Source organism: Glycomyces algeriensis (assembly GCF_027622855.1).
Classification (GTDB): domain Bacteria; phylum Actinomycetota; class Actinomycetes; order Mycobacteriales; family Micromonosporaceae; genus Glycomyces; species Glycomyces algeriensis.
Genome location: NZ_JAPZVR010000003.1, coordinates 335,148 through 526,873, shown reverse-complemented (window position 1 = coordinate 526,873; position 191,726 = coordinate 335,148). Strand labels below are relative to the sequence as shown.

Below are 191,726 nucleotides of genomic sequence, written 5' to 3'. Positions count from 1 at the left end.
GGGCGCGGGGGGGGTCGACCTCGATGGACACGCGGCCGTCCTGGCCCCCGGTGGTCTCGAAGACCGGGGCCAGGACGTCCGCCGCCCAGCGGATGTCGAAGGTGGTGATGGCGCGAGCGGCCTCGTCGACGCTCACTCCGCGGACCGCGAGGTCGGCGATCTGCTCGTCGTAGGCGCTGCCCTTGGCCAGGGCCGCCGCGAAAATGGACGGGTTCGAGGTGACGCCCGAGACGGACGACCCGGCGATGAGGTCCTTCAGGTTGCCCGTCTCCAGGCGTTCACGCGAGATGTCGTCCAACCAGACGGACACCCCCGCCGCCGACAGTCCGGCAAGGTTCTCGTTCGCGCTCATCGGTGCTCCTCCAGCTTTCCAGCTAGTTCTTCGACGTTGCTACTGCTGTGCCTTCTTGATGGAGGAGCGGGCCGCGTCCGCCACGGCGGCGGCGGTGATGCCGAACTCCTCGTACAGCTTCTCGAACGGCGCGGAGGCACCGAAGTGTTCCAGGGAGACGCTGACTCCTGCGTCACCCACGAGGTCCCTCCAGGACAGGCCGATGCCCGCCTCGACGGACACGCGGGCCTTGACCGCCTTGGGCAGCACCGATTCCCGGTAGTCCTCGTCCTGCTCGTCGAACCACTCGATCGACGGCACGGACACGACGCGGGCCTTGACGCCCTCGCCCGCGAGGGCCTCGGCGGCCTGGACCGCGAGCTGCACCTCGGAGCCGGAGCCCATGAGGATGACGTCGGGGGTGCCCTCGGTGTCGAGGAGCGTGTACGCGCCCTTCGCGGCGCCCTCGGCCGAAGCGAACTTCGTGCGGTCCCACACCGGGATGTTCTGGCGGGTCAGCGCCAGCGCGGCCGGGCGGTCGGTCTTGCCGAGCAGGGTCTTCCAGACCACGGCGGTCTCGTTCGCGTCGCCGGGGCGGATGACGTCCAGGCCCGGGATGGCGCGCAGGGAGGCCAGGTGCTCCACCGGCTGGTGGGTCGGGCCGTCCTCGCCGAGGCCGATCGAGTCGTGCGTCCACACGTAGACCACGGGGGTCTTCATGAGGGCCGCGAGGCGGACCGCGCCACGCATGTAGTCGGAGAACACGAGGAACGTGCCGCCGTACGGGCGGGTCGGGCCGTGGAGCTTGATGCCGTTGAGGATCGTGCCCATCGCGAACTCGCGGATGCCGAAGTGGAGGGTGCGGCCGTAAGGATTGCCCGGGTAGGCCTTCGTCTGGCGCGAGAGCGGCAGGAACGACGGCTCGCCGTCCATCGTGGTGTTGTTCGAGCCGGCGAGGTCGGCCGAGCCGCCCCACAGCTCGGGCAGGACCGGCGCGAGCGCCGAGAGGACCTTGCCGGAGGCGGAACGGGTCGCGACGCCCTTGGCGGACGGCTCGAACACCGGGAACGCGTCCTCGAAGCCCTCGGGGAACTCGCCCGCCCACAGGCGGGTGTGCAGGGCGTGGTTCGCGGGGTTCTCGGCGGCCCAGTTGTTGAAGTCGGTCTCCCACGCGGAGCGCAGGTCCTGGCCGCGCTGGATCGAGCCGCGGGTGTACTCGAGCACGTCGTCGGGGACGTTGAACGACACGGCCGGGTCGAAGCCGAGCAGCTCCTTGGTCGCGGCGATCTCCTCGGCGCCCAGGGCGGAGCCGTGCGCGGCGTAGGAGTTCTGCTTCTTCGGCGCGGGCCAGCCGATGATGGTCTTCAGGCGGATGAGCGAGGGCTTGTCGGTGACCTTCTTGGCCTTCTCGATCGCCTCGAAGAGGGCCTTGGGGTCCTCGTCGTACTCGTCGCCGGACTTCCAGTCAACGGTCTGGACGTGCCAGCCGTACGCCTCGTAGCGCTTGGCGACGTCCTCGCCGAGGGCGATCTTGGTGTCGTCCTCGATGGAGATCTCGTTGTCGTCGTAGACGACGACGAGGTTGCCCAGCTCCTGCACGCCCGCGATCGCGGAGGCCTCGTGGGTCACGCCCTCCTCGATGTCGCCGTCCGACGCGATCACGTACACGTGGTGGTCGAACAGGCTCTCGCCGACGGCCGGCTCGGGGTCGAACAGGCCGCGCTCGCGGCGGGCGGCCATCGCCATGCCCACGGCGGTCGCCAGGCCCTGGCCGAGCGGCCCGGTGGTGGTCTCAACGCCGGCGGTGTGGCCCACCTCGGGGTGCCCCGGGGTCAGCGAGCCCCACTGGCGCAGGTTCTGCAGGTCCTCAAGCTCCAGGCCGTAGCCCTGGAGGTACAGCTGCACGTACAGCGTCAGGCTGGAGTGGCCGCACGAGAGCACGAAGCGGTCGCGGCCTTCCCAGTCGGGGGCGCTCGGGTCGTGGCGCATGACCTTCTGGAACAAGGTGTGCGCGACCGGGGCGAGGCTCATGGCGGTACCGGGGTGGCCGTTGCCGGCCTTCTCCACCGCGTCGGCGGCGAGCAGCCGCGCCGTGTCGACCGCCTTCTGGTCGAGTACGGTCCACTCGAACTGTGCCACTGGGATACTCCTAGATACTCGTCGTATTTGGGCCATTGACGTGTGCCTTCTGACCCTACCTACACAGGCTGAACTTTATGCGCGGTCTCTCGGAGGTCGGAATTCCGCGGCTTGTGAGCCCGCCCACGAGCAAGTCTCCCATCAGGAACGCCCTGGTAGGGGCCCTAGACCCAGGCCCAGGTCACCTCCTCACGGCCCGTATGGTGGGCGGTGATGAACGAGGACCCGACCCGCGCCCTGGCCGACCGCCCCCGGCCCCAGGCCCGCAAGCGAATCGAACTGCCCGCGCCCGGAGGCGAGAGCCCGGCCAAGCCGTCCCTCAGGACGCTCGTCGGCGCCTACGTCTCGCTGACGAAGCCGCGCATCGTCGAACTGCTCCTCATCACCACCATCCCGGCGATGCTCGTCGCCGCGCGCATGGAGTACGGCGGCCTGCCGTCGCTGAAGGCGGTCCTCGCGACCCTCATCGGCGGCGCCCTCGCGGCCGGCTCCGCGAACGCGATCAACTGCTACATCGACCGCGACATCGACCAGCTCATGGCCCGCACCTCGCGCCGCCCGCTGGCCAAGCACCAGATCCCGCCGCGCAACGCGCTCGTCTTCGGCCTCGTCATCGGCGCCGTCGCGGTCCTCGGCATGGGCCTGCTCGTCAACTGGCTCGCCGCGCTCCTCACCTTCGGCGCCATCGTCTACTACGACGTGGTCTACACGATCTGGCTCAAGCGCACCACGCCGTACAACACGGTCTGGGGCGGCGCGTGCGGCGCGGCCCCCGTGCTCATCGGCTGGGCGGCCGTCACCGGCCACATGTCCTGGATGGCCTGGGTCCTCTTCGCGGTCGTCTTCCTCTGGCAGCCCCCGCACTTCTACGTGCTCGCCATGAAGTTCAAGGACGACTACGCCGCCGCGGGCATCCCGATGCTCCCCGTCGTCGCCCCCGCCAAGCGCGTCGCGATCGAGTCCGTGGTCTACGGCTGGGCCATGCTCGCCGTCTCCGTCGTGCCCATGTTCCTCCAGCCCGGCACGACCTGGCTCTACGGCCTCGTCGCGGTGGTCGCCGGCGGCCTCTTCGTCCTGGAGTGCCACAAGCTCCTCGGCCGCGTCAACCGCGGCGAGGACCCCAAGCCGATGCGCCTCTTCCACTGGTCGACCAGCTACCTGACGCTGCTGTTCCTCGCGCTGGCGATCGACTCCTTCCTCATGTAGACGTCTGTTCGAAGGCCCGGCCGTCGGCCGGGCCTTCGGCGTCTCCGGGGATGTCGCACCGCGGGCCTATCGTCGTGGACGACACTCCCGACGAAGGACATCAATGACGGATCACGTTGCACCCCAAGAAGACCAGATCCAGCTCCCGGCCGCGTGGGCCGCGAGGCTCCTGCCCTGGCGCGGCCGGCGCACCGGGAAGCCGTTCACGCCCGCCGACCCCGCCACGTTCACGGCCCAGCGCCAGAAGATCGCCGCCCGCCACGAGAAGATCCAGGCCGCGCTCGCGCTGCCCGGGAACGAGGGCTACGCCGCGGACGCCCAGGCGTACCTCGACGGGGAGCCGAACCCGCGCGGCGCCGCCGCCGTCGCGGCCCTGATCCTCGACTACCAGGGGCGCTCCCGCGACTCGTTCCTGCGACCGGAGTTCGACCGCTGGCTGCACGAGCACGGCCTGCCGTTCGCGACGGCCGCCGCCGTCGAGCGCCTCGCGATCTGCCCGACGACCAGCGGCCACTACGGCGGCGAGGCCATCGCGAAGCGCACGATCTTCGAGCACGACGTCGCGCACCCCGACACGGCCGTGCACGAACTCCACCACGGCGACCTCGCCGCCGTGCGCTCGCTCCTCGCGTCCGTCTCGGACGAGGCGTACGCCGAGGTCGTCGCGGCCGTCGCCGGCCACCGCGACTCCGGGGCCAAGCGCTCGGCCGCCATGGTCCTGCTCCCGACCGAGACCGACTGGGTCCTGGAGGCCTGCATCGAGTTCAGCAAGAACCGGGCCTACGCCGGCCAGGCCGACCTCCTCTTCTGGCACTCCGCCAGCGACCCCGTGCACCCGCGCGCGGCGGGCATGCCCACGCTCCTGAGCTACTACCGGATGGAGATCGACGTCATGGCCGCCGCCCTCGGCGGCCTCGGCACCGACGCACTGCCCGTGATGCTCGAGACCGACAAGGCCGCGCACCACTACAACGACGACTTCCGCAAGCTCCTGTACCGGGCGATCGCGATGGTCCCGAGCGACGAGGCCACCGCGTTCATCTTCGCGCGCCTCACCTGGCCGAACGTGTGGGAGGCCGCGACCGAGGCCGCCTCCCGCTACCCCGTGCGCGCCCTGCGCACCGCCGCCCGCCTCGCCCCCGACGCGTCCGACGACCTGCGCACCTGGCTCACCGCCATCGCCGGAATGATCGCCCCCGCCCACCGGGCCCACCTCGACGACGCCGACCGGGCGGCCCTCGCCGACCTGCTCGACACCTCCGGCCGCGTCCCCGACGCCGCCCCCGAGGACCTGCCGCCGCTGCTCGTCGCCCCGCCCTGGACCCGCAAGCGGCCCAAGGTGAAACCCGTGGTCATCGAAGGCCTCGAAGCGCCCGCCGCCGCCCACTTGACCTGGGAACCGGGCGAACGCGAGGCCTGGAGCCGCGTCACCGGCATGTACGAACCCGACGAGGAGTACTGGCACGACATCAAGACCATCGAACTCGACCACTGGCTCCTGGTCTCCTTCCTCGGGCACGGCCGGGCCGAGCACGCCGAGAAGCTCCTCGATCACTGGGATCCCGACGTCCTCCCCGGCAGCCAGATCCAGCTCCAGCGCGTCCTGGCCCGCTTCGGCGAGCGCGTGATCGACCGCGTGCTCGTCCTCCCCGCGACCGAGCACACCTGCCTCGAACTCCCCGGTCCGATCCTCAACCAGGCCGCCGCGCGCATCGCGGCCGAACGGCTGGCCCGCTTGAAGGGCGCCCGGTCCAGCGCCGTCCGCTGGTTCGGCCGGCACGGGCTCGCCGCCGTCCCCTACCTCGTGCCGGACGCGCTCGGCGCGGACAAGAAGCGCCGCGAATACGCGGCGACCGCGCTGGCCCTCCTCGCCACGCGCCACGGCCGCGACGCCGTCGCGGCCGAGGCCGAGGCGTTCGGCCCCGAAGCGGCGCAAGCGGTCACGGCGCTGCTCGACATCGACCCGCTGGACTCGCCCGTCAAAGTCTCGAAGCCCGGCAGCTGGGCCTCGCCGGCGATCCTGCCGCAGGTGCTCCTCAAGGGCGGCGAGCGGGCGCTCCCGGCCGAGTCCGTCGTGCACCTGCTGACTGTGCTGGCCCTGGGCACCCCCGACTACGAGTACCGCGGCGTCGACGTGGTCGCCGAGGCCTGCGACCGCGCCTCCCTCACCCGGTTCAGCCGGGCCGTGTTCGACCGGTGGCTCACGGTCGGCGCGCCCTCGAAGGACTCCTGGGCGTTCACGCAGCTCATGCACTTCGCCGACGACGCGACCGTGTGGGACCTCGCCCCGCGCATCCGCGAATGGCCCGGCCAGAGCCAGCACAAGCGCGCCGTCACCGGGCTGGAGGTGCTGGGCGCGATCGGCTCCGAGACGGCGCTGCGCGCCATCCAGACCATCGCTGAGAAGGTGAAGTTCAAGGCGCTCAAGGAGGAGGCGGGCCGCCAGATCACCCGCATCGCCGAAGGCCTCGGGCTGAGCCGCGAGCAGCTCGCCGACCGCCTCGTGCCCGACTTCGGGCTCGGCGAGGCGGCCGCGCTCGTCCTCGACTACGGGCCGCGGCAGTTCACCGTCGCCTTCGACGAGCAGCTCAAGCCGTTCGTCCGCGACGGCGACGGCAAGCCCCGCAAGGCGCTCCCCAAACCCGGAGCGAAGGACGACCCCGAGATCGCCGCCGAGTCGTACCAGCGGTTCAGTGCGTTGAAGAAGGAGCTGCGCAGCGTCGCCGCCGACCAGGTGCGCCGGTTCGAGGCGGCCATGGTCTCCGGCCGCGACTGGTCCGTGGACGAGTTCCGCCGCCACTTCGTCGAGCACCCGCTCACCGGGCACCTGACCCGCCGCCTCGTCTGGCTCGCCGACACCGGCGGTTCCCGGTTCGGGTTCCGCATCGCCGAGGACGGCACCTTCAGCGACATCGAGGACGACACCGTCGACCTCGACGCGACCGCCCGCATCCGCCTCGCGCACCCCGTCCACCTCGGCGCCGAGACCGCGGCCTGGGCCGAGGTCCTCGCCGACTACGAGGTGCTGCAGCCCTTCGAGCAGCTCGGCCGCCCGGTGCTGGCCTTCCACGACGACGAGCTCGCCACCGGCGGCCTCAAGCGCTTCGAAGGCGCCAAAGTCGACGTGGGCCGCGTGCTCGGCCTGACCCAGCGCGGCTGGAACCGGGCCAGCCCCGAGGACGGCGGCGTCGCCCCCGGCATCGCCTACCCGCTGCCCGGCGGCGGCTCCGTCGTCGTGTCGCTCGACCCCGGCATCTGGATCGGCGATGTGGGCGAAGCCCCCGAGCAGACCATCGTGAGCGCCAGACTCGAGCGGGACGAGCGCTACCGGTGGACGGCCACCGACACCCCCGCCCGCGAAGTGCCCCAAGGCATCGACCCGGTCATCGCCTCGGAGGTCCTGGCGGCGCTGACCCGTCTCACCGGCGCCGCCTAGTGCCCGGTTCGTGACGGAACGGGAGTGTCGCACCGCATCGCTATCCTCGGCCGCGACACTCCCGGCCCCACGAAGGACGCAGATGACGGCATCGGTTGCACCCCAAGAAGACCAGGCCCACTTCCCGAAAGCCTGGGAACGGCACGTGAAGCCGACCCGCACCACTGGGAAGGCCCGCAAGGTCACCGCGGACGCCGACGCGGGCGGGCTCCTGTTCGCCGAACACGAGACCTGGGCCCGCGCCGCCCTCGACCTCGCCCCCCACGAGCTGTTGCGACCGGTCGGCACCGCCTTCCTCGACGGGACCGCCGACCCCGCCGGCGCGGCCGTCGCCACCGCCGTCATCTGCCACCACCTGGGCGGTGACCCGGCCACCACCGACTTCATCGAGCAGAAGACCGCCGCGTCCCGCGCCATGCTCGCCCGCCTCGCCGCCGACCACGGCCTGCCGTTCGCCGCCGAGACCGCCGCGCTGCTCTTCACCTTCGACACCGGCCGGGACCCCGGCCGGATCCGCCTGCGACAGCTGCGCCTCGACGACACCGCCTGGTACCGCACCGTCCCGGACGGCCTCCTCGCCGACCTCCGCCACCGCATCGCCGCCGCCTCCGGCACCGAGTACGCCCCCGTCCGCGACGCGCTCGCCCGCCGCCGCACCACCCCGGCCGAACGGCTCGCGGTCACCCTCCTCGTCCCCGACGAGCGCGCCTGGGCCGACGAAGTGTGCGACGAGCACCTCGACGGCACCCCGTCATCGCACCTCACCCAACTCCTGGCGACCCAGGCCGCCACCACCGCCGGCCAGCTCGACGCCCTCGGCCCGCTCCGCATCCCGGCCTACCACCTCGAGACCCCCGCGCTCGCGAACCTCGTCAAGCGACTCGGCGCCGCCGCCGCGCCGATCGTGATCGACAGCGTCAAGGACACCCACCCCGTGGGCTGGCGCCGACGGCTCCACAAGGCACTGGCCGGGCTCCCCTCCGACGCCGCCGCGGCCTACCTCGTCGACCGGCTCTACGAACCGGACGTCATGGGCGTCGCGAACGAGTTCGCGGAGCACTACCCGCTGCGGACCCTCCGGGCCGCCGCCGCCCGCCTTCCCGGAGCCGGTGCCGCCGCACAGCAGCGGCTCACGCTGCTGCTGCGCGCCGACCCCGGGATCGAAGCGGCCGTGCCGCACCTCGACCCCGAGACCCGGGCGGTCGTCGCGCCGCTGTTCGACGCCCTCGACCGGACGCCCTACGCCGACGAAGCCGACCTGCCCCGCCTCCTCGCGGCCCCGCCGTGGACCCTCAAGCGCGCCAAGCCGAAAGCCGTCGCCCTCGAAGGGCTCGAGCCGCCCCGGATCAACCGGGTCGTCTGGGCCGCAGGCGAGCAGGAGGCCTTCTCGCGGGCCGTCTACGACGTCAGCGACCGGGGCGACGACCGCTGGCACGAGGACGCCCGCCGGCTCGAACTGCGCAAACTGCCGCCCGAACAGGGCCTGCGCCTGCTGTCGCACGGGCCGCTCGCGATCGCCGCGCCCGTCGCCGACCGCTGGCGTGCCCGAGACTCCCTCGGCTACTGGGCGCACTACGAGCTCAAACGGGCCCTCGCCCGCTTCGAGACGACCGTGTCCCACGAGATCGCCAGGGCCGCGGGCCTCGACCGCAACAGCCGCGACTGCGCCCTGCCCATCGCGAACCTGCCCGCCGCCCGGGACATGGCCGACGCTCTCGTGCGGCTGAAGTCCCTGCGCGCCACCGCCGTCGAATGGTTCGACCGCCACGCCGCCGACGCCGCGGTCCTCCTCGTCCCGGACGCGCTCGGCGCCGACAAGGCCCTGCGCAAGAACGCCGCGACCGCGCTGGCGTTCCTCGTGGCCCGGCACGGCTCGGATCTGGTGCGTGAGGCCGTGAAGCACTACGGCGACGACGCCGTCGCGGCGCTCGAGCCGCTGGTGGACGCCGACCCGCTCGACCCGGTGGGCGTGACGATCCCGAAGCCGGTCGCCTGGGCGGCCCCGCCGCTGCTCCCGCAGGTGCTCCTGGCCGGCGGGGAGCGGGCCCTGCCGCCGAGCGCCGTCGAGCACCTGATCACCGTCCTCGCCCTCGCGACCCCCGAATACCCTTACGCCGGTGTCGAAGTCGTGGCCGAGGCCTGCGACCGCGCCTCACTGGGCCGCTTCTCGCTCGCGCTCTTCGAGCAGTGGCGCAGCGCGGGCGCGCCGAGCACCGAGACCTGGGCGCTGACGCAGCTCGCCCACTTCGCCGACGACCACACCGTGCGCGCCCTCGCCCCGCTCGTCGCGGCCTGGCCGGGGGAGAACCAGCACCAGCGGGCCGTCAAGGGCCTCAAGGTGCTCGGCGCGATCGGCACCGAGACCGCGATGCGCGCCGTCCAGGCCATCGCCGACAAGGCGAAGTTCGACGCGATCCGCTGGGAGGCGACCGAGCAGATCAACGCCATCGCCGCGAACCTCGGCCTGACCGCAGAGCAGCTCGCCGACCGGCTCCTGCCCGACTTCGGGCTCGGCGACGAGGCCGCGCTCGTCGTCGACTACGGGCCCCGGCGGTTCACCGTGCGTTTCGACGAGCAGCTGCGGCCCTTCGTCCACGACGGCGACGGCAAGCCGCGCAAGACCCTCCCCAAGCCCGGCAAGCACGACGCCGAGACCGCCGAGGACGCCTACCGGCGGTTCACCGCGCTGAAGAAGGACCTGCGCACCGTCGCCGCCGACCTCGTGAAGCGGCTCGAAGCGGCCATGATCGACGGCCGCCGCTGGGCGCTGGAGGAATTCCGCGAGCACTACGTCGAGCACGCGCTCAGCGGCCACCTCGCGCGGCGGCTCGTGTGGCTCGCCGAGCACGAGGGCGCCCGCACGGGCTTCCGCGTCGCCGAGGACGGCACCTACTCCGATGTGGACGACGAGACCTTCACGCCCGCAACCGAATCCACGGTCCGCCTCGCCCACCCGGCCCTCCTCGGGCCCGAGGCGGTCCAGGCCTGGTCGACGCTGCTGGCCGACTACGAGATCCTGCAGCCGTTCGAGCAGCTGAACCGGCCGGTGCTCGCCTTCTCCGAAGACGAGCTCGCCACCGGCCGCCTCACCCGCTTCGAAGGCGCCGCCGTGGCGGTGGGCCCGATCCTCGGCCTCGTCAACCGCGGCTGGATGCGCGCCCAACCCGAGGGCGGCGGCGTCGAACCGGGCCTCCTCTACGCCCTCCCCGGCAGCGGCTACCTCACCGTGATGCTCCAGCCGGGCATCTACACCGGCTCCGTGAGCGCCCTCCCGGACCAGGAGCTCACCGCCGTCTGCCTCTCCCGCAACGGCGACTTCGGCACGCCGCTCGCCCCGGACGGCAAACCGCTCGACGACATCGACCCCGTCCGCGCCTCCGAAGCGCTGAGCGGCCTCGCCCGAATCACTCGATCCACTGCCCCGCAAGGGGACCGGTGACCGTGCGTGGCTCCGGGAGCACCGTGTCGTACCCGGTTCCTAAGCTGTCGCCCATGACCGAAACCGAGACGCCCGCGGCGCTGCCCGACGAAGACCGCATCGCCTTCCCCGACTCCTGGAGGCGCTTCGTGCAGCCCCGGCGCGGCGCCGCCAAGCCGCGCAAGGCCAAACTCGACCCCGAGACCGGTCGCGCCCTCGTCGAACTGAACCGCGACCGGCTCCGGGCCCTGATCCTCAACGACCCCGGGAACGAGCTCGCGGAGGCCCTCGCGGCCTACCTCGACGGCGAGGCCGACCTGCGGGGCGCGGCGGTCGCATTGCGGCTCACCAAGCTCGAGTACCGCGTCGCCTGCTACCGCCCGATGTTCGACCTGCTGGCGGCCGACCACGGGCTCCCGTTCGCCGCGGCCGCGCTCGCCGAGGCCTGCACCTTCGACCACCAGTGGAACAGCGGCAAGATCGGGCTCGAGCAGCGTCAGATCGACAACTACGCCTGGTCGCACCTCCACGACAACAAGGAGATCCGCCAGATCCGGGCGCTCATCGCCACCGCCGCCGAATACGAGGAGGTCGTGGCCGCGCTCGCCGAACGCCGCACCAGCCCTGAAATGCGCCTCGCGGTGAGCGTCCTCGTCCCCGACGAGGAGGCCTGGCTGAACGAGGTCTGCGAGGAGCACCGGGCGATCGTGCCGAAGGCGGGCTACAAGGCGGTGTTCCTCGCGCTGGTCGCCACCGCGGACCAGCTGGACACCGTCGGTTTCGACGCGTCGTCCTACTACTGGCTGTCGGCCGTCGAGTTGGCCGACCTCGTCCACCGGCTCGGGGCGGCCGCACTGCCCGTCGTCGAAGGTCGCCTCCGCGGCTACACCGACGCGAACGACCGGAAGGTCCTCTACCGGGCCCTCGCGGCCCTCCCCGGCGACCAGGCCATGACGCTGCTCCTCGACCGGATCGAACAGGCCGACGCCATGGCCTTCGCCATGGAGGCCGCCGCGAACTTCCCCAGGCGCGCACTGCGGCTCATCGCCGGCCGCCTCCCGGCCGCTGACGCGGGCGAACGCAAGCAGCTCGTGACCCTCCTCCACGCCGCCCCGGTCCTGCTCGACACCGCGCTCCCGCTCGCGGACGAGGCGACCCGGGCGGTCGTCGAGCCCCTCACCGCCGAACGGCGGCGCGTCCCCGAGGCACCCGCCGACGCAGTGCCCGCACTGCTCGCCGCACCGCCCTGGACCACCGGCGCCGCCGAGCGCGGACCGGTCGTCCTCAAGGGCCTGGAACCGGCGCCGATCAACCGGATGCACTGGGCCGCAGGCGAACGCGAAGCCTGGGAGTCCACGGAGCACTACCTGTTCGCCGGCTTCGGCGACACCGCCGACTGGAGCCGCACCCGCTGGGAGTACGCGACCCGGGAGTTCGACACCAAGGACGGCCAGGGCCAGGCCGCCATGCTCGCCCTCGCGCACCCGGAGGTCGCCGCCGAACTCCTGCCGCGCTGGAAGGCCGCCAACACCTTCTTCACCGTCGAGATCCTCCAGCGCATCCTGGTGAACCTCGGAGCCGAAGCGACGCAGCACCTCTTCACCGCCACCTCGTACGACTTCGAGTTCCGGCGCCTCCTGCTGCTGCCGATCGCGAACCTCACCGTCGCCCGGTACGCCGCCGACGCCCTCGTGCGCCTGAAGAGCATGCGCTCCTTCGCGGTCGAGTGGTTCGAGCGGCACGGCGCGGACGCCGCGGCACTGCTCGTCCCGGACGCCCTCGGCAAGACCAAGAAGCCCCGCGCCGCCGCCGAGGCCGCACTGCGCTACCTCGCCGCGACCCACGGCGCGGACGTCGTGCGCGAAGCCGCCGTCCAGTACGGCGACGAGGCCGCCGCCGCGATCGGCGGCCTCGTGGACATCGACCCGCTCATGCCGATCGGCATCCAGGTCCCCAAGACCGGCGCGTGGGCGTCCCCGGCGGCGCTGCCGCAGGTGCTCCTCGCCGGGCGCGAGCACGCGCTCCCGGACGCCGCCGTCCGCAACCTCCTCACCGTGCTCGCCATCGGCACGCCCGAGTACGACTACCCGGGCGTCGCGGTCGTCGCCGAGGCCTGCGACCGGCTCTCACTGGCGCGCTTCTCGGTGGCGCTCTTCGAGCGGTGGCTCACCGCCGGAGCGCCCTCCGAGGACGGCTGGGCCCTGACGCAGCTCGCGCACTTCGCGGACGACGAGGCCGTGCGCCTCCTCGCCCCGCTCGTCGCCAAGTGGCCGGGGGAGAGCCAGCACCAGCGGGCCGTCAAGGGCCTCAAGGTGCTCGGCGCGATCGGCACCGAGGCCGCGCTGCGCGCGATCAACCAGATCGCTGAGAAAGCCAAGTTCGCCGCGATCAAAGCCGAAGCGGGCGAGCAGATCGACGCCATCGCCGCGAACCTCGGCCTCACCGCCGACCAGCTCGCCGACCGCCTCGTGCCCGACTTCGGGCTGCGCGACGAGGCCGCGCTCCTCCTCGACTACGGGCCCCGGCAGTTCACCGTGGGCTTCGACGAGGCGCTCAAGCCGTTCGTGCGCGACGGCGACGGGAAGCCGCGCAAGAGCCTGCCCAAGCCGGGCGCCAAGGACGACGAGCTCCTCGCCACCGCCGCGTACCAGCGGTTCGCCGGACTGCGCAAGGACCTCCGCACGGTCGCGGCCGACCAGGTGAAGCGGCTCGAGCGGGCCATGGTGCAGGGCCGGACGTGGACGCCCGCCGAGTTCGACGAGCACTTCGTGCAGCACCCGCTCGTGTGGCACCTCGCCCGCCGCCTGGTGTGGACGGCCGAGTCAGACGGGCCGCGGACCTCGTTCCGCCTCGCGGAGGACAAGGGCTGCACCGACGTCGAAGAGGAGGCGTTCACGCTCCCCGCGGACGCCGCGATCCGCCTCGCGCACCCCGCGCTCATCGGCGGCGAGGTCGACGCCTGGGGCGAGATCCTCGCCGACTACGAGATCCTGCAGCCCTTCCCGCAGCTGGAGCGCCCGGTGATGGCCTTCACTGATGAGGAGCTGCAGACGGGCCGCCTGACGCGGTTCGAGGGGGTCACCGTCCCGGTCGGCAAGCTGCTCGGCCTCACGAGTAAGGGCTGGGAGCGGGCCGCGCCGCAGGACGCCGGGATCGAACCGGGCATGTCCTGCGAGGTGCACGGCGCGGGCTACCTCGTGCTCAGCCTCGACCCGGGCATCTGGGTCGGCTCGATCGAGCACTGCCCCGACCAGACCCTCCGGGCCGTCGTCCTCGCCGACCGCGACGTGCGCGGCTGGGACGTGCCCGCGCCGAAGGCCGGCTTCGGGCCGGTCGACCCCGTGGTCGCCTCCGAGGTGCTCGCGGCGCTGTCGAAGGCCACCGGCCTCGCCTGACCCGCGCGTCTCCGGGCCATCGCGTCAGTGCCTCTCCAGTGCAACCGAAAGGCCGGGGCCTCTGCACACCCGACGGGCGTGCAGAGGCCCCTTCGCGGTTCCGGTGAGGATTGCGAGCCGTCCACCGGCAAGGCGACCGAACGAATGGACTCGGGTTCCGCCCCAACCGGATCCGCCGGCCCGGCCTTTGTTCGAACGCGGTGGGCCGCAGCCGTGTCGCACCGTCCTCCTATGCTCTCCATGACACCACCGCCTCCCGAAAGCCGGTCATGACCGATCTCCTTGCGCCCCAAGACAAGCGATCCGACGCTGCCGACGAGTCGGCGCCGTCCGGCCTCCCGGTCGCGGCGCTTGCGGACCTGCCGAAGGTGCTCGTCAGCCCGCCCTGGGCCGAACCGCGCAGGAGCCGGCCGCCCCGCGAGATCCCCGGCCTCAAGGTCCCCGCGCCGCAGCTCGTCGGCCGCCCCGGCGAGTTCGAGCGCGCCATGGCCCTCGAACCGGACGCCGTCGAATGGGACCCCGAGACCTACTGGGACGACTCGGTGGGGGACCGCCTCTTGAGCTACCGTCCCGAATGGAGATTCGAGCACGGCCTCCTCTCCCAACTCGCCCGCGGCGGGCCGCGCTTCGCGGACGAGGCCGTCGCGAGCATCAAGAACTCCCCAGGGCTCGGCCGCGCCCTCCTCGCGATCCGCAGCACTCCGGCCGCCGCGGCCGCCGCGCACTGGTGCCTCCGCCTCGACGCCGGGCGCGGCCCCGGCCTCGACTGGTTCGACCGCCACGGCCTCCACGCGGTGCCGCTCCTCGTGCCGGAAGCCTTCGGCGCCAAGGGCTACCAGCGCACCACCGCCCGCGGCGCGCTCCGGCTCCTCGCCTGGCGGTACGGCCCCGAGGCCGTCATCCGCCGCGCCGAGTCCCACGGCCCCGAAGCGGTCGAAGGCGTCACCGCCGTGCTCGCGGACTACCCCGACCGGCCGCTGCTGAACAACCCGACCGCCGGCTCGATTTACGCCCAGGACCTGCTCCCGCGCGTCCTCACCGCCGACCGGGCGGCGGTCCTGCCGGCCAGCGCCGTCTCGCACCTCATCGCGGTCCTCTCGCAGTGGTCCCCGCGCACCCCGTACCCCGCGGTCGACGCCGTCGCCGAAGCCTGCGACGCCGCGTCGCTCACGCGCTTCTCACTCGCCATGGCGCAGCGGTACCGGTTCACGGACTGGACCGTCGGCCAGCTCGCGCGCTTCGGCGGTCCCGAGGCCGCCGTACTGCTCGAGGCCCAGGTCAAGAAGTCAGGGGCGCGGAACCTCGCGCAGACCGGACTCGGGCTCGAGACCCTCGCGGCCTTCCCGGCCGACACGGCTTTCCCTGCGCTGTACCGCCTCTCGCGCGGCAAGCTCCACGCCTCGGTCCGGAAGCTCGCGGCAGCGCACGCCGCCGCCTTGGCGGACCGCGCCGGATTCGACGTGGAACCGTTCGCCGACGGCGTCGCCCCCACGCTGGGCCTCGACGACCCGGCCGGGCTCACGCTCGACTTCGGACCGCGCGTCTTCCATGTCAAGGCGGACGACCGGCTCAACCTCCGCGTCGCCGACGCCGACGGCAGGATCCGCGCCCGCCCGCCGCGCCCCGGCGTCCGCGACGACGCCGAGACCGCCGCGGCGTCCCTCGCCCGCTTCCGCACGCTCACCAAGGACCTCGCCGCCGAACGCGAGTTCCAGAGCGGGCGCCTCAAGGACGCGATGCTGACCAGCCGCATCTGGCAGCCCGACGAGTTCGCGCACCTCACCGCCCACCCCGTCCTCGCCGCGCTCGCCCGCGGCCTCCTCTGGATCGGTGAGACCGCCACGGGGACCCGCGCGTTCCGCCTCGCCGAGGACGGCAGCTTCGCGGACGTGGACGACAAGCCGCTCGACCTCCTCGACGGCGCCCGCGTCCGCCTCGCGCACCCCGTGCTGCTCGGCGACGACGTGCCGCAGTGGACCGAGGTCTTCGCCGACTACGAGATCCTGCAGCCGTTCGACCAGCTCGCCCGCCCGGCGCTGACGCTCACCCCCGAGGAGGCGCACACCGGCATCCTCGAACGCTTCTCGGGTGCGACCGCGACCTTCGGCGCGCTGAGCGAGGTGCTCGATTGGAAGCGGCTGCACTGGACCGGCGACTCCGAGTCCGAATGGGACGGCGGCCGGACCTACCTCTTCGACCGCGAACTCCCGCTCGAGGCCCTGAACGACGCCAGCCGCGAGGTCGTCCAGAACGCGCACCTCCTCGCCGAGATCGATCCGAGCCCCGACTACCGTGAACCCGACCCCGAAGGCCGCCACCGCGTCCTCTGGGTCTGGTTCGCACCCACCAGGAACCGCCGCCGCGGCGTCCCCACGCTGCGCGGCGACGCCCTCGACCCCGTCCTCGTCGCCGAGATCCTCGCCGGCCTCGGCCGCGCCACCGGCCTCCACCACTGAGCAGAAAGCCGCCATGACCAACGATCTTGTGAGCACCGCCGCCGCGCCGAAAGTCCAGCGCCCGCCCGCCGAGCAACGCTATGCGACCGAGCTCGCGAAGCTCGCCGCCGAGGACGAGTCACCCCGCCCGCCCGGGTGGGCCCTGAGCCTCCAGGCCGCCCGCACGTTCATCGTGGGCGACGAGTCGCGCGGCATCAGCCGCAAGTTCGTGGGCGACCCCTCGCTCATCGACCGCGCGCTCGTCACGCTCGCCACCAACCGCGGCCTCATGCTCGTCGGCGAGCCCGGCACGGCGAAGTCGCTGCTGTCCGAGCTCATCGCGGCCGCCGTCTCCGGCGACTCGACCCTCACGATCCAGGGCGGCGCCTCCACCACGGAGGACCAGATCGCCTACTCCTGGAACTACTCGCTGCTCGTCTCGGAGGGCCCCACCGAGCGCGCCCTCGTGCCCGCGCCGCTGCTGCGGGGCATGGCCGAGGGCCGGGTCGTGCGCTTCGAGGAGATCACCCGCTGCCCGCTCGAGGTGCAGGACTCGCTGCTCTCGCCCCTGTCCGACCGCGTGCTCGCCATCCCCGAGCTCGAAGGCGACTCGATGGTCTTCGCCCGCGAGGGCTTCAACATCATCGCGACCGCCAACACCCGCGACCGCGGCGTGAACGAGATGAGCGCGGCCCTCAAGCGCCGCTTCAACTTCGAGACGGTCTTCCCGATCGCCGACTTCAAGACCGAGCTCGACCTGGTCGAGGCCGAGTCCTCGGCGGCCCTGGCGCGCTCGGGCGTGCCCGCGCCGCCGTCGCGAGACGTGCTCGAAGTGCTCGTGCGGGTCTTCCGCGACCTGCGCACCGGGGACGCGAACTCGGGCCGCCCGCAGGCGGTCATGTCCACCGCCGAGGCCGTCTCGGTCGCGCACGCCGTGGGCATCAAGGCCTGGTACCTGCGCGGCGGCACCGCCGTCGCCGGGGACATCGTGGACTGCATGGCCGGGGCCGCGGCGAAGGACAACGCCGAGGACCTCGCGCGCCTGCGCCGCTACCTCGAGCAGAAGGCCCCCAAACGCAAAGGCCCGCACTGGGAGTCGCTCTACCAGGCGCGGAACCTGCTGCCGGGATGATCGAGCGCCTCCACGTCCAGGGCGTGCGGCACCACTCGCCCGCCTGCGCCCGCCTCGTCGCCGCGCGCATCGCGGAGCTGCGGCCCGCCGCCGTGCTCATCGAGGGCCCGGCGGACTTCAACCATCGCCTCGGCGAGCTCGCCCTGGAGCACGAACTGCCCGTGGCGATCTACTCGTACGCGAGCACCGACCTGTCGGTGCGGCGCACGTGGGCGCCGATGTGCGACTACTCGCCCGAGTGGGTCGCCCTCACCGAGGGCCGCCGCTCGGGCGCCGAGGTGCGGTTCATCGACCTCCCCGCCTGGCACCGGGCCTTCGACGGCGTCGAGAACCGCTACTCGGACGCCGAGCGCCGGTACACCGACGCGACCGACCTGCTCTGCCGCGAGTTCGCGGTGGACAATGTGGACGCCCTGTGGGACCACCTCGTCGAGGTCGCCGAGACCGAAGGACTGGCCGAGCGGCTCGACCACTACTTCGACCTCGTGCGCGGCGAGGCCGACGCGGACGGTCACGACAACGCGCGCGAAGCGTATATGGCCCAATGGATCCGGTCCACCCTCGCCGAGACCGACGGACCGGTGCTCGTGGTCTGCGGCGGCTTCCACGCCCCCGCGCTGCGCCGCCTCGCCGAGTCGGGCGACGCCGCGCCCCCGGCCCTCCCCGAGCCGCCCGAAAACACCGAGACCGGCGGCTACCTCGTGCCCTACTCGTTCAAACGCCTCGACGCGTTCGCCGGGTACCAGTCCGGGATGCCCTCGCCCGAGTACTACCAGCGCCTCTGGGAGGCCGGGCCCGAGGAGGCCGCGGCCACGCTCGTGCAGCGGATCACCCTCCGCCTGCGCGAACGCGGCCTCCACGTCTCCACTTCGGACCTCATCGGCGCGCGGAGCCTCACCGAGGGCCTGGCGCGCCTGCGCGGCCACGGGCGGCCCGGCCGCACCGACCTCCTCGACGGCCTCGCCAGCGCCCTCATCAGCGACGACCTCGAGCAGCCCCTGCCGTGGACGCGCCGCGGCTCCCTCACGGCCGGAACGCATCCCGTGGTCGTCGAGATGACCGCGGCCCTCACCGGCGAGCGCGTGGGCCGCCTCCACCCGGACACGCCCCGGCCGCCGCTCGTGGACGACGCCGAAGCCGAGATGGCCCGCCTGGGCCTCGACGGCGAAGGCGCACTCCGCCTCGACCTGGCCAAACCGAAGGACCTCGAGCGCAGCCGCGCCCTGCACTGCATGCGGCTGCTGCGCCTCCCGGGGGTCCGCCGCGACAGCGGCCCCACGGCCGGCGCGGACGTCACGGCCGAGGAGCACTGGTCGCTCAGGCCGAGCGCCGACCGCCTGCCGGTGCTCATCGAGTCCGGCGCGCTCGGCGCGACGCTCGGCGACGCCGCCCAGACCGTGCTCGAGCAGCGCGCCGACGCCGAAGGGGCGCTCGACGCCCTGGCCGCCCTGCTCTTCGACGCCGCCCTGTGCGGCCGGGCGCACCTGACCGACCGGCTCGGCGCGTCCGTCGAAGCGGCCGTGGACGACAGCGGCGACCTCGGCGAGGTCGGCCCCGCGCTGGCGACCGTGCTCGCGCTGTGGCGCCACGACCACCTCTTCGGCACGGCCGGCAGCGACCTGTACGCCGCCGTCGTCACCGCGTGCGCGCACCGCATCCTGTGGCTCGCCGAAGGCCTCCACGCCGGGCCCGGCCCGGCCGACCTCGGCCGCCTCAGCGCGATGCGCGCCTTGCGCGACGCCGTGCGCCACGCGCCAGGGCTCACACCGCCGGCGAGGTCCGTCGCCGCTGCCGCCCAGCGCATCGCGACCGACGGCCTCGCCCCGCCCGACCTGCGCGGCGCGGCCCTCGGCCTCGCCTGGGCGCTCGGCGCGCCCGCGAACGCGGCCGAAGCCGCCGAGGGCGTGGCCGACCCGGTCCGACTCGGCGACTGGCTCGCCGGGCTCTTCGCCGTCGCCCGCGAAGAGGTCCTCGCAGAGGAGCAGGGCGTGGTGTCCGCAGTGGACGAACTCGTGGCGGACCTCAACGAGGACGAGTTCCTCATCGCGCTGCCCGCACTGCGCCAGGCCTTCGCGATGTTCCCGCCCCGCGAGCGGGGCCTCATCGCCGAACGCCTCGTCGCCGCCCGAGGCGGCGGCGACGCCCGCGACCTCACCAGGAAGCTCGCGGTGAACCCGGTGGTCATGGCGTCCGCCATGGCCCTCGAAGCCCGCGTCGAGACCGCCCTCGCCCGCGAAGACCTCGTATTCGGAGGAGAGTCCTGATGGGGGACCAGCACAGCAGCGCCCAGCAGCAAGGTGCCCAGCCGAGCGGTGCCGACCTCGAACGGTGGCGGCTCATCCTCGGGCCCGCCGCCGAGAGCTGCACCGGCGGCCTCAGCGCCGAGAACGCCCAGCGCGACGCCGCCCTCGACTGGCTCTACAGCCGCGACGACGACCTCGGCAAGCGCGGCGTGCGCCGCGGCGGCGCCCGCAGCGACGGCCAGCGCGGCGCGGACGACTCGCCCTCGCAGCTCACCACTGTGGACTGGCTCGACGGCATCCACCGGCTCTTCCCGAAGGAGACCATCGAGCGGCTCGAACGCGACGCGATCGAACGCTACAAGATCAACGACGTCCTCACCAACCCGGACGTGCTGGAGCGCATCGAGCCCAGCCCGTCGCTCCTCAAAGCCGTCCTGCGCACCAAGCACCTCATGAACCCGCAGGTGCTCGCCGCGGCCCGCCGCATCGTCGAGGAGGTCGTGCAGCGCCTCGTCGAGAAGCTCTCGGTGCAGGTGCGCACCGTCTTCACCGGCAGCCGCACCCGCAAGCCCAGCTGGCACCGGCGCGCCCGCGACTTCGACCTCAAGCGCACGCTGCGCGCCAACCTCAAGCACTACCAGCCCGAGGAGCGCCGCGTCGCCATCGAGCGCCCGCAGTTCCATTCGCGCACCTCGAAACGGCTCGAGCAGTGGCAGCTCGTGCTCCTGGTCGACCAGTCGGGGTCCATGACCGGCTCGGTGATCCACTCGGCCGTCACCGCCGCCTGCCTGCACGCCCTCCCGGGCCTGAAGACCCACCTCATCGCGTTCGACACCTCGGTGGTCGACATGACCTCCGATGTGGACGACCCGGTGGAACTGCTCATGAAGGTGCAGCTCGGCGGCGGCACCGACATCGCCCGCGCCGTCGAGTACGGCGCCGGGCTCATCGACAACCCGCGCCGCTCCATCGTGGCCCTCATCAGCGACTTCTACGAGGGCGGCAGCGAAGCCCGGCTCGTGCACCTCGTCAAGCAGCTGTGCGAGCAGGGCACCCAGGTGCTCGGCCTCGCCGCCCTCGACGAGGACGCGAACCCGATCTACGACCACCAGATGGCCGCCCGCCTCTCCGGCGTCGGCGCCCATGTGGGCGCCATGACCCCCTCCCACCTGGTCGAATTCGTTGCGGAAAGGCTCGGCACGTGACCGCGGAACCCAGGCACGACCTCCTCGCCCTCACCACGGACGCCCTGGCGGCCCTGGCCAACCGGGGCCTCGTCAAACGCGCCGCCAAGGACCTCGACGCCGGGGCCGTCCCCGAAGTCGCGCTCGCCGACGACGGCACCCTCACCGCCGTCTTCCCCGACGGCGCCGAAACCGCCCTCCCGGCCGCCGGCGGCCTCGAAGCCGCCACCTGCACCTGCGGCGCCACCGGCAAATGCCGCCACCGCGTCGGCGCCGTCCTGGCCTACCAGCGTGTACAGGCCGCATCCGCAACCGAACCGGTCGAAGCTGAAGCGGACGCCGCCCCCGACCCGGCCCCCGAGCCGATCGCGAACCCGGCCGCCATCACCGACGAGGCGCTCCGCGAAGTCCTCGGCCACTACGCCCTCAAAGCCGCCGAGCAGACCCGCCGCGCCGGCTACACCGCCCGCCTCACCTGGCCCGGACCCGACCGCCCCGCCGCCGCCGAACTCCCCGCGGCCACCGTCACGTTCCTCGTCCCCGGCCTCGGCTACGTCCACACCGACGCCACCGGCCCCGCCCGCGACACCGCGATCGTCCTCGCCGTCTGGGCCTTCCGCGCCGCCCTCGACAGTGCCGCCCTCAACAGTGCCGCCCTAGACAGTGCCGCGCCAGACAGCGCCTCCGCCGACAGCGCATCAACCGACAGCGACGCACCCGAACCCCCGACCACCGTCAGCGTCGGCGGCGGCACCGCCACCGACGGCCTCGACGACACCCTCGCCCTCGCCGAACGGGTCCTCCTCGACGGCGCGGTCGGCGCCGACGGCGTCCTGCGCGCCGCCCTCCAACGCGAATCCAAGACCCTCACCCGCCGCCGCGCCCACTGGCCCGCCGGCGCCGTCGACGACCTCATCGAGCAGCTCGAACGCTACGAAGACCGCTCCGCCGCCTACGACCCCCTGCGCTTCGCCGCCCTCCTCGCCGAACTCCCCGCCCGCGCCCGCGCCGCCCGCCACGCGGGCGGCACCCCGACCGCCCAGGTCCTCGGCAGCGAGGAGGCCGCCGCCACCCCGCTCACGCTGGTACGCCTCACCGGCCTCGGCGCCCGCGTCGCCGCCGCGGGCGACACCCGCACCCTCGAGATCTACCTGGCCCAGCCCGAGACCGGCATGGTCCTCGCGGTCCAGCGCGACTGGCCCGTCCCGCAGGACGGCACCCTCACCGGCGCCGAGATCGCCGCGAAGCGCCTCGCCGGATGCAAGATCGGCGCGCTGGCCGGGGGCAACACGGTCACCGAGGCCGCCTCCCGCACGGCCGCCCGCGCGCTCAAGCTCGGCACCGGCCGCCTCGCGAAGACCCAGGTCCTACCGCTCGGCCTGGCCTGGAACGACCTCCCGGACTCGCTGCGCGCCACCGACCTCGACGCGCTCGCCGAAACCCTCGCGGCCCGTCCGCCGGTGCTGGTGCGCCCGCGCGTGGCCGCCGAGTCCCTGCGCGTGATCGCCGTGGAGGAAGCCGAGCTCCTCGGCTACGACCCCGCCTCGCAATGCCTCGAAGCCCGCATCGCCGCCCCGAAGGGCGGCTCGGCGATCCTGCGAGTCGCCCACAGCGGCGCCGCGCCCGGCGCGCTCGAAGCCGCCGAGAAGGCCCTGCTCAAAGGCGTCACCTCCGTGGCCGGGCACGTCCACCGCCACCGCGGCGTGCTCATCGTCGAGCCCACCGCGCTCCTCACCGAGGACGGCCCCGTGGTCCCCGACTTCGCGCCCGGCGACGACACCGCCGAGCTGGCCGCCGCCGGCGCGACGGCCGCGACCGACCCGGTCGCCGCCGCCGTCGACGACGCGCTCACCGTGTGCGCCGACCTCGCGCACCAGGGCCTGCGCGGCGCCCGCGAACCGTCCCGCCGCCGCGTCGAGGCCGCCGCCGGTGACCTCAAACGGGTCGGACTCCAAAGGGCCGCAAGCGATTTCGTGCACCTGTCCAAAGCGTTGGCCGCGGAGGACGACACCGCGAAATGCGCCGCATGGACCGCCGCTGCTGTCCGAATGCTGGTCACCGCTGAGCTACACTGACGGCCTTGGGTAATCCCCAATTCGCAACTGCAGCCACTCAAATCTCAGCCGGATCCATCCGTTCGGCGTACGCAGAGTCGGCGATCATCATCGAAGCAATGAGGCTTGACCAATGATCGACCTGCAAGATCCGATCTTCGTCGCCCACGAGGGCGGCAAACTGCGCACCTCCACCACCGTCCCCCTCGCCAGCCGCGAGGACCTCTCGATCGCCTACACGCCCGGCGTGGCCCGCGTCTGCGAGGCCATCGCCGCCGACGAGTCCCTGGCGCGGACCCACACCTGGCGCTCGAACGTGGTCGCCGTCGTCACCGACGGCACCGCCGTGCTCGGCCTCGGCGACATCGGCCCCGCCGCCTCGCTGCCCGTGATGGAGGGCAAGGCCGCCCTGTTCCGCCAGTTCGCGGACGTCGACGCCGTCCCGATCTGCTTGAGCACCAAGGACCCCGACGAAATCGTGGCCGCCGTCGCGGCCATCGCGCCGTCCTTCGGCGGCATCAACCTCGAGGACATCTCGGCCCCGCGCTGCTTCGATATCGAGGACCGCCTCAAGGCGCTGCTCGACATCCCGGTCTTCCACGACGACCAGCACGGCACCGCCGTGGTCGTCCTCGCCGCGCTCACCAACGCGCTGCGGGTCCAGGACCGCCGCGCCGAGGACCTCACGGTCGCGGTCGTCGGCGCGGGCGCCGCCGGTGTGGCGATCACCAAGATCCTGAACGAGGCCGGCGTCGGCGACCTCATCGTCTGCGACTCGACCGGGATCATCCACGAGGGCCGCGACCGCCTCAATCCGGTCAAGGAGCGGCTCGCGTCGGCCACGAACCGCAACGGCCGCAGCGGCGGCGTCGCTGAAGCGCTCAAGGGGGCCGACGTGCTCGTGGGCGTCTCCGGCGGCACCGTCCCGGAATCGGCGCTCGAAGGCATGGCGGACGGCGCGATCGTGTTCGCCCTCGCCAACCCGACGCCGGAGGTCTCTCCCGAGATCGCGGCGAAGCACGCGGCGATCATCGCGACCGGCCGCAGCGACTACCCGAACCAGATCAACAACGTCCTGGCGTTCCCCGGGATCTTCCGCGGCGCGTTCGACGCCGGCGCGCCGCAGATCACCGAGGCGATGAAGCTCGCCGCGGCGCGGGCGATCGCCGACATCGCGGCCGAGGACCTCGCCGCCGACCGCATCGTGCCGTCCGCGCTCGACCCGCGGGTCGCCCCGGCGGTCGCCGCGGCGGTGCGGGCCGCCGCCTAGCACGCATGGCACGACCCGGCCGGGACGCTTCGTCCTGGCCGGGTCGTTTCGCGTGCTCTAGCCGGCGATCAGCCGCTCAGGCCCATCTGCCGCATGAAATCCGATTCGTCGAAGTAGACGTGGTGCTCGGTGATCCTGCCGTCCTCGACGGCCGCGATGTCGCAGCTGCGGAGCTTGACCTGCTTGCCGGTCGCCTCGATCCGCTCGCCCGACGGCGTCGTCATCGCCTCGGTGTTCGTGCCGATGAAGTAGCCCTCGTCGACGGCTCTGCCGTCCGATTCGAGCTTCGCGACCGTCTCGTAGTGGCCGTCCGGGAACGCGTCGATGAACTGGTGCCAGTACTCGGCGATCTTGTCGCGACCTCGCACCGTCCCCGCATCGGGCGTCATCAAGACGGCGTCGTCGGTGTAGAGCGCGGCCGCCGCGTCGACATCGTGCCGGTCTACCGCGGTATCGGTGAGCTTGTCCAGGACCTCTCTTGCCTGGCCCATGGTCATCACCTCCTCAATTACGATTATTGTTCGCATTCGAGTCGGCCGGTCCCGTTCCCGCAATTCGATCGGGTCCAGAGCGCCCGCCTACGCCGGTTGCGGATCGGCGGCGAGCCGCTCCGCCAGCGTCGTCATCACCACCCGTCCCTCCACTTGGGAGGACCATTCTCCCGGCAGCGCGGCATGGCCGTACGCGGCGCCGTAGAGGTTGCCGAGGATCGCGCCGGTCGAGTCGGAGTCGCCGCTGTGGCTCACCGAGGCGGTGAGGCCCTTGCGCACGTCGTCGGTCCCGAGGAAGCAGTAGACGGCGATCGCGAGCGCCTCTTCGGCGACCCACCCCTCGCCCAGGGACGCGCAGGTGTTGGGGCCCGGCGGGACGCTTCCGGCCAGCCGGTAGGCGTGCTGGAGCGCATCGGCGGTCTCGGAGCGGTGGAGGCCGTGCCGCAGGTGCAGCATCGCCGCGGAGACCGCGCGCTGCGGCGTCTCGCCGTTCATCAAGTGCGCCACGATCATCGCGAACGCGCCCGCGGAGGCCCCGGCGGTCGGGTGGCCGTGGGTGAGGGCCGAGCACTGCTCGGCGACCGCGTAGGCCTCGTCGGGGTCGAAGCGGAGGCCGAACGGGGCCGAGCGCATGACGGTGCCGCAGCCCTTCGAGTCCATGTTCACGCCGGGGCCGCCGCCGGCCCGCAGGCCGGAGAGGCAGGCGTTGCCGGGGGCGCGGCGCTCGTACAGCCACGGCTCGGCGGCCAGCCCCCGCGAGCCGCCCGGCGGCAGGTACTCCTGCTGCGTGGCGTACCAGCGCATGTAGGCGCTGCGGACCGACGCGAACGCCTCCCCGGGCGCGGCCTCCAGGAGCCCTTCCACGGTGAACAGGGTCATCTGGGTGTCGTCGGAGATGTGGTTGCTGCGGAGTTCCGTGACCCCTCCGGGCCCGAAGTCCTCCCTGATGGTGTCCCAGTGGTCGAACTCGACCTGGTAGCCGAGGGCGTCGCCGACCGCCCCGCCGATGAGGCATCCGAGGACGCGGTCGTGCCGCGTGAGCGCTTGAGTCACGCCGGGATTCTATGGCGTCCAAGCCGCTCCGGGATGCGACGCCCGCGGCGACGCGAAGTCCTTGACACGAGTGACCGTTAACATTCACAATACATCGAAATGTTTCGACCCTCCCTCACATCAGGACGGAAGACGATGAAGCCTCCGACCAGAACGAGAACGACGACCGCCGTCGCAGCGACGGCCGTCGTGCTCGCCACCCTCACCGCCTCGAACGCGTCGGCGCAGGAGGCCGACGCGAGCATCCGCGTCGACCTCGACGATGCCACCGCGATCTCCGACGAGCTCTACGGCCTCTTTTACGAGGACATCAACCACGCCGCCGACGGCGGCCTCTACGCCGAGCTCGTCCAGAACCGCTCCTTCGAGTTCAGCCCCGCCGACGAGGGCTCCTACCACCCCCTGACCTCGTGGACCCTGGAAGGCGAGGCGGCCGTGGCCGACTCCGGCGGCCTGCACGAGAACAACGTCCACTACCTCGCCGCCGAAGCGGGCGCCACGATCCGCAACGCCGGCTACAACTCCGGCATGGCGATCGAGGCCGGCGAGCCCTACGACTTCAGCGTCTGGGCGCGCGCCGAGCACAACGCCAACATCACCGTGCAGCTCGTGGACGCCGACGGCACCCCGGTCAGCGGCACGGCCACCGTCAACACCGGCGCCGGGACCTGGACCGAGCTCTCGACCGTGCTCAACGCCGGCGCCTCCACCGTCAACGGCCGGCTCGCGGTCACCACCGACGCCGCGGTCGACCTCGACATGGTCTCCCTCTTCCCCCGCGACACCTTCAAAGGCCGCGACAACGGCCTGCGTGCGGACCTCGCCGAGCTCATCGCGGACCTCGACCCGAGCTTCCTGCGCTTCCCCGGCGGCTGCATCGTCAACACCGGGAACTTCGACCGCGAGGGCCGCGAGCGCGCCTACAACTGGAAGGACACCGTCGGTCCAGTCGAGGAGCGCCTGACCAACCAGAACTTCTGGGGCTACAACCAGACCTACGGCCTCGGCTATTACGAGTACTTCCAGTTCGCCGAGGACATCGGCGCGCAGCCGCTGCCGGTCGTCCCGGTCGGCGTGACCGGCTGCGGCGACTCCGCCGAGATCACCGACCCCGCCGAGCTCCAGACCTGGGTCCAGGACACGCTCGACCTGATCGAGTTCGCCAACGGCCCGGCCGACTCCGAGTGGGGCTCGCTCCGCGCCGAGATGGGCCACCCGGAGCCCTTCGGCCTCACCAAGATCGGCCTGGGCAACGAGGAGTACAAGGACCAGTTCTACGCGAACTTCCCCGCGTTCAAGGACGCCGTCCGCGCGGCCTACCCGGACATCGAGATCGTCGGCAACTCCGGTGTGGACGACGCCGGCGCGGTCTTCGACCGCAGCTGGGAGTTCATGCGCGAACAGCAGGTCGACCTCGTCGACGAGCACTACTACAACTCCCCGGAGTGGTTCTTCGCCAACAACGCGCGGTACGACACCTACGACCGGACGGGTCCCCACGTCTTCGTCGGCGAGTACGCCTCCCGCTCGAACACCTGGTGGAGCGCCCTCTCCGAGGCCTCCTACCTGACGGGCATCGAACGCAACGGCGACGTGGTCGACATGGCCTCCTACGCCCCGCTGCTGTCCAACATCGACTACGTCGACTGGGCGCCGGACATGATCTGGTACGACAACCACCAGACGGTCAAGTCCGCCAGCTACGAGGTGCAGAAGCTCTTCGCCACCAACGCCGGCGACGAGGTGCTCGCCTCCACCCTGGACGCCTCCCCGATCGCGCAGCCCGACATTGCGGGCGGCATCGGCCTCGCCACCTGGAACACCGCCGCCACCTACGACGACGTGCGGGTGACCGGAGCCGACGGCACCGAGCTCTTCGCCGACGACTTCGCGACGGGCGCCGACGGCTGGACCGTCGGCGGCAACACCGCCGGGGCCTGGTCCGCCGCCGACGGCGCCTACAGCCAGACCGCGCTCGTCGAGGACGCCCGCACCACTGCGGGCTCAGCGGACTGGTCGAACTACACCTACGAGGTCAAGGCCACCAAGACCGCCGGCAGCGAGGGCTTCCTCGTCATGTTCGGCGTCGAGGGCTCCGACGACTACTACTGGTGGAACCTCGGCGGCTGGAACAACACCACCAGCGCCGTCGAGAAGTCCAGCAACGGTGCCAAGTCCACGCTCCTCAACCACGACACGGTGATCGAGACCGGCCGCACCTACGACCTCAAGATCGAGGTCGAGGGCCGCACCATCACCGGCTACGTGGACGGCGAGCAGGCCTTCACCGTCGAGGACAGGGAGGCGATCGAACCGCTCTACCAGGTCGTCACCCGCAATGAGGACACCGGCGAGGTCACCCTCAAGGTCGTCAACGCCCAGAGCGAGGCGGTCACCACCGGCGTCGCCCTCGAAGGCCAGCGCCTCAAGTCCAAGGGCGAGGTCACCACCATCGCCTGCGAGCCCGGCTGCGACAACATGCTCGGCCAGGATCAGGTGGTCTACCCCGAGACCGAGACGGTGAAGGGCCTTGGCAACGAGTTCACCTACGAGTTCGCGCCCTACTCCGTCACCTTCATCACCCTGAGACCACAAGGGCGCCATTAAGCACGAACGCGGCCCCGGGCGAAAGCCCGGGGCCGCGCCGATGCGGTCTCAGTCCCGTGAGCGCTGCGTGAGCACCGCGAGGACGACCGATCCGGCGAACAGCGCCACGAGGCCGACGAACCCGACCAGGCCGATCCAGCCCACCGGGTTCATGTCGCCGAGACTGCCGAAGAACACCCCCGGTGCGGAGGTGCGCGGACCGAACCCCGATTCGCCGAAGCCGAAGGACCAGAACACGTAAGCCGCGAACAGGCCCGTCCCGGCCGCGCTCGCATAAGCCAGTGAGTTCACCGCCCGCCGCGCGCGGTCCTCACCCGTGCGCAGCCCTTCGAGCCGCTTCGCGCCCGCGGCGATCAGCAGGACCGCCACGACCAGCGGCAGCAGCAGCGGCGCCGCGAGGAGCGCCCACTCCCACGCTTCCAGGTCCCACGGGTTCCCCTCGTTGGGGTCGTCCATGTCGTAGGCCATCGCGATCGCGTAGCGGACGGAGGCGAGCACGATGGTGACCGCCCCCAGGGCCATGAGCCCGCGCAGCCAACGCGCCGCGCTCGCTTCCCGGCCGCCCGCGGCCTCGAATTCGATTGCTGCCATAGGAGTCTCGACCTTTCCTCGGTTCGGTGTGCCCCGAAGACGCCCATTCGCCCCGATCCGGTTGCTCCCGCAGCCCGGTAACTTCCCGAACCCGAACCGCCACGCCGTTTCAGGTGAACGCCTCGCCGCGCGCTGCGCCTAGGATCGGCGTGTGAACGGCGATGTCGAACTCACCGATGTTCCCGAGGCGGTATTGCAGGTGCTGCGCTGGCGTGCCGCGGCGGAGCGTATGAGCCTCGAGGAGTACTTGCGCCGCATGGTCGTCGAAGCGGCCGCGAAACCCCCGAACGCACAGTGAACGGCATGAGGCCGCCGGGCGGACCCGTCCGAGCGCAAGGCACCCGATCGTGGCTAGGCGACGGGCTCGGGTTCGATGATGCGGTCGCCTTCGCGGTCGCCGTGGATCTCGTAGTGCAGCGGGACGGCCACTTCGCTCGGTTCGCGCTTGCGGAGGCTGAAGGGGACCAGGACCGCCGCGACCCAGAGGACGCCGGCGCCGAGCATGTGGAGGCCGACCAGGACCACCGGCAGGTCCAGGTAGTACTGCGTGTAGCCGATGACCCCCTGCAGGAGCTCGACCGCGAGCAGCGTGTACGCCGTGCGCTTCGCCGCGTCGGGGGCCTTCACCGCGTGCAGCGCGGCGATGAGCGCGACGGTCATGCCGAGCAGGAGCCACACCAGGTCCGCGTGGAGCTGGGACATCAAGGCCGGGTCGAGGCCGTTCCGGGGCGTCTCCGCATCGCCCGCGTGCGGGCCGGAGCCGGTGACGACCACGCCGAGCACGATCACCGCGAACGCCACCCCCACGAGGCCGCGTGCGAGGAGCCGCACCGCGCGGGGGACCAGCGGCACCACTTCGCCGTCCGGCTCGCCCGAGCGCACGTACAGCGCCACCGAGAGGGCCACCAGCGGGATCGAGGCCAGGAAGTGCAGGCCCACGACCCACGGGTTCAGACCCGTCCACACGGTGATGCCGCCCAGGACCGCCTGGACCGGGACGTACAGGCACGCGCCGAACGCCAGCTTCACCAGCGACGACCGCCGCGGGACCCGCCGCCACGCCGCCGCGAGCGCGCCGATCGCGATCGCCACGAGCACCCAGGTCAGCACCCGGTTCCCGAATTCGATCGCCCCGTAGATCCCCATCTCAGGGGTCGCCACCAGCGAGTCGACGGTGCACTTGGGCCACTCGGGGCAGCCCAGGCCCGACTCGGTCAGCCGCACCGCCCCGCCGGTCACGATGATGCCGACGTTCGCGATGACGCTCGCGAGCGCCCACCGGCGCACCGCGCCCGGGCTGCCAAACCACCGATGCAACAGGTTCACAGCGAGGATTTTGCCCCCGGGCCGCGCCCCGGCCCCCGGCCGGGTACCGGAATGTGGGCTGGCACGACCCGTGGGAAGTGTGAGGTTAGGCAAACCTGCGTGCCCCGTCTCACCGATGGCCGTCTCGACGCGCCGCGCCGAATTAAGTAAGCTTTGTGTTGTGGAAATGGTGACGAGGGCGACCAGCCACTCGACGGACGGGGACACCCGCCGCCGAGTGACCCGGCTGCTGCTCGAACGCGGCCAAGCCACGGCCGCCGACCTCGCGCACGACCTCGGCATCACCGCCACCGCCACCCGCCGCCATCTGGACGCGATGGAGGCCGAAGGCCAGGTCGAGACCCGCGTGGTCAAGACCTCCGGACGCGGAAGGCCGGCCAAGAGCTACCAGCTCACGACCGCCGCCCGCACCAACTTCGGCCACACCTACGACGACCTCGCGATGGAGGCCCTGCGCTGGATCCGCCGCTTCGAGGGCGAGGACGCCGTCGGCGGCTTCGCCGCCGAGCAGGTCGCACGCCTGGAGGCCCGCTGCCGGGCCGCCATGGACGCGGTCGACTCGGACGACTCGATGGCCCGCGCGCAGGCGCTGGCGACCGCCATGTCCGGTGAGGGCTACGCCGCCACGGCGTCGGTCATCGCCTCGGGCGGTCAGATCTGCCAGCACCACTGCCCGGTGGCGGGCGTGGCCGCGGAGTTCCCGCAGCTGTGCGAGGCGGAGACGCGGGTGATCAGCCGCCTGCTGGGCGTTCACGTCCAGCGCCTGGCGACGATCGCCAACGGGGACGGGGTGTGCACCACCCACGTGCCCGGCACGAACCGCGGCCAGCGGGCCGCGGGTGCGAGCGGTGGAAGCGGCCCGGTGCCGCTGCCCGACCCCGAACGCGCAGACCGATAACCCGACAGGTCAAAGGTGAGACTTGAGATGACCGACACGCAGAAGCCCGAGCCGCTCAGCCAGGAAGAGGCCCTTGCCTCCCTGGAGCGTTACGAGTACGGCTGGGCCGACTCCGACGCCGCCGGCGCGAACGCGCGCCGCGGTCTGACCGAAGAGGTCGTCCGCGACATCTCCGCGCGCAAGGACGAACCCGAGTGGATGCTCGAGCTGCGCATGAAGGGCCTCAAGCTCTTCGGCCGCAAGCCGATGCCCAACTGGGGCGCCGACCTGTCCGGCATCGACTTCGACAACATCAAGTACTACGTCGAGGCGTCCGAGCGGCAGGCCGAGTCCTGGGAGGACCTGCCCGAGGACATCAAGAAGACCTACGACAAGCTGGGCATCCCCGAGGCCGAGCGCCAGCAGCTCGTCTCCGGCGTCGCCGCCCAGTACGAGTCGACGGTGCTCTACCACTCCATCCGCGAGGACCTGGAGCAGCAGGGCGTCATCTTCATGGACACCGACACGGGCCTGCGCGAGCACCCGGAGATCTTCAAGGAGTACTTCGGCTCCGTGATCCCGGTGGGCGACAACAAGTTCGCCGCGCTCAACACCGCGACCTGGTCGGGCGGCTCGTTCATCTACGTGCCCAAGGGCGTCCACGTCGACATCCCGCTCCAGGCCTACTTCCGGATCAACACCGAGAACATGGGCCAGTTCGAGCGCACGCTCATCATCGCCGACGAGGGCTCGTTCGTGCACTACATCGAGGGCTGCACCGCCCCGGTGTACTCCTCGGACTCGCTGCACTCCGCGGTCGTGGAGATCATCGTCAAGAAGGACGCCCGCGTCCGCTACACGACCATCCAGAACTGGTCGTCGAACGTCTACAACCTGGTCACCAAGCGCGCGATCGCCGAGCAGGGCGCGACCATGGAATGGGTCGACGGCAACCTCGGCTCCAAGGTCACCATGAAGTACCCGGCCGTGGTCATGGTCGGCGAGCACGCCAAGGGCGAGGTCCTCTCGGTCGCGATGGCCGGCGCCGGCCAGCACCAGGACACCGGCGCGAAGATGACGCACGCCGCGCCGCACACCTCCTCGACGATCGTCTCCAAGTCGATCTCGCGGGGCGGCGGCCGCACCTCGTACCGCGGCCTGGTCAAGGTTGACGAGGGCTCGCACCACTCGAAGTCCACCGTGAAGTGCGACGCGCTGCTGGTCGACACGATCTCGCGCTCCGACACGTACCCGTACGTCGACATCCGCGAGGACGACGTCGACATGGGCCACGAGGCGACGGTCTCCAAGATCGGCGAGGACCAGATGTTCTACCTCATGAGCCGCGGCCTCACCGAGGACGAGGCCGCCGCCATGATCGTGCGCGGCTTCATCGAGCCCATCGCCAAGGAGCTCCCGATGGAGTACGCCCTCGAACTCAACCGCCTGATCGAGCTGCAAATGGAAGGCGCGGTCGGTTAAGCGACCGGGCTAGGACTAGGAACCAGAGATTTCATGAGCATCGAATTGGCAGTCGCCAAGCCGCACACCCACGGCCCGTCCGAGGCGCCGCCGAAGACCAAGTCGCAGCTGCTGCGCTCGTACGAGCCCGCGGACTTCCCGGCCCTCACCGGCCGGGAGGAGGACTGGCGCTTCACGCCCGTCAAGCGCCTCGCCGGCCTCGACAGCCCCGAGACCGCCCTGGCGGTCAAGGCCGCCGAGTACGCGATCCGCAGCCTGCCCGCAGGGGTCACCGCCGAAGCCGTCGGCAAGGACGACGAGCGCCTGGGCTCCATCCTCAAGCCCTTCGACCGGCCCAGCGCCGTCGCGTGGGCGAAGAGCGAGAAGGCCCTGCTCGTCGCGGTCGCGCCCGAAGCGCAGGTCACCGAGCCGGTCTGGGTCGACGTCACCGGGGGCGGCCTCGACGGCGCCACCTGGGCCCACACGTTCATCGAGGTCGGCCACCACGCCGACGTCACCCTGATCGTGCGGCACACCGGCCTCGCCCGCCTGGGCGACAACGTGGAGATCTCCGTCGGCGACGGCGCGCACCTGCGCCTGGTCGTCGTCGCCGAGTGGGACCGCGAGTCCACCCACGTCGAGCACCAGAAGGCCCGCCTCGGCCGCGACGCCAAGCTCGACCACATCGCCGTCACGCTCGGCGGCGACCTGGTCCGCCAGTACCTGTCGGTCGACTTCGCCGCCCAGGGCGGCTCCGTGGACGCGTTCGGCCTCTACTTCGCCGACGCCGGCCAGCACTTGGAGCAGCGCCAGCTCGTGGACCACTCGGTCCCCGACTGCCGCTCCAACGTGAACTACCGCGGCGCCCTCCAGGGCCAGGACGCGCACACCGTGTGGATCGGCGACGTCCTCATCCAGGACGCGGCCACCGGCACGGACACCTACGAGATCAACCGGAACCTCGTGCTCTCCGACGGCGCCCGCGCCGACTCGGTGCCGAACCTCGAGATCGAGACCGGCGAGATCATCAGCGCCGGCCACGCCTCGACCACCGGCCGCTTCGACGAGGAGCACCTGTTCTACCTCCAGTCGCGCGGGATCCCCGAGGCCGAGGCCCGCCGCCTGGTCGTCAAGGGCTTCTTCAACGAGATCGTCCAGAAGATCCCCGACGAGGGCCTGCGCGAAGAGCTCACCGAGCTCGTCGTCGCGCGCCTCGATGCAGGTGAATTCCTCGCCCCGGCCGACATCGCCGCAGACGACGCCGAGGCCGGTGTCTAGATGACCGACAACGACTTCCTGCGCGTCTGCGCGCTCGACGAACTGCCCGAGGGGGAGGCCGTCGCGGCCGACATCCACGGCACGTCGATCGTGCTCGTGCGCAAAGGAGGCGAGGCCTTCGCCCTCTACGACGAGTGCTCCCACGCCGCCGTGGCGCTCTCCGAGGGCGACATCGAGGACTGCTCGATCGAATGCTGGCTCCACGGGTCGACCTTCGACCTGCGCACCGGCAAGCCGTCCGGCCCGCCCGCCACGACCGCGGTGCCGACCTACCCGATCGAGATCCGCGACGGCGACGTCTACCTCAGCCTGAAGCCCAAGACCACCGAAAACGCCTGAAGGAAAAAGTCATGAGCAAGCTCGAGATCCGCGACCTGCACGTCTCGGTCAACACCGACGAGGGCGCCAAGCCGATCCTGCACGGCGTCGACCTCACCATCAGCTCCGGCGAGACGCACGCCATCATGGGCCCGAACGGCTCCGGCAAGTCGACCCTCGCCTACTCGCTGGCCGGCCACCCGAAGTACGAGATCACCTCCGGCGAGGTCCTCCTCGACGGCGAGGACGTGCTCGAGATGAGCGTCGACGAGCGCGCCCGCGCCGGCCTGTTCCTCGCCATGCAGTACCCGGTCGAGGTCCCCGGCGTCTCGGTCTCCAACTTCCTGCGCACCGCCAAGACCGCGGTCGACGGCGAGGCCCCCAAGATCCGCACCTGGATGAAGGACCTCAAAGGCGCCATGGCCGAGCTGAAGATGGACGAGGCGTTCATCAACCGCAACGTCAACGAGGGATTCTCCGGCGGCGAGAAGAAGCGGCATGAGATTCTGCAGATGGAGCTGCTCAAGCCCAAGATGGCGATCCTCGACGAGACCGACTCCGGCCTCGACGTCGACGCCCTCCGGATCGTCTCCGAGGGCATCAACCACGCCAAGGCCACGAGCAACCCGGGCGTCCTGCTCATCACGCACTACACGCGCATCCTGCGGTACGTGAAGCCCGACTTCGTCCACGTCTTCGTCGACGGCAAGATCGCCGAAGAGGGCGGGCCCGAACTCGCCGACAAGCTCGAAGCCGAAGGCTACGAGTCCTACGTCGGTGCGAAGGCCGCCTAGCCAACAGGAAGAAGGAGCCGTGGAGGCTGCCAGCAAGCTCGACGTCGAGGCCGTCAGGGCCGACTTCCCGATCCTGCAGCGCAGGATCGGGGACAAGACCCTGGCCTACCTCGACTCGGCCGCGACCTCGCAGAAGCCCGTGCAGGTCGTCGAGGCCATGCGCCGCTTCACCGAACACTCGAACGCGAACATCTCGCGCTCGGTCCACACGCTCGGCGCCGAGGCCACCGTGGCGTACGAGGGCGCCCGCGCCCGCGTCGCCGAGTTCATCGGGGCCGGGAACCCCAGCGAGGTGGTGTTCACCAAGAACTCCACCGAGGCGATCAACCTGATGGCCTACGCGTTCCAGAACGCGGTCTTCGACCCGTCCGCCGACTCGCGCTTCAAGCTCGGCCCGGGCGACGAGGTCGTGGTGACCGAGATGGAGCACCACGCCAACCTCATCCCCTGGCAACAGCTCTGCCTGCGGACCGGCGCGACGCTCAAGTGGATCGGCATCACCGACGCCGGCCGCCTCGAGCTCGAGAACCTCAACGAGGTCATCACCGAGCGCACGAAGGTCATCTCGTTCGTGCACGTGGCGAACCTGCTGGGCACGGTCAACCCGACCTCGCAGATCACCGCCCGCGCCCGCGAGGTCGGCGCCCTGGTGGGCCTCGACGCCTCCCAGTCCGTCCCGCACATGCCCGTGGACGTGACCGAGCTCGGCGTCGACTTCATCGCCTTCACCGGCCACAAGATGCTCGGCCCGACCGGCATCGGCGTCCTGTGGGCGAAGGCGGACCTGCTCGACGCGATGCCGCCGTTCCTCACCGGCGGCTCGATGATCGAGACCGTCAGCATGGAGCGCACCACCTTCGCCAAGGCCCCGGCCAAGTTCGAGGCCGGCACGCCGCCGATCGCCGAGGCCGTGGGCCTCGCCGCCGCGATCGACTACCTCGACAAGCTCGGCATGGAGAACATCCGCGCCCACGAGAAGGACCTCGCCGCCTACATGCTCGAGCAGCTGGAGAGCGTCGACGGCCTCGAGATCATCGGCCCGCGCGTCCCGATCGGGCGCAGCGCCACCGTCTCGTTCACGTTCGCGGACATCCACCCGCACGACGTCGGGCAGATCCTCGACGCCGAGGGCATCGCGGTCAGGGTCGGCCACCACTGCGCCAAACCCACCTGCGAGCGCTTCGGCGTCAACGCCACCACGCGCGCCTCCGGGTACGTCTACAACACCCACGAGGAAATAGACCGGCTCGTGGAGGCGTTGGGCCAGGTGCGAAAGGTGTTCGGCTGATGAATCTCGACGAGCTCTACCAGGAAGTCATCCTGGACCACTACAAGCGCCCGCGCGGCGCCGGCCTTCGCGAACCCTACGAGGGCGAGTCGCACCAGGTCAACCCGACCTGCGGCGACGAGATCACCCTCCGGGTCCACGTGGAGGACGGCAAGGTCGCCGACGTCTCCTACGACAACGTCGGCTGCTCGATCTCGAAGGCCTCCGCCTCCGTGATGTACGAGCTCATCAACGGCACCACGGTCAACGACGCGCTGGCGAAGCTGGCCGAGTTCACCGAGCTGATGAACTCCAAGGGCCAGAGCGAAGGCGACGAGGACTCGCTCGAGGACGCCGTCGCGTTCGCGGGCGTCTCGAAATACCCGATGCGCGTCAAATGCGCGCTGCTGGGCTGGATGGCGTTCAAGGACGCCCTGGTAAGAGCTGAAGCCTCGATCCCCGGAAGGACCGACGCATGACCGACACCGTGAAGGCCAAAGAGGACGACATCCTCGAAGCCATGAAAGACGTGGTCGACCCCGAGTTGGGCATCAACGTCGTCGACCTGGGCCTGATCTACGGCGTCCACGTGGACGAGTCGAACGTGGTCACCCTCGACATGACCCTGACCTCGGCGGCCTGCCCGCTGACGGACGTCATCGAGGACCAGTCCCGCTCGGCCCTGACCAGCGGCCCCGAGGGCGGCCTCGCCGCCGACCTCAAGATCAACTGGGTGTGGATCCCGCCGTGGGGCCCGGACAAGATCACCGACGACGGCCGCGACCAGCTTCGCGCGCTCGGGTTCAACGTCTGACGAAGTCGGACTTGAAGGATGCGGCGCGGTAGCGTCTGACAATGGTGAAAATCAGCCCCGCCTCAGGCGGCGGCAAGATCGTCGAGGTCGAACCCGAACGGCTCCCGCGATGGGTCGCGAACTTCGCCGCCCGCAACGGCGGCATCGCGGCCCACCACGCCGAGGGCGACGCCTGGACGATCGAATCGAACGAGGGAACGCCGGCCAGTGTCGTCTGGACACTGGCCGGCGGCCTGCCCGCGGGCTGGCTCCTCGACGACGACCCCGTCAAAGCCGCCGAGCACCTGCGCGACTACGCCCTCGAACCGCGCCGCATCGCGGTCCTCCTCGCCCGCAAGGGCGCGTACTCGGTCGGCATCCTCGAAGACGGCCGCATCACCGCCTCCAAGACCGACACCGCCTACGTCCAGGGCAAGACCAAGGCCGGCGGCCAGTCCCAGCAGCGCTTCGCGCGCCGCCGCGAAGGCCAGGCCCACGCCGCGGAGAAGCGCGCCCGCGACGCGGCCTTCGCCGTCCTCGGCAACGCCGAGTTCGACGCACTCGTCACCGGCGGCCCCGTCGAAGGCGTGCTCGAAGACCCCCGCCTCGCCAAACTCCAAGCCGCGGTCCACTTCGGCGACATCGCCGAACCCAAGCAGGCCCTCCTGACCGCGACCGCCTACCGCGCCATCGGCTTCCGCATCACCCTCCCCAACTGAGCGGCTCGCGCCGCGCAGCGCTTGACTACACTGAGGCTTCTTTCCCGTTCTGCCCTTTGAAACCCCCGAAGGACGCCGCGTGGCCGACACCCTCATCGCAGGCCGCTACCTCCTGGACCGCTGTATCGGCGCCGGAGGCATGGGGGAGGTCTGGCACGCCCACGACCAGGTCCTCAAACGCGACGTGGCCGTCAAGATCCTGTACGAACGGGGCCACGAGACGCCCGTCCTCGCCCGCGCCCGATTCCTGCGCGAAGCCCAGTCGCTGGCGCAGCTCAAGAGCCCCGCCATTGTGGCCGTCCACGACCACGGCGAGGCCGAATACCGCGACGAGACCGCCGCCTTCCTGGTGATGGAGCTCGTCGAAGGCCAGTCCCTGTCGGCGCTGCTCGACGCCGAGCAGCGGCTTCCGCCGGACCGGACCATGGCGATCGTCGCCGCGGTCGCCGACGGACTCGCGGCCGCCCACAAAGCGGGCATCATCCACCGGGACATCAAGCCCGCGAACATCGTGACGACCGCCGACGGCGGCGTCAAACTCATCGACTTCGGCATCGCCCAGGTCGAAGGGGCGACGACACTCACCGGCAGCGGCGTCTCGCTCGGCACCCTGCTCAACGCCTCGCCCGAGCAGGTCGGCTTCGCCGAGGTCGTGCCCGCCTCCGACATCTACTCGCTCGGCACGGTCGCCTACGAGTGCCTGACGGGACGTCCGGTGTTCGAGTACCCGGACGCCAAGTCGATGGTCGTCGCGCATATGACCGCGGCACCCCCGCCGCTCGGCGACGGCATTCCGCTCGGCGTCGAGGAGGTCGTCCTCAAGGCACTGGAGAAGGACCCGGAGGACCGGTGGCCTTCGGCCGAAGCCTTCGCGCAGGCCTGCCGCGAGGCTCTCACCGCTGACACCACGGTCGTCGTCCGACGCAGCGACCCGCCGCCGCAACAGGAACCGCCCCGCCCGGTGCGCGCGGGACAGGGCATGTGGCCCTGGCGGTTCGGCGTGGTCACCGCGATGGTGGTGGCGATGCTGCTCCTCACCGGGCTGTTCGCCTGGTCCCCTTGGTCCGAGGATCGGGGCCCGCAAGCCGGGGAGGACACCGCGACAGGCGACACCCCGACAGGCGGGGAGCCGGCGGCGACCGCCACGGCGGTCGAGAGTCCCGAGCCGGGGCAGACCACCGCGACTGGGGACTCGGCGCCCTCCGACGACGAGGTGCCCGAGCAGCCCGAGGATGCCCGTGGGGCGCAGGGGGACCGGACGCAGGGGGTGTCAGCGCCGCCGGCACCTTCCGAAGAGGAGGAGCCTGCGGGCACGGTGCCCGACGTCGTCGGGTTGGAGACGGACGAGGCGATAGAGGAGCTCGCGGCCGCCGGATTCGACAACGTCGCAGGCAGACTCACCGACTACTACGACACCAGCCACTGCATCGTCCTCGCCCAGGACCCGCCGGGGAACGAGGAGGCCGACCTCGACACCCAGATCGTCCTGACCTACATGGTGCAGAGCGAGGACGACTGCGGCCTGGCAGCGGCCTGAGGCCGCACGAGCCTACGGCGCGAGGGGCGGTGCGGAGCCGCCGCTGCGGTACCGGCCGGGTGCCGTGCCGTGGGTCCGCTTGAACGCCTTGGCGAACGCGTACTCCGAGCTGTAGCCGACCTGTCGGGCGATGGCCGCGAGCGGCTCTGAGCCCCCGCGCAGGCGCCGCGCGGCCACGACCATCCGCCACCGCGTGAGGTACGCCAGCGGCGACTCGCCCACGTCGGCGGCGAACCGGCGGGCGAACGTCGCCCGTGACATGCCCGCGTGCGCGGCCAGCTCCTCGACCGTCCACTGGCGTCCCGGGTCCCGATGCATCTCGCCGAGCGTGGCGACCAGATCGGGATCGCTCAGCGCCGCGGCCCAACCCGCGCCGCCCTGGTGCTGCTCGGACAACCACGCCCGCAGCACGTAGACCAGGAGCGCATCGAGCAGCGCCGGCGCGACCACGTCGCCGCCCGGCCGGCCATGGTCGAGTTCGGCGGTGAGCAGGTCGACGATCGCGCGGAGCTGCGGATGGCGGCCCAGCTGCGCGGGCACGTGGACCACCTCCGGCAGGCTGTCCAGCATCGGATGCGACCAGTCCCGCTCGAACTCGTACACCCCGCACAGCAGCGCCGTCCGCGCCCCGGGGCCCTCGACGACCTGCGGCTCGCCCGGTCCCGCGATCTCGGTCAGCGGCGTCCCGGGGCTGTCGGCCAGGCCGTGTCCCATGTCCCCGTAGAGGAACACCACGTCGCCGACCGAGAGCGGTATCGGATCCCCTTGGCGCGGAAGGAGCCAGCACGACCCCTGCAGGATCATGTGGAACCCGGCCCCCGACAGCTGCTTCGGGTAGGACCGGCCCCACGGCGCATGCCGCACGGTCGTCCCGAACCCGGGCCGGCCCACGCGGGTCGCGGCGATCAAGTCGCTGAGCACGTCCATCCGCATATCCTATCCACCGCAACGATGAGAGCTTGGGACATGAAACAGCGCGTAATGATCATTGTTGCTCTCACCGAGGTTCCGTAATGTCGGTCGAGAGCGAACCGTTGCGATCGATTAGGAGCCAAGGTAATGAACGAGAAGATCGCGATCGGTGTCATCGGAGCCCACGCGCAGCGAGGCTGGGCCCGCGCGGTGCACCTTGCGGCCCTGAACGATTCGCCTGACTTCGCGATCGCGGCGGTCGCGTCCACCGACGCGGACCAGGCCGCCGAGGCGGCGCAGGTGTGGGGCGCCGAGCGCGCCTACGGCGACGCGCACGAACTGCTGGCGGATCCGGCGGTCGAGGCGGTGCTCATCGCGGTGCAGCTGCCCAAGCGCGGCGACCTGGTCGAGGCGGCGATCAAGGCGGGCAAGCACGTCTACGTGGAATGGCCCCTCGCGCTGGACGCCGCGACGGCCGAACGCCACCGCGACTCGGCCGCTGCGCACGGCGTGCAGCACGCGGTCGGCCTGCAGACCCGCCACCACCCGGCGATCCGGCATCTGCGCCAACTCATCGCGGAAGGCACTATCGGCGAGGTGCTGTCGGCCTCGCTCCACTATTCGATCGGGGCCGCCGAGGCCTGGTCGGAGCGGTACGCCGACCTGTTCGACGAGACCAAGGGCGTCAACCACCTGGCGGTCGTCGGCGGGCACGCGATGGACCAGTTCGCGCACGCGGTCGGCCGCTTCACCGCCGTGTCGGGCCGGCTCGCGACCCGCATTCCCGAGGTCGAGATCATCGAGACCGGCGAGCGGCTGAAGGTCACCTCGCCCGACCAGATCCTGGCGCACGGCGTGCTCGAATCGGGGGCACCCGCGTCGGTGCACATCATGACCGGCGGGCCCGCGGGCGCCGGGTACCGCATCGAGGTGCAGGGCCGCAGCGGCCGCCTGGTCCTGGCATCGGCTGACGACTCGCTCGTCGCGCCCCGCTACCGCCTGACGCGGGAGGACGCGGGCGGCGCCGCAGTGGTGCCGGTGCCGGAGCGGTTCTGGACCGGCGGCTCGGACAACCCGTCGCCTTCGGCGAACGCGGGCGAGACCTACCGCGGTTTCGCCGCCGCGATCCGCACCGGTGCGCCGCAGGAGCCGAACTTCGACACTGCCATCGCCGTGCACCGCGTCCAGGACGCGATCCGCCGCTCGAACGCGAGCGGCGCGAACGAACTCGTATAGCGAACGCGACCGGGGCGGCGGCCCCGGTCGTGTGATGCCGCTGCGCTTCAGGGCGCGAAGGCCAGGGCGGTGGCCCAGTTGCCCTCGATCTCGCCTTGGACCTTCATGTGCAGCAGCTGCATGGCCTCGAGTGTCGCGGCGTGCTTGAGGCCGCCGACGTCGATGGGGCGGAGGTCGGCGTCGGTGCAGAGCCCGGCGACGGTCTTGCGGGCGTCGCCGTCGTCGCCGGCGATGAAGACGTCGAGCCTGCCGGTGGTGGCGAGGCGGCTGGCGAAGGTGGTGTTGAACGCCTTGACGACCCGCGCTCCGGGCGCCGCCTCGGCGATCTCGTCGGACGCGGACTTCCCGGGCGGGGTGATCAGCGCGTCGAAGGTCTCGTAGTCGACGGGATTGCTGATGTCGATGACGATCTTGCCCGCGAGCTGGTCGGCCCACACCTCGGCGATCTCCCTGCTGCCCTCGTAGGGCAGGGCGAGCACGATCACCTCGGCGCCGGCGGCGCTGTCGAGGGCTTCGCCGGAGGCGTTGGCGCCCAATGCCTCCGCGAGGTCGGCGGCCTTGTCGGGTTCGCGGTGGGCGATGCGCACCTGGTGGCCGCCGCGCACGAGACGCAGGCCGATGCCGCGGGCCATGCCGCCCGCGCCGATGATCAGTACTTCCATTGCTCCTCCTTGGTCGGGCCGGTCGGCTAGGGCAGGGTGTCGGCGCGGATCTCGTGCGCCGCGGTGTCGGGGTCGTCGCGGCGCTGCTCGGTGCCGCCGCGCAGCACCAGGTCCGGTAGGACCAGCGTGAGGACGATCGTGGTGGCCGTGATGCAGGCGGCCACGAGGAAGACCTGGTCGAGGCCGTCGGTGAAGGCCATCTGCACGACCGACTTGATCGGGTCGGGGAGGGCCGCGATCGCGGTGGGCGATTCGGTGATCGCCGAGAGGTCGCCGGTGTCGAAGCCCGCGGCCTCCGCCGGACTGAGCTGACTCAACGCGGCGGGCAGGTTCGCGTCGAGTTCGGAGTCGAGGGTGGCGTTCATGACCGCGCCGAGGACGCTGGTGCCGATCGCCCCGCCGAGGGTGCGCGCGAAGGTGTTGGTGCTGGTGGCCACGCCGAGGTCGTCCATCGTCACGATGTTCTGCATCGCGAGGACCAAGGGCTGCATGAACATCCCGAGGCCGAGGCCGAGCACCAGCATGTAGAGGGCGCTGAGCCACAGCGGCGTGTCGAGGTGCAGCTGGGTGAACAGCGCCAGGCCGACGGTGGTGACGATCGAGCCGCCGACGAGGAACCACTTGTATCGCCCGGCCTTCGAGATGGCGAAGCCCGAGAGGATGGAGGTGAGGACGATGCCGCCCATCATCGGGAGCATGAGCAGACCCGATTCGGTGGGGGAGTAGCCGCGCACCATCTGGAAGAACAGCGGGATGTAGACGATCCCGGCGAACATCGCGATGCCGAAGACGAGCGCGATCACCGTGGCCAGGCTGAAGGTGCCCTGCTTGAACATCCGCAGCGGCAGGATCGGCTCCTCCGCGCGCGTCTCGGCCCACACGAACAGCACGGTGAGCACCGCCGCGGCGGCGAGCAGCGCGATGATGACCGGCGAGGACCAGGCGTAGTCCTGGCCGCCCCAGGTGATCGCCAGGAGCAGGCAGACGACCGCGGGGACGAGCAGCCCGGCGCCGAGGTAGTCGATCTTGTGCCGGCGGGTCGGGATCGGGTGCCTGCGCAGGACCGTGTTCACCGCGACGAGGGCGACGAGGCCGGTGGGCAGGTTGATGTAGAAGATCCACCGCCAGTCCACTTCGGCCAGCCAGCCGCCGAGGACGGGCCCGGCCACCGAGGAGATGGCGAAGACCGCGCCGAACAGGCCCTGGTACTTGCCGCGCTCGCGGGGCGGGAGCACGTCGGAGACGATGGTGAACGCGAGGGTCATGAGGCCGCCCGCGCCGAGGCCCTGGAGGCCGCGGAAGAGGATGAGCTGCAGCATGGTCTGCGAGAGCCCGGCGAGCGCGGAGGCGACGAGGAAGATCGCGATGGCGAGCAGGATGATCGGGCGGCGGCCGTAGAGGTCGGAGAGCTTGCCGTACAGCGGTGTCGAGGCGGCGGTGGCGATGAGGTACGCGGTGACGACCCACGTGTACTCGTCCATGCCGTTGAGGTCGCCCACGATGGTGGGCAGGGCGGTGCCGACGATCGTCTGGTCCAGAGCCGCCAGGAACACCGTCAGCATGAGGGCCCCGAACAGGGTGAACAGCTCGCCCCTGGGCAGGCGCTGCCCGGTCCACGTCGTGTCGTCGCTCATGCCGCTGAGCGTATGGCCCGCCTCCGCGGAGGCGGGCCGAAACCGCCTATTCGGGCCTCATGCCGACGCCCTGATCAGTGCTGTTGTCAGCCCTTCCTGTCAGCGCTTCTTGTCCACGGCCCAGGAGCCGGCGGGGACGATCACGTTCCCGACCTGCTCCTCCTTCTCGGTGTGGTTGATGATGAACCGCCAGGGCCCGCGGTCGACGACGTCGAGACCGGGGCGGCCCGGGCCGCTGAGCTTCAGCTCCTCGAAGAGCCGGTCCCAGGCCTCGTCGACGAGCTTGCACGAGACGTACCAGGCCTCGCCCTCGCCGAACGGGTTGACGGTGACGGCGGGCTGGTTCTCGATGACGTCCCCGCTGGCGTACTGGGTGACGCACTGGGCGCCGCGCAGTTCCACGAGTTCGCAGAAGCGCTCGGCGGCCCCGAAGTTCCACAGCGCGCGCGGTTCGCCGGCGGGCTGGGGGAGGTGCTCGGTGACGCGGATGCCGAACAGGTCGGTCATGCCGCCGAGGTAGCCGTCGAGCCACACCTGGCAGTTCTCGTCGACCGCGCCGGTGAGGTAGGAGGCGACGAGCCGCCCGCCGCCGGCGGTGAACCAGCGGAGGTTCTCGGCCCCGGCCTGACTCAGGACGTACGTGGTCGGGGCGATGACCGTGGTGTATTTGGAGAGGTCGCCTTCGGGGGCGACGAAGTCGGCGATGACGCCGCGGTCGCGCAGGACCCGGTGGATCTGGGCGACGTTCTCGAGGTAGTCGACGGGCGCGGGCAGGTGCTTGCCCGCGGTGGCCCACCAGGAGTCGGGGCTCCACAGGATCGCGACGTCGGTCTCGACCGGGTCGGCGACGGTGTGCGCGATGCCGGGGAGGGTGTTCCCGAACTCGGCGACCTCGCGGAACATGCGGGTGTGCTTGCCCGCGTGGGGGAGGAGCGCGGAGTGCCACTGCTCGGCCCCGCCGCGGCCGGCGCGCCACTGGAAGAACATGGCGCCCTTGGAGCCGCGGCTGATGTGGATCATCGAGTGGCGGGCCATGCGGCCGGGGGCCTTCGCGATGGCGCCGTCGTGGGAGTGGAGGGACGCGGCGGCCTGCTCCATGAGGAGCCAGTCGCCGCCGCCCGCCCACGAGCGGGAGAGGTCGGCGTGGAGGGCGCTCTGCTGCTCGGCGCGTTCGTCGGGCGCCGAGGGGTACGAGTCGAACGCCACGAGGTCTACTTCGGACGCCCACTTCCAGGGGTCGACCGGGACCCACTGGCCGAACACGAAGTTGGTGGTGATCGGCACGTCGGGGTTCGCGGCGCGCAGGAGGTCGCGCTGCTCCTTGTAGTGCTCGAGCATCGCGTCGGAGGTGAAGCGCTTGAAGTCGAGCTCGTGCGCGGGGTTCGCCAGGTACTGGGTGGCGCGCGGCGCGAGGATCTGCTCCCATTCGCTGTAGTGCTGGCTCCAGAAGGAGCCCCACCAGGCGTCGTTGAGCGCGTCGATCGTCTCGTACTTCGCCTGCAGCCAGAGGCGGAACGCCTGCTCGGCGTGCGCGGAGTAGGTGGCCGAGCCGTACTCGTTGTGCACGTGCCACATCGCGAGCGCGGGGTGGTCGGCGTACCGCTCGGCGAGTGTCGCGGCGATGGCGCGGGAGGCCTCGCGGTACGCGGGGGCGCAGACGTCGTACGTGTCGCGCGAGCCGTGGACCTGCCGGACCCCGTCGGGGCGGGTGTTGAGCGCGTCCGGGTGGGCGAGGGTGAACCACGGCGGCGGCGAGGCGGTCGGGGTGGCGAGGTTGACGCCGATGCCGCCGGCGTGGAGCTTGCCGAGGACCGTGTCGAGCCAGCCGAAGTCGTACTCGCCGGGGCGGGGCTCGAGCCTGGCCCAGGAGAAGACGCCGACGCTGACGAGGTTCACGCCCGCCTCGCGCATGAGCATGACGTCGTCGTCCCAGGTCTCTTCGGGCCACTGCTCGGGGTTGTAGTCGCCGCCGTAGCTCAAGCCGTCGACGCCTTTGGGCCAGTGCATGGGGTTCTCCTTGCGCGCATCGCACAGGCACGGCTGGGGGACCGTGCCGGGGGCAGTTAGTTGTCTGACAAAACTAACCGCATCTGGGTGGTTTCGCCAGCCTAATGCGCGCGCGCGACCGGCCCTACTGCGCGGTCGACAGCGCCTGGAACCGCTCCGTGCGCAGCCGCTCCGGCCACGTGTCGTCGATCGGCGGGAGGTGCGACGGGTCCGCCCCGATCGCCCACGCCAGCAGCAGGTCCGCCAGGCGCGGGTTCCGCGCCAGGCCCGGGCCGTGCATGTACGTGCCGATCACGTGCCCCGCCCAGGCGCCCTCGGTCGCGCCGTCGTTGCCGATGCCGGCCGTCACGCGCGCGAGCGGCTGCACCGCCTCGCCCAGGTGCGTGCGCCCGCCGTGGTTCTCGAAGCCGGTGATCTTCCCGATGCCCAGCTGCGGCGCCGCGTCGCCCGCGATCTCGCCCACGGCCCGCGACGGGCCCCGGTCCGAACGCAGGTCCAGGATGTTCAGGCCCTCGTAGGCGCGCCCGTTCGCATAGAACGACGAGCCCAGCAGCTGGTAGCCGGCGCAGATCGCGAGGATCGGCTTCCCGGCCTCCGCGGCCCGGTTCAGCGCGCCGTCCTGCAGCAGCCGGTCGGCGGCCACGGCCTGCGGGCCGTCCTCGCCGCCGCCGATGAGGTACATGTCGGCGGTGTGCGGGACCCGCTGGTCGCTGCGGACCTGCATCGGCTCCACGTCGATGCCCCGGGCGCGGGCCCGGTGGGCCAGCACCAGCAGGTTCCCGCGGTCGCCGTACGTCGACAGCAGATCGGGGTAGAGCCAGACGATGCGCAAGGTGCTCATAGCCACGGTGGGACGCTCTCTCTCGCTAGTTGACCCGGTTGAATTCGGCGCGGATGTCCTGGAACGCCGTGTAGTTCGCGACGACCTCCACCGGGCCCGGGGGCACCGCCGCGATCGCCGCCCTGATGTCGTCCACCACGATGAAGTCGACGCCGTCGACCTCCAGCCGCACGGCCAGGTCGGTGCGCCGGTCGCCCGTCACCACCACCTTGCGGCCCGCCAGCGACGTGAAGTCCACGTCGTAGATCCACGACGTGTCGAAGCCGTCCACCTCGCGCGCGTTCAGCGACAGCACCACCGGCGGGTTCGGCTCGATCATGTCGAACGACTCCAGCCAGCCCGCCGGGTTCTTCGCCAGCAGCAGCCGCAGCTGGCGGCCCTCGCGCTCGACCTTCGCGTACCGCCCGGCCACCGAGGCGACCTCGGACAGCCGCGGCGCGGCCTGGCCCGGGTCGACCCCGAACAGGCTCGCGATGGCCAGCGCGGTGGCGGCGTTCGCGCGGTTCACCCGCCCCGGCAGCTGCAGGTTCAGCTCGTACCGGCGCCCGTCCGGGCCCACCACGGCCTCGCCCTCCTGCGCCACCGACCACTGCGGGCTCGGCCGGTTCAGGCCGCAGTTCGTGCAGCGCCAGAACTCGCCGAACCGGTCCAGGTGCGCGCCGCAGTTCGGGCAGATCGCCGAGTCCGCCGTCCACGACTGGCCCGCCGCGACCCACACCACGCGCTGGCACACCGAAGCGGCCCACACGATCAGCGGGTCGTCCGCGTTCGCCACGATCGTCGACTGCCCCGCCGAGGTCTGCAGGGTCTGGCGCCACTTCGCCGCCAGCGCCGTGACCTCCATCGCCCGGTCCAGCTGGTCGCGCGAGAGGTTGAGCAGGGCCACGACCTTCGGGCTCGCCGCGTCCAGCAGCTGCCCCAGGTAGTGCTCGTCGCATTCGAGCGCGGCGTACTCCGCCTTGGGCGCCTTGGCGAGCGCGGTCGTGTGGCCCGTCGGCATGTTCGCGCCGAACGAGTTCGTGGCGACCTTCCCGATCGCCTCGATCGCCGCGGTCGTGAACCGGGTCGTCGTCGTCTTGCCGTTGGTGCCCGAGATGAGCACGACATGGCGCCCTTCGGCCAGCAGCTCCAGCAGCCGCGGCTCGACGATCAACCCGACGCGCCCGCCGATCACCGAGCCGTCGCCGCGGCCCGTCGCCCGCGAGAGCGCCGCCGCCGTCCTGAGGAGCGTGGTGGCGAATTTCGCGCGTGGGGTCAGATTCGCGCTCATGCAGGCTCGCTTTCGGCTTGATCGGAACCGGTGACTATGCAGAAGAGTTTGTCACATGCGCACCGGAACCCGTGATGAGTGGCGGCAGGGCGTGAGGTGGGTCAGGCCCGGCGACCGAAGGCAGCGACGAACGCCGATGCGCCCCCGGTTCCGGGCAGCGCCGACACCCCCGCGGCCCCCTCCACCCCCCGCCACTTCCCACTCCACAGTGACCGAACCGGCGCGCACCGTGCCCGTGCTCGTCGCCCTCCGTGCGCGAAGCGTCGCCGCCACGCGGGTCCCGTTGGGCCCCAAGCCACCCCCAAGAGTGAAGAATGAAGGAAATTCACCTGCTGCGACCCGTGTTGCGCACTCGTCACTCCACTGTCCTCCACCAACCGTGACCAGCCCTTTCGCCATGCCCACCATGAATGCCACGCGGAAACAACCCCCAAGGGTGGGGAGGAGTGGAGTAAGGTGGGGCGCAATGGTGGGGCCATTGCCCTGTCAACGCGGTCGGAGCGGCCGCGCAGCCTGAGAGTCACGGGGGGTGGCGCCGATGTTCCTCGGCACCCACAACCCGCGCCTGGACGACAAGGGCCGCGTCATCCTCCCCGCGAAGTTCAGGGAAGGACTGGCGGAAGGAGTCGTGATCACCAAGGGCCAGGAACGCTGCCTGTACGTGTTCCCCGAAGCGGAGTTCACGCGCATCGCCGAAGCGCTCCAACTCGCCCCCATGTCGAGCAAGACCGCCCGCGCCTACAGCCGGGTGTTCTTCGCCTCCGCCCACGACGAGGTCCCCGACAAGCAGGGACGCGTCACCATCCCCCCGCGGCTCCGCGAATACGCCGGCCTCGACCGCGACCTCGCGGTCATCGGCGCCTCCAACCGCGTGGAGATCTGGAACACCCGGACCTGGGACGACTACCTGGAGGCCTCGGAAGAGGCCTTCGCCGACATCGAAGAGGGCGACCTGCCCGAAGGACTGTAGAGAAGGAGGTGAGCGGAATGAACGCACCGCACATCCCGGTGATGCTCGACGAAGTGCTGGACTACCTCGCACCCGCCGCCTCGCGCCCCGGGGCGCTGGCCGTCGACGCGACCCTCGGCGCCGGAGGGCACACCGAGGCCCTCCTGACCGCCCACCCCGGCCTCACCGTCATCGGCATCGACCGCGACCCCACCGCACTCGAGCTCGCCTCCAAGCGCCTCGCCGACTTCGGCGACCGCTTCATCCCGGCCCGCGCCGTCTACGACGCGATCCCGGAAGTCCTGGAGGACAACGGCTTCGAGAGGCTCGACGCCGTCCTGTTCGACCTCGGCGTCTCCTCGATGCAGCTCGACCAGGCCGACCGCGGCTTCGCCTACAGCCAGGACGCGCGCCTCGACATGCGCATGAACCCCGACGACCGGCTCACCGCCGAGATCGTCGTGAACACCTACGAGCCGGGCGACCTGGTGCGCATCCTGCGCACCTACGGCGAGGAGAAGTTCGCGACCCGCGTCGTCTCCAGCATCGTCAAGGCCCGTGCCAAGGCCCCGATCACCTCCAGCAGCGCGCTGGCGGAGCTCGTCAAGGAGGCGATCCCGCAGGCGGGCCGCCGCACCGGCGGCAACCCCGCCAAGCGGACCTTCCAGGCCCTGCGCATCGAGGTCAACGGCGAGCTCGAGACCTGGGAGCGCGCGCTGCCCGCCGCGCTCGACGTGACGGCCCCCGGCGGCCGCGTCGTCGTGCTCTCCTACCACTCGCTCGAAGACCGCATCACCAAGCAGGAGCTCTCCCGCAGAGCCACCTCCACCAGCCCGGCCGGCCTCCCCGTCGACCTCCCCGGAACCGAACCCACCTTTCGACTCCTCACGAAGAAGGCCCAGCAACCGACACAGACCGAACTCGACCGCAATCCGCGCTCGGCGCCCGCCCGGCTCCGCGCAGCAGAACGCATCGCACCGTCCACAGGAGCAGGAGGCGCAACATGAGCGACCAGTACCGTCGCGCGCAAGCCGACCCCGACGAGATCATCAAGGCCGCCCGTCGGCGGGCCCGCGCCGCGTCCTCGCGACGCCGCGGCCTCGTCGGCGACGCCGATGAATCCGCGCCTGTGTTCGACGGCAACCTCGCCGTCCAGCCTGCGACCGTCCCGGTCGAGGCGCCTCCCGAGGCGCCCGCCGAGACGCCGGCCGCGCCGCAGCGCGAGACCGTGGTCCTGCCGCGCACCCGCACCGAGACGAAGGCCAAGCCCGCGCCCGAGCCCGTGGAGGTGCCGCGCCCGGCGTTCGTCGGCGGCATCCTCGCGCTGGTCGTCGCCGGCATCTTCGGCCTGCTGGTCCTGAACACGGTCATCAACGAGGACGCCTACCGGCTGCAGGAGCTGCGGACCCAGGCGGGCGAGCTCGACCAGACCGAGCAGACGCTCGCCGACGAGCTCTCGCAGTTCGACACGCCCGGGTACCTCCAGTCCCAGGCGCAGCTGTACGGCATGGAGCGCCCGGAGAAGGTGACCTACCTGTACCTTCCCGGCGGCGAGACCGTCGAGATGCCCTGGAACGAAGAGTAAGGACGTCGATGACCGAATCCGACCCCCGTCGACGGCGCGACCCCAGCTCGATGAGTCGAGCACGCCGTTACACGCCTCGCGGGCGGACCGTCCGCGAGGCGGCGGAGGGGGCCGAGGACAACCGGGCCCGGGAGAACGGGGCGCGCGACCGCGAGGCCGCGCGCCGCGAGCGCAACCGGACCGCACAGCAGGACGAGGCCGACGACCTCGCGGCGCGCAGGCGCCGCGAGGCCGCGGCCCGCTCCCGCGAGCGCCGCCAGCGCGAGACCGGCGTGATCACCGAACCGCGCAAGCCCGAACCGGAGCCGAAGCGCGCCCCCGCGCGCTCAGAGCCGTTGCGCCGCACCGGGACCGTGCGTCCCACGCCGACCCGCCGGACGGGGCCGATCAACCCGCCGCGGCGCGGCGGCCCGCGCGGCACGGTCCGGACCACCGGTCCGATCGAGGTCCGGCCGCTCGCGAGCCTGCCGCGCATCGGCAACCCGCGGCGGCGCCTGCGCATGGCCGCGGCCTTCGTCATGATCCTGCTGCTCATCTCCGGCGCCCGCCTGGTGCAGCTCCAGGTCACCGACTCGGCCGCGTACGCCGCGGAGGCGCTGAACCAGCGCCTCACCACCGAGCCGCTCCCCGCCGAGCGCGGCGCGATCCTGGACCGCAACGGCAACCGCCTCGCGTACTCGGTCGAGGCCAACTACATCGCGGTCGACCCCGCCATGGTCAAGGGCGAACCGGCCGAGGTGGCCGCGAGCCTGACGGAGCTCCTGGGCCGGCGCGCGTCCGACCTCGAGGCGATCATCGCCGCGAAGGAGACCGCGCAGGGCGAGCCGATCCGCTTCGCCTACCTGCAGCGCGGCGTCGACCTCGCCATCGGCGACAAGATCCGCGAGATGGAGAACCCGGGCCTCATCATCGGCGAGGACGAGCGCCGGGTGGTGCCCGGACACGACTTGGCCGCCAACGTCATCGGCTTCACCGGCGGCGAGGGCGACGGCCTCGGCGGCCTCGAGGCCGCCTACGACGACTGGCTCTCCGGCGAGGACGGCGAGGTCTCCTACGAGCGCAGCCAGCAGTCGGGCCTGCCGATCCCCGGCGCGTTCTACCGCGAGGAGGAGGCGGTGCCGGGCAACGACCTCCAGCTCACGCTCGACGACAAGCTCCAGTTCCAGGTGCAGAACATCCTGGAGGAGACCGTGAAGGAGCACGACGCCGAGTTCGGCTCCGCGCTGGTGATGGAGGTCGGCTCCGGCGAGATGCTGGCGATGGCCTCGACCCCGACCTACGACGCGGCCAACCCGTTCAAGGTGGACGACCCCGAGGTGTACCGCGACTACGCGACGCAGGCCACTGTGGACCCCGGCTCGATCCACAAGGCGATCGTGTTCGCCGCCGCCCTCGAGGAGGGGTGCATCGAGCCGGACGGCACGATGGCCCTCGAGCAGACGATCACCAAGGGCGGCCAGGTCTACCGGGACGGCTACGAGCACGGCGACGCGGTGCTGAGCCTGGCCGGGATCATCGCGCAGTCCTCGAACGTGGGCACGATCGAGCTCGCCGACTGCATCGGCCCGGAGAAGCTGTACGAGTACCAGCTGGCCTTCGGTCTCGGGCAGCCCACGGGCGTGGGCATCGAGGGCGAGGCCTCGGGCATCCTCCAGGAGCCGCAGAACTGGTCCGGCACCTCCCCGGGCTCGGTCCCGATCGGCCACGAGGGCACCGCCACGATCATGCAGATGGCCGCGCTCTACGGCGCCATCGCGAACGACGGCGTGTACGTGCAGCCCACGCTCATCGACCAGAAGGTCGAGGCGGACGGCACGGTCGTGGAGCAGCCCGAGCCCGCGACGCACCGCGTCGTCTCGCAGCAGACCGCCGAGGACCTGCAGTACCTGCTGCAGGCGCCGATCGCGGCCGAGACCGGTACGGGCCGCAACGCGCAGCTGGAGAACTACCACCTGGCCGGCAAGACCGGCACCGGCGGCCTCGTCGTCGACGGCGAGTACGCCCCCGGCAACGTGACCTCGTTCGTGGGGTTCGCCCCGGCCGAGGACCCGCAGTACGTGGTGGCCGTGAGCGTCTACGTCCCCGGGGGCGGGGGCGGCGGCTCGACCACCGGTGAGGCGTTCAAGGAGATCAACGAGTTCGCCTTGGGCTACTTCGGAGTTCGCCCCGCGACCGAACCCGCGCCGGAGTTCGACGTCTGGGGGTGACGCTTCTCCGAACTTCTCCACGAGGGGGAATCGGGGATCGGCCCCGGGCGTTAGCATCGAAGGCGTCAAGGAAGAAGGAGCCGATTGTTTTGAACGTTGACCCTTGGGCACTGTGCGAGGTCCTGGCGGAACCGGCCGACGCGCGGGGAGCGGTGCTGCTGCACTTCCTCGACGGGTTCATGGACGCAGGCCAAGCGGGTCGCGGGGTGGTGGACCACCTGTTCAAGACCTGCGAGCACACCCCGGTCGCGTCGTTCGACGTGGACCAGCTCATCGACTACCGGTCCCGGAGGCCCAATCTCACGTTCTCGATCGACCGCTGGTCCGACTTCGAGGCCCCCCAGTTGGTCGTGTACCTGATGCGGGACGCCTCGGACAAGCCGTTCCTGCTCATGACCGGCCCTGAGCCCGACTTCGCGTGGGAACGCTTCGTCGACTCCGTGGAGGACCTGGTCGAGCACTGGCACGTGCCGCTCACGCTGGGCTTCCAGGGCATCCCGATGGGGGTGCCGCACACCCGGCCGCTCGGCATGACCGTGCACGCGACCCGGCCGGAGCTCGTCTTCGACAACCGCCCGGTGTTCAACGAGGTCACGGTCCCCGGCAACGCCGCGGGCCTCCTCGAGTACCGCCTGGGCGAGTCCGGTCGCGACGCGATCGGCCTCTCGGTGCACGTGCCGCACTACGTCATGCAGATGACCTACCCGGCCGCCACGCTCCGCCTCCTGGAGGGCATCCGCGAGGCCACCGGCCTCGACCTGCCCTCCGACGAGGACTTGGAGATCGAACGCGCCCAAGTGGATTCGGACATCGCCGAGCAGGTCGCCGAGTCCGACGAGGTGGCCGACGTGGTGAAGACCCTCGAGGAGCAGTACGACTCGTTCACCGAGGCCGCCGAGGCCGACGAGATGCTCCAGGACGGCCGGATGCCGACCGCCGACGAGCTCGGCGCGGCCTTCGAGACGTTCCTCGCCGAGCGCCAGCGCGGCGAGGACGACAAGTAGCTCCTGAACGACGAGAGCGGGCCCGACCATCGGTCGGGCCCGCTCTCGTTCAGCGCTTACTTGTTGTGCTTGGCCTTCGAAGCGCTGCGGCCGCGCTCCTTCTGGTCGAGCACGACCTTGCGGATGCGGACGGTCTCGGGGGTGACCTCCACGCACTCGTCGTCGCGGCAGAACTCCAGCGACTGCTCCAGCGACAGGAGGCGCGGCGGCACCACGTTCTCGGTGGAGTCGGCCGCGGCCGCGCGCATGTTGGTGAGCTTCTTCTCCTTGGTGATGTTCACGTCCATGTCGTCGGAGCGCGAGTTCTCGCCGACGATCATGCCCTCGTACACCTCGGTGGTCGGCCCGTAGAACAGGACGCCGCGCTCTTGGAGGTTGATCATCGCGAACGCGGTGATGGCCCCGGCCCGGTCGGCCACGAGCGACCCGTTGTTGCGGGTGCGCAGCTCGCCGAACCACGGCTCGTGCTTCTCGTAGATCGAGTGCGCGATGCCGGTGCCGCGGGTCTGCGTCAGGAACTCGGTGCGGAAGCCGATGAGGCCGCGGGAGGGCACGAGCCACTCCATGCGGACCCAGCCCGAACCGTGGTTCGTCATGGTCTCCATGCGGCCCTTGCGGGTCGCCATGAGCTGCGTGATCGCGCCCAGGTGCTCCTCGGGGGAGTCGATGGTCATGCGCTCGACCGGCTCGTGGGTCTTGCCGTCGATCTGCTTCGTGACCACCTCGGGCTTGCCGACGGTGAGCTCGAAGCCCTCGCGGCGCATCTGCTCGACCAGGATCGCGAGGGCCAGCTCGCCGCGGCCCTGCACCTCCCAGGCGTCCGGGCGCTCGGTCGGGAGCACGCGCAGCGAGACGTTGCCGACCAGTTCGCGGTCGAGACGGTCCTTGACCTGGCGAGCCGTGACCTTGTGGCCCTTGCCGCCCTTGCCGACCAGCGGGGAGGTGTTGGTGCCGATGGTCATCGAGATCGCCGGCTCGTCAACGGTGATCAGCGGCAGCGCGACCGGGTTCTCCGGGTCGGCGAGGGTCTCGCCGATCATGATGTCAGGGATGCCCGCGATGGCGCAGATGTCGCCGGGGCCGGCCTTCTCGGCGGGCTTGCGGGTGAGCGCCTCGGTCATGAGCAGCTCGGTGATGCGGACGTTCTGCTGCGAGCCGTCGCGCTTGATCCAGGTGACGGTCTGGCCCTTGCGCAGCTCGCCCTCCTCGACGCGGCACAGGGCGATGCGGCCGAGGAAGTTGTCGGCGTCGAGGTTCGTGACGTGGGCCTGGAGCGACGCGCCGGGCGTGTACTCGGGCGCGGGCACGTGCTCGATGATGGTGTCGAAGAACGGCTTGAGGCTGTCGGAGTCCTCGGGGACGGTGCCGTCCTTGGGCTTGTTCAGCGAGGCGACGCCGTCGCGGGCGCAGGCGTAGACGATCGGGAACTCGATCTGGTCCTCGTCGGCGTCCAGGTCCAGGAAGAGGTCGTAGGTCTCGTTGACGACCTCGTCGATGCGGGCGTCCGGGCGGTCGGTCTTGTTGATGCACAAGATGACCGGCAGGCGCGCGGTGAGCGCCTTGCGGAGCACGAAGCGGGTCTGCGGGAGCGGACCCTCCGAGGCGTCGACCAGGAGCACCACGGCGTCCACCATCGACAGGCCGCGCTCGACCTCGCCGCCGAAGTCGGCGTGGCCGGGCGTGTCGATGATGTTGATGATCATCTGGGACCCGTCGGCCGGGTTGGAGTAGTGGACCGCGGTGTTCTTCGCGAGGATCGTGATGCCCTTCTCGCGTTCAAGGTCACCGGAGTCCATGACGCGGTCGTCGACGGCGGCACCTTCGCGGAAGGCGCCCGCCTGCTTCAGCATGGCGTCGACGAGCGTGGTCTTGCCGTGGTCGACGTGGGCGACGATGGCGATGTTGCGCAGATCAGAGCGTGTAGACACGACGACCATTGTCGCTTAAGCACGAGACGGACCTGGCGTCAACCCAGGTGATCGCGGACACCAGATTTCCCGGCCCTCAGCCGAGGGTTGTTCACATTGACGCTTCCAATGACAGAAAATCCCTCATTACCTACACTGCCGTTTATGGGCGTATTCCATATATCCATCCGATTCGTTATGGTTCTGGCGCTCGCCGCCGGGGCCGTTCTCGTCGGCGCGGCCCCCGGTCAGGCCAAGATCACCGGTGCGATCATCGCCACCGACGGCGGCACGCTCAACGTCCGCTCAGGCCCGGCCACCGACCAGCAGAGCGCCGGCACGCTCGCCAAGGGCGCGAACCCCGAGGTGTTCTGCAAGGCACGCGGCGAGGAGATCAGCGGCCACGTGCGCACCACCGCCACCTGGCTGCGGATCGGCAAGGACCGCTGGATCTCGGACGCCTACGTGACCTGGTCGCCCGCGCAGGCCGTGCCGTGGTGCTCGGCCGCCACCAAGGCCGCCACCGACGCCACCGTGAGCACCAAGGGCGGCGAGCTCAACATCCGCGCCGCCGCGAACTCCTCGGCCGGGCGGCAGGGCACCTACGCCAACGGCGCCGGTGTCGGCGTCGAGTGCCAGGCCTGGGGCCAGGAGGTCGACGGCCCCGTCCGCACCACCGGCGCCTGGTACAAGATCGGCGACAAGCGCTACGTCTCCGCCGCCTACATCAAGTGGAGCGCCGGCGAGCCGTGGCTGCCCTGGTGCGGCCAGGACCCGCCCGCGGTCCCGCGCGGCGGCACCGCGGGCTTCATCAGCTCGCACGCGCCCGCAGCGCAGGCAAGCGACCGCGCCACCGGCGTGCCCGCCTCGGTGACCCTCGCGCAGGCGATCCTCGAGTCCGGCTGGGGCAAGGGCGCCCTGGCCCGCGAGGACCACAACCTGTTCGGCATGAAGTGCTTCGGCTCGCCCGGCGACCACGCCATCGGCTGCCGCGACTACGCCACCTTCGAGTGCAGCCCCACCGGCGGCTGCTTCGACATGAACGCCACGTTCCGCGCCTACGCGGACGTCGCCGACTCCTACCGCGACCACGGCGACCTGCTCGCCAACTGGTCCCGCTACGCCACGGCCATGGACCACGCGGACGACCCGAAGCGCTTCGCGCGGGAGATCCACAAGGCCGGCTACGCGACCGACCCGGAGTACGCCGCGAAGCTCATCGGGATCATGGACGACTACGACCTGTACCAGTTCGACTGAACCGGACGGCTCACCCACAAGGCTCGATTCCTGCCGGCGGGGGCGGGTCCGGCCGAAGCGAGCGCATACGCGCCCGCCCGGCCGGGCCCGCTGTCGCATGCCCCTCAGCTGAGGCAAAGGTCACATCGGCGCGTGAAACGCCACGGTGCGGGGGAGTAGCCTCGTAGGTCGGCCCTTGTTCGAACAGCGGGCCTCCCAGAACTGTCGGACCCGAACGTTAGATTCCCACCGTGGCCAACGAGCACCTTCAGATCGATTCCAAAACGCACACTCCCGCCGGAACGCATGGAGCCGGCACCATCGTCGTGCGCGGCGCACGCGAGCACAACCTCAAGGACGTCGACCTCGACCTCCCGCGGGACTCGCTCATCGTCTTCACCGGCCTGTCCGGGTCCGGCAAGTCCTCCCTGGCGTTCGACACGATCTTCGCCGAGGGCCAGCGCCGCTACGTCGAATCGCTCTCGGCCTACGCCCGCCAGTTCCTCGGCCAGATGGACAAGCCCGACGTCGACTTCATCGAGGGCCTGTCGCCGGCGGTGTCGATCGACCAGAAGTCCACCTCCCGCAACCCGCGGTCGACGGTGGGCACCATCACCGAGATCTACGACTACCTGCGCCTCCTGTACGCCCGCGTCGGCGTCCCGCACTGCCCGCAGTGCGGCGAGGCCATCGTCAGCCAGTCGCCGCAGCAGATCACCGACCAGATCATGGCGATGCCCGAGGGCACCCGCTTCCAGGTCCTGGCCCCGGTCGTGCGCAAGCGCAAGGGCGAGTTCGTGGACCTCTTCGGCGACCTCCAGCAGCAGGGCTACGCCCGCGCGCGGGTCGACGGCGAGGTGTACGCCCTCACCGACGTGCCGAAGCTGAAGAAGCAGGAGAAGCACGACATCGACGTGGTCATCGACCGCCTCGCGGTCAAGGCCTCCTCGATCCAGCGCGTCACCGACTCGGTGGAGTCCGCGCTCGGCCTCGCCGACGGGGTCGTGGTGCTCGACTTCGTCGACGTCCCCGAGGACGACCCGAACCGGACCCGCCGCTTCTCCGAGAAACTCGCCTGCCCCAACGACCACCCGCTCTCGCTCGACGAGCTCGAGCCGCGCACGTTCTCCTTCAACGCGCCCTTCGGCGCCTGCCCGGTGTGCCACGGCCTCGGCGTGCGCAAGGAGGTCGACCCGGAGCTCGTCATCCGCGACCAGGAGGCGAGCATCCGCGACGGCGCGCTCGCGCCCTGGTCCTCGGTCGGCATGGGCGACTACTTCCTGTTCCAGATCGTCGCCCTCGGCGAGGCGGTCGGCTTCGACGTCGACACCCCGTGGGCCGACCTCCCGAGCCAGGCGCAGAAGGCCGTGCTCTACGGCTACGGCGAGACCCTGCAGGTCTCCTACCGCAACAAGCGCGGCCAGCGCCGCTCCTACGAGACGCGCTTCGAGGGCGTCGTGCCGTGGGTCGAGCGCCGCCACCACGAGACCGACTCCGAGTGGACCCGCGAGAAGTACGAGCAGTTCATGCGGGAGATCCCGTGCTCGACCTGCGAGGGGACCCGGCTCAAGCCCGAGGTCCTGGCCGTCACCGTGGAGGGCCTGTCCATCCACGAGGTCTGCACGCTCTCGGTCGCGGACTGCTCGGTGTTCTTCGACGCGCTCAAGCTCTCCAACCGCGACTCCATCATCGCCGCGCCGATCGTCAAGGAGGTCAAGGCCCGCCTGCAGTTCCTGCTCGACGTCGGCCTCGACTACCTGACCCTCGCCCGCGCCGCCGGGAGCCTCTCGGGCGGCGAGGCCCAGCGCATCCGGCTCGCCACCCAGATCGGCGCCGGCCTCGTGGGCGTCCTCTACGTGCTGGACGAGCCGTCGATCGGCCTCCACCAGCGCGACAACAACCGGCTCATCGCGACCCTGGAACGCCTGCGGGACCTGGGGAACACGCTGATCGTGGTCGAGCACGACGAGGACACGATCCGCGTCGCCGACCACATCGTCGACATCGGCCCCGGCGCGGGCGAGCACGGCGGGCACGTCATCTACTCCGGTCCGGTCGCCGGCCTCACCGAGGCCGAGGGCTCGATCACCGGCGACTACGTCTCCGGCCGCAAGCACATCCCGGTGCCCGAGCAGCGCCGCCCGGCCGACCACGGCCGCGAGCTGGTCGTCAAGGGCGCCAGGGAGAACAACCTCAAGGGCATCGACGCGTCGTTCCCCATGGGCTGCCTCGTGTCGGTCACCGGCGTCTCCGGCTCCGGCAAGTCCACGCTCGTGAACGAGATCCTCTACAACACGCTCGCGGCGGAGGTCAACGGCGCGAAAATCGTCGCCGGTAGGCACCGCACCATCACCGGCATCGACCAGGTCGACAAGGTCGTGGGCGTCGACCAGTCCCCGATCGGGCGCACCCCGCGCTCGAACCCGGCGACCTACACCGGCGTGTTCGACAAGGTCCGCAAGCTCTTCTCGGGCACGCCCGAGGCGAAGGTGCGCGGCTGGGGCCCGGGCCGGTTCTCGTTCAACGTCAAGGGCGGGCGCTGCGAGGCGTGCAGCGGCGACGGCACCCTGAAGATCGAGATGAACTTCCTGCCGGACGTGTACGTGCCGTGCGAGGAGTGCGGCGGGGCCCGCTACAACCGCGACACGCTCAAGGTCCACTACCGCGGCAAGACCATCTCCGATGTGCTCGACATGCCCATCGAGGAGGCCGCGGACTTCTTCGAGCCGATCCAGACGATCCACCGGCACCTGAAGACGCTCAACGACGTCGGCCTCGGCTACGTGCGCCTCGGCCAGCCCGCCCCGACCCTGTCGGGCGGCGAGGCCCAGCGCGTCAAGCTCGCCTCGGAGCTGCAGAAGCGCTCGACCGGCAAGACCGTGTACATCCTGGACGAGCCGACCACCGGCCTGCACTTCGAGGACGTGCGCAAGCTCCTCGGCGTGCTCGACGGACTGGTCGACAAGGGCAACACCGTGATCACCATCGAGCACAACCTCGAAGTGATCAAGTGCTCGGACTGGGTCATCGACCTCGGACCCGAAGGCGGCGACAAGGGCGGCACGCTCGTCGCGGCCGGCACGCCGGAGGAGGTGGCCGCGATCGGCGCGAGCCACACCGGCGCGTACCTGCGCCCGCTGCTCGGCCTCGACGGCAAGGGCAAGGGCGACGGCGCCGCCGCGCGAAGGGCCAAGGCGGGCAACGGCCGCAAGACCGCCGCCAAGCGCTGAGGCGGGCCCGTAGCGGCACAACCGGATACGTACGGAACGAGCGACGCGGCCGACCACGGCCGCGTCGCTCCCGCATTCGGCCCCAACGGAATGCGAGCATCGCAGCGTGCTCTTCCCCGGTGCTCTCTATATCGGCGCGGCCACGGCCGCCCTCCTCGCGGGTCCAGGCCTCGGCCGCTGCGTCGCCCTCGCCACCGACCGCCATCCCGACCCGCGCCTCATCAAGATTGCGAGCCTCACCGCGGCGCTCCTGATCGCTTGGCGCGCTGACGGACTGCTCCACGGCTTCGCCCTCGGCACCGTCGCCGCCGTCGGCATCGCGGCCGGCTGGATCGACGTCTACCAGCGGCGCCTGCCCGACGTGCTGATCCTCCCCGCCTACCCGCTCGCGGGCGCGCTGCTCATCGCCACGGGCGATCCCGACACGCTGCTGCGCGCCGCCGCGTGCGCCGCGATCGCCTTGGCGCTGTACGGCATCGGCGCCGCGACAGGCCAGGTCGGCTTCGGCGACGTGAAGCTCGCCGGGCTGCTCGGGCTCGTGACCGGTTGGGCCGCTTGGGAGGCCGCGGCGCTGGCGCTCGTGGCCACGGTCGTCGCGGGCGGCGTGCAGGCCGCGGCGGTGGTGGCGATGGGCCGGAGGGACTTCCCGTACGGCCCGGCGATGCTCGCGGGAACCGCGGCGGGGGTCGCCATGGCGCCGTTGCTCTCGCAGTGACGGAGTGCAAATGTGCACAACACTTGCAAATCATTGTGAAAGTGTTTTTTCCAACGAAACACCGTGAAATATCACGAACTCGTCGCAGCAGCCTCTAAAGTTTCCAGCAGTCCCGACAATCAGGACTGTCCAATCACTGCTAAACAAGGAGCCTTCATGCTTCGCAAAGCACTCAAGGGCGCAGCGGCCGCGGGGGCCGCTACCCTCATCGCTGTCGGCGCCGCTTCGCCCGCGATGGCGCACTCGTCGAGCGACTACGACTTCGACCAGAACGACTTCGGCGGCGTCAACGTGCTGTCGAACTTCTGCGTCAACGTCAGCGACGTCAACGTGATCCAGCTCATCGACCTGCTCACGAACGGCAACGCCTCGTGCGAGTTCAACGACTCGCACGTGTGGGTCGATGGCAAGGGCCACCACCACGACGACTAAGACGCTGCATGGTGCGGTCTGCGCGGCACCTCATGCGCGGGCCGGGCTGCCGCCGGTCTGAGCACCGAGGGCGCCGACCACTGAGCACCTAGTGCGAGCAACATCAAGGGGCGGTCCACTGACACCGTGGACCGCCCCTTCGCCGTGTCCGGGCACGGCCCCTTGCCGCTAACCCGCGGAGCAGCTCACCGATGCGGGGGCGACCGCGGTGCGGGCGTCCTTGCTCCCGATGAGTCCGAACGAGTAAGTCCGGCCCGGCTTGAGGTCGTAGCCGCCGCCCAGTTCGGTGGCGGTCACGGTGTGGCCGTCCTGGACCAGGGCCACGCTCCACGAGTGGACGATCGACTGGCCGGTCGGCAGGGCCCACGTGAGCGTGAGGTCCTGCAGCGGCTCGGCACCGGTGTTGGTGACGAGGATCTGCGCGTTGAACCCGCCCGGCCACTGGCCGTTGATCCGGTACTCCACCTTGCACGACGGCGACGTCGACACGGTGCCGGCCTGCTCGGCCGCGAAGTTCGCGATCTGCGCGAGCGGGGCGTTCCAGTTGATCGTCAGCTCGTTCGTCGCCCATGAGCCGATGTCGTCGATGTAGCACCGCTGCGGCGCGCAGCCGTTGAGCCAGCGCTGCGCGATCGGGTCCCAGGTCGCGGTGACGCTGTTCGGGCCGCCCGCGAGCGTCCCGGCGGGCGGGTTCGGCAGGCTCGGGTCGAGCTGGTTGGCGTACCAGCGGCTGTGCATGTTGTGCGAGTCGTGCGAGCCGTACCCGGTCACATAGGAGTTCCCGAGCGCGTTGCGGCCCAGGAGGTAGTCCAGGCCGCCGAGCACGCCGTCGCGGTACTGCGCCTCGCCGGTGAGGTCGAAGGCGGTGGCCACGACCACGAGCTCGTTGAGCACGGCGCTGTTGGAGCCCCAGTCGAAGGTCCCGCTGGAGCCGTAGGACAGGCCCCACGGGCTCGCGGCCTGCAGCTCGAGGTAGTTGTCCGCACCGGCCACGACCTGCGCGACCACGTCGTCGCGGCCTGGCAGGGCGTTGGGGACGAGGGCCAGGTCGAGCTTGGCGATCGCCGCCACGCTGGCCCAGGAGAAGGCGCCGGGGCCGAACACGTCGTCCTCGTGCAGCTTCGAGTCGAGGACGTGCTCCTCGTAGGTCTTCTTGCCGGTGGTCAGGAACAGTTCGGCTGCTGCCCAGTAGAACTCGTCGCTCACGTTGGAGTCGCCGTAGGGGCCGCCGCCGGCCGGGCTGGTGTCGGGCGCGTACACGTCCGGGTGCGCCAGTGCGGCCGCCCAGGCGGTCTCGGCCGCCTCGAGGCACTCGGCCGCGAACTCGGCGTCGTAGGGCGCGAACAGGCGCGCGGCCTGGGCCGCGGCCGCGGCCAGGTTCAGGGTCGCCGCGGTCGACGGCGGGTAGAGGTAGCGCGGCTGCGGGTCGTCGGCCGGCAGGAGCGGCAGGCCGGTCCAGTTCTCGTCGTGGATCTTGTGGTGGGCCATGCCCGCCAGTTCCTCGCCCGCGGGCACCTGCATGGAGAGCAGGAACTCGACCTCCCAGCGGGCCTCGTCGAGCACGTCGGGGACGCCGTCGCCGTGTTCGGGGATGCGCAGGCTGCCGTCCTCGAGGAGGCTCGCGTCGCCGGTGGGGGCGTGGAGCGCCCGCTCGTACACGGACATGAGCTGGGCGACGGAGATGCCGCCGTTGACGACGTACTTGCCGTGGTCGCCCGCGTCGTACCAGCCGCCGGCCACGTCCAGGGTGTAGTCGCACGCCTCGGCGTAGCAGGGCACGGCGCTGTCGCCCTGGTTCGGCGCGACGTCGACGTGCCCGGCCTCGCGGCCGTACCCGGGTGCGATCGTGTCGTCGATCGCGATCCCCGAGCGCTGCGGGTAGAAGAAGGACATCGCGTCGACCGCCATGTCCCGGTAGGGGTTCCCGCCGATCGCAAACGGGTAGGAGGTCTCGCCGTCGGCGGTGAGGGTGAAGCCCTCGCCGGTCGCGGAGCCCCCGGAGAAGTCGATCACGTGCACCGATTCGCCGGAGGTGGCCTCAGGGCCGTGCGGCGTCGAGTCGCCTTCGGCGACCAGGGCGCCCTCGGCATTGCGGAGCTGCCACGGGACCGGATCGGTCGCCTCGGTGACGAGTGTGGCCTGCTTGGGTCCGTCGGGGAGGTAGCCGACCTGGTTCACGCGTACGCGCGGCCCCGTATCGGGCTCGTAGACGGGGGGTTCGGCTCCGGTGAGCAACTGGACCTCCGATAGGCAGAACTGCCATGGCTCGGCATTGCGGCCGATCTGGAACGCGAGTTGCGCGTCCGACCAGTCGGCGCTGGCGGTGAAGGCGTAGCTGAAGTCCTGCGCCTCGCTCGTGAGCAGGGGGAACTCCTCGACCGCGGTCGGCCAGGGGTCGACCGGGCGCTGCACGAGGGCGCGGACGCTCACGTCGGTGGAGGCGCGCGCGGTGAAGCGCAGCTCGTACGACTCGCCGGTGACGAGCGGCAGGCCGTCCTGGCCGACGATGGCGTCCCAGGCGTTCGCCGTGCCGCCGGGCACGTCGATGCACCATTCGCCGTCGGCGACCGCGCCGGTGAGGTTGGCGGTGGTCCACCAGCCGTTGGTGCCGGCGGCGAAGTCGCCGTTGGTGATGAGGTCGGTGGGCTCCTCGTCCTGGGCCTGAGCGGCCGGCGCCGCGGCGGCGGCGCCGAGGGCCAGAGCGGTGAGTACGGCGACGCCGAGGCGTCTCCGGCGGACTGCGGTTCGCGGCATGGGGGAGCCCTCCGAAAGGATTGGGAGCGATACCACACGCCATCTTGTCATTCATATATGTAAATGTCAATCACTGCGAGGCGGGCGGCCCGCTCGTCCCGCGGACGACCAGCTTGGACTCCAGCTTCAGGTACACGCCCGGTTCCCTTGCGCCCCTGAGTTGCTCGTCGGCCGCCTCGACGGCGAGCTGCGCGAGGCGCGGCACGTCCTGGCGCACCGTCGTCAGGTCGATGTGGCTGAGGCCGGCGATGTGGCTGTCGTCGTAGCCCACGATCGAGACCTGCTCGGGGATCTTCACACCGGCGCGGGTGAACACGTCGAGCAGCCCGATCGCGCACTGGTCGTTCGCCGCGAACACCGCCGTGGGCAGCGGCGCGTCCTTCTCCAGCAGCAGGAGCCGCGCCGCCTCCGAGCCGCCCTCCTGGGAGTGGTTCCCGGGGATGACCCGGATGCGGTCGGTCAGGCCGTGCGCGCGCATCGCGTCCCGGTAGGCGCGCCGCCGCTCCGGCCCGCCGGGCCGGTTGCCCGCGTCCACGTGCACGATGTCGCGGTGCCCCAGGCCCACCAGGTAGTCGACCACCTCGCGGGCGCCGGGCCGGTCGTACGAGGTCACCACGTCGACCCGCGCGCCCTTGATGTGGCGGCCGAGCACCACTGTGGGCACCCGCGAGCCCAGTTCGCTGACGTCCTCGTCGGGGATCGTGGGCCCGCACAGCAGCAGCGCCTCGCTGCGGTGCCCGATGAGGGCCTCGATCGCGTTGTGCTCGTTGCGGGTCGGCACCGTGGCGCTGAGCACCAGGTCGTAGCCGAGCTCCTCGGCCGCCGGATAGATCGCCTCCACGAGGTCGATGTGGTACGGGTTGCGGGCGGTGAAGAGCACGCCGAGGACCTTGCTGCGGCCGCGGGCGAGCAGCCGCGCGGCCATGTCGGGCTTGTAGCCGAGCTTCGCGGCGGCGGCGAAGACCCGCTCCCGGGTGTCGGGGCTCGCGCCGGGCTGGCCGCGGAACACCAGCGACACCAGCGCCCGCGAGACGCCGACCTCCGCGGCGACGTCCGCCATCGTGGGCTTGCGAGACCGCGGTGCCGGGGAGCGGTCTGGGGATTTCCGCGCGTGCTGGGGGCTCATCGCACCGTCGTCCTTCCTTATGCAGCTTTGTTGAAAGTTCCAGTATCGAGGGGGTGACCTGGGAACGAAGTGACCAGTGTAACCACCCGGCTCCAGGAAGGCCGGTTTCGGCAACCCCTTGCACATATCCGGGGCGATGAATATGAACATCCCTCTCAATGCGGGCATAGACTCATATCCAGGGGGGCGAGAACCATGAGTCAACTCGCGATCAAGAACTTCAACCAGCCGGACGAGTCCGTGAACCTGAGCGGCCACGGACAGAAGGACACGGTGATGATCGACGGCATGCCCGTCGAACGCGCCGAATTCACGAAGGGCTGGCGCTGGTCCAACGACGTCAAGCCCATGGCGGGCACCGACAGCTGCGAAGTCCACCACCTCGGGTACTGCCTCGAAGGGCACCTGATGGTCCACATGAACGACGGCACCGACAAGGACATCAGCGCCGGGGACGCGTTCGACATCCCGCCGGGCCACGACGCGGAGGTCATGGGCGACGACAAGGTCGTCCTCATCGACTTCGGCAAGGCCCACTACAGCAAGTAGCCGCGAACCGGCCGCACCGCCCCCGCGCGCCGGGGGCGGACACCGCCGCGCCCAGCACCTGAGACACGCTTTCCACCAGGTGCCTGATCACATCCGGCCGGGTGGCAGACTTGACGGCGTGTTGCGATGGATGACAGCTGGAGAATCTCACGGACCCGAACTCGTGGTCACGCTCGACGGCCTGCCCGCCGGCATCGAACTGACCACCGGCGCGGTAGCGGCCGAACTCGCCCGCCGCCGCCTCGGTTACGGCCGCGGCGCCCGCATGAAGTTCGAGGCCGACGCCGTCAGCTTCATCGGCGGCGTCCGCCACGGCCGCACCCTCGGCTCGCCGGTCGCCATCCGCGTCGGCAACTCCGAGTGGCCCAAGTGGGAGACCGTCATGGCCGCCGACCCGGTCGACCCGGCCGAACTCGCCGGGATCGCCCGCAACGCCCCGCTCACCCGCCCGCGCCCCGGCCACGCCGACCTCGCCGGCATGCAGAAGTACGACCACGACGACGCCCGCCCGATCCTCGAGCGCGCCTCCGCCCGCGAGACCGCCGCCCGCGTCGCCGGTGGCACCGCCGCGAAGGCCTTCCTCAAGCAGGCCTTCGGCATCGAGATCGTCTCCCACGTCAAGGCCCTCGGCCCGGTGCGCGCCAAGGAAGGCCTCGTGCCGACCCCGGACGACTTCGACGCCGTCGACGCCGACCCGCTGCGCTGCATGGACCCCGAGGCCTCCGCCCGCATGGTCGCCGAGGTCGACGCCGCCAAGAAGGACGCCGACACCCTCGGCGGCGTCGTCGAGGTCCTCGCCTACAACCTCCCGCCCGGCCTCGGCTCCCACGTCCAGTGGGACCGCAAGCTCGACGCCCGCCTCGCCACCGCGCTCATGTCGATCCAGTCGGTCAAGGCCGTCGAGATCGGCGACGGCCTCATGCAGGCCTCAGTCCGCGGCTCCTCCGCGCACGACGAGATCGTGCCCGGCCCCGACGGCGTCCAGCGCCTCACCGACCGCGCCGGCGGCCTCGAAGGCGGCATCACCACCGGCCAGCCGCTCCGCGTCTCCGCGATGCTCAAGCCGATCTCCTCGCTCACGCGCCCGCTGCGCACCATCGACACCGTCACCGGCGAAGCGGCCGAGGCCATCAACCAGCGCTCCGACGTCTGCGCGGTCCCCGCTGGGGCCGTCGTCGCCGAGCACATGGTCGCCTACGTCCTCGCCGAAGCGGCCCTGGAGAAGTTCGGCGGCGACTCGGTCGCCGAATCCCGACGCAACTTCGAGCAGTACATCGAACACCTGCGGGTGAAGTAGTGGCGCTCGTCGTCATTGTCGGACCCCCGGGCTCGGGCAAGACCACCATCGGCCGGGCGCTGGCCGCCGCGCTCGACGCGCCGTTCCGCGACGCCGACGCCGACATCGCCGACGCCGCCGGCAAGCCGATCCCGGACATCTTCATCGACGAGGGCGAGGAGCACTTCCGCGCGCTCGAACGCGAAGCCGTGCGCCGGGCCGTGGCCGAGCACGACGGCGTCCTCGCGCTCGGCGGCGGCGCCGTCCTCGCCGAGGCCACCCGCAAGCTCCTCGCCGACGCCACCGTCGTCCACCTCGAAGTGGGCCTCGGCGAAGCCGTGAAGCGCACCGAGATAGACAAGGGCCGCCCGCTCCTGCAGGTGAACCCGCGCGCCACGCTCCGGCGCCTCATGGACGAGCGCCTGCCGCTCTACCGCGAGGTCGAGACCTTCGCGATCGACACCACCGGAAGGGACGTGGACGACCTGACCGCCGAGATCGTCGCGAAGCTCGCCGTCGCCACGGTCACCGTGAACGACGCCGAGCAGCCCTACCCGGTCCTCATCGGACGCGGCACCACCGACAGGCTCCCCGAGTTCCTCGGCAGGGCCGCCCGGGTCGCCGTGCTCCACACCGCGAGCACCGCCGAGCTCGCCGAACGCGTCGGCGCCCTGTGTCCCGACGGCGTCGAGGCCACCCTCATGGAACTGCCCGACGCCGAGGACGGCAAGACCGTCAGCGTCGCCGAGCAGGTCTGGGAGGCCCTCGGGGCCGAAGGCTTCACCCGCACCGACCTCGTCGTCGGCGTCGGCGGAGGCGCGGTCACCGACCTCGCCGGATTCGTCGCCGCCTGCTGGCTGCGCGGCGTCGCCGTCGTCCACGTCCCCACCTCGCTGCTCGGCGCGGTCGACGCCGCCGTGGGCGGCAAGACCGGCGTCAACACCGCCGCAGGCAAGAACCTCGTCGGCGCCTTCCACCCGCCCCGCGCGGTCCTGGTCGACCTCGACCACTTCACCACCTTGCCTCGCCGCGACCTCGCGGCCGGACTCGCCGAGGTCGTCAAGGCCGGGTTCATCAGCGACCCGGTGATCCTCGACCTCGTCGAAGCCGACCCCGAAGCGGCCCTCGACGCCGCGAACCCGGTCGTCGCCGAACTCGTCGAGCGCGCCATCGCCGTCAAGGCCGACGTCGTCGGCTCCGACCTCAAAGAGGGGGGCCTGCGCGCCATCCTCAACTACGGGCACACCTTCGCCCACGCGATCGAGAAGCTCGAGCACTACCGCTGGCGCCACGGCGACGCCGTCGCCGTCGGCATGGTCTACACCGCGCACCTGAACGCCCTCACCGGCCGCGTCGACCTCGTCGAACGCACGAAGACGGTGCTCGCCTCGCTCGGACTGCCGACCACGTACGAGCCCGGACGCTGGGACGACCTCCTCAAGGTCATGAAGATCGACAAGAAGAACGTCGGCGCCACCCAGCGGTTCGTGCTCCTCGACGCGCTGGCCGAACCGGTCGTGGTGGACGACGTGACCGCCGACCAGCAGCGCGAGGCCTATGAGAGGCTGACCGCATGAAGACCTTGGTGCTCAACGGCCCCAACCTCAACCGGCTCGGCAAGCGGGAGCCCGCCGTCTACGGCTCCCAGACGCTCGCCGACCTCGAAGCGCTGTGCGTGACGACCGGCAAGGAACTGGGCCTGGAGGTCGACTTCCGCCAGACCAACCACGAGGGCGAACTCCTGGAGTGGCTGCACGAGGCGGCCGACAACGAGTACCCGGTCGTGCTCAACGCCGCCGCCTGGACGCACACCTCGGTCGCGGTCGGCGACGCCTGCGCGCAGCTGACCGCCCCGCTCGTCGAGGTCCACCTCTCCAACGTGCACAAGCGCGAACCGTTCCGCCACCACTCGTACGTGTCGGCCCACGCCGCCGGCGTCATCGCGGGTCTCGGCCCGAGCGGCTACACCGCCGCGCTCCGCTTCATCGCGGCATGAAACCGCTGCGCCGCCCACCACAGCCGGAGCGGCCGCAGCCCTGACCAGCCGGGCCGCCCGCTACCATTGACGGTCGGCCCAGACAGAACCTCAACCGAAAGAGACGAACGCCCGTGGCATCCACGAACGACCTCAAGAACGGCCTGGTGCTCAACCTGGAGGGCCAGCTCTGGCAGGTGCAGGAATTCCAGCACGTCAAGCCCGGCAAGGGCCCGGCGTTCGTGCGCACCACGCTCAAGCAGATCCCCTCGGGCAAGATCGTCGACAAGACCTTCAACGCCGGCACCAAGGTCGAGACCGCGAACGTCGACCGCCGCAACATGACCTTCCTGTACAAGGAAGGCGACGACTTCGTCTTCATGGACACCGACACCTACGACCAGATCCCGGTCGGCCCCGGTGTCGTCGGCGACGCCGCCAAGTTCCTCCTCGAGAACTCCGACGCCACGGTCGCGCAGCACGAGGGCAAGGTCCTCTACGTCGAGCTCCCCGCCTCGGTCGAGCTCACCATCACCTACACCGAGCCGGGCCTCCAGGGCGACCGCTCCTCCGGCGGCACCAAGCCCGCCACCGTCGAGACGGGCGCGCAGGTCCTCGTGCCGCTGTTCATCGACAACGGCGAGAAGATCAAGGTCGACACCCGCGACGGCAAGTACCTCTCCCGGGCATAGGCGTGGGGACCCAGAGCAGCAGCAACCCCGACCGGCTGACCGCCCGCACCAAGTGGCGGATGCGGGCCGTCGAGATCCTGTACGAAGCCGAGAGCCGCGACACCGAGCCCTCCAAGGTCCTCGCCGAGCGCGCCGACCGGGCCTTCAAGGACCCGGAGGCGCCGCGCCTCCCGGCGTACGCCGAGCAGCTCGTGCGCGGCGTCGCCCAGCACCTGGACGAACTGGACGCCGTGCTCGGCAAGGCCTCCACCAGCTGGTCCGTCGAGCGCATGCCCGCCGTCGACCGGAACGTCCTGCGCGTGGCCCTCTACGAGATCCGCCACGTCGACGACGTCGACACCGCCGTGGCCATCAAGGAGGCCATGCGCGTGGCGCTGCAGATCGGCTCCTCGGACGACACCTCGTTCGTGAACGCCGTCCTCGACGCCGCCGCCCGGGACCGCTAGCCGGACACAGCGCGAAAGCCGGGTCTCCCTCTTGGGGAGGCCCGGCTTCATCCGTACTCCGGAGGAACCTATTCGGCTTCCGAGGCGAAGAACGCCTGGAGGTCGTGCACGAGAACGCCGAAGTCCTCGAGCTTCTCGATCAGGCCCGAAGGCGTGGTCGAGTAGACCACGGCCAGGGTGTAGAGGTCGTCGGCGCGGATCGAGAGGATCCGGCCGTTGTAGTCGCCGCGGCGCTGCTGGATGGAGCGCGCGAGCTTGGCGACGTGCTCCAGCTCGGAGTCCGGGTGGTCGTACAGCGCCTCGAGGTTGAGGACGATCTTCTCGGCCTGCTCGACCGGGAGCGGCACGCCCTCGGGAAGCAGCTCCGACACGGGGATCCGGTAGAAGTCGGCCAGTTCGGCAAGACGGCTCACGGTGATCGACCGGTCGCCTCGCTCGTAGGAACCGATGACGACGGCCTTCCACTTGCCGCCGGACTTGTCCTCGACGCCTTGCAGCGACAGCCCCTGCTGCATGCGGATGTCACGCAGCCGGTTGCCGAGCGCCTTGGCGTAGTCAGATGTCGCCATGCTGGGATCAACTCCAATTTTCGGTACGAGAGGAATCCTATTGTTGACTACGGTCGGTGACCATCGGCCGGTGGGGTGCCCCCAAACAGTGTTCTTCGTCGCGTGAACCCCTCGCAACCGCCCGGCAAACCATATATAACCCGACATCAATGCCGCTACCGACCCTGCCGTTTTGGGATCACCCTTTACGCTCCGTCACCGGCGGCGTAGCATGAGGCGCGACGAAACCGTTCTTTAACAGACCGTCCAGTGAGGCGGAGAAGGAGGTTCGCGTGGTTTCCCCTGCCCTCAGGCAGTCAGAGGAAGACCCGTCGGGCAAGCAGATCCTCTCGGCCGATGACATCGGCCGCATCCTCGACCGCATCGCCCACCAGATCCTCGAGAAGACCAAGGGCGCCCCGGACACGATGCTCCTGGGCATCCCCACCCGCGGCGTGGCGCTGGCCGGCCGGCTCGCCGACCGCATCCGCCGCTTCGCCGACCTGGACGTCCCCGCCGGGACCCTCGACATCACGCTCTACCGCGACGACCTGCGCCGCAACGCGCTCCGGGCCCTCGGCCCGACCGAGCTGCCGCCGGGCGGGGTCGACGACCAGCGCATCATCCTCGTCGACGACGTCCTCTACTCCGGGCGCACGGTGCGCGCCGCGCTCAACGCGCTCTACGACCTCGGCCGCCCCGCGAGCGTCCAGCTCGCCATCCTGGTCGACCGCGGCCACCGCGAGCTGCCGATCCGCGCCGACTACGTCGGCAAGAACATCCCCACCGCGCGCGACGAGTCCGTCTCAGTGCGCCTGACCGAGTACGACGATCTCGACGCGGTAATCCTGACCGGAGGCCGCGAACGATGAAGCACCTGCTCACCACCAAGGAACTCACCCGCGAGGACGCCGAGCTCATCCTCGACGTCACGCAGCAGATGGCCGACGCGGTCACCGGCCGCGAGGTCCCGAAGCTCCCGGCGCTGCGCGGGCGCACCGTCGTGAACCTCTTCTACGAGGACTCCACGCGCACCCGCACCTCCTTCGAGACCGCCGCCAAGCGGCTCTCCGCCGACGTCGTGAACTTCGCGGCCAAGACCTCGAGCGTCAACAAAGGCGAGAGCCTGCGCGACACGGCGCTCACCCTGCAGGCCATGGGCGCCGACGCGGTGGTCATCCGCCACCCGGCCGCCGGGGCCCCGCAGCGGCTCACCGAATGGCTCGACGGCGCGGTGCTCAACGCCGGGGACGGCACGCACGCCCACCCGACGCAGGCCCTGCTCGACGCGTACACGATGAAGAAGCGCCTCGGCGGCATCGAGGGGCGCACCGTGGCGATCGTGGGGGACATCCTCCACTCGCGCGTGGCCCGCTCCAACATCTGGCTGCTCGCCAAGCTCGGCGCGAACGTGCGCCTCGTGGGCCCGCCCACGCTGCTGCCCAAGGACATCGACGACTGGCCCGTCGAGATCGGCTACGACCTCGACGCCAGCCTCAAGGGCGTGGACGCGGTCATGATGCTCCGCGTCCAGCACGAGCGCCAGAACGCCGCGTTCTTCCCGACCGCGAACGAGTACTCGCGCCTCTACGGGCTCGACGAGCGCCGCCTGGCGCTCATGCCCGACCACGCGATCGTCATGCACCCCGGGCCGATGAACCGCGGCATGGAGATCGCCGCCGCCGTCGCCGACTCGCCCCGCGCCACCATCACCGAGCAGGTGACCAACGGCGTGTGGGTCCGCATGGCCGTCCTCTACCTCCTGCTGACGAACGGAGAGAGCAAGTGAGCGACCCGCTGAACCGTGCCACCCTGATCAAGGGCGCCGACATCGTCGGCAAGGGACGACAGGACGTCCTGGTCCGCGACGGCCGCGTGGCCGAAGTCGGTGCCGTGTCCGTAAAGGACGCCGACGTGGTCGACGCCGACGGCCTGGTGCTCCTGCCCGGCCTCGTCGACCTCCACACCCACCTGCGCGAGCCCGGCCGCGAGGACGCCGAAACCGTCCTCTCCGGCACCCGCGCCGCCGCCAAGGGCGGCTACACCGCGGTGTGCGCCATGGCGAACTCCTACCCCGTGGCCGACACGGCCGGGGTCGTCGAGCAGGTCGCCGCGCTCGGCCGCGCCGCCGGCTACGCCGACGTGCAGCCCATCGGCGCCGTCTCGGTCGGCCTCGAAGGCAAGCGGCTCGCCGAGATCGGCGCGATGGCCCAGTCCGCCGCGCAGGTCCGCATGTTCTCCGACGACGGCCACTGCGTGCACGACCCGGTGCTCATGCGCCGCGCCCTCGAGTACGTGAAGACCTTCGGCGGGCTCATCGCCCAGCACGCCGAGGAGCCGCGGCTCACCGAAGGCGCCCAGATGAACGAGGGCGCCGTCTCGGCCGAGCTCGGCCTGCCCGGCTGGCCCTCGGTCGCCGAAGAGGCCATCATCGCCCGCGACGTGCTCCTCGCCGAGTACACCGGCGCGCGCGTCCACTTCTGCCACGTCTCCACCGCCCGCTCGGTGGACATCATCCGCGAGGCGAAGGCCCGCGGCGCGAAGGTGACCGCCGAGGTCTGCCCGCACCACCTCCTCCTCACCGACGAGGCCGCGCGCTCCTACGACCCGGTGTACAAGGTCAACCCGCCGCTGCGCCGCGGCGCCGACGTCGAGGTGCTGCGGGCCGCGCTCGCCGAGGGCGTCATCGACGCCGTCGCGACCGACCACGCCCCGCACGCCCCGCAGGACAAGGAGTGCGAGTGGGCCGCCGCCCGCCCCGGGATGCTCGGGCTCGAGACCGCGCTCTCGATCAGCGTCCTCGCCCTCGGCGGGCCCTCTGACGTGGACTGGGATGTGCTCGCCGAGCGCACCTCGCGCACGCCCGCGCGCATCGCGGGCCTCGAGGCCCACGGCCGCGACCCGCAGCCGGGGGCCGAAGCGAACTTCACCCTCGTGGACCCCGCCGCGACCTGGACCGTCGTCCCCGAAGGCCTCGCGTCCCTGTCGCGCAACACCCCCTACGCCGGGATGGAGCTCCCGGTCACCGTCCAGGCGACGTTCCTTCGCGGACGCGCCACCGTGCTGAACGGCAAAATTGCAGAGGAGACGTCCGAATGAGCAGCAGAGCACCAGCGATCCTCGTACTCGAGGACGGCCGCGTCTTCCGCGGCGAGGCCTACGGCTCGGTCGGCGAGACCTTCGGTGAAGCGGTCTTCTCCACCGGCATGACCGGCTACCAGGAGACCCTCACCGACCCGTCCTACTACGGCCAGGTCGTCGCCCAGACCGCCCCGCAGATCGGCAACACCGGCTGGAACGACGAGGACGACGAGTCCCGCCGCATCTGGGTCGCCGGGTACGTCGTGCGCGACCCCGCCCGCACCGCCTCCAACTGGCGCTCCAAGCGCGGCCTCGAGGACGAGCTCGCGTCCCAGGGCATCGTGGGCATCAGCGGCGTCGACACCCGCGCGCTCACCCGCCACCTGCGCGAGGCCGGGGCCATGCGCGTCGGCATCTCCTCGCGCAGCACCGACGTGCCCGCGCTCCTGGAGAAAGTCCGCGCCACCCCGCACATGGCCGGCGCCAACCACGTCGGCGCCGTGACCACCGCCGAGCCCTACACGTACGAGGCCAAGGAGCCGCGGTACAAGGTCGCGGCCCTCGACCTGGGCATCAAGCGGAACACGCCGCGCCGCCTCGCCGAGCGCGGGATCACCACCACGGTCTTCCCCGCCACCGCCGAGATCGAGCAGGTGCTTTCGGGGAACCCCGACGCGGTGTTCCTCTCCAACGGCCCCGGCGACCCCGCCACCGCCGACCACCAGATCGCGCTCACCCGCGAACTCCTGCGGCGCAAGGTCCCGGTCTTCGGCATCTGCTTCGGCAACCAGATCCTGGGCCGCGCCCTGGGCCTGGAGACCTACAAGCTCAAGTTCGGCCACCGCGGCATCAACCAGCCGGTGCTCGACCGCCACACCAACAAGATCGAGATCACCGCCCACAACCACGGCTTCGCCCTGAAGGCCCCGCCGGTTTTGGAGGGAGAGAGCGGCGAGTTCTTCGCGACCGAGTTCGGCCGCGTCCAGGTGAGCCACGTCTGCCTCAACGACGACGTCGTCGAAGGCCTCACCTGCCTCGACGCGCCCGCCTACTCCGTGCAGTACCACCCCGAGGCCGCCGGCGGGCCGCACGACGCCGACTACCTGTTCGACCGCCTGATCGAACTCATTCAGCAGCAAGAAGGGGCTCCGACCCATGCCTAAGCGCACCGACCTCAAGCACGTCCTGGTCATCGGGTCCGGACCCATCCAGATCGGCCAGGCCTGCGAATTCGACTACTCCGGCACGCAGGCCTGCCGCGTGCTCCGCGAGGAGGGCCTGCGGGTCACCCTCGTCAACTCCAACCCGGCCACGATCATGACCGACCCCGAGTTCGCCGACGCCACCTACGTCGAGCCGATCACCACCGAGGTCATCGAGCAGATCATCGCCAAGGAGAAGCCGGACGCGCTGCTGCCGACCCTGGGCGGCCAGACCGCGCTCAACGCCGCCGTCGGCCTCCACGAGGCAGGCATCCTCGAGAAGTACGGCGTCGAGCTCATCGGCGCCGACATGGACGCCATCCAGCGCGGCGAGGACCGCCAGCAGTTCAAGGACATCGTCCTCAAGGTCGGCGGCGAGGTCCCGCGCTCCGCGGTCTGCCGCACCATGGACGAGGTCAAGGCCACCATCGACGACCTCGGCCTGCCCGTCGTCATCCGCCCCTCCTTCACCATGGGCGGCCTCGGCTCCGGCATGGCCTACGACTGGGACGACGTCGACCGCATCGCCGGCAACGGCCTCGCCGAGTCGCCCACCACCGAGGTCCTCATCGAGGAGTCCGTGCTCGGCTGGAAGGAGTACGAGCTCGAGCTCATGCGCGACCGCAACGACAACGTCGTGGTCGTCTGCTCCATCGAGAACATCGACCCCATGGGCGTCCACACCGGCGACTCCGTCACCGTCGCCCCCTCGATGACCCTCACCGACCGCGAGTACCAGCACATGCGCGACATCGGCATCGCGGTGCTCCGCGAGGTCGGCGTCGACACCGGCGGCTGCAACATCCAGTTCGCGATCGACCCGGCCGACGGCCGCATGATCGTCATCGAGATGAACCCGCGCGTCTCCCGCTCCTCCGCGCTCGCCTCGAAGGCCACCGGGTTCCCGATCGCGAAGATCGCCGCGAAGCTCGCCATCGGCTACACGCTCGACGAGATCCCGAACGACATCACCAAGGCCACCCCGGCCGCGTTCGAGCCGACCCTCGACTACGTCGTCGTCAAGGTCCCGCGCTTCACCTTCGAGAAGTTCCCCGGCGCGGACCCGACCCTGACCACCACCATGAAGTCCGTCGGCGAGGCCATGAGCCTCGGCCGGACCTTCCAGCAGGCCCTCCAGAAGGCCCTGCGGTCCACCGGGACCAAGCAGGCCGGGTTCTGGACCCGCCCCGACCCCGCGGGCGCGACCCTCGAGAACACCATGGAGGCGCTGCGGACCGCCCACGACGGCACCCTCTACACCGCCGAGCGCGCCCTGCGCTTCGGCGCCACCGTCGCCGAAGTCCACGAAGCCTGCAAGATCGACCCGTGGTTCCTCGACCAGGTCGCCCAGCTCATCGACCTGCGCGGCGAGATCGAGAACGCCGCCGTCGTAGACGAGGCCCTGCTCCGCAAGGCCAAGCGCGCCGGGTTCTCCGACGCCCAGGTCGCGGCCCTGCGCCCCGAGCTCGCCGGCGAGGACGGCGTGCGCCGCCTGCGCCACCGGCTCGGCCTGCGCCCGGTCTACAAGACCGTCGACACCTGCGCCGCCGAGTTCGAGGCCCACACGCCCTACCACTACTCGACGTACGAGGACGAGACCGAGGTCGCGCCCTCCTCACGGCCGAAGGTCATGATCCTCGGCTCCGGCCCCAACCGCATCGGCCAGGGCATCGAGTTCGACTACTCGTGCGTCCACGCCGTGCAGGCCCTGCGCGAGGTCGGCTACGAGACCATCATGGTCAACTGCAACCCCGAGACCGTCTCGACCGACTACGACACCGCCGACCGGCTCTACTTCGAGCCGCTCACCTTCGAGGACGTCACCGAGGTCTACCACGCCGAGAACGAGTCCGGCCGCACCGCGGGCGGCCCCGGCGTCATCGGCGTCGTCGTCCAGCTCGGCGGCCAGACCCCCCTCGGCCTCGCCGAGCGCCTCGAGCAGGCCGGCCTCCCGATCGTCGGCACCAGCCCCAAGGCCATCGACAACGCCGAGGACCGCGGCGTCTTCGGCAAGCTCCTCGGCGAACTCGGACTCGTCGCCCCCGACGGCGGCACCGCGTTCTCCTACGAGGAGGCCCGCGAGGTCGCCGCCCAGATCGGCTACCCCGTGCTCGTGCGCCCGTCGTACGTCCTCGGCGGCCGCGGCATGGAGATCGTCTACGACGAGGACACCCTCGCCGGCTACATCTCCCGCGCCACCGAGGCCAGCCCCGAGCACCCGATCCTCATCGACCGGTTCCTCGACGACGCCATCGAGATCGACGTCGACTGCCTCTGCGACGGCACCGACTTCTACCTCGGCGGCATCATGGAGCACATCGAGGAGGCCGGCGTCCACTCCGGCGACTCCTCCTGCGCGCTCCCGCCCATCACCCTGGGCGCCACGGTCATCGAGCAGATCCGCGACTACACCGCGAAGCTCGCCTTCGGCATCGGCGTGCGCGGCCTCATGAACGTCCAGTACGCCCTCAAGGACGAGCAGCTCTACGTCCTCGAAGCGAACCCGCGGGCCTCGCGCACCGTCCCGTTCGTCTCCAAGGCCACCGCCGTGCCGCTCGCCAAGGCCGCCGCCCGCATCGCCCTCGGCGCCACCATCCCGCAGCTCCGCGCCGAAGGCCTGCTGCTGCCCGAAGGCGACGGCTCCGACGCCGGCCCCGAGACCCCCATCGCGGTCAAAGAGGTCCTCCTGCCCTTCAAGCGGTTCCGCACCGTCGAAGGCGCCGGACTCGACGCCGTGCTCGGCCCGGAGATGAAGTCCACCGGCGAGGTCATGGGCATCGACTCGTCCTTCGGCCTCGCGTTCGCCAAGGCCACGCTCGCCGTCTACGGCAAGCTGCCCACCTCCGGGAAGGTCTTCGTCTCCGTCGCCGACCGCGACAAGCGCTCGATCGTCTTCCCGGTGCGCCGCCTCGTCGACCTCGGCTTCGAGGTCTACGCCACCGAAGGCACCGGCCTGGTCCTCAAGCGCCACGGCATCGACTTCACCGCCGTCGCCCGGCACAGCTCGGGCGAGGCCGTCGACGCCGTCAGCCTCATCGCCTCCGGCGAGATCGACCTGGTCATCACCACGCCCTCGGCCTCCTCGGGCCCCCGCACCGACGGCTGGGAGATCCGCTCGGCCGCCGTCGTCGCCGACGTCAGCTGCGTCACGACCATCCAGGGCGCGGCCGCCGCGACCATGGCCATCGAATCCGCCTCCCGCGGCGAGATCCGCGTCGCCTCCCTCCAGGAGCTGCACCAGCGCCTGCGCGGCAGCGAAGCCACCGTCTAATAACCTTCGCCGGGTGAGCGACCGCACGGCGTAGCCGAGTCGCTCACCCGGCGAATTGACGTATACAGGAATGAGCATGCTGTACCAGAAACTGGCCCGCCCCGTCCTGTTCCGGACCGGAGGCGGCGACGCCGAGCGAGCGCACGAATTCACCCTGCGCTGGCTCACCCGCCTGTCCACCCAGCGACAGGCCCGGAACGCGCTCATCAAGATCAACCAGCTCAACGCCCCCGTCACCGTCTGCGGAATCCCCTTCCCCAACCCCATCGGCCTCGCCGCGGGCATGGACAAGAACGGCGTCGCCACCGGCGCCTGGCCCGCCCTCGGCTTCGGGTTCGCCGAGATCGGCACCGTGACCGCCCAGCCCCAGCCCGGCAACCCCCAGCCCCGCATGTTCCGCATGCGCCGCTCCGAGGGCATCGTCAACCGCATGGGCTTCAACAACCTCGGCGCGCAGGCGCTGGCCGCGCAGCTCACCTCCGCGCCGGCCGTGAACTGCCCGCTGGGGATCAGCATCGGCAAGTCCAAGGCCGTGCCGCTCGAGGGCGCGATCGAGGACTACCTCATCTCGCTGCGGTTCCTCTATCCCTTCGCGGACTACATCGCCATCAACGTCTCCTCGCCCAACACGCCGGGGCTGCGCCAGCTCCAGGACGCGGGCGCCCTGCGCGCCCTGCTCGGCGCGCTGCGCACCGAGGGCGCGCGCCTGGCGGCCGGGCGCCCGGCGCGGCCGCTCATGGTCAAGATCGCGCCCGACCTCACCGAGCCCGCCATGGCCGAACTCCTGGAGGTCTGCCTCGAGACCGGGGTCGCGGGCGTGATCGCCACGAACACGACCCTCGGCCGCGACGGCGTGGACCCGAGCGACGACGCGATCGCGGCCGAGCCCGGCGGCATGTCCGGCAAGCCGCTGACGCAGGTCTCGCGCGAGATCGTGCGGTTCGTGCACCGCGAGACGAACGGGGCGCTGCCGATCATCGGCTCGGGCGGGATCATGACCGCCGACGACGCGCAGGCGATGTTCGACGCGGGCGCGAGCCTCGTGCAGCTCTACTCGGGCCTGGTGTACAACGGTCCCGGCCTGGTGCGCAGCAGTGTGCGCCGCTACCGATCCTCCGCCCGCAAGGGCGCCCGCACCCCGCAGTCCAGCCGACGACGAGCCTGACCTCTCAAGCCTGAACCTTTTAAGGAATGCCATGCCTACCAACAAGGATTTCGGCTCCCGGGCCCACCACCTCTCGCAGGTACGCGGCCCCCTGTGCGCCGGGATCGACCCGCACGGCGCGCTCCTGCAGCACTGGGGGCTCGACGACGACCTGGCCGGGGCCGAGCGCTTCGCGATGACGCTCGTGGAGGCCGCGGCCGAGTCGTGCGCGTTCATCAAGCCGCAGTCGGCGTTCTACGAGCGGTTCGGCTCGGGCGGCATCGCCCTCCTCGAACGGGTGATCGCGGAGTCCCGCCGGGCGGGGGCGCTCGTCATCCTCGACGTCAAGCGCGGCGACATCGGCTCCACGATGGCCGCTTACGCCCAGGCCTACCTCGACCCGGCCTCGCCGCTCGCGGTCGACGCGATCACGGTGAGCCCGTTCCTCGGCACCGGCTCGCTCCAGCCCGCGTTCGACCTCGCCGGCGCGCACGGCAAGGGCCTGTTCGTGCTGGCCCGCACCTCGAACCCCGAGGGCAAGCAGGTGCAGATGGCCAAGCGCCGCGACGGCAAGTCCGTGGCCCAGGGGATCATCGACGAGGTGAACGAGCAGAACGGCGACGCCGAGCCCATGGGCTCCTTCGGCATCGTCATGGGCGCCACCATCGGGGCCTGCGCCTCCGAAGGCGAGGCGCGCCTGCGTGAGTCGACTTACGGAATCACGCACACCACCGTGCGGCAACGTGACACCGCTCACGACCTGTCCCAGTTCAACGGCCCCATCCTGGTCCCGGGCATGGGCGCCCAAGGCGGGCGTCCGAGTGATCTTCCGCGCGTCCTCGGCGCGGCAACGAACTTCGCAATCCCGTCCTATTCCCGACAAATCGCACAGCCGGGGCCAGCCGTGGCGAGCATTCGCACCGCCGTCGAGGCGCTGCAGGAGGAATGCCGCGCCGCGATGGGGGAATAAACCCGCGTTTTAGGGGCCCGAAATTTGCCCCACCCCCGGTCGCAGGCGTGTCGGACGCTGGGGTTACCGTTCCCGAGCTGGGTATGCTTCAGCGATACCCGCACGTCAAGGTCCACAGGGACAGAAACCATCGACTGCAAGGAGACCCCGTGCCGCTCCCTAAACTGACTCCGGAACAGCGCGCTGCAGCCCTCGAGAAGGCCGCCGCGGCCCGCAAGGCCCGCGCCGAGCTCAAGGAGAAGCTGAAGTCGGGCGAGACCACCCTGGAAGCGGTCCTCAAGTCCGCTGCCACCGACGACATCTCGGGCAAGATGAAGGTCTCGGCCGTGCTCAAGGCCCTCCCCGGCATCGGCGACAAGCGCGCCACCCAGATCATGGAGAAGCTCAAGATCGCCGACTCCCGTCGGCTGCGCGGCCTCGGCGAGCACCAGCGCGCCGCGCTTCTGGATGAATTCAAGGGCGACCAGGCCTAAGTTCGGGTAGTAGTAGTCGCGTGAACATCGATCGTCACCACGCAGCCCTGGCCCAGCGCCTCACGGTGCTGTCGGGCCCTTCCGGGGTCGGCAAGGGCAGCGTCAAGGCCCTCATCCAGGAGTACTACCCGTGGGTCTGGCTCTCCGTGAGCTGCACTACCCGCAAGCCTCGCCCGGGTGAGGCCGATGGCGCCGACTACCACTTCGTGTCGACCGAGCAGTTCGAGTCGATGATCGCCGCGGGGGAGTTCCTTGAGTGGGCCTCCTACGCGGGGAACCTCTACGGAACCCCCCGCGGCCCGGTCGAGGAGCGCCTGCGCGCCGGACTCCCGGCGCTGCTGGAGATCGAACTGCAGGGCGCCCGCCAGGTCCGCCGGGCCATGCACGACGCCCAACTGGTGTTCCTGGCGCCGCCGTCGTGGGACGAACTCGTCCGCCGCCTCACCGGGCGCGGAACCGAGGACGAGGCCACGATCGCGCGCCGCCTGGACGCCGCCCGCCAAGAGCTCGCCGCGGAGGCCGAGTTCGATCACACAGTCACGAATGTGTCGATCGAGCAGGCGGCCGCCGAGCTGGTAGAGTTGCTCAGTTCCCCCGCTTACGCTTCGGCGAAGCTGGCGAGCCACAACTGAGGTCCGGCACACCGGGCCTCTGAGCAACACGAGTCGCACACGAAGGATTACACGTGTCAGGGACTGTCGCCGACCCGGTCGGCATCACCAATCCGCCGATCGACGACCTGCTCGAGAAGAGCCAGTCGAAGTACCAGCTGGTCATCTACTCGGCAAAGCGCGCGCGCCAGATCAACGCGTACTACTCGCAGCTGGGCGAAGGCCTGCTCGAGTACGTCGGCCCGCTCGTCGAGACCACTCCCGAGGAGAAGCCGCTGTCGATCGCCATGCGCGAGCTCGACAAGGGCCTGCTCGAGACGAAGGCGTTCGACGACCCCGACGCTTAGGCGTCGGACGGCACCGCGGCGTAGGATTCGCGCGTGAACATCGTCCTGGGCGTGTCGGGCGGCATCGCCGCCTACAAGGCCTGCATACTGCTCCGCCTCCTCAAGGAATCCGGACACGACGTCCATGTGGTTCCCACTGAAGCGGCGCTCAAGTTCGTCGGTGAAGCCACCTGGGAGGCCCTTTCGGGCCACCGGGTGGCTTCCGGCGTCTTCTCCGACGTGTCCGAGGTGAAGCACGTCAGGCTCGGCCGCCAGGCCGACCTCGTGGTGGTCGCCCCGGCGACCGCCGACCTGCTCGCGCGGGCCGCGCACGGCCGCGCGGACGACCTCCTCACCACCACGCTGCTGACCGCGACCTGCCCCGTCGTGTTCGCCCCGGCGATGCACACGGAGATGTGGGAGCACGCGGCCACGCGCGCCAACGTCGCGATCCTGCGCGAGCGCGGGAACCATGTCGTCGAGCCCGATTCGGGCCGCCTCACGGGCGCCGACACGGGCCCCGGGCGCCTGCCCGAGCCCGAGTCGCTCTTCGCGCTGATCAAGGGCTTCCTGACGTCTCCGGCGCGGGACCTGGTGGGCCGCAAGGTCCTCGTGACCGCCGGCGGGACCCGCGAGCCGATCGACCCGGTGCGGTTCATCGGCAACCACTCTTCAGGCAGGCAGGGCATCGCCCTCGCCGCGGCCGCCGCCGCGCGCGGCGCCGAGGTGCACCTCATCGCCGCCCACATCGACGCGCCGCTGCCGGCGGGGATCAGCGTCGAGCGCGTCTCCACGACCGGCGAGCTGTACGACGCCACCGTGAAGGCCGCCGCCGAGGCCGACGCCGCGGTGCTCGCCGCCGCGCCCGCCGACTTCACGCCGAAGGCGGCCTCGGACCGCAAGCTCAAGCGCAAGGGCGACCTCGACCTGGCCCTGACCAGCACAGCGGACATCGCCGCGGCGGTCGGCCGCGAGAAGCGCGCCGACCAGGTGCTCGTCGTGTTCGCGGCCGAGACCCACGACGGCCCGGAGCACGCTATGCGCAAGCGCGAGGCCAAAGGCGCCGACCTGGTGGTCCTCAACGACGTCTCAGGCGGGGCCGTGTTCGGCGCGGCCGAGAACTCGGTCACCGTGTTCGACGAACGTGGCGAAGTCGACGTCCGCGAGCACGCCTCGAAGGAGGTCGTGGCCGACGCCATCTGGGACGCCGTGTCAGCGCGACTCCCGCTCAGTGGACGCGATTGACACCGCGTGACCGACGCGTGCCGACTTGGTGGGAAGATCTTCAGCGCATAGACTTGTGAGCTGCGAAGTCAGTCGAATGAGCGCCGCTTGGCGGTGTGGAAGTGTTGAGGAGTGCCGTGGCACGTCGCCTGTTCACCTCCGAGTCGGTCACCGAGGGCCACCCGGACAAGATCGCCGACCAGATCTCCGATGGGATCCTGGACGCGCTGCTCACGGAGGACCCCTCCAGTCGGGTCGCGGTCGAAACCCTCATCACCACCGGTCAGGTGCATGTGGCGGGCGAGGTCACGACCCGCGCGTACGCGGACATCCCCCGGATCGTGCGCGACACGATCCTGGCGATCGGGTACGACTCCTCCAAGAAGGGCTTCGACGGCGCCTCGTGCGGCGTGAACGTCTCGATCGGCGGCCAGAGCCCCGACATCGCCCAGGGCGTCGACAAGGCCTGGGAGTCCCGCATCGACTCCGGCGACATCGACGAGATGGACCTGCAGGGCGCGGGCGACCAGGGCCTCATGTTCGGCTTCGCGTGCCGTGAGACCCCTGAGCTCATGCCGCTGCCGATCGCCTTGGCGCACCGGCTCTCCCAGCGCCTCACCGAGGTCCGCAAGGACGGCACCGTGCCGTACCTGCGCCCGGACGGCAAGACCCAGGTCACCATCGAATACGAGGGCAACAAGCCGGTGCGCCTGGACACCGTGGTCGTCTCGAGCCAGCACGCGCCCGACATCTCGCTCGACTCGCTGCTGTCGCCCGACGTCGCCGAGCACGTGATCGCGCCGGTCGTCGCCGGGCTCGACCTCGATACCGAGGGCTACCACCTGCTGGTGAACCCCACCGGCCGCTTCGAGATCGGCGGTCCGATGGGCGACGCCGGCCTCACCGGCCGCAAGATCATCGTCGACACCTACGGCGGCTACGCCCGCCACGGCGGCGGCGCGTTCTCCGGCAAGGACCCGTCGAAGGTCGACCGCTCGGCCGCGTACGCCGCGCGCTGGGTGGCGAAGAACGTCGTGGCCGCCGGGCTCGCCGAGCGCTGCGAGGTCCAGGTCGCGTACGCGATCGGCAAGGCCAAGCCGGTCAGTGTCGCGGTCGACGCGCAGGGCACCGAGACCGTCGACCCCGCGCGCATCGAGCGCGCCGTGCTCGAGGTCTTCGACCTGCGCCCGGCCGCGATCATCCGCGACCTCAACCTGATCCGGCCGATCTACTCCAGGACCGCCGCATACGGCCACTTCGGCCGCGAGCTCCCCGAGTTCACCTGGGAAGCCACCGACCGCGCCGCGGCACTGAAAGAGGCCGTGAACTAGATCGAGCCCGGGCGGCACGCCAGGAACGAATCTGGACTGCGGCTCGCTCGTCGCAAGTACCGCTCCGCTTCGCTGCGCTGTCGTACTAGCTCCTCACGAGCCTTGCCAGATCCGCCCCTGACGCGCCGCCCGGACCCGATCCGGGCGTCGGGGGCTACGGGTATAACTGACGGATGGACGAGTCCCCGGCACGATACGCAGCGGTCTGCGTAGACCACCCGTTGCCGCAGCTCAACCAGCTTTTCGACTACCGTGTGCCGGTCGAACTCCTCGACGAGGTGCAGCCCGGCTGCCGTGTCGCGGTGCGCTTCAGCGGCCGCAAGCTCAAGGCCACCGTGATGGAGCTGCGGGACCGCACGGACTTCACCGGGAAGGTCCTGCCGGTCCTCGAAGTGGTGCCCCCGGGCCCGGTCCTCACCGCCGAGGTGGCGGCCGCCGCGCGCCGCGTCGCGGACCGCTACGCGGGCAACCTGGCGGACGTGCTGCGCCTCGCCCTGCCCGAGCGCAGGCTCCGGGTCGAGAAGGAGGCGCCGGCCGAACCGCAGCCGGTGGACGCGCCGAATACGACTCACTGGAATAGATATATCGCTGGCGAGGCATTCCTGCGCGCGGTGCGCGAAGGCAAACCGCCCCGCATCGTCTGGAGCGCGATCCCCGGCGAGGACTGGCCGACCCGGCTCGCCGAGGCCGCCGCGACCGCTGCCGCCGCCGGGCGCGGGGCCGTACTGGTCGTGCCCGACCAGTACGACCTGGAACGGCTCGATGCGGCGCTGGCCGCCGTGCTCGGCCCGGACCGGCACGTGACGCTCTCGAACGCCATGGGCCCGACGCCGCGCTACCGGTCCTTCCTCAAGGCCCTGCGCGGCGAGGTCCGCGTCGTCGCGGGCACGCAGGTCGCGATGCTCGCACCGGTGGCGGACCTCGGACTCGTGGCGGTGTGGGACGACGGCGACAAGAACCTGACGAGCCTCCACGCGCCGCAGCCGCACGCCCGCGACGTGCTGCTGACCCGCGCCGAACTGGCCGGGGCCGCCTGCGTGGTCGGCGGCTTCTCGCGCACACCGCAGGCGCAGCTGCTGGTCGAGACCGGGTGGGCGATCTCCGCTGTAGGCGAGCGCGACGCGCTCCGCGCCGCAGCGCCGAGGGTCGTGCCGATCGGCGACGACGCCGACCTCGCGGCGGACCCGTCGAGCTCGACGGCGCGATTGCCAACGGTCGCTTGGGAAGCCGCGCGGACCGCGCTGAACGCCGACCTGCCCGTACTGCTGCAGGTGCCGCGCCGGGGCTACGTTCCGGCCGTGTCCTGCCAGCGCTGCCGCACGCGCGCGCTGTGCCCGGAATGCACTGGGCCGCTGCGGCTCACGGGGCCGCGCAGGCCGCCGGTGTGCACGTGGTGCGGCCGGGTCGACGAGCAGTACCGGTGCAAGGAGTGCGGGTCGACGCAGATCAGGGCGGTCGTGATCGGTGCGGCGCGGACCGCGGAGGAGCTGGCGAGCGCCTTTCCGGGGGTCGAGGTGGTCGAGTCGAACGCTTCGGAGCGGCTCGGCGTGATCCCGGAGGGTCGGCGCATCGTCGTGTCCACGCCGGGGGTGGAGCCGACGGCGCCGCATGGCTACGGTGCGGTGCTGCTGCTGGACACGTGGGCGCAGTTGACCCGGGCGGAGTTGACGGCTTCTGAAGAGGCGCTGCGGATCTGGATGAACGCGGTGTCGCTGTGCGCCCCTACGGGCACCGCCGTGGTGACGGCCGATGGCGGCCTGCCGGTGGTGCAGGCGCTGATCCGTTGGGACCCTGCGTGGTTCGCGCGTGTGGAGCTGGACGAGCGGGCCGAGCTCGGTTTCCCGCCGGTGATGAAGTTCGCGGCGTTGACGGGGCCGAACGGCGAGGCGGAGAAGATCGCCGCGAACCTGCCCGCAGACCTCGGCGCTGAGGTCATCGGGCCGATTCCGGTCGATGAGCAGACGGAGCGGCTGCTGCTGCGGGTGCGTCGCCGCGACGGGGCCGCCCTCGCGAGCGTGCTCGCGAAGGCGACCGCCGAGCGTTCGAGTGCGAAGGCCGAGCAGGTGAAGGTCCAGATCGATCCTCGTGAGATCGCCTGAGCCCCAGCAGGTCCGGGCGGTCAGTAGCCGAACGAGGTCGAGGTGGATCCCGTGCTGGCGATGACGATGATTCGGAGCAGGACCCAGGCGACGGCGATCCAGCCGAGGACGATGCCGGCGGTGGCCATACCGGCGCCGGCTTCGCCGGTCGCGTCGATCTGCCGCTTCGCGATGTTGCCGAAGATGATGGCCAGGAACCCGAAGCAGAAGCAGAGGCCGACGATGCCGACGACCAGGGCGGCGACTGCGAACCCGTTGGTGCGGGGGCGCGGCGGCTGCCAGTACGGCGCCGCGGCCGGGTACGGCGGCGGCGGCTGAGCGGGGGAGCCTGGCGCGGTGGTGGTCGACGGTGCAGGGGCGGCGGTGTTCGCGGGTTCCGCGGCGCCCGATGCCTCGTCCTCTTGCGCGGCTGCGGGGTTCGCCTCCAACGCAGTGTTCTCGGGTGACGGGGAGGGCGTCGGATCGGCGGCCGGCGCTGCGGTGAAAGCGGATGCGGGGGCTGCAGGGGGCTCGGTTTCGTGCGGGGCCGCTGCGGCGTTGGCTTCGGGGTCCGGAGCGGATGCGGGGTCCGGTTCGGGGGTGAAGACGGATGCGGGTGGCTCGGGTGGAGCCGGGGCGCGCTGCTCCGGAGCGGTGGGGGGCGTCGGGGCCGCTTCCGGTTCGGGGAGGGCCGCGGTGGGCTCGGGTACCGGATCCGGCCCGGCTTCGGGGCGGGGTTCGTTCTGGGGCATGGCAAGTCCTTCATGTCAGGGGGAACTCGATTGTCGCAGGAACCCGCCGCGAAGGGTCCCTCAGATGCGGTGAGCGCGGTGCTCGCCCCGGGGACCGCGGGGGCGATGGCCGCGTACCGGGGCGCAGGCGTCGGATGACTGCTCAGGGTCCGAGTGGACGGACCCTCGGCCGCCCGGACGCCGCCGCTACTCGGCCTCGCCGCGCCGGGGTCGGAGTCGGAGTCGGAGTCGGGCGCGAGCACCGGCCCACAGGCCGCGCAGGCGCTGGCGGCAGAGGTAGGCGAGTCCGAGGGCGATGAGCACGAACGGGATCGCGATCGGCAGGACCGTGGTGAAGCCGAGGAGGACGACGAGCGCTTCGACGCCGATGAAGGACGCGACGCCCATGTAGCCGACCACGGTGAACGCCTGCATGCGGTACATGAGCGCTGCGAGGGCGTTGCGGAGGCGGCCGGGCCGCTCGTCGGTCACGGCTCATGTATACCAGCCGGGACTGGTCGCGGCGGCCGGGCGGCGTTCGCCCATGTCCTGGACGCATCGGGACGGGCGGCGGCCTTGCGACCGAGTCCGTCCAGTGCTGCACTGGGGACACCCCCGAGTCCTTCGTTGCGCCCTCCGGGCCGAGAATGGCGGTGCCGCATGAGCGACAGCCTGAAGTTCCCCGAATCCGGCCACGCCGCGGTGATCGAGCAGCACATGGGCGAGTTCAGGAAGATGCTGATCCGTCGCTGGCAGATCGACACCGCCGTGCGCTATTACAACAACCAGGCGGTCTCCACGTTCATCTTGAACAGCGCCAAGCCCGACTGCTCGCTCAACATCTGGCGCCAGAAGCCGACACCGACGCAGGAACGGCAGACCCTGGCCCACAAGTCCGAGTGCGACTACGTCCAATGGGCGCGGAAAGGCAAGCGGGCGATGGCGACCGCGCCCCCCGGCTGCTGCGGCAACAAGGTCGCGGAGGCCCAGCGGAACACCACGAGGGAGTTCCGAGGCGAGTGGATCACAATCGGCGAGAGCGTGCCCTGCCCCCTGAACTCCGTGTTCAACCAGGAGATTCCGCAGTGGGCGACCGCTGAATGCAATGAGCTGGTCAAGCACATGGCGGTCTTCGACCCCCAGGACCTCAACGAGCTCGAAGTCGCGCACAAAGCGCTGTCGGACATCCGGAACGGCCTGGCGATCGTCGGCGCTAACGAGGGCCGGATCGACCTCACGGACGCCGAAGACCTGCCGACGGTCGTCAGCGCGCTCCCGACGGGATCGACGCACATGGACACCTGGTGGCCGGAATGGACCGGACTGGCCGCGGACAGCGCCGCCGAAGGCTTCCTGTCCACCCCGCAGCCCACGTTGAAGAACCATCAGAACATCGCCGGGTACCTGGCCAACATGGTCAACATGCGCACCTGCAACATCGGCAGCGCCCGCAGCAACACCATCAAGGCGATCAGCGACGCGACCGGCGTGCTGGGCCTGGGCGCGGAGTCCAAGAAGGAGCAGGTCGGGCACTGGAAGGTGGTGCAGGGCATCGGCGCTTTCATCGGCGCGGTCGGCGGGGGCCCGGGGGCGGTCGCGGGCGGCCTCATCGCGCTGGCCGGTTTCGTCGGGGAGAACCTGTTCGCCGCGGAGCAGACCGCGTTCAGCTTCGGGAGCGAGTTCAAGGAGGTCGTCCACCGGCTCGCAACCAGGCTCGACCAGGCGACGCGCGAGGCGGCGACGGCCGAGGCCGCGTACAAGGGCGGCGTCGAGGACCTCCGCTCCCGCCTCAACGGCGTCTCCAGCCGCATGCTCGAGCTGTACGACATGTCGGGGAACGACAAGGGCGGCAGCGGGTCCAAGCGGTACCACTCCGGTGACTCCGGGACGGGCGTCACGGTCGTGGTCGAGCACGTCATGAAGATCGCGAAGTACTGCGGCCAGGCGGGCAAAGGGTACGAGGAGCTGCTGGCGCACTTCGGGAGCGGCGTCTTCAAAGCCGAAGGCAACCTGGCGGGGAAGGACGGGAACGCGATTCCCGCCGACAAGGACCTCATGGCGCTCTGCCGGGAGTTCCAGGAGTACATGGCGACCACCGCCTCCCGGTACTTCGTGGCGCGCGACCAGATCGCGGCGGCCGCGAAGGACTACGACGACGCCGACGGCCTCACCAAGGACGACTTCGAGCGGGTCATGGCGAACATGGAGACCAAGACCGCCGTCGACTACAAGCCGACGCTCGCGTACACGGCCGAGGCCGATGACACGGTCCGCCCGAAGGGCGCCAAACCCTAGGTCGACGTGCCCAGGAGCTCGGCGACCTCGGCCCTGCCATAGGTGCCGATCGAGTCGTGCAGGCGCAGGGCCCGCGCCCAGTGGGTGCGGGCCTCCCGGTCGCCGCCCTGGGCCGCGAGGGCGTTGCCGAGGCCGTGGTTGGCGCGGGCCTCCTCGTACGGGTCGGGGGCGGCTTCGACGAGGTCGAGGGCTTCGCGGTGGAGGCGTTCGGCGGTCGAGTGGTCGCCGACGACGCTGTAGGTGAACCCGGTGTTGTTGAGGATCTCGAGGCGCAGCTCGATGCTGCTGGCGGCAGCCGTCGCGTCGAGCGCGTGCTCGGCGAGCGCCTTGGCCTCGTCGTGGCGGCCCTGGTGGGCGCGGGCGTAGGCGAAACGGCTGCGGATGAACGCCTGGCCGTACTCGTCGCCGGAGTCGCCGTAGGCGACGAGGGCCTTCTCGAGGAGTTCGGCGGCGGCGTCGGGGTCGTGGTCGCGCAGGCGCAGGCGGGCGAGGCCCGCGAGGGCGGCGCCGAGGTTCTGGTTCCATCCGCGCTCGGCGAAGGTCTTGACGGACCGCTCGAACCCGGCCTGGGCGTTCTCGTTGTCGCCGATGAGGAGGTCGAGGTGGGCGAGGTCGTCGAGGGCGTTGGCCTCGCGCACGGCGTCGCCGAGGTCGCGGAAGCCCTCGGCGACCTCGACGGCGCATCGGCGGGCTTCGGCGAGGCGCCAGCGCTGGCTGTGGCACCAGCCGAGTCCGGCGATCGCGATGAGTTCGGCGTTGCGGTCGCCGAGTCCGGCGGCGAGGGCCCGGGAGGCGTCGAGGTGGTGCTCGGCGTCGTCGAGGGCGCCGATGGCGCGGTGGGTGCTGCCGATCTGGTAGCGGACGGCGGCCTCGTGCCGCCGGTCGCCCGCGGCGCGGTCGGCGTCGAGGGCGATCGCGAGGCAGTCGAGGGCTTCGGTGCGCAGGCCGCGCAGGTACTGGTAGCGCCACAGTGCGGAGGCGAGGCGGCTCGCGTGCCAGTGGTGGCCGCCGGCGGCGGCGTGGCGGATGGTCTCGATGAGCGCGCTGTGGCGGGCGTCGAGCCAGGCGAGGGCGTCTTCGGGGCTCGCGAATCGCGTTGCGGGGACGTCGGTCTCGGGGACCGCCTCGGGGTCGAGTCCGAACAGGACGGGCCAGGAGCCGGCGACGGAGGCGAGGTGCCAGTCGTAGAGACGGCGCAGGGCGTCGTCGCCGTCGGACCGTTCGGCGGCCTGTTCGCGGGCGTAGGCGCGGACGAGGTCGTGGATGCTCCAGCGGTCGTCGCCGTGGTCGGTGAGGTGGACTTCGGCGAGCCGGCGGAGTGCGGCGGACGCCTCGGCGGTGGTGGTCGCGGTGAGGGCGGCGATGCCGGCGGGTTCGAACTCGGTGGCGGGGTGGAGGCCGATCGCGGTGAGGGCCCGGCGTTCGGCGGGGGCGAGGCGGTCGCGGGTGAGGTCGAGGCAGGAGCGGAGTCCGGCGGCCTCGTCGCCGGGGAGGTCGAGGTTCGCGAGGGGCGCGCTGGCGATGCGGTCGCGGAGGTCGCCGAGGGCCTGCTCGGGGTGGGCCAGGCTCTGGCAGGCGGCGAGGCGCAGGGCGAGGGGGAGGTCGCCGCAGGCGGCGGCGAGGCCGCGGGCCGCTTGCGGGTCGGTGGCGATGCGGTCGCGGCCGACCATGGCGCCGAGGAGGTCCATGGACTCCTCGCGGGCGAGCGGGGCGAGGCGCAGGTGCGGGACGCCGTGCGTCGCGGTGAGTCCGAAGAGGGCGGTGCGGGCGGTGATGAGCGCGGCGGAGCCCCCGGTGCCGGGGAGGAGGTCGCGCAGCTGCTCGGGGCTGCGGGCGTTGTCGAGGACGACGAGGACGCGGCGGTGGCTCAGGAGCGAGCGGTACATCGCGGCGCGCTCGTCCGCGTCCGCCGGGATCTCCTCGGCGTCGGTGCCGAGCGCGGTGAGGAACCGTTGCAGGACTGGGGAGGGCGCGAGCGGGTCGGTGCCGGAGAAGCCGCGGAGGTCGACGTACAGCTGCCCGTCGGGGTAGTCGTCGAGGGCGCGGTGGGCCCAGTGGAGGACGAGCGCGGTCTTGCCGACCCCGGCGGACCCGGCGACGACGACGGACCGGGGCGCGGACTCGCGCGTGTGGTCGCCGATGAGCCGCAGCTCGCGCTCGCGGCCGGTGAACGCGTGGGGCGCGGGCGGCAGCTGGCGGGGGACCTGCCCGGCGTCGGCGACGTCGGCTGCGGCGATCCGGGAGCACTGCGCGAGCCAGGTGTCGACGGCCGCTTCGTCGCCGCCGCAGGCGCGCACCAGCGCGGCGACCACTTCGGAGCGGGGGAGCGTGTCGCGGTTGAGGACGGCGGCGAGCGTCGAGGTCGGGAGCCAGTCGCCGTGGTCGCGGGCGCGGCGGCTGACCTCGCGGATGCTCAGCCCCGAAGCGGCTCGGAGCTCGCGGAGCAGGGCCACCATCTGGGGGGCCGAACCGGCGGACGAGGGGTCCAGGCCATTGAGGGAATGACGCACATCACTGAGTCTACCGAGGACCGGTCTCGCCCGTCCGCCCCCGTCCGGGACGTACTGGGACACCGCAACCGTTGCGGCCCATGGCGATGCGATGGTGCACTGGAGACAGGCCGAATCGCCGCCTCGCGCGAGGACCGCCCTTCAGGAAACCCGGGCCGGCCAGTGCTGTCGCCGGTCCGGCACCCCCGGCCGCTCCCCGCCACCCCAGAGGGAGCGGCCGGGAGTCTTTCTCTGAGGTCTAGGGGGTGTTTGCGAAACCCCGCCGGCAGCTATCCGGCCCATTCGCCCCCTCGCTGCGTTGTCAGGACCCCTGCATACAACACCGGTATGCAGTGGCCCCTCCGCGGTCTCGGCGAAGCTTGCGAGCCGTCAATCGGCATTGCGAGCGAACGAATGGACTCGGATACCGACTCGCCGGGACTTCTCAAACACCCTAGACCGGGCCGGGCATGGCCGCCGTGGCCCGGGCGATGTCCCGGATGAGGTCGAGGTCGACCTTCCTCGGGGAGGAGAACCTGAGGCAGACCTTGCCCATGTCGTGGTCCGCGAGCCGCTCGGCGAGGGCGTCGCGCACGCCGACGGGCAGGTAGAACGAGATGTACCGCTTCTGGGACGCGAACGCGACGCCGTCGCCGCCGCGCGTGAACCCCGGCATCCCGTACGCCATGACCTCGGTGAACCCGGGCAGCTCCGCCCGGCAGACGTCCCGGATCGCGGTCATCACCGCCCGGCGCTCCTCGGGGAGTTCCGCCAGGTACTCGTCCACGGTCGCCGCCTCGCTCTGCACCATCCCCGAAACGTAGCCCCGAACGCGCCCCGAGCGATGAGTTTCGCCCCGCCGCCTCGTCTCAACTGGTGCAATCGCCTTATCAAGGCAGCCCAGTTCGGCTCCGCTCGGAAGGACGAACCGCCATGCAGAAGATCGTCACCAACATCTGGTACACGGACAACGCCGCCGAGGCGGCCGTGGAGTGGTACCTGACCCTCTTCGACGACGCCAAGGTGACCAGCACGATCCCGTACGTCGAGGACGAGCACGGGACCGTCGGGAACGCGATGGTCGTGAACTTCGACCTCGCCGGGCAGTCGTTCACCGCCATCAACGGCGACGACTCCGCCAAGCACGACCACGCCATGTCCCTGCTCATCAACTGCGACACCCAGGACGAGGTCGACCGCCTCTGGGACGCGTTCCTCGCCAACGGCGGCAGCGAGATCCAGTGCGGCTGGATCGCCGACAAGTGGGGCGTCAACTGGCAGGTCTGGCCCACCGAGGCCGACCAGTACGTGGGCGGCCCTGACAAGGAGTCGGCCGTGCGCGCCGTCAAGGCCATGTACGCGATGAAGAAGATCGACCTCCAGGCGCTCAAGACCGCCTACGAAGGCGGATAGTCCGCCCGGGCACGCCCGGTCCCCCGCGCGGGGGACCGGGGCCCCGCCGTGGAGGGAGGCCGCAGGCGTCGGCGCCTGCGAAGCTGGACCGATGCACCGCCGCTGGCACAATGGCCCCATGCGCCTCCTCGCCCCGCTCTGGTCCCGGGCCACCTACCGCGGCTGGGTCTGGATCATCCTCGGCGGCGCGCTCATGATGCCGTTCATGATGGTCGGCGCGATCGGCCGCAACGCCGTCGACCCCGACGCCGGATTCGACGGCATCATCGAACCCGCCGTCTTCGCCGCCGTCCTTCCGCTCGTCGCCGCCGCCTCCCTGCTCCTGCCCGACCGCGAGGTCGAGCGCACGGCCGCCCGCCGCCTCCTCGGCGCCGAGTTCGCCTCGCCCGCCGACGACGAGTCCTGGAACTCCCGCTGGCGCACCGGATGCTGGTTCACCCTCCACGTCGCGATCGGCGGCGTCCTCAGCGGCATCACCCTCGCCCTCGTCCCGTACGTCTGCTACCTGCTCTACCACGGTGCCCGCGCCACCTTCACGAACCTCGGCCCCGAGCCCGGCCCCTTCGGCGGGCCCGTCGCCACCTGGGGCCTGCTCACCGGCCCGCTGTTCCTGGCGGCCCTCATCGCGTTCGTCGCGGCCACCACCGCCGGCATGCGGGCCCTCGCGCCCCGCCTCCTCGGCCAGGGCGCGAGCGACCGCCTCGCCGCCTCCCGCGCCGAGGCCGCCCGCCTGGCCGCCCGCAACCGCATCGCCCGCGAACTCCACGACTCCGTGGGCCACGCCCTGTCGGTGGTCGTCGTCCAGTCCGAGGCCGCCTCGCGGCTCATCGCCCACGACCCGGCGTTCGCCTCCCAGGCCATGGCCGCCGTCGGCGAGACCGCCCGCGGCGCGCTGGCCGAACTCGACGCCGTCATCGGGGCCCTGCGGGAGGACCGCGACGACGCGCGCGCCCCGCAGCGCGACCTCGCCGACCTCGCGCAGCTCGCCGCCGAGTCCGGCGTCGCCGTCGACCTGCGCGTCACCGGCGACCCCGAGACGCTGGGCCGCCTGGCCTCCCGCGAGATCTACCGGATCGTCCAGGAGGCGCTCACGAACGTGCTGCGCCACGCCGACGAACCGCGCGCCGCCGTGACCGTGGAGCTCGACACCGAAGCCTCCGTGACGGTGACCAGCCCGGCCGCGCGGCGGCCGCGCGGACGCCCCGCCGGGCGGGGCCTCATCGGCATGGCCGAGCGCGCCGCCGTCCTCGGCGGCACCGCCGCAGCCGACTGGCACGCGGGCGAATGGACCGTCCGCGCCGCCGTACCGATCGAGACGAAGGGCCGGGAATGACCGCAACACTGCGCATCGCGCTGATCGACGACGAGGCGCTGATCCGCACCGGGTTCGCCGCGATCATCGGGGCCGAACCGGACCTGGAGGTCGTCGCCCAGGGCGCCGACGGCGTCGACGCCCTCACCATCGCCCGCTCCGGCAAGGCCGACGTGCTCCTCATGGACGTCCGCATGCCCACAGTGGACGGCATCCAGGCGACGGAGCGGATCGTCGCCGAACTCGACGCGCCGCCGAAGATCCTCGTCGTCACCACCTTCGACAACGACGACTACGTGTGGCAGGCCCTGCGCGCCGGGGCCGACGGGTTCCTGCTCAAGCGCACCCGCGTCGAAGACCTCCTCGCGGCCGTCAGGCTCGTCGCCCGCACGGACGCGCTCCTGTTCCCCGAGGCGGTGCGCCGCCTCGCCGCCGCGGCCCCGACCCGCAAGGCCCCCAAAGGCATCGGCGACCTCAGCGACCGCGAGCGCGAAGTCCTGGTGCTCGCCGCCAAAGGCCTCTCCAACCAGGAGATCGCGGGGACGCTCTTCCTCGGCCGCGAGACCGTCAAGACCCATCTCAGCGGCGTCTACGCCAAACTCGGCGTCCGCGACCGCACCCAGGCCGTGATCGCCGCCTACGAAGGCGGACTCGTCTAAGGCCCCGGATCCGGAAGGCCGCCAAACCTTTGCAGGGGACACCGGTTCGCCGAGGCCGCTCCGCGGTCGCGGCGACGATCGCGAGCCGCCGAACGGAGCGCGCCCGGTCCCGAGTGCGCGGGACCGGGCGCTCCTATGCGGTGAACACCGTCGCCCCACCGGGATCGGTGCCTTCAACGGTGAAGCCCTCGGTCATGTGGACCGCGCCGGCCGTGCTCTGGTCGGCCGTCGGCTCCGCGGTCGGCGCGGCCAGATCGGACTCGGTGGACGCGAGGCCCACCGTCGCCTCCTTTTCGGCCTCGCCGCCGCTCGCCGCGACCACGGTCAGCGCGGACTCCATGCCGTGCAGCGTCCCCCGCAGGTACTGGAGGTTCCGCCAGGTGGCGGCGTGGAACTCCAGGTACTGGACCGCGGCGTTCTCGGCCGCGCCCGGCGCGGTCCCGAACGCCGGGGCCCGGCTCAGGGTCCCGGTGCCCAGCACCGGGATCACCTGGTTCTCGAGCGCGTCGAGCAGCTCCAGCAGGAACAGCCGGTACTCCTCGATCGCTTCGGGGTCGAACACCCGCTCCTGTCCCATCGCGCCACTCCTCGCTAGTTGTAAGGGTCGTCGCCGGGCCTGATGTAGCCCCAGGCGAAGTCGGTCTCGCGGAAGGTCAGGTCCTCTTCCTCCGCCTCTTCGTCCTCTTCGGACTTCCCCTGCTTCTTGCGGGCCTCGGCCGCCTGCTGCTGTTGCTGCGGCGCGCCGCCGACCATCGCGGTCCTGGACCCGCCCGCGCCGCCGCCCGCGCCCCCGGCGGGGGCCGCGCCGGGCGCCCCCGGAGCGGTGAACGCGCCCGGCATCGTGCTCCCGAACGCGCCCCCGCCGACGGAACCGCCGGCCGGCGCGCCCGCACCGCCCGGGACCGAGCCGAAGCCGCCGCCCATGCCGCCGAACCCGCCGCCACCGCCGCTCGCGAGACCGCCGGCTACCTCGCCGCCCTCGCCCGCGGGCGTCGACTCCCAAGGGTTCGCGGGGGTCTCGGCCCCGGTCTCGGTCGCCGCGACCGAACCGTCGCCGCCCGGCGGTACCGGCGTCGGGTCCTGCGTCGTCTGCGGCGGCACCGGAGGCGCCGGCTGCTCCATGGCCGGGGGCTCGAGGTCCATGTAGGACGCGTCCGCGCTCTCCGGGTAGGACCGGTCCGACCCGGCCGTGCGCAACGCGGAGAGCTGCTCGCTCTGGCCCGCGCGCTTCTCGCCGATCGACTCGTCGATCGCCGCCTGCCGCTCGGTGTACGCCGCCAGCTCCGCGTTGATGCGCGAACCGAAGCTCGCCTTCGCCTCCTCGCCCGCCGCGACCCTCGCCTCCGAGACCACCGTGCCGACCACAGTGGAGGCTGCCTCGCCCGCCTTCTGCTCGATGAACGTCCGCACCTCCGCCGCCAGCGCCGGATCGGCACCGCCGAGCTCCAGTGCCTTCTCGGCCTCTTCGCAGGTCATCTGGATGCAGTCGCCGTGCCACCACGCGGGCCGCACGTGGACCGCCACCAGGTTCGTCCACTCGCCGTCCGCGCCGACCAGCGGTGCGGGGTAGGGGATCTCGCCGGAGTCGCCGCCCTGAAGCGTGTAGACCGCCTCCTCGCGGTGCTTGAGCTCCTGCGCGGCCGCCTCGATGTCGTCGAGGATGCCCTCCAGGAGGGTGCGGGCCTGGTCGGTCTGGTCGGCGAACGCGTCGAAGTCCGTTCCGGCCCAACCGGTCGAGAGTGCCGTCAGCTTCGTCTTGAGCTGGGCGGGCCAGTCGCCGATGACCGCGGCGACCTCTTCGTTCCAGCCGGTGCGCAAGCGCTGCAGCGAGAACGAGTCCGGGTCGATCGGGCGGACCGCGCTCACCGCCGCCCGGAAGTCGTCCTCCGTCGGGTACGACATGCCCTCGCAGAACGGCTTGAACCGGCCTAGCTGGCCCTCGACCGGGACCGCCGAAGCCAGCTGCTCCCAGTCGGTCTCGGCCGGGTGCGCGACCGGGTGCGGGCAGGCGCCCGCCGTGCAGCCCGCGCGCTCGGTCCCGGTCTCGAGGCCGGCGGTGTCGCCGAACGCGATGGCGGCACTCGCGGTCGCCGTCTCCATCTCGGTGTAGGCCGTGCCGTCGTAGGTGGCGAACGCCGTGTCGTCGTAGTCGAGAGTCCCCTCCCCATAGGTGATCGCGGTGTCCGTTCCCGAATCGGCCTCGAAGACCGTCACGAACTCGGACCCCGCATCGCCGCTGGGGGCCGAGCCCTCGATGAATCCGCCGTCGCTCATGCCGTGCACCTCCCTGGTTCGCTTCGCCCCCATGGAAGACCGGCCCGCACTGGAATCGCCACGACTTCGCTCTAGCCGCGGCGGGACGGGTCCGTGGCGGCGGGAGGCACATTGCAGGGGCAGCGCCGAACGGAGGGAGACCAGCGTGGACGAGGTGTACATGGAAGTGGAGCAGGTGCGCGGCGGCGGCGGCGACCTGCAGGCGCTGGCGCCGAAGGCCAAGCTGGCCTCCGACCGCGTGCAGGCCCCCGCGCAGACGGCCGCGTCGAGCAACAGCGGCTTCTTCACCGGCGACGCCGGCGTGCAGTGGCACGGGAAGTTCGACACGGTCACGGCCGGTGTCGAGCGCCGCGTCGACTGGCAGGGCGCGCAGGTGGCCTCGAGCGCCGACGAGCTCGAATCCTGCGACCAGGAGGTGCGCGGCCGGTTCCGCGCCATCGAGCGCCGCATTCCGATCCGCCGCGAGCAGTAGGAGGAGCCATGCCCGCATACGAGGAGGCGCTGGCCGCCGACCCCACCGCGTTCGTCGACTGCGCAACCGAGATGAGTGCCGCCGGGAACGACCTGACCGACCACCGGGCCGCGTACGACACGACGGTCACGACGATCAACGACGGCTGGCAGGACCAGGCGAACGCCGCGTTCAACGAGGACGTGGACCTGGTGGACGAGCACGTGGACGGGGTCGCCTCGCAGGTCGGCGAGGCCGCCGAGGTGCTGAGCACCGGCGGTTCGGCGATGGCCTCGCAGGTGGAGCAGTTGAAGGCCACCGATGCGGCCTACAAGGGGGCGGGGTTCGTGGTGCAGCCCGCGCCGAAGGTAGAGCTGGGGCCTGTGCACTGGGCGGCGATCGCGGCCGCCGGGCCGTTCGGGCCCGTGCTGCAGGCCGTGTTCCAGGCGCGCGCCGACGAGGGCACGATGCAGCTCACGACCGGGCTGGCCGTGCTGACGGCGGCCGATGTGGCGACCGGGACTGCCCTGACCGCCGCCGGTGAGGCGCTGGAGCCCTTGGAGGACAAGGGGCCTGCTGCCACCGACTGCCTGACCGTGAAGGACGACGGCGAGGACGGCAACATCGAAAAGGTCGAGCAGCGTGCGGACGTCAAGGACGAGACGGACACCGGCAAGGACACGGGCAAGGACGACAAGGGCAAGGAAGACGAGAAGGAGGACGACGACGAGAAGGACAAGGACGGCAAGGACAAAGAAGACGAGGACAAAGAGGACGAAGACCAGGATCAGGACGAGAAGGACCAGGACAAGGACGAGGACCAGCCGGGGGAGCAGCAGCCCCAGCCTGAGGTCCCGCAGCCCGACCGCGAGCAGCCCGAGAACGAGATCCCCGGGTTCGAGCCTCCGGACCCGGGCCCCGAGGTGCCCGACTTCACGGCCGACCCGTTCGTGCCCGGCGGCCCCGACCTGGGCGACCCTTGGAAGCCCAGCGAACTCGAGGAGTCTGAGGTGCCCGCGGGCGGCCTCGCCTCCGGCGGAGGCGGCGGTCTCGGCGGCGGGGGCCTCGGCTCGACCGACGTCCCCTCCGGTACTACGGGCACCGGCTCAGGCGGCGCGATGGGCCTCGTCGGCACGCCCGCAGGCGGCGGTCCGGCGGGCGTGCCGGGCGGCCGGCCCGGCGTCGGCGGCGGCATGCTCGGCGCACCCGGTGCGCGCGGGCCGCTGAACCCCGACGAGGAGTACGAGCGCGAGTCCTTCCTGACCGAGGACCCGGAGGACGACGTGTGGGGCATCGGCACGGACGAGGGCAACCCCTACGTCGACTACCAGGAGGAGCCGGCGATGCAGTCCGACCTGCCGCCGCTCCCGCCGGTGGAGGAGCTGCCGCCGTTCACCTTCCCGGACTTCGACCTGCCCGAACCCGGGAAGCCCTGAGATCCCGCGAGGGAGTCGGCCGCCACCGATCTTCGGCGTTCCCGCCCGGAGCAGGGGCTGCCGACGACGCAGAACGGCCCCTATCCTGAAAGGACAGGGGCCGTTCTCGCATCTACTCGGCTTCGAGGACCAGGAACAGGAAGCACAGGAACGCCGAGTCGGGCGTCTTGACCTCATCCGGGAACCGCTCGTGAGCGCCGGGCGCCGGCGGCGGCTCACTGAGGACCGCGATGCGGAATCCGGCTTCGACGAATGCCGCGATGAGCGCGGGCATCGGCCGGTGCCATTGCGACAGTAGGACGCTCTGACCGTTGAAATCGCTCTCCACGCCGTATTCATGGGTCGAGAAGTAGTCGCGGTCGGGGTTGAAGGCCTTGTAGACGTAGGGGTGGTTGACGGCCACGATGAGCCGGCCGCCCCGCACCAGCACCCGCCGCAGTTCCGCGAGCGGCGCCGCCCAGATCGCGGGCCGTGCGTAGTAGCCGTTGAGGAGGCTGGATTCGGTCTCGGCGGCGTACGCCTCGGCGAAGCCGTCGTAGTCGGCGGTCGGAGCCCGGTCGGAGAGCCCGGCGGGATTCTCGTGATCAGAAGACATCGGCCCATCCTGGCACGGCTCTCCGATGGCTTCTGGCGCAGCATGATCCATGTAGGACGGTTCCTTTCTCAGCGAGCGGTGGCATGGAACAGTGCGGTGAGGCGGTCGGAGGCGCGCCGCTGCGCGAGCGCGATCGCGGCCGAGACCGCGGCGGAGAGCTCCTCGTGGTCGGCGTCGACCGTGGCGTTCGGGACCAGGAACCGGAACGCGGTCAGCCGCCCCGCGAACGTCACCTCGGCCTCGCACAGGTCGTCGTCTGTGGCCTCGCTGGTGAACCGCTCGGGGGAGCGGTCGATCCACTCGCGCAGGTCCGCCGAACGCGCATCGGGCTGGGACCGCGCCAGCAGGTCCGCGGCCGTGCGCTCGGCGCGCATCACGTGCTCGGCACGGGCCGCTTCGGCCGCGTCCCAAGCAGTCTGGACGGCCTTGGCCACGGCCCGGCCGCTCATCCGGTCCACCGTGGGGCTCAGCGCGAGCGACCCGAGACGCCCGGTGTAGTCCAACCGCAGCCAGACCACGCGGCCCGGGTCGGTGCCGTCGAACCCGGCGCTCATCAGCTGCGCGGCGAGCGCGCCCGCCTTGGCGGCGGCCCGCGCGGCGTCCGCGAACCGCTCGCGCGTCGGCGCGCCCTCCAAGGCCCGCAGTGCGTTGTCGCGCACCGGCCCCTCGGGCAGCCAGCCGGCGGCGGTGTACGCCGCCCGCAGGCGGTCCTCGTAGTCGTCAGGGATGGCGATCCGGTCCATGGTGGACTCCTCCTCGGCTCGTTCGGCGCTTCGTCCCCAGATCCTCGCCCCGGCCGCCACGGATCCGCCCTCGAATCGCCATGCCTCAGGGCCGCATCGGCGTCGCACCGCTGTGGGACAATGGAATTCCCTCGAACCGCGGTGCTGAAAGCGACGACCATGACCCTCGACGTGCGCCTGCTCGGACCCCTCGAAGTCCGCGTCGACGGGCGTCCCGTCTCCTTCCCGCGAGGCAACGCCACCACGATCCTGGCGCTGCTGCTCGACGACGCGGGCCGCGTGATCTCCATGGGCGGCCTCGTCTCCGGCGTCTACGGCGACGAGCTCCCGCTCGATCCCGAGGCTCAGATCCAGAACACCGTCGGCGTGCTGCGCCGCCAGCTCGGCTCCGCCCGCGGCCGCATCGAGACCGTCGGCCGCGCCTACCGCTTCCGCATCGCCGAGACCGAACTGGACACGCTGCGCTGCAAGGCGAAGGAGTCCCAGGCCCGCACGCACCGCCGCGAAGGCCGCAGCGACGAGGCCGCCGCGGTCCTGCGCGAAGCGCTGGCCGAATGGCGCGGCCCCGCGCTCGCCGACCTGCCCGGGCGCGCCGCCGGCGCCATCGGCCGCCGCCTCGACGAGTACCGGCTCATCCTGCTCGAGCAGCGCATCGACGCCGACATCGACTCCGGCCGCGCCCCGGCCGCCGTCGAGGAGCTGCGGCAGGTCCTCGCCGTCCACGACTCCCGCCAGCGCCTCGTCGCCCTCCTCATGCGGGCCCTCCACGCCTGCGGGCGCACCGCCGAGGCCCTCGACGCCTTCGCCGCCTTGAAGGAGCGGCTCGCGGACGCCCTCGGCGCCGACCCCAACCGCGAACTCGTCGAGCTGCACACCGCGATCCTGCGCGACCAGCCCGCAGAACCCGCCCCGGCCGAACCGCCGGAGGCGATCGCGACCGCCGCGGTCCCGGCGATGCTGCCGCGCACCACGCGCCGCTTCACCGGCCGCGAGAACGAGATCCTGGCGCTGGACCGGTTCCTCACGGACGCCGGCGCCGAGTCCGGGCTCGCCGCCGTCACCGGGATGGGCGGGGTCGGCAAGACCGCGCTCGCCGTCTCCTGGGCCCACCGGGTCGCGCACCGCTTCCCGGACGGGCAGCTGTACTTCAACCTGCGCGGCTTCGACCCGTCCGCGCCCGGCGCCCGCCCCGAAGACGTGCTCGGCGAAGCCCTCGCCGCACTCGGCGTCCCCGCCGAACGACTCCCCGCCGGGCTCGACGAACGGGCCGGCCTCTACCGCACGATCCTCGCCCAGCGGCGGGTCCTCATCGTCCTCGACAACGCCCGCGACGCCGCGCATGTGCGCCCGCTGTTGACCACCGCGCCCGGCTCGTTCACGATCGTGACCAGCCGCGACCGGCTCACCGGCCTCGACATGAGCGAAGGCGCCGAGGTCGTGCACCTCGGGCTGCTCTCCGAGGCCGACGCCGAAGCGCTGCTGGCGCGGCGGCTCGGCCCCGAGCGCGCCGCGGACGACCAGGCGGCCGTCCACCGCATCGCCGCCGCCTGCGGGCGGCTCCCGCTGGCGCTCACCCTGGTCGGCTCCTGGTCCGCCGCCGACCCCGCGCTCACCCTCAACTCGCTGGCCGACCGGCTCGCCAGCACCGGCAACCTCCTCAACGTGCTCGTCACCACCGACCACGCCTCCGATCCGCGCGCGGTCTTCGACAGCTCCTACCAGCTGCTGGGGGAGCGCGACGCCCTCGCGTTCTGCCTCTTCGGCCTCCACCCCGGCCCCTCGCTCACCCCCGCCGCGCTCGCCAGCCTGATGGGCGCCCCGCTCGCCGAGGCCCGCGCCGCCCTGGCCGCGCTCGCCCAGATCAACCTCGTGGACCGCTTCCCCGGCGGCCGGTACGGGGTCCACGGGCTCATGCGCGACTACGCCGCCGAGTGCTTCGCGGACGAGGTGCTCGAAGCGGAGCGCCGCGCCGCGGCCCTGCGGATGCTCGAGCACTACCTGGTCGCCGCCCACCGGGCCGACCGGCGCGCCACCCACCGCTTCGACCCCGGACCCCCGGCCCCGGGCGTCTTCACCGAGCTCGTCGTGGACGCCCCGACCTGGTTCTCGGCCGAGCACGCGGTCCTCCGAGGGCTGCTGCACGTCGACGCCGGCTTCGGAACCGACCTGCGGGTCTGGCAACTCGGCTGGCTCCTCGCCGAACGCTCGCTCGACCGGCCGGAGGCGCTCCTCGCGGTCCAGACGCCCGCGCTGGCCGCGGCGCAGCGGCGCGGCGACGCGTTCGAGCAGGCGGTCTCCTTGGGCTACTTGGGGATCGCCCAGCACGCTCTCGGCGATGCGGACGCCGCCCGCGCCAGCGTCGAGGGCGCCGCGCGGTTCGCCGAACGCGACGGCCGCACCTGGACCCGCGGCTTCGCCACGTACGCCGCGGCCGCCGCCTCCGGGCGCGAGCGCGAGGCCCAGACCCTGCGCACCCGTCTCGCCGCCCTCCCCGTCGACCACCGCGACGCCCCCCGCCTCGCCTAAGGATCGCTCAAAACCCAAGCGCCGCAACACCATTCAGTCCACGGGCCCGACCATCGCGGTCGGGCCCGCGATGCCGCGCGCCCTCGCGGGTTGACACCTGTCGGCGCCTACGTGCTATGGTTCATTAGTCAAGTAATGAACCTATGGACCAACGAACCATTCGCTCTACACCGAAGGAGGCGAGATGTTCGATGACGGCACGCCGATCTACCGGCAGATCGCCGATCAGATCAAGGCCGAGATCATGAACGGCTCGCTCGAACCGGGAGGCAAGGTCATGTCGACCAACCAGTACGCCGCCTTCTACCAGATCAACCCCGCCACCGCGCAGAAGGCGTTCCGGGAGCTGGTCGACGAAGGCGTCCTCTACAAGCAGCGCGGCGTCGGCATGTTCGTCGCCGACGACGCCCGCGAGCGGCTCGCCGCCGACTTCCGCGAGCGGTTCTTCGAGCGCGTGCTCGCCCCCCTCGTCCAAGAGGCCCGCCAGGCCGGCATCCCCCTCACCGCCATCATCGACTACCTCCAGAACCAGGAAGGCGCCCGCAAATGAGCTTCTCCGCCACCCTCCGCGACGTCACGCTGAAGTACCGCGACACCGACGCGCTCGCCGACGTCAACCTCGACCTCGAAGCCGGCAAGATCTACGGCCTGCTCGGCCGCAACGGCGCCGGCAAGACCAGCCTCCTCAGCCTCCTGGCCGCCTTCCGCAAGCCCACCGGCGGCGAGGTCCTCGTCGGCGGCGAGCCCGTCTGGGAGAACGCCGGGATCGTCTCCCGCGTCGCCCTCATCCGCGAAGGCGGCGACTTCGACGACTCCGACTCGGTCAAGTCCACCATCGAGACCGGCCAGATCCGGCCCGCCTTCGACACCGCCTACGCGCTCAAGCTCGCCGACCGGTTCGAGCTGCCGCTCAAGAAGAAGGTCCGCGAGCTCTCCCGCGGCAAGCGCTCCATCCTCGCCGCGATCTGCGGCCTCGCCGCCCGCGCCGAGCTCACCATGTTCGACGAGGTCCACCTCGGCATGGACGCCCCCACCCGGGACGCGTTCTACAAGGAGCTCCTCGCCGAGTACATGGACCGGCCCCACACCGTCATCCTCTCCACCCACCTCATCGACGAGGTCGCCAACTACCTCGAAGAGGTCGTCATCGTCGACAAGGGACGCATCCTGCGCCACGAGGAGGTCGAGGTCTTCCAGAACATGGGCGCCACCCTCACCGGCCCGGCCGCCGCCGTCGACGCGATCGCCGCCGGCCTCGAGGTCCTCGCCGAGCAGCAGCTCGGCGGCACCAAGAGCGCCACCGTCGCCGCCCTCGAGCCCGGCACCCGCGAGCGCGCCGCCGCAGCCGGACTCGAGATCGGCCCCGTCGGCCTCCAGGACCTCTTCATCCACCTCACCGAACCGAACCGGAACGGAGCCTGACGATGTCGTCCCTCGCGAACCTCTCGCTGCCCAACCGCCGCTTCGCCCTCGGCCTCGGCCTCGCCGGAGAGGGCCTGAAGTACTTCAGATACTGGATCGCCGCGGCCGTCGTGCTCGCCTTCCTCGGGCCGCTCGCGCTCTCGCTCTCCACTGAGATCGAGCTCTCGACCTGGTTCTACACCGCGAACGTCGGCAAGTGGTTCACCGCGTTCGTCGCCGGCGGCTTCCTCTACGCGCTGGTGCCCAACATGATCGCCGCGGGGTTGACCCGCCGCGAACTCAGCGCCGCCATGGGCGTCTTCGGCCTACTGTGGTCGATCGCGATCGGCGTGCTCGTCTTCGCCGGGCTTCTCGTCGAACGCGTCTTCTACGACGCCATGGGCTGGACCCAGGGGATCCAGCTCAACGACACCATCACGACCCTCGGCTCCTGGGGTGAGACCGCCGCCTTCGCCGCGGTCTACCCGCTGATGTACCTCGCGTACTTCGCCGCCGGGGCCGCGATCGGCGCCGCCGCCTACCGCTGGGAGGGCAGCGGCTGGCTGCTCCTGGTCCCCGTCCTCCCGGTCGTCTTCAGCCTCGACAACGCGCTCTACGACACCGAGCCGTTCGGTCCGGGCTGGATGGGCTTCCTCGGCCGGTTCATGGACGACTGGGGCCGCGCCGCGGTCCTCGCCGCGATCGTCGCCGTCGCACTCGTCCTCGCGGTCGCCGCCCGCCGGATCCTCATCGACATCCCGCTGCGCTCCAAGAAGGCCTGATCATGGAAACCCGACTCGCCCAGCGCCGCTACCGGTTCGGCTGGCGCCTCTTCACCGGCGCCACCACCTGGCTCAAGTGGTGGCTGCTCACCGGGATCGTGCTGATCCCCGTCCTCTCCGCACTGCTCGCCGACGTCTTCGAACTCGGGCTGTGGTCCATCACCGCCGCAGTCCTCCAGTGGTTCGCCGCCGGCACCGCCGGGATGCTGCTCTTCGGCAACCTCGCCGTCTGGGTCTCCCGCGGCTGCACCCGCCGCGAGATCACCGTCGCCTTCATGCTCTTCGGCGTCCTCGCCTCCGTCGCCCTCGCGGCCTACCTGACCTTGGGCTTCATCGCCGAGCACGCCCTCATGGCGCTCGTGGACGAACCCCCGACGAGCTTCGGCGCCGCCCTCGCCTCCGGCGTCCGCTACCTCGCCATCACGCCCGTCTACTGCTTCGCCGGCGTCCTCGTCGCCGCGCTCGCCACCCGCTACGGCGGCAGCGGCGGATTCACCACAGCGGTCCTCTTCGGCACCGGCGCGCTCTACGCCGCGACCCTCTACCTCGAGTTCAACGACGCGTGGTTCGACCCGGGCCGCTCCACCGCCCTCTCAGCCATCGCCGCCATCGTCCTCGCCGCGGCCCTGGCCGCCGGATGCGCCGCCGCACTCCGCTCGATCCCGGTCCGGGGAAAGCAGGCCTGACATGAACACCGCACTCGCCCAACGCAAGTACCGCCTCGGCCTGCAATGGTCCGCCGAGGTCGGCAGGACCGTCGGCCTCGGGGCCCTGATCGCCTTCGCGGCACTGCAGCTCGTCCAGCTCGGATTCCGCCTCGCTATCGGCTTCGAAGGCGACTACAGCGTCTACCTCCTCCGCTACGCGCCGTTCGTCCTCACCGCCATCGGCTGGGCCTACCTCTTCAAGGCTTTCCCGCGCGCGATAGCCACCGGCATGACCCGCAAGGAGCTCTTCGTCGCGTTCGCCGTCTTCAGCGCGGTCGTCCTCGCCGGAAGCGTCGCCTTCATCGAACTGGTCAAGCTCTGCCACAACCTCGTCGGTGCCGGAGACCTCGGCCGACTCGACCTCGGCGGCGCGGCCCTGCTCGAAACCCTGATCCGCACAGCCGTCTACTTCACCGCCGGGGCCGCCGCCGGCGCGGTCATGGCCCGCTTCAACGGCCGAACCCTCGGTGCGGTGCTCGCCGGGGTCGTCATCGCGGTGCTGATCTTCCGACCGATCCCGTTCCAACTGCTGTTCACGGAGTTCGCCGAAGGCAAGGTCTTCGAAGTCGAGTTCCCCGGCAGCGAGGAGTTGCTGGCTCCGATGGACGCCGTCCTCACCGTCGTGTTCGTCCTGATCGTCTGGCTCACGCTCGCCCGGGCGCCGATGTCCCACAGAAAAGCCTGAACCATGGGACTCCTCGACCTCGCCGTGCCGTTCCCCGTGGTCGTCCTGCTCGTGTGCGCCACCGCCTGCCTCGTCGCCGGGCTCATGCGCGCCGCCGACCGGGCCGCCGAGGCGGGCGCGGCCGCGGGCCCGGCGCGGCGGCCCGGATCCGCACCACACCGGGCGCCGACCCCTCACGCAGCGCGTCCGGCGGGTGGGACACTGGTAGACGGCCAGTACACGCATCGGAAGGTCAGCACATTGTCGATCCAGCCCATCCGCATCTTCGGCGACCCGGTCCTGCGCACCGCCGCCGAGGACGTCGACACCTTCGACAAGGAACTGCGGGGCCTCGTGAAGGACCTGCTCGACACCATGCGCGACGAAGGCGGCGCCGGGCTCGCCGCGCCGCAGCTCGGCGTCAGCAAGCGCGTGTTCTCCTTCGACGTCGACGACGTCATCGGCCACATCGTCAACCCCGTGCTCGAGTTCCCCGACGAAGAGGAGCAGGACGGCCCCGAAGGCTGCCTCTCCCTCCCCGGCCTCTACTTCGACACGGTCCGCCGCCAGAACGTCGTCGCCAAGGGCTTCAACGAGTACGGCGACCCCCTCCAGATCGTCGGCACCGGCCTCATGGCCCGCTGCCTCCAACACGAGACCGACCACCTCGACGGCATCATCTTCATCGACCGCCTCGACTCCGACCGCCGCAAGGCCGCAATGGCGGAGATCCAGTCCCAGGACTGGTACAACGAAGACGTCAAAGTGAAAGTCACCCCCCACGACTCCAAGGGTGTGTTCTTCAAGCGATGAGGATCGTCTTCGCCGGGACCCCGGAGGTCGCACTGCCGACCCTCGAGGCCCTCCACGCGTCCGACCACGAAGTGGCGGCGGTCCTGACCCGCCCTGACGCGCGCGTCGGCCGCGGCCGCAAGGTCTCCCGCTCGCCCGTCGCCGCCTGGGCCGACGAGCACGGCGTCGAAGTGCTCACCCCCGCCAAACCGCGCGAACCCGAGTTCCTCGCGCGCCTGCGCGAACTCGACGCCGACATCGTGCCCGTCGTCGCCTACGGCGCCCTCGTGCCGCCCGCCGCCCTCGCGATCCCGCGCCTGGGCTGGATCAACCTGCACTTCTCGCTCCTGCCCGCATGGCGCGGCGCCGCCCCCGTGCAGCACGCCGTCCTCAACGGCGACGAGATGACCGGCGCCTGCGTCTTCCAGCTCGAGGAAGGCCTCGACACCGGACCCGTCTACGGCCGCCTCACCGAGCCCATCGCCGCCACCGACACCTCAGGCGACCTCCTCGACCGCCTCGCCGTCGCCGGCGCCCGCCTCACCGTCGACGTCGTCGACGCCCTCGAGGCCGGCATCATCACCGGCGAACCGCAGCCCGACGACGGCGTCTCCTACGCCCCCAAGATCGCCGTCGACGACGCCCGCGTCCGCTGGACCGACCCGGCCTTCGCCGTCGACCGCCGCATCCGCGCCGTCACCCCCGCCCCCGGGGCCTGGACCGAGTTCGAAGGCCAGCGGCTGCGCCTCGGCCCCGTCCGCCCCGACCCCGAAGGCCCGCGCCTCGCCCCCGGCGCGATCAGCCTCGCCAAGCACCACGTCCATGTCGGCACCGCCACCGACCCGGTCCTCCTCGACCAGGTCCAGCCCGCCGGGAAGAAACCCATGGACGCCGCCGCATGGGGCCGCGGCCTCCAGACCGAGAGCCCGGTGTTCACATGAGCGACAAGCGAAACCGCAAACGAGCGCCCGAGAACGACCGTCCGAAGGTGAACCCGCGCCGCGTCGCGTTCGACGCGATCAACGCCGTCACCGCCGACAACGCCTACGCCAACCTCGTGCTGCCGCGGATGCTCGCCGAGACCGACAACTCCGGCCGCGACGCCGCCCTCGCCACCGAGCTCACCTACGGCACGCTCCGCAGCCTCGGCACCCTCGAAGCGATCCTCGCCGCCGCCTCCGGCCGCGAGATCCGCCAGCTCCAGCAGGACCTCGTCGACGCCCTCTGCCTGGGCGCCTACCAGCTCCTGTACATGCGCATCCCCGCCCACGCGGCCGTCGCCACCACCGTCAGCCTCGTCAAGGCGGCCGTCTCCCCGCGCGTCTCCGGACTCGCGAACGCCGTGCTGCGCAAGGTCGCCGCGAAGGACCTCGAGCAGTGGACCGAGGAGCTCGCCACCGGCGACCGCCTCCACGACCTCTCCCTGCGCTACGCGCACCCGCAGTGGATCTCGAGCGAGTTCGAGTCGGTGCTCGGCCCCGAGGAGCTGCCGGCCGCGCTGGCGGCGGACAACGTGGCCCCCCCGGTGCACCTGTGCGCCAAGCCCGGCCGCATCACCAAGGGCGACCTGTCGCGCGAGTCGCGCGGCGGCGGGCACGGCCAGTGGTCGCCGTACGCGGTCTACATGCCGAGCGGCGACCCCGGTCGCCTCCCGGCCGTGGCCACCGGCCTCGCCCACGTCCAGGACGAGGGCAGCCAACTGGTCGCCCTGCAGCTCGCCGAAGCCTCGCTGGAGGGCTCGGACAAGCGGTGGATCGACCTGTGCGCCGGGCCCGGCGGCAAGACCGGCCTGCTCGGAGCGGTTGCAGCCCAACGGGGCGCGGCGATCGACGCGGTCGAGATCCAGTCGCACCGCGCCGAACTCGTCTCCAAGGCCTCGCGCGGCCTGCCCGTCACCGTCCACACCGGCGACGGCCGCACCTTCGGCAAGGCGGGTTCCGCCGACCGGGTGCTCGTCGACGCCCCGTGCTCGGGGCTCGGCGCGCTGCGCCGCCGCCCGGAGGCGCGGTGGCGCAAGCAGCGCAGCGACATCGACGACCTGGTGCCGCTGCAGCGCGAGCTGCTCGTCTCGGGCCTGCGGCTGGCGCGGCCGGGCGGCATCGTCGCGTACGTGACCTGCTCGCCGGTGATCGCCGAGACCGAAGCGGTGGTCGAGTCGGTGCTCAAGGACGGGGGAGCGGAGCTCGTCCGTCCCGAGTGGCTCCTCAAGCGCGTGCCCGGTGCCGAGCGCGGCGAGTTCGTGCAGTTGTGGCCGCACCGCCACGGCACGGACGCCATGTTCCTCGCGCTGCTGCGCAAGACCGGCAACCGATAACACTCCAGCTGCAGGGCCCCTTCCCGCGTCACGGTGCGAACCGGTCGCAGGAAGGGGCCCTGTTTTTTCGGGCGGGGCACCGAAAGCCCCACATTTTGGAAGCGCTACCATTCATAGACAGGGGTGAATATATCCCCGGGTTACCGGCACAACTGACCCAAGGAGCACCTGATGAACCGACGAAAGCGCCTCGCGGCGATCGTCGCGGGAATGGCGACCGCGGTCGCCACCGCGCTCAGCGCGGGCTTCCTCCTCAGCCCCAACGCGGGCGCACAGGAGGACGTCTCGGCGCAGGCCCAAGCACTATGGACGAACCCGAACACGGGGGCGGCCCGCTGGGTGAACCAGAACCCCAACGACTGGCGCACGAGCATGATCCGCGACCGGATCGCCGAGACCCCGGCGGGCAACTGGTTCACCCAGTACCAGCCCACCGGCGGCATCGCGGCCCAGGTCGCGGCCGTGGTCGACGGCGCCGCCGCTTCCGGGGCGGCCCCGATCATGGTCGTCTACGGCATCCCCAACCGCGACTGCGGCGGCCACTCCGGCGGCGGCGCCCCGAACCACGACGCCTACCGCGGCTGGATCGACGCCATCGCCGGCGAGATCGACGGGCCCGCATACATCGTGATCGAGCCCGACGTGATCGCGCACGACTGCCACAGCTCCACTGAGCGGGCCCAGATCAACGCCTCGCTCTCCTACGCGGCGCAGAAGCTCAACGCCGCCGACCCGGCGGCCAAGGTCTACCTCGACGCCGGCAACTCGGCCTGGCTCACCGCGTCCGCGGCCGCCAGCCGCCTCCAGGCCGCCGGTCTCCAGTACGCCGACGGCTTCTCCCTCAACGTCTCCAACTACCGCACCACCGACGAGACCACCGCCTACGCGCAGCAGGTCCGCAACATCGTCGGCACGAGCAAGGGCGTCGTCATCGACACCAGCCGCAACGGCAACGGGCCGCTGAACCCGCCCAACCCGAACGACTGGTGCGACCCCGCGGGCCGCGCGGTCGGCAAGTTCCCGACCACGTCCACCGGCGTCACCGGCATCGACGCGTACCTGTGGGTCAAGCTCCCCGGCGAGGCCGACGGCTGCGCCGGCTCGGCCGGCCAGTTCATCCCCGACCTGGCCTACCAGCTCGCCAACAACGCCGGCAGCGGCTGGCCCGGGCAGGTCGAGCCGACCGACCCGGTGACCTCCCCGACCGACGACCCGACCAGCGACGACCCCACCACCGGCGGGCCCGGCGAGACCGACTGCACCATCCACATCGACGCCGTCAGCACCTGGAACGGCGGCTGGCAGGGCAAGGTCTCCATGACCGCGGACCAGGCCGTCAACGGCTGGACGATCTCGTGGACGTGGCCCGGCACCCAAGCGGTCACGAGCAGCTGGAACACGCAGCTCACGACCTCCGGGAAGACGGTGACCGCCAAGGACGTGGGCTGGAACGGCTCCGTCGCGGCGGGCCAGACGAAGGAGCTGTTCGGCTTCGTCGCCTCCGGCTCGCCGGCCGATATGGACGTCCCCTGCTGACCTGACATCACAACCGACACCTAGGACGCGGTCGGTGAGCCAGAACGGGCTGCTCCCGGCCCATTCGCCCGCTCGCTGCGCTGTCGGGCCTCCGAATACGACACCGGTATTCGGAGGCCCTTTCGCAGTCTCGGCGAAGCTTGCGAGCCGTCAATCGGCATGGCGAGCAACGAATGGTCTCGGGCGCAGCTCCGCCCTGACTCACAGACCGGGCCCGTGTCCGACCCGCGCCGCGGCTCTGCGACCTACACTGTCCCTGTGGCACAGTTCCGAACGGCGCAGGCCGACACCGTCATCGCCCCGAGCCTCCTGGCGGCGGACTTCGCCCGCCTCGCCGAGGCGGCCGACGCGGTCGAGGGGAGCGTCGACTGGCTCCATGTCGACGTCATGGACAACCACTTCGTCCCCAACCTCACGCTCGGCCCGCCGATCGTGAAGTCCCTCAAGGCCGCCACGGACATCCCGCTGGACTGCCACCTCATGATCGAGGACCCGAAGCGCTGGGCCCCCGGCTACGCCGAGCTCGGCGCCTACAACGTCACCTTCCACGCTGAAGCCGCCGACGACCCCGTCAGGCTCGCGAAGGACCTGCGCGCCGCGGGCTCCAAGGCCGGGCTCGCGATCGACCGCGACACGCCGGTGGAGGACTACCTCGAGATCCTCCCGGCCTTCGACACGCTCCTCATCATGACCATCAAGGCCGGCTTCGGCGGCCAGAAGTTCATGCCCGAGCTGCTCGCGAAGGTCCGCACCGCCCGCGCCCACGCCGACTCCGGCCACCTGGAGCTGCGCATCGAAGTCGACGGCGGCATCGCCGACGACACCATCGCCGCCGCCGCGGAGGCCGGGGCCGACGCGTTCGTCGCCGGCACCGCGGTCTACGGCGCGGCCGACCCCGCCGATGCGGCCCGGCGCCTGCGCGCCCGCGCCGACGCGGCGCGATCATCGGGATGACGCGCCATGCGCCCGCCCGTCCCCCACCCCCGCCCGACAGCGAGTAAACGCTGTGGCTAATACCCCCACCGAACTGGTCCTCATCGCCGACAACGACGCCGAGATCGCCGAGTTCCTCGCCGCCCGGCTGAGGGCCGACGGGTTCGACACCGCGCTCGCCCGCGACGGCTACCAGGCCCTCGCCGGGATCGCGCTGCGCCGGCCCGGCATCGTCCTGCTCGAGGCCGACCTGCCGTTCATCGACGGCCTCGCCCTCACCCGCCAGCTCCGCGCCGACCCGGCCACCGCCAGCCTGCCGCTCATCCTCCTCGGCGCCGGGCCCTCCTCGGCCGACAAGATCGCCGGCCTCAAGGCCGGGGCCGACGACTTCATCGCCAAGCCCTTCGACCCCGCCGAGGTCTCCGCCCGCATCGACTCCGCGATCCGCCGCCACCGCGAGGTCCGCGAGTCCTCCCCGCTCACCGGCATGCCCGGCAACGACCGGATCCTGCGCGAGCTCCAGTCCTGGATCAAGCGCGGGGACCCGTTCGCCTTGTGCTACATCGACATCGACCAGTTCAAAGCGGTGAACGACGTGTACGGGTTCGTGCGCGGCGACGAGTTCATCCGGGCCCTCGCCGAGTGCGTCTACGCCGCCGCCGGGGACGCCGGGGCCGCCCCGGTCTTCCTCGGCCACGTGGGCGGCGACGACTTCACGATCCTGTGCCTGCCCGAGCACGCCGAGGCCGTCACCGGCTTCCTCAACGACCACTTCGCGCGCCGCGTCCGCCAGCTCTGCGAACCCCGCGACGTCGAGCGCGGCTACATCGAGCACGCCGACCGCACCTCCCGGCGCCTCACCCGCTCGCGCCTGCCCACGCTCTCCACCGGCGTCGCCCTCTCCACGGTGCGCCGCTTCGCCGACGCCTACGAGGCCGTCGCCGAGGCCACCACCCTCAAGAGCGTCGCCAAATCCCACCCCGGGAACTACGTGGCGTTCCCCGAGGGCCGTGCTCCGGGGCGCACCAACCGCCGCCCCGTCTTCTGGACGAACGAGCGCTGAGCACGCCCGGCGATCAGTAGGGTGCGTCACAGTGGGGACCGCGGCGGAATATCCCCGTGGCACAATTCCTTGTAGCAAACGCGCGTCAGCGGGGTCGGTGCAATTCCGAGCCGGCGGTGAGCGGCGAAAGCCGCAAGTCCGCGACCCGTCCGCAACCAGCGGACGGTTGACCTGGTGAGAATCCAGGACCGACGGTTAAAGTCCGGATGGGAGCAGACGCAACGGAGGTGGCCACTGGTGGCCCCTGCGAGCTTTTCTCCTGCCCCCGCCTGCGTACCCGAAGGTAGTTCGCAGCAGGTAGGGAGTTCCAACCGTGTTCACCGGAATCGTCGAAGAACTCGGCGAAGTCGTCAAGGCCAGTGAAGCGTTCCTGGCCGTCCGCGGGCCCGTCGTCAGCTCTGACGCCGCCCTCGGCGACTCCATCAGCGTCAACGGGGTCTGCCTCACCGTCGTGAGCGTCGAAGGCGATGTGTTCACCGCCGACGTCATGGAGGAGACGTACCGCCGCTCGGTCATCGGGAAGCTCGAACCGGGCGACAAGGTGAACCTCGAACGCGCCGCCACCCTCACCACCCGCCTCGGCGGGCACCTCGTGCAGGGCCACGTCGACGGCGTCGCCGAGATCACCGCGCGCACTCCCGCCGCCGAATGGGAGGAAGTCACCTTCCGCCTCCCCGAAGGCCTCGCCAAGTACGTGGTCGAGAAGGGCTCCATCACCATCGACGGCACCTCGCTCACCGTGGCGGCCATCGACGGCGACGAGTTCACCGTCGGCCTCATCCCCACCACGCTCGAAGCGACCACCTTGGGCCGCAAGCAGGTCGGCGACCCCGTCCACATCGAGACCGACGTCGTGGCAAAGCACGTCGAGAAACTCCTCCTCTCCGCAGGGAGCATCTGATGAACGACATCCGCATGGACACCGTCGAAGCCGCGATCGCCGCGATCGCCGCCGGACGGGCCGTCATCGTCGCCGACGACGAAGGCCGCGAGAACGAGGGCGACATCATCTTCGCCGCCCAGGACGCGACCCCCGAGCTCGTCGCCTTCACCATCCGCCACACCGGCGGCTACCTGTGCGTGCCGATGCTCCCCGACCGTGCCGACCTCCTCCAGCTGCCGCCGCAGGCGGCCGAGAACCAGGACCCGCGAGGCACCGCCTACACGGTCACCGTCGACGCCCGCCGCGGCATCGCCACCGGCATCTCCGCCGCCGACCGCGCCCACACCATCGGCGTGCTCGCCGACCCGGGCACGGTCGCAGGCGACCTGAGCCGCCCCGGCCACGTGGTCCCGCTGCGCGCCAAGGAAGGCGGCGTGCTCGTCCGCACCGGCCACACCGAGGCCGCCGTGGACCTGGCCCGACTCGCGGGCAAAGAACCCGTCGGCGTCCTCAGCGAGATGATGAACGACGACGGCACCATGATGCGACTGCCCGAGCTCCGCGAGTTCGCCGACGAACACGGCCTCGCACTCATCACCGTCGCCCAGCTCGTCGAATGGCGCCAGCGCAACGAGGTGCACGTCAAGCGACTCGCCGAGGCCCGCCTCCCGCTCGAGTCCGGCCAGTTCACCGCGATCGGCTACCGCGCCGTCTTCGACGGCAACGAGCACGTCGCACTCGTCAAGGGCGACATCGGCGACGGCCGGGACGTGCTCGTGCGCGTCCACTCCGAATGCCTCACCGGCGACGCCTTCGGCTCGCTGCGCTGCGACTGCGGCCCCCAGCTGCAGGCCGCGCTGCGCGCCGTCGAGGCCGAGGGCCGCGGCGTCGTGCTCTACATGCGAGGCCACGAGGGCCGCGGCATCGGCCTGGTCCACAAGCTCCAGGCCTACCAGCTGCAGGACCAGGGCCGCGACACCGTGGACGCGAACCTCGAGCTGGGCCTGCCCGCCGACGCCCGCGACTGGGCCATCGGCGCGCAGATCCTCGACGACCTCGGCATCAAGTCGATGCGCCTGCTGACCAACAACCCGGAGAAGCGCGCCGGGATCGAAGGCCACGGCCTCGAGGTCCTCGACCGGGTCGCCCTGCCGACCTACGCCACGCCCGACAACCTGGCGTACCTGACGACCAAGCGCGACCGCATGGGCCACCTGCTGGCCGACCTCCCCGCGCCCGTCCTCGCAGGGAAAGAGGCCGCATAACATGGCCGGACACGGAGCACCCGCCGTCAACGTCCCCGACGCCGCCGGGCTCACCCTCGGCATCGTCGCCACGGACTGGAATACCGAGATCGTCGGCCAGCTGCTCAAGCGGGCCCTCGAGGCCGCCGCCGACGCGAAGGTCGCCGACGTCAAGGTCCTGCACGTGGCCGGCGCCGTCGAGCTGCCGATCGCCGCGCAGGCGCTCGCCCGCAAGTACGACGCCGTGGTCGCCCTCGGCACCGTCATCCGCGGCGGCACCGCCCACTTCGACTACGTGTGCAAGTCCGTCACCGAAGGGCTGACCCGGGTCGCGCTCGACGAGTCGACCCCCGTCGCCCACGGCGTGCTCACCGTCGACAACCAGGAGCAGGCCCTCGCCCGCGCCGGCTACCCCGACTCCACTGAGGACAAGGGCTACGAGGCGGTCGTCGCCGCCCTCGGCGCCGCGCTGGCGATCCGCTCGCTCGACTAGAACGAAGCAGACAGGCCCGGACCACGAGGTCCGGGCCTGTCTGCTCGTGTCCCAACGGTATTCAGGCCCGCAGGCCGTCGAGCAGCCGGTCCAGGGCCCGCTCGGTGGCCGCGAGCGCGTCCGGGTCCTTCGAGCGCGCGAGCCACAGCGCCGCCTCGTTCATCGCGCCCGAGAGCAGCCGCGCGAGCGGCTCGACCGGCTGCGGTGCGATGGTCCCCGTTGCGATGAGGCCTTCGAGCGCCTCGGCGAGGTGCCGGGCCGAGGCGTCCTCGTCCATCGACCGCCACTCGTCCCACCCGAGCACGGTCGGCGCGTCCACCAGCAGGATGCGGCGCACGGCCGGGTCGGCGCCGGCGGCCAGGAACGCCCGGCATCCGGCGCGCAGCTGCTCCCAGGGGTCCTCGACGCGGTCGGCCTCGCGGGCGACGCGCTCGCCCAGCTCCGCCTGCACCTCGGCGACCACGGCCCGGAAGAGCCCGAGCTTGCTGCCGAAGTGGTGGTAGGCCGCTCCCTTGGTGGACCCGATGGCCTGCGCGACGTCGGCGAGCACGACCTCGTGGTACCCGTCAGCGGCGAAGCGGCGCCGCCCTTCCTCCAGCAGCGCCCGGCGCGTCGCCTCCCGCTGCTCGATCCGCGTTCCCGCCATGCCCGCTCCGATCCGAATTCACATACCCGGGGTATGTTAACATTCATTTCACATACCCGAGGTATGTGAAACCGACCCTCCAGGAGACCGCCATGGGCACCCGACTCAGCAGCTTCTACCCGGTGATCGCCACTGCCGACGTCGCCGCCGCGCACGACTTCTACGTGCGCCACTTCGGCTTCGCGGCCACCTTCACCGCCGACTGGTACGTCAGCCTGCACCGGCCCGACGCCCCGCAATATGAACTGGCGCTGCTCGACGCCGCCCACCCGACGGTCCCCGAAGGGCACCGGACGCCGCTCAAGGGCGGCCTGATCCTCAACTTCGAGGTCGACGACGTGGACGCCGAGCACGCGCGACTGGTCGGCGAGGCCGGCCTGCGGGAGCTCCTGCCGCTGCGCACCGAGGCGTTCGGCCAGCGCCACTTCATCGTCGAGGCCCCTGACGGCGTCATGGTCGACGTCATCACCGTGGTCCCCGCCGAGGGCGAGTTCGCCGAGCAGTACGCGCCCGGCCACGAGCCGGGGGAGTAGCCGCTCAGCTGTAGTGCTGGAACTGCGGCCAGAGCTCGTCCCATGCCATGACCGGGCCGCGGCAGACTCCGATCACCTCGCCCTGCTCCTCGTTGTCGATCCCCAGGCCGTTGTCGAGTTCGGCTGCTCGCTCGCACGAGTCGAAGAAGCGGCTCACCGCGGCGAGGTCCACGCCCACGGTGACCACGGTGCGGGTCGCCGCCGGGGGCGGGCCGTACTCGTGGAGCTGGTTGTGGCCGCTGACGATCGGCGGCAGGCCCTCGCCGTACCGCTCGAGCGCGCCGGCCTCGCCGTAGTTCGCGGTCAGGACGGCCGCGTTCGCGGCGTCCTCGGCGGGCAGGGCGGCGACCACGGCCGCGACCTGGTCCGTGTACGCCTGCCAGCCGACGCCGTCAGGGACTGAGCTGTTCATCGCCGAGATCGGGGTGCCGCCCACGTCGGCCACCGGGAGCAGCGGCAGCGCGACGAGCGCGGAGATCGCGCTGTTGAGCGCCACACCGGCGACGAGGAGCCCGCGGCGGCGGCGCGTGGCCGCCCAGGCCGCGACGGGGATGCATCCGGCCGCGTACAGGGCGATGACCAGCCCCATCGAGTAGTAGAACTGCCCGCCGCTCACCAGCGTGATCACGAGCAGGATCGGATAGGCGACCGCCAGCGCCCGGACCGGCCGCCAGTCGGGCCTGCGCAGCAGCGCGACGATGCCGGTGATCCAGACCGGCACTAGGAACAGCCCGATCAGCAGCAGTTGGAAGGGCAGCAGCAGGATCCGGTTCTCGGTCCCGTCGGTCTCGTTGATCGCCGCGGCCATCTCGAACTGCGGCCAGTCGTGCAGCGCCTGGTAGACCAGGTTCGGCGAGCCGATCACCAGCGCCAGGGCCGCGCCGGCCCACAGCCATTTCGAGGCGAGCGCCTTGCGCGGCCCGACCGCGAGCAGCGCCAAGCCGATGCTCAACAGCAGCAGCACGATCAGGTGCTTGTTGTACAGGCCGACACCGGCGACGGCCCCGACCGCGAGCCACCACCTCGGCTCGTCCCGCAGCAGGGCCTTCACGGTGAACAGGAGCGCGGCCGTCCACACCACCAGGTCGACCGAGTTCGTCGAGAGCTGGTGTCCGAAGGCCAGCGCGACCCCGGCGAACGCCAGGCCCCACACGCAGAGCGCCTGCGCGGCCCTGCCGCCGCCGAACTCGCGCGTCAGCAGCGCGGCGATCCACAGCAGCCCGACCATGCACAGGATCGAAGGGAACCGGAACGCCCACAGCGAATCGCCCAGCAGCGCGATCGAGGCCTGCCCCAGCAGCGGGGTGAGCGGCGGCTGGTCGACATACCCCCATGCGGGCTCGAGCATCCGGAAGTACAGCTCGTCGCGGTGGTAGTCGTAGCGGCCGTTGAGGATCGCGAGGACCGCGGCGAGCGCCGCGCTCGCCAGGACCGGGTGCACGCGGAAGAGTGGGCGCATCGGCAGGGGCCTTTCGAGGGGTCGAGGGGGATCGCTCCTGTCCACAGAGCATCCCGCACGGCCCCCCGCCGTGCAAGGTCAGCGGGTGTCCCGGATCGTCTCGATCGCCTCGTGGAAGGCGGGGGTGGCGCGTTCGAAGTGCTCGGTGAGCACGGCGATCTCGGCGGGGGAGCAGTCGGCGAAGACCGCGCCGAGCTGCTCGCGGGCCGGCGCCAGCGCGGCGTCGAGCTCGATGTCGTTGTCCTCCACGGCCTCCACGAGGACGCGGCGGCGGTCGGCCGGGTCGGTCACGCGGCGGACGAGGCCGTGCTCCTCCAGCCGGTCGATGAGCCGCGTGGTGGCCCCGGTGGTCAGCCCGGTCTTGGCGGCGAGTTCGCCGGAAGTCATGCGGCCGTTGAAGGCGAGCGTGCCGACGGCGTACAGGTCGGTCGGACCGAGGCCGACGGCCTGCGCCGTGGCCAGGCCGTGGAGCACGATCGCGTTCAGGTACGGCGCGTAGACCGCACCGAGCTTCGCGAGGTCCGGCCTTGACATGACAGATTCCCTTCCTTAAGCTGATATCTGCATCAACGCAGATAATGAATCAGCGCAGCAGATGCAGCATCAAACTACCAGAGGGAACGCCCGTGAGCACCGAGCAGATCACCGCACTCATCGACGCCACAGTCGCCGCCTGGGCCTCCGGGGACGGTGAGGCCTACGGCTCGCACTTCACCGCCGACGCCACCTACGTCACCTTCGTCGGCACCTGCTACACCGGCCGCGAGGAGATCGCCCGCGCCCACCAGGCCCTGTTCGACAAGTTCCTCCAGGGCAGCGTGCTCGCCGACGAGATCCTCGGCATCCGCTTCCTGAGCCCGGAAACGGCGGTCGTCACCAGCCGCGGCGACGTCGGCAAGCACGGCTCGCGCCCCGCGAAGCTCACCAAGGTCCAGACCTACACGGTCGTGCGCGAGGCCGACGGGCAGTGGCGCATCGCCGCCTTTCAGAACACCAAGCGCAAGGCCCTCATGGAGAAGATCTCGTTCGCCTTCGCGCCCGAGACCGCCCCCGCCGTGCGTTGAACCCCGGCCGCCCGCGTCACCTGACCCGGCGGCTCACTTGGCGTCGATCCGCGCGAAGTACGCGTCGACCAGCGGCTTGCCGATGCCGGTCATCCACTGCTCGAGGGTGAGCAGGGCCGGGTGGATCCGCCGCAGCGCCTCGATGTCGACGGGGATGCGGTGCCGGTTGAGGATGCCCAGCATCTTCGCGGTCGAAGGGCTGTCATCGGAGACCTGCTCGGCCGTGATGCCGACGTAGGGCACCTCGCGCCCCACGACGCGGCCGATGAGCGCGGCCTTCTCGGTCTGCGTGAGGTCGTCGCCGGCCAGCTCGTACACCTTCCCGGCGTGCGCTTCGGGGTCGGCGAACGCGATCGCGGCGAACGCGGCGATGTCGTCGGCCGCGATGTGCGGTTCGAACGTGTCGGCGTCGAGCATCGAGACGAGCACGCCGTCCTGGAGCTCGCGGAAGGAGTCGAACGTGTTCTCCATGAACGAGGTCGGGCGCAGGATCGTGTGCGGCACGCCGCTCGCCCCGATCGCGCGCTCGGCCTCGGCCTTGCGCTGGAGCATGTCCATGTGCGGCTCCAGCGGTCCGCCGACGCCGACCGACGAGGAGTGGACGAGGTGCACGACCCCGGCGGCCTTCGCCGCCGCGCCGAGTTTCGCGGCGCTGCGCTCCTCGTGCCCGAGGTCGTCGCCGTACGGCCCGCCCTCGTAGGCCCCGGCGTGGACGCTGAAGACGCCGAAGGCGCCCGCGGCCGCCGCGTCCAGGGAGGCCCGGTCGTCGAGGTCGCCGGCGACGACTTCCGCCCCGGCCTCCTTGAGCGCCTTGGCCTTCGGGCTCTCGGGGTTGCGGGTGAGGGCCCGCACGTGCCAGCCGTCGGCCAGCAGGCGGGCGGCCACGGCCCCACCTTGGCGGCCCGTGGCGCCAGTGACGAGGATGGCCTTGTCGTGGGTCTTCTCTGCAGCAGGCATGGGTGTTCCTTTCCGTAACGGGCTCCGCGGACTAGTATCGGGAGCGGCAACCCGGTTGATGAAACGGAACACTACACCCGTTTAAGCGAGTCCGCGAGAGGGGGACCCATGGTCCGACAAGCACAGGAAAGGCCCGCGGCCCAGCGGGCCGAACGCGCCGACGCCCAGCGCAACCGCCAGAACGTCCTCGAGACCGCCGACCGCCTCTTCGCCGAACGCGGCGCCGCGGTCTCCCTCACCGAGATCGCCACCGCCGCAGGGGTCGGCGCCGGCACCGTCTACCGCCACTTCCCGACCAAGGACGCCCTCCTCGCCACGGTGCTGGACCAGCGGCTCGGCCACATGGGCGAGTTCGGCGAGCAGGCCCTCGCCATGGACGACCCCGAAGCGGCCTTCTTCGCCTACCTGCGGTTCATCACCGAGCAGGCCCTCGCGAACCGCGCGATCTGCGAGGCGCTGGCCGCGCGCGGGGACTGGATGGAGCCCTCCAAGAGCGAGGGTCGGTGCGTCATCGACAACCCGCTGTCGCTCCTGCTCGGGCGGGCACAGCAGGCCGGGGTCGTACGGCGGGACATCGACTCCCAGGACGTGCGGGCGCTGCTCTCGGGCTGCACCGCCATGGCCGACAACCCCGAGCGCGCCGGTCGCCTCACGGCGGTCTTCTGGGACGGCCTCCGGACGCAACGAAACGCCGAGACGCGTAACGAAACATCAATGCATCCCGAGTTCCGTAACGAAACGAAACGAAACTGCCCGGTCTGCGGCGACCCCCTCCCGGAGGCCGCGACCGGCCGTCCCGCGAAGTACTGCTCGGCGGCCTGCCGCCAGAAGGCGTTCCGGGAGCAGCGCAAGACTGCGTAGTCACACGGCCTTCCCCTCTGGCAACCGGTCGCCTAGGATCGGTCCCGCACCTGCCGCGCCCACCCAGAGGAGGCCGCCTTGGCCCGCCGATTCCCCCAGCACCTGATCCGACCGGTCACCTCCCTCGATGGCACCTGGGACTTCGCGTTCCTCGGCGAAGCCGACACCGACCAGGTCGACCCCACCGGCATCGACTTCAGCGACGTCATGGCCGTCCCCGGCTGCTACGACGCCACCCCGAAGTACGCGGGGCGGCGCGGCCTCGCCGCCTACCGCACCAAGGTCCGCACCTCGGCGGGGCTCCAGCGCCTCGTCTTCGACGGCGTCCAGCACTGGTGCCGCGTCTACTGGGACGGCGAGCTCATCCGCGAGCACGCCGGCGGCTTCACCCGCTTCTTCGCCGAGACCGAGAGCGCCGGCGGCGACGCCGAAATCGTGGTGCTCGCGGACAACCGCTTCGACGAGCGCTCGCCGCTCCACATGGAGCACTTCGACTGGTACGCCTACGGTGGCATCTCCCGCAGCGTCGAACTCCACCGCCTCGAGCCGCTCCACATCGACGGCCTGAAGATCGACACCCTCTCCGTCGCCGAGCGCCGCGTCCAGGTCCGCATCGACTACACCGGCGCGGCGCCCGGTTCGGCCGCACTCGGCATCGAGTGCGACGGCCGCGTCGTCGTCTCCGAACCGGTCGACCTCGACGCCTCCGGCTCGATCACCCGCACCCTCGAGATCCCTTGGCTCGCAGCATGGTCGCCCGAGGCCCCGCGCCTCTCGACCCTCACCGTCACCCTCGGCGTTGACGACATGAGCGAGCGCTTCGGCCTGCGCGAGGTCGCGACCGCGAACGGCCGCATCACCGTCAACGGCGAACCGGTGCGGCTCCTCGGCGTCAACCGCCACGAGGCCCACCCGCAGTTCGGCCACGCCCAGCCCGAAGCGCTGCTCGTCAACGACGTGCAGCAGCTCCAGGACCTCGGCGCGAACTTCGTGCGCGGCAGCCACTACCCGCTCGACCCGCTGTTCCTCGACCTGTGCGACGAGGCCGGCATCATGGTGTGGTGCGAGTCGATCGGCTGGCAGTACCCGGTCGAGCACCTCACCGAGCCCGCGTTCGTCGAAGCGCAGCTCGCGCACATCGGCGAGATGGTCGCCGCCTCGCAGAACCACCCGTCGATCATCCTGTGGGGCATCCTCAACGAGTGCCCGAGCTGGTCGGAGGAGGGGCACCCGGTCTACGCGACGCTGCTGGGGCGCCTGCGCGAGCTCGACCCGCACCGCCCGGTCACCTACGCGGCCATCAACGCCCACGACGACAAGTGCTTCGACCTGGTCGACGTCGTCAGCGCGAACACCTACCCCGGCTGGTACTTCGGCGACGTGCCCGGCGTCCCGGCCGAGATCGACCGCATCAGCGCCCGCGTGGACGCACTCGGGTTCGCCGACAAGCCGCTCATCATCTCCGAGATCGGCGCCGGGGCCGTGCCCGGCTGGAACGACTCGCACGGTTCACTGTGGACCGAGGACTACCAGGCCGAGCTCCTGACCACCGTGGTGGACCACATCATGGACGGGCAGGACCGGATCTCCGGGCTCGCCATCTGGGTGCTGGGGGACTTCAAGACCACCGAACTGCGCCGCATGGCCCTGACCCGCCCGCGCGGCGTCAACGACAAGGGCATCGTCGACGAGTACCGCCGGCCCAAGCAGGCCTTCCGCGCCGTGCGCGAGCGCTTCCGGCGCAAGGGCTGAGACGCCGAACCGCCGGGCCCGCGTCCGGGCCCGGCGGTGGCAGTCCCGGCTAGAACTGCGTCGAGTAGCTGTTGACGTTGAAGTTCTTGCCGCCGTTCGCAGAGGTGATCTCCCAGCCGAACTGGACCTGGTCGATCCGCACGTTCGGCATCCGGCCCTGGTTCACCAGCCACTGGCAGATCGGCGTGATCTGCACCGTGCCGCTCGTGAACTGGCTCGTCGCCATGAAGCTGTAGACCGGGTTGCCGCCGTTGTGGCCCTGGTAGTAGTTCCAGTTGCGGCCGCCGAGGTTGACGTTGGTGACGTACGAGCCGATCGGGCCGACGTTGCTGGTCCACTGGGTCCAGATCATGATCTCGTGGGCGTGGCCGTTGCCCCACACGTCGTAGGTGGTGTTGTACGCCAGGCCCGAGCCCGTGGGGTTGGTGACGTTGAAGGAGCTGGAGACGTTCCCCATACTGGAGACCTGGCGGCCCAGCGTGCGGGAGACGTTCGGGTAGGACTTGATGCCGCCCGTGTTCGGGTGGTTCGCCCACACGCCCCAGTTGCTGGGGGAGTTGGCCCAGATCGACTGCGGGCCGTAGCCGCCGCCCCAGACGTTGTTGTAGAGCGTGTAGGAGCCGCTCTGCCAGGTCCCCCAACGGTCGGAGGAGGACCAGGTCGCGGCCTGGGCCGGGGACTGGAGGGCGCCGACGGCGCCCGCCGTGGCGAGGGGAGCGGCGAGGGCGGCGGTGAGAATCGATCTGCGACGCATGAAGGGCACGCCTTTCTGAGCGGGACGGGAATCTCGGCGACGATCCTTCGAAAGAAGCATTCGATGAATGTCGATACGTTAATTAGATCATGCGACCCAATTAAAGTCCATACCCGCGCAGGACCACTCAAATCCGCTGGAGGCGGGCCGTAGCGCGCGCGAGCCGCGAGCAGCGGCGGAGCCCCGCCGCGGAGCCGTCGTCGCGCACGCCGAACGGGCGCCGGGGGCCGTTCCGGGGGTGCGACCTGAGTCTCACCGTCCCGGCCAGTGGTGCGCCCGGGCGGTTCGCGGTCGCCCCTGCCAGGCCCGCCACGTAGAATTCCGCCCGTGAAGACCTTCGAGCAGCTCTACGCCGAACTCGCCGACAAAGCCGCCACCCGTCCCGAGGGATCGGGCACCGTCGCCCAACTCGACGCCGGCGTCCATGCCATCGGCAAGAAGATCGTCGAAGAGGCGGCCGAGGTCTGGATGGCCGCCGAATACGAGTCGGACGAGGCCGCGGCCGAGGAGATCTCCCAGCTCCTCTACCACCTCCAGGTGATGATGGTCGCCCGCGGCATCAGCCTCGACGACGTGTACCGGTACCTCTAAACAGCTTCCGAAAGGCCCATCCGCATGCTCCGCATCGCCGTGCCCAACAAGGGTTCGCTCTCCCAGGGCGCCACCGACATGCTCACCGAGGCGGGCTACCGCCAGCGCGGCTCCAGCCGCGACCTCCAGTCCCTCGACACCGTCAACGGCGTCGAGTTCTTCTACCTGCGCCCCAGCGACATCGCCACCTACGTCGCCTCCGGCGACCTCGACCTCGGCATCACCGGCCAGGACCTCGCCGTCAACTCCGGCGAGCAGGTCGAAGAGGTGCTCGCGCTCGGCTTCGGCCGCTCCACGTTCCGCTACGCCGCCCGCCCGGGCACCGTCGACACCGTGAAGGGCCTCGACGGCAAGCGCATCGCGACCTCCTTCCCGGGCGTGGTCAAGAGCGACCTCGAGAAGCACGGGGTGCAGGCCGGGATCGTCAAGCTCGCCGGCGCGGTCGAGAACGCCATCGCCCTCGGCGTCGCCGACGCGATCGCCGACGTGGTCGAGACCGGCACCACCCTCAAGCAGGCCGGGCTCGCCGTCTTCGGCGATCCGATCATGCAGTCCGAGGCGGTCCTGGTCCGCAAGGCCGGCAACGGCCAGGCCCCGGCCGTCGAGCAGCTCCTGCGCCGCCTGCGCGGCGTGCTCGTGGCCCGCTCGTACGTCATGCTCGCCTACGACGTGCGCGCCGAGCTCCTCGAAGCCGCCGTCGAGCTGACGCCCGGCATCGAATCGCCCACGGTCTCGCCGCTGCATCGGGAAGGCTGGGTCGCGGTCCAGTCGATGACCGAGCGCGCCGACCTCCACCGGGTCATGGACGCCCTCTACGAGATCGGCGCCCGCGGCATCCTGGCCTCGAACATCGACGCCTGCCGGCTCTAGGCAAGGTACTGGCGCCTGCCGGCGCTAGGCAGAGGGCAGGCGCCTGTCGGTTTGAAGCATGGGGCCGGCGCCTGTCGGCTCCGGCTCGCACGCCTGCTCAGCTGAGCCGCGGTGCCTCCAGCGCCGCGGCCGCGTCGGCCCGCCTCCGCAGTTCGGCGGCCATCGCGACGGCCTCTTCGACGTCGCGGTGCGCCGCCTTCGCGGTGTGCCCGACGCTTCCGGCGGACATCGCGTGGACCGTCGCGAGCCCCTGGAGCCGCTGGATCCGCCCCTGCACGACCTGCACCGACTGGATCCGCGCATACGGCAGCGCCACATATGTGTTCACCCACCAGCCATGCCGCACGACGAACGCCTTCTCGTCGAGCAGCGCGCCGGTCCGCTTCCAGCGCAAGGGCATCCGCCAGCGCGCGCGGCGCGGCGGGCGTTGCACCGCGAAGGTCGCCGGGAGTTCCGGCAGGGCTTCGGCGGCCACTTTGGCGACCTCCGCGGGGCCGCCGACCGGCAGCGCCGTCGTCGACTTGAGGACGCTGATCTGCTGCGACACCGCGGCCGTCCAGACCTCGACGCGCCGCCAGTTCTTGCGGCGCCAGAGGATCGGCTCGTCGAAGCACACGGCCGTGACCCGGTCCACGGGCACCGTCTCGTGGCTCGTGTCCGTCAGGCCCCGCTCAATGAGCAGGTTCCCGCCGTCGCGGGTGATCCGGAACCGGCAGTTGCGCAGGAACCGGTTCACCGTCGAGACCGTGCTCTGGAGGTAGCCGAAGAGCGCGGGGGCGAAGAAGCCGAACCACAGCGCCGTCGCGACCTTCGTGAACCCGAAGATCGAGCCGGTCACCGCGAACGCGGTCCCGAAGAGCAGCAGCGCCGTCAGCTGCACCGGCAGCGCCTCGAGCAGCGACGCCAAGGCGAGCTTGCGCACGGTCACCGTGGGCACGAGCGGTTCCGGTCCGGCAGGAACGTCCTCAGTGGAGTCCTCTGCCGTCTCGGTCCGCGGCTGCGCCCCGGGCCTGCCCGCGATCGACAGCAGCTCGGCGCGTAGCTCGACCGCCCGGTCGTGCTTGAGGTACGCGAGCTTCGCGTCGGTCCCGTCGCCGCCGGCGACCTCGATGTTCAACTGCGCCAAGCCGAACACCCGTGCCTGCAACGGCCGCACGAGGTCCACCGACTGGAGGCGGTCGAGCGGCACCGTGCGGTGGCTGCGCGTGAACACGCCGCCGTAGATGTGCAGCTCCCGGCCCCAGATCACGAAGCCCCGGTACTGCAGCGCGATCAGGCTCGCGATGCCGCCCACGACCGCGGCCGCCAGCGCCGCGTAGATGGCGAAGAGGAAGTTCCGCGACGTGAACATCTGGATGCCCACCGCGGCCGCGACCGCGGTGAGGAACCGCACGCTCTCCAGGAGCGGTGTGAGCGGGTGCAGGCGCTGGCGCTGCATGCCCTCGGGCGGTGCGCTCGGGGCGTGCGGCATGGGGCCGTACGGCTCGGGCGCCAGCGGGGGAGCGGGCTCGTCGCCGTGGACCGGCCCGGCCTCAGCGCTCACAGGCCCTCCCGGACCTCGGCGGCGCGGACGGCGAGCCGGTCGCGCAGCGCGGCGGCCACCAGCGGGTCGAGGCCCGGCACTTCGGTGGTCGAGGCCAGCGCCGCGGTGCGCACCTGCACCGTGGTGAGGCCGAACATCCGCTCGACTGGCCCGGCCGAGAGGTCGATGAGCTGGATGCGGCCGTAGGGGACGATGCTCAGGCGGCGCGTGAGCAGTCCGTGCCGCACCAGCAGGTCCTGCTCGCGTTCGGCGTAGCCCCAGGTCTTCACGGTGCGCGCGACGGCCAGCGAGCGGAGGCCGGCGAGCACGACGTACCCGCCGAGGGCCCACAGCGGGCCCTCCCAGCCGAGCCAGATGGTGAGCGGGACCGCGGCGATCACGGCCAGGATGAGGACGTTGAGCAGGCTCCGCAGGACCCACACCGTGCGCAGCTGCGGCGACATGGGCTGCCATTCGATCCCGTCGGGCCACAGGTCCCACACGGGGACCGCTCTCGCGTTCATCGCTCGATCATCCCACTCTCTCGGTCTGGCAAGGGAATCCGCGTGCCGTGAGGAACTCGCGCAGTGTCGGCTCGTGCTCGTCGCAGGCGGCCCACCGCTTGACGCGGTCGGTGCCGTGGATGCGGGGGTTGCGCCACAGCAGCATCCAGGTCGCCGTGTTGCGGCAGCCGCGCGAGGAGCAGACGGGCGCCTCGGAGGGCGCTTCTGGATCTGGAGTCACACCGCGATTGTCCGCCAAGTGCCGCAACGGCGAAGCTTGCGAGCCGTTAAATGTGCACAGATTCATCCGGTGCGGGGCCACACCGCTGTGTCGATGAACGCCTCCACGGCCTCGATCACGTCGGCCATCGCGTGCGCCGATTCGACCAGCGGCCGGCCCCGGATGAACATGCCGTGGTCGGCCCCGTGCACCTCGCAGACCTCCCCGGGCAGCTCGCGGGCCAGCGCGGTGTTCCACGCCGGGTCGGCGGTGCCGCCCACGAGCAGGTACGGCGCCGTCGAGCGGCGCAGGGCCTGCACGATCGGGTAATGCTGGAGGAACGGCGTGAACCAGATCGCGGGGAGCCCGTGGTGGGCGGCGAGGATCGCGGCGGCGGTGCCGAGGGACTTGCCGACCAGGAGCGGCGGGTCGTCGTTGTGCACCCGGTCGAGCACGACCTCGGTCTGCTCGCACACGCCGTCGATCATGGCCTGCTCGTCGGCGGCGAGCCGGTCGACGCCGCGCCACACGAGCGGATAGGTATGGGCGCCACGGGACTGCAGGGCCACGTGCGTGTACATCAGCAGCGGCCCTTGCACGCTGTAGTTGCGTCCGGGGAGCAGCAGGGCCTGGCGGCGGCGGGGCATGAGGGGAATTCTAGTGCCGGCGGGGCCTGTGCGCCTCCCCCGGAAAGCCCGCGCGGCGTTCCCCCGGCCCGCGGACGAGGGCAGCAAAAGACCCGCACGACCACGGGGGAAGTCGTGCGGGTTGGTGAAAGCATAGCGCTCCGACATTTCGCAGCAACGGATTGAATACGCGCGGCGTGTCACGCTCCTGGGCAAATACCGCCTTACCGTTTGCCGCTCCAGCGTTGCGGCAGTGTAGACCCCCTGCGCCGCAAGGGGTTCGGCGCGAACTGTCGGGTTCCCGACAAATTGCGGTGCAGCCGTACTCAGTGCCGGCTCGCAAGCTTCGCCGGGCTGCCGGACGAGTCTGTGCGGCCCCCTGCCATCCTCGAACGGGCGAATTAGTATCGACAGGACCAGATCGCACTCACGTGAAGGAGCCGACATGGGTTCAGCCGAGGCCGACCGCTCAGACCGCGCCGCCGGGAACTCCACCCCGGCGGAGAACGCCGCCCTCCTCGAGAAGGCGCTGTTCGAGATCAAGAAGGTCATCGTCGGCCAGGACGCCCTCGTCGAGCGCATGTTCGCCGCGCTGCTGGCCCGCGGCCACTGCCTCATCGAAGGCGTGCCCGGGGTCGCCAAGACCCTCGCGGTCGAGACCATGGCCCGCGTCGTGGGAGCGGACTTCCAGCGCATCCAGTTCACGCCCGACCTCGTCCCCGCCGACATCGTGGGCACCCGCATCTACCGCCAGTCCAGCGAGACGTTCGACGTCGAGCTCGGTCCGGTCTACACCAACTTCGTGCTCGCCGACGAGATCAACCGCGCCCCCGCGAAGGTCCAGTCCGCGATGCTCGAGGTCATGGCCGAGGGCCGCATCTCCATCGGCGGCCAGACCCACGTGCTGCCCAAGCCGTTCCTGGTCATGGCCACCCAGAACCCGATCGAGCAGGAAGGCGTCTACCCGCTGCCCGAGGCGCAGCGCGACCGCTTCCTCTTCAAGGTCAACGTCGGCTACCCCACGGACGCCGAGGAGCGCGAGATCGTCTTCCGCATGGGCGTCGACTCGCCCGTGCCCGAGCGCATCCTCGACACCGACGACCTCCTGCGCCTCCAGCAGGCCTCCGACGGCGTGTTCATCCACAACGCCCTCGTCGACTACGCGGTGCGCATCGTCATGGCCACCCGCAATCCCGCCGCGGCCGGACTCGGCGGCATCGCCCGCCACATCCAGTACGGGGCCAGCCCCCGCGCCTCCCTCGGCCTCATCCGCGCCACCCGCGCCATCGCGCTCCTGCGCGGCCGCGACTACGCCCTGCCGCAGGACCTCGACGACATCGCACCGGACGTGCTGCGCCACCGCCTCGTCCTCTCGTACGACGCCATGGCCGACGGCGTGGTCACCGACCAGCTCGTGGCCCAGCTCCTCGCGGCCGTCCCCGCCCCCACGGTGAGCCCCCGCCAGGACGCCGCGCCGCGGACCGCGGAGCCGTACCGGCCGGGCGAGTCGTACCAGCCGCAGCAGCCGGGCGCCTGGTGATCCCCACGGCACCCGCGGAACACGACCTGCGCGCCCTCGACCGGCTGCAGCTCAACGTCACCCGCCGCCTCGACGGCCTCCTGCACGGCGACTACCTGGGCCTGCTGCCCGGCGCCGGCTCCGAACCCGGCGAGGCCCGCGAGTACCGCGCCGGGGACGACGTGCGCCGCATGGACTGGCCCGTCACCGCCCGCACCACCGTCCCGCACGTGCGCACCACCATCGCCGACCGCGAACTCGAGACCTGGCTCGCCGTCGACCTCTCGCCCAGCCTCGACTTCGGCACCGTCGGCATGCTCAAGCGCGAACTCGCCGAAGGCGCCGTCGCCGCCTTCGCCTACCTCGCCGGACGCGGCGGCAACCGCATCGGCGCCGTCGTCACCGAAGGCGGCCCCGCGAAGGCCATCCCGCCGCGCCCCGGCCGCGGCGGCGCCCGCTCGCTCCTGCGCACCGTCACCGCCCTCCCGCGCGGCGAAGGCGCCGGCGACCTGGCCGAACTCATCGACAAGACCCGCCGCCACGCCCGCCGCCGCGGCCTCGCCATCGTCATCTCCGATTTCCTGGAGGACGAAGACGATCCGAGCGACTGGCCCCGCGAACTGCGCCGCCTCGCCGTCCGCCAGCAGGTCCTCTGCGTCGAAGTCCTCGACCCCGCCGAGCTCGCCCTCCCCGACGTCGGCGTCCTCGACCTGATGGACCCCGAGACCGGCGCCACGGTCGAGGTCCAGACCGGCAACGCCCGCTTCCGCGCCCGCTACGCCGAGGCCGCCGCCGAGCAACGCCGCCGCATCGCCGCGGGCATCCGCTCCGGCGGCGCGTCCCACCTGCGCCTCTCGACCGGCTCGGACTGGCTGCGCGACATCGCCGCGTTCATCGCCCAGCGCCGCCACCTCGCCGCCTACCGCTAGCACTCCCGAGCTGCCGAACACTGCGCTTTCCAACGACACCAAGGAGAACCGTTGATCCGCCTGCTCGAACCGATGTGGCTCCTGGCGCTCATCCCCGTCGCCGCGCTCGCCGCGGTCTACGTCTGGGCCCAGTTCGCCCGCAAGCGGGTCGCCGTCAGGTTCGCCAACGCCTCGCTCCTGGCCAAGCTCGTACCGAAGGTCCCCGGCTGGCGCCGCCACTTCCCGGCCGGGCTCCTCGTCATCGCGCTGGCCGTGCTCGTGGGCGGCATGACCCGCCCCGCGGTCGACGTCGACGAGCCGCAGGAGCGGGCCACGATCATCCTCGCCATCGACGTCTCACTGTCCATGATGGCCGAAGACGTGTCGCCGACCCGGATCGAGGCCGCGAAGGAGGCCGCCGCCGGGTTCGTGAACGACCTCCCCGAGGAGTACAACGTCGGCCTCGTCTCCTTCGCCGGGTTCGCCTCGGTCAACGTGCCGCCGACCAAGGACCACGCGAGTGTCGCCTCCGCGATCCTCGGCCTCACCCTCGCTGAGGCCACCGCGACCGGCGAGGCGGTCTTCGCCTCGCTGCAGGCCGTGCAGCAGGTGCCCGCCGACGAGTCCGGCACGCTCCCGCCCGCCCGCGTCCTGCTCATGTCCGACGGCTACCGCACGGCCGGGCGCACCGTCGAGGAGGCCACCGAGGCCGCCGCCGCCGCGAATATCCCCGTCTCCACGGTCGCGTTCGGCACCGACGAGGGCGTGATCGAACTCGACCAGGAGCTCGTCTCGGTCCCCGTCGACCGCGAGGCCCTCGCCCAGCTCGCCGAAGGCACCGGCGGCACCTTCTACGAGGCGTTCAGCGCCGAGCAGCTCCGGTCGGTCTACGAAGACATGGAGTCCTCGCTCGCCCACCAGACCATCGCCCGCGACATCTCCCAGTGGTTCATCGGCACCGCCATGATCCTGCTGTTCGCAGCCGCCGGCCTGAGCCTCGCCTGGACCTCCCGCCTCACCTGACCCTGAGGCGAGTGCCACACGGTGTGTGAAGGCCCCTTCGCACCAGTAGGGGTCCGTCGCTACGATCGTCGGTGGCTTCGTACAAAGAAACTTGAGGAGTTCGAACAATGGCGCGCACCGTCCTCGTCACCGGAGGCAATCGCGGGATCGGTCTCGCTATCGCCCAGGCCTTCGCGGCCCAGGGCGACAACGTCGCCGTCACCCACCGCGGCACCGGCGCCCCCGACGGCCTCTACGGCGTCCAGTGCGACATCACCGACACCGCCTCCGTCGACGCAGCGTTCACCGACGTCGAAGGCAAGTTCGGCCCCGTCGAGATCCTCGTCGCCAACGCCGGCATCACCGACGACACCCTCCTGCTCCGCATGAGCGACGAGCAGTTCGAGCGGGTCGTCGACACGAACCTCAAGGGCGCGTGGCGGGTCGCCAAGCGCGCCTCCTCGAAGATGCTGCGCGCCAAGTTCGGCCGCATGATCTTCATCTCCTCGGTCGTCGGCCTCTACGGCAACGCCGGGCAGACCAACTACGCCGCGTCCAAGGCCGGCCTGGTCGGCCTCAGCCGCTCGATCACCCGCGAGCTCGGCTCCCGCAACATCACCGCGAACGTCGTCGCGCCCGGCTTCGTCCAGACCGACATGACCGACGCGCTCCCCGAGGCCCAGCGCAAGGCCTACCTCGACTCCATCCCCGCCAAGCGCTTCGCCACCGCCGAGGAGATCGCCGGAGCCGTCACCTGGCTCGCGGGCGACAACGCCGGATACGTCAACGGCGCGGTCATCCCCGTCGACGGCGGCCTCGGCATGGGCCACTAGCCCCCACACGGGCCCCAGTATTTGCAAGCACGAATAACGACGGAGGAACAGATGTCTGGATTCTTGGACGGCAAACGACTGCTCATCACCGGGGTGATCACCGAGCAGTCCCTCGGCTTCGGCGTGGCCAAGTACGCGCAGGAGCAGGGCGCCGAAGTGATCCTCACCGGCTTCGGGCGCATGTCCCTGGTCGAGCGGATCGCCAAGAAGCTCCCCACCCCCGCCCCCGTCATCGAACTCGACGCCACCGACCCCGAGCAGCTCGCCGGGCTCGAGGCGAAGGTCCGCGAGCACGTGGACGGCATCGACGGCGTCCTGCACGCCATCGCCTACGCCCCGCCGTCGGCGCTCGGCGGGAACTTCCTCAACACCCCGTGGGAGGACGTCGCGACCGCGCTGCAGGTCTCGACCTTCTCGTACAAGGCCCTCGCCACGGCCTGCCTGCCGCTGATGGGGAACGGAGGCTCCATCGTCGGCCTCACCTTCGACGCCAGCCAGGCCTGGCCCGTCTACGACTGGATGGGCGTCGCCAAGGCCGGCCTCGAGTCCGCCAACCGCTACCTCGCGCGCGACCTGGGCCCCAAGGGCATCCGCGTCAACCTCGTGTCCGCGGGCCCGCAGCGCACCATGGCCGCCAAGTCCATCCCCGGCTTCGAGGCCTTCGAAGAGGCCTGGACCAAGCGCGCCCCGCTCGGCTGGTCCCTGACGGACTCCGAGCCGGTCGCCAAGGCCTGCGCGGCGCTCCTGTCCGACCTCTTCCCGGCCACCAGCGGCGAGATCCTGCACGTCGACGGCGGCTTCCACGCCGTCGGGGTCGAGCGCACCGAACAGTAGCGGAGCCGCCATGACAATGAACGGTTACGACGCCGTCCTGCTCGTCTCGTTCGGCGGCCCCGAGGGCCCCGGAGACGTGCTGCCGTTCCTGCGCAACGTCACCCGCGGCCGCGGCATCCCCGACGAGCGCCTCGCCGAGGTCGCCGAGCACTACTACCACTTCGGCGGGATCTCGCCGATCAACCAGTGGTGCCGCGAAGTCCTCGAGGCGATCCGCAAGGAGTTCCGCATCAGCGGCATCGACCTGCCGATCTACTGGGGCAACCGGAACTGGCCGCCGATGCTCGTCGACGCGGTCACCCAGATGACCGGCGACGGCGTCAAGCGCGCCCTCGCCCTGTGCACCAGCGCCTATGGCTCGTACTCCTCGTGCCGCCAGTACGTGGAGGACATCAACGCCGCCCGCGCCGCCGTCGGCGACACCGCGCCGGCGATCGACAAGGTCCGGCACTTCTTCGACCACCCGGGCTTCGTCGGCGGCTTCGCCGAGCAGCTCAAGCGGAGCCTCGGCCAGATCGAGGACCAGTCGAGGACCCGCGTGGTCTTCACCGCCCACTCGATCCCCAGCGTCGCCGAAGAGTGCTCGGGCCCCGAAGGCGCCCGCTACTCCGACCAGGTCAACGAGGCCGCCGCGCTCGTCGCCGGGCAGGCGGGCTGGGCCGGGCCGATCGACGTCGTCTGGCAGTCCCGCTCGGGCCCGCCGTCGATGCCCTGGCTCGCGCCCGACATCAACGACCACCTCAAGGTCCTCGCCGGCGAAGGCGTCGACACCGTCGTGGTCAGCCCCGTCGGCTTCCTCTCCGACCACATCGAAGTGCTGTGGGACCTCGACAACGAGGCCAAGGACACCGCCGCCGAGCTGGGCCTGCGCTACCTCCGGGCGGGCACGCCCGAGGTCGCCGACATCGTCGGCATGTTCCGCGACCTCGTCGCCGAACGCGTCCAGGGCGCGCCCCTGCAGCGCCTCGGCAAGCTCCCGGTCTGGGACCCCACGGTCGAGGGCTGCTGCCCCGCCCGCAGGCCCCCGGCCCCGGAGAAGCACCGGAGCCGCTGAACACGCACCGGGCCCGCGTCCCCACCAGGACGCGGGCCCGGCCCGTAATCACCGCGAGACGCCTCCGCATGACATGCTTGAGCTGTGGAACCCGTCTTCTATTGGATCATCGCCGCTGTGGTCCTCGGCGCCATCGAACTCTTCACCGGCACCCTGGTCCTGGCCATGGTCGGCGTCGGCGCCGTGCTCGCCGGCATCGGCGCCTCCCTCGGCGCCCCCTTCTGGCTCCAGGCCGTGCTCTTCGGGGCCGGCTCCGTCGCCTCCATCTTCGGCCTGCGCCCCTTCCTCAAGCAGGCCCTCGAAAGCGACACCGGCGCCGACAAGACCCCCCGCTCGTTCGGCACCCGCGCCATCGAAGGCGCCGAAGCACGCGTCATCGAGAAGGTCGACCACTCCGGCGGCCTCGTCGAGATCGCCGGCGACAACTGGACCGCCTACCCCCTCGAGCCCGACCAGCTGCTGGAACCCGGCGACCGCGTGACAGTGGTAGAAATCAAGGGAGCCACCGTCATCGTCTGGAAGCAGAGCTGACCGGCAGAGCCCACTGGACGTGCCCGTATAGCCTTGCCGCATCGTCTGGAAGCAGACGAGCACCGAGCCAAGTGAATGCCCGCCGATCCCACACCACTGGAGGCTGAAACACCATGGATCCCGTTGGCGTACTGCTGCTGATAGTCGCGTTCTTCTTCATCATCGTGCTCTTCCGATCGATCAAGATCGTTCCCCAGCAGTGGAACTACATCATCGAACGCCTCGGCAAGTACCGTCGCACCCTGGAACCCGGGCCCCGGCTCCTGGTGCCGTTCGTCGACAATGTCCGCGCCAAAGTGGACCTCCGCGAGCGCGTCGTCAACTTCCCGCCCTCCAGCGTGATCACCGCCGACAACCTCGGCGTCCAGATCGACACGGTCCTGTACTACATCATCACGCAGCCCACCGCGGCCGTGTACAACATCGACGACTACCTCGCGGGCGTCGAGCAGCTCACCACCACCACCCTCCGCAACGTCGTCGGCTCCCTCGACCTCGAGAAGGCGCTCACCAGCCGCGAGGAGATCAACGCCCGCCTCGCCGCCGAGCTCGACAAGGCCACCGACAAGTGGGGCCTCAAGGTCACCCGCGTCGAACTGCGCTCCATCGAACCGCCGCTGAGCATCCGCGACGCCATGGAGAAGCAGATGCGCGCCGAGCGCGACCGCCGCGCCGCGATCCTCAACGCCGAAGGCACCAAGCGCGCCGCGATCCTCAACGCCGAAGGCGAGCAGCAGTCCCAGGTCCTGCGCGCCAAGGGCGCCCGCGACGCCGAGGTCCTGCGCGCCGACGGCCAGGCCAAGGCCATCCAGACCGTGTTCGCGGCCATCCACAAGGCCAAGCCCACCGACCGGCTCCTGGCCTACCAGTACCTCCAGACCCTCCCCAAGATCGCCCAGGGCGACGCCAACAAGGTCTGGGTCGTCCCGGCCGAACTCACCAAGGCCCTCGGCGGGATCGGCAACGCGCTCGGCGGCATCACCGAGAGCACGGACTCGGACGAAGAGGTCGAGATCGACGCCAGCGCGCTCGAGCTCGACGACTCCGCCGCCCAGGCCCTTGAGGCGGCACAGCAGGCCGCCCGCGAGGTCCAGGACATCGGCGAAGGCAAGAAGCGAGACGAGCTCCCGCCCGCGCCGGCTTAGGGTCCGGCCCAGTACGACGTGACGCCCCCGGGAGGCCTGACGGCCGCCCGGGGGCGTTTCACGTGCGATAAGGCAGAATCACCGGGTGCCCGACGCCATCCACATCCACGACCCCGAGGACGAGCGCCTCAGCGACTACCGCGCCCTCACCGACCTCGCCCTCCGGACCCGCTTCGAGCAGCCCCACGGCCTGTTCATCGCCGAAGGCCACCAGGTCATCGGCCGGGCCCTGCGCGCCGGCTACCGGATGCGCTCGATGCTCATCGACGCCAAACGCGCCGACCAGCTCGCGCACCTCGCCGAGGACGCCCCCTGCTACACCGCCGGGCCCGACCTCCTCGAATCGGTCACGGGCTTCCACGTCCACCGCGGCGCGCTGGCCTCGTTCCACCGCAAGGAGCTCCCCGCGCCGGCCGAGCTCCTGCAGGGCGTCAACCGCCTCGTCGTCCTCGAAGGCCTCAACAACCATACGAATATCGGCGCCATCTTCAGAGTCGCCGCAGGTCTCGGCTTCGACGGCGTCCTGCTCGCCCCCGACTGCGCCGACCCGCTGTACCGCCGGAGCGTGCGCGTGAGCATGGGGGAGGTGTTCGCGGTGCCGTACGCCTACCTCGAGCCCTGGCCCAGCGGCCTCGCCCAGGTCCGCGACGCCGGGTTCACGCTCCACGGCCTGAGCCCCTCGCGCGGTGCGATCGACATCGGCCAGGTCAGCGCCGAGGAGCGCAAGCGCCCGGCCCTGATGTTCGGCGCCGAAGGCCCCGGCCTGACGGCCGCCGCGCTCGACGCGTGCGACCGCACGGTCGTCATCCCCATGCACGCGGGCGTCGACTCGCTCAACGTCGCCGCTGCGACGGCGGTGGCCTGCTGGGAGCTGTCCCAGGCGACGCCTCGCTAGGGGGTGTTCGAGTAGCCCTGCCGGCCGCTATCCGGCCCATGCGCCCGCTCGCTGCGTTGTCGGGGTCTTCGCATACAACACCGGTATGCGAAGGCCCCTCCGCCTTGCGAGCGAACGAATGGACTCGGATACCGACTCGCCGGGACTTCTCAAACACCCCCTAGAGACTCACCGTCGCGAACTCCGATTCGCAGGGCGGGCCCCACGTGTAGGAGAACCGCTTCGCGTCGAGCTCCAGGTGCGCGGCGAGCGCCGTGTGCGTCTGCAGCTCAACGGGATCGGTCGCAACGGGATGCCGGCACAGGCCCAGCGGCCCGCCCTCGTGGTCCCGCATCGCGGCGTGCAGCCGCTCCGCCGACACCGGCGACTCTTTGGCGAGCAGCGTCTCCATCCGGTCGCACCGGTGATACGTGGAGACCCGGCCGGTCTCGAGCCAGCTCTGGTGGACCCCGAGCGCTTCAGGATCCCGGAAGTGGTTGGCGTGCACCAAGGGAGCAGTGCCCTCCTGGTAGATGACCCGCGAACCCACCGGAGACGCCTCCACCGTGAGCACCCCCTCTGCGGCGCTGCCGATGAAGAAGTTGGACGAGCAGGCCGGCCGCGGTGCCACCGCATGGCCAACGGCCTCAGCGAGACTCGTGGACTGCAGGACCCGCATCGTCCGGAGGTGGAACGGCACCGTGTCGAGGCGCCAGTCGTCGATAGAAGCGCCGAGCCCGTTGATGCACAAGCCGATCCCGGCGCTGTTGAGCCCGATCTTCGCCCCGGCGACGCCGGCCTCGGTGAACCCGATCACCGTCGTGTCGCCGTGCTCCCACTGCAGCAGGGCCCCTTCAACACCGGTGAACCAGTCCCAGTTCTGCCCGATCTGCGTCCCCGATGCGACGAACGCACCGTCGGCGCCGCCGAACGAGGTGCACTCGGACCGGATCCCGTCGGCCGTGGGGCGCCCGAACTCGCTCCAGGCGCTGTACAGCAGCTCGTACCGGGCGTTCAAGAGCGTGATGTCCAGGAGGTCCTGCCCCGAGCCCTCCGCGATGCCGTCCATGGTCTCGCGGTACGACGCGTCGTACCGGGTGAACTGCTCCAGGAACCGCTGCGATCGCGAGGCGAGCTCGTTCTCCGGGACTCCCGATGTCAGCATCCGGGAGCGGTAGACCGCGACGTTGGCGGCGATCGCCTCCCGCAGTTCCTCGCCGTGCTGCAGACCCCGGTGGTGCGGGCTGCCCTGAAGGTGCAGAAGCGGAAGTGAAGTCATGAAACCCATTGTGACAAAGGCGATAGCGTTAAGCCAGTGACTTCTCAGCGGCCCATCAGGGCCTGCTCCACCTGCGAGTAGTGGATGGTCCACCACTTCACCAGCCCGGTCTGGCCCGGCAGCAGGTGGTCGCACGCGGAGTTGTGCCGTACGTAGTGCCACTCGATGACCCAGTTGTCGGTCAGCCGGTCCCACCACAACTGGTGCGTGGCCAGCCCGATCTCGGGCTCCCCGACATCGAAGACCGACCGGTACCCGCCGGCGAACGCCCGGATCCGGTCGCAGTCCAACCCGCGCTCGTCGCCGTACGTGAAGTAGAACACCGCGGCCCTGGCCATCTCCCGCGCATACGACGAGACCACCAATCGGTCCCAGTCGAGAATCGCCGAGATCCGGTCGTCGGGCCCGTGCAGGACGTTGTGCGGGTGCAGGTCCCCGTGCGTGTAACCCGTGTACTGCGGCAGCAGGTCCGGCGGCCTGCGGTCCCCGAGCCGAACCAGCAGGCCCCGCTTCAACCGCAGCGTCTGCTCGGCGATGGCCTCGAACCCGGTCTTGTCGCCCCGTCCGGCGGCGACGAGCTCCAGCAGCCGGTCGACCTTCTGCAGCGCCGCTTCAGTAGTCGGCGGATTCTCGGGCTTCGGCGCCCGGTCCGCGGGGATCGAGGCATGCAGTGTCCGGTGCAGCCGCCCGATGACCGACCCGAGGTCGCGGCAGGCGTCACGCGACATCGACAGCCCCGACCGGTGGCGCCCCCCGACCCACGGAAAGACCCCGAACTCCTCGCCTTCCAGGAAGATCGTGGTCCGCCCGTCGCGGCTGAGCACCGGCAGCACCACTGGCACTCCCGAGCCACCCAGGGTCTGGAGCACGTGGAACTGGAACTGCAGCTCAGGTCCGGTGACGTCACGGAACAACTTGAGCAGATACGACCCGGACGAGGTGTCGACCCGCCACGACCGGTTCATCAGCCCGGTCTGGACCCGCTGCATCTGGAAGATCTGTCCCAGATCCCAATGCGTCAACGCCGCGTCAGGCAGTCGAGGCGCGGTCACGGTCATGCCCCCAAGCCTAGCCGCCGCCGGCCCGCCCGGCCTACCGCGAACCCCCCTTGCGCCCACCGCCGAACCATCGTGTAAAGTTTCGTCTCGTGCCACGGAGGGCGGGAAAGCCCCCCCTGGCAGGCAAAACAAACTACATATACAATTCTCTGTGCACGCGCGAGTGGCGGAATGGCAGACGCGCTAGCTTGAGGTGCTAGTGTCCTATTATGGACGTGGGGGTTCAAGTCCCCCCTCGCGCACAGAATCGAAGGCCCTGGGAAACCAGGGCCTTCTTTTTCATCGTCAGGCTGGGCTTTTGCCCTTGTCGCTTGCTACCTGGGAGCCATTCTTGGAGCCAAGTCGGCTCCTTGTCTCTCCTTTATGGTCAGTTGCATGTTGCTCGGTTGCCTTGTCCAGGAGTTCAGCTCCCGTGGCCTGCCGAGTTGGCCGCGCGGGGCGTCGACGAGCGCGGCGACATTCCGGCTCGCGCTTGACCGATCCCGAGCCCGGGCCATGGCATCAAGCCAGGCATCCACCCTCGTCAGCCTTGAGTTCTCTCAGTTTTGCGTGGCCCAATTGGGGGAAGATCCACTTCCCTACGATCCTGCGGGGCTCGTCCGCGGTGCCTTTGGTCAGGTGATGCATGCCGTGCACGAGGAAGTCTTCGCAGGCGTCAGCGACGGCGTAGTCGCTCCCCAGATCGGTTCCACGGTCGAAGTCCTCGCGCAGGACATCCAGCCTCGCCCGCACCTCGTCGATGCTGTGCCCGGTGGCCTTAGGGCGGATCCTGCGGTTGTCCGGTTCTCGGCCGAGCGAGAGCAGCCCGACAAATCGGCCCGTCGAGTTATCCCAGAAGATCGAACCCGACCCGTTCAGCGCACGCCTCCGTTGGGCCTGCCGGGATTGCTGCGCAGCCACGAAACCGCCTCCAACGGAGGCCCTACCCCCGTCGTACGGGCTTGAGGATGGTCCGACGAAAATGCGTTCCTCGTTGAGCCGGGCTTCGGAACAGCCACGGGTTCGACTCCCGCTAACTCCTACTTCCCGGACTGGATCCGCATCGTCGACTTCCCCAACAGCGCCGGCGGCCAGTCAGCAGCGATCCTGTGCGAGGACGAAGCCTCCCTGATCTACCTGGTGAGCCATGCCGCGATCGAGTTCCACATTCGACCGACGACCATCGACCGCATCGACTTTCCCGACCGGATCGTGGTCGACCTCGACCCGCCCGAAAGCATCCCAGTCACGGAGCTACGCCGGATCGCACGCCTGACGTGTACGCCGCGATCGGCCTCGGCTGGACCGAACGTGACACCGCAGTGTCATCGTTCAGCGCCGCTAGTAGTTCGCTTCGTCGGCGACCAGCCATCCAACCACGGCCGCGAGGGCGGAGGCAATGACGTACCAGGTGACCCACCCCGGATCGACGGCGCCGACGATGAAGCCGAAGTACACGGCGATCGTAGCCAGCAGCACGACTCCTACCGCGTCGAAGAAGCGTCGCGTACCGAAATTCCAGTAGGCGTCGGCGACGAGTACGCCAGAGGTCAGGGCGAACGTCGTCAGGATGACAACACTGATGAACGCGAGTAGCCAGGTGTCGAAGAAGCCTTCACCAGTGTCGATCAGCCAATCGCTGATGGCGGCGATGCGGTCAAGTGCGTTCTCCTGATGGTCGGCCCCGGCGGCAGGATCGTCGGTTGGCCCGGAGGTGGTGACGGCGGCCGTTGGGTCGCTGGTCGCAGTTTCCTCGCCTCCGGTCGCTTCGTCAGCTTCAGCGGAAGGGGTCTCGGTGGTCTGCTGGACAGCTTGGACGTTCGGGTTGAGCGTCCAGCCGTTCGCTTCCAGCCACTGCTGGCCTCCGAAGAGGGCGAAGATGGTCACGATGCCGGACAGGAGCGAAACGAGCCAGGCGAATCCGATGGCGAGGGTCTTCACGGGGGCAGTTCCTTCATGTCACGCGCTCATTCCAAGTGGGCGAAAGGGAAGGTGAGTAGCGCTGCGGGCCGGCAGGTCGACCTGAGTGTAATGCGACAGGCCCACCGAGGCTGAGCTACGGATCGCCATCAAGGTGGCCCCCTGCAGCGTCCGGCACGGGAACCGTCACGCTGTCGCTTAGGATCGTTTCGACGACTTCGGCGACGCCGCCATCCGTGTTGGCGGCGCACCGGTGCGCCGCGGCCTCGGCAGCAATCGGGTGGGCGTTGGCGACGGAGTATGAGCGGCCAGTCCAAGCGAGCTTCGGAGCGTCCGCAGGTGCGTCACCGAATGCAACCACAGCTGCAGGTTCGATCCCGTGGGACCGGCGCCATGCGGCGAGTCCCGTCGCCTTGTCCACCCGGGAAGGCCCGAACTCGATCTGGTCCGGGCTGCCGGCCTGCGACCCGACCCTCGAACCCGAGCAGTATCAGACCATCTCGCTCCCCGCGGTCACGATCTCGGCGGCAGACGTCCATGGTGGATGGACAATCGAACGTGAATACGAGGTCGCCCTCGACCTAACGACCGAATCGACGGCGGCCGACGAAGCCGGGCGCGGAACCGACGACGGCATGGGCTGACCTCGCCGAAGGCGAATCTCCTGTGTCACAGGATGACTGCGACACGCTCTAAAGTCAATCCATGGAAGCAAATCTCGACACGGGCTTGCAAGTGATCGGTGTTGCCGCGGCCGTGGCCGGGACCTATTTCGCCTACCGGCAGTACCGCCTCTCGCGACACGCCAGGCCGGTCAGAGGAACGGTCGGGGAGGACGGCGATGTCGAGCACTTCGCATGCCTCCCTTACCCGCAGGTCGGCGACGTGGTCTTCGGGTACCTCATGGGGGCGTTCGGTTGCGGCATAGCGTTGTTGGCAGTCTTCGACCGCGATCTCGACGGCACTCCGGAATTCTACTTCTGGATCTTGCTCGGGCTCGGTTTCGTGCTGGCAGCGGTCGGACTGCTCGAAGGAGACAAGGCACCCTTCAGGATCGAGCTCACCGAGCGGGAGTTCACTGTGCGTCGACGGTTCCCGAACACCCATTTCGTCGCAGTGCCCTGGGCGAATGTCGACCACATAGCCGTCGTCACCTCACCGGAGGGCCACCGCCAGGTGGTCGTCCGGCTACCGAAGGGCGGCGGCTTCGCCCCCGGGATGCCAGGGGACTTCTACTCCACACAGGTCGGCGGGTACATCATGTGCGAGATGAAGGGAGCCGAGCCCACCGAAGCCGCGTTCCTGGCCGCGTTGCGACGCTACACCGGGACCGACGTGCGGGTTTGAACAACAACCTCGCCCACCTCCGCGTAACTCCCGAACAGGATTCGGAAACTCCAGGCGCGGGTCGCGGCGATCAGACTGACTGACCTGGCCTGGATAGCCGGGGCCCGATGGAAGATCGAGGAGTGCTTCCCTTCCCGCGAACTGTAGGGATGGTCCGGATGGGATCAGGCCGGAGCCCGGTGGTTCGGACTCCGGCTCGGAGTGGGCTACCAGACGAGCAAGGGGCATTCGCCGCGGTGGGAACCGTCGCCGGCGCTTCTGTACCCGCTGGACTCGCTTTGAGTGATGATCACGTCGCGCTCGGTCGCTGTGGCCACGAAACAGATCAGGACGTTTTCGGCGAGCGACAGGTCCCAGTCGAGCACCGATCCGGCGCCGCCGTTGTTCTCAGCACGGACCCAGTCGTCGTCGTCCCAGTCGTTGAAGGTGTAGAACGCCGTCGCGGCCATGCCGTCAGCGGCGGTGTCGTAGACGTACAGGTGCTCGCCGTCCGGGTTGAAGCAGACCTTCGCCCCGGTTGAAGCGACGCAAGGGGTCGCGGCCTGCGCCGGTGCTGCGATCGCGCCCGAGAGCCCGATCATGGCAACAATCGCGACGAGCACCGCGATGAGCCGGGCCCGGTTGCGGCCGTGAGTGAGTGATCGCATGGAACCTCCTAGTTGACGATCTGCAAGAAGGATGGGCGAGCGCGGCATGAATTCGGCATGGAATTTGCACGCGAGACGCCCGGCGACCACAAGAGGGCGCAAACACCTTACGTCGCTTGGCCACTTTCTTCCGGTCGGCATGTACAGCGCCGGGCAAGTGGGAGTCTCGCTGGTTCGGCGCTGCTCGTACTCGGCGTCGTCGAGCAGTCCGATGTCGCGTGAGAAGGTCGCCGCCTCGTTCCACAACCGTCGGGCTTCAGCGGGCCTACCGCGACGGCAAGTGCTGAGCTCGTGAGCAGCCGCCCGTTGGCAACGGGCGGCTGAGCCGCGCGGTCTGTGGCCGCATTACGGGTGGGAGAGTCCGTTGATCATCGACCGGATTCTGGCTGCGCTGAAGGGCTCGCTGGGCTCCAGGATTTCGATGGCCCGCTCCCAGGCGGCTCTCGCTTCGGCGGCCTGACCGAGTTCGGCGTGGACGCGCCCGAGGCCCACTGAGGTCTCGGCTTCGTTCATGACGGCGTTCAGAGAGCGGGCGATCGCAATGGCCTTGCCGAAGGAGGCGAACGCTTCGGCGGTGCGTCCGGACCGGTGGTGGATGAACGCGATGTTGTCCCAGACCGGGATCTGAGCGCACAGGTTGTCGAGCTTCTCCAGGAGTGCAAGGGCCTCTTGGCAACTGGTGAGCGCTTCGTCGAGGCGTCCGGGCACGCCGAGGTGAGCCAGGAGCCGTCCGATGGAGCTGAGCGCCTCAGCCTGCCCGAATTCGCTGCCGGCCTCCTGGAATGCCGTGAACGCGGTACGTTCGTATGCCAGTGCTCTCGAAGCGTCGTCTTTGACGGTGGCGAGGAACAGTGCGAAGTGGTGGTGTACGAACCCCCGGTCGAGGACATCGGCAGCTTCGCAGAGCTGCAGCGCTCGCTGCAGGTGCTTCTCGGAGACGTGCGCGTTGTCGGTGAAGATCGACTGGTTGGCGATGATCCGGTGCGAGTAGAGCTGCTTCGTGACGTCGGAGAGCTGTTCAGCCGCGGCGAGCGCGGCGATCTGAGTACGGATGATCTCGCTGCGCCGTCCGAGGTCGTTGAGCCATGTGACCGGGACCCATGCGAGGTTCCAGGCGGTTTCGGGGTCGGTGGTCTGGTCGATGAGGTTGAGCAGCACCGGGTACTCGGCGGCGAACCATGCGAGCGCGGCGGAGCGGTCGGCGATCGGCTGGCAGTGCACGCCTGGCCGTGGATCACCGGCGACGGGAACGCGTGGTCGCGGCGCGATCAGTTCTGCTGCGGTGCAACCGTGATAGAGGTAGTGGTCGATCAACCGCGCGGTCGCTTCCGCCGATACGGCAGGAGCTTCGGCGGCGAGCTCTCTTGCATATGCGCGCAGCAGGTCGTGGATGTGGAATTCGTTGGGAAGCGGCTCGCTGATCAAGCTCGCACCGTGTAGTTCCGCGAACAGCGCGCGAACAGCGCTGAGCGGACGCCCTGCGAGGCTGGCAGCCGCAGCAGGCGTGCAGTACGGGCCCGGGTGAAGCCCGAGCAGTCGGAACAGCCTTGCGGCCTCGTCGCTGAGGGCGCCGATCGACCATGAGAAGACCGTCGTGACGTCCGTGAGCGGATCGTCTTCGGCGAACGCACTCAAGCCGCTCTCGACACCGCGCAGCTGTTCGACGAAATGCGCGAGCGGGAACTCCGATTGGACCGCCGCGCGGGTGGCGAGGACTGCCAGGGCCAGTGGCAGTCCCCCGCACATGTCGATGATCGACTCGACTGCAATGGGTTCGGCGTTGACCCGTCGCGCGCCGAGTCGTCGTTCCAGTATCTCCTTCGCCTGCTGACGATCGAGCGCTTCGACCTGTACGAGGTCGGCTCCCTCGGTGGTGATCAGGCCCGTCATGCGGTTGCGGCTCGTGGCGAGCGTGAATGTGCCGGTGCCGCCGGGCAGGAGCGGGCGCACTTGCGCCGCGTCCTTGGCGTTGTCGAGAATGACCAGGACTTGCCGATTGGCGAGTGTGCTGCGGTAGAGGTCGGTTCGGGCGTCGCATGCGTCAGGGATGCGTTCGGCGGGGATGCCGAGCGCTTCGAGGAAACGGCGGATCACGCTTTCTGGGCGGTCCGCGGTTCCGGCGGGGTCGAAGCCGTGAAGGTCGGCGTACAGCTGCCCGTCAGGGAACCGGTGGGCGATCGCCCTCGCCCAGTGGAGCGCCAGCGTGGTCTTGCCGACCCCGCCGGACCCGGCCACGATCGCCAGGCGTGCACCGTCGTCGACGAGTGCACTGAGGCGGTCGAGTTCGCTCTCCCGGCCGGTGAAGCCAGGTATCGCGCCAGGAAGCAGCGATGGCGCGCTTGACGCGTCATGCCGCATCGACGACGGGACGGGGTCGGGGGCGAGTGTGAGCGCGGGATCTTCACGGAGGATCGCGGTGTGCAGATCGCGCACCGTCCGGTCGGGGTCGATGCCGAGCTCCTCAGCGAGCCGGCCCCGCAGCGTTTCAAAGGCCCGCAACGCCGCTGCCCGGTCACCGCAGCGGTACAAAGCGAGCATGAGCTGACCCGTGAGACGTTGACGGTCGGGATGGGATACGACGGCCGTGCGAAGCTCATCGACCGACTCGCCATGACGGCCGAGTTCAAGTAGCGCCGCGAACCGCGCTTCGAGCGCGTCCAGCCGGCGTTCCTCGAGTCCGGCGCTTATGGACTTGATCAGGTTGCCGCCGTGCCCGCCGAGGACCGGCCCGCGCCAGCGGCGCAATGCGGCAGCGAGCAGCCGTTCCGTCGCAGCCGGATCGCTTTCGCGTTTCGCCTGTGCGACTTCGGTGGTGAACGCTGCCAGGTCGGATCGGTGCTGGCGGAGCCGGTAGCCATCACCTGCATGCTCGATCGGGTCTGCCGCCGCGAGCAGTCGTCGCAGTGCCGCGATGGTGTTCTGCACCTGACGACGCGCAGTGGTCGGAGGTTCGTCGTCCCACATGGCCGCGATCATCCGATGCATCGGCACAGGCGACTCAGCGTCGAGAAGCAGCACCGCCAGCGCCCTGCATTGCAGCGGGCTTCGCACAGGCACCGCTACGTCGTCATGCAGTACTTCGAGCGGACCCAGGATCCGAAATTCCACGGGATTACCTCCAGAAGTACTGCTGCTCAAGAGACTCCAGGGTATCGAGAACCGCTTCCATCCACAGTCCGCGCACCCGCAGCCTCAGGTTGCTTCGCCTTCGATCTCAGCCAACGGATGCTGACTCATAACCGACAACGACTTGACAGCCGGTTCGGTCATCGCTCTAGCGGGCGCGGAAGCATCGCTGTTCACCATGCCCGAGCTGATCGTCTGACCAGCCGCCCTTTGCGAACCTGAGTCAGATCGACGGCTACCAGTCCCGGCGCTCTTCGCACGACCGGACGTCCCCACGTGCGCTGTTGCCGCTGAAAGAAGGCCGTGCACGATCCGTGCAGGTTCCGTGCATCCGGGCGACATGGTTGGTGCAGATCGCCGGCTTCGGCGACATCAGCATCGGACACGAACTGGAGATTCCATGCACCGCAAGCGTAGAAACCCTCGAACTGAGAGGAACGTGATGCTCAAGAAACGCCTCACCGCTCTGGCCGCCGTGGCTGCCGTCTTCGTCGGTCTGGTCGTCTTCCCTGCGTCCCCCGCGTCCGCCGGAGACGACCTGGAGAAATGCAAGTCCGGATATGTGTGCCTCTACAGAGGGTCGCTGGCCGACGCGAATTTCCAGTACGGTACGCCTGGCCTGCTCCCTAACTTTGTTCTGCCCAAGAACAGCACGTTCTACGTCGTGAACAACGGCAACTTCGAAGCCTACGCCGACCATTACTACTTCTCGACGTACAGGAACGACGTCAAAGTCGGCAGCTACTGCATCACCTACCACCGCGGAGCCCCTCCGGTCGATTCAGGCGCGTGGCAAAAAATCACCACGGGCAGCAGCTCCCTCAAGCTGGGCAGCCAACATTGGGGCGGCGCGTGCTAGGGCTTGTCCTGTGAATCGTTGAGCCAGATCATGCTCGCGGCGATGACCAAGCTCGCGCGGTAGATGGCCGCCCGTCTCGCGTGACGGGCGGGCATCTACCGCCGCTGCTTGAGTCGGTTGAAACACCGCTCGACGACGTTGCGTCCGGATGCAGCGCCGCCGCAGCCGAGCACAGGTCAAATCTTGTGCGGCTGAGGACCGGCGTCCGCCGCCCGCGCCGATATTCTGGGCGGACCCCCATCCCCCGAGGAGTCCTCGATGTCCGAACCCACACCCCCCGGCGACCCCGGTCTCGCCGAGGAGTCCGCAGCCGTGGAGACGAACGAACCCGCGTCTTCGCCGATGCCGCCCGAGGGGAACCTCACCACCGCCGCGATGTGGCTCATCGGCACCGCGCTCTGCACCGGATTCTTCATCTCCGCGCTCTTCCTGCTCTTCGACCTCGCCGCCGCGGGAGTCCCGACGGCTCAGGTCACCCGCGAAGCGGCGTACTGTGCCGTGCTCGGCGCGCTCACGGTCCTCCATGTCGTGCTCGCAGTGCAGCTTCGGTGGGGGAAGGGCTGGGCGCGAAGAGGAGTGATGGCCGTCGAGGCCGGGGCGATCATTTTCTGCGCGTATGTGGTCGTTAGCCCGTTCACCGCCGTCCCGGAGGTCCCGGTCCTGGGCGTGGTCCATGGCCTCCTTGGGATCGTTCTGCACCTGTGCGTGCTCGTGGCCGTGAGCACTGAGGCCATGCGGCACTGGTGCACCCAGCATCGAGCAGCGGAATGATGAGAAGGTGCGACGCGGGGACCGCCGGTTTGGATGGCGCGTAATACGATGGGTGCTCCCTTCGCTTCGAGAGTGAGCAGGATGCGCACCCCAGACCTCACCCCGTCACGCCCGCGGCGTTCAGGCAGAACCACCCTGTTCTTAGCGATCGCAGTCGTGCTCGTCCTCATCGTCGTGGTAACCGCCGTCATCGGCGCGATCGGACAGGAGGACGACCGCCCCGAAGCGTCGGGCTCCAGCCTCGCCAACACCTCGACCGGAGCCGAGTCGCCCACCACGGAAGAGGATGTGCTGCTCGCGACGGTCACCCAACTGGGGAACGGCGATGATTGTCGGAACTTCGTGTTCGACGACAGCTCCGCCGACGCCGCCGACGCGATCCTGGAAGACCTCTCCTACTACGCCAGCGACCCGGAATTCGTCTCGAGCCTGCTGACGGCGGGTGCGTATCTCGTCGGCTCCGTGAGCATCTACTTCACACTGCAGACCGACCTCCCACAGCAAGTGACCGTCACCGGCATCCGGGCCGAGATCGTCACCGAGATCGAGGCGATCGACGACGGCACGTTCATCGAACCGATGCCGTGCGGAGCCCATCCGATCGACCAGATGCACCTGCTGCTCAACGCTCCGAATCCCGGACCGTACGCGGTCGAGGAGGAGACCGGGGAACGAACCGACCACGAGTTCTTCCAGGATCAGGTCATCAATGTCGCGCCCGGAGACAAGCAGAGCGTCATGGTCAAGGTCTACCTGGATCCGCAAATCGTCGGAGGCGCATATGAATACCGGCTGGTGGTCGATTACGAGGTGGACGGCGTCTTGGGATCGGTCACTATCGACCACGCCGGCGCGCCGTTTCGTATGAGCGAGTTGTCGTGCGACCAGGACCGGTTCTTCGGGCAGTCAAGCGGCGAGATGGTGGGGGAGGGAGACCCGGGGTATGTCGAGATACCGATGGCGATGAGATGCGAGTACCTGGATTGAGCAGTTCGACCATCGGTTGCCTCGGAGGGCAGTCATGAACCCGTTCGTCACACGCGGTCAGGTGCGGTCACTGCAGGATGAGCTTCGTGCCCTGGCGCGCGAGCAGCAGCAAACGAACAGGCTCCTCGCTGTACTCATCGAGCAGCAGCGGCGCGAGTTCGAGCGTCAGCGCCGATCGGCGGACGGTTCGGAACGGATGAGCGCGTACCTCGCCACCATCGCCCTGTCGGTGGCAATGGTGAGTTTGGTGATCGGTTTGCTGGCCGTGTTCCCCGCATTGCCGGATTCACCGACCAAGATCGTCGGCATCGTCGCGGCGGGCATGACGATACTGCTGTTCCTCGGTGTCGCCGTGCGGCAGGCCATCGCCGCCGTTCGTATGCAGCACGAAGTCGAAGATGCAGACGATCGACCCGTAACTGGCGACAACGGGACCGCAACTACACCGATGTCCCAGTCCGCGAAGCGGCAGCAGCCATAAGAACATGTCAATCGTCCAGGCATGCGGAGACCTCCTGGTCCTGAGCCCTACCTAGCCACTCATACCGGAAGCTAGGAAGCAAGCCCACCATTTTGAGTCACACCCTCTCTGACCAGATGAAACAAGTTCAGGCTTAATTCACAAACGGACATACGACACCTGAGAGATCATCAAGTTGATGGTCTCTATTTCTTTGTCCTTCAAGTCTGAAACAGGACCTCTGTCGGGTCGCTGTCATCCTCAACTCTGTCGATTCCTCAAGGACGCCTTCGCCATTCGTTCCGTTCAATGTTGGTGGGCGGGCGGCTGGAGCTGCCCGCCACCTCGTCCGGTCGCGTTTTGCCTTCCGCGTTGGGCGGGAGGGTTACTGATGGTCCTTCGGTGGTTTGCGGGCGTGGAGGGATTCGCCGCGGGCGAGCATGCCGATATACTCGGTCAGTTTGCGGTCCCGGGTGGCCTGGCGTTTGACGGCGTTGAGCCGGTAGACGATCGAGTACCGGTTGGCGGCGTCCAACCCTTCGAACGTCGCGGCCGCAGCTGCATTGGCCGCCAGCGCCTCGGCGAGATCGGGTGGGATCTGCATGTCGGCCTGCCCGCGATAGGCCGCTTGCCATCTTCCCTGGGCTTTTGCGGCGTCGACGGCGGCGATCCCGGCCGGCTGCATCCGTCCAGTCTCGGTGAGGCGTGCGACGTACTCGACGTTCCTGGCCGACCAGGGGCTGTTCGGTCGGCGGGGGGTGAAGCGCTGGCGGTAGCTGTCGTCGTCGCGTCGGGCGATCTGCCCGTCGATCCAGCCGAAGCACAGCGCTTCGTCGAGCGCTTGGGCGTAGGTCAGGGTCGTGGTGTGCCCGCCTTTCTTGTGCAGTACCAGCCAGACTCCGGGGTGGTCGGCATGGTGGCTGTTGAGCCAGGCCCGCCACGCTTCGGAGTCGGGGACGAGCAGTTCCTCGAGTTCGGTCACGGCGCTATGGTGCGTCCGCGGGGCGGGGGCTCAGGCAGAACGGTTGCCCGTCGGGGTCGAGCAGCACGCGCCAGCGGTCGGCGCCGGGTTGGAAGTCCGGTCGGCTGGCGCCGATCGCGCATAGGCTCGCGGTTGCTTCGTCGAGGTCGTGTACTTGCAGGTCGAGGTGGAAGCGTTTAGTGCCGGTCTTGTCGGGCCACTGCGTGGGGCGGAATGCCTCGATCCTGCCGAAGCCGATCTTCCCGCCGTCGCCTTCGATCATCCCGTAGTTGTCGTCGCTGTAGGTGACTTCCCAGCCGAGTGCGTCCGCGTAGAAGCGCGCGAGGCGGGCCGGGTCGGCGCTGTCGATGTGACCATGGACAGTGCTGCGGAAGTCTTGCTCGTGCTTGACTGTGTATGACTCATACATATATCTTAGGGCGGTGACATCAACTCCGTCAAGCCGCCGGCACGCGGCCAACGTCCTCGGCGCGCTGAGCCTCGTGGTCGCCGACCGGATGAACACCGCTGTCGAAGCGATCGCCGGGCTCGGCCCTTCGGCCCCGGCCGCGCTCGCGGCCATGCACGAATTCGCCGATGGGGGATCGGTGACGCAGCTGAGCTCCGTTCTGGGCCTGACGCATTCGGGTACCGTCCGGCTCGTCGACCGTCTCGCCGCCGAAGGCCTGGTCGAGCGCGTGGGGGCCGAGGACGGACGGGCGGTCTCGGTGGTGCTGACCGAACGCGGCCGGGACATGGCTGCGCAGGTGCTCGCGGCGCGCGAGCGGACGCTGGCGAGCGCACTTGCCGAATTGCCCCCGGGCCAGGTCGAGTATCTTGCAGCGGCGCTGGACACGATGCTGACCACGGTGACCCGCGCCAGGGTCGAGGAGCGTGCCGCCCTCACTGCTGGCCGCCCGAGCCCTTGGCTGTGCCGCCTCTGCGACTTCGAAGCGTGCGGCCGAAGTGAAGGCAACTGCCCGGTCAACAACACGGCCACGAGCAGCAGAAAGAACGATTGAGCCGAGGACGGCATCGAGACCACCTTCGCCGCTAACGTCATCGCCCCGTACACCTTGACCCGGCTCCTGCAACCGGCGCTCACCCGCGCGAGAGCGGCCCGGGTCGTCAACATCACCGGCGGCGTGCCGCGCGGGCGGATCGACCTGGACAACCTCCAAGGCGAGCGGTCCTTCGTAGGCCTATCGCACTACAACCAACCAAACTGGCGCTCATGACCATGAGTTTCACCTTTGCCGAGCGCCTGACCGGGACCGGTGTGACCCTGAACGTCGCCTACCCCGGCCACGCGTACACCGCGATGAACCAGAACCTGACCACCGACACCTACCCGGTGGCGGCACGGCCGATCGTGCCGTTCCTGCGACTCGCCATGCCCGTCCTATACGGACACCGGGCCCTCGTCAAGGCATCCCGTTCCAGCGTCCACCTCGCCGCCACTCCACAACTCGAGGGCGTCAACCAGACCTACTTCAACACCCGGTCCCAGCCCCCTACATGGCCTGACGCCGTGCTCGACGAACACACCCGAGACACCATCTGGGCAATGTGCGAACAACTCGCCGGCTGAAGGACCCGGCCATGACCCGCTCTGCAAGGCCTCTCGGGACTCGTGCTGCGCTGGCGGAGAACGCCGGGGTACGACCGGAACGACGCGCCGGACCACCTCACCACCTGCGGATCCCTGCGGCAAGCCGTTCGGGCATGACAGGTGCGGCCTCGGCGCGAAGCAGCCGGATGCCGAGGGGTGCGAGCACAGCGCAGGCGGCTGCGGCGGAGAGCACGTCGAGCAGGTGCGACTCCTTGAGGACGCCGACCCACATCGATCCGGCCCAGAGCAGCACCGCGCAACGGGCGATCCCGAGGACCTGCGAGCGGTAGGCGGCGAGGACCAGCATGACGATCCCAGGATAGTGGAGCGCCGAGCACCAGACCACGATCCGCCAAGGCCCGTACGACAGTTCGGGGTAGGCGCCCAAGACGAAGTCGGCGGCGGCTTCGGCGCCGTCCCGTTCCGCCATTGCGAAGGCGGCTTGCTCGACGCCGCCCCAGTACAGCCGGGCGAACAGTCCCAGGACGACCAGCGAGGCGCCCCACCAGGCCAGCCGCGGGGACGCGGCCGCTGCGAGCCGGGCCAGGGCCGGGTAGGCGAAGGCCAGGGCGAGCGCGCCGAGCATGAACACCGCGAAGCCGGCGAGCACGAATCCGGGGCCCGCCTCGTACATCGCCAGTTCCATCGGCGCGGCGAACGGGCGGTCGCGCAGGTCCTCCCACTGGTCGGGTGCGAGGAGGTCGGAGTGGGCCGGGAGGTAGCGCAGCAGCAGCCCCAGACACCACAGGGCCGGGCCGGCGATGAGCGCGGCGCCGCCGATCAGCGGCCCGGGGAACCAGGCGTCGGTGTGGCGGCGGGTAGGAGTCGACCAGGTTTGCAGGCGTTGGAATCTTGTCACGGGACCAGGATCGGCGCCCCGGGCCGCGGGGGCGTCGGCCGATCGAACCGGAGACATGTCGCTTTCGTAGGGGGTCGAACTCGTCCTTTGGGCCGAGTTCGTCGGGTACGGCCGCGGCTAGGCTCGCCGCATGACGACGGTTCGGGCGCGGCGTGCGGTACTGGCCGCGGCGGCCGGGGTGCTGGTGCTGGGCGCGTCCATCCTGCCCGGTGAGCCCGGTCCCGCCGGGCACCTCGCGGAACTGACGGGCGCGGCCCGGACGGACTGGGCGGCGCCCTTCCTCGCGATCGCCGCGGGGCTCGCCCTCTGGTGGTCTCCGGCCGTCTTCTGGCCCCTGCCGGCAGTCGCCGTCACGGCGGCGTTGGTCGATCCCACGGGCGCGGACGCGTGCCTGCTGCTGGCCTCATTCGTCGCGGGCCGGCACCTGCGGCGCACGGCGACCCGGGCCGGGTTTGCGCTGGCGGCGACGGCGTGGACGGCACTACTGGTGGGAGTCGGTACGGCTGCCGACGACACGGGGACGGTCGAGTCGGCACTGCGGGGCTGGTTCGGTGCGGCGGCGCTGTTCGTGTGGGCGCCGTTCGCGCTGGGCCTGTGGACGGCCGCCCGCCGCGCGGTGCTCGACCAGGCCCGCGAGCGCGCCGAGCGGCTCGAACGCGAGCAGCACGACGCCGCCGTCCTCGCCCGGGACCGCGAACGGGCCCGCATCGCGCACGACATGCACGATGTCATCGCCCACCGCGTCTCACTGATGGTCCTGCACGCGGGGGCGCTGGAGGTCAACGCGGCCGACCCGGAGACCGCCGATGCTGCGGAGCTGATCCGCGCCACCGGGGTCGAAGCGCTCGAGCAGCTGCGGGAGGTGCTCGGGGTCCTGCGAACCTCTGCCCGTGACCCCGCACCGGCCGCCGTCGCCGACCTGGACGGCCTCGTCGCCGACTCGATCCGCGCCGGGGTCCCGGTGTCGCTGCGCCGCAGCGGCGATTCGGAGCGCCTGCCTTCCCCTGCAGCCCGCACCCTGTGGCGGGCCGCCCGCGAAGCGCTCACGAACGTCCACAAGCACGCGGGTACGGTGCCGACCGTCGTCGATCTCGACTGCACCCCAAGGCGGGCCGTCCTGCGCGTCCGCAACACCGCGCCGCCGGAGCCGATCCGCGCGATCGCGGGCAGCGGCCTCGGACTGGTCGCCATCCGCGAGTCGGTGACAGTGCTGGAGGGCACCATGGACGCCGGGCCCACGCCGGACGGCGGCTACGAACTGCGCATCGCGCTCCCGCTCGGCGGATCGGACGGGCCGCCGTGACGATCCGAGTGGTCGTGGCCGACGACGAGCCGCTGGTCCGCGCGGGCCTGCGCATGGTGCTACGCCCGGCCGCCGACATAGAGGTGGTCGCCGAGGCCGGAGACGGACGTGAAGCGCTCGACGCCGTCGCGGCGTACCGCCCCGACGTCGCCCTGATCGACATCCGCATGCCCTGCATGGACGGCCTAGGCGTCCTCCGCGAGCTCAAGCGGCGCAACCTGGCCGTCGCCGCGGTCATGCTGACCACGTTCGACCTCGACGACTACCTCCACACCGCGCTCGCCGAAGGCGCCGTAGGCTTCCTGCTCAAGGACACCCCGCCCCGGAAACTCGCCGACGCGGTGCGGGCCGCCGCCGCGGGCGAGGCCATGCTCAGCCCCGCCGTCACCCGCCGCCTCGTCGACGCCTACATCCGGCAGCCGCCCGCGGCCGCGCGCGCGGCGACCGGCCGCCTGTCGGCGCTAACCGCACGCGAGCGGACCGTCGCCGCCGAAGTGGCCCGAGGCCGCTCCAACGCGCAGATCGCACGCGCGCTGGGCATCACCGAGACCAGCGTCAAAGCCCACGTCAGCCGCATCCTCACCAAGCTTGGACTCGAGAACCGCGTGCAGGTCGCCCTACTGGTACGGGACGCCGGAGACTGAGAAGCGCCCACACTCGATCCTCGACCTGCTCCCAAAGGCCGCCCTCGCGGCCATGGTCGTCACTGCGGTCTTCGGCCTGATCTCCCCGCGCGAGTTCACACGCCTGGCCCGCCTCGACAAGGTCGAGTTCTGGCTCGCCGCCACCACCGCCGCAGTCGGTCTCACCGCGGGGCTCCTCGCGGCGGTCAGCGTCGGCACCACCCTCGTCCTGGTCCTGCGCGAACTCGACCGCATCCGCGTCATCGAAGTCCGCCGCGGCCCCGACGGCCACCCCGCCCGATGCTGTGTTCCTGTTGCGCCTAACTGAGGCTGACGCGCATGCCGGCGCTTTGGCTGACCCACTGAGTCAATTGTGGACGAATTTTAGAGCCGTTTTACGAGCCGTTCTGCTCGGAGAATCAAGCCCAGCGATGACCAAAGGTACGCAAGGCTTATCACCTTTGCCGCAGCTATCTGCGGAGATGTCCTGGAAATCGGACAATTCGGGGCGTGAAATAGTCTTGAGGTGCTAGTGCCCTATTATGGACGTGGGGGGTTCAAGTCCCTCGCGCACAGATTAAAGGCACTGGTAACAGGGCCTTTTTCGTGTCTTTCGCGCGGTCCCGCGGCCCCGAGTGACGCCTTTGTAGAGGGCCTCGGGGAGCCATTGGCGCCTTTTTCGGAGCCGTTCGCGAAGGCGCCGTTGCTGTTCGACAGTTGTTGGTCATTGCCGGTTGTTAGCCAATGATGGCAGGTGGTTGTTGGCATCGAGGCTCTGATCTGGGAGTTCGCTCGTTCCGGGGTTGCTGGTTGGTGAGCCAATCGGACGGGGCGGTCGTGTCTTTTTCGTGGGGTAGCGGGATGAGTGCCAGGACTTGATCAAGTTCCCTGAGGGTCTGGTTGGCCTGATGCCCTGGGTACGCCTGGAGGACGGCGAAGCGCTCGGTGGTATTGACCTGTACTGCTCCCGGCACGGCCTCATCGGGGGCGCTGACGGCATCGCGGTCCCCGCCGGCGGGGACCGAGCGCTTTGAGCTCGTCGCGGCCGAGCCATCACCCACGCTGACCTTGCCGCTGACGTCGGCCTGCGCGAAGCGGTCCGGGAGCTGTTCGCGACCACTGCAGTCAGCGATGGGCTCTCGGCCGCGGACATCGTCGCTACACGAGCATGCTCAAGGTGATCGGCGCTCACCGCGGCCCGCGTGCACGGCGTGGCCACGATCGCGGTCACCCCGCGCCCGCATCGGGCTTTCGAAGTGTGGACGTGGGCCGCTGACGTGTTCGACGCCGTCATCTGCGCCGGTGGGACGACCGTATGGGAGCCAGCGACCGGGGCCGTCACCGTCGAGCACACTATCGACCGGGCTGCGGCCGCGCCCGCGGCAGCCCGGTTGCGAGCCGCCGTGCCGCACTTCCGGTTCGCTATCGAGACCGGTCACGACATAGTGGCTGAACTCGGGTACACGAAGAAAGACTCGGTGCTTGACCGGCGCCGCATCTGCAGTCCGCTTGAGGACGTCTTCGCCGCTGACGGGCCGCCCCTGAAACTGTGTGCGCATGTGCCCGGCGGCCGCGTTATGAGCTCGTTGCAGCAGCAGCCGCACTCGAGCTTGCGGGCGTGCGCCTGTGGGAGGCTGGCAGCCGCGACCAGATCGAACTCGGCCCGGACGGCGTTGACAAAGGCTCGAGCCTGGCCGCGTGGTGCAGCAGTCGCGGCATCGACGCCGAGCATGTGGTCGCGTTCGGCGACGCCCCCACGGACGTGCCGATGCTCGCGTGGGCAGGGCGTTCGTGGGCGGTCGCAAACGCGCACTCGGCCGCGACCGCCGCGGCGACCGACCAGTGCCCTGCCAACTTCGATGACGGCGGCGACGCCGTCATCGAAGTGCTCGTATCCGCGGCTTCCTGATCCCACCGCCTACCGGAATCCCATGATCTGGCGAGCGGTGACCGGGCCTTGAGAGGCCCGGGCAGGTAGGGGATCGCGATTGCGCCTAGCAGGATTTCAAAGCGCCGTACCCAGTGAGGAACTCGTCCTTGATCCAGCCGCTGACACCGGTGGTGTAGTTGAAGACGTGCGACCAGGTGCCGCCAGTGCCGCCCGTATAGCAGTCGAATCGAAGCGAGTGAGACGGCTGGGCCTGGCCGACGATCGTGCAGGAGGGGCTGGCGTTGTGAGGGCCGCTGCGGATGTTCACGTCGGTGGCCGTGGTGGAACCGGTGCGGCCGTCGGCGAAGTGCCAAAAATGCTCGCAGCTGCTCTGGATGCTGACGTCACCGGCGGCACTGGCCTCTTGAGCGTTGGCCTGCACGGCGGAGAAGCCGAGCATGGCGATGACCATCATCGCGGTCCCGGCGACTCCTGCGAGCTTGCTGGTGAAGGGTTTCACTGCATGTCCTCCTGGTGATGAGCAAGAATCCTCGTCCGGATTCCATCACTTGTCAGAATGATGAGGTCTGTCCTCTTGAAACGGTGATGTATCAACTCTATCCAGGGATGCGCGTCGCGGCCTCCCTCGCGCGGGGGAGCGGTGTCCTTCTGTCCGGGGGGAACGCCGGTTCGCACTGTGCCACTTGGGCTGGACCTTAGGTGCGCACTCCCGGTGAACCGGTCCCAGTCGAGCTGGCTCATGAGTCGATGCGCCGGCGTAAACGGCCACCGGGGGCAGAACTCGTTGCCTTCGGGGTCGGCGAGCACGGCCCAGCCGATGCCGCTCGCTTGCCTGCGGTCGGCACCGGGCTTGTCCGTGACCACCCCTGACTCCCCGAAGCGCGCGGCGGGGACGCCTCTGCTTCCGGTGTTCGCATCGCTGAACCCACCAGAGCGGCGACTTCTGCGATACTCGACGGCATGAACCCCTCGGCCCCTGCCGCGAGACGCATCCGCTTTAACCCCTGGTGGATCGGCATATTCTGCGCAGCGGGCATCATCTTCGGCTCCGCGGGCACTTTCATGAGAGGGCCCGAGCTATTCGACCTGCTCTTCCTCAGTAGCTGGCTCACTTTGAACACACTCCTGGCCGTCGGCGTTCTGAGCTACATGCGCGTTTCCTCCGAATCGGTCGCCATCTTCCGCAACAATCGGGGCTGGGAAAAGTTCACGCTGCGCCCGGGTGACCAGATCGTCGCCACTCACGAGAACGTATTCATCTGGCGGCGTGAAGGCTACTACGAGGATCTCCGGGCGAACCCCATCTGGACCGGGCAGCGCCAATGGACCCGGTTGCAGGAGTGGACGGCAGAGCACTGGCCGCAACCAGCCGATGCACCAACCCGATGGCCGAGCCCGCAGGACACTTCACAGCTTCAATAGCCTTCGACGCCCTGATGTCGGGCCTCCGCCGCTATGTGACTATGTCGTCCGCCATTGTTGAGCGGCGCTGTTAGTGCAGGTCCATTGGCGTACCTCGGCACCGGGAGTGGTGGCCCAGTTGTAGTCGTCCAGACAGAGGCCACTGTGGCCGTTGCTGATCGAGTGGTAGCCGTTGCCCAGATCGGTCAGGTGCCAGTCCTGGTTGGCCTGCCCGTTGCAGGTCCACTGGCGTACTTCGGCACCTGGAGTCGTGATCCAGTTGAAGTCGTCCAGACAGAGGTTGCTGTGTCGGTTGCGGATCTGCCGGCCTCCGGCCGGTTCGGCGCCGATCTGGTCGATGTCCATGGTTCCGTAGGCGTCCTCCAGATGTGCGAGCGGTTCGGCGTGGGCGACGGAGTTCCATGGCAGCCAGAGGTTCACGCCGCCGTAGCGCAGGTCCGCCAAGCCGATGGCCTCCTCTAGGAGGCCGTCGCGGGCGTAGCCGAGCGGGTTGCCCGGCCACTGGGTAGTCAGCTTGGACTCGTTCGCGATGAGTCGGGCGTGCTCGAGGTAGTGGTCGTCGCCGGTGGCCTCGTAGAGGCGGTAGTAGTCGTACAGGGAACCCGACTGCCAGGTGTCGATCGCCGAGTGGCCGGTGGCGATGAGGCTCTGGCCCCGCACCCCGTACTGCGCGTAGGCGGGACGGGTGGATTCCACCGGATAGTTCCAGGCGTAGGACCAGGTCTCGCCGAAGTCGGCGGCCTGCTGGGCGGCGTCGAGCCAGCGCTGTTCACCGGTGTGGTCGTACAGAGCCATGAAGGAGCGCAGTGCGAGCAGGGCGGCTTCCTTGTCGGTGACGTTGTCGTTGTCGGGCGTGCCGCCGACGTAGGCGGCGGGGAGGTGGACATTCTGGAAGGCGTACTCGCCCGCTCGCAGTGCGGTGTCCCGGTAGCGGGTGTCGCCGGTGTACTCGGCCAGCTCGAGCAGGAACGGGACGGCGTTGTGGGTGTTGTACTTGCCTTGGTGCTGCGGGGCGGTGCCTTCGAGGTTGTAGGCGCGGTAATAGGAGCCGTCCGAGTTCTGGTTGGCGACGAGCCAGTCGCCGAAGCGCTTGGTGTAGGTGTCCCATTGGGCGACGGGCGTGCCGCGGTCGCGCATCAGGTCGGCGGCGCGGAGCATGCCCTCCATGCCGTCCGTCGCGATGCGCAGATAGGTCGGGTAGAACGAGCGCCACTGCCCGGGGGTCACGTCCCACCAGGTCCGCGGCAGTCCTGAGGGTGCGGCCGAGTTCTGGGCCCAGAAGTCGAGGATCCTCCGGCCCTTGTCGATGTAGTCGGTGTTGCCGCTGTCGTAGCCTTCGCGCAGGAGCAGGTACCCGGCCGGGATCTGCTGGCCGACGAAGCCCATCTGGAAGCTGACCTCGTTGACCTCGCCGTTCGGCAGCCAGACGCTGAACGGCAGTCCGGGGACGCCGTTGTAGTCCTGGACATACGAGGCGAGCACCGCGATCGAGGCGTCGTAGACCGTCTGGACGGGCACCTTCTGGACTTGGGGGGCCGCCATGTTCCAGTGGTAGCGCCACGACTCGTGCACTGCGGCGGCGAAGGAGCCGGTGCTGTCGACGTTGATCCGGAACTCGTAGTGCTGGGTGTAGCCCGGTGTCACCGGGCTGGAGCGGCGCACCCAGTCGGCGCCGCGGTTGACGTAGTTCTTCTCCCCTTCCATAGCGGGGTAGACGATCGCGACCTTGGTCGAAGGGATCTTCTGGGCACCGAGGGCGGCGTGGGTGGTGTCGCCGTCGACCAGCCATGCGCTCGAGCTCTCATCCACATCGGAATCGGTCTGCGGGTGCTCGTGCGCGATGCTGACGTCCAGGCCCGAGGCGGTGTCGTGCATCATCACGAACGGCAGCGGCATCCGCATCTCGCGGAAGTAGAAGTAGTCGTCGCCGTAGTCGCTCGCGAGGGCGCCGGGCGGAACGTTTGCGTTGCGGTCGTACCAGACGCCGGGGGCGAGGAACTGGTAGTCGGCGAGTGGGCGCGGGTTGGTCGGTCCGATGGTGAAGCGGGAGTTGAAGCCCTGGTCGGCTGGATTGGCGCTGATGACGGTCACGGACCGGTCGACGGCAAAGCCGCCTTCAGGGGCGGCCTCGTACCGGTCTTCGAACCGGAAGACACTCCCTGCGGGACTGCGCACTTCCCCGGTGGCAATGAGCGCACCGCTTTCGGAGCGGACCGCGCTGTACTTCGCTCCGGCGTCGACCGGGCTGCTGCCGTTCTTGAGGATCAGCTGCAGCGGCTGCGCCTCTGCGAGCACGGTGGCGCCGCTTGCGATATCGCGCACTGCTACAGGGCGGGAGACGTTCCCGTCGGTGAGGACGAGTTCGTAGCCGCCGGACCGCAAGGCGACCTCGGCGGCCCCCGCTTCGGTCATGTGGATGGTCGACAGTGTCGCCGCGGTGAGGACGGCGAGGCCCGCGGCGAGGATTCCTTTCCTTCTTCGTACCTGCATTCTCAGGCTCCTTTGCCAGGCAGAGGCGGAGCGGTGCGTCTTCTTGCGGCTGTCGGCGGCGCTGGCCGATCAGGGCCCGATCCAGGACCGAATCTCGTGCACGCGCCGCCGCTGCCGGATCATCACGCGATCGAAGGGCGGCTCAGGCGACCCGCCATTGCTGGGCGGCGTTGTTCAGGCAGGTCCACTGGCTGACTTCGGCCCCGGCTGCGGTGCCGAAGTTGTAGTTGTCGAGGCACAGGCCGCTGTGGCGGTTGACGAGGTTGACGTAGCCGCCGCCGGCGTCGACGATCCGCCATTGCTGCACGTTCTGGTCGTTGCAGGTCCACTGGCGGACTTCGGCTCCTGGTTGCGTCCCGAACTCGTAGTCGTCGAGGCACATGCCGCTGTAGAGGTTGAGGATCGCGACGTAGCCGTTGCCGAGGTCGTTCACGTACCAGTCCTGGACCGGGTAGTCGTTGCAGGTCCACTGCCGCACCTCGGCGCCGGGTTCGGTGCCCCAGTTGTAGTCGTCGAGGCAGAGGTTGCTGTGCCGGTTGCGGATCGCCACAGGGGCGATGTTCTGCTCCCCAGAAGGGCCCTGGAGAACAGTCGTCGTGGCCACCGGGACGCCGAGGTTCGGGGTGCCGTCGGCGTTCCAGGAGATCTTCTGCACCCGGGTCGTCCGCGTCGTGCCGCAGCCGTCCGAGGCGGAGTCGTTGGCGTGGTAGGCGATCCAGGTCTCCGTGCCGTCCGGCGAGGTGAAGAACGAGTGGTGGGCCGGCCCGTAGACGCCGGCGGCGTCATTGCGCTGGAAGATCGGGTTCGAGTACTTCGTCCACGAGCTCATCTGGAGCGGGTCGCTCCCGGTGTACTCGAGCATTCCGATCTTGTAGTTCGGCCCGGAGCAGTGGCTGGCCGCGTAGGTCAGGAAGGTGCGCCCGCCCCGCTGGATGGCGAAGGAGCCCTCGTTGACGGCGCCGTTCTGGGTCTCCCAGGACAGGGTCGGCGCCGAGATGCGGGTGCCGTGCGCGGAGGCGGTCCAGGGGTTCGACATCGGCGCGATGTAGAGCGACTGCAGGCCGTCGCCGGGCGCGAAGGCCGAGAAGGTCATGTAGAGCTTGCCGCCCAGGTGCATCGGTGCGGCGTCGATCGCCCAGCCGCTGTTCGGCATGAGGTCGAGGATGCCGAGCTTCGTATAGGGCCCCATGGGATCGGCGCCCGCGCTCTGGGCGACGTGGGTGCGGCGGGCGGCGCAGCACTGCTCGACCGAGTAGTACAGGTACCACCGGCCGTCGATCAACTCGAGGTGCGGCGCCCACATGGTGTCGCCGCCGGTCTCCACCACCACCTGCTCCGGTGCGGTCTTGAGCCCGGCGATGGTCGCGGACTTGCGCATGACGACCTGGGAGGACCAGGTGGTCGCCACGTAGTAGTAGAAGCCGTTGTGCTGGACGAGGGTCGGGTCGGCGCTGTTGGGAACGTCCACCACCGGGTTGGTGAACGAGGAGCCGGGTGCCGCCTCGGCACGGTCGGCGTCGGCGAAGAGCAGGACGGACATGGCGAGAACCGCTGCGGCGATGAACGCCGCGGCCTTGCTGCAAACGGTCCGCAAACGGACTGTGGACATGGCATCTCCTGGTGTGGTGTGAGGGACCGCGCTTGCGCACGGCAGGAGGTACTTGGTGGCCACCAGGTGATGTTCACGGTAACCAACGTCGAACCATTAAGTCAATACATTCGCAACCTTCGATTCGAATGGACGAAAAGGTACATATTCGGGCCACGGCGGGAGTGATCGGGGCGGGCCCAGGAGTGTTGCAGGAGGAAGGCCCCGTGGTGACGCCGATCCATCCGAGCCAAACAGGCGCTGTGACGCAAGCTTCGACGTTATTGATTCGTTACCTTCTCGAGTTCGTATCGCATCCGTCGGGCTGTAGGTTCAGTTAATCGTTTAACGGCCGTCGCATAGTCTGTAACGGTTCTAGTTAATCGATTGACCGATTGGAGCTTGTCGATGGCGACCAGACCTCCCCGCCTGACCGACGTGGCCAGGGCCGCCGGCGTTTCTACGGCTACGGCCTCTATGGCGCTCAATGGGACCGGCGGCAACCGCATCGGTTCGGAAACCCGCGACCGGGTCCTCGCCGCCGCCGCCGAGCTCGGCTATCGTCCGAACACGGTCGCCAGGGGCCTGCGTACCCGGCGCACCCACATGCTCGGATTCGTCGGGGACAACGTGGCGACCACTCCGTTCGCCGGCCAGATGATCCGTGGAGCCCACGACGCGGCCCGTGAGGCCGGGTTCCTGCTGCTCATGGTCGACACCACGGGCGATCCCGACGAGACCGGTGAGGCAATCGCCGCCCTACAGGAGCGCCAGATCGACGGCATCCTCCTGGCGACCATGTACCACCAGGTGATCGACGTGCCGGCCGAGATCAAGTCGACGCCGGTCGTCCTCTTGGATTCGCGCACCGCCGACGGCTCCGTCACGTCAGTGGTACCCGACGAGCGCGGCGGCGCGCTCGGCGTCCTCGCCGAACTCGCCGCTGCCGGCCACCGACGGATCGGCCACGTCACCACCGCCGAAGACGTCGAAGCGCGCCACATCCGCCTGACCACCTGGCGCGAACACGTCACCGCCTACGGTCTCGATGCCGACGAGCTGTTCGCCGAGTCCCCGGAAGGGCGGACCCACGGCGGCTACGACGCGGCCATGCGACTGCTCCGCCGTCCCGAGCGGCCCACGGCGATCTTCTGCTTCAACGACCGGATGGCCATGGGCGTCTACCGCGCCGCCGCCGAGCTCGGACTGTCCATTCCCGGCGACCTCTCCGTCGTCTCCTACGACGACCAGGAACTCATCGCCCCGGAGCTCGCTCCCGGGCTGACCTCGGCAGCCCTGCCCCACTACGAAATGGGCAGCTGGGCCGCCAAAGAGCTGCTGCGCAGGCTCGACGAACCCGACGCCGAACCCGTACAGCACCTCATGCCCTGCCCGATCGCCCGGCGCGACTCCGTCGCCCCGGCGTAACCCTTCGACCGATCCCAATGGAGTGAACCGCGATGCAACGCCGCGATCTGATGAAACTTGCCGCCGCCTCAGGCGGCGCCGCCCTGGCGGGCAGTGCACTGACCGCCTGCTCCTCGGGCGGCGGCAACGCCGCCGACGGCACGCTGCTGCTGTGGACCCACAGCGCCGGCAACGACACCGAGCTGGCAGTCACCGACCAGATCCTCGACTCCTTCAACGGCGACCAGGACGACTACACCGTCGAACGCGAGTCGTTCCCGCAGGACGCCTACAACGACACCGTCAGCGCGGCCGCACTCTCGGGCGACCTGCCCGACCTGCTCACCGTTGACGGCCCCAACGTGCCCAACTGGGCCTGGGCCGGGCACCTCCAACCCCTCGACCTGCCTGCCGAGGTGACCGACAAGTTCCTGCCGTCCACGCTCGGGATCTTCCAGGACCAGCTGTACTCGATCGGCCACTGGGAGGCGGCCTGCTCGATCTTCGCCCGCGAATCGGTCCTCGAGGCCGCGAAGATCCGCATCCCGACCCTCGACGCGCCGTGGACGGGGGAGGAGTTCGACGAAGCACTCCAGCGCATCGCCGCCGACACCGACTACCAGTGGGCGATCGACTTCGCCACCGCCGACATCGGCGAGTGGTACCCCTACGCGTACTCGCCGTTCCTGCAGAGCTTCGGCGGCGACCTAATCGACCGCTCCACCTACCTGACCGCCGGGGGCGCCCTCAACGGGCCCGAAGCCCTCGCGTGGGGGCAGTGGTTCCAGAGCCTGTTCACCGGGGAACTCGCGAACATCGAGTCGCCGATCGGCGGCGAGGACTTCAACCAGGGCAAGGCCGCCATGTCGTTCAACGGCAACTGGAACGCCCTGGCCGCCATGGACCTCTACGACGACGTGCTGTTCCTGCCGCCGCCCGACTTCGGCAACGGCCCCAAGATCGGCGGCGGCTCCTGGCAGTGGGCGGTCACCAGCGCCGCCGACCCGGCCGGGGCCAACACCTTCCTGCAGGCGGCGGTGTCAGACGAGTTCGTGGCCGAGTTCGCCAACGCCACCGGCCTCATCCCCGCCACCGAAGCGGCCGCGGCGCTCACCGAGAACTACGCGCCGGACGGCGCCCTCCGGATGATGGTCGACTACTCGCGCAACTTCGCGGTCCTGCGTCCGGAGACGCCGGCCTACACCGTCATCGCGAGCGTCTTCACCCAGTACACCGGCGACATCATCCACGGCGGCGATGTCCAGGAGGCCCTCGACTCGGCGGTGGCCGAAATCGATGCCGACATCGAGTCGAACTCCGGTTACGGGTTCTAAGAAAGGCGATCATATGACCATCGCCAGCACCGACCGAGTCGCCGCCGCAGCAGCAGCCGCCGACCGCGTACCGACACCGCAGCGGCACAACCGTCGCCGCGGCAACTTCAGCCGCTCCGAGCAGCGAGCCGGGACCGTCTTCGCCATTCCGGCCATAGTGCTGCTGCTGCTGTTCGTAATCGGTCCGGCAGTGGTGTCACTGGCCATGAGCTTCACCAACGCCCGGCTCATCTCGCCGGTCGCGCCGGAGTTCGTGGGCCTGGACAACTTTCGGCGCGCTTTCACCGAGGACCCGGTGTTCACCCGCTCCATGCTGAACACGTTCGTGTTCGCGGCGCTCGTCGTGCCGCTGCAGGGGGGACTCGGTCTGGTGCTGGCGCTCCTGGTCAACCAGAAGATCGCGGGGCGGAACTTCTTCCGCACCGTCTACTTCCTGCCGGTGATCACCTCCATGGTGGTCATCAGCCTCCTGTGGCGCTTCCTCTACCAGGAAGACGGTCTCATCAACTCGACGCTGTCGATGCTCACCGGGGGCGTCTGGGCCGGCCAGGCCTGGCTGTCGGACCCATCGACGGCCATGGGCGCCATCGTCGTGATGAGCGTCTGGCAGGGGGTGGGCTTCCACATGATCATCTGGCTCGCGGGCCTGCAGACCATCCCCGAAGAGATCTACGAGGCGGCCGCACTCGACGGCACCACGAGATGGGAGCAGTTCCGGCACATCACGCTGCCGCTCCTCAAGCCCACCTTCGTGTTCGTGCTCATCACCATCACGATCGCCGCGATGAGCCTGTTCATCCAGGTCGACATCATGACCGGCGGCGGACCGCTGAACTCGACCAGCTCCATCGTCTATCAGATCGTCCAGAAGGGATTCCAGCAGCAGCAGATCGGTTACGCCGCATCCCTGTCACTGGTGTTCTTCTGCATCGTGCTCACCCTGGCGCTCATCCAGCGCCGCCTGACCCGCGACAAGGACTGAATCGCCATGACCGCAATGACGCTGCGGCCGCGCCGCCGCCGGTGGGTGTACCTGCCCATGGCGCTCCTGGCCGTGTTCTTCCTGTTCCCGATCATGTTCATGCTGGCCGCCAGCTTCAAGAGCGACCACCAGATCTTCGCCGACATGGACTCCTTCCGGGCCTTCCTACCGGTCGGGGAGGTCTCCTTCGCGAACTACTCGGCCGTGTTCGACCGGGTCCCGTTCTGGCGCTTCCTGGGCAACACGCTGTTCATCACGTTCATGGTCACGGCCCTCGGTCTCGTCGTGAACTCCATGTGCGGCTACGCCCTCGCCCGGATGCGCTGGAAGGGCCGGGCGGTGGTCTTCGGCTTCATCATCGCGACCCTCATCCTGCCGTTCGACACCACGATCGTGCCGATGGTCTACCTGGTCGCGAACCTGCCCTGGATCGGCTTCGAGGGCCTCCGGCCGGTCATGGAGATCGGCTGGCTGAACACCTATCACGTGCAGATCGTCCCGTTCATCGTGAACGCCTTCTCGATCTTCCTGTTCGCCCAGTACTTCAAGAGCCTCCCCAAAGGCCTCGAAGAGGCCGCCGCGATGGACGGGGCCGGCTGGCTGCACACCTACTGGCGGATCATCGTCCCGCTGTCGAAGCCGGTGTTCGCCACCGTCACCATCCTGACCGTGGTCACCTCACCGGCCACCTGGAACGCGTACCTGTGGCCGCTCATGACCGTGCAGAGCGAGGAGCTGCGCCCCGTCATGGTCGGCGTCCAGTACTTCTTCCAGCTCGACACGTCCTGGGGCGAGGTCATGGCCTACATCTCGATGATCACCATCCCGATGGTCGCCGTCTTCATCGCGTTCCAGCGTGCCTTCATCCAGTCCATCGCCAGCGCGGGCATGAAGGACTGAACGGCCCCTCCCCCCAGCACCCCTGAACTGCAATCAATGAAGGAAACCGATGCTGAAACTCGCCGACCACTGGGTCTGGGACTCGTGGTACGCCACCGACGACGACGGCCGCCACCACGCGTTCTTCCTGCGGGCGTCCCGCGCGCTCCAGGAGGAGGGCCGCCGCCACCAGCGGGCGTCCATCGGCCACGCCGTCTCCGCGGACCTGAAGGACTGGACGCTGCTGCCGGACGCGCTGGTGTGCGCCGACGCGCCGGCCTGGGACGACCAAGCGACGTGGACCGGATCGGTCGTACGCGACGGTCAGGGCCGGTGGCGAATGTTCTACACCGGCGTCTCCCGCGCCGAGAACGGCCTGATCCAGCGAATCGGCTCCGCCGTCTCCGATGACCTGATCACCTGGACGCGGCTACCCGGACCGCAGGTCGAGGCCGATCCGAGGTTCTACGAGAAGTTCGGGCCCGACTCCGGCTGGTTCGACGAGGCCTGCCGCGACCCCTGGGTCTTCCCCGACCCCGGCGGCGAGGGCTGGCGGATGCTGTTCACCGCGCGCGTCTCCGGCTCCGAGCCGGCCCGCGAACGCGGCGTCGTCGGGCACGCCCGCTCGACGGACCTGGAGACCTGGGAGGTGCTGCCGCCGCTGAGCCGCCCGGACGCGCTCGGCTTCGGCCAGATCGAGGTGTGCCAACTGCACCAGGTGGACGGTCAATGGCTGCTGCTGTTCTGCTGCGGTGAGAAGGAAGCCGCCGATGCCCGCCGCGCGCTTGGCGAGACCGGCGACAACTACGTGGTGCCCGTCGACGACCCGCTCGGCGGACTCGACGGCGCGCTCTTCGACATCGCGAAGGCCCGCCCGTTCGAGCACGAGAGCCTGTACGCCGCCCGCCTGCACGATCTCGAAAGCAGGGCGCACCTCATCGGATTCCGGAATACCGAGAACGGGGCGTTCGTCGGCGAACTGACTGATCCCATTCCGGTGCAGTGGGACGGAGAGCGGCTCGTGCGAATCGATCGATACTGAGAGATCAGCGCACTTATCGCAATCAGAACGCTAAGGCAGGCCGATTCCGTGATCGCGGAACGGCCTGCCTTAGGTTTAACCGAAATTAACCTGTCGGCGGCCATTGATTTAACCTCGTTTAACCAAATACATTTGCCTATGTCAATTCCACACTCACAATGCAGATTTGGAGCGATGATGCTGCAAACCTCGAGACGGGCGCTGTTCCGCGCCGCCGGTGTCGGCGGTGCCGCCTGCCTGATCGGTGTTCCAATGGCGAGCCCAGCGGCTGCACAATCCCTGTCGCGGCGCCCCTACTACCACTATTCCGTGCCCAAGGGCTGGAAGAACGACCCGCAGCGCCCGATCTACGTCAATGGACAGACGTACTACTACTACCTGTACAACAAGGACTTCCCATCGGCGGTCGGAACCTCATGGCGACTGGTCGCCTCTGACGACAATGTCGCATTCCGCGACCTCGGCGACGCCATTGCCAAGGAGACCAATCCGAACGGGTCGATCTGGTCCGGATGCCTCGTCGTCGACGAGCGCAATACGGCCGGCTACGGTGCGGGCGCCATCATCGCCCTCGCGACGCAAGAGGACCGATTCGCGCCGGCTCCCCATAAGCAGGCGCAATTCCTGTTCTACTCGACCGACGGTGGTCGCACCTTCAACCGGCGCGACCAGGTCGCCCTGGCCAACCCCGGCGTCGTGGACTTCCGCGACCCCAAGATCATCTGGGACGAGGCCCGCAGCCGGTGGGTGATGGCCCTCGCCGAGAACGACAAGGTCGGGTTCTACCACTCCAACGACCTCAAGAGCTGGACGTACGTCGACGGGTTCATCAGGGGCGGCCTGGGCGTCTTCGAATGCCCCGACCTGTTCTGGATGGACTCCGACACCGGCCCCGGCAAGTGGGTGCTGGGCGTCAGCGTCAACGCCAAACACCTGGGACTGCCGGCGAACTACGCGTACTGGACCGGGAACTTCAACGGCTCCAACTTCATCCCCGACCACCAGGAGCCGAAGTGGCTCGACTACGGCTGGGACTGGTACGCCGCCGTCACCTGGGAACGCAGGGTGAACGGTCAGATCGACCCCAAGACCCGCTACGCCATCGGCTGGATGAACTTCTGGGACTACGCGAACAACACCCCCACCTGGGGGTCGGACGGGTTCAACGGGACCGACTCGATCGTCCGCGAAGTCTCGCTCAAGTGGTACGGGTCAGAGTCAGCGCTGGTCTCCACCCCGGTCCGGACCTTGGAAGCGCGCGCCTCGAGGCGAATCAACCTCGGCGACATCACCGTCGACGGCAGGACCGTGCTCGACTACCGAGGACGGGCCTACCAGATCCAGACCCGCGTCACCTGGAACCAGCTCCAGAATCTTGGGCTGCAGCTGCGACTGTCGAACGACGACTCCAGGCACATCGACGCCGGCGTCTACCACGACTTCGCCTACGTCAACAGGGAGTTCACCGGCAACCCTGACAGCCGCTGGCTCGAGAGCCACACGCCCTTCGACCCGGCGCGGCGCGAGGTGAACCTGCGGATCCTGGTCGACAACCTCTCAGTCGAGATGTTCGTCGACGACGGCCGGTACGTCCACTCCAGCCTGACGTACCCCGAGAACGCCGACGACCGGATCGCGCTGTACACCGACGGCGGCCCCGCGGTCTTCCACGACGTCACGATCACCGAGTTCAACCCGGCAGTCGCGACCGCTTATGCGCGGATCAAGAACCGCGCGACCGGCCTGTACCTCGACGGCATGGGCCGCACCACCAACGGCACCGACACCGGGCAGTGGGCCTCCAGCTCTGGCAGCAACAACCAGCAGTGGGTCGTGGAGAACACCGGCTCGTACGTGCGGATCAAGAATCGCGCGACCGGCCTGTACCTCGACGGCATGGGCCGCACCACCAACGGCTCCAACGCCGGCCAATGGGCCAGCAGCGTCAACTACAACCAGCAGTGGGTCGTGGAGAACACCGGCTCGTACGTGCGGATCAAGAATCGCGCGACCGGCCTGTACCTCGACAGCATGGGCCGCACCACCAACGGCTCGAGCGCCGGTCAATGGGCCCTCAGCAGTAGCAACAACCAGCAGTGGACCATCGAAGCCGCCTGAGCGGCGCGGCACGAGCGGGCTGCTTCGCATGATCGCTGATCACGCGGAGCAGCCCGCGCCGCAATACCTTTGGGACGAGGGCTCGATCCGAGGACGAGCTCGGGCGGCAGGTGTCGCCACGCGATGGCGTGGCGAGGATGAACAGGATGCCTTGCAGGCATATCACGCCCGGCCACGCCGCTGATCGGACGCGAAGCTCCTCCGGGTCCGACTCGACAGGATTCGGCTGTAGAAACCTGATTCCCCCGGTACTCGACCACCAGGCGTGCTGTTCCTCACCCCTTTCATTGTCTATCACCCCGAGTGCGAAACCACTGCCACCGGGGACCGGATATGGGTGCTGACCTGGTGCAGAATGAGCGGCCGGAACCAAAACGCTCCAATCGAGGAGACATGGAATGCGCGTACTGCTCGCCTCCCGCGGGTCCCGCGGGGACATCGAACCGCTCGCCGGGCTCGCCGCCCGCCTGACCGCCAAGAACGCGGAGGTCACGATCGCCGCGCCGCCGGACCCGGAGTTCACCGATCTGGCCGCCCGCGCCGACGCACGGCATCTGCCGGTCGACGCGCCGATCCGCCAGATGGTCCAGTCCATCGCCAAAGGGACCGGCCCGAGCATGCACCAGCACATCCGCGAGATCCTCGCTTCCCACGGCCCGGCCTTCACCGCCGTCGCCGAGGAGGGCTGCGACGCGTTCGTCGCGACCGGGCTCTTCCCAGTGGTCGCCACCGCCCAGGCCGTCGCCGAACGGTACGGGATCCCGTTCGCCAGCGCCGCTCTGCAACCGACGACCCTGCCCTCGCATACGCAGCGGCCGTTCCCGATGCCCGGCTGGCCCCTCCCCGAGGACCTCGACAATCGCGCGCTCTGGGAGTGGGACAAGCAGAAGATGCAGGCGATCTTCGGCGAGCCGGTCAACGCCTACCGCGAATCGATCGGACTGCCGCCGACCGAGGACGTGCGCACCCGTACCCTGACCGACCATCGCTGGCTCGCCACCGACCCGGTGCTCAGCCCGTGGGAGCCGACCGACCTCATCGACGTCGTCCAGACCGGCGCGTGGATCCTCCCTGACGAGCGCCCGCTCCCGGCCGACCTGGAGGCCTTCCTCGATGCGGGCGAACCGCCGGTCTACATCGGATTCGGCAGCATCCCGGTCCGCGATGCCGAGGACGCGGCCCGCGCGGTCGTTGAGTCGGTGCGCGCACACGGGCGCCGCGCAGTGCTCTCGCGCGGCTGGGCTCGGCTCGCTCCGATCGACGACCGCGACGACTGCTTCGTGATCGACGAGGTCAACCAGCAGGCGCTGTTCCCACGGGTGGCCGCGATCGTCCACCACGGCGGCGCCGGGACCACGCACACGGCGACCCGTTCGGGCACACCGCAGGTGGTCGTGCCGCAGATCGTGGACCAGCCCTACTGGGCCGGCCGTGTCGCCGAACTCGGCATCGGCGCCCGCCACGACGGTCCCGTGCCGACAACCGAGACCCTCACGGCCGCACTGGCAACCGCACTCGATCCCGAGACCGGCCGCCGCGCCGCTGAACTCGGCCCGAAGATCCGCACCGACGGCGCCGACACTGCGGCGGACCTCGTCCTCAACATGACCGCGTAGCCAGGTCGACCCGTCGGATATAGCCGTGGCTCCGGAGGACAGGCGGCGATATCCGCGGCGGTGCTGCCGACGCGGGCGATGCGTATGACCTCGCGCTCGCGGGCGGTGAGCGGGCCCTCCCTGGTGGCGAGCGACTCGGCGGCGAGCGCCGCGTCGACCACCCGTAGTCCGCTGTGGACGCGGCGGACGGCTTCGACGAGCTGTTCCGGCGGGGCGTCCTTGACGATGAAGCCGACGGCTCCGGCCGTCATCGCCCGGGCGAGGTAGCCGGGCCGCCCGAACGTGGTGCAGATGATGATCCGGCAGCCGGGGCGGGCGCGGTGGAGTTCGGCGGCGACTCGGAGGCCGTCCTTGCCCGGCATCTGGATGTCGAGGAGCGCACGTCGGGCTGCGTGCGGGACGCTGCGTGTCGCCCTGGCCATCTGGAGCGCGCTCGCCTTCGGCGCCACTGTCAGCATCGACAACGACTCGGCACCCCTGAAGAGGGTCGCGGTGGTCCCTGGTGGAAAGTAAGGGCATGTCTGCCTACGAACCGATGTCCTTCCACCTGGCGAGCGACCGGCTGATCCTCCAGCCGTGGGCCGAGACGGACGCGGAGGCGCTGTGCGCCTTGCACGCCGAGCGCGGCGATGGGAAACCGACGGTCGAAGAAGCCCGGAAAATCATCGCGGACGGTCTCGCTTTCACCGCGGCCTCCGGGATCGCCACGCTGCCCATACGCCGCCGCGTCGAGAACGATTTCATCGGCTACTGCGGCTTGATCGTCGGCCGCGCCACGATCGACGAGCCCGAGATCGCCTATGAACTGTTCCAGCGCGTCCACGGCAACGGCTACGCGACCGAAGCTGCCCGCGCAGTCCTCGACGCCGCGACCGCGACTGGCAGGAGGCGCCTGTGGTCGACCGTTCGCACCTGGAATACGGCCTCGTTCCGGGTCCTCGACAAACTTGGTTTCGAGCGCGACCACACCACCACCGACGACCGAGGCGAACTCGTCTGGCTCACCCGAACACTGCCCTGACACACCGGTCCACGCCGCAGCAGTACGGCAAACGCGAAGTCATCAGGTCGACCCACCGACGCCGCTAGTCGCTGGGGGGTCGGCGGGCGTGTTCCCGTGCCGGCGAAGGGCGCCCAGGTAGACGCCCAGGAGGACCAGCGGGCCTCCGATGAGGAGCGACCAGGTGAGCGGTTCGTCGTCGAGCCAGGCCGAGAGCATGATCGTCACGACCGGGATCACCACGAACGCATACGAGGACCGGGACGGTCCCCACCGGTCGATGAGCTGCACGTACAGGATGAACAGCAGGACCGACCCGGCCAGCACGAGATAGGCGATCGCCCACCAGGTCTCGGCGCGTTCGGGTAGGACCCACTGGTCGCCGGCAGCGAGCGAGCCCGCTAGCAGTGCAGCCGCCGCCGTCGCCATGCCGACCGCGTTCACCGTCACCGGGTGCAGTGTCGGCAGGCGGTGCACCAGGATGCTCGCCTGCGAGAACGACAGCACCGCGCCCAGGACGGCCAGCAGCGCCGGGACCGGCACCTCACCGCGGATTGGGGCCTGCGCGATCACGGCGACACCGGTCACCGCCAGTACGGTGCCGATCAGCAGTTGCGCCTGGAACCGCTCTTGGTGCTCCGATACCGAGAGCAGCAGTGTCACCAAGGGGACCAGCGACAGCAGCGTCTGTGCGAGTCCGGCGTGGACGTGGACCAGCGCGTAGTAGGCCAGCGCGAACGGGATGCCGAAGTTGAGCATGCCGAACGCGGCGGCCCCGGCGAGGGCCTTGCCGCGGGGCATCGGGAGGCGGCGGGCGGCCATGATCGCCAGCAGGAGGACGGCGGCGGCGCCGAAGCGCAGGCCCGCGCCCCAAAGCGGGTCGAGTTCGCGGTTGGAGAAGCGGATGCCGACCGAGTTGGCGCCGGCGAGCAGCGAGGCGGCGGTGAAGAGGACGAGTCCGGTCCGGTCGGTGACATGCCGCATGCGTCCACCCTAGGTCGCTGCGGCGGTGTGCGGCGTGACCTGGCGATCTCGGTCGGCTCAAGGACAGAGGCCGCCCCTGATGAGCGCGTTCAAGCCGGTGTCGAACTCGAGGTGCTGACCAGCCGCACCAAATTCCATCATCAGTACAGTTTTCGCCGCTCAGGGCGAGCAGGCTTCTTGTGGCCGAGCTCGACGCCCGTGGAGAGACCGGCTTGCGCACGGCGCTTCTTGTCGGCCCGCTGGAGGAACATCGTGATGACGACCATCGCGACCTCGAGCAGGACGGAAAGCAGCGCGAGCCAGCCGATGTCGGCCGTGATCGCGATGGCGATGACGAAGGCGTTGATCACGATGAGCGGCATCATGAGCAGGGCCGCCCGGTTGCGCCGGAAATTCGACTCGGAGGCGTCCATCATGTTCTCCTCCAACGCCTGGCGGGGACGCAGGAGGATCTGCAGCGGCCACAGGACCACGACGAAGAACGCCAGGGCGAGCAGTAGTCCGGCGACATAACCCAGGATGCCGAACATGAACGACGGGAACGGCGGGCCGTCCTCGGCGAACCAGTAGTGGTACGGGTCCCGGGCCTGCGCGGCGGCGACGGCGCCCGAGACGCGCATGACGATCTCGGTGACGACCATGGCGACAATGGCACCGAGCGCACCGAAGAGCGGGAAGATGAACCAGCGCGACTTCACCGTCGACATCGAAAGGTCATGGTCCCGGCGCCAAGCCAGCTCGAGCGTCGGGAACGCGCCCGCCAAGGCGGGGCCCGCGAACATCAACCAGGCGATCGGATTCTCGCCCTCCGTGTCGCCCACCGCGACGGCAAGCCCCCAGGCGCTGGCGATCGTACCGAGCACAGCGACGATTCTCGCTGGGACACTGTAATTCTCTGCGATCCATGCTCGAATGGTCTTCGGTTGACCGGTACGAGGTTTATAGGTGGACATCGGCCGATCGTATCAACGCGTGTCCACCACTCATCGTGTCGCGGAACGAACCGCAGATCGACACTGCTTCGGTTCTGGCACAACGTCATTCGATCGGTTCTTGGCATTGGATCTCGATTTGGTCGTACAGACGCAGCCCTGGCGTTCGCCGCCATGGGCTCCCGTTTTCACCGAGACTAGGTCGACGCTATCGAAAGTCCAAGGGGGATGAGTGCGGCCCCCGGCGGTGGTTTCGCCGGGGCCGCTGCAGCGCTATTCGACGGGGCTAGGACTCGGTGTCCTCCTCGGGCTCGTCGAGGAGGCCTTTGGCGATGACGGCCCGGAACTGGTCGGGGAAGACCGCGGCCCGGCGGCGCGCGGTCCTAACGGTTCAACGGGGTCTCATCCACCACGGCTTCGAAGTTGAAGGTGCCGGCCTCGACGTCGATGCTGGTGACCGTGATGGTGATGGCGTACTCCGCGTCTGTTGAGACGTCGATCAGCACGCAGGAGTGGATCGCACCCTCATACAGGGTCCTCGTGGCGGCGTCGCCGCAGTCGATGTCGTTGCCCTCCCCCCATTCGGCCGCCACCGCGTCCGCGACCGCCGCGGCGAAGTCTGGGGCGGGAACCACGATGCTGTTCGCGTCGGCGGCCGGTGCCGAGGTTTCGGCCTCGGCGGGATCAGAGGTCGGGGCCTCGCTGGGGGCGTTGTTGGGCTCGGAGGCCACTTCCACGCTGATCTCGTAGTCCCTGCCTTCGACGCTGGTGAAGGTGATGGTGGCGTCGTATTCGGCGCCGGTCTCAGTGGAGGTCGCCACGCAGTCGACCTCCTTGCCTTCACTGACGATGATCGAGTCGTCGTCGCCGCAGTCGAGGTCGGGACGCGATCCGGTCTGCTCCTCCAGGGCGTCCGCGGCCAGGTCGGCGAGTTCTCCGCCGGAAACCGTGGGTCCGGCTTCGGCAGTGCACGCCGCGAGTCCGACGAGGGCGAGGACAAAGGGCAGGGCCGCTAGTTTTCGGCTGGGCACAATGGGGCCTTTCATTCGCTGGGTGAGGATTGCAGTCTTCTGGCGTGCTTGACGCCTTCCGGAGAAACGGCGAGCCCGGCGAGCGTCCTGCTTGCGGCGGTACCTCGCCTCGGCCTGCCGGCCGTAAGCGATGCCGACTTGATCCGACAACTAGGCAATTTTTCCAGCGGGTTGAATGACATACAAGGCGGGACACCGGCGGGACTCCGGCAGGAAAGGATGCCGCTGGCGGCAGCATCGCACGTCAGCGCCCCGTTCAAGCCACTGCCAGCGCGCCTTCGTCGAGGTGCGCGACCACGACCAGCGAGCGGCGGCCCCACCTGGTCCGGGTCGCAGTCCAGCCGCCAGCCCCTGCCCTCCGTGTCCAGATGCGCACGGTCCGAATCGCGAAAAGCCTTGGCGCACTGGCAAGCCCCGGACTTGCGCGACGCGATCCAGCTGCGTCCACAATAGATTCTCGCGGACCCGTCATGGCTCCAGGTCGGCCACGCCCTTGCCGCTGGCGACGTCGAACGGCACGGAGACCTGGTCGTGGACGATGCGCCAGTCGCCGTCGGTCTGCTCGAGGCAGAAGGTGGCGCGGACCCACATGCCGCTCGTCGCCGTGCCGTTCACCAGGGTGCCGCTGAGTCTGCCGAAGCCGTGGGCGAACGCCACGTCCTCGCCGGCGGTGACCCGCAGGTCGCGGATCTCGTAGTCCAGGTCCTTGAAGACGGTGAAGACCTTCTCCCAGTTCTGCAGTTTCGCGGGGAGGCCGACGTGTTGCAGGGGCGGCTCGACGTCGAAGGAGACGACGTCCGGCGCGTAGATCGCTGCCAGGCGGTCGAGGTCCTTGGCGCGGAGTGCCTCGACTATCGCATCGATCTTCCCGGCGATCGCGGCTGCATTCGGTGCGTTCATGGTTGTGACTGCTTTCGTAGTTCTCGCCGCGGGTTCCGCGGATGGTCGTCGGGATTTCGATCGCAGCGCGCGGGTCGCGCTGCAGTCGCATTTGTCGGCTGTTGAACGGTGATGCGCTTGCCGAGGTTGATAAAGCACAGGGCCAGGCCCGCGGTGATGTGCCCCGGCCCTGTGCTGCCGGCTATCGCCTCGCCGCCGGGGCGGCCGGCCACTCAGCCCTGCGCGGCGGTGGAGAGGTCCTGCCACTCGTCCCAGTTTTTGCGGCGGTTGTCGTAGGCCTGCTGGATCATCGGGTAGAAGCCGGTGCCGAACAGGATCCGCACGGGCGGGTCGTCGTGGTCGGCGAGCTCGAGGAGGACCCGGGCGGCGGCGGCCGGGTCGCCGGCGGGCTGCTTGCCCGCGAACCCGGCCAGGCGTTCGCGAAGGCCGTCATAGACCGGGAGCTTCTCGGCCATGAAGCCGTTGTTGAGCGGGTCGGGGTTCTCGCCCTTGCGGGTGGCGAATCCGCCGGGCTCGATGATGGTGACCTTGACGCCGAACTCGGCGACCTCTCCGGCGAGGGCCTCGTTCAGACCCTCCAAGGCCCATTTCGAGGCGCTGTAGGCACCGCCGAGCGGGACCGCGATGAGCCCGGCGGCGGAGGAGAGCTGGAAGATGCGCCCTCCGCGCTGCTCCCGCAGGTGCGGGAGAACGGCTTGGACGACCCAGACGGCGCCGAAGAGGTTGGTCTCCATCTGGTTTCGCAGTTCGGCTTCAGTGAGTTCCTCGACGGCGCCGATCTGGGCGTAGCCGGCGTTGTTGACGACGACGTCAATCCGTCCGAAGTGGCCGATGGTGTGTTCGACCGCCGCGAACACCGCGGACCGGTCGGTCACGTCCATGACGAGCGGCAGGACAGCGTCACCGTAGGTCGCGACGAGGTCGTCGAAGCCGACGGTGCTTCGTGCCGTGGCGGCGACCTTGTCGCCGCGAGACAGGGCGGCCTCCACGAACTGGCGGCCCAGGCCGCGGGAGGAACCGGTGATGAACCAGACCTTGCTCATGTCTGTGTTCCCTTCTGCATCAGTGGGTATCGGGCTGTTCGCAACTTGAACCGGACAGGCCCCGGATTCCTGACGGCTCGCTGACGTGAAGCACCTCACATGAGAAGCGCAACGGGGAAGTCGGACGTCCGCTGCGCCAGCGGCGGTGGAGAGCGCCGGTGCAGCGGAGTGCTCGGGATTCGGTGGTCATCCGTTGCGCTCGTCGATCAGGGAGTGGGGTGTCCGGTCGCCAACCGGGGCGCCGCCGGCCCCTGGAGGACCCGGGCCACAGCAGCACCCGCATGCGGGGGAACGTCTCGGCGGCTCGAGTTCCCATCGGACGACGATGCGCGCCACGGCCTGAGAGCAAGGCGCTTTCTTCCATGACGTGCTGTTCCGGCTTGATGGCGGATGATCAGCGGGAAGGCTGAGGTCGAACCTCAGGTCAGATCGGGTACTGGGGGAGTGCCGCGATCACGCGGGCCATGTCGGCTTTGCGGCCCGGCCAGGTCTTCACCGCTTTCTGGTCGCCGTTGGGGAGGGCACGGACCAGGTCGCGGCCGTTGAAGTACACGCGTTCGCCGACCGGTCCGCCGTAGACGCGGTCCTTGACGCCGAAGACGTCGAGCATGCGGAGTTCGTTGTTCGCGGGGTCGTAGGCGAGGTACGGCTTCACGAATTCGAGGGCGCCGAGGACGATTTGGAAGGCCCCCAGGAACAGGAACCCTATCCCGCCCACGTTGTCCAGGACGAACGTCAGGGTGGCGCCCCCGGCCATCATGAGCAGGGCGCATCCGACCACGATCAAGGGGAAGACCGGGCGCCGTCTTACCGCGATCCGGGACTGCTGGGGGCCGGGATGCATCTCGGTTCCATTCGATGCTGTGGGGTGGAGTGAATGCGGGCCGAGAGTACTACGCCCAGGCCCGTCGAGAAGTCGGGTTCGCGGTCGCGCCTTGCAGCGCGGAGGAGGCTGGTGAAGTCGGTCGGCTCCACCGCCCAAGGTCTTCCTGCCGGTCTCCCGCCGGTCTTCCGCCTCGAATATCGCGCTCCTTGTTGGCAGAATGGCCCAAGCGGCGGGCCAGCAGCGCGAGCATCTTTGCCGCAGAATGACACTGCCTTGACCCGTTGGAGACCCGTGACCTACCCGCCGCCCCCGTTCATGCCGGAACGCGCACCCAAGACGACCACTGCGGCCGTGGTGCTCCTGTGGGTCATGCTCGGCATCGGCGCCTGCGGCAGCCTCTCCTTCCCGGTATTCGGCTACCTGGTGGAGGCGTGGACCGACGACGGCCTGCAGCCCGGGCTCGGCACCGCGATCGGCGTGATCGCAGCGGCATTGATCCTCTGGAGTGCGCTGCGGGGCGTGTTCGCCGTCAGGATCAAGCGCCGCCGCCGCAGCGCGAGGATCGGCGCCATCGTCCTCGAAGCGACCGGCCTGGCCTTCACGGTGCTGGCATGGTTCTGGACCACCGCGCTCATCGGCCCAGTCACCAGGACCGTCGCCACCGACTCCGGCATGGAGACGACGACGTCGAACGGGCTGGATCCCACCAGCCTCATGGTCAGCCTTCCCGGGATCGTCCCCTCGATCCTCATCACCGTCTTCCTGTCCCAACAGGACTCAAAACGATGGTGCGATCGATAAGGTCCAGCCGACCGATTGCACCCCTTCTCAATCCGGAGTGGACATGTCCCTTTCAACGGCGGACGCATCAGTCCTGGAAGTCTGGTCACGCGGGGTAGCGCTCCTGGGCAGAGGCGATCTCGTGCGTGCGTCGGACTGCTTCGAGCACGTCCTCGAATACGATCCCCGCGCCGCGGACGCCTGGCTCGGCGTCCACGCCTGCGGGCAGGAGCAACTGGACGAAGCGGTGCTCGGCATGCTCGAACACCGGGCCAGCCTGGGCAGGTTGCGAAATGCCACGGGACTCACCCTCAAGTCGTCCTTCAAGATCGGGATGTTCGTCAGCCACCCCCTCAGCAATGCCTACGACGCCTGGCTGGCGTACGTGGCCGGGCTGATCGACTCCGGAAAGCTCGAACGCGCCGTCGAAGCGCTGGCCACTGCCGACAGCCAGGACCACGACCGAGACGACAGGGTCAGGTTGCTGCGGACCCGCTGCTCCTTCGAGAAAGGCGAGTGGGAAGACGTGCTCAGCGAGCCGCACGGCATCAAGGACGCATCACTCAACGACGAGGCCCAGTTCTACGTCGCCGCGTCCCTTGTGCAGCTCAAGACGCATCATGAGGCACTGAACGCCACCAAGGACCTGCCGACGGCCATCAGCAATCCCGTCTACGACGCCCACGTCTTCTTCATCCGGGGCGCGGCGCTGGAAGCCCTGGGGGAGGATGACCAGGCGACCCGTGCATTCCAGCGCGCCTACCGGCTCGCCCCCGACCACGAAGTGTTCGCCGAGCGCGCCAAGGCCGCTCGCCCGGCCGGGACGACGCAGTCGACCGCCAGGTCGCCGCTGAGGACGCTCTCCGGAAACAAGCAGGGGGAGGACGACCGCGCGAAACAGCTCGCCGACGCCGGACGGAAACTGGACGCCATGATCGGACTCCAACCGGTCAAGGACCAGATCAACATCCTCAAAGCCCAGTTCCGCATGGCGGCCCTGAAGCAGCAACGCGGACTGCAGCACTCGAGTCGGCCGCAGCACTTCGTGTTCACCGGACCTCCCGGAACCGGGAAGACCACGGTCGCCCGCATCATGGGCGAGATCCTCGCAGGGTTGGGTCTGCTCGAGCACGGCAGAGTCGTGGAGACCCAGCGCGGCGACCTCGTGGGCCAGTACCTGGGGTCCACCGCGCTGAAGACCCGCGAGACGATCGAGGAGGCCACCGGCGGCGTCCTGTTCATCGACGAGGCGTACTCGCTGGCCAACCAGGGCTACGACGGCGACGCTGACGCCTTCGGTGATGAGGCGATGCAGGAAATCCTGACGGCGGCCGAGAACCGGAGAGACCGACTCGTCATCGTCCTGGCCGGCTACACCGACGAGATCCTCGAACTGCTTGCCACCAACCCGGGTCTGAAATCGCGCTTCTCCACAGTGATCGAGTTCCCGTCGTACTCGGCCGAAGAACTCACCGCCATCGGCACCTCGATCCTGACCGCCGCAGGCGAGACGCTCTCGGCCGACGCCGAGCGTGCTCTGCATGCCGAATGCGCGACCGCCGTGAACTCGGGGCAGATCGACGCGCTCGGCAACGGCCGGTTCGCCCGCGAGCTCTGCCATAAAGCCACCGCTCAGCGCGACCTCCGGCTCCTTGGCGACTACGGCGACACAGGCACACCGAGCACAGCGGAGATGACCACGATCGAGGCCCTCGACATCGCCAAGGCCTACAAGGAACTCGTCACCTGACTCCAAGCCCTCGCCGCTGAAACCGAACTGCAGGGAACGGGCCTATTTGGTCGAGGCGGGGTCGCTGTCGCCGATGTGGCCGGGGGCGTTGGCGGCCAGGACCCGTTGGACGAAGGCGCAGTACTCCTCCATGTAGTGGCGCAGGAATTTGGCGGTGCTCTCGTTCGTCACCGACCCGTTCTCGCCGAAGTCTTCTGGCGTGTAGGTGATGTACGCCTCGGGGGCGTTGAGCTGGGGCGCGTCGAGGAAGCTCAGCACACTGCGCATCGACGACTGCATCACCGCCGTTCCGACGCCGCCCGGCGAGGCGCCGATGATGCCGGTGGGTTTGCGGGCGAAGGAGTTCTGACCCCACGGACGCGAGCCCCAGTCGATGGCGTTCTTCAGCGCCCCGGGGATCGACCGGTTGTACTCCGGGGAGACGAACAGCAGTCCGTCCGAGGACTCGATGCCCTCCTTGAACTGCCTGCCCTCCGGTGGGAAGTCGGCGTCGTAGTCCCAGCTGTAGAGCGGAAGATTGCCGATGGGGATCTCGGTGAACTCGAGGTCGTCGGGCGCCGAAGCGATGAGCGCCTTCGACAGCGTGCGGTTGATCGAGCCCGTGGCGAGGCTGCCGACGAGGTAGCCGATCTGGTAGGTCATGGTGTCTCCGGTACTTCGATCCGGGCGTCGACGGGCCCGTCGACGCCGAGATCGATTGTCGTGGAGAACCGCTGCGATTACCGGCGGTTGGTGAAAGTGCCGGTCAATCGCAGTTCGCTGACGATGGCAGACCTACCCTTGGCGGCGATGCGCCCGGGTACTTCGAGACCAGCGGAAAGCGGCATGAATCGCGCCGGAGCCCGCCTCAAACAGCACCGCGCTGGCGCGACCCGATACAGACTCGCCGTCGGCTACGACGCCACGTCCATGCCGCCATCGTCAGCTACTGGCTCCGCGACATCTAGCGGCCGATCTGATCCAGTTCGGCGAGATCCTCGCTGGAAAGCGCGAGCCCTGCCCCGGCGGCGTTCTGCCGCAAGTGCGCGACCGACGAGGTGCCCGGGATCAAGAGGATGTTCGCCGATCGCTGCAGCAGCCAGGCCAGCGCGACCGCCATGGGCGTGGCTTCCAGGCGGGCCGCCACCGCGGAGAGCGCTGACGACTGGAGCGGGCTGAAACCGCCCAGAGGGAAGAACGGCACATAGGCGATGCCTTGCGCCGCAAGCCTGTCGATCAGGTCGTCGTCGTAGCGGTGCGCGAGGTTGTACATGTTCTGCACGCACACGATCGGCGCGATCGCCTGCGCCTCGGCCACCTGCTGCGCCGTCGCGTTGCTCACCCCGAGATGGCGGATGAGGCCCTCGCGTTGGAGCTCGACGAGCGTCCCGAAGGCTTCGGCCAGCGGCTCGGGTTGCGGTCCTGTGGCATCGCCGAGGCGGAGGTTCACCACGTCGAGCGCGTCCACGCCGAGCGATTCGAGGTTGTCCCGCACGGCGCGACGCAGGTCCTCAGGGCGCCGAGCCGGTGGCCACGCGCCCTGTGCGTCGCGGGTCGCGCCCACTTTTGTGACGATGCGGAGCGCGTCGGGGTAGGGGTGCAGGGCCTTGTGGATCAGCTGGTTGGTGATCCGGGGCCCGTAGGCGTCGCTGGTGTCGATGTGGGTGATGCCCAACTCGACGGCCTCGCGGAGCACGGCGAGCGCCTCGTCCTGGTCGGCGGGCGGACCCATCACGCCCGGTCCTGCCAGCTGCATCGCGCCGTAGCCGAAGCGGGTCACCGGCAGGTCTCCCAGGTTCCAGGTGCCGCCGGGAAGGGGGGTTGAAGCGGTGTTCATTCGCGCTGCCTCTCATCGTTCGATCGTGGTGGCGCCCCGTGGCGCCCTGCACCAGTATCGGGAGGTAGCTTTCTCTTGGGAAGTAGGCACCTTGAAGTGCGTAAGTCACCTGGAGCGAGGAGTGGGCGATGGCGACGAAGACCGCGGCGCAGCGGCGGGCTGAGGAGAAGGCGCAATACGACGCGTTCTTGGCCGTCTGTCCCAGCCGGCAGCTGCTCGACCGCGTCTCCGACAAGTGGGTCACGTTGATCCTGTGCGCGCTCGGCGGCGACGGCCCACCGCGCAGCGAGACGGAGGAGCCCGGCCGGCCGCGGCCGATGCGCTTCTCGGAGCTGGCTCGCATGATCGTCGGCGTCAGCCAGAAGATGCTGACCCAGACGCTGCGGTCACTGGAACGCGACGGGCTCCTCACCCGCACGGTGACCCCGACCGTGCCGGTCACGGTCACCTACGAGCTGACCGAACTCGGGCTTTCCTTGCACCGCATGACACGTGGCCTCCGCGCCTGGGCTGAGGCGCACATGGACGAGGTCCTCGCGCATCGCTCGGCGCACGAAATGCCCGACAGCTGAGTAGCGGCCTCGCGCGGCGGGAGTGACGACGGCATGGCCAGGTCCGAGCACCGACCGACCTGAACGACCCCGATGTCCAGCCCCGCATCCGGACCGTGAGCGGCAGCGGCCCGCCGATTTCGACCGGTTTTTGCCGGACCCCATGGGGGCCTTCGCATCGATACGATCGAAACCATGCCCCAGGCGATCGAGCAGTTGAACAAGGAACTGGCTGAAGCGCGAGAGCTGCTGCACCGCAAACGGCACCATGAGCAGGTGCTGGTCCGGACCGAGCAGCAGGTGGCGTCCGCCGAAGCGGCGCTGCGGCTCGCCGAAGAGCGAGCGGCCGTCGAGCAGAAAGATGTCGACCAGCTGGAGCGAGTGTCGTTCAAAGCATTGTGGGCCATGGTGATCGGCTCCCGGGAGGAGCGGCTCGACATCGAGCGGGCGGAGGCGGCGGCCGCGCAGATTCGAGTGCAGCAGGAGCGAGCCCGAGTCCGCTTGCTGGTCCAGGACCGAGCGTCGCTCGAGACCGCCGGAGCCGAATTCGAGACCGCGGAGGAGCGGTTCCGCGAACTGCTGGCGGAAAAGGAACGGACCGTGGTCATGCTGGGTCTGCCCGCAGGCGGTGAGCTGGAGGAGATCGCGGACCAGGCGGCTGACGTGCGCGCCGAGCGGCGCGAACTCAAGGAGGCGTGCGATGCCGGCCTGCAGGCGCTGGGATGGATCGACGAGATCGGGCGCCTGCTCGGCAGCGCCCGCACCGCCTCCGGCTGGGACCTGGTCGGCGGCGGCGAGTTGGTCAGCCAGTTCAAGTACGACAAACTCGACTCGGCGGGCCGCGCCGTGGCCTACGCGCAGTGGGCGCTCGACGCGTTCAGCCGCCAGCTGGTCGACGTCGGCATCGAGCAGCACTACCGCGCCCCCGCGATCCCGAACAACTGGCTGACCGATGTGCTGTTCGACAACATTTTCACTGACGCGGTGCGCAACGGGCAGATCCGCGATGCCACCGAGCATTTCAGGGCGATTCGAGGTGCGGTCCACACGACGATCCAGTCGCTGCGGAAACGGGACGCGGAGGCCGAGCGCAGTCTTGCCCGGATGCAGACCCGCAGGGAAGCGCTGCTCGTAGAGAGCTGACGCGTTCGGCGCACGCCTCCGCCAGGGGTGCCGAGGTGGCTGCGGAGCCACGAAACCGCCTCCAACGGAGGCCTGGATTTCATTGATCGGGGCTTGAGGACGGCCCGGCGAGGAACACGTTCCTCGCCGGGCCGCGCTTTGGAACTGCCACGGGTTCGACGCCCGCTAACTCCACCTCGGGACCGGGCGTTGAGCGACACGGACCCGGGTCGGCGGAGTCCGTGTCGCTCAGGTCAGCGGATGAGTTGCCACTGTTGGTTGGTGCCGTTCCAGTCGCTGTACTGGACGACGGTGGCGCCGTCGTCGGTGGCGGCGTTCTGGACTTCGATCGCCTTGTTGCTGTTGCGGTTGATCAGGCGCGTGTAGCCGCTGCCGGAGTCGGCCAGGCGGAACTGCTGGTTGGCGCCGTTGTGGTCGGTCCACTGGTGGATCGCGGCGCCGTCGGCGGTGGACCAGCTGGACACGTCGAGGACCTTGCCCGAGTGGCGGGCTTTGATCCGGTAGTAGCCGCCGCCGGCGTCCACGAACTGGAATTGCTGGTTGGCCGCGTTCGTACGGCTCCACTGATGCAGCTGGGCGCCGTCGGCGGTGGAAACACCGCTGACGTCCAGGACCTTGCCACTGCCGCGATTCACCAGCACATACCAGGCGGTGGGGTCCGGCCCCTTCAGTGTTTTCAGCGTTCCGAGGTGAGCGAGCTGATAGCTGAGCGCTCGCTCGGGGGCGTCGATCTGGTTCTGCGTGCCGACCGCACCTGTTGCCACTGTTCGCGCTTCGGCGAGCGCGGTGAGCATCGCCGCCCACGCTTCGGCGGGATAGTCGCCCGAGTCCAGCGATTCGGCGTAGGCGATCGCTGCTTCCAGATCGCCTTTGTCGAGCGGCTGGTTCTGCGAGGTGAGAGTGTCGCTCAGCAGGAAGTGGTCGAAGTCGGCGTGGCCGCCGGTCTGCTGGGTCGCGTAGTTGAACAGTGCGACCCGGTGCCCCATGAAGTGGATCGTTCCGCCGAACTCGAGCGGTCCGACGGCGTTGCCGAGCCGGGTCCAATCGATCCCGTCCAGACTGTAATAGAAGGTGGTGAAGAGCTGCCCCTCGTTCCGGGTGAAGTCAAGGTCCGCCTTGAGGTGCACCTCCGTGGCGTCCCCGAGTTCCGCAGTGGCTCCGGGCAGGAAACGCTCGACCGCCGCCTGGTCGACCGGGGCAGGGAAGGGCCGGCCGCGATGGACGACTCCCACCGTGTTCACCCCGTTCACGCGCTGGACCGCGATGTACGAGAAGTCCTGGCCGAACGCCGCGAGACCGGCGACGTCGCCGTCGTTCATGGCTGAGAAGTCGAGCTTCGTCTCGGCCGACTGCCGAGGTCCGAAGGAGCGCTGCGAGAGCGTGTTGCGCGCTTCCTCGAGCCAGGTGAGCTCGCCACCGGAGTCGCGGTGCGTGTACGCACCGGTCACGACCTTGCCGGCCGTCAACCGCAACCACCCCTCGCGGTCGGTGAGCGACCAGTACCGGTTGTCGGGCGTGTGGTTCCACTCCCAGGCCAGGTCGAGGTTCGATCCGTTCGGGGCGATCTCATCGGGATGCGGCAGCTCGACGACGGAGCGCCGTCCGACGAGTGACACGTCGTCGACCTTGTAGTCCATGAGGTGCGTGTCAGGGTCTGTCGACGGATCGCTCACCCAGGGCGTCTCGATGAAGATGCGGACATCGGAGAGGGCCTGCGTCGCAGGAATCGTGAACGACCCGGACACCTTGCCCCAGCTCCCGCGGGTCACGGCCGTAGCGGGGGTGAGGTTCGTGTAGGTCGTGCTGCCGCCGCCGTACCGGGCAGTGATGAGGAACTGCTTGGTCGCCGGGCTCGCAGGGTTGTCGTACTTGACCCATGCCGAGACGTCGTACGTGACGCTGTGCTGCACCTTGCCGGTGACGTCCTGCGCCGGCCCCGATCCCGTGGTGCTCCTCCCGGTGACCGCGAGAGCCGTCGAGCCGGCGTGCGCGTCCGTCGTCGCCGAGAGCGTCGCGCCGTCGTTGGCGATCCAGCCCTCGGTGTTCCCCGACTCGACGCCGGGATTGCCGAAGAGTTCGACTCCGACCAGCGTCTCGTCGATGTCGGGCGGTGTCGGCAGCGTCCACTGCTCGTCCTGGTAGGGACGGTGCGGTGCATCGTTGTCGAAGTCGTCGGACACGACGACGCTCTTGAGCCGCTCGAAGCGCTCCTGCTCGGGGGTGAGCATGATCGGCTTCTCGAAGACGCCGTCGACCGGCACGACGCCGTTGTCGCCGAAGGTCGGCCACCCGTCGCTCCAGGTCGCCGGGATCAGCGCCGGAATGCGACCGACCGGATACGAGTCGCGGAAGAAGAAGCCGTACCAGTCGTCGTCGCCCGCGTCGTTCGCGATGGGCACGAGGCTGCCCTGGGCGAATCCGTTCGAGTTGAGCGCTCCATAGGACTCGTAGGGCGCAGCGGTGTCCGCGAGACGCCCGAGCAGTTCGGTCGAGCGGAACATGACGACCTGCCGACCGTCGCCGGGCCAGGTGATCATCACGACGTAGTAGTAACCGTCGATGAAGGACACCTGGGCGCCCTCGAAGATCGTATCGGTGCCGATGTACGGCTTGTCCGCGTAGTCGCTGCGCCGGATGACGTCCGGATAGTCCTGCTCGACCGCCGTCAGCGTCGAGTTCAGTCGAACCACGCTGGCGCCGCCGCCACCATAGAAGATGTACGGCGTTCCGCCGTTGGCGTCGTCGAAGAAGAGCGACGGGTCGTGGAACCCTCGACCGAACGCCGTCTTCGTCCACGCTCCGTTCTCGATGTCGTCGGTGCGGTAGAGGAAGGCGCCGCCGAGGTTGAGCGAATTGATGAGCACGTAGAAGGTGCCTTCGTGGAAGCGGATCGACGACGCCCACTGCCCCTGGCCGTAGGAGTTCGAGGCGTTCCGCAAGGACGCGGCGTCACTGATGTCGAGGCGGTCGAACGCGTAGTTCACGATCTCCCAGTTGACGAGGTCGTACGACTTCATGATCGGCGCGCCCGGGCTGAGATGCATCGTCGTGCTGACCATGTAGTAGATGTCGCGCCCTTCGCCGTTCTGCGACGCGGGGACGCGCTCGACACTGACATCCGGCACGTCGGAGTTCAGCATGGGAACCGTGTAGGAGCCGTCGCCTTTGTCCGTCGTCGTATACGACGAATCGGGATTCCATGCTTCGGCGGCCTGGGCGGCGCCCGTCGTCGCGAACACGCTGACACTCATCTGCTGGGCTTGGGCTGCGGTGAAAGGGTCGAGTGCGGTCGCGGCGGCGGCCCCGGCGAACACGCCGGCTCCGCCGATGAGCATTCGCCTGCGGCTCTTGGGGATTTCCATCCAGGCCATAGTGGTCTTGCCTTTCAAGTAGAGCTGGTTTCGGGTCGTTCGGACGATCGGGACACTCAGTGGCTCGGGTTCGGCTACGGGCGGGCTCGGTCTCGCACCGAGCCCGCCCGCTGCCTCAGGAACACCCGAGCCGGACCTGCGTCGTGCCGCTAGCGCTGCAGGGTCAGCACACCCGGCCGGTAGGGCAGGCGGCCGTAGTCCATGCCGTCAGAGCTGGGGTCGCGCCCCTGGTAGAGGAACTGCAGATTGCAGGGGTCGATGGTCTTGGTCTGGTCGGGGTTGGTGCGCACCAGATCGCCGTGGCTGATGTCGTTGGTCCAGGTGACGCCAGTGTTGGCCTTGCCGGCGAACGGGCTGCTCTGGGTCTCGGCCCCGGGCTGCGGTGTCCACGTGCCGTCGAGGCTGGTGGCCGTGAACGAGCGGAAGAAGCGACCGTTCGACCCCATGGCCTCGACGATCATGAGGTACTGGTTCTGCCCCTGGACCTTGTAGACCTCGACCGCCTCGAACAGGTTCTCTCTCGTGTCGGTCATGATCCTGGTGTAGTTCGAGCCGAAGCTGCTCGGGAAGTCCCCGAGGGGCATGCTGGACCGGTAGATGTTGCCTTCGTCGTCTGCGAAGAACATGTACATGTTCTTGTCGTCGGCGATGAGGGTCTGGTCGATGGGGGCCCCGACGGGAAGGGTCGCGGTGAAGAGCTCCTGGTGCGGGCCCCAGCCGTTGGGGTCGGTGGGGTCGCTCGACGTGCGGTAGGAGAAGCTGTACGGCCAGCCCCACTGGTAGGCGAGCACCCAGGTGTTCTTCGGGGCGAGGTAGAGCAGCGTCGGCGCGATGGCGTTGAAGGGCAGCTTGGTCTGGGTGGCGGTGGCCATGTCGGACCAGTTCGTGAAGGGGCTGAAGACCGTCGAGGCCCAGCTGCCGTCGGGAGGCGCAGCCGAATTGTGCGTGGTCCCGTAGACGAGGTACTGGCCGTTGTGGCGGACCGCGGTGAAGTCCTTGAGGGCGACCTCCCCGTTCTGCGGTTGCGCCAGCGGGCCGGTGGAGGTCCAGTTGTACGTCGCCGGAAGCGCGCAGGCGACGCCGCCGCTGTCGACACGGACGAGCTGCCACTGTTGGTTGGTGCCGTTCCAGTCGCTGTACTGGACGACGGTGGCGCCGTCGTCGGTCGCGGCGTTCTGGACCTCGATCGCCTTGTTGCTGTTGCGGTTGATCAGGCGCGTGTAGCCGCTGCCGGAGTCGGCGAGGCGGAACTGCTGGTTGGCGCCGTTGTGGTCGGTCCATTGGTGGATGGCGGCGCCGTCGGCGGTCGACCAGCTGGACACGTCGAGGACCTTGCCCGAGTGGCGGGCTTTGATCCGGTAGTAGCCGCCGCCGGCGTCCACGAACTGGAACTGCTGGTTCGCGGCGTTCGTGCGGGTCCACTGGTGGAGTTGGGCGCCGTCGGCGGTGGACACGCCGCTGACGTCCAGGACCTTGCCACTGCTGCGGTTCACCAGCACGTACCAGGCAGCGGGGTCGGTCGACTGCTGGGCTTGCGCCGCGGTGAACGGGCTGAGCGCGGTCGCGGCGGCGGCCCCGGCGAGCACACCGGCCCCGCCGATGAGCATCCGCCTGCGGCTCTTAGGGGTTTCCATCCAGGCCATGGGTCTCCTTAATCGAGGTTTCGAGTGCGGCCGATGTCATCGGGTGATTCTCAGCGAAGGCGGGCACGAGGAATGGCTGTTATCGCTCACATGCCGCAACCGAGCTCCGAAACATCTGATGATTTTTCCGGCGATTCGAACTATAGAGAGATCTCGATGTGTAGTCAACGGCTCGACGGAAGTTTGTTGCTACACCTAGCGTTAAACTGCCGCGTCGCGTCTCGGACCGGTCGAGCTCGTCATCTTCGGTGACGGCCGGTTACCTTGGCGCCTTCGGGCCCGTCAATCCTTTGACGGAGTTCGAACAGGGAAGGTAACGACATGACCGAATCAGGTACGCCCGAAGCGCTGGCGGGGGCTTTCGAACAGCAGCGCGAGCGCTTGGTGGCGGTCGCCCACCGGATGCTGGGGTCGCGGGCGGATGCCGAGGACGCGGTGCAGGAGGCGTGGATCCGACTGGCGCGACAGGACCAGGCCTCGATCGACAACCTGGCCGGCTGGCTGACCACCGTGGTCGGCCGGGTCTGCCTCGACGTGCTTCGCTCGCGGAAGACCCGGGCCGAGCAGTCATACGAGGATCGGCTGCCCGAGCTGGTCGTGGCCGTGGACGGCGCGCTTTCGCCCGAGGACGACGCGATGCTCGCCGAATCGGTCGGCCTGGCACTGCTGGTCGTGCTCGAGACCCTCACGCCCACTGAGCGGTTGGCGTTCGTCCTGCACGACATGTTCGCGGTGTCGTTCGCCGAGATCGGCGAGATCATCGGCCGGTCGACCGACGCGAGCAAGATGCTCGCCAGTCGGGCCCGGCGGAAGGTGCGGGCCGCTTCGCTGCCTCCCGAGGAGCGGGGCCGGCAGCGCGCCGTGGTCGACGCATTTCTCGCCGCGGCGCGCGACGGTGACTTCGAAGCGCTCGTGCGGCTCATGGACCCTCAGGTGACCTGGAGGACCTTGCACCCGCAGGGCCTGCTGACCACGGTCGGGGCGGCCGAGGTGGCCGGCCCGGTCCTGCGCGGCATGAAGGCGATGACCACGGCACTGCCGGTCATGGTCAACGGCGAGCCCGGATTCGTGGCCTGGGGCGCGAACGGCAAGGTACTCGGCGTTGCGGCGTGCACCGTCGTCGACGGCCGGATCGTGGAGCTGCTGACCGTCAGCGACCGCAAGCGCCTCGACGCCATGGGGCTGCCCGCGCGACCCGACTAGGTCCGCCGCATGGGGCTGTTACGTCTCGGTGAGCTGCTTCGTCGTAGTGGTGCAAGCATCCGAAGACGAAGGAGACCCGAAAATGGAACACCGGATGAACCCCATGGGGAACGAGCTCGGGGCCAAGTGGGCGAAGCACATCATCTCGTCCAACAAGGTCATCGCCGACTCGACGCTGCCGAAGGCGGTGCAGGAGCTGGTGAAGATCCGCGCCAGCCAGATCAACGGCTGCGGCGGCTGCCTTGACCATGCACACCAAGGACGCCGCGGCCGCCGGTGAGAGCGCGGTGCGGGTCAACCTGGTCGGCGCCTGGCGCGAGACGAGCGTCTACACCGAGGCCGAGCGGGCGGCGCTGGAATTGACCGACCAGGGCACCCGCCTGGCCGACTCCAGCGGCGTCACCGACGAGGCGTGGGCGAACGCGGCGAAGCACTTCGACGAGGACCAGCTGATGGCCCTGGTCGCCCTGATCTGCCTGATCAACGCCTTCAACCGGCTGAACGTGATCACCCGGACGCCCGGCGGCGGGTACCAGCCCGGCCAGTACGCCTGACGATTTCCCGTTCAAGCCCGCGGGCGGAACCGCATCCCGGATCCGCCCGCGGGCCCCAGACACGCTGCACAGGAGCAGACTCATGAACCTCGCACTGTGGATCACCGCCGGCCTCATGGCGGCCGTATACCTGCTCTCCGGCTTCGGAAAGCTGTTCGTCCCAAGGGAGAAGATGGCCGCGATGGGCGACGCCTCTCGCTGGGTCCTCGACTTCCAGCCCGGGACGCTCAAGACCATCGGCGTGCTCGAGATCCTCGGCGCCACGGGCCTGATCCTGCCCGCTGTACTCGACATCGCTCCGATCCTCGTCCCAGTGGCGGCGAGCGGCCTGACCCTGATCATGACCGGCGCCGTGATCGTGCGGATCCGCCGCGGCGAAACCAAAGCCGCGCTGGTGGACGGGGCCTACCTCGCCGTGACCGCTTTCGTGGCGATCGGCCGCTTCGCTCTGGAGCCCTTCACCGGCTGACCCGCCGCACATCAGGCGAGCTGTCCCGGGGGGGGGGCGCGGGCGGGGCGGGGGGGGGGGGGGCCCGGCGCGCGGGGGGGGGGGGGGGGCCGGGGGGGGGGGGGGGGCGGGGGG

170 protein-coding genes, 1 tRNA gene, 3 pseudogenes and 1 riboswitch are annotated in these 191,726 nt (G+C 70.0%); of the genes and pseudogenes, 117 read left to right on the top strand and 57 right to left on the bottom strand.

All coding sequences use genetic code 11. The annotated features are described in order from the left end of the window. On the bottom strand, window positions 1-352 hold a 352-nt coding region (locus tag O2L52_RS08610), incomplete at its 3' end, for a transaldolase family protein (protein WP_333490215.1). A 39-nt stretch (window positions 353-391) separates the two neighbouring features. Continuing rightward, window positions 392-2,470 carry a transketolase gene (gene tkt, locus O2L52_RS08605; protein WP_270114959.1) on the bottom strand — a complete coding sequence of 693 codons (2,079 nt, stop codon included), beginning with the start codon at window positions 2,468-2,470 and terminating at the stop codon, window positions 392-394. 213 nt (window positions 2,471-2,683) lie between these two features. Here tkt and O2L52_RS08600 point away from each other — a divergent pair, with 213 nt between their 5' ends. From O2L52_RS08600 to O2L52_RS08555, 10 genes are all read left to right on the top strand, one after another. Beyond that, window positions 2,684-3,676 (top strand): heme o synthase, encoded by a 993-nt coding sequence (locus tag O2L52_RS08600; protein WP_270114958.1) that lies wholly within the window; start codon window positions 2,684-2,686, stop codon window positions 3,674-3,676. Window positions 3,677-3,779: 103 nt separating this feature from the next. Next, window positions 3,780-7,112 carry a DUF4132 domain-containing protein gene (locus O2L52_RS08595; RefSeq protein WP_270114957.1) on the top strand — a complete coding sequence of 1,111 codons (3,333 nt, stop codon included), beginning with the start codon at window positions 3,780-3,782 and terminating at the stop codon, window positions 7,110-7,112. Window positions 7,113-7,194: 82 nt separating this feature from the next. Further along, a complete protein-coding gene (locus tag O2L52_RS08590) occupies window positions 7,195-10,551 on the top strand; it encodes a DUF4132 domain-containing protein (protein WP_270114956.1) in 3,357 nt (1,118 codons plus the stop codon). A 53-nt stretch (window positions 10,552-10,604) separates the two neighbouring features. Further along, window positions 10,605-13,925 (top strand): DUF4132 domain-containing protein, encoded by a 3,321-nt coding sequence (locus O2L52_RS08585; protein ID WP_270114955.1) that lies wholly within the window; start codon window positions 10,605-10,607, stop codon window positions 13,923-13,925. A gap of 269 nt (window positions 13,926-14,194) precedes the next feature. Continuing rightward, window positions 14,195-16,381, top strand: a complete 2,187-nt coding sequence (locus tag O2L52_RS08580; protein WP_270114954.1) for a DUF4132 domain-containing protein — start codon at window positions 14,195-14,197, stop codon at window positions 16,379-16,381. Window positions 16,382-16,394: 13 nt separating this feature from the next. After that, the gene (locus O2L52_RS08575; RefSeq protein WP_270114953.1) at window positions 16,395-17,492 is read left to right on the top strand and encodes an ATP-binding protein; all 1,098 of its coding nucleotides are present in this window, start codon (window positions 16,395-16,397) and stop codon (window positions 17,490-17,492) included. Beyond that, entirely contained in the window at window positions 17,489-19,756 is a 2,268-nt protein-coding gene (locus O2L52_RS08570; protein ID WP_270114952.1) for a DUF5682 family protein, read from the top strand. The genes O2L52_RS08575 and O2L52_RS08570 overlap by 4 nt, the downstream gene beginning before the upstream one ends. Next, entirely contained in the window at window positions 19,756-20,940 is a 1,185-nt protein-coding gene (locus O2L52_RS08565; RefSeq protein WP_270114951.1) for a VWA domain-containing protein, read from the top strand. Before O2L52_RS08570 ends, O2L52_RS08565 begins: the two co-directional genes overlap by 1 nt. After that, window positions 20,937-22,994: a hypothetical protein gene (locus O2L52_RS08560; RefSeq protein ID WP_270114950.1), complete on the top strand. Its 2,058-nt coding sequence runs from the start codon at window positions 20,937-20,939 to the stop codon at window positions 22,992-22,994. The genes O2L52_RS08565 and O2L52_RS08560 overlap by 4 nt, the downstream gene beginning before the upstream one ends. Window positions 22,995-23,109: 115 nt before the next feature. Further along, window positions 23,110-24,243, top strand: a complete 1,134-nt coding sequence (locus tag O2L52_RS08555) for an NAD(P)-dependent malic enzyme (RefSeq protein WP_344473133.1) — start codon at window positions 23,110-23,112, stop codon at window positions 24,241-24,243. Window positions 24,244-24,311: 68 nt separating this feature from the next. Here O2L52_RS08555 and O2L52_RS08550 read toward each other — a convergent pair whose 3' ends face one another. Both O2L52_RS08550 and O2L52_RS08545 read right to left on the bottom strand, forming a co-directional pair. Continuing rightward, a complete protein-coding gene (locus O2L52_RS08550; protein ID WP_270114948.1) occupies window positions 24,312-24,734 on the bottom strand; it encodes an ester cyclase in 423 nt (140 codons plus the stop codon). Between the two features lie 87 nt (window positions 24,735-24,821). Then, entirely contained in the window at window positions 24,822-25,787 is a 966-nt protein-coding gene (locus O2L52_RS08545; RefSeq protein WP_270114947.1) for an ADP-ribosylglycohydrolase family protein, read from the bottom strand. A gap of 135 nt (window positions 25,788-25,922) precedes the next feature. On the opposite strand from O2L52_RS08545, the gene O2L52_RS08540 reads away from it, so the two are divergent. Further along, the gene (locus tag O2L52_RS08540) at window positions 25,923-28,394 is read left to right on the top strand and encodes an alpha-L-arabinofuranosidase C-terminal domain-containing protein (protein ID WP_270114946.1); all 2,472 of its coding nucleotides are present in this window, start codon (window positions 25,923-25,925) and stop codon (window positions 28,392-28,394) included. Between the two features lie 48 nt (window positions 28,395-28,442). Here the strand turns inward: O2L52_RS08540 and O2L52_RS08535 are convergent, their stop codons facing one another. Further along, window positions 28,443-28,985, bottom strand: a complete 543-nt coding sequence (locus O2L52_RS08535) for a hypothetical protein (RefSeq protein WP_270114945.1) — start codon at window positions 28,983-28,985, stop codon at window positions 28,443-28,445. A 151-nt stretch (window positions 28,986-29,136) separates the two neighbouring features. On the opposite strand from O2L52_RS08535, the gene O2L52_RS08530 reads away from it, so the two are divergent. Then, a complete protein-coding gene (locus tag O2L52_RS08530; RefSeq protein ID WP_270114943.1) occupies window positions 29,137-29,283 on the top strand; it encodes a FitA-like ribbon-helix-helix domain-containing protein in 147 nt (48 codons plus the stop codon). Window positions 29,284-29,336: 53 nt separating this feature from the next. Here O2L52_RS08530 and O2L52_RS08525 read toward each other — a convergent pair whose 3' ends face one another. Beyond that, window positions 29,337-30,311, bottom strand: a complete 975-nt coding sequence (locus O2L52_RS08525; RefSeq protein WP_270114942.1) for a COX15/CtaA family protein — start codon at window positions 30,309-30,311, stop codon at window positions 29,337-29,339. A gap of 166 nt (window positions 30,312-30,477) precedes the next feature. Between O2L52_RS08525 and O2L52_RS08520 the strand changes: the two genes are divergently transcribed. The 10 genes from O2L52_RS08520 (at window position 30,478) to O2L52_RS08475 (ending at window position 39,355) form a co-directional block, all read left to right on the top strand. Continuing rightward, window positions 30,478-31,209 (top strand): helix-turn-helix transcriptional regulator, encoded by a 732-nt coding sequence (locus O2L52_RS08520; protein WP_270114961.1) that lies wholly within the window; start codon window positions 30,478-30,480, stop codon window positions 31,207-31,209. Between the two features lie 27 nt (window positions 31,210-31,236). Further along, on the top strand, window positions 31,237-32,670 hold the full coding sequence (gene sufB, locus O2L52_RS08515) for a Fe-S cluster assembly protein SufB (RefSeq protein WP_270114941.1): 1,434 nt from the start codon (window positions 31,237-31,239) through the stop codon (window positions 32,668-32,670). 33 nt (window positions 32,671-32,703) lie between these two features. Beyond that, window positions 32,704-33,927: a Fe-S cluster assembly protein SufD gene (gene sufD, locus O2L52_RS08510; RefSeq protein WP_270114940.1), complete on the top strand. Its 1,224-nt coding sequence runs from the start codon at window positions 32,704-32,706 to the stop codon at window positions 33,925-33,927. Then, complete coding sequence (locus O2L52_RS08505) at window positions 33,928-34,266, top strand: non-heme iron oxygenase ferredoxin subunit (protein ID WP_270114939.1); 339 nt, start codon at window positions 33,928-33,930, stop codon at window positions 34,264-34,266. Window positions 34,267-34,277: 11 nt separating this feature from the next. Further along, on the top strand, window positions 34,278-35,039 hold the full coding sequence (sufC, locus tag O2L52_RS08500) for a Fe-S cluster assembly ATPase SufC (RefSeq protein ID WP_270114938.1): 762 nt from the start codon (window positions 34,278-34,280) through the stop codon (window positions 35,037-35,039). 19 nt (window positions 35,040-35,058) lie between these two features. Beyond that, complete coding sequence (locus O2L52_RS08495) at window positions 35,059-36,327, top strand: cysteine desulfurase (protein WP_270114937.1); 1,269 nt, start codon at window positions 35,059-35,061, stop codon at window positions 36,325-36,327. Continuing rightward, window positions 36,327-36,785, top strand: a complete 459-nt coding sequence (sufU, locus tag O2L52_RS08490) for a Fe-S cluster assembly sulfur transfer protein SufU (RefSeq protein ID WP_270114936.1) — start codon at window positions 36,327-36,329, stop codon at window positions 36,783-36,785. Before O2L52_RS08495 ends, sufU begins: the two co-directional genes overlap by 1 nt. Beyond that, complete coding sequence (locus O2L52_RS08485; RefSeq protein ID WP_270114935.1) at window positions 36,782-37,120, top strand: metal-sulfur cluster assembly factor; 339 nt, start codon at window positions 36,782-36,784, stop codon at window positions 37,118-37,120. Before sufU ends, O2L52_RS08485 begins: the two co-directional genes overlap by 4 nt. Before the next feature lie 41 nt (window positions 37,121-37,161). Next, entirely contained in the window at window positions 37,162-37,818 is a 657-nt protein-coding gene (locus O2L52_RS08480; protein WP_270114934.1) for an acVLRF1 family peptidyl-tRNA hydrolase, read from the top strand. A gap of 79 nt (window positions 37,819-37,897) precedes the next feature. Beyond that, window positions 37,898-39,355: a serine/threonine protein kinase gene (locus tag O2L52_RS08475; RefSeq protein ID WP_270114933.1), complete on the top strand. Its 1,458-nt coding sequence runs from the start codon at window positions 37,898-37,900 to the stop codon at window positions 39,353-39,355. A gap of 12 nt (window positions 39,356-39,367) precedes the next feature. On the opposite strand, the gene O2L52_RS08470 is transcribed toward O2L52_RS08475, so the two are convergent. Continuing rightward, entirely contained in the window at window positions 39,368-40,282 is a 915-nt protein-coding gene (locus tag O2L52_RS08470; protein ID WP_270114932.1) for an AraC family transcriptional regulator, read from the bottom strand. A 132-nt stretch (window positions 40,283-40,414) separates the two neighbouring features. Here O2L52_RS08470 and O2L52_RS08465 point away from each other — a divergent pair, with 132 nt between their 5' ends. Continuing rightward, window positions 40,415-41,503 (top strand): Gfo/Idh/MocA family protein, encoded by a 1,089-nt coding sequence (locus tag O2L52_RS08465; protein WP_270114931.1) that lies wholly within the window; start codon window positions 40,415-40,417, stop codon window positions 41,501-41,503. Between the two features lie 47 nt (window positions 41,504-41,550). Here the strand turns inward: O2L52_RS08465 and O2L52_RS08460 are convergent, their stop codons facing one another. The 5 genes from O2L52_RS08460 to O2L52_RS08440 form a co-directional block, all read right to left on the bottom strand. Next, on the bottom strand, window positions 41,551-42,165 hold the full coding sequence (locus tag O2L52_RS08460; RefSeq protein ID WP_270114930.1) for an NADPH-dependent F420 reductase: 615 nt from the start codon (window positions 42,163-42,165) through the stop codon (window positions 41,551-41,553). A 26-nt stretch (window positions 42,166-42,191) separates the two neighbouring features. Further along, a complete protein-coding gene (locus O2L52_RS08455; RefSeq protein WP_270114929.1) occupies window positions 42,192-43,799 on the bottom strand; it encodes an MDR family MFS transporter in 1,608 nt (535 codons plus the stop codon). A gap of 99 nt (window positions 43,800-43,898) precedes the next feature. Beyond that, a complete protein-coding gene (locus O2L52_RS08450; RefSeq protein WP_270114928.1) occupies window positions 43,899-45,806 on the bottom strand; it encodes a beta-galactosidase in 1,908 nt (635 codons plus the stop codon). A gap of 124 nt (window positions 45,807-45,930) precedes the next feature. Next, window positions 45,931-46,653, bottom strand: a complete 723-nt coding sequence (locus tag O2L52_RS08445) for a type 1 glutamine amidotransferase (protein WP_344472910.1) — start codon at window positions 46,651-46,653, stop codon at window positions 45,931-45,933. A 19-nt stretch (window positions 46,654-46,672) separates the two neighbouring features. Beyond that, complete coding sequence (locus O2L52_RS08440; RefSeq protein WP_270114926.1) at window positions 46,673-47,917, bottom strand: Mur ligase family protein; 1,245 nt, start codon at window positions 47,915-47,917, stop codon at window positions 46,673-46,675. Window positions 47,918-48,455: 538 nt separating this feature from the next. On the opposite strand from O2L52_RS08440, the gene mraZ reads away from it, so the two are divergent. The 5 genes from mraZ (at window position 48,456) to O2L52_RS08415 (ending at window position 53,662) form a co-directional block, all read left to right on the top strand. Then, entirely contained in the window at window positions 48,456-48,887 is a 432-nt protein-coding gene (mraZ, locus tag O2L52_RS08435; protein ID WP_270114925.1) for a division/cell wall cluster transcriptional repressor MraZ, read from the top strand. Between the two features lie 17 nt (window positions 48,888-48,904). After that, entirely contained in the window at window positions 48,905-49,873 is a 969-nt protein-coding gene (gene rsmH, locus O2L52_RS08430; RefSeq protein ID WP_270114924.1) for a 16S rRNA (cytosine(1402)-N(4))-methyltransferase RsmH, read from the top strand. Then, the gene (gene ftsL, locus O2L52_RS08425; RefSeq protein ID WP_270114923.1) at window positions 49,870-50,451 is read left to right on the top strand and encodes a cell division protein FtsL; all 582 of its coding nucleotides are present in this window, start codon (window positions 49,870-49,872) and stop codon (window positions 50,449-50,451) included. Before rsmH ends, ftsL begins: the two co-directional genes overlap by 4 nt. Window positions 50,452-50,501: 50 nt before the next feature. Continuing rightward, window positions 50,502-52,658, top strand: coding sequence for a peptidoglycan D,D-transpeptidase FtsI family protein (locus O2L52_RS08420; protein WP_270114922.1), 2,157 nt, complete (start codon window positions 50,502-50,504; stop codon window positions 52,656-52,658). A gap of 89 nt (window positions 52,659-52,747) precedes the next feature. Then, on the top strand, window positions 52,748-53,662 hold the full coding sequence (locus tag O2L52_RS08415) for a proteasome assembly chaperone family protein (protein ID WP_270114921.1): 915 nt from the start codon (window positions 52,748-52,750) through the stop codon (window positions 53,660-53,662). A 56-nt stretch (window positions 53,663-53,718) separates the two neighbouring features. Here O2L52_RS08415 and typA read toward each other — a convergent pair whose 3' ends face one another. Continuing rightward, entirely contained in the window at window positions 53,719-55,590 is a 1,872-nt protein-coding gene (gene typA / locus O2L52_RS08410; protein WP_309299873.1) for a translational GTPase TypA, read from the bottom strand. A 177-nt stretch (window positions 55,591-55,767) separates the two neighbouring features. On the opposite strand from typA, the gene gsmA reads away from it, so the two are divergent. From gsmA to O2L52_RS08390, 4 genes are all read left to right on the top strand, one after another. Beyond that, on the top strand, window positions 55,768-56,829 hold the full coding sequence (gene gsmA, locus O2L52_RS08405) for a sporangiospore maturation cell wall hydrolase GsmA (protein WP_270114919.1): 1,062 nt from the start codon (window positions 55,768-55,770) through the stop codon (window positions 56,827-56,829). Between the two features lie 299 nt (window positions 56,830-57,128). After that, on the top strand, window positions 57,129-60,038 hold the full coding sequence (gene uvrA, locus O2L52_RS08400; RefSeq protein WP_344473127.1) for an excinuclease ABC subunit UvrA: 2,910 nt from the start codon (window positions 57,129-57,131) through the stop codon (window positions 60,036-60,038). Between the two features lie 106 nt (window positions 60,039-60,144). After that, window positions 60,145-60,753, top strand: a complete 609-nt coding sequence (locus O2L52_RS08395; protein WP_270114917.1) for a prepilin peptidase — start codon at window positions 60,145-60,147, stop codon at window positions 60,751-60,753. A 156-nt stretch (window positions 60,754-60,909) separates the two neighbouring features. Beyond that, on the top strand, window positions 60,910-61,185 hold the full coding sequence (locus O2L52_RS08390; RefSeq protein ID WP_270114916.1) for a hypothetical protein: 276 nt from the start codon (window positions 60,910-60,912) through the stop codon (window positions 61,183-61,185). Window positions 61,186-61,353: 168 nt separating this feature from the next. On the opposite strand, the gene O2L52_RS08385 is transcribed toward O2L52_RS08390, so the two are convergent. Beyond that, window positions 61,354-63,939, bottom strand: coding sequence for a glycoside hydrolase family 9 protein (locus O2L52_RS08385; RefSeq protein ID WP_270114915.1), 2,586 nt, complete (start codon window positions 63,937-63,939; stop codon window positions 61,354-61,356). Between the two features lie 70 nt (window positions 63,940-64,009). After that, window positions 64,010-64,999 (bottom strand): LacI family DNA-binding transcriptional regulator, encoded by a 990-nt coding sequence (locus O2L52_RS08380; protein ID WP_270114914.1) that lies wholly within the window; start codon window positions 64,997-64,999, stop codon window positions 64,010-64,012. A 261-nt stretch (window positions 65,000-65,260) separates the two neighbouring features. Here O2L52_RS08380 and O2L52_RS08375 point away from each other — a divergent pair, with 261 nt between their 5' ends. The 6 genes from O2L52_RS08375 (at window position 65,261) to nusB (ending at window position 70,003) form a co-directional block, all read left to right on the top strand. Then, window positions 65,261-65,614, top strand: a complete 354-nt coding sequence (locus tag O2L52_RS08375) for a cupin domain-containing protein (RefSeq protein ID WP_270114913.1) — start codon at window positions 65,261-65,263, stop codon at window positions 65,612-65,614. A gap of 118 nt (window positions 65,615-65,732) precedes the next feature. Further along, window positions 65,733-66,911 carry a chorismate synthase gene (gene aroC / locus O2L52_RS08370; protein WP_344472899.1) on the top strand — a complete coding sequence of 393 codons (1,179 nt, stop codon included), beginning with the start codon at window positions 65,733-65,735 and terminating at the stop codon, window positions 66,909-66,911. Continuing rightward, window positions 66,911-68,467 carry a 3-dehydroquinate synthase gene (gene aroB, locus O2L52_RS08365; RefSeq protein WP_270114911.1) on the top strand — a complete coding sequence of 519 codons (1,557 nt, stop codon included), beginning with the start codon at window positions 66,911-66,913 and terminating at the stop codon, window positions 68,465-68,467. The genes aroC and aroB overlap by 1 nt, the downstream gene beginning before the upstream one ends. Beyond that, window positions 68,464-68,886 carry a type II 3-dehydroquinate dehydratase gene (gene aroQ, locus O2L52_RS08360; RefSeq protein WP_270114910.1) on the top strand — a complete coding sequence of 141 codons (423 nt, stop codon included), beginning with the start codon at window positions 68,464-68,466 and terminating at the stop codon, window positions 68,884-68,886. The genes aroB and aroQ overlap by 4 nt, the downstream gene beginning before the upstream one ends. A 113-nt stretch (window positions 68,887-68,999) precedes the next feature. Continuing rightward, window positions 69,000-69,557, top strand: coding sequence for an elongation factor P (gene efp, locus O2L52_RS08355; RefSeq protein ID WP_270114909.1), 558 nt, complete (start codon window positions 69,000-69,002; stop codon window positions 69,555-69,557). Window positions 69,558-69,559: 2 nt separating this feature from the next. Then, a complete protein-coding gene (gene nusB / locus O2L52_RS08350) occupies window positions 69,560-70,003 on the top strand; it encodes a transcription antitermination factor NusB (RefSeq protein ID WP_270114908.1) in 444 nt (147 codons plus the stop codon). 68 nt (window positions 70,004-70,071) lie between these two features. On the opposite strand, the gene O2L52_RS08345 is transcribed toward nusB, so the two are convergent. Continuing rightward, the gene (locus O2L52_RS08345; protein ID WP_208496099.1) at window positions 70,072-70,572 is read right to left on the bottom strand and encodes a transcriptional regulator; all 501 of its coding nucleotides are present in this window, start codon (window positions 70,570-70,572) and stop codon (window positions 70,072-70,074) included. 272 nt (window positions 70,573-70,844) lie between these two features. On the opposite strand from O2L52_RS08345, the gene pyrR reads away from it, so the two are divergent. The 13 genes from pyrR to O2L52_RS08280 all read left to right on the top strand — a co-directional run bounded on the left by pyrR (window position 70,845) and on the right by O2L52_RS08280 (window position 86,283). Then, the gene (gene pyrR, locus O2L52_RS08340) at window positions 70,845-71,423 is read left to right on the top strand and encodes a bifunctional pyr operon transcriptional regulator/uracil phosphoribosyltransferase PyrR (protein WP_270114907.1); all 579 of its coding nucleotides are present in this window, start codon (window positions 70,845-70,847) and stop codon (window positions 71,421-71,423) included. Continuing rightward, window positions 71,420-72,340, top strand: a complete 921-nt coding sequence (locus O2L52_RS08335) for an aspartate carbamoyltransferase catalytic subunit (protein ID WP_270114906.1) — start codon at window positions 71,420-71,422, stop codon at window positions 72,338-72,340. The genes pyrR and O2L52_RS08335 overlap by 4 nt, the downstream gene beginning before the upstream one ends. Before the next feature lie 23 nt (window positions 72,341-72,363). Continuing rightward, window positions 72,364-73,650 carry a dihydroorotase gene (locus O2L52_RS08330; RefSeq protein WP_344473124.1) on the top strand — a complete coding sequence of 429 codons (1,287 nt, stop codon included), beginning with the start codon at window positions 72,364-72,366 and terminating at the stop codon, window positions 73,648-73,650. Beyond that, complete coding sequence (gene carA / locus O2L52_RS08325; protein WP_270114904.1) at window positions 73,647-74,795, top strand: glutamine-hydrolyzing carbamoyl-phosphate synthase small subunit; 1,149 nt, start codon at window positions 73,647-73,649, stop codon at window positions 74,793-74,795. The genes O2L52_RS08330 and carA overlap by 4 nt, the downstream gene beginning before the upstream one ends. Next, complete coding sequence (carB, locus tag O2L52_RS08320; RefSeq protein ID WP_270114903.1) at window positions 74,788-78,105, top strand: carbamoyl-phosphate synthase large subunit; 3,318 nt, start codon at window positions 74,788-74,790, stop codon at window positions 78,103-78,105. Before carA ends, carB begins: the two co-directional genes overlap by 8 nt. Window positions 78,106-78,181: 76 nt before the next feature. Continuing rightward, the gene (locus tag O2L52_RS08315; protein WP_270114902.1) at window positions 78,182-79,270 is read left to right on the top strand and encodes a quinone-dependent dihydroorotate dehydrogenase; all 1,089 of its coding nucleotides are present in this window, start codon (window positions 78,182-78,184) and stop codon (window positions 79,268-79,270) included. Between the two features lie 31 nt (window positions 79,271-79,301). Beyond that, window positions 79,302-80,219: an orotidine-5'-phosphate decarboxylase gene (gene pyrF, locus O2L52_RS08310; protein ID WP_270114901.1), complete on the top strand. Its 918-nt coding sequence runs from the start codon at window positions 79,302-79,304 to the stop codon at window positions 80,217-80,219. 149 nt (window positions 80,220-80,368) lie between these two features. Continuing rightward, window positions 80,369-80,692, top strand: coding sequence for an integration host factor, actinobacterial type (mihF, locus tag O2L52_RS08305; RefSeq protein ID WP_030156658.1), 324 nt, complete (start codon window positions 80,369-80,371; stop codon window positions 80,690-80,692). 20 nt (window positions 80,693-80,712) lie between these two features. Continuing rightward, window positions 80,713-81,324: a guanylate kinase gene (gmk, locus tag O2L52_RS08300; protein WP_270114900.1), complete on the top strand. Its 612-nt coding sequence runs from the start codon at window positions 80,713-80,715 to the stop codon at window positions 81,322-81,324. Window positions 81,325-81,377: 53 nt separating this feature from the next. Then, a complete protein-coding gene (gene rpoZ, locus O2L52_RS08295) occupies window positions 81,378-81,650 on the top strand; it encodes a DNA-directed RNA polymerase subunit omega (RefSeq protein ID WP_270109768.1) in 273 nt (90 codons plus the stop codon). Window positions 81,651-81,683: 33 nt separating this feature from the next. Beyond that, window positions 81,684-82,874 carry a bifunctional phosphopantothenoylcysteine decarboxylase/phosphopantothenate--cysteine ligase CoaBC gene (gene coaBC, locus O2L52_RS08290; protein ID WP_270114899.1) on the top strand — a complete coding sequence of 397 codons (1,191 nt, stop codon included), beginning with the start codon at window positions 81,684-81,686 and terminating at the stop codon, window positions 82,872-82,874. 116 nt (window positions 82,875-82,990) lie between these two features. Beyond that, window positions 82,991-84,184, top strand: coding sequence for a methionine adenosyltransferase (metK, locus tag O2L52_RS08285; protein ID WP_270114898.1), 1,194 nt, complete (start codon window positions 82,991-82,993; stop codon window positions 84,182-84,184). A gap of 173 nt (window positions 84,185-84,357) precedes the next feature. Next, window positions 84,358-86,283, top strand: a complete 1,926-nt coding sequence (locus O2L52_RS08280) for a primosomal protein N' family DNA-binding protein (RefSeq protein ID WP_270114897.1) — start codon at window positions 84,358-84,360, stop codon at window positions 86,281-86,283. 20 nt (window positions 86,284-86,303) lie between these two features. Here O2L52_RS08280 and O2L52_RS08275 read toward each other — a convergent pair whose 3' ends face one another. Together O2L52_RS08275 and O2L52_RS08270 are read right to left on the bottom strand one after the other, a co-directional pair. Beyond that, the gene (locus O2L52_RS08275) at window positions 86,304-87,014 is read right to left on the bottom strand and encodes a DUF4190 domain-containing protein (RefSeq protein WP_270114896.1); all 711 of its coding nucleotides are present in this window, start codon (window positions 87,012-87,014) and stop codon (window positions 86,304-86,306) included. Between the two features lie 186 nt (window positions 87,015-87,200). Beyond that, window positions 87,201-87,485: a hypothetical protein gene (locus O2L52_RS08270; RefSeq protein ID WP_270114895.1), complete on the bottom strand. Its 285-nt coding sequence runs from the start codon at window positions 87,483-87,485 to the stop codon at window positions 87,201-87,203. Window positions 87,486-87,653: 168 nt separating this feature from the next. Between O2L52_RS08270 and O2L52_RS08265 the strand changes: the two genes are divergently transcribed. Then, window positions 87,654-89,288, top strand: coding sequence for a hypothetical protein (locus tag O2L52_RS08265; protein WP_270114894.1), 1,635 nt, complete (start codon window positions 87,654-87,656; stop codon window positions 89,286-89,288). On the opposite strand, the gene O2L52_RS08260 is transcribed toward O2L52_RS08265, so the two are convergent. Both O2L52_RS08260 and O2L52_RS08255 read right to left on the bottom strand, forming a co-directional pair. Continuing rightward, window positions 89,285-91,798 carry an ATP-binding protein gene (locus tag O2L52_RS08260; RefSeq protein WP_270114893.1) on the bottom strand — a complete coding sequence of 838 codons (2,514 nt, stop codon included), beginning with the start codon at window positions 91,796-91,798 and terminating at the stop codon, window positions 89,285-89,287. The genes O2L52_RS08265 and O2L52_RS08260 overlap by 4 nt on opposite strands. Before the next feature lie 433 nt (window positions 91,799-92,231). Then, the gene (locus O2L52_RS08255) at window positions 92,232-92,588 is read right to left on the bottom strand and encodes an iron chaperone (RefSeq protein ID WP_270114892.1); all 357 of its coding nucleotides are present in this window, start codon (window positions 92,586-92,588) and stop codon (window positions 92,232-92,234) included. Window positions 92,589-92,710: 122 nt separating this feature from the next. Between O2L52_RS08255 and O2L52_RS08250 the strand changes: the two genes are divergently transcribed. The 3 genes from O2L52_RS08250 to O2L52_RS08240 all read left to right on the top strand — a co-directional run bounded on the left by O2L52_RS08250 (window position 92,711) and on the right by O2L52_RS08240 (window position 95,161). Next, window positions 92,711-93,190, top strand: coding sequence for a VOC family protein (locus tag O2L52_RS08250; RefSeq protein ID WP_270114891.1), 480 nt, complete (start codon window positions 92,711-92,713; stop codon window positions 93,188-93,190). A gap of 118 nt (window positions 93,191-93,308) precedes the next feature. Continuing rightward, a complete protein-coding gene (locus tag O2L52_RS08245; RefSeq protein ID WP_270114890.1) occupies window positions 93,309-94,523 on the top strand; it encodes a sensor histidine kinase in 1,215 nt (404 codons plus the stop codon). Then, entirely contained in the window at window positions 94,520-95,161 is a 642-nt protein-coding gene (locus O2L52_RS08240) for a response regulator (protein WP_270114889.1), read from the top strand. The genes O2L52_RS08245 and O2L52_RS08240 overlap by 4 nt, the downstream gene beginning before the upstream one ends. A gap of 133 nt (window positions 95,162-95,294) precedes the next feature. Here the strand turns inward: O2L52_RS08240 and O2L52_RS08235 are convergent, their stop codons facing one another. Both O2L52_RS08235 and O2L52_RS08230 read right to left on the bottom strand, forming a co-directional pair. Next, window positions 95,295-95,738: a hypothetical protein gene (locus tag O2L52_RS08235; protein WP_270114888.1), complete on the bottom strand. Its 444-nt coding sequence runs from the start codon at window positions 95,736-95,738 to the stop codon at window positions 95,295-95,297. A gap of 14 nt (window positions 95,739-95,752) precedes the next feature. Beyond that, entirely contained in the window at window positions 95,753-97,435 is a 1,683-nt protein-coding gene (locus O2L52_RS08230; RefSeq protein WP_270114887.1) for a hypothetical protein, read from the bottom strand. A 145-nt stretch (window positions 97,436-97,580) separates the two neighbouring features. Between O2L52_RS08230 and O2L52_RS08225 the strand changes: the two genes are divergently transcribed. Together O2L52_RS08225 and O2L52_RS08220 are read left to right on the top strand one after the other, a co-directional pair. After that, complete coding sequence (locus O2L52_RS08225; protein WP_270114886.1) at window positions 97,581-97,907, top strand: hypothetical protein; 327 nt, start codon at window positions 97,581-97,583, stop codon at window positions 97,905-97,907. 8 nt (window positions 97,908-97,915) lie between these two features. Then, window positions 97,916-99,322 (top strand): WXG100 family type VII secretion target, encoded by a 1,407-nt coding sequence (locus tag O2L52_RS08220; RefSeq protein WP_270114885.1) that lies wholly within the window; start codon window positions 97,916-97,918, stop codon window positions 99,320-99,322. 112 nt (window positions 99,323-99,434) lie between these two features. Here O2L52_RS08220 and O2L52_RS08215 read toward each other — a convergent pair whose 3' ends face one another. Continuing rightward, window positions 99,435-99,917 (bottom strand): hypothetical protein, encoded by a 483-nt coding sequence (locus O2L52_RS08215; RefSeq protein ID WP_270114884.1) that lies wholly within the window; start codon window positions 99,915-99,917, stop codon window positions 99,435-99,437. A gap of 68 nt (window positions 99,918-99,985) precedes the next feature. After that, on the bottom strand, window positions 99,986-100,660 hold the full coding sequence (locus O2L52_RS08210; RefSeq protein WP_270114883.1) for a hypothetical protein: 675 nt from the start codon (window positions 100,658-100,660) through the stop codon (window positions 99,986-99,988). A 120-nt stretch (window positions 100,661-100,780) separates the two neighbouring features. Here O2L52_RS08210 and O2L52_RS08205 point away from each other — a divergent pair, with 120 nt between their 5' ends. From O2L52_RS08205 to ribH, 15 genes are all read left to right on the top strand, one after another. Further along, window positions 100,781-103,186, top strand: a complete 2,406-nt coding sequence (locus O2L52_RS08205; protein WP_270114882.1) for an AfsR/SARP family transcriptional regulator — start codon at window positions 100,781-100,783, stop codon at window positions 103,184-103,186. Between the two features lie 184 nt (window positions 103,187-103,370). After that, window positions 103,371-103,736, top strand: a complete 366-nt coding sequence (locus O2L52_RS08200) for a GntR family transcriptional regulator (RefSeq protein WP_270114880.1) — start codon at window positions 103,371-103,373, stop codon at window positions 103,734-103,736. After that, window positions 103,733-104,608, top strand: a complete 876-nt coding sequence (locus O2L52_RS08195) for an ATP-binding cassette domain-containing protein (protein WP_270114879.1) — start codon at window positions 103,733-103,735, stop codon at window positions 104,606-104,608. Before O2L52_RS08200 ends, O2L52_RS08195 begins: the two co-directional genes overlap by 4 nt. A 2-nt stretch (window positions 104,609-104,610) precedes the next feature. After that, window positions 104,611-105,369 carry a hypothetical protein gene (locus O2L52_RS08190; protein WP_270114878.1) on the top strand — a complete coding sequence of 253 codons (759 nt, stop codon included), beginning with the start codon at window positions 104,611-104,613 and terminating at the stop codon, window positions 105,367-105,369. Between the two features lie 2 nt (window positions 105,370-105,371). After that, on the top strand, window positions 105,372-106,055 hold the full coding sequence (locus tag O2L52_RS08185) for a hypothetical protein (RefSeq protein ID WP_270114877.1): 684 nt from the start codon (window positions 105,372-105,374) through the stop codon (window positions 106,053-106,055). Between the two features lies 1 nt (window position 106,056). Then, window positions 106,057-106,761 carry a hypothetical protein gene (locus tag O2L52_RS08180; protein ID WP_270114875.1) on the top strand — a complete coding sequence of 235 codons (705 nt, stop codon included), beginning with the start codon at window positions 106,057-106,059 and terminating at the stop codon, window positions 106,759-106,761. Between the two features lie 240 nt (window positions 106,762-107,001). Next, window positions 107,002-107,553 (top strand): peptide deformylase, encoded by a 552-nt coding sequence (gene def, locus O2L52_RS08175; protein WP_344473122.1) that lies wholly within the window; start codon window positions 107,002-107,004, stop codon window positions 107,551-107,553. Further along, window positions 107,550-108,473, top strand: coding sequence for a methionyl-tRNA formyltransferase (gene fmt / locus O2L52_RS08170; protein ID WP_270114873.1), 924 nt, complete (start codon window positions 107,550-107,552; stop codon window positions 108,471-108,473). The genes def and fmt overlap by 4 nt, the downstream gene beginning before the upstream one ends. Continuing rightward, window positions 108,431-109,846, top strand: a complete 1,416-nt coding sequence (locus O2L52_RS08165; protein ID WP_373897024.1) for an RsmB/NOP family class I SAM-dependent RNA methyltransferase — start codon at window positions 108,431-108,433, stop codon at window positions 109,844-109,846. Before fmt ends, O2L52_RS08165 begins: the two co-directional genes overlap by 43 nt. A gap of 171 nt (window positions 109,847-110,017) precedes the next feature. Continuing rightward, on the top strand, window positions 110,018-111,382 hold the full coding sequence (locus tag O2L52_RS08160; RefSeq protein ID WP_270114871.1) for a glycoside hydrolase family 6 protein: 1,365 nt from the start codon (window positions 110,018-110,020) through the stop codon (window positions 111,380-111,382). A 258-nt stretch (window positions 111,383-111,640) separates the two neighbouring features. After that, the gene (gene rpe, locus O2L52_RS08155; protein ID WP_270114870.1) at window positions 111,641-112,336 is read left to right on the top strand and encodes a ribulose-phosphate 3-epimerase; all 696 of its coding nucleotides are present in this window, start codon (window positions 111,641-111,643) and stop codon (window positions 112,334-112,336) included. 52 nt (window positions 112,337-112,388) lie between these two features. After that, the gene (locus tag O2L52_RS08150) at window positions 112,389-113,378 is read left to right on the top strand and encodes a GGDEF domain-containing response regulator (RefSeq protein WP_270114869.1); all 990 of its coding nucleotides are present in this window, start codon (window positions 112,389-112,391) and stop codon (window positions 113,376-113,378) included. Window positions 113,379-113,458: 80 nt separating this feature from the next. Further along, a riboswitch (FMN riboswitch) is annotated at window positions 113,459-113,600 on the top strand. Window positions 113,601-113,691: 91 nt separating this feature from the next. Continuing rightward, a complete protein-coding gene (locus O2L52_RS08145) occupies window positions 113,692-114,279 on the top strand; it encodes a riboflavin synthase (protein WP_270114868.1) in 588 nt (195 codons plus the stop codon). Next, window positions 114,279-115,526, top strand: coding sequence for a bifunctional 3,4-dihydroxy-2-butanone-4-phosphate synthase/GTP cyclohydrolase II (locus O2L52_RS08140; RefSeq protein ID WP_270114867.1), 1,248 nt, complete (start codon window positions 114,279-114,281; stop codon window positions 115,524-115,526). The genes O2L52_RS08145 and O2L52_RS08140 overlap by 1 nt, the downstream gene beginning before the upstream one ends. Before the next feature lies 1 nt (window position 115,527). Beyond that, window positions 115,528-115,998 (top strand): 6,7-dimethyl-8-ribityllumazine synthase, encoded by a 471-nt coding sequence (gene ribH, locus O2L52_RS08135; RefSeq protein ID WP_270114866.1) that lies wholly within the window; start codon window positions 115,528-115,530, stop codon window positions 115,996-115,998. Between the two features lie 61 nt (window positions 115,999-116,059). Here ribH and O2L52_RS08130 read toward each other — a convergent pair whose 3' ends face one another. After that, a complete protein-coding gene (locus O2L52_RS08130) occupies window positions 116,060-116,644 on the bottom strand; it encodes a TetR/AcrR family transcriptional regulator (RefSeq protein ID WP_270114865.1) in 585 nt (194 codons plus the stop codon). 92 nt (window positions 116,645-116,736) lie between these two features. On the opposite strand from O2L52_RS08130, the gene O2L52_RS08125 reads away from it, so the two are divergent. Then, the gene (locus tag O2L52_RS08125) at window positions 116,737-117,177 is read left to right on the top strand and encodes a VOC family protein (protein WP_344473119.1); all 441 of its coding nucleotides are present in this window, start codon (window positions 116,737-116,739) and stop codon (window positions 117,175-117,177) included. A 4-nt stretch (window positions 117,178-117,181) separates the two neighbouring features. Here the strand turns inward: O2L52_RS08125 and O2L52_RS08120 are convergent, their stop codons facing one another. Together O2L52_RS08120 and O2L52_RS08115 are read right to left on the bottom strand one after the other, a co-directional pair. After that, entirely contained in the window at window positions 117,182-118,636 is a 1,455-nt protein-coding gene (locus O2L52_RS08120) for a glycosyltransferase family 39 protein (protein WP_270114863.1), read from the bottom strand. Window positions 118,637-118,714: 78 nt separating this feature from the next. After that, on the bottom strand, window positions 118,715-119,170 hold the full coding sequence (locus O2L52_RS08115; RefSeq protein WP_270114862.1) for a MarR family winged helix-turn-helix transcriptional regulator: 456 nt from the start codon (window positions 119,168-119,170) through the stop codon (window positions 118,715-118,717). Window positions 119,171-119,262: 92 nt separating this feature from the next. On the opposite strand from O2L52_RS08115, the gene O2L52_RS08110 reads away from it, so the two are divergent. Continuing rightward, entirely contained in the window at window positions 119,263-119,700 is a 438-nt protein-coding gene (locus O2L52_RS08110) for an SgcJ/EcaC family oxidoreductase (RefSeq protein ID WP_270114861.1), read from the top strand. Window positions 119,701-119,733: 33 nt separating this feature from the next. Here the strand turns inward: O2L52_RS08110 and O2L52_RS08105 are convergent, their stop codons facing one another. After that, on the bottom strand, window positions 119,734-120,657 hold the full coding sequence (locus tag O2L52_RS08105) for an NmrA family NAD(P)-binding protein (protein ID WP_270114860.1): 924 nt from the start codon (window positions 120,655-120,657) through the stop codon (window positions 119,734-119,736). 108 nt (window positions 120,658-120,765) lie between these two features. Here O2L52_RS08105 and O2L52_RS08100 point away from each other — a divergent pair, with 108 nt between their 5' ends. Continuing rightward, entirely contained in the window at window positions 120,766-121,518 is a 753-nt protein-coding gene (locus tag O2L52_RS08100) for a TetR/AcrR family transcriptional regulator (RefSeq protein ID WP_270114859.1), read from the top strand. Window positions 121,519-121,596: 78 nt separating this feature from the next. Further along, window positions 121,597-123,270, top strand: coding sequence for a glycoside hydrolase family 2 protein (locus tag O2L52_RS08095; protein ID WP_270114858.1), 1,674 nt, complete (start codon window positions 121,597-121,599; stop codon window positions 123,268-123,270). Window positions 123,271-123,319: 49 nt separating this feature from the next. Here the strand turns inward: O2L52_RS08095 and O2L52_RS08090 are convergent, their stop codons facing one another. Then, window positions 123,320-124,024 (bottom strand): GH12 family glycosyl hydrolase domain-containing protein, encoded by a 705-nt coding sequence (locus O2L52_RS08090; RefSeq protein WP_270114857.1) that lies wholly within the window; start codon window positions 124,022-124,024, stop codon window positions 123,320-123,322. 327 nt (window positions 124,025-124,351) lie between these two features. Between O2L52_RS08090 and O2L52_RS08085 the strand changes: the two genes are divergently transcribed. Together O2L52_RS08085 and hisG are read left to right on the top strand one after the other, a co-directional pair. Beyond that, window positions 124,352-124,615 carry a phosphoribosyl-ATP diphosphatase gene (locus O2L52_RS08085; RefSeq protein ID WP_270109719.1) on the top strand — a complete coding sequence of 88 codons (264 nt, stop codon included), beginning with the start codon at window positions 124,352-124,354 and terminating at the stop codon, window positions 124,613-124,615. 24 nt (window positions 124,616-124,639) lie between these two features. Next, a complete protein-coding gene (hisG, locus tag O2L52_RS08080) occupies window positions 124,640-125,485 on the top strand; it encodes an ATP phosphoribosyltransferase (RefSeq protein WP_270114856.1) in 846 nt (281 codons plus the stop codon). Window positions 125,486-125,582: 97 nt separating this feature from the next. Here hisG and O2L52_RS08075 read toward each other — a convergent pair whose 3' ends face one another. From O2L52_RS08075 to O2L52_RS08060, 4 genes are all read right to left on the bottom strand, one after another. Further along, window positions 125,583-127,028 carry a PH domain-containing protein gene (locus O2L52_RS08075; RefSeq protein ID WP_270114855.1) on the bottom strand — a complete coding sequence of 482 codons (1,446 nt, stop codon included), beginning with the start codon at window positions 127,026-127,028 and terminating at the stop codon, window positions 125,583-125,585. Continuing rightward, window positions 127,025-127,531, bottom strand: coding sequence for a PH domain-containing protein (locus O2L52_RS08070; protein ID WP_270114854.1), 507 nt, complete (start codon window positions 127,529-127,531; stop codon window positions 127,025-127,027). The genes O2L52_RS08075 and O2L52_RS08070 overlap by 4 nt, the downstream gene beginning before the upstream one ends. 7 nt (window positions 127,532-127,538) lie before the next feature. Further along, window positions 127,539-127,751, bottom strand: a complete 213-nt coding sequence (locus tag O2L52_RS08065; RefSeq protein WP_270114853.1) for a hypothetical protein — start codon at window positions 127,749-127,751, stop codon at window positions 127,539-127,541. Window positions 127,752-127,813: 62 nt separating this feature from the next. Then, complete coding sequence (locus tag O2L52_RS08060; protein WP_270114852.1) at window positions 127,814-128,377, bottom strand: dienelactone hydrolase family protein; 564 nt, start codon at window positions 128,375-128,377, stop codon at window positions 127,814-127,816. A 424-nt stretch (window positions 128,378-128,801) separates the two neighbouring features. Here O2L52_RS08060 and O2L52_RS08055 point away from each other — a divergent pair, with 424 nt between their 5' ends. The 9 genes from O2L52_RS08055 to O2L52_RS08015 all read left to right on the top strand — a co-directional run bounded on the left by O2L52_RS08055 (window position 128,802) and on the right by O2L52_RS08015 (window position 137,077). Next, complete coding sequence (locus tag O2L52_RS08055; RefSeq protein WP_270114851.1) at window positions 128,802-129,896, top strand: AAA family ATPase; 1,095 nt, start codon at window positions 128,802-128,804, stop codon at window positions 129,894-129,896. Next, window positions 129,890-130,804 carry a DUF58 domain-containing protein gene (locus O2L52_RS08050; RefSeq protein WP_373897070.1) on the top strand — a complete coding sequence of 305 codons (915 nt, stop codon included), beginning with the start codon at window positions 129,890-129,892 and terminating at the stop codon, window positions 130,802-130,804. Before O2L52_RS08055 ends, O2L52_RS08050 begins: the two co-directional genes overlap by 7 nt. A gap of 51 nt (window positions 130,805-130,855) precedes the next feature. Further along, complete coding sequence (locus tag O2L52_RS08045) at window positions 130,856-131,806, top strand: VWA domain-containing protein (protein ID WP_270114849.1); 951 nt, start codon at window positions 130,856-130,858, stop codon at window positions 131,804-131,806. 107 nt (window positions 131,807-131,913) lie between these two features. Continuing rightward, window positions 131,914-132,618 (top strand): beta-ketoacyl-ACP reductase, encoded by a 705-nt coding sequence (locus O2L52_RS08040; protein ID WP_270114848.1) that lies wholly within the window; start codon window positions 131,914-131,916, stop codon window positions 132,616-132,618. 51 nt (window positions 132,619-132,669) lie between these two features. Beyond that, window positions 132,670-133,452, top strand: coding sequence for an enoyl-ACP reductase FabI (gene fabI / locus O2L52_RS08035; RefSeq protein ID WP_270114847.1), 783 nt, complete (start codon window positions 132,670-132,672; stop codon window positions 133,450-133,452). 16 nt (window positions 133,453-133,468) lie between these two features. Further along, window positions 133,469-134,506 carry a ferrochelatase gene (locus tag O2L52_RS08030; protein ID WP_344473116.1) on the top strand — a complete coding sequence of 346 codons (1,038 nt, stop codon included), beginning with the start codon at window positions 133,469-133,471 and terminating at the stop codon, window positions 134,504-134,506. Window positions 134,507-134,590: 84 nt separating this feature from the next. Beyond that, on the top strand, window positions 134,591-135,037 hold the full coding sequence (locus tag O2L52_RS08025; RefSeq protein WP_270114845.1) for an NfeD family protein: 447 nt from the start codon (window positions 134,591-134,593) through the stop codon (window positions 135,035-135,037). 113 nt (window positions 135,038-135,150) lie between these two features. Further along, window positions 135,151-136,182 carry an SPFH domain-containing protein gene (locus O2L52_RS08020; protein ID WP_270114844.1) on the top strand — a complete coding sequence of 344 codons (1,032 nt, stop codon included), beginning with the start codon at window positions 135,151-135,153 and terminating at the stop codon, window positions 136,180-136,182. A gap of 67 nt (window positions 136,183-136,249) precedes the next feature. Further along, entirely contained in the window at window positions 136,250-137,077 is an 828-nt protein-coding gene (locus O2L52_RS08015) for a TrmH family RNA methyltransferase (protein ID WP_344473113.1), read from the top strand. Window positions 137,078-137,237: 160 nt separating this feature from the next. On the opposite strand, the gene O2L52_RS08010 is transcribed toward O2L52_RS08015, so the two are convergent. Both O2L52_RS08010 and O2L52_RS08005 read right to left on the bottom strand, forming a co-directional pair. After that, window positions 137,238-138,335 carry a C45 family autoproteolytic acyltransferase/hydolase gene (locus O2L52_RS08010; protein WP_270114841.1) on the bottom strand — a complete coding sequence of 366 codons (1,098 nt, stop codon included), beginning with the start codon at window positions 138,333-138,335 and terminating at the stop codon, window positions 137,238-137,240. A gap of 44 nt (window positions 138,336-138,379) precedes the next feature. Then, window positions 138,380-139,393, bottom strand: coding sequence for a phosphotransferase (locus tag O2L52_RS08005; RefSeq protein ID WP_270114840.1), 1,014 nt, complete (start codon window positions 139,391-139,393; stop codon window positions 138,380-138,382). A 157-nt stretch (window positions 139,394-139,550) separates the two neighbouring features. Between O2L52_RS08005 and O2L52_RS08000 the strand changes: the two genes are divergently transcribed. After that, a tRNA-Leu gene (locus O2L52_RS08000) sits at window positions 139,551-139,635 on the top strand. 259 nt (window positions 139,636-139,894) lie between these two features. Here O2L52_RS08000 and O2L52_RS07995 read toward each other — a convergent pair. After that, the gene (locus O2L52_RS07995) at window positions 139,895-140,293 is read right to left on the bottom strand and encodes a hypothetical protein (RefSeq protein ID WP_270114839.1); all 399 of its coding nucleotides are present in this window, start codon (window positions 140,291-140,293) and stop codon (window positions 139,895-139,897) included. 123 nt (window positions 140,294-140,416) lie between these two features. Here O2L52_RS07995 and ligD point away from each other — a divergent pair. Next, window positions 140,417-140,638 (top strand): annotated as a pseudogene (gene ligD, locus O2L52_RS25455) (non-homologous end-joining DNA ligase LigD); the annotation flags it as partial. Window positions 140,639-140,713: 75 nt separating this feature from the next. Here ligD and O2L52_RS07990 read toward each other — a convergent pair. Beyond that, the gene (locus O2L52_RS07990; protein WP_270114838.1) at window positions 140,714-141,313 is read right to left on the bottom strand and encodes a hypothetical protein; all 600 of its coding nucleotides are present in this window, start codon (window positions 141,311-141,313) and stop codon (window positions 140,714-140,716) included. Between the two features lie 115 nt (window positions 141,314-141,428). After that, entirely contained in the window at window positions 141,429-141,713 is a 285-nt protein-coding gene (locus O2L52_RS25450; RefSeq protein WP_344472859.1) for an HAD family hydrolase, read from the bottom strand. On the opposite strand from O2L52_RS25450, the gene O2L52_RS07985 reads away from it, so the two are divergent. Both O2L52_RS07985 and O2L52_RS07980 read left to right on the top strand, forming a co-directional pair. Next, window positions 141,706-141,936: a hypothetical protein gene (locus O2L52_RS07985; protein ID WP_270114837.1), complete on the top strand. Its 231-nt coding sequence runs from the start codon at window positions 141,706-141,708 to the stop codon at window positions 141,934-141,936. The genes O2L52_RS25450 and O2L52_RS07985 overlap by 8 nt on opposite strands. Window positions 141,937-141,997: 61 nt before the next feature. Next, a complete protein-coding gene (locus O2L52_RS07980; RefSeq protein ID WP_270114836.1) occupies window positions 141,998-142,639 on the top strand; it encodes a hypothetical protein in 642 nt (213 codons plus the stop codon). 206 nt (window positions 142,640-142,845) lie between these two features. Here the strand turns inward: O2L52_RS07980 and O2L52_RS07975 are convergent, their stop codons facing one another. Then, a complete protein-coding gene (locus O2L52_RS07975; protein WP_270114835.1) occupies window positions 142,846-143,286 on the bottom strand; it encodes a hypothetical protein in 441 nt (146 codons plus the stop codon). Window positions 143,287-143,631: 345 nt separating this feature from the next. Further along, window positions 143,632-146,394 (bottom strand): AfsR/SARP family transcriptional regulator, encoded by a 2,763-nt coding sequence (locus O2L52_RS07970; RefSeq protein WP_270114834.1) that lies wholly within the window; start codon window positions 146,392-146,394, stop codon window positions 143,632-143,634. Between the two features lie 460 nt (window positions 146,395-146,854). On the opposite strand from O2L52_RS07970, the gene O2L52_RS07965 reads away from it, so the two are divergent. The 4 genes from O2L52_RS07965 to O2L52_RS07950 all read left to right on the top strand — a co-directional run bounded on the left by O2L52_RS07965 (window position 146,855) and on the right by O2L52_RS07950 (window position 149,510). Next, complete coding sequence (locus tag O2L52_RS07965; RefSeq protein ID WP_270114833.1) at window positions 146,855-147,271, top strand: hypothetical protein; 417 nt, start codon at window positions 146,855-146,857, stop codon at window positions 147,269-147,271. 258 nt (window positions 147,272-147,529) lie between these two features. Beyond that, window positions 147,530-148,042, top strand: coding sequence for a hypothetical protein (locus tag O2L52_RS07960; RefSeq protein ID WP_270114832.1), 513 nt, complete (start codon window positions 147,530-147,532; stop codon window positions 148,040-148,042). Window positions 148,043-148,198: 156 nt separating this feature from the next. After that, entirely contained in the window at window positions 148,199-149,029 is an 831-nt protein-coding gene (locus tag O2L52_RS07955; RefSeq protein ID WP_270114831.1) for a hypothetical protein, read from the top strand. 34 nt (window positions 149,030-149,063) lie between these two features. Continuing rightward, the gene (locus tag O2L52_RS07950; RefSeq protein ID WP_270114830.1) at window positions 149,064-149,510 is read left to right on the top strand and encodes a hypothetical protein; all 447 of its coding nucleotides are present in this window, start codon (window positions 149,064-149,066) and stop codon (window positions 149,508-149,510) included. Window positions 149,511-149,874: 364 nt separating this feature from the next. On the opposite strand, the gene O2L52_RS07945 is transcribed toward O2L52_RS07950, so the two are convergent. Beyond that, window positions 149,875-150,471: a YdeI/OmpD-associated family protein gene (locus O2L52_RS07945; RefSeq protein ID WP_270114829.1), complete on the bottom strand. Its 597-nt coding sequence runs from the start codon at window positions 150,469-150,471 to the stop codon at window positions 149,875-149,877. Window positions 150,472-150,475: 4 nt separating this feature from the next. Then, entirely contained in the window at window positions 150,476-150,880 is a 405-nt protein-coding gene (locus O2L52_RS07940) for a VOC family protein (protein ID WP_270114828.1), read from the bottom strand. Between the two features lie 13 nt (window positions 150,881-150,893). Between O2L52_RS07940 and O2L52_RS07935 the strand changes: the two genes are divergently transcribed. Both O2L52_RS07935 and O2L52_RS07930 read left to right on the top strand, forming a co-directional pair. Continuing rightward, window positions 150,894-151,472: a MarR family winged helix-turn-helix transcriptional regulator gene (locus O2L52_RS07935; protein ID WP_270114827.1), complete on the top strand. Its 579-nt coding sequence runs from the start codon at window positions 150,894-150,896 to the stop codon at window positions 151,470-151,472. 212 nt (window positions 151,473-151,684) lie between these two features. Beyond that, window positions 151,685-152,041, top strand: a complete 357-nt coding sequence (locus O2L52_RS07930) for a Rossmann-fold NAD(P)-binding domain-containing protein (RefSeq protein WP_270114826.1) — start codon at window positions 151,685-151,687, stop codon at window positions 152,039-152,041. A gap of 97 nt (window positions 152,042-152,138) precedes the next feature. On the opposite strand, the gene O2L52_RS07925 is transcribed toward O2L52_RS07930, so the two are convergent. Then, the gene (locus O2L52_RS07925; RefSeq protein WP_270114825.1) at window positions 152,139-152,921 is read right to left on the bottom strand and encodes a hypothetical protein; all 783 of its coding nucleotides are present in this window, start codon (window positions 152,919-152,921) and stop codon (window positions 152,139-152,141) included. A 130-nt stretch (window positions 152,922-153,051) separates the two neighbouring features. Here O2L52_RS07925 and O2L52_RS07920 point away from each other — a divergent pair, with 130 nt between their 5' ends. From O2L52_RS07920 to O2L52_RS07905, 4 genes are all read left to right on the top strand, one after another. Next, the gene (locus tag O2L52_RS07920) at window positions 153,052-154,224 is read left to right on the top strand and encodes a sensor histidine kinase (protein WP_270114824.1); all 1,173 of its coding nucleotides are present in this window, start codon (window positions 153,052-153,054) and stop codon (window positions 154,222-154,224) included. Further along, the gene (locus O2L52_RS07915; protein ID WP_270114823.1) at window positions 154,221-154,868 is read left to right on the top strand and encodes a response regulator; all 648 of its coding nucleotides are present in this window, start codon (window positions 154,221-154,223) and stop codon (window positions 154,866-154,868) included. The genes O2L52_RS07920 and O2L52_RS07915 overlap by 4 nt, the downstream gene beginning before the upstream one ends. Beyond that, window positions 154,813-155,175: a hypothetical protein gene (locus O2L52_RS07910; RefSeq protein WP_270114822.1), complete on the top strand. Its 363-nt coding sequence runs from the start codon at window positions 154,813-154,815 to the stop codon at window positions 155,173-155,175. The genes O2L52_RS07915 and O2L52_RS07910 overlap by 56 nt, the downstream gene beginning before the upstream one ends. Window positions 155,176-156,465: 1,290 nt before the next feature. Then, entirely contained in the window at window positions 156,466-156,756 is a 291-nt protein-coding gene (locus O2L52_RS07905; protein WP_270114821.1) for an HAD family hydrolase, read from the top strand. 85 nt (window positions 156,757-156,841) lie between these two features. Here O2L52_RS07905 and O2L52_RS07900 read toward each other — a convergent pair whose 3' ends face one another. Beyond that, a complete protein-coding gene (locus O2L52_RS07900) occupies window positions 156,842-157,237 on the bottom strand; it encodes an SH3 domain-containing protein (RefSeq protein WP_270114820.1) in 396 nt (131 codons plus the stop codon). A gap of 461 nt (window positions 157,238-157,698) precedes the next feature. Here O2L52_RS07900 and O2L52_RS07895 point away from each other — a divergent pair, with 461 nt between their 5' ends. Continuing rightward, a complete protein-coding gene (locus O2L52_RS07895) occupies window positions 157,699-158,160 on the top strand; it encodes a hypothetical protein (RefSeq protein WP_270114819.1) in 462 nt (153 codons plus the stop codon). 39 nt (window positions 158,161-158,199) lie between these two features. On the opposite strand, the gene O2L52_RS07890 is transcribed toward O2L52_RS07895, so the two are convergent. Both O2L52_RS07890 and O2L52_RS07885 read right to left on the bottom strand, forming a co-directional pair. After that, a complete protein-coding gene (locus O2L52_RS07890; RefSeq protein ID WP_270114818.1) occupies window positions 158,200-160,650 on the bottom strand; it encodes an RICIN domain-containing protein in 2,451 nt (816 codons plus the stop codon). 142 nt (window positions 160,651-160,792) lie between these two features. Beyond that, window positions 160,793-162,259, bottom strand: coding sequence for a family 43 glycosylhydrolase (locus O2L52_RS07885; RefSeq protein WP_270114817.1), 1,467 nt, complete (start codon window positions 162,257-162,259; stop codon window positions 160,793-160,795). Between the two features lie 387 nt (window positions 162,260-162,646). Here O2L52_RS07885 and O2L52_RS07880 point away from each other — a divergent pair, with 387 nt between their 5' ends. From O2L52_RS07880 to O2L52_RS07850, 7 genes are all read left to right on the top strand, one after another. Then, entirely contained in the window at window positions 162,647-163,666 is a 1,020-nt protein-coding gene (locus tag O2L52_RS07880) for a LacI family DNA-binding transcriptional regulator (RefSeq protein WP_270114815.1), read from the top strand. A 32-nt stretch (window positions 163,667-163,698) separates the two neighbouring features. Further along, window positions 163,699-164,979 (top strand): extracellular solute-binding protein, encoded by a 1,281-nt coding sequence (locus O2L52_RS07875; RefSeq protein ID WP_270114814.1) that lies wholly within the window; start codon window positions 163,699-163,701, stop codon window positions 164,977-164,979. Window positions 164,980-164,992: 13 nt separating this feature from the next. After that, complete coding sequence (locus tag O2L52_RS07870) at window positions 164,993-165,961, top strand: carbohydrate ABC transporter permease (protein ID WP_270114813.1); 969 nt, start codon at window positions 164,993-164,995, stop codon at window positions 165,959-165,961. A 6-nt stretch (window positions 165,962-165,967) separates the two neighbouring features. Continuing rightward, entirely contained in the window at window positions 165,968-166,861 is an 894-nt protein-coding gene (locus O2L52_RS07865; RefSeq protein WP_270114812.1) for a carbohydrate ABC transporter permease, read from the top strand. A gap of 49 nt (window positions 166,862-166,910) precedes the next feature. After that, a complete protein-coding gene (locus O2L52_RS07860) occupies window positions 166,911-167,882 on the top strand; it encodes a glycoside hydrolase family protein (RefSeq protein ID WP_270114811.1) in 972 nt (323 codons plus the stop codon). A 309-nt stretch (window positions 167,883-168,191) separates the two neighbouring features. After that, complete coding sequence (locus O2L52_RS07855; RefSeq protein WP_270114810.1) at window positions 168,192-170,000, top strand: RICIN domain-containing protein; 1,809 nt, start codon at window positions 168,192-168,194, stop codon at window positions 169,998-170,000. Between the two features lie 398 nt (window positions 170,001-170,398). After that, window positions 170,399-171,616 carry a glycosyltransferase gene (locus O2L52_RS07850; RefSeq protein ID WP_270114809.1) on the top strand — a complete coding sequence of 406 codons (1,218 nt, stop codon included), beginning with the start codon at window positions 170,399-170,401 and terminating at the stop codon, window positions 171,614-171,616. A 44-nt stretch (window positions 171,617-171,660) separates the two neighbouring features. Here O2L52_RS07850 and O2L52_RS25445 read toward each other — a convergent pair. Beyond that, window positions 171,661-172,022 (bottom strand): annotated as a pseudogene (locus O2L52_RS25445) (response regulator); the annotation flags it as partial. Between the two features lie 111 nt (window positions 172,023-172,133). Here O2L52_RS25445 and O2L52_RS07840 point away from each other — a divergent pair. Next, a complete protein-coding gene (locus tag O2L52_RS07840; RefSeq protein WP_344472837.1) occupies window positions 172,134-172,637 on the top strand; it encodes a GNAT family N-acetyltransferase in 504 nt (167 codons plus the stop codon). Between the two features lie 42 nt (window positions 172,638-172,679). Here O2L52_RS07840 and O2L52_RS07835 read toward each other — a convergent pair whose 3' ends face one another. The 6 genes from O2L52_RS07835 to O2L52_RS07810 all read right to left on the bottom strand — a co-directional run bounded on the left by O2L52_RS07835 (window position 172,680) and on the right by O2L52_RS07810 (window position 178,350). After that, on the bottom strand, window positions 172,680-173,600 hold the full coding sequence (locus O2L52_RS07835) for a DMT family transporter (protein ID WP_270114807.1): 921 nt from the start codon (window positions 173,598-173,600) through the stop codon (window positions 172,680-172,682). Between the two features lie 140 nt (window positions 173,601-173,740). Further along, the gene (locus O2L52_RS07830; RefSeq protein WP_270114806.1) at window positions 173,741-174,553 is read right to left on the bottom strand and encodes a hypothetical protein; all 813 of its coding nucleotides are present in this window, start codon (window positions 174,551-174,553) and stop codon (window positions 173,741-173,743) included. 362 nt (window positions 174,554-174,915) lie between these two features. Next, window positions 174,916-175,563, bottom strand: a complete 648-nt coding sequence (locus O2L52_RS07825; RefSeq protein ID WP_270114805.1) for a DUF4333 domain-containing protein — start codon at window positions 175,561-175,563, stop codon at window positions 174,916-174,918. Window positions 175,564-176,031: 468 nt separating this feature from the next. After that, window positions 176,032-176,463 (bottom strand): YybH family protein, encoded by a 432-nt coding sequence (locus tag O2L52_RS07820; protein WP_270114804.1) that lies wholly within the window; start codon window positions 176,461-176,463, stop codon window positions 176,032-176,034. Between the two features lie 212 nt (window positions 176,464-176,675). Further along, a complete protein-coding gene (locus O2L52_RS07815; protein ID WP_270114803.1) occupies window positions 176,676-177,506 on the bottom strand; it encodes an SDR family NAD(P)-dependent oxidoreductase in 831 nt (276 codons plus the stop codon). A gap of 424 nt (window positions 177,507-177,930) precedes the next feature. After that, window positions 177,931-178,350 (bottom strand): SH3 domain-containing protein, encoded by a 420-nt coding sequence (locus tag O2L52_RS07810; protein WP_270114802.1) that lies wholly within the window; start codon window positions 178,348-178,350, stop codon window positions 177,931-177,933. A 273-nt stretch (window positions 178,351-178,623) separates the two neighbouring features. Here O2L52_RS07810 and O2L52_RS07805 point away from each other — a divergent pair, with 273 nt between their 5' ends. Both O2L52_RS07805 and O2L52_RS07800 read left to right on the top strand, forming a co-directional pair. Beyond that, window positions 178,624-179,133, top strand: a complete 510-nt coding sequence (locus O2L52_RS07805; protein ID WP_270114801.1) for a hypothetical protein — start codon at window positions 178,624-178,626, stop codon at window positions 179,131-179,133. A 121-nt stretch (window positions 179,134-179,254) separates the two neighbouring features. After that, window positions 179,255-180,862, top strand: a complete 1,608-nt coding sequence (locus O2L52_RS07800; protein ID WP_270114800.1) for an AAA family ATPase — start codon at window positions 179,255-179,257, stop codon at window positions 180,860-180,862. 42 nt (window positions 180,863-180,904) lie between these two features. On the opposite strand, the gene O2L52_RS07795 is transcribed toward O2L52_RS07800, so the two are convergent. Both O2L52_RS07795 and O2L52_RS07790 read right to left on the bottom strand, forming a co-directional pair. Next, window positions 180,905-181,504, bottom strand: a complete 600-nt coding sequence (locus tag O2L52_RS07795; RefSeq protein ID WP_270114799.1) for an NADPH-dependent FMN reductase — start codon at window positions 181,502-181,504, stop codon at window positions 180,905-180,907. A 301-nt stretch (window positions 181,505-181,805) separates the two neighbouring features. After that, window positions 181,806-182,678: an aldo/keto reductase family oxidoreductase gene (locus O2L52_RS07790; RefSeq protein ID WP_270114798.1), complete on the bottom strand. Its 873-nt coding sequence runs from the start codon at window positions 182,676-182,678 to the stop codon at window positions 181,806-181,808. A gap of 128 nt (window positions 182,679-182,806) precedes the next feature. Between O2L52_RS07790 and O2L52_RS07785 the strand changes: the two genes are divergently transcribed. Both O2L52_RS07785 and O2L52_RS07780 read left to right on the top strand, forming a co-directional pair. Continuing rightward, window positions 182,807-183,250 (top strand): winged helix-turn-helix transcriptional regulator, encoded by a 444-nt coding sequence (locus tag O2L52_RS07785; RefSeq protein WP_270114797.1) that lies wholly within the window; start codon window positions 182,807-182,809, stop codon window positions 183,248-183,250. A 174-nt stretch (window positions 183,251-183,424) separates the two neighbouring features. Then, window positions 183,425-184,372, top strand: coding sequence for a hypothetical protein (locus O2L52_RS07780; RefSeq protein ID WP_270114796.1), 948 nt, complete (start codon window positions 183,425-183,427; stop codon window positions 184,370-184,372). 233 nt (window positions 184,373-184,605) lie between these two features. Here O2L52_RS07780 and O2L52_RS07775 read toward each other — a convergent pair whose 3' ends face one another. Beyond that, window positions 184,606-187,743, bottom strand: coding sequence for an RICIN domain-containing protein (locus O2L52_RS07775; RefSeq protein ID WP_270114795.1), 3,138 nt, complete (start codon window positions 187,741-187,743; stop codon window positions 184,606-184,608). A gap of 149 nt (window positions 187,744-187,892) precedes the next feature. Then, window positions 187,893-189,377 carry a non-reducing end alpha-L-arabinofuranosidase family hydrolase gene (locus O2L52_RS07770; RefSeq protein ID WP_373897069.1) on the bottom strand — a complete coding sequence of 495 codons (1,485 nt, stop codon included), beginning with the start codon at window positions 189,375-189,377 and terminating at the stop codon, window positions 187,893-187,895. A 330-nt stretch (window positions 189,378-189,707) separates the two neighbouring features. Between O2L52_RS07770 and O2L52_RS07765 the strand changes: the two genes are divergently transcribed. The 3 genes and pseudogenes from O2L52_RS07765 (at window position 189,708) to O2L52_RS07750 (ending at window position 191,612) form a co-directional block, all read left to right on the top strand. After that, window positions 189,708-190,589, top strand: coding sequence for a sigma-70 family RNA polymerase sigma factor (locus tag O2L52_RS07765; protein WP_270114793.1), 882 nt, complete (start codon window positions 189,708-189,710; stop codon window positions 190,587-190,589). Window positions 190,590-190,671: 82 nt separating this feature from the next. After that, a pseudogene (locus O2L52_RS07755) lies at window positions 190,672-191,143 on the top strand (carboxymuconolactone decarboxylase family protein). 82 nt (window positions 191,144-191,225) lie between these two features. Then, entirely contained in the window at window positions 191,226-191,612 is a 387-nt protein-coding gene (locus O2L52_RS07750; RefSeq protein WP_270114790.1) for a DoxX family protein, read from the top strand. Window positions 191,613-191,726: the final 114 nt, after the last annotated feature.

Coding starts and splice junctions, on each gene's coding strand:
- O2L52_RS08600 (WP_270114958.1), top strand. CDS start 2,684: ATGAACGAGGACCCGACCCGCGCCCTGGCCGACCGCCCCCGGCCCCAG.
- O2L52_RS08595 (WP_270114957.1), top strand. CDS start 3,780: ATGACGGATCACGTTGCACCCCAAGAAGACCAGATCCAGCTCCCGGCC.
- O2L52_RS08590 (WP_270114956.1), top strand. CDS start 7,195: ATGACGGCATCGGTTGCACCCCAAGAAGACCAGGCCCACTTCCCGAAA.
- O2L52_RS08585 (WP_270114955.1), top strand. CDS start 10,605: ATGACCGAAACCGAGACGCCCGCGGCGCTGCCCGACGAAGACCGCATC.
- O2L52_RS08580 (WP_270114954.1), top strand. CDS start 14,195: ATGACCGATCTCCTTGCGCCCCAAGACAAGCGATCCGACGCTGCCGAC.
- O2L52_RS08575 (WP_270114953.1), top strand. CDS start 16,395: ATGACCAACGATCTTGTGAGCACCGCCGCCGCGCCGAAAGTCCAGCGC.
- O2L52_RS08570 (WP_270114952.1), top strand. CDS start 17,489: ATGATCGAGCGCCTCCACGTCCAGGGCGTGCGGCACCACTCGCCCGCC.
- O2L52_RS08565 (WP_270114951.1), top strand. CDS start 19,756: ATGGGGGACCAGCACAGCAGCGCCCAGCAGCAAGGTGCCCAGCCGAGC.
- O2L52_RS08550 (WP_270114948.1), bottom strand. CDS start 24,734: ATGGGCCAGGCAAGAGAGGTCCTGGACAAGCTCACCGATACCGCGGTA.
- O2L52_RS08540 (WP_270114946.1), top strand. CDS start 25,923: ATGAAGCCTCCGACCAGAACGAGAACGACGACCGCCGTCGCAGCGACG.
- O2L52_RS08535 (WP_270114945.1), bottom strand. CDS start 28,985: ATGGCAGCAATCGAATTCGAGGCCGCGGGCGGCCGGGAAGCGAGCGCG.
- O2L52_RS08520 (WP_270114961.1), top strand. CDS start 30,478: ATGGTGACGAGGGCGACCAGCCACTCGACGGACGGGGACACCCGCCGC.
- sufB (WP_270114941.1), top strand. CDS start 31,237: ATGACCGACACGCAGAAGCCCGAGCCGCTCAGCCAGGAAGAGGCCCTT.
- sufD (WP_270114940.1), top strand. CDS start 32,704: ATGAGCATCGAATTGGCAGTCGCCAAGCCGCACACCCACGGCCCGTCC.
- O2L52_RS08505 (WP_270114939.1), top strand. CDS start 33,928: ATGACCGACAACGACTTCCTGCGCGTCTGCGCGCTCGACGAACTGCCC.
- sufC (WP_270114938.1), top strand. CDS start 34,278: ATGAGCAAGCTCGAGATCCGCGACCTGCACGTCTCGGTCAACACCGAC.
- sufU (WP_270114936.1), top strand. CDS start 36,327: ATGAATCTCGACGAGCTCTACCAGGAAGTCATCCTGGACCACTACAAG.
- O2L52_RS08485 (WP_270114935.1), top strand. CDS start 36,782: ATGACCGACACCGTGAAGGCCAAAGAGGACGACATCCTCGAAGCCATG.
- O2L52_RS08480 (WP_270114934.1), top strand. CDS start 37,162: ATGGTGAAAATCAGCCCCGCCTCAGGCGGCGGCAAGATCGTCGAGGTC.
- O2L52_RS08470 (WP_270114932.1), bottom strand. CDS start 40,282: ATGGACGTGCTCAGCGACTTGATCGCCGCGACCCGCGTGGGCCGGCCC.
- O2L52_RS08465 (WP_270114931.1), top strand. CDS start 40,415: ATGAACGAGAAGATCGCGATCGGTGTCATCGGAGCCCACGCGCAGCGA.
- O2L52_RS08460 (WP_270114930.1), bottom strand. CDS start 42,165: ATGGAAGTACTGATCATCGGCGCGGGCGGCATGGCCCGCGGCATCGGC.
- O2L52_RS08455 (WP_270114929.1), bottom strand. CDS start 43,799: ATGAGCGACGACACGACGTGGACCGGGCAGCGCCTGCCCAGGGGCGAG.
- O2L52_RS08450 (WP_270114928.1), bottom strand. CDS start 45,806: ATGCACTGGCCCAAAGGCGTCGACGGCTTGAGCTACGGCGGCGACTAC.
- O2L52_RS08440 (WP_270114926.1), bottom strand. CDS start 47,917: ATGAGCGCGAATCTGACCCCACGCGCGAAATTCGCCACCACGCTCCTC.
- mraZ (WP_270114925.1), top strand. CDS start 48,456: ATGTTCCTCGGCACCCACAACCCGCGCCTGGACGACAAGGGCCGCGTC.
- rsmH (WP_270114924.1), top strand. CDS start 48,905: ATGAACGCACCGCACATCCCGGTGATGCTCGACGAAGTGCTGGACTAC.
- ftsL (WP_270114923.1), top strand. CDS start 49,870: ATGAGCGACCAGTACCGTCGCGCGCAAGCCGACCCCGACGAGATCATC.
- O2L52_RS08420 (WP_270114922.1), top strand. CDS start 50,502: ATGAGTCGAGCACGCCGTTACACGCCTCGCGGGCGGACCGTCCGCGAG.
- gsmA (WP_270114919.1), top strand. CDS start 55,768: ATGGTTCTGGCGCTCGCCGCCGGGGCCGTTCTCGTCGGCGCGGCCCCC.
- O2L52_RS08390 (WP_270114916.1), top strand. CDS start 60,910: ATGCTTCGCAAAGCACTCAAGGGCGCAGCGGCCGCGGGGGCCGCTACC.
- O2L52_RS08385 (WP_270114915.1), bottom strand. CDS start 63,939: ATGCCGCGAACCGCAGTCCGCCGGAGACGCCTCGGCGTCGCCGTACTC.
- O2L52_RS08380 (WP_270114914.1), bottom strand. CDS start 64,999: ATGGCGGACGTCGCCGCGGAGGTCGGCGTCTCGCGGGCGCTGGTGTCG.
- O2L52_RS08375 (WP_270114913.1), top strand. CDS start 65,261: ATGAGTCAACTCGCGATCAAGAACTTCAACCAGCCGGACGAGTCCGTG.
- aroQ (WP_270114910.1), top strand. CDS start 68,464: ATGAAGACCTTGGTGCTCAACGGCCCCAACCTCAACCGGCTCGGCAAG.
- O2L52_RS08345 (WP_208496099.1), bottom strand. CDS start 70,572: ATGGCGACATCTGACTACGCCAAGGCGCTCGGCAACCGGCTGCGTGAC.
- O2L52_RS08335 (WP_270114906.1), top strand. CDS start 71,420: ATGAAGCACCTGCTCACCACCAAGGAACTCACCCGCGAGGACGCCGAG.
- carA (WP_270114904.1), top strand. CDS start 73,647: ATGAGCAGCAGAGCACCAGCGATCCTCGTACTCGAGGACGGCCGCGTC.
- carB (WP_270114903.1), top strand. CDS start 74,788: ATGCCTAAGCGCACCGACCTCAAGCACGTCCTGGTCATCGGGTCCGGA.
- O2L52_RS08315 (WP_270114902.1), top strand. CDS start 78,182: ATGCTGTACCAGAAACTGGCCCGCCCCGTCCTGTTCCGGACCGGAGGC.
- pyrF (WP_270114901.1), top strand. CDS start 79,302: ATGCCTACCAACAAGGATTTCGGCTCCCGGGCCCACCACCTCTCGCAG.
- O2L52_RS08280 (WP_270114897.1), top strand. CDS start 84,358: ATGGACGAGTCCCCGGCACGATACGCAGCGGTCTGCGTAGACCACCCG.
- O2L52_RS08275 (WP_270114896.1), bottom strand. CDS start 87,014: ATGCCCCAGAACGAACCCCGCCCCGAAGCCGGGCCGGATCCGGTACCC.
- O2L52_RS08265 (WP_270114894.1), top strand. CDS start 87,654: ATGAGCGACAGCCTGAAGTTCCCCGAATCCGGCCACGCCGCGGTGATC.
- O2L52_RS08255 (WP_270114892.1), bottom strand. CDS start 92,588: ATGGTGCAGAGCGAGGCGGCGACCGTGGACGAGTACCTGGCGGAACTC.
- O2L52_RS08250 (WP_270114891.1), top strand. CDS start 92,711: ATGCAGAAGATCGTCACCAACATCTGGTACACGGACAACGCCGCCGAG.
- O2L52_RS08245 (WP_270114890.1), top strand. CDS start 93,309: ATGCGCCTCCTCGCCCCGCTCTGGTCCCGGGCCACCTACCGCGGCTGG.
- O2L52_RS08240 (WP_270114889.1), top strand. CDS start 94,520: ATGACCGCAACACTGCGCATCGCGCTGATCGACGACGAGGCGCTGATC.
- O2L52_RS08235 (WP_270114888.1), bottom strand. CDS start 95,738: ATGGGACAGGAGCGGGTGTTCGACCCCGAAGCGATCGAGGAGTACCGG.
- O2L52_RS08230 (WP_270114887.1), bottom strand. CDS start 97,435: ATGAGCGACGGCGGATTCATCGAGGGCTCGGCCCCCAGCGGCGATGCG.
- O2L52_RS08220 (WP_270114885.1), top strand. CDS start 97,916: ATGCCCGCATACGAGGAGGCGCTGGCCGCCGACCCCACCGCGTTCGTC.
- O2L52_RS08215 (WP_270114884.1), bottom strand. CDS start 99,917: ATGTCTTCTGATCACGAGAATCCCGCCGGGCTCTCCGACCGGGCTCCG.
- O2L52_RS08210 (WP_270114883.1), bottom strand. CDS start 100,660: ATGGACCGGATCGCCATCCCTGACGACTACGAGGACCGCCTGCGGGCG.
- O2L52_RS08205 (WP_270114882.1), top strand. CDS start 100,781: ATGGAATTCCCTCGAACCGCGGTGCTGAAAGCGACGACCATGACCCTC.
- O2L52_RS08200 (WP_270114880.1), top strand. CDS start 103,371: ATGTTCGATGACGGCACGCCGATCTACCGGCAGATCGCCGATCAGATC.
- O2L52_RS08195 (WP_270114879.1), top strand. CDS start 103,733: ATGAGCTTCTCCGCCACCCTCCGCGACGTCACGCTGAAGTACCGCGAC.
- O2L52_RS08190 (WP_270114878.1), top strand. CDS start 104,611: ATGTCGTCCCTCGCGAACCTCTCGCTGCCCAACCGCCGCTTCGCCCTC.
- O2L52_RS08185 (WP_270114877.1), top strand. CDS start 105,372: ATGGAAACCCGACTCGCCCAGCGCCGCTACCGGTTCGGCTGGCGCCTC.
- O2L52_RS08180 (WP_270114875.1), top strand. CDS start 106,057: ATGAACACCGCACTCGCCCAACGCAAGTACCGCCTCGGCCTGCAATGG.
- fmt (WP_270114873.1), top strand. CDS start 107,550: ATGAGGATCGTCTTCGCCGGGACCCCGGAGGTCGCACTGCCGACCCTC.
- O2L52_RS08165 (WP_373897024.1), top strand. CDS start 108,431: ATGGGGCCGCGGCCTCCAGACCGAGAGCCCGGTGTTCACATGAGCGAC.
- O2L52_RS08160 (WP_270114871.1), top strand. CDS start 110,018: ATGAACCGACGAAAGCGCCTCGCGGCGATCGTCGCGGGAATGGCGACC.
- O2L52_RS08140 (WP_270114867.1), top strand. CDS start 114,279: ATGAACGACATCCGCATGGACACCGTCGAAGCCGCGATCGCCGCGATC.
- ribH (WP_270114866.1), top strand. CDS start 115,528: ATGGCCGGACACGGAGCACCCGCCGTCAACGTCCCCGACGCCGCCGGG.
- O2L52_RS08130 (WP_270114865.1), bottom strand. CDS start 116,644: ATGGCGGGAACGCGGATCGAGCAGCGGGAGGCGACGCGCCGGGCGCTG.
- O2L52_RS08125 (WP_344473119.1), top strand. CDS start 116,737: ATGGGCACCCGACTCAGCAGCTTCTACCCGGTGATCGCCACTGCCGAC.
- O2L52_RS08120 (WP_270114863.1), bottom strand. CDS start 118,636: ATGCGCCCACTCTTCCGCGTGCACCCGGTCCTGGCGAGCGCGGCGCTC.
- O2L52_RS08115 (WP_270114862.1), bottom strand. CDS start 119,170: ATGTCAAGGCCGGACCTCGCGAAGCTCGGTGCGGTCTACGCGCCGTAC.
- O2L52_RS08105 (WP_270114860.1), bottom strand. CDS start 120,657: ATGCCTGCTGCAGAGAAGACCCACGACAAGGCCATCCTCGTCACTGGC.
- O2L52_RS08100 (WP_270114859.1), top strand. CDS start 120,766: ATGGTCCGACAAGCACAGGAAAGGCCCGCGGCCCAGCGGGCCGAACGC.
- O2L52_RS08090 (WP_270114857.1), bottom strand. CDS start 124,024: ATGCGTCGCAGATCGATTCTCACCGCCGCCCTCGCCGCTCCCCTCGCC.
- hisG (WP_270114856.1), top strand. CDS start 124,640: ATGCTCCGCATCGCCGTGCCCAACAAGGGTTCGCTCTCCCAGGGCGCC.
- O2L52_RS08070 (WP_270114854.1), bottom strand. CDS start 127,531: ATGAACGCGAGAGCGGTCCCCGTGTGGGACCTGTGGCCCGACGGGATC.
- O2L52_RS08060 (WP_270114852.1), bottom strand. CDS start 128,377: ATGCCCCGCCGCCGCCAGGCCCTGCTGCTCCCCGGACGCAACTACAGC.
- O2L52_RS08055 (WP_270114851.1), top strand. CDS start 128,802: ATGGGTTCAGCCGAGGCCGACCGCTCAGACCGCGCCGCCGGGAACTCC.
- O2L52_RS08040 (WP_270114848.1), top strand. CDS start 131,914: ATGGCGCGCACCGTCCTCGTCACCGGAGGCAATCGCGGGATCGGTCTC.
- fabI (WP_270114847.1), top strand. CDS start 132,670: ATGTCTGGATTCTTGGACGGCAAACGACTGCTCATCACCGGGGTGATC.
- O2L52_RS08030 (WP_344473116.1), top strand. CDS start 133,469: ATGAACGGTTACGACGCCGTCCTGCTCGTCTCGTTCGGCGGCCCCGAG.
- O2L52_RS08020 (WP_270114844.1), top strand. CDS start 135,151: ATGGATCCCGTTGGCGTACTGCTGCTGATAGTCGCGTTCTTCTTCATC.
- O2L52_RS08010 (WP_270114841.1), bottom strand. CDS start 138,335: ATGACTTCACTTCCGCTTCTGCACCTTCAGGGCAGCCCGCACCACCGG.
- O2L52_RS08005 (WP_270114840.1), bottom strand. CDS start 139,393: ATGACCGTGACCGCGCCTCGACTGCCTGACGCGGCGTTGACGCATTGG.
- O2L52_RS07980 (WP_270114836.1), top strand. CDS start 141,998: ATGGAAGCAAATCTCGACACGGGCTTGCAAGTGATCGGTGTTGCCGCG.
- O2L52_RS07975 (WP_270114835.1), bottom strand. CDS start 143,286: ATGCGATCACTCACTCACGGCCGCAACCGGGCCCGGCTCATCGCGGTG.
- O2L52_RS07965 (WP_270114833.1), top strand. CDS start 146,855: ATGCTCAAGAAACGCCTCACCGCTCTGGCCGCCGTGGCTGCCGTCTTC.
- O2L52_RS07960 (WP_270114832.1), top strand. CDS start 147,530: ATGTCCGAACCCACACCCCCCGGCGACCCCGGTCTCGCCGAGGAGTCC.
- O2L52_RS07950 (WP_270114830.1), top strand. CDS start 149,064: ATGAACCCGTTCGTCACACGCGGTCAGGTGCGGTCACTGCAGGATGAG.
- O2L52_RS07940 (WP_270114828.1), bottom strand. CDS start 150,880: ATGTATGAGTCATACACAGTCAAGCACGAGCAAGACTTCCGCAGCACT.
- O2L52_RS07930 (WP_270114826.1), top strand. CDS start 151,685: ATGACCATGAGTTTCACCTTTGCCGAGCGCCTGACCGGGACCGGTGTG.
- O2L52_RS07920 (WP_270114824.1), top strand. CDS start 153,052: ATGACGACGGTTCGGGCGCGGCGTGCGGTACTGGCCGCGGCGGCCGGG.
- O2L52_RS07895 (WP_270114819.1), top strand. CDS start 157,699: ATGAACCCCTCGGCCCCTGCCGCGAGACGCATCCGCTTTAACCCCTGG.
- O2L52_RS07890 (WP_270114818.1), bottom strand. CDS start 160,650: ATGCAGGTACGAAGAAGGAAAGGAATCCTCGCCGCGGGCCTCGCCGTC.
- O2L52_RS07885 (WP_270114817.1), bottom strand. CDS start 162,259: ATGTCCACAGTCCGTTTGCGGACCGTTTGCAGCAAGGCCGCGGCGTTC.
- O2L52_RS07880 (WP_270114815.1), top strand. CDS start 162,647: ATGGCGACCAGACCTCCCCGCCTGACCGACGTGGCCAGGGCCGCCGGC.
- O2L52_RS07875 (WP_270114814.1), top strand. CDS start 163,699: ATGCAACGCCGCGATCTGATGAAACTTGCCGCCGCCTCAGGCGGCGCC.
- O2L52_RS07870 (WP_270114813.1), top strand. CDS start 164,993: ATGACCATCGCCAGCACCGACCGAGTCGCCGCCGCAGCAGCAGCCGCC.
- O2L52_RS07865 (WP_270114812.1), top strand. CDS start 165,968: ATGACCGCAATGACGCTGCGGCCGCGCCGCCGCCGGTGGGTGTACCTG.
- O2L52_RS07860 (WP_270114811.1), top strand. CDS start 166,911: ATGCTGAAACTCGCCGACCACTGGGTCTGGGACTCGTGGTACGCCACC.
- O2L52_RS07850 (WP_270114809.1), top strand. CDS start 170,399: ATGCGCGTACTGCTCGCCTCCCGCGGGTCCCGCGGGGACATCGAACCG.
- O2L52_RS07840 (WP_344472837.1), top strand. CDS start 172,134: ATGTCTGCCTACGAACCGATGTCCTTCCACCTGGCGAGCGACCGGCTG.
- O2L52_RS07835 (WP_270114807.1), bottom strand. CDS start 173,600: ATGCGGCATGTCACCGACCGGACCGGACTCGTCCTCTTCACCGCCGCC.
- O2L52_RS07830 (WP_270114806.1), bottom strand. CDS start 174,553: ATGTCCACCTATAAACCTCGTACCGGTCAACCGAAGACCATTCGAGCA.
- O2L52_RS07820 (WP_270114804.1), bottom strand. CDS start 176,463: ATGAACGCACCGAATGCAGCCGCGATCGCCGGGAAGATCGATGCGATA.
- O2L52_RS07815 (WP_270114803.1), bottom strand. CDS start 177,506: ATGAGCAAGGTCTGGTTCATCACCGGTTCCTCCCGCGGCCTGGGCCGC.
- O2L52_RS07810 (WP_270114802.1), bottom strand. CDS start 178,350: ATGCATCCCGGCCCCCAGCAGTCCCGGATCGCGGTAAGACGGCGCCCG.
- O2L52_RS07795 (WP_270114799.1), bottom strand. CDS start 181,504: ATGACCTACCAGATCGGCTACCTCGTCGGCAGCCTCGCCACGGGCTCG.
- O2L52_RS07790 (WP_270114798.1), bottom strand. CDS start 182,678: ATGAACACCGCTTCAACCCCCCTTCCCGGCGGCACCTGGAACCTGGGA.
- O2L52_RS07785 (WP_270114797.1), top strand. CDS start 182,807: ATGGCGACGAAGACCGCGGCGCAGCGGCGGGCTGAGGAGAAGGCGCAA.
- O2L52_RS07780 (WP_270114796.1), top strand. CDS start 183,425: ATGCCCCAGGCGATCGAGCAGTTGAACAAGGAACTGGCTGAAGCGCGA.
- O2L52_RS07775 (WP_270114795.1), bottom strand. CDS start 187,743: ATGGCCTGGATGGAAATCCCCAAGAGCCGCAGGCGAATGCTCATCGGC.
- O2L52_RS07770 (WP_373897069.1), bottom strand. CDS start 189,377: ATGGAAACCCCTAAGAGCCGCAGGCGGATGCTCATCGGCGGGGCCGGT.
- O2L52_RS07765 (WP_270114793.1), top strand. CDS start 189,708: ATGACCGAATCAGGTACGCCCGAAGCGCTGGCGGGGGCTTTCGAACAG.
- O2L52_RS07750 (WP_270114790.1), top strand. CDS start 191,226: ATGAACCTCGCACTGTGGATCACCGCCGGCCTCATGGCGGCCGTATAC.